Source organism: Nitrincola schmidtii (genome assembly GCF_008973715.1).
In the GTDB taxonomy this organism is placed as follows: domain Bacteria; phylum Pseudomonadota; class Gammaproteobacteria; order Pseudomonadales; family Balneatricaceae; genus Nitrincola; species Nitrincola schmidtii.
On record NZ_WBOL01000007.1, the window covers coordinates 1 to 164,213 of the forward strand.

General features: G+C 44.2%; 133 protein-coding genes and 1 tRNA gene. 59 read left to right on the forward strand and 75 right to left on the reverse strand.

What is annotated here, in order from left to right; translation table 11 throughout:
• Nucleotides 1–268: 268 nt before the first annotated feature.
• The 5 genes from F7R24_RS07575 (at nucleotide 269) to F7R24_RS07595 (ending at nucleotide 5,137) form a co-directional block, all read left to right on the forward strand.
• Complete coding sequence (locus F7R24_RS07575; RefSeq protein ID WP_151670652.1) at nucleotides 269–700, forward strand: universal stress protein; 432 nt, start codon at nucleotides 269–271, stop codon at nucleotides 698–700.
• Nucleotides 701–779: 79 nt separating this feature from the next.
• Nucleotides 780–2,297 (forward strand): alanine/glycine:cation symporter family protein, encoded by a 1,518-nt coding sequence (locus F7R24_RS07580; RefSeq protein ID WP_151670653.1) that lies wholly within the window; start codon nucleotides 780–782, stop codon nucleotides 2,295–2,297.
• Between the two features lie 124 nt (nucleotides 2,298–2,421).
• Entirely contained in the window at nucleotides 2,422–2,709 is a 288-nt protein-coding gene (locus F7R24_RS07585; protein WP_151670654.1) for a peptidoglycan-binding domain-containing protein, read from the forward strand.
• On the forward strand, nucleotides 2,706–3,323 hold the full coding sequence (locus F7R24_RS07590; RefSeq protein WP_151670655.1) for a LysE family transporter: 618 nt from the start codon (nucleotides 2,706–2,708) through the stop codon (nucleotides 3,321–3,323). Before F7R24_RS07585 ends, F7R24_RS07590 begins: the two co-directional genes overlap by 4 nt.
• A gap of 224 nt (nucleotides 3,324–3,547) precedes the next feature.
• Nucleotides 3,548–5,137 carry an ABC-F family ATPase gene (locus F7R24_RS07595; protein WP_151670656.1) on the forward strand — a complete coding sequence of 530 codons (1,590 nt, stop codon included), beginning with the start codon at nucleotides 3,548–3,550 and terminating at the stop codon, nucleotides 5,135–5,137.
• A gap of 14 nt (nucleotides 5,138–5,151) precedes the next feature.
• On the opposite strand, the gene F7R24_RS07600 is transcribed toward F7R24_RS07595, so the two are convergent.
• The gene (locus F7R24_RS07600) at nucleotides 5,152–5,982 is read right to left on the reverse strand and encodes an SDR family oxidoreductase (protein ID WP_151670657.1); all 831 of its coding nucleotides are present in this window, start codon (nucleotides 5,980–5,982) and stop codon (nucleotides 5,152–5,154) included.
• Between the two features lie 98 nt (nucleotides 5,983–6,080).
• On the opposite strand from F7R24_RS07600, the gene F7R24_RS07605 reads away from it, so the two are divergent.
• From F7R24_RS07605 to F7R24_RS07615, 3 genes are read left to right on the forward strand one after another with little or no spacing between them, the layout of a single operon-like run.
• Nucleotides 6,081–6,683 (forward strand): LysE family translocator, encoded by a 603-nt coding sequence (locus tag F7R24_RS07605; protein WP_338087098.1) that lies wholly within the window; start codon nucleotides 6,081–6,083, stop codon nucleotides 6,681–6,683.
• Between the two features lie 52 nt (nucleotides 6,684–6,735).
• Complete coding sequence (locus F7R24_RS07610; protein ID WP_151670659.1) at nucleotides 6,736–7,590, forward strand: nitrilase-related carbon-nitrogen hydrolase; 855 nt, start codon at nucleotides 6,736–6,738, stop codon at nucleotides 7,588–7,590.
• On the forward strand, nucleotides 7,583–9,238 hold the full coding sequence (locus F7R24_RS07615; RefSeq protein WP_151670660.1) for a flavin monoamine oxidase family protein: 1,656 nt from the start codon (nucleotides 7,583–7,585) through the stop codon (nucleotides 9,236–9,238). The genes F7R24_RS07610 and F7R24_RS07615 overlap by 8 nt, the downstream gene beginning before the upstream one ends.
• A 152-nt stretch (nucleotides 9,239–9,390) precedes the next feature.
• Here F7R24_RS07615 and F7R24_RS07620 read toward each other — a convergent pair whose 3' ends face one another.
• Together F7R24_RS07620 and F7R24_RS07625 are read right to left on the reverse strand one after the other, a co-directional pair.
• Nucleotides 9,391–10,842, reverse strand: coding sequence for a GntP family permease (locus F7R24_RS07620; protein ID WP_151670661.1), 1,452 nt, complete (start codon nucleotides 10,840–10,842; stop codon nucleotides 9,391–9,393).
• A gap of 2 nt (nucleotides 10,843–10,844) precedes the next feature.
• Complete coding sequence (locus tag F7R24_RS07625; protein WP_151670662.1) at nucleotides 10,845–11,900, reverse strand: patatin-like phospholipase family protein; 1,056 nt, start codon at nucleotides 11,898–11,900, stop codon at nucleotides 10,845–10,847.
• A 147-nt stretch (nucleotides 11,901–12,047) separates the two neighbouring features.
• Here F7R24_RS07625 and F7R24_RS07630 point away from each other — a divergent pair, with 147 nt between their 5' ends.
• Nucleotides 12,048–13,349: a DEAD/DEAH box helicase gene (locus F7R24_RS07630; protein ID WP_151670663.1), complete on the forward strand. Its 1,302-nt coding sequence runs from the start codon at nucleotides 12,048–12,050 to the stop codon at nucleotides 13,347–13,349.
• A gap of 11 nt (nucleotides 13,350–13,360) precedes the next feature.
• On the opposite strand, the gene F7R24_RS07635 is transcribed toward F7R24_RS07630, so the two are convergent.
• The 3 genes from F7R24_RS07635 to F7R24_RS07645 form a co-directional block, all read right to left on the reverse strand.
• Nucleotides 13,361–14,104, reverse strand: a complete 744-nt coding sequence (locus F7R24_RS07635; RefSeq protein ID WP_151670664.1) for a M48 family metallopeptidase — start codon at nucleotides 14,102–14,104, stop codon at nucleotides 13,361–13,363.
• Nucleotides 14,091–14,288, reverse strand: coding sequence for a hypothetical protein (locus F7R24_RS07640; protein WP_151670665.1), 198 nt, complete (start codon nucleotides 14,286–14,288; stop codon nucleotides 14,091–14,093). Before F7R24_RS07640 ends, F7R24_RS07635 begins: the two co-directional genes overlap by 14 nt.
• Before the next feature lie 210 nt (nucleotides 14,289–14,498).
• Nucleotides 14,499–15,230: a murein L,D-transpeptidase catalytic domain family protein gene (locus F7R24_RS07645; protein ID WP_151670666.1), complete on the reverse strand. Its 732-nt coding sequence runs from the start codon at nucleotides 15,228–15,230 to the stop codon at nucleotides 14,499–14,501.
• Between the two features lie 157 nt (nucleotides 15,231–15,387).
• Here F7R24_RS07645 and F7R24_RS07650 point away from each other — a divergent pair, with 157 nt between their 5' ends.
• Nucleotides 15,388–16,929, forward strand: coding sequence for a L,D-transpeptidase family protein (locus F7R24_RS07650; RefSeq protein ID WP_151670667.1), 1,542 nt, complete (start codon nucleotides 15,388–15,390; stop codon nucleotides 16,927–16,929).
• 80 nt (nucleotides 16,930–17,009) lie between these two features.
• Entirely contained in the window at nucleotides 17,010–17,633 is a 624-nt protein-coding gene (locus F7R24_RS07655; protein ID WP_151670668.1) for a response regulator, read from the forward strand.
• 15 nt (nucleotides 17,634–17,648) lie between these two features.
• Here F7R24_RS07655 and F7R24_RS07660 read toward each other — a convergent pair whose 3' ends face one another.
• The 5 genes from F7R24_RS07660 to F7R24_RS07680 form a co-directional block, all read right to left on the reverse strand.
• Nucleotides 17,649–18,545: a serine hydrolase gene (locus F7R24_RS07660; RefSeq protein ID WP_151670669.1), complete on the reverse strand. Its 897-nt coding sequence runs from the start codon at nucleotides 18,543–18,545 to the stop codon at nucleotides 17,649–17,651.
• Complete coding sequence (locus tag F7R24_RS07665; protein ID WP_151670670.1) at nucleotides 18,545–18,835, reverse strand: hypothetical protein; 291 nt, start codon at nucleotides 18,833–18,835, stop codon at nucleotides 18,545–18,547. Before F7R24_RS07665 ends, F7R24_RS07660 begins: the two co-directional genes overlap by 1 nt.
• Nucleotides 18,836–18,914: 79 nt before the next feature.
• Nucleotides 18,915–22,520 (reverse strand): translocation/assembly module TamB domain-containing protein, encoded by a 3,606-nt coding sequence (locus F7R24_RS07670; protein WP_151670671.1) that lies wholly within the window; start codon nucleotides 22,518–22,520, stop codon nucleotides 18,915–18,917.
• The gene (locus F7R24_RS07675) at nucleotides 22,517–24,208 is read right to left on the reverse strand and encodes an autotransporter assembly complex protein TamA (RefSeq protein ID WP_151670672.1); all 1,692 of its coding nucleotides are present in this window, start codon (nucleotides 24,206–24,208) and stop codon (nucleotides 22,517–22,519) included. Before F7R24_RS07675 ends, F7R24_RS07670 begins: the two co-directional genes overlap by 4 nt.
• 234 nt (nucleotides 24,209–24,442) lie before the next feature.
• On the reverse strand, nucleotides 24,443–26,338 hold the full coding sequence (locus tag F7R24_RS07680; RefSeq protein ID WP_151670673.1) for a propionyl-CoA synthetase: 1,896 nt from the start codon (nucleotides 26,336–26,338) through the stop codon (nucleotides 24,443–24,445).
• Nucleotides 26,339–26,711: 373 nt separating this feature from the next.
• On the opposite strand from F7R24_RS07680, the gene metH reads away from it, so the two are divergent.
• Both metH and F7R24_RS07690 read left to right on the forward strand, forming a co-directional pair.
• Nucleotides 26,712–30,422, forward strand: coding sequence for a methionine synthase (gene metH / locus F7R24_RS07685; protein ID WP_151670674.1), 3,711 nt, complete (start codon nucleotides 26,712–26,714; stop codon nucleotides 30,420–30,422).
• 28 nt (nucleotides 30,423–30,450) lie between these two features.
• Nucleotides 30,451–31,098: a thiopurine S-methyltransferase gene (locus F7R24_RS07690; RefSeq protein WP_151670675.1), complete on the forward strand. Its 648-nt coding sequence runs from the start codon at nucleotides 30,451–30,453 to the stop codon at nucleotides 31,096–31,098.
• Between the two features lie 65 nt (nucleotides 31,099–31,163).
• Here F7R24_RS07690 and F7R24_RS07695 read toward each other — a convergent pair whose 3' ends face one another.
• The 3 genes from F7R24_RS07695 to F7R24_RS07705 form a co-directional block, all read right to left on the reverse strand.
• On the reverse strand, nucleotides 31,164–33,437 hold the full coding sequence (locus F7R24_RS07695) for a hypothetical protein (RefSeq protein WP_206057498.1): 2,274 nt from the start codon (nucleotides 33,435–33,437) through the stop codon (nucleotides 31,164–31,166).
• Between the two features lie 97 nt (nucleotides 33,438–33,534).
• Nucleotides 33,535–34,383, reverse strand: a complete 849-nt coding sequence (locus tag F7R24_RS07700) for a DMT family transporter (RefSeq protein ID WP_240776033.1) — start codon at nucleotides 34,381–34,383, stop codon at nucleotides 33,535–33,537.
• Nucleotides 34,384–34,406: 23 nt separating this feature from the next.
• On the reverse strand, nucleotides 34,407–37,361 hold the full coding sequence (locus tag F7R24_RS07705) for an insulinase family protein (RefSeq protein WP_151670676.1): 2,955 nt from the start codon (nucleotides 37,359–37,361) through the stop codon (nucleotides 34,407–34,409).
• A gap of 253 nt (nucleotides 37,362–37,614) precedes the next feature.
• Here F7R24_RS07705 and F7R24_RS07710 point away from each other — a divergent pair, with 253 nt between their 5' ends.
• From F7R24_RS07710 to F7R24_RS07725, 4 genes are all read left to right on the forward strand, one after another.
• Nucleotides 37,615–37,977 (forward strand): phasin family protein, encoded by a 363-nt coding sequence (locus F7R24_RS07710; RefSeq protein ID WP_168926796.1) that lies wholly within the window; start codon nucleotides 37,615–37,617, stop codon nucleotides 37,975–37,977.
• A 125-nt stretch (nucleotides 37,978–38,102) separates the two neighbouring features.
• Entirely contained in the window at nucleotides 38,103–38,801 is a 699-nt protein-coding gene (locus F7R24_RS07715; RefSeq protein ID WP_151670678.1) for a phasin family protein, read from the forward strand.
• A 79-nt stretch (nucleotides 38,802–38,880) separates the two neighbouring features.
• Nucleotides 38,881–40,197, forward strand: coding sequence for an MATE family efflux transporter (locus F7R24_RS07720; protein ID WP_151670679.1), 1,317 nt, complete (start codon nucleotides 38,881–38,883; stop codon nucleotides 40,195–40,197).
• 98 nt (nucleotides 40,198–40,295) lie between these two features.
• The gene (locus F7R24_RS07725) at nucleotides 40,296–41,015 is read left to right on the forward strand and encodes a glycerophosphodiester phosphodiesterase family protein (RefSeq protein WP_151670680.1); all 720 of its coding nucleotides are present in this window, start codon (nucleotides 40,296–40,298) and stop codon (nucleotides 41,013–41,015) included.
• A 14-nt stretch (nucleotides 41,016–41,029) separates the two neighbouring features.
• Here the strand turns inward: F7R24_RS07725 and F7R24_RS07730 are convergent, their stop codons facing one another.
• Genes F7R24_RS07730 through F7R24_RS07760 form a run of 7 tightly spaced genes read right to left on the reverse strand, consistent with a single transcriptional unit; the run spans nucleotide 41,030 to nucleotide 49,262 of the window.
• The gene (locus F7R24_RS07730) at nucleotides 41,030–41,791 is read right to left on the reverse strand and encodes a DeoR/GlpR family transcriptional regulator (protein WP_151670681.1); all 762 of its coding nucleotides are present in this window, start codon (nucleotides 41,789–41,791) and stop codon (nucleotides 41,030–41,032) included.
• A 44-nt stretch (nucleotides 41,792–41,835) separates the two neighbouring features.
• Nucleotides 41,836–43,047 carry a UbiH/UbiF/VisC/COQ6 family ubiquinone biosynthesis hydroxylase gene (locus tag F7R24_RS07735; RefSeq protein WP_151670682.1) on the reverse strand — a complete coding sequence of 404 codons (1,212 nt, stop codon included), beginning with the start codon at nucleotides 43,045–43,047 and terminating at the stop codon, nucleotides 41,836–41,838.
• An 11-nt stretch (nucleotides 43,048–43,058) separates the two neighbouring features.
• Nucleotides 43,059–44,333, reverse strand: coding sequence for a serine--tRNA ligase (serS, locus tag F7R24_RS07740; RefSeq protein ID WP_151670683.1), 1,275 nt, complete (start codon nucleotides 44,331–44,333; stop codon nucleotides 43,059–43,061).
• A gap of 36 nt (nucleotides 44,334–44,369) precedes the next feature.
• A complete protein-coding gene (crcB, locus tag F7R24_RS07745) occupies nucleotides 44,370–44,744 on the reverse strand; it encodes a fluoride efflux transporter CrcB (protein ID WP_151670684.1) in 375 nt (124 codons plus the stop codon).
• Between the two features lies 1 nt (nucleotide 44,745).
• On the reverse strand, nucleotides 44,746–46,101 hold the full coding sequence (locus F7R24_RS07750) for a replication-associated recombination protein A (RefSeq protein WP_151670685.1): 1,356 nt from the start codon (nucleotides 46,099–46,101) through the stop codon (nucleotides 44,746–44,748).
• Nucleotides 46,101–46,736: an outer membrane lipoprotein periplasmic chaperone LolA gene (lolA, locus tag F7R24_RS07755; protein ID WP_151670686.1), complete on the reverse strand. Its 636-nt coding sequence runs from the start codon at nucleotides 46,734–46,736 to the stop codon at nucleotides 46,101–46,103. Before lolA ends, F7R24_RS07750 begins: the two co-directional genes overlap by 1 nt.
• 24 nt (nucleotides 46,737–46,760) lie before the next feature.
• A complete protein-coding gene (locus F7R24_RS07760; RefSeq protein WP_151670687.1) occupies nucleotides 46,761–49,262 on the reverse strand; it encodes a DNA translocase FtsK in 2,502 nt (833 codons plus the stop codon).
• 190 nt (nucleotides 49,263–49,452) lie between these two features.
• On the opposite strand from F7R24_RS07760, the gene trxB reads away from it, so the two are divergent.
• The 4 genes from trxB (at nucleotide 49,453) to infA (ending at nucleotide 52,175) form a co-directional block, all read left to right on the forward strand.
• Nucleotides 49,453–50,409 carry a thioredoxin-disulfide reductase gene (gene trxB, locus F7R24_RS07765; protein WP_151670688.1) on the forward strand — a complete coding sequence of 319 codons (957 nt, stop codon included), beginning with the start codon at nucleotides 49,453–49,455 and terminating at the stop codon, nucleotides 50,407–50,409.
• Between the two features lie 18 nt (nucleotides 50,410–50,427).
• Complete coding sequence (gene aat, locus F7R24_RS07770) at nucleotides 50,428–51,153, forward strand: leucyl/phenylalanyl-tRNA--protein transferase (protein ID WP_151670689.1); 726 nt, start codon at nucleotides 50,428–50,430, stop codon at nucleotides 51,151–51,153.
• On the forward strand, nucleotides 51,153–51,869 hold the full coding sequence (locus tag F7R24_RS07775; RefSeq protein WP_151670690.1) for an arginyltransferase: 717 nt from the start codon (nucleotides 51,153–51,155) through the stop codon (nucleotides 51,867–51,869). Before aat ends, F7R24_RS07775 begins: the two co-directional genes overlap by 1 nt.
• An 87-nt stretch (nucleotides 51,870–51,956) precedes the next feature.
• Nucleotides 51,957–52,175, forward strand: coding sequence for a translation initiation factor IF-1 (infA, locus tag F7R24_RS07780; RefSeq protein WP_151670691.1), 219 nt, complete (start codon nucleotides 51,957–51,959; stop codon nucleotides 52,173–52,175).
• A gap of 58 nt (nucleotides 52,176–52,233) precedes the next feature.
• Here infA and clpA read toward each other — a convergent pair whose 3' ends face one another.
• Nucleotides 52,234–54,495: an ATP-dependent Clp protease ATP-binding subunit ClpA gene (gene clpA / locus F7R24_RS07785; protein ID WP_151670692.1), complete on the reverse strand. Its 2,262-nt coding sequence runs from the start codon at nucleotides 54,493–54,495 to the stop codon at nucleotides 52,234–52,236.
• Between the two features lie 11 nt (nucleotides 54,496–54,506).
• Complete coding sequence (gene clpS / locus F7R24_RS07790; RefSeq protein WP_240776044.1) at nucleotides 54,507–54,833, reverse strand: ATP-dependent Clp protease adapter ClpS; 327 nt, start codon at nucleotides 54,831–54,833, stop codon at nucleotides 54,507–54,509.
• A 252-nt stretch (nucleotides 54,834–55,085) separates the two neighbouring features.
• Here clpS and F7R24_RS07795 point away from each other — a divergent pair, with 252 nt between their 5' ends.
• From F7R24_RS07795 to F7R24_RS07830, 8 genes are all read left to right on the forward strand, one after another.
• Nucleotides 55,086–55,319 (forward strand): cold shock domain-containing protein, encoded by a 234-nt coding sequence (locus F7R24_RS07795; protein WP_151670694.1) that lies wholly within the window; start codon nucleotides 55,086–55,088, stop codon nucleotides 55,317–55,319.
• Between the two features lie 115 nt (nucleotides 55,320–55,434).
• Nucleotides 55,435–56,067 carry a pseudouridine synthase gene (locus tag F7R24_RS07800; protein WP_151670695.1) on the forward strand — a complete coding sequence of 211 codons (633 nt, stop codon included), beginning with the start codon at nucleotides 55,435–55,437 and terminating at the stop codon, nucleotides 56,065–56,067.
• 65 nt (nucleotides 56,068–56,132) lie between these two features.
• Nucleotides 56,133–57,242, forward strand: a complete 1,110-nt coding sequence (mnmA, locus tag F7R24_RS07805; protein ID WP_151670696.1) for a tRNA 2-thiouridine(34) synthase MnmA — start codon at nucleotides 56,133–56,135, stop codon at nucleotides 57,240–57,242.
• Between the two features lie 13 nt (nucleotides 57,243–57,255).
• Nucleotides 57,256–57,930: a high frequency lysogenization protein HflD gene (hflD, locus tag F7R24_RS07810; protein WP_151670697.1), complete on the forward strand. Its 675-nt coding sequence runs from the start codon at nucleotides 57,256–57,258 to the stop codon at nucleotides 57,928–57,930.
• A 57-nt stretch (nucleotides 57,931–57,987) separates the two neighbouring features.
• Nucleotides 57,988–59,352 (forward strand): adenylosuccinate lyase, encoded by a 1,365-nt coding sequence (gene purB / locus F7R24_RS07815; RefSeq protein ID WP_151670698.1) that lies wholly within the window; start codon nucleotides 57,988–57,990, stop codon nucleotides 59,350–59,352.
• Nucleotides 59,353–60,108, forward strand: a complete 756-nt coding sequence (locus F7R24_RS07820) for an RNA methyltransferase (RefSeq protein WP_151670699.1) — start codon at nucleotides 59,353–59,355, stop codon at nucleotides 60,106–60,108.
• A 56-nt stretch (nucleotides 60,109–60,164) separates the two neighbouring features.
• Nucleotides 60,165–61,349 carry a cupin domain-containing protein gene (locus tag F7R24_RS07825; protein WP_151670700.1) on the forward strand — a complete coding sequence of 395 codons (1,185 nt, stop codon included), beginning with the start codon at nucleotides 60,165–60,167 and terminating at the stop codon, nucleotides 61,347–61,349.
• 532 nt (nucleotides 61,350–61,881) lie between these two features.
• Nucleotides 61,882–63,477 (forward strand): isocitrate lyase, encoded by a 1,596-nt coding sequence (locus F7R24_RS07830; RefSeq protein WP_151670701.1) that lies wholly within the window; start codon nucleotides 61,882–61,884, stop codon nucleotides 63,475–63,477.
• Between the two features lie 205 nt (nucleotides 63,478–63,682).
• Here F7R24_RS07830 and F7R24_RS07835 read toward each other — a convergent pair whose 3' ends face one another.
• On the reverse strand, nucleotides 63,683–64,144 hold the full coding sequence (locus tag F7R24_RS07835; RefSeq protein ID WP_151670702.1) for an Lrp/AsnC family transcriptional regulator: 462 nt from the start codon (nucleotides 64,142–64,144) through the stop codon (nucleotides 63,683–63,685).
• A gap of 132 nt (nucleotides 64,145–64,276) precedes the next feature.
• Between F7R24_RS07835 and F7R24_RS07840 the strand changes: the two genes are divergently transcribed.
• The gene (locus F7R24_RS07840) at nucleotides 64,277–65,224 is read left to right on the forward strand and encodes a DMT family transporter (RefSeq protein WP_151670703.1); all 948 of its coding nucleotides are present in this window, start codon (nucleotides 64,277–64,279) and stop codon (nucleotides 65,222–65,224) included.
• Here the strand turns inward: F7R24_RS07840 and F7R24_RS07845 are convergent.
• Genes F7R24_RS07845 through ylqF form a run of 3 tightly spaced genes read right to left on the reverse strand, consistent with a single transcriptional unit; the run spans nucleotide 65,214 to nucleotide 67,483 of the window.
• Complete coding sequence (locus tag F7R24_RS07845; protein ID WP_151670769.1) at nucleotides 65,214–66,281, reverse strand: threonine aldolase family protein; 1,068 nt, start codon at nucleotides 66,279–66,281, stop codon at nucleotides 65,214–65,216. The genes F7R24_RS07840 and F7R24_RS07845 overlap by 11 nt on opposite strands.
• 6 nt (nucleotides 66,282–66,287) lie before the next feature.
• Nucleotides 66,288–66,581 (reverse strand): hypothetical protein, encoded by a 294-nt coding sequence (locus F7R24_RS07850; protein WP_151670704.1) that lies wholly within the window; start codon nucleotides 66,579–66,581, stop codon nucleotides 66,288–66,290.
• Nucleotides 66,578–67,483, reverse strand: coding sequence for a ribosome biogenesis GTPase YlqF (gene ylqF, locus F7R24_RS07855; protein WP_151670705.1), 906 nt, complete (start codon nucleotides 67,481–67,483; stop codon nucleotides 66,578–66,580). Before ylqF ends, F7R24_RS07850 begins: the two co-directional genes overlap by 4 nt.
• A 117-nt stretch (nucleotides 67,484–67,600) precedes the next feature.
• On the opposite strand from ylqF, the gene F7R24_RS07860 reads away from it, so the two are divergent.
• The gene (locus tag F7R24_RS07860; RefSeq protein ID WP_151670706.1) at nucleotides 67,601–68,818 is read left to right on the forward strand and encodes an EAL and HDOD domain-containing protein; all 1,218 of its coding nucleotides are present in this window, start codon (nucleotides 67,601–67,603) and stop codon (nucleotides 68,816–68,818) included.
• Between the two features lie 9 nt (nucleotides 68,819–68,827).
• On the opposite strand, the gene F7R24_RS07865 is transcribed toward F7R24_RS07860, so the two are convergent.
• The 8 genes from F7R24_RS07865 to sohB form a co-directional block, all read right to left on the reverse strand.
• A complete protein-coding gene (locus F7R24_RS07865) occupies nucleotides 68,828–69,631 on the reverse strand; it encodes an amidohydrolase (RefSeq protein ID WP_151670770.1) in 804 nt (267 codons plus the stop codon).
• A 39-nt stretch (nucleotides 69,632–69,670) separates the two neighbouring features.
• The gene (locus F7R24_RS07870; protein WP_168926797.1) at nucleotides 69,671–71,242 is read right to left on the reverse strand and encodes an HDOD domain-containing protein; all 1,572 of its coding nucleotides are present in this window, start codon (nucleotides 71,240–71,242) and stop codon (nucleotides 69,671–69,673) included.
• A gap of 88 nt (nucleotides 71,243–71,330) precedes the next feature.
• Nucleotides 71,331–72,989 (reverse strand): thiol reductant ABC exporter subunit CydC, encoded by a 1,659-nt coding sequence (gene cydC, locus F7R24_RS07875; RefSeq protein WP_151670708.1) that lies wholly within the window; start codon nucleotides 72,987–72,989, stop codon nucleotides 71,331–71,333.
• Nucleotides 72,989–74,734 carry a thiol reductant ABC exporter subunit CydD gene (gene cydD / locus F7R24_RS07880; protein ID WP_151670709.1) on the reverse strand — a complete coding sequence of 582 codons (1,746 nt, stop codon included), beginning with the start codon at nucleotides 74,732–74,734 and terminating at the stop codon, nucleotides 72,989–72,991. The genes cydC and cydD overlap by 1 nt, the downstream gene beginning before the upstream one ends.
• 70 nt (nucleotides 74,735–74,804) lie before the next feature.
• Complete coding sequence (gene nagZ, locus F7R24_RS07885; RefSeq protein WP_240776034.1) at nucleotides 74,805–75,809, reverse strand: beta-N-acetylhexosaminidase; 1,005 nt, start codon at nucleotides 75,807–75,809, stop codon at nucleotides 74,805–74,807.
• A gap of 11 nt (nucleotides 75,810–75,820) precedes the next feature.
• The gene (locus F7R24_RS07890; protein WP_151670710.1) at nucleotides 75,821–76,303 is read right to left on the reverse strand and encodes a L,D-transpeptidase family protein; all 483 of its coding nucleotides are present in this window, start codon (nucleotides 76,301–76,303) and stop codon (nucleotides 75,821–75,823) included.
• The gene (locus F7R24_RS07895) at nucleotides 76,303–76,959 is read right to left on the reverse strand and encodes a TetR/AcrR family transcriptional regulator (protein WP_151670711.1); all 657 of its coding nucleotides are present in this window, start codon (nucleotides 76,957–76,959) and stop codon (nucleotides 76,303–76,305) included. The genes F7R24_RS07890 and F7R24_RS07895 overlap by 1 nt, the downstream gene beginning before the upstream one ends.
• 101 nt (nucleotides 76,960–77,060) lie before the next feature.
• Nucleotides 77,061–78,125 (reverse strand): protease SohB, encoded by a 1,065-nt coding sequence (gene sohB / locus F7R24_RS07900; protein WP_240776037.1) that lies wholly within the window; start codon nucleotides 78,123–78,125, stop codon nucleotides 77,061–77,063.
• Nucleotides 78,126–78,230: 105 nt separating this feature from the next.
• Between sohB and F7R24_RS07905 the strand changes: the two genes are divergently transcribed.
• Complete coding sequence (locus F7R24_RS07905) at nucleotides 78,231–78,554, forward strand: SCP2 sterol-binding domain-containing protein (protein ID WP_151670712.1); 324 nt, start codon at nucleotides 78,231–78,233, stop codon at nucleotides 78,552–78,554.
• Between the two features lie 18 nt (nucleotides 78,555–78,572).
• On the opposite strand, the gene nudC is transcribed toward F7R24_RS07905, so the two are convergent.
• Genes nudC through F7R24_RS07925 form a run of 4 tightly spaced genes read right to left on the reverse strand, consistent with a single transcriptional unit; the run spans nucleotide 78,573 to nucleotide 81,114 of the window.
• The gene (nudC, locus tag F7R24_RS07910) at nucleotides 78,573–79,157 is read right to left on the reverse strand and encodes an NAD(+) diphosphatase (RefSeq protein WP_151670713.1); all 585 of its coding nucleotides are present in this window, start codon (nucleotides 79,155–79,157) and stop codon (nucleotides 78,573–78,575) included.
• A gap of 18 nt (nucleotides 79,158–79,175) precedes the next feature.
• On the reverse strand, nucleotides 79,176–79,895 hold the full coding sequence (gene dnaQ / locus F7R24_RS07915) for a DNA polymerase III subunit epsilon (RefSeq protein WP_151670714.1): 720 nt from the start codon (nucleotides 79,893–79,895) through the stop codon (nucleotides 79,176–79,178).
• Nucleotides 79,895–80,341, reverse strand: coding sequence for a ribonuclease HI (gene rnhA / locus F7R24_RS07920; RefSeq protein WP_151670715.1), 447 nt, complete (start codon nucleotides 80,339–80,341; stop codon nucleotides 79,895–79,897). The genes dnaQ and rnhA overlap by 1 nt, the downstream gene beginning before the upstream one ends.
• On the reverse strand, nucleotides 80,338–81,114 hold the full coding sequence (locus F7R24_RS07925; RefSeq protein ID WP_151670716.1) for a class I SAM-dependent methyltransferase: 777 nt from the start codon (nucleotides 81,112–81,114) through the stop codon (nucleotides 80,338–80,340). The genes rnhA and F7R24_RS07925 overlap by 4 nt, the downstream gene beginning before the upstream one ends.
• A 126-nt stretch (nucleotides 81,115–81,240) precedes the next feature.
• On the opposite strand from F7R24_RS07925, the gene gloB reads away from it, so the two are divergent.
• The 5 genes from gloB to F7R24_RS07950 all read left to right on the forward strand — a co-directional run bounded on the left by gloB (nucleotide 81,241) and on the right by F7R24_RS07950 (nucleotide 87,230).
• Nucleotides 81,241–82,020, forward strand: coding sequence for a hydroxyacylglutathione hydrolase (gene gloB / locus F7R24_RS07930; protein ID WP_151670717.1), 780 nt, complete (start codon nucleotides 81,241–81,243; stop codon nucleotides 82,018–82,020).
• A 63-nt stretch (nucleotides 82,021–82,083) separates the two neighbouring features.
• Nucleotides 82,084–83,289 (forward strand): transglycosylase SLT domain-containing protein, encoded by a 1,206-nt coding sequence (locus tag F7R24_RS07935; RefSeq protein ID WP_151670718.1) that lies wholly within the window; start codon nucleotides 82,084–82,086, stop codon nucleotides 83,287–83,289.
• 6 nt (nucleotides 83,290–83,295) lie between these two features.
• On the forward strand, nucleotides 83,296–85,116 hold the full coding sequence (locus F7R24_RS07940) for an extracellular solute-binding protein (protein ID WP_151670719.1): 1,821 nt from the start codon (nucleotides 83,296–83,298) through the stop codon (nucleotides 85,114–85,116).
• Nucleotides 85,116–86,207, forward strand: a complete 1,092-nt coding sequence (locus F7R24_RS07945; protein WP_151670720.1) for a microcin C ABC transporter permease YejB — start codon at nucleotides 85,116–85,118, stop codon at nucleotides 86,205–86,207. Before F7R24_RS07940 ends, F7R24_RS07945 begins: the two co-directional genes overlap by 1 nt.
• A 3-nt stretch (nucleotides 86,208–86,210) precedes the next feature.
• Nucleotides 86,211–87,230, forward strand: a complete 1,020-nt coding sequence (locus F7R24_RS07950) for an ABC transporter permease (protein ID WP_151670721.1) — start codon at nucleotides 86,211–86,213, stop codon at nucleotides 87,228–87,230.
• Here F7R24_RS07950 and F7R24_RS07955 read toward each other — a convergent pair.
• The 10 genes from F7R24_RS07955 to F7R24_RS08000 form a co-directional block, all read right to left on the reverse strand.
• On the reverse strand, nucleotides 87,223–87,705 hold the full coding sequence (locus F7R24_RS07955; protein WP_151670722.1) for a DUF4442 domain-containing protein: 483 nt from the start codon (nucleotides 87,703–87,705) through the stop codon (nucleotides 87,223–87,225). The genes F7R24_RS07950 and F7R24_RS07955 overlap by 8 nt on opposite strands.
• Before the next feature lie 73 nt (nucleotides 87,706–87,778).
• Complete coding sequence (locus F7R24_RS07960) at nucleotides 87,779–88,543, reverse strand: EAL domain-containing protein (protein WP_151670723.1); 765 nt, start codon at nucleotides 88,541–88,543, stop codon at nucleotides 87,779–87,781.
• 26 nt (nucleotides 88,544–88,569) lie between these two features.
• Nucleotides 88,570–90,321, reverse strand: coding sequence for a PAS domain S-box protein (locus F7R24_RS14950; protein ID WP_151670724.1), 1,752 nt, complete (start codon nucleotides 90,319–90,321; stop codon nucleotides 88,570–88,572).
• Between the two features lie 17 nt (nucleotides 90,322–90,338).
• Nucleotides 90,339–91,964 (reverse strand): methyl-accepting chemotaxis protein, encoded by a 1,626-nt coding sequence (locus tag F7R24_RS07970; RefSeq protein ID WP_151670725.1) that lies wholly within the window; start codon nucleotides 91,962–91,964, stop codon nucleotides 90,339–90,341.
• Nucleotides 91,957–92,535 carry a biliverdin-producing heme oxygenase gene (locus tag F7R24_RS07975; RefSeq protein ID WP_168926798.1) on the reverse strand — a complete coding sequence of 193 codons (579 nt, stop codon included), beginning with the start codon at nucleotides 92,533–92,535 and terminating at the stop codon, nucleotides 91,957–91,959. Before F7R24_RS07975 ends, F7R24_RS07970 begins: the two co-directional genes overlap by 8 nt.
• Nucleotides 92,528–94,027, reverse strand: coding sequence for a phytochrome family protein (locus tag F7R24_RS07980; RefSeq protein ID WP_151670727.1), 1,500 nt, complete (start codon nucleotides 94,025–94,027; stop codon nucleotides 92,528–92,530). The genes F7R24_RS07975 and F7R24_RS07980 overlap by 8 nt, the downstream gene beginning before the upstream one ends.
• Nucleotides 94,024–98,499 carry an EAL domain-containing protein gene (locus F7R24_RS07985; protein WP_151670728.1) on the reverse strand — a complete coding sequence of 1,492 codons (4,476 nt, stop codon included), beginning with the start codon at nucleotides 98,497–98,499 and terminating at the stop codon, nucleotides 94,024–94,026. The genes F7R24_RS07980 and F7R24_RS07985 overlap by 4 nt, the downstream gene beginning before the upstream one ends.
• Nucleotides 98,500–98,720: 221 nt before the next feature.
• Nucleotides 98,721–99,212, reverse strand: a complete 492-nt coding sequence (locus tag F7R24_RS07990) for an invasion associated locus B family protein (protein ID WP_151670729.1) — start codon at nucleotides 99,210–99,212, stop codon at nucleotides 98,721–98,723.
• Between the two features lie 18 nt (nucleotides 99,213–99,230).
• Nucleotides 99,231–100,862, reverse strand: coding sequence for a ShlB/FhaC/HecB family hemolysin secretion/activation protein (locus F7R24_RS07995; protein ID WP_151670730.1), 1,632 nt, complete (start codon nucleotides 100,860–100,862; stop codon nucleotides 99,231–99,233).
• A 24-nt stretch (nucleotides 100,863–100,886) separates the two neighbouring features.
• The gene (locus F7R24_RS08000; protein ID WP_151670731.1) at nucleotides 100,887–106,478 is read right to left on the reverse strand and encodes a two-partner secretion domain-containing protein; all 5,592 of its coding nucleotides are present in this window, start codon (nucleotides 106,476–106,478) and stop codon (nucleotides 100,887–100,889) included.
• 335 nt (nucleotides 106,479–106,813) lie between these two features.
• Here F7R24_RS08000 and F7R24_RS08005 point away from each other — a divergent pair, with 335 nt between their 5' ends.
• Both F7R24_RS08005 and F7R24_RS08010 read left to right on the forward strand, forming a co-directional pair.
• Nucleotides 106,814–108,367 (forward strand): ATP-binding protein, encoded by a 1,554-nt coding sequence (locus tag F7R24_RS08005; protein WP_168926799.1) that lies wholly within the window; start codon nucleotides 106,814–106,816, stop codon nucleotides 108,365–108,367.
• Entirely contained in the window at nucleotides 108,364–109,086 is a 723-nt protein-coding gene (locus tag F7R24_RS08010) for a response regulator transcription factor (RefSeq protein WP_151670733.1), read from the forward strand. The genes F7R24_RS08005 and F7R24_RS08010 overlap by 4 nt, the downstream gene beginning before the upstream one ends.
• A 19-nt stretch (nucleotides 109,087–109,105) precedes the next feature.
• Here F7R24_RS08010 and F7R24_RS08015 read toward each other — a convergent pair whose 3' ends face one another.
• Nucleotides 109,106–109,933: a CvfB family protein gene (locus F7R24_RS08015; protein ID WP_151670734.1), complete on the reverse strand. Its 828-nt coding sequence runs from the start codon at nucleotides 109,931–109,933 to the stop codon at nucleotides 109,106–109,108.
• A 318-nt stretch (nucleotides 109,934–110,251) separates the two neighbouring features.
• Here F7R24_RS08015 and F7R24_RS08020 point away from each other — a divergent pair, with 318 nt between their 5' ends.
• The 4 genes from F7R24_RS08020 to F7R24_RS08035 all read left to right on the forward strand — a co-directional run bounded on the left by F7R24_RS08020 (nucleotide 110,252) and on the right by F7R24_RS08035 (nucleotide 113,440).
• Nucleotides 110,252–111,055 (forward strand): ABC transporter ATP-binding protein, encoded by an 804-nt coding sequence (locus F7R24_RS08020; RefSeq protein WP_151670735.1) that lies wholly within the window; start codon nucleotides 110,252–110,254, stop codon nucleotides 111,053–111,055.
• Nucleotides 111,056–111,104: 49 nt separating this feature from the next.
• The gene (locus tag F7R24_RS08025; RefSeq protein ID WP_151670736.1) at nucleotides 111,105–111,866 is read left to right on the forward strand and encodes an ABC transporter substrate-binding protein; all 762 of its coding nucleotides are present in this window, start codon (nucleotides 111,105–111,107) and stop codon (nucleotides 111,864–111,866) included.
• 87 nt (nucleotides 111,867–111,953) lie between these two features.
• Nucleotides 111,954–112,628 (forward strand): ABC transporter permease, encoded by a 675-nt coding sequence (locus F7R24_RS08030; protein WP_151670737.1) that lies wholly within the window; start codon nucleotides 111,954–111,956, stop codon nucleotides 112,626–112,628.
• Nucleotides 112,628–113,440 carry an ABC transporter permease gene (locus F7R24_RS08035; protein WP_338087100.1) on the forward strand — a complete coding sequence of 271 codons (813 nt, stop codon included), beginning with the start codon at nucleotides 112,628–112,630 and terminating at the stop codon, nucleotides 113,438–113,440. Before F7R24_RS08030 ends, F7R24_RS08035 begins: the two co-directional genes overlap by 1 nt.
• On the opposite strand, the gene F7R24_RS08040 is transcribed toward F7R24_RS08035, so the two are convergent.
• The 4 genes from F7R24_RS08040 to ppsA form a co-directional block, all read right to left on the reverse strand.
• Nucleotides 113,437–113,799 (reverse strand): hypothetical protein, encoded by a 363-nt coding sequence (locus tag F7R24_RS08040; protein ID WP_206057499.1) that lies wholly within the window; start codon nucleotides 113,797–113,799, stop codon nucleotides 113,437–113,439. The genes F7R24_RS08035 and F7R24_RS08040 overlap by 4 nt on opposite strands.
• A gap of 48 nt (nucleotides 113,800–113,847) precedes the next feature.
• On the reverse strand, nucleotides 113,848–115,638 hold the full coding sequence (locus tag F7R24_RS08045) for a Na/Pi cotransporter family protein (RefSeq protein ID WP_151670738.1): 1,791 nt from the start codon (nucleotides 115,636–115,638) through the stop codon (nucleotides 113,848–113,850).
• Nucleotides 115,639–115,708: 70 nt separating this feature from the next.
• Nucleotides 115,709–117,070: an AmpG family muropeptide MFS transporter gene (locus F7R24_RS08050; RefSeq protein WP_240776041.1), complete on the reverse strand. Its 1,362-nt coding sequence runs from the start codon at nucleotides 117,068–117,070 to the stop codon at nucleotides 115,709–115,711.
• 11 nt (nucleotides 117,071–117,081) lie between these two features.
• Entirely contained in the window at nucleotides 117,082–119,454 is a 2,373-nt protein-coding gene (ppsA, locus tag F7R24_RS08055) for a phosphoenolpyruvate synthase (RefSeq protein ID WP_151670739.1), read from the reverse strand.
• A 179-nt stretch (nucleotides 119,455–119,633) separates the two neighbouring features.
• Here ppsA and ppsR point away from each other — a divergent pair, with 179 nt between their 5' ends.
• Nucleotides 119,634–120,467 (forward strand): posphoenolpyruvate synthetase regulatory kinase/phosphorylase PpsR, encoded by an 834-nt coding sequence (gene ppsR / locus F7R24_RS08060; protein WP_240776042.1) that lies wholly within the window; start codon nucleotides 119,634–119,636, stop codon nucleotides 120,465–120,467.
• Between the two features lie 26 nt (nucleotides 120,468–120,493).
• Here ppsR and F7R24_RS08065 read toward each other — a convergent pair whose 3' ends face one another.
• Together F7R24_RS08065 and F7R24_RS08070 are read right to left on the reverse strand one after the other, a co-directional pair.
• A complete protein-coding gene (locus tag F7R24_RS08065; RefSeq protein WP_276613241.1) occupies nucleotides 120,494–121,897 on the reverse strand; it encodes a sigma-54-dependent transcriptional regulator in 1,404 nt (467 codons plus the stop codon).
• 2 nt (nucleotides 121,898–121,899) lie between these two features.
• Nucleotides 121,900–123,498, reverse strand: coding sequence for a two-component system sensor histidine kinase NtrB (locus F7R24_RS08070; protein ID WP_151670740.1), 1,599 nt, complete (start codon nucleotides 123,496–123,498; stop codon nucleotides 121,900–121,902).
• 173 nt (nucleotides 123,499–123,671) lie between these two features.
• Here F7R24_RS08070 and pilB point away from each other — a divergent pair, with 173 nt between their 5' ends.
• The 3 genes from pilB to F7R24_RS08085 are packed head-to-tail and all read left to right on the forward strand — an operon-like array spanning nucleotide 123,672 to nucleotide 127,572.
• Entirely contained in the window at nucleotides 123,672–125,390 is a 1,719-nt protein-coding gene (pilB, locus tag F7R24_RS08075; RefSeq protein WP_276613242.1) for a type IV-A pilus assembly ATPase PilB, read from the forward strand.
• A gap of 17 nt (nucleotides 125,391–125,407) precedes the next feature.
• Entirely contained in the window at nucleotides 125,408–126,643 is a 1,236-nt protein-coding gene (locus F7R24_RS08080; RefSeq protein ID WP_151670741.1) for a type II secretion system F family protein, read from the forward strand.
• Between the two features lie 56 nt (nucleotides 126,644–126,699).
• On the forward strand, nucleotides 126,700–127,572 hold the full coding sequence (locus F7R24_RS08085; RefSeq protein WP_276613243.1) for a prepilin peptidase: 873 nt from the start codon (nucleotides 126,700–126,702) through the stop codon (nucleotides 127,570–127,572).
• A 10-nt stretch (nucleotides 127,573–127,582) separates the two neighbouring features.
• Here F7R24_RS08085 and F7R24_RS08090 read toward each other — a convergent pair whose 3' ends face one another.
• The 3 genes from F7R24_RS08090 to F7R24_RS08100 form a co-directional block, all read right to left on the reverse strand.
• Nucleotides 127,583–128,650 carry an ABC transporter ATP-binding protein gene (locus F7R24_RS08090; protein ID WP_151670743.1) on the reverse strand — a complete coding sequence of 356 codons (1,068 nt, stop codon included), beginning with the start codon at nucleotides 128,648–128,650 and terminating at the stop codon, nucleotides 127,583–127,585.
• Entirely contained in the window at nucleotides 128,647–130,338 is a 1,692-nt protein-coding gene (locus F7R24_RS08095) for an ABC transporter permease (protein ID WP_151670744.1), read from the reverse strand. The genes F7R24_RS08090 and F7R24_RS08095 overlap by 4 nt, the downstream gene beginning before the upstream one ends.
• A 123-nt stretch (nucleotides 130,339–130,461) precedes the next feature.
• Nucleotides 130,462–131,508, reverse strand: a complete 1,047-nt coding sequence (locus tag F7R24_RS08100; RefSeq protein ID WP_206057500.1) for an extracellular solute-binding protein — start codon at nucleotides 131,506–131,508, stop codon at nucleotides 130,462–130,464.
• A gap of 298 nt (nucleotides 131,509–131,806) precedes the next feature.
• Between F7R24_RS08100 and F7R24_RS08105 the strand changes: the two genes are divergently transcribed.
• Nucleotides 131,807–132,952: a DUF3095 family protein gene (locus F7R24_RS08105; RefSeq protein ID WP_151670745.1), complete on the forward strand. Its 1,146-nt coding sequence runs from the start codon at nucleotides 131,807–131,809 to the stop codon at nucleotides 132,950–132,952.
• On the opposite strand, the gene F7R24_RS08110 is transcribed toward F7R24_RS08105, so the two are convergent.
• Nucleotides 132,896–133,693, reverse strand: a complete 798-nt coding sequence (locus F7R24_RS08110) for a 3',5'-cyclic-nucleotide phosphodiesterase (RefSeq protein WP_151670746.1) — start codon at nucleotides 133,691–133,693, stop codon at nucleotides 132,896–132,898. The two genes, F7R24_RS08105 and F7R24_RS08110, sit on opposite strands and share 57 nt — an antisense overlap.
• Nucleotides 133,690–135,300, reverse strand: a complete 1,611-nt coding sequence (locus F7R24_RS08115) for an HD family phosphohydrolase (RefSeq protein WP_151670747.1) — start codon at nucleotides 135,298–135,300, stop codon at nucleotides 133,690–133,692. The genes F7R24_RS08110 and F7R24_RS08115 overlap by 4 nt, the downstream gene beginning before the upstream one ends.
• Nucleotides 135,301–135,572: 272 nt before the next feature.
• Here F7R24_RS08115 and F7R24_RS08120 point away from each other — a divergent pair, with 272 nt between their 5' ends.
• Entirely contained in the window at nucleotides 135,573–137,804 is a 2,232-nt protein-coding gene (locus F7R24_RS08120) for an NADP-dependent isocitrate dehydrogenase (protein WP_151670748.1), read from the forward strand.
• A 56-nt stretch (nucleotides 137,805–137,860) separates the two neighbouring features.
• On the opposite strand, the gene F7R24_RS08125 is transcribed toward F7R24_RS08120, so the two are convergent.
• The gene (locus tag F7R24_RS08125) at nucleotides 137,861–139,177 is read right to left on the reverse strand and encodes a DNA recombination protein RmuC (RefSeq protein WP_151670749.1); all 1,317 of its coding nucleotides are present in this window, start codon (nucleotides 139,175–139,177) and stop codon (nucleotides 137,861–137,863) included.
• The gene (locus F7R24_RS08130) at nucleotides 139,174–142,563 is read right to left on the reverse strand and encodes a mechanosensitive ion channel domain-containing protein (RefSeq protein ID WP_151670750.1); all 3,390 of its coding nucleotides are present in this window, start codon (nucleotides 142,561–142,563) and stop codon (nucleotides 139,174–139,176) included. The genes F7R24_RS08125 and F7R24_RS08130 overlap by 4 nt, the downstream gene beginning before the upstream one ends.
• A gap of 99 nt (nucleotides 142,564–142,662) precedes the next feature.
• Here F7R24_RS08130 and F7R24_RS08135 point away from each other — a divergent pair, with 99 nt between their 5' ends.
• The gene (locus F7R24_RS08135; protein WP_151670751.1) at nucleotides 142,663–143,700 is read left to right on the forward strand and encodes an NADP(H)-dependent aldo-keto reductase; all 1,038 of its coding nucleotides are present in this window, start codon (nucleotides 142,663–142,665) and stop codon (nucleotides 143,698–143,700) included.
• 14 nt (nucleotides 143,701–143,714) lie between these two features.
• Here F7R24_RS08135 and F7R24_RS08140 read toward each other — a convergent pair whose 3' ends face one another.
• Nucleotides 143,715–144,590, reverse strand: coding sequence for a DMT family transporter (locus F7R24_RS08140; RefSeq protein WP_151670752.1), 876 nt, complete (start codon nucleotides 144,588–144,590; stop codon nucleotides 143,715–143,717).
• Between the two features lie 100 nt (nucleotides 144,591–144,690).
• On the opposite strand from F7R24_RS08140, the gene F7R24_RS08145 reads away from it, so the two are divergent.
• Nucleotides 144,691–145,122 (forward strand): DUF3617 domain-containing protein, encoded by a 432-nt coding sequence (locus tag F7R24_RS08145; protein ID WP_168926800.1) that lies wholly within the window; start codon nucleotides 144,691–144,693, stop codon nucleotides 145,120–145,122.
• Between the two features lie 44 nt (nucleotides 145,123–145,166).
• Here F7R24_RS08145 and F7R24_RS08150 read toward each other — a convergent pair whose 3' ends face one another.
• The 3 genes from F7R24_RS08150 to F7R24_RS08160 form a co-directional block, all read right to left on the reverse strand.
• Nucleotides 145,167–145,871, reverse strand: coding sequence for a tellurite resistance TerB family protein (locus F7R24_RS08150; protein ID WP_206057501.1), 705 nt, complete (start codon nucleotides 145,869–145,871; stop codon nucleotides 145,167–145,169).
• Nucleotides 145,872–145,962: 91 nt separating this feature from the next.
• Nucleotides 145,963–147,561, reverse strand: a complete 1,599-nt coding sequence (locus F7R24_RS08155) for a methyl-accepting chemotaxis protein (protein WP_151670754.1) — start codon at nucleotides 147,559–147,561, stop codon at nucleotides 145,963–145,965.
• Nucleotides 147,562–147,654: 93 nt separating this feature from the next.
• A complete protein-coding gene (locus F7R24_RS08160; protein WP_151670755.1) occupies nucleotides 147,655–148,791 on the reverse strand; it encodes a PQQ-dependent sugar dehydrogenase in 1,137 nt (378 codons plus the stop codon).
• A 155-nt stretch (nucleotides 148,792–148,946) separates the two neighbouring features.
• On the opposite strand from F7R24_RS08160, the gene F7R24_RS08165 reads away from it, so the two are divergent.
• The 5 genes from F7R24_RS08165 (at nucleotide 148,947) to F7R24_RS08185 (ending at nucleotide 154,976) form a co-directional block, all read left to right on the forward strand.
• Entirely contained in the window at nucleotides 148,947–149,954 is a 1,008-nt protein-coding gene (locus tag F7R24_RS08165; RefSeq protein WP_151670756.1) for a DctP family TRAP transporter solute-binding subunit, read from the forward strand.
• Between the two features lie 76 nt (nucleotides 149,955–150,030).
• A complete protein-coding gene (locus tag F7R24_RS08170; RefSeq protein ID WP_151670757.1) occupies nucleotides 150,031–150,516 on the forward strand; it encodes a TRAP transporter small permease in 486 nt (161 codons plus the stop codon).
• The gene (locus tag F7R24_RS08175) at nucleotides 150,513–151,817 is read left to right on the forward strand and encodes a TRAP transporter large permease (protein WP_151670758.1); all 1,305 of its coding nucleotides are present in this window, start codon (nucleotides 150,513–150,515) and stop codon (nucleotides 151,815–151,817) included. Before F7R24_RS08170 ends, F7R24_RS08175 begins: the two co-directional genes overlap by 4 nt.
• A 23-nt stretch (nucleotides 151,818–151,840) precedes the next feature.
• The gene (locus tag F7R24_RS08180) at nucleotides 151,841–152,788 is read left to right on the forward strand and encodes a DMT family transporter (protein WP_151670759.1); all 948 of its coding nucleotides are present in this window, start codon (nucleotides 151,841–151,843) and stop codon (nucleotides 152,786–152,788) included.
• Nucleotides 152,789–152,882: 94 nt separating this feature from the next.
• Nucleotides 152,883–154,976: a diguanylate cyclase domain-containing protein gene (locus F7R24_RS08185; RefSeq protein WP_151670760.1), complete on the forward strand. Its 2,094-nt coding sequence runs from the start codon at nucleotides 152,883–152,885 to the stop codon at nucleotides 154,974–154,976.
• A 60-nt stretch (nucleotides 154,977–155,036) separates the two neighbouring features.
• On the opposite strand, the gene F7R24_RS08190 is transcribed toward F7R24_RS08185, so the two are convergent.
• From F7R24_RS08190 to ybaK, 4 genes are all read right to left on the reverse strand, one after another.
• Complete coding sequence (locus F7R24_RS08190) at nucleotides 155,037–157,160, reverse strand: methyl-accepting chemotaxis protein (protein ID WP_151670761.1); 2,124 nt, start codon at nucleotides 157,158–157,160, stop codon at nucleotides 155,037–155,039.
• Between the two features lie 105 nt (nucleotides 157,161–157,265).
• Complete coding sequence (locus F7R24_RS08195) at nucleotides 157,266–158,192, reverse strand: ketopantoate reductase family protein (RefSeq protein ID WP_151670762.1); 927 nt, start codon at nucleotides 158,190–158,192, stop codon at nucleotides 157,266–157,268.
• Nucleotides 158,193–158,201: 9 nt separating this feature from the next.
• Complete coding sequence (locus F7R24_RS08200; protein WP_151670763.1) at nucleotides 158,202–158,663, reverse strand: YaiI/YqxD family protein; 462 nt, start codon at nucleotides 158,661–158,663, stop codon at nucleotides 158,202–158,204.
• A gap of 2 nt (nucleotides 158,664–158,665) precedes the next feature.
• Complete coding sequence (ybaK, locus tag F7R24_RS08205) at nucleotides 158,666–159,139, reverse strand: Cys-tRNA(Pro) deacylase (RefSeq protein WP_151670764.1); 474 nt, start codon at nucleotides 159,137–159,139, stop codon at nucleotides 158,666–158,668.
• Nucleotides 159,140–159,294: 155 nt separating this feature from the next.
• Here ybaK and F7R24_RS08210 point away from each other — a divergent pair.
• Nucleotides 159,295–159,371, forward strand: a tRNA-Val gene (locus tag F7R24_RS08210).
• A gap of 544 nt (nucleotides 159,372–159,915) precedes the next feature.
• On the opposite strand, the gene F7R24_RS14910 is transcribed toward F7R24_RS08210, so the two are convergent.
• From F7R24_RS14910 to F7R24_RS08225, 4 genes are all read right to left on the reverse strand, one after another.
• Nucleotides 159,916–160,044, reverse strand: coding sequence for a hypothetical protein (locus F7R24_RS14910; RefSeq protein WP_276613244.1), 129 nt, complete (start codon nucleotides 160,042–160,044; stop codon nucleotides 159,916–159,918).
• A 165-nt stretch (nucleotides 160,045–160,209) separates the two neighbouring features.
• Complete coding sequence (gene zapE / locus F7R24_RS08215; protein WP_206057502.1) at nucleotides 160,210–161,667, reverse strand: cell division protein ZapE; 1,458 nt, start codon at nucleotides 161,665–161,667, stop codon at nucleotides 160,210–160,212.
• Between the two features lie 273 nt (nucleotides 161,668–161,940).
• Nucleotides 161,941–162,390, reverse strand: coding sequence for a hypothetical protein (locus tag F7R24_RS08220; protein ID WP_206057503.1), 450 nt, complete (start codon nucleotides 162,388–162,390; stop codon nucleotides 161,941–161,943).
• A gap of 238 nt (nucleotides 162,391–162,628) precedes the next feature.
• Entirely contained in the window at nucleotides 162,629–163,558 is a 930-nt protein-coding gene (locus F7R24_RS08225; RefSeq protein ID WP_151670767.1) for an IS1595 family transposase, read from the reverse strand.
• Between the two features lie 100 nt (nucleotides 163,559–163,658).
• On the opposite strand from F7R24_RS08225, the gene umuD reads away from it, so the two are divergent.
• Complete coding sequence (gene umuD, locus F7R24_RS08230; RefSeq protein ID WP_151670768.1) at nucleotides 163,659–164,093, forward strand: translesion error-prone DNA polymerase V autoproteolytic subunit; 435 nt, start codon at nucleotides 163,659–163,661, stop codon at nucleotides 164,091–164,093.
• A 27-nt stretch (nucleotides 164,094–164,120) separates the two neighbouring features.
• On the forward strand, nucleotides 164,121–164,213 hold a 93-nt coding region (locus F7R24_RS08235), incomplete at its 3' end, for a Y-family DNA polymerase (RefSeq protein WP_476703641.1).

Sequence of the window (164,213 nt, forward strand, 5' to 3'; positions counted from 1 at the left end):
ACTATTCTCCAACAAATACCCATTCACTCATCAAAACTGAATCCGTCGAACACATTAAGTGAAATTAGGAAAAAACTAACGAGGAAGATATTCGGCAAATATACGCGGTTTTAGAGCAGCGTTTACAACTGTAAAACGTGTAAATATTTTTCCAGTCAAGAATGAATTGTTATTAAAAATAAAAAGGACTTTGAGTTGGTTTTTTGACTTTTAGTTATAGCTTGGCTGCACCCCCTCGTAATTTAAAAACATCATATGGGGAAAGATAATGGTCAAAACCTTTATAGTCGGCTTCGATGGCACTGATGCATGCCAACGAGCTTTAGACTTTGCAATTGCCTGTGCTGTGCATCAATCCGCTTCAATCCACCTAGTCCATGTACTCGAATGGTCTCCCTACAAATTCATGTCCAGTGATGAAATGCGTGAACGACACGAGCGAAAGAAGCAAGAAGTTGCTAGCGCTGAGAAGTTCATCGAACCTATTGTCGAAAAAATGCGCAAGGCTGGTGTCGAAATCACTAGTGAAGTTCAGTACGGCAATCCAACTGAAATTATTTGTGGAATCGCAAAGGGCAAGCCTGATTCGCAGATTTTTGTTGGCCGTAAGGGTGCTTCTAAGCTAACCAAACTATTAGTCGGAAGCGTTGGCATGTCCTTAATTCAGAGCTCTCCGGTGCCTGTCACTATTGTTCCCTGAAAAAAACACATGCCCTTTTGATTTGACTGTTTTTATACAGTTCCTGGTGTAAGCAGTTCTCTCTACTGGAGATTTTCGGATGCATAATTTCATATTACGTTTGAGTACGATTGCAATACTTCTTGGCTTTTCTTCACAAAGCGTTGCGCAAAGCGGCGGTCTTGATGAAGCAATCAGTCGTGTTTTTGAGCCCATAGCCAATCCTATCGTCAATGTTATTTTTTATTCAGTACCCATTGGTGGCGTTCAATTCCCACTCATCGTTGGCTGGCTGGTTATTTGTGGGCTTGTCGCCACTCTATTTTTTAAATTTATACAGTTTCGCGGCTTCAAACATGCGATTGATCTCGTTCGTGGCCGCTATTCAAAGCCTGGCGATGCAGGTGAGGTTTCTCATTTCCAAGCACTGACAACAGCCCTCTCGGGTACGGTTGGCTTAGGTAATATTGCAGGGGTTGCGGTGGCTGTCTCTATCGGTGGTGCTGGGGCAACCTTCTGGATGATTCTTGCAGGCTTGTTGGGTATGGCCTCTAAATTTACCGAGTGTATTTTGGGTCAGAAATACCGCAACGAATTACCTGGCGGCAAAGTATCAGGTGGTCCCATGTATTACTTAGAGCGCGGCCTAAGAGAAGAGCGCAATATGGGCGGCTTGGGCAAATTTTTTGCTGTTGTTTTTGCGATTTGCTGTATTGGTGGAGCGCTGGGTGGTGGCAATATGTTTCAGGCAAACCAAGCCTACTCTCAAATTGTAAACGTCACGGGTGGTGATGAAAGCTTCTGGGTAGGCAAAGGTTGGCTGTTTGGTTTACTCATGGCGATAGTGGTTGGCAGTGTCATTATTGGTGGCATTAAATCCATTGGTCGTGTGACAGAGAAGCTAATACCGACGATGGCAGGTCTATATTTTCTGGCAGGGCTGGTTATTATCGGTGTCAATATTGATATGGTGGGTTGGGCTTTCGGTGAAATTTTCCGAGGTGCTTTTACTGGTGAAGGTGTTGTGGGTGGTGTGCTCGGCGCCATGATTCAAGGGTTTAGGCGCGCAGCGTTTTCTAATGAGGCCGGCATTGGGTCGGCTGCCATTGCTCACTCTGCAGCACGCACCAGCGAGCCTGTTTCTGAGGGCTTTGTTGCCTTGCTTGAGCCTTTTATTGATACCGTTGTGATTTGTACGATGACCGCTCTTGTCATCATCATTTCGGGTGCGCTGTTAACGGATTTGACTGGGGTTGAATTAACTTCTGCTGCATACGCTACGGTTCTTCCATGGTTTCCTGTGGTGTTGGCTGTTGCTGTCGTGTTATTTGCGCTATCAACCATGTTCGCATGGTCTTACTACGGGTTGAAAAGCTGGACGTATCTTGTTGGTGAGGGTAAGGCTAAGGAAAATGCCTATAACTTTGTCTTCTGCCTATTCATCATTATTGGTGCCAGCATGAGCTTGGGCCCTGTGATTGACTTCTCAGACTCCATGCTGTTCGCTATGGCAATTCCCAATATCATTGGTATTTATTTGCTGCTTCCGGTTGTTAAGCGCGAAGTGAACAAATATTGGGCTAAGATTGAAAGTGGTGAGATAGAAAAAGTGAAATAAACTGAATGGGCGTAAGGACGCGCCCTTCCACTATATTGACCCTAGTGAAATAATTGTAATGCGTAATTACCTGTTTCTTTTTCTTGTAGTTATTTTCCTATCGTTATTAACGGGCTGTGACAACATGCGTCCAGCACCTATTGAATCTGCATTGTCGCACTTAAGTACTGCAGAGCTGATTGATCGCACAGATACGTCTCTTGAACGACTTGAATACAGTGATGGAAAGGTAGGCGTTAATCTTGGGCGAGTTGGAATGCGGATGGAATTGCGAACATTACAGTCTTGTTTAGAGCAGCTAGGCTATTTCAAAGGCCCGCGTTTGGGTATTCTAGATGAGGTAACTATTGACGCCATAGAGCGCTACTTAGAAAACCGCCATACTCTTCTTTTGGAGACTTCGTCATTATGAGTTTAAGCCTTTGGCTTGCCTTTATTGCTGCTGCTGTTGTCATTGCCATTACCCCAGGACCCGGTTCAGTTCTTGTATTGGCTACGGGGCTACGTTATCGCTACAGCTATGTGTTTCGAACTCTATTGGGGCTGGAATTAGCTTTACTGGCTCACCTTGGGATTGTTGCACTTGGCTTAGGCGCACTGCTGGCGACGTCAAGCACTGCTTTTTTAATCATGAAAATTGTTGGTGCAGCCTACCTGATCTGGTTAGGTATCCAAAAATGGAGAGCAACCGTTAAACCCATTGATACAGACCACGTTCACGTTTCCAGAGGGAGTAAACTGTTTAGACAGGGGTTGTTTGTCAATTTGACCAATCCAAAAGCGGTTATCTTTATCGCTGCATTGGTGCCTCAGTTTATTAATGTGAATGAACCGCAGTTGCCTCAATATCTAATTATTGGAGCAACAATGGTGGGCGTTGATTTAGTGATGATGACAGCCTATGCGCTGCTGGCCGGACAGTTCCGGCACTGGTTTCAAAATCCTAGAATGTTGAGCATACAAAATCGTATATTTGGCGGCATGTTTGTAACTGCAGGTGTGTTTCTGGCGACTTCATCTCGTTAGACACATCATCACTTAACAAAGCAATTACACCACTGTGCAGACAGTCTTTACAAAACGGTGCACTCTAACCTTTAGCTTTACGGGTTTATACAAGATTTACATGGACAGCTCAGGTTAGTTTTGGTTTTTGAAAGATAATCATCATAGTCAGTTGTGCATTCCACCTGTATAATCGCCGCTTTTCGTTATGCGATACGACTCGCCCTACTCTTAAAGGTTCTACTTTGATCTCTACCGCTAATCTCACCATGCAATTTGGTGCGGCTCCTCTGTTTGAAAATGTTTCTGTAAAGTTTGGCAATGGCAATCGTTATGGCTTGATTGGTGCTAATGGCTGCGGCAAATCTACCCTAATGAAAATTTTGGGTGGTGATCTAGAGCCTAGTAGCGGCCAAGTGATGCTCGATGCGCATACGCGTTTGGGTAAACTGCGTCAGGATCAGTTTGCTTATGAAGACTGCACAGTCATTGATACCGTCATTATGGGACATGAGGCGCTGTGGAAAGTTAAAGCAGAACGAGATCGCATCTACGGGCTTGCCGAGATGTCTGAAGACGACGGCATGGCGGTTGCTGAGTTGGAGGTCGAATTTGCTGAAATGGATGGCTACACCGCTGAATCTCGTGCGGGTGAGTTACTGTTAGGTTTAGATATCCCAATAGAGCAGCATTTTGGTTTAATGAGCGCCCTCGCCCCTGGATGGAAATTACGTGTCTTATTGGCACAAGCGCTGTTCTCAGATCCTGATGTATTACTGCTTGATGAGCCGACTAACCATTTGGATATCAACACGATTCGTTGGTTAGAAAGTATTTTGGTTGCGCGCAACAGTACCATGGTGATCATTTCCCACGACCGTCACTTTTTGAATCAAGTCTGTACGCATATGGCAGATTTGGATTACGGTGAAGTGCGTTTGTTTCCGGGTAATTACGATCAGTATATGACCGCAGCAACTCAAGCGCGTGAACGTTTACTCAGTGATAACGCCAAGAAGAAAACGCAAATAGCAGAATTACAGAGCTTTGTTAGCCGTTTCTCGGCGAATGCATCCAAGGCAAAACAAGCCACTTCGCGTGCGCGACAAATTGATAAGATTCAGCTTGATGAAGTAAAACCTTCAAGCCGCGTCAGTCCTTTTATTCGCTTCGAACAACAGAAAAAGCTGCACAGACAAGCCGTCACCCTATTAGAATTAACTAAAGGTTTCGATGCTAAGCCACTGTTTAATAAATTAAGTATTAAGATTGAGGCGGGTGAGCGTGTTGCGATTATCGGTCCTAACGGTATCGGTAAAACGACCCTGCTTAATTGCATGGCGGGTAAATTAAAAGCCGATTCGGGTGAAGTGAAATGGACAGACAGTGCCGAGGTTGGTTATTTCGCTCAGGATCATGCGGATGACTTTAGTAACCCGGCTACGTTGTTTGAGTGGATGTCACAGTGGACTCAGTCTGGTGAACAAGCTATTCGTGGTGCCTTAGGTCGAATGCTCTTTTCCGGCGATGATATACACAAATCCGTTAAAGTGATTTCGGGTGGTGAGCAAGGTCGCATGCTATTTGGCAAACTGACTCTCTTAAAGCCTAACGTGATGCTGATGGATGAGCCGACCAACCACTTGGATATGGAGTCGATTGAAGCCCTCAACTTAGCACTGGAAAACTACCCAGGGACATTAATTTTTGTCAGTCATGACAGGGAGTTTGTATCATCGCTGGCGACCCGTATTCTTGAAATAACACCGCATGGAATCACAGATTTTAGTGGTAGTTACGATGATTACCTTCGCAGCCAGGGAATTCTTAATTAAGCGTTAAGCCAATTTCAGTTAGAAGAACGACTTAAAATCACATCCAACCACCTAGTGGGTAGTATGCGTTTAAGAAAACCAAAAAGGTAAGTCGGTGTTGTAACGTAATAGCGCGCTTTGGGTCTTGGGCTTTCCAACGCGTGCTTAAGTGATTTAAAGACTGATTCAGGGGGTAAGGTGAACGCCCCTGACTTGGGATCTCCATCCGATAAGCGCTGCATCACTTGCGTATACACGGCTTTGTGTGGGCTGTTTTCGATGACGATATTGCGCTTAAATGCAGCTAAGGCATTTTGACGAAAATCACTTTCAACGGGACCGGGTTCTATCAAGCATATATCAATACCACTGCCCTTCAGTTCCAACCGATAGGTGTCTGTTATGCCTTCGATGGCAAATTTTGACGCATTGTAAGCACCGCGATATTTTAAGGCGACGAATCCTAATACCGATGAGTTCATGATAATGCGTCCATGCCCTTGCTGGCGCATGATCGGTAAAATGCGGTTGGTCAGCTCTACCCAGCCAAAAAAGTTACTTTCAAATTGCTGTCGCAATACATCACGAGTTAAATCTTCGGCAGCTCCGGGTTGACCGTAAGCACCATTATTGAACAACGCATCCAAGCGTCCACCGGTTTGTTCAAAAACTTCGTTAACAGCCTGTTGAATGGACTCGGATGAGTCGAGATCCAACTGCAGAGCATTGAAACCATCAGCCTTCAGCGCTTTGACGTCATCGTAATGACGCGCTGTCGCAAAAACTTGATAACCGAGTTCCTTTAAGCGAATTGCACAGTGTTTGCCAATGCCGCTTGAACATCCTGTAATCAGAATCGTTTGCACGGTCTGCCTCCCATTTTTATGATCAAAAGGATATTATGCCTAAGCTTTTATATCTCAGATATGACAAATGATTTTTTCTGTAGGTAATTATGTCGTTAATGTTGTGGTTTTCGTTGTTACTCATTTGTGTATTGGGCGCTATGTCGCCAGGTCCTAGCTTAGCCGTTGTGTTACGTCAAACCGTCAGTAATGGCCGTGCTCATGGTATTTTAGCGGGTGCTGCACACGCATCAGGTGTGGGTCTTTGGGCCATCGCCACTGTTTGGGGTTTAGGTTTGTTAGTAAGCCAAAACCCTGTGGCATATCAGCTTTTAAGCTGGCTAGGTGCAGCCTACTTGGTGTGGATGGGTTTTAACGCGTTGCGTTTTGCAGCAGCACCACATTTGCAAGCTGAGGCCGGTGCAAAAGAAAGTTATTGGAGTGCGATACGCTCAGGTGCACTCATTTCATTATTGAATCCGAAACTTGCAGTCTTTTTTGCAGCTTTATTTTCTCAATTTGTCACAGCAGACCAAACATTTCAGACTCAAATTATTATGGTGCTTACCGTCGCTATCGTCGATGGTCTTTGGTATGCACTGGTTGCGTTACTCTTCTCTCAAGCTCATTTACTCACCTGGTTACGTCGCCACATGAAGCGCATAGAGCAATTAACCGGTGTCGTGTTGATCGGTTTGGCAATACGAGTGGTTCTGCCCTAACGTCTTAAAAATAGACTATGCTTCAGATGTCTTTTGAATTTGGAGCATCTCTATGCGTTTAGCAGTGGCTCAAATTGCGCCTAAAGCGTTACTTAATAATGATTTGGTACGCTTATCTGATCTTTGTATCAAGGCAAAACAGCAAGGCGCAGAATTATTACTCACGCCTGAAATGGCACTTAACGACTATGAATTAAAAAAACAAGATCTGGGTCGTAACGCCTTATTTATTAATACCAGCGAAACACTTCATAAGGTTCAGCAACTGGCTATGCAACATCAGATTGCACTGGTGGTGGGTTTTGCAGAACAAGATGATCAAGGTCGATTTTACAATTCAGTAATTTTCATTTCAGCCAATGGGGAATTGTTACAGCACTATCGAAAAGTGCATTTGTACGGTGATCTCGATCGTAGTCGTTTTGAGCAAGGAAATCAGCTGCTTAAGCCTGTTTTCTATGGTGGATTATACATCAGTTTAGCAATTTGTTATGACATCGAGTTTCCTGAATTGGCGCGCTTTCATCGGCAACAGGGTTGTGATCTATTGTTGGTGCCTACGGCAAACATGCATCCCTTTCATCAAGTGGCTACCCATATGATTCCCGTCAGGGCAATGGAAAATGCCATGGCAATTGCTTATAGCAACTTTGTTGGAATGGGTGATCAGCTTGATTATTGTGGTTATTCATCGATCTGCGCTGCTAATGGCAAGCGCCTTGCCCTTGCTGATGATAGGCAAGAGGTCTTATTGATTGCTGATATTAACGCATCTGACATACAGCAAATACGTGAAGAGCTGACCTATTTGAATGATCGTCGCTTGGATCTGTATCCTTCCTTTGAACATAAAACAAACACAAATAATGATAAAAAAAGTAGCCTTTATGGAGCCGATTATGTCTGAAGCCCCTTTTTCAATGTTTGGTCCAGATTTTCCTTTTGCTTATGATACCTGGTTGCAGCACCCGAAAGGGTTAGGTTCTATTCCTGAGCAAGCACAGGGAACCAAAGTGGCGATCATTGGTGCTGGGATTGCAGGATTAGTCTGTGGCTACGAACTGATGAAGCTGGGATTACAACCAATATTTTATGAAGCTGGACGCTTAGGTGGTCGTTTGCGCTCTGCTCATTTTGATGGCAACGATCAGGTTGTAGCAGAACTTGGAGGGATGCGGTTTCCTCGTTCATCGAGAGCCTTTTATCATTATGTAGACGCGATGGGCTTGAACACATCACCCTTCCCTAACCCTTTAACCCCTGCGGCTGGTTCTACCGTTATTGAATTAGAAGGTGAGCGGTTTTATGCCCAAACGCTAGATGATCTTCCTAATATTTTTCAAGAAGTTGCCAAGGCTTATGACAGTGCTTTAGAGGAAGGTGCACGATTTAGTGAGCTTCAAGATGCGATACTGCGTCGAGATGCGAAAGCGATTAAAGCTATTTGGAATCCTATTGTGAAACAATGGGATGAACGAACCTTTTATGATTTTATTAGCACTTCTTCAGCATTTAAAGCACTGAGCTTTCGTCATCGTGAAGTGTTTGGTCAAGTCGGCTTTGGAACCGGAGGATGGGACTCAGATTTTTCCAATACGATGTTGGAAATTTTACGTGTTAACGTCACCGGTTGTGATACCGATCAACATCTGATTGTCGGGGGTGCAGAGCAGTTACCTCGCCGTTTATGGCAGCATCAACCTGACAAGCTTGATTATTGGCCATCCGGTACCTCCCTTCAGTCATTGAACCAAGGTGCACCTCGACCCGGAGCGGCAAAGATCTATCGAAATCCACAAACCGGTGACTTAGCCGTTACCGACACACGTGGTTATACAGAAGAGTTCGCTGCCGTTGTTTGTACGTGTCAAAGCTGGCTGTTAACCACGGCCATCGATACTGAAGAAAATTTGTTCAGCCACCCTTTATGGATGGCGTTAGATCGGACTCGATATATGCAATCGGCTAAAACCTTTGTGATGGTTGATCGTCCTTTCTGGAAAGATAAAAATCCAATTACAGGTCATGAGCTTATGTCGATGACCTTAACTGATAGATTAACTCGAGGAACCTACCTTTTCGATCACGGCGAAGGTCAGCCCGGGGTGATTTGCTTGAGCTATTCATGGATGAGTGATGCACTGAAAGTGCTGCCGCTGGATGCCGAACAGCGCACAAAGTTAGCCTTAAGCGCCCTTGCTAAAATCTACCCTGACGTTGATATTTCAGAGCATATTCGTAGCAACCCTATCACGATTAGCTGGGAAGATGATCCGAACTTTCTAGGAGCGTTTAAAGGCGCTTTACCGGGGCATTATCGTTACAACCATCGAATGTATGGCCATTTTATGCAGCAAGACTTACCAGAGCACCAGCGCGGATTGTTTTTAGCGGGTGATGATGTCAGCTGGACGCCTGCATGGGCGGAAGGTGCAGTACAAACCGCATTGAATGCTGTCTGGGGTGTGATGCATCAAATGGGAGGTTCCTCAGCGACTGATAACCAAGGTCCTGGTGATTATTATCCTGAATGGGGACCTGTTGCATTGGATTGACAAAAAACGAGGCCAAAGTACAGGATACGTATTGTGTATTATTAATACATACTCTTTAGCCTCGCTTGTTTTACAATGCTTACCTTCTATCTGTGCTAGCTTTTACAAAGACTTTATCTAAGTCTTTATCTAAATTCTGTTATGAGTACCTTTTAAAAAGAACCAAACAAACTTCCCAGTGTGACGAGTAAGACTAATGACAGTATTGGGAAAAGCACGGCAACCATAAAGATATCTTTGTAGGCTTCTCGGTGTGTTAAACCACAGATAGCCAATAGCGTCACCACTGCTCCGTTATGAGGTAGACTGTCTAACCCTCCGGTCGCTACTGTGGTTACTCGATGCAACAAGTCAGGTGATATACCCAGCTGATTTGCAAGGAGCAGATAATCAGCCCCCAGAGTTTGCAGCGCGATACTCATACCACCAGACGCAGATCCCGTGACCCCTGCCAGTACGTTAACTGATAACGCCAGCGATACCAGTGGATTACCACCACCAATACTGTCTACTGCCGATTTAATCAGATCAAACGCCGGTAACGCGGCTATGACTGCACCAAAACCAACCAAGCTTGCCGTGTTAAAAATCGGTAGAACGGATGCATTGGCGCCATCATCGAGTGATTGACGCAAAGTCATCAAGCGCTGCCAATTGGTGGCAATTAGCAACAAAATTGCCAGCGTGAGTGATGCAATGATCGACCAGACACCGACAACAGAGTCGATGGAGGTATTACCATACAACGACGAAGCTAAGTACTCAGTATCAAAGCGAGGAAATAAATGTGCGCTAAACACATAATTCAGCACGATCACTAACACCACCGGCGCAATGGATAACGCAAAAGGTGGTAGTTGATCACTGATTTTTTCGGGTTCGATTAATGTGACATCAAAACCTTCACCGCACGCCTGCTCTCGTTGTTTTTTATCAAACTGAACGGGTTGATCTTGATGGTTGCCATAACCCTCACCTCCCGCTTTTGCTAGCGATGCTTGTCTAGATAACCACCACTGCCCCATGGCAAACATGACCGCGGCGGTGATGATACCTAAAATAGGTGCTGCAAAAGGCGTTGTGCCAAAGTGTGGCATCGGAATCGCGTTCTGAATGGCAGGAGTACCCGGAAGCGCCGTCATCGTGAAGGTGAAGGCACCTAAGGCTATCGTTGCTGGTATCAAGCGCTTGGGGATGTCTGCCTGCCTAAACAGAGCCGCAGCTATCGGGTAGACCGCGAAGGCCACCACGAAAAGTGACACTCCACCATAAGTTAACACTGCACAGGCTAACACGACTGCTAAAATAGCTCGCTCAGAACCGAGCTTGCCAACAATGGTTTGGCTAATTGATTCGGCTGCGCGACTGTCATCCATCAATTTGCCAAAAATAGCACCTAACAAAAACAATGGAAAAAATTGCGTGATGAAGTTACCCGCAGATCCCATGAATACCTGGGTATAACTTGCTAGTAGTGGTGTGCCTGCGGCAAACAAGGCAGCAATCAGCGCCATAATCGGCCCTAATAACAGCACGCTGACACCGCGGTAGGCAAAAAATATCAGCAGTCCAAGAGCTAAAGAGACACCTAATAAACCTATCATGACTAGCACTCCTTTTTATGCTGAATGGGTTTAACCGATCCCTCTAGTAACCATTCAGGATCAAAAGTGGTACGTTCGCCAATGGCCGCTTTATTTTCAGTTAACCACTGATCTGTTCTAGTGCGCCCTAAATCTCTCAAATAACACAGATACTCCCACTCGGCATTGAGCTTGCTTGAGGCTTCAAGTGGCCAAAGATCATCTTCTCCATGAATACAATGAAGGCGCATATCGCGATATTCTTCATGCGCTAAGCCTTCCGACTGAATTAAATCTTTTAGTAGATTAATACTACGTAATTCTTTGATTAAACTTGCATTAAACGTGATTTCATTAAGACGATTAATAATATCACGAGCACTGGTCGGTACTTCATTACGATAAAATGGGTTGATCTGCACTAGAATTAAATCCCGCGCCGCACACTCATCCACCAGCGGATAAAGAGCCGGATTACCAGCGTAACCACCATCCCAATAGGCTTCTCCGTCAATTTCAACTGCCTGAAACATAAAAGGCAACGCAGCAGATGCTAACATCGCATCGACTGAAATTTCAGGTTGAGTAAAGACTTTAGGTCGTCCAGATCTAACATTGGTAGCAGTCACGAACAGCTTCATCGCCTTACAGCGATTGACGCGGTCAAAGTCAACCTGCCCTTCAATAACATCCCGCAAAGGATTGAGATTCATTGGGTTTAATTCATAGGGTGAAAGCACACGAGACAGGTGATCAAAGAAAATATAGCTAGGGGAATGATCAAGGCTCCAAGTGCCATTGATGCGTGACCAAATATCGCGTTGGAAAGGGCTATTTTTAGCGCCATCACTGACTGACTTCCAGAATTTCTCTAGTGAAGCTTGAGCACCCCTACGACCACCCTCTTCAAAACCGTCAGCTAACACAACGGCATTCATTGCACCTGCACTGGTGCCACTGACACCTTCAATTTGAAGGTCTTCCTCGTCCAGCAGCCTGTCCAGCACACCCCACGTTAAGGCTCCGTGAGAACCGCCACCCTGTAACGCTAATTCAATCGATTTTTGCTTAGTAGCCATCGTTAACCTCGGTATATCCATAAATTGGTTTTGATGCTGCATTGCAACAAAGGTTCATCCTACTCCTAAAAGAGTTAAGACTAAAGAAATACAGCGGAAGTTGCGGTATGCTTCACTTCTTATTTTAAAACTAGATATCTAACACGAATGACTCTATTTTCATCACTTGGTTTATGCCCTGAATTGCAATTTACGCTTGATCAGTTAGGTTATGCTGAGGCTACACCGATTCAAGCACAGACAATTCCTTTGATTCTTAGGGGTGATGACCTCGTTGCTCAAGCGCAAACAGGAACGGGAAAAACGGCTTCCTTTGCCTTGCCAATGATTGAGAAGCTCAAGCATCGAGAAACTAAAGATGGCTATCATGAAATTCGTGGTTTAGTGCTAACACCGACGCGAGAATTAGCCATTCAAGTCGGTGATAAAATGCTGGATTATGGTACACAACTTGGAATGCGAGTGATCTCTATTTACGGTGGTGTACGTTTTGATAATCAGTTGCGAAAAATGAAACGTGGTGCAGATATATTGGTTGCAACACCTGGCCGTTTACTGGATATGCTGCTTCAGAAAAAGCTTTCGTTAAGTCAACTTGAGATTCTAGTATTAGATGAAGCGGATAGAATGCTGGATCTAGGTTTTGCGGATGAATTGCGTCAGTTGCTGCAGTACATTCCTACTAAGCGCCAAACTTTACTTTTTTCAGCAACCTACGATCCCAATATCCAGTTATTAGTGGATAAGATGCTGGTCTCACCGAGTAGAGTCAGTACAACGCCAAATAAACCATCGGCATCTGGCGTTACTCAACGTGCCTTTGCAGTCGACAATGCTGATAAAGCCGATATCTTAAGTTACTTGATTCGTGAGTGTCATTGGTCGCAAACATTGGTGTTTACGCGCACCAAAAAGCGTGCTGATCAAGTGAATGAATATCTCAACAGTGAAGGTATTAGTTCGGTTGCACTTCATGGCGATAAAGCACAGCGAGAACGTAATGACGCCCTACTTCGATTTAGTCAAAAAGAGGTGCGTGTGTTAGTGGCAACCGATGTTGCTGCAAGAGGTCTCGATATAGAGAGTTTACCGCAAGTGATCAACTATGATTTGCCCAACCAACCTGAAGCCTATGTGCATCGTATCGGACGTACCGGTCGTGCAGGCAAGAAAGGCTTGGCTATTTCGTTTGTTTCAACTGAAGAAAAGCGTTTTCTTCAAGACATCACGCAACTGATTCGTCAGGAAATCCTCATCGAAGCAGTCCCTATTATTGAAGATGGAAGACTGCCAACAGATCGTAAAAAGATCTCGACTCAGAAAGCATCACCATCGAAAAAACGCTCGTTCAGCAATAATCAGAAACAAGGTTCTGCAGAGGTGAAAAAGCCAAAAGCAGAGTCTCCCGCTGCTAAAGATAAAGCAGGAAGACGATCGCTGTTTGGTTAGAACGGGTAACGCTACTTGGGAAGTAGATAGCGGTTAAGTAGGGTATCTGACTCGCGCCAGTTAGGCATAAACTCAGTCATTAATGCGTGGAATCGTGCGTTGTGACTGGGTTCATGTAAGTGAACTAGCTCATGCAAAATAATGTAATCAAGGCAGATTGGGGGCAATTGAACGAGTTCTGCATTAATCCAGACTCTTGCTGCCCTAATACTGCAAGTACCCCAGCGAGTTTTCATCGCTTTGATTCGACACTCTTTAGCTTTTGTTTGGCTGATTTTTTCAAAAACAGGTAAGCGCTCATGGATGCGTTGTTGCAGTTGAGATCTTAACCATAGATTTAAGGCATGTTGAATCGCCTCGTCATCTTTCTTATCCATCTGCACATGAAGTTGGTTATCTTCACAGATGGAGATATGAGTATATTGGGCTTCTGAAAAGATGACCTTGTATTCCTGCCCCCAAAGAAGCACTTGATTCAAGTTTTGAGCCGAAACCGGGTTTAATTGAACTTTATGCTGTAGCTGCTTACGCTTACGCTCTATCCAGTGCTGCTTTTGTTCTAGAAACTGAGCAATTTCAGCATCTTTCATTCGTTTAGGTGCAGAAACACAGACCTGTCCATTACTCGGATCAATACGAAGATACAGATGCTTAATCGCTTTACGTTCGATTTTAAGGTTATCCACTAAAAAAGCACCGGCGTTAGGCGGGTGCTTTTCAGAGATGAGATCGAAAAGGTTGTTAAACCTGAACATCAATAATTTGACCTACAGCACTGGTTGGGTCTGCTTTGACTCCGGCTGGAGCATCGGGAATTAAGTTGACGATCATCTCACCTTGAGTTTCCATTTGATCTACAACCATTTTATTCACTTTTGATGCGTATTCCATTTGAAAATTCAAAGCACTGATTGCTGAACCTGTGGCAGCAATATTCATACAACCTCCTCGGAACTATTTTCTAAGAAAATCTGTTCCTACAAAATTCGAAACAAGCGTGATTGGCAGAGTTAAAAAATAAAAAAACCGTCAATCCAACTTTCCGATAGCTTAACAGATTTTTCACTGCTCATTAAGGCTATCGGCTATAAGATTGACGGCTTAAGGTTATTTCGCTTACCTGTATCGCGTTGGCTAAAACAACTTAGCCTAACTTCCCTGCTTAGTACTTACGTTAGTAAACGGAGCAACATATTGAGCAACACGTTGTGGTTGGCAGTTCAAAAATGCAGAACTTTGTAACCAGTCTTGATCAGGATAATAAGTGAACAAGAATTGACCACCTTTAAGGTTATCAACGACAGTATCGACTATTTCTGGTCTAACGGCAGGACAGCCTTGGCTGCGGCCGATACGACCGTAGCGATCAATCCATTCTGGATCAACGTAATCCGCTGCATGTATCACAATGGCTCGCTCACGAGCTTTGTCATTGATGCCAGGCTCTAAGCCGTCCATGCGAAGTGAGTAACCGTGACGACCAAAATAACTTTCTTGAGTTCTAAATAAACCAATACTGGATTGGTGACTGCCAACAATATTTGAGAAATCAGTGGCATACTTGTCACCAGTATTGTTGCCATGAGCAACGAGTTCTTCAAGAATCAGTTGATGTTTTGTTAAATCAAAGATCCAAAGACGCTTGTCAGTGGAGGGTAGTGAAAAATCGATAACAGCTAAGCGATCAGCACTGGGTAAACCATTATTAGTGGCGCACTGCATTGATAAAAGGGCTTTATTCAAAACGGCTTGATTGAGTTCAGGTGCTTCAGCAGAGAGTTTTTCAGTAAGATAATGTGGAAGAAGTTGAGCGGATGAGGTGGTAGTCAAAAACAGTGACGCAATAAACAAACCAGTCAACGGCGTGAATTTTGGCGACATATAGGCTTCTCCAGATAAAATACTTTTCCTGATGCTGGTATTAATCGTATTAGCAATGCAGGATGTGTCTATACTAAAAGCATCGATTTATACAAAATAGCGTATAACCAATTGCTTCAAACATAAAAAATAATTAGGCAAGTGTAGCAGGCTTCGTATGATAGGAAAACATCTGTATAAAAAAACATCACAACTAATGGTGATTTATGTCATTGGTTTGTTTTTTACGCTACAGGCAGCGGCATCGACTATCTCTACTGATCGCCATGCATTATTGGTTGAGTTTTTATTTTTAACAGATAAGCATCCACAGTGGCAAAACCTAGAACGATTAAAAGATTTAGAGTTAGCCATTCAGGATCTTGTTCATGACGGTTTAAACCCCTCCTCTTATCAGCTTAAAAGGATTCAACAACTGATCTCGAATCTGGATGATGGCATCTTGGATTTCTCTGCTGCGGAAGATGCCGTGATCAGTGGTGCATATCTTGAGGCGATAGCCGATCTTATGTTGGGTCGTACACGAAATAGCAACGTCGAACGCTATTTAAATTTTCAGCAACAACAACCAGATGCTGTTGCAAAAATTGTCCATCTAGCCATTAACCATATAGATGAACCGAGTATCGCATTTGAAAATGCACGCCCTAACATTGATCAATATCAAAACCTGCGTCAAGCGCATCAAATAGTTCTAGATGAGGTTTTGGCATCACCAGCCTTACCTATAATCTCGCCTGATAGACCGTCGTTGAGACTCGGAATGACCGACCCTAGAGTCACCCTTTTAAGGCAGCATTTACAACTTCCATTACCTGACGTTAATGCAAATATGTATGATCAAGTACTGAGCGATGCGGTAAGGCAATTTCAAGCAGCGCAAGGATTAGAGGCAGATGGTATCGCGGGACCGCAAACGATTGCTCGCTTAAATCGCACACCTGAACAAAATTTAGCTGCTATTCAAGTCAATTTAGAGCGCTGGAGAAGAGTAAACCCAGCATTAACTGACAATCGCGTTATAACTAATATCGCTGGCGCAAAACTGGAATATTATCAAGATGGCGAATTAGTGTTTACTTCTCGAACGCAAGTGGGTCGTCGTGATCGACCAACACCTCTGATGATTAGTGAGATTAGTCACTTTACACTCAACCCAACTTGGACGATTCCACCGACAATTTATCGACAAGACAAATTGCCCGCAATTCAGAAGGATCCAACTTACATTCAAAGCAATCGTCTAACCGTTTTGGATACTCAGGGTAATCGCTTAGATCCTGATTCAATCGATTGGGATAACCCTGGTGCTATTTTATTAAGGCAATCAGCAGGTCCTCATAATGCGCTGGGTCAAGTGGTGATACGCTTTCCGAATCAACAAGCCATCTATCTTCATGACACCCCTAATCAGCGTCTATTTGAGCGGAATGAGCGTTATTTCAGTTCTGGATGTATTCGGGTCGAAGATGCCAAAACGCTTGTAAATAGTCTTCTAGAAGCCACTCATAGTTCGCATGCGACTCAGTTTGATGCATTATTAAGCAGTGGACAGACTCGCAATATCAATATAGGCCAACCCGTGACCATTATTCTTGGATACTGGACGGTAGAAGCGCTTTCTCAAGGTGATCTTCAACTATTTACAGATGTGTATGACTTGGATAAAGCACTACTCAACGCATTAAATGCATATTAATTCTAAGCTTAATCTACTTCTCTGATTTTCTTGTTAGACGTAATTCGGTATGATTCTCCTTTTTGACAAGAGAAATATTTGTGAAAGAAGAAGTGTGCACTAGCCGTAAAGCGGCTGAGTTACTCGGTGTAACACCCCGCACGATCCAGCTATGGGCTGACGCGGGTATACTGGATAGCTGGAAAACGCCAGGTGGACATCGCCGTTTTTATTTGTCAGCTGTTCAACAGCTTGCTAGAGAAATTCTCGATGGCTGTTCTCCTGTATTGTCTGATTCAAAAGCTGAACAACAAGCAACACTACTTTCCAGCAAAAAAACTCAAGTTGAACCCGCAAAGATACTGGTAGTGGATGATGACAAAACCCTACTGCGTCTTTACGAGTTAACCATCAATAGCTGGGGCCTACCCATTCAATTAACACTTGCCAATGACGGTTATCAGGGTTTGATAGAAGTTGGTCGCTGCAATCCAGATCTTCTCATTCTGGATCTACAAATGCCAAATATAGATGGTTTCGCTGTTGTAGAGGCGTTAGAAAGGCAGCAACTGCTTGATCAAATGTCTTTAATGATTATCTCGGGTTTGGATGAGGAATCTTTGGCAGAGCATAAACCCCTGCCTGAAGATTGCACAGTTATTCAAAAACCCATTCCTTTCTTGAGAATCCGTGAGCAAGTAGAGAAAATATTGTTAAGCCGTTGAGCTTTCAGTTTAGTTTTATCTTAGCGCTAAACGGTTTCTCGCGTACTCGATTGCTGCCGGTGGCAATTCACCGGGATCTTGATTTCTTAACCAGCGATTAGTGCGTCCAGCATCTCCAATCGGCGTTCGTAAACCTTCAGAGTCCAGAAACACCATCGTGACTGGTTTTCCGTTGATTTCAGCTATCATCACTAAGCATCGACCTGCTTCAGCAAGAAATCCTGTTTTGCTTAATAGTACGCGCCAATTTTCATTCCGTGTTAAAGGGTTTGTGTTGGTGTATGCAAGTGAATATGCAGGAGATCGGAAGTGCATATCTGCTTGCCCCTGCACCGATAGTTGGCGAATAATTGGATATTGATAAGTTGCCGCGGCCAGTAAAAGCAAATCATTTGCAGTCGAGACATTCGACGGGGATAGGCCCGTTGGATCAGTAAAGCGGGTATTGGTCATACCGAGTAATGCAGCGGTTGCATTCATTGCACTCACAAATGCCGCTGATCCACCGGGATAATTCTCAGCTAAGGTATAGCTTGCCAAATTCTCAGACGACATTAACGACATACGTAGCAGGTCTAAACGAGAAATTCGCGTGCCCGGACGTAATCTCGATGGTGAATTTTTACCAAAGGTATTACCTATCCGATTAACCTGTAAGGATTCTTCAAGAGGTAATCCAGATTGAAGTATCACTAAAGCAGTCATCAGTTTTGTGATGGATGCAATAGGAACAACTTCATCGGCTCGTTTGCTATAGAGTGCTTCTGTAGAGCCAAGTGGAGCAACGGCTACATAGATAGACGCCAAGGGCAAATCATTTGCTTTAGCTGGTAAAGAATAGGCAGAAAAGCAAATCAATAAGCATCCCACTAAAAATAATCGTGGAATAAAATTAAATATGTTTTTTGACATTAACGCGACCAGGCCTTAGCTTCTTTTAATAATCCACTAATATCTAGACCTAATGACTCTGCCAATTGTTCCGTGCTGTTATAGCCTGGTGAAGTGGGAATTTTAAAAGTCGATTCTTTGGGCGTATTAGTTGTCGAACTTGTTTTAGCGCTAGGAGAAGAACAGCTTTCCGTTTGTTTGGCCAGTTGTTGAGACTGTTTGCGTTTAATGATGCCTTCAATCCTTTTCTCGACCTCGCAAAGTTGGTCGTAGCTATACTGTCCCAGATAATCTGAAACGGGATCTGTCATCTTATTTATTATCCTCAAATACAATCAAAATGCAGGCTGAATAATACTTCAGCTTTAAGAAGTTTTAAACCTTTTCCTGCTATCGTTCACGGGTATAGAAGAAATCAGCACCACTGCCTACGCTACTACTTTGTGTTTCTACTTTCCACATCGATGATAGGCGATAGGAAAGCGTGAGTACCTCAACTGACTCCAATAAACTAACACCATAACGTATGTATAATCTAGGCGTCAGATATTTGCCAATAAAAAAGGCTGAAGAGCCAGCATCGTCAGTATCAAAACCGAACTCATCAAGACTTAACTCTTCACGAAGTTGTCCGGTTATCGTATTACCACCCTGCATCGTGAGCGCCATGGCTGCTTGCAGCATCATTGATTGTTCTGATGCAGATGACTCTCCAGGCCCCCGTCCTAACACGAGGTATGACATGATACTACTGTCAGGCATTGCCGGCACCGAAAACAATGAGAACTCAGGGTTTAACAAGGTTCCTACAATCCTTGCGCCGGCTTCTACTGTGTCAACGGTTCTTGAAACCCGTAAATCCAGACCTGGGTTATCGATAGGTCCACCGCTAAATATTAAGCTACCACGCTGAATTGTCATGTTTTGACCAAACAAACGATAGTCACCGCTTTCTACTTGGATAGAACCTGATGCTCGAGTTGCTGTCATGCCATCATCTTGAATACGAAGTCGCCCTAATAATCGACCATTAAAGCCAAAAGCGTTAACAACAACAGAGTCACCCAGAATCAATTGTAGATCCGTGATCAAAGGGAGGTTTCTTTCGGAAAAGCTTTCAGCTTCATCATCAACAAACACAACATCTTCAGAGGCTCTAATGGCATTTTGGGCTTGCTGTCTCGGCGGAGTGATATAGGCGTAAGGAACGGTAATACTACCTCCTACACGAATGGCATCATCGACTCTGATAGACATATCGGGTGATATAAGTAAGTTAATCTCAGTGGCCATGGCCTCAAAATCTTCACCCTTAATGGTGAGCAAACCTTCCATTGAAGCTAAATTAAATTCACCATTCAGGCGAATCTCGCCATTTCCAGATCCGATTAATCCTTGTAACGTCATTTTTTCGCCTTCTTCACCTTCGGAGCGAATAGATAGTTGCAAAGGAGAAAGTCGGATACCCTGAGCAGGCAGTTCAGCAGCGCCATTTTGTAGATCAAAGAATCCGCGAATGATCGGTGCGGTTAAACTACCCGCTAAGGAAAAACGCCCCTCAAGTTGACCTTCGATTGCTTGTACTGCAGGCGCAAAAACACTAATCATAGCAAGATCATTTAAAGACAGATTAATATCGCCTGTTAATAGCTGCTGCCTAGATAATTGCTGAACATTAATATTCGCTAACACCTGTCCATCCATTTCGGAAAAGAGTGCTGATAACTCTGCTCTAAGGTTATCGCCACTGAGGTTAGCATCGAGACGAATAGGATCTAGATCAAAGTCAGGTTGGTCGTCGGGCGTCATTAATCGCCCAGGCGTTGTTGAGACTACAAATTGAGCTTCTGGATGTTGTGTCCCTTGTTGAGAGAATTGACCTGATACATTCAGGTTGGACTCAACTTCTACACCCTGTAAAAACGGATCAAGCAATCTGAGGGATAGATCCGATAAACTAAAATCGGCACTTAAGCGATTGGAATTATTACGATTAGCGCTTAAGCACAACTGGGCCTCGCCTTGTGACTGAACGAGACAGGTTTGCTCCAATCTAAAGCTAGGTGCTTGAAAACTGAAATTTGACGTATTTGATTGCGTCCAACGCCCTATTTCGCTTCTATCTAGTTCTAAATCTGATAGACGCCCAGCATAGGATGATTGAGCTTGATCAAAGCGACCATTAATCTCGGCATAAAGATTAATTAACTCTCCAACTGTCGTTAGTTTTAATCTGTGTGCGTCAGGCTTGCCATTCAGTGTTAGTTGAACGCTATCTAATAGGTCGCCGGCTACATTAACATTTGTTAAGGTTAAATCAATGTCAGAGTCTGAAGCACCACTGATATCAGCACGAATACGACCGGTAATCTCTGCAACCTTATTTTCTTGGAAAGCCAGACCCTCTCCTGAAATGTCTGCTCTAATTTCAGGTGTCATCATGGGGCCATTGACTTGACCAGAGGCTCTCAATTGACCGGCTAAATCCGGTAGTAACGTGGATAAATTTGGCGCATTTAGATTGAAATTAAGCGCAAGCTGTTCGTTTTGCATGGTGCCGTTGACATCAAGTTGAGTGACACCTAATCCCAAAAGAAGTGAGTCAATATCAATAGCATTAGTCGAGTAAGCAACTTGCCCTTGACCCCTTAACGTTTGCTCGCGAAAGACGCCGGATAGATCTATCAGATCAATGAATAGGTTGGGACCAGACTCTTCTAGCTGACCACGAGTGACCAGCTCAACTTGTACATTTCCTTCAAGCTCTGGATTGAATTGACCTGGATTTAAATTTCTAACCCAAACACGGGTATCCCATGAGATCTGTTCAGCCCAATTAGCACTACCCTGTATATCTATTTCACCGCCTAATAGTGCTGCTGAAAGAGTAAACTCGTTAAAAGACTCTAGATTACCAGAACCATTAAAGTTAACCGTAATCTCAGGGATATCATGACCTGATAAGGATGTTTGCAATCCCATCTGAAAATCAGATAGTTGCCCTTTTAAGGTAAGATTTGCTTCAGGAACCTGAACAATCGTCGGCTCCCCTTCATCAATCAAGGGGTAAATTATTTCTTTCGCAGTTAACGCAAAGTCCATTTCAGGGTCAAACCAGTTGTTCAGTTCACCTGTCAGCGAAATTTCAGCTAAGGTATCAGTCAATTTTATCAGGAAATTTTCAATCGTTAAGGTTTCTTGATAAGGCGCTACTTTTGAGAGAAGTTTTAGAGACACAGGCCCTGTTAACTCAGTGGACAATTGGTTTTCAAGAGCAACGCTCAACTCTTGTAGATCACCATTAATCGCTAAACTGCCAACGATGGGTGAATTGACGGGAAGATCAAGAGCTTGGTTTAGAATGTTTTCAATATCGGCTGTTTCAATAAACCAGTTTAGATTTGACGATAGATCATAATGACCACTGGGTTGAATCTGTGCTTGCCAATCGATCCGTGTGTTGCCTTGCTGTAACTGAAATGAATCAATACTTAATTGATCAGTGAAAGCGACAGATAGAGCAACTTTTTCTAAAGTAAACTGCTGTTCACCCAAAAACACCTCAATGTCGTTGATCTGAAAAGCATCCAGTTGCAATGTAATCGGCAAGGTGATGTCGGGTAGATCGGGTAATGAAAACGGCTCAGTAGAGGGTTCTGTTTCATTTTGTGATTCTGGAAGGTGTAGGCTAAGTCCGTCTAGCTGAATGTTATCAATACAGAGGTGCGAGCGAAGCAGACAAGACGGCTTCCACTCTAGTAAAGCACTATCTAATGTTATTAATGTATCATCTTGTTTATATTGAATATCTTTAAGTATTAGTACTCCAGAGAAAGAGCCTGATATAGAGCCTATGTGAATGTCTTCAGGTATGAAGCCTTTACTTACTTTTAAGGCTAGCGAAGGAACACCTGGTACATACACGATAGATAACAATAGATAGATCAGTATAAAAATAAGCAGTAATGGATATAGAAGAAGACGTTTCAAAATCACAAATCAGGTCCTAGAGTAAAATGTATTCTAAAGCCACTGTCTTCAATGGGTTTAGCTAAATCAAGACGAATCGGGCCAACGGGTGATTGCCAACGCACACCGACTCCAACACTGGTTTTCACCGGTTCACTAAAGTCATCAAAGGCATTACCCGCATCCATAAAAGCGGCCATACGCCAGTCAGGACGAAACATATAATCTGCTTCTACACTACCTACCATTAAGTATTGACCACCGATGACATTTCCTTTGGCACTGGTTGGGCCTAAATTTTGAAAGTCATAGCCACGAACGCTGTTATCACCGCCGGCATAAAAACGCATACTGGCAGGGACTTTCTCAAAACTCTCTGTGTAAGTAGCACCCAGCTCAAACCGACTTAATAACCGCCAGTTATCTCCCAAAGGATCTACACGCTTTCCGTTGAGGGTCAATTGTAGCAAGCTGATGTCAGAAACTAATGAGTCTGAGGTGGCTGCGACACTAAAACCTAAACTATGTCCTTTGCGTGTATTAAAAAGATCATCAGCGACTGTTTTGCTAAACTTGGCTCGTGGAATAAGCAGTAAAACATTTTGAGTATCGTCATCAAACGTAAATTGCTCCTGTTCAAGGTCCAGTGTTAGCACCCGCTCCCAGTCTCCAATTTGCTTTTGCCAGATACCGCCAACTGAATAAGTTTGTGATTCGATAGTATCTGAGTTTTCATCGCTGTAACGCCCGCGTATGCCATATTGATCTGAACGGGGATCCGTTCCCGGAATCATATAACTTCCACTAATATCATTACGTATCTGAGAAAGCCTCAAATTGGTATTTAAGCGATGTCCTCGGGAGTTGACATAACGCCGGTCCATACCGAGCTGAACTCTTGCGCCGGTGTCTGTACCAAAACCAATACCGGCACGGTAAAGAGTTCTAGGACGAGGAGTTAAAGAGATCTGTAAGGGAATCTCACCCTCTTCTAGCTCATTAAGCAAAGGCAATACTTCGACGTCGGCGAAGTAATTACTGTCGATTAAGGCGGATTGCAGATCAATTAACTGTGTTACATCAAGAAAATCACCCTCAGTAAAGCGGGGATAGCGCCGAAGTAGATCTTCAGAAATCGGCGATTCAGAAAAGCGTATTTCACTAATGCGAGTTCGTTGACCAGTGGCAAAGGTGACATTGATTTCAGCGGAGTTATCGTCACGATTAACAAAAATACTTGAGCGCTGAAAACGAGCACGATAGTAACCACGTTCAGCAGCAACTGATTGAAGTCGATTTTTCAATCGATTGTAGGCTTGATGATCCAGTGCTGAACCAGTTTTCAAAGGCGTTGTTTCAACAATTTCATTAAAAAAAGGATCGGTTTTACCTTCGCCTAACAGCTGTATATTCACCTGTGTCAGCATGACCTGAGGACCCGGTGTAATCGTGTAAATCGCTTGCCAATTACCGTCACTAAGCTGGTTTAGCTCAGTTTTAATTTCAGGATTGTAAAAGCCAAAAGGTTCCAGTGCCTCACGAATTTCATCCATGGCACGTCTGTGCAAAAACCGCAAACGACTTTCACTGGTGATGGACTGATCCTCTAATGAAGCGATACTGAGAAAGGCCCTAACGTTACCAGCAATTTCATCACTGACACCATTTACGCTTAACTGCAACTGATCCGCAGAGACCTGCCATGAACTCAGCATTAATGCTGAGCTGAATCCTGCACATTTAAGCCATTTTCGTAAATGAGGGTGGTAAGGTTTGGTCAGAATGGTTCGATCTCCCTGCTACAAAGCTAATACTTTATTCATCCATTATAAGCATGTCACAAAACAGGTATCTGGATCTAGATCTGAGGGGTAAGTATTTCCATCTTTCTAAAAGAACAAGGCAGCCGAAGCTGCCCTGTTAGATCCAAAAAGTAATGAATTTACGGGTTAAGACTTAGTCACCAAACCTTGCTCGTTCATAATACCTTCAATTTCCGCAAGACTCGCTGGATCATCAATTGTAGAAGGAATAGTGTACTCCTTACCATCAGCGATCTGGCGCAGCAGTTTGCGGAGGATCTTTCCGGAGCGGGTCTTTGGCAAGCGCTGAACGACAATCGCACGGTTAAAGCAAGCGATAGGACCTATCTCTTTACGTACCATGGCAATCAGTTCTTTTTCCAGTACCTCTTCTTCCGTTTCCACCCCATCTTTCAACAAAACAAGACCTATTGGTGCTTGTCCCTTGAGCGGATCGTTGACGCCGATCACGGCGCACTCTGCTACAGCGGGATGCGCTGCGACAATTTCTTCCATTTCACCTGTGGACAGTCGGTGACCTGCCACATTGATGACATCATCGGTACGACCCATAATAAAGACGTAACCTTCTTCATCCATGTAACCACCATCACCGGTGGTGTAGTATCCGGGTGCTTCGGTTAAGTAACCGGTACGGAAACGTTCAAAATCACCCCAAACGGTTGCTAAACAGCTAGGTGGAAGCGGTAATTTTATCGCGATTGAACCCTGTTCGCCGCGTGGTAATGGATTACCTTCTGCATCAAGAATTTCAATGTTGTAACCTGGAATCGGTAGTGTTGAAGAGCCAGGCTTAGTTGGCTTTAATTCAATTCCAGTCAAGTTACCGCAAATAGCCCAACCGGTTTCCGTTTGCCACCAGTGATCAACAACCGGCTTACCGGTTTTCTCGACAGTCCAGTCATAGGTTGGTGGATCTAAACGCTCACCTGCCATGAAGATAGTTTTCAATGCAGAGGTATCGTATTTTTTGAACTCTAGTGCTTCAGGATCTTCTTTCTTGATAGCACGGAAAGCAGTCGGTGCAGCAAACAGGGCTTTAACCTTGTAATCGGCACATACACGCCAGAAAGCACCGGCATCCGGAGTACGAACAGGCTTGCCTTCATACACAACGGTGGTGCAGCCAGCTAATAGCGGTGCATAAACAATATAGGAGTGACCTACCACCCAGCCAACATCGGATGCTGCCCAGAAGACATCGCCTGGCTCCATGTCGTAGATGGCTTTCATGGAATATTTAAGCGCAACGGCATGACCACCATTATCACGCTGAACACCTTTCGGCTTACCGGTAGTGCCCGAAGTGTAAAGCACATATAAAGGATCGGTACCCTTAACAGGAACACAATCAGCAGGTTCTGCTTTAGCCATGGCTTCGTGCCAATCGATATCTTGACCATCGATTAATTCAGCTTTCGCTTGTGGACGCTGAATAACAATACAAGAGTCAGGCTTATGCGCTGATAGTTGAATTGCCTCATCCAACATAGGCTTGTATTCGATAATCTTTTTAACTTCGACGCCACAGGACGCTGACACAACCACTTTGGGCTCAGCATCTTCAATACGTACAGCCAATTCGTGTGGAGCAAAGCCGCCAAATACAACAGAATGGATGGCACCGAGGCGTGCAACTGCAAACATCGCAATTAAGGCTTCAGGGATCATCGGCATATAAAGAACAACACGATCGCCCTTTCCTACGCCTTGGTTTTTCAATACCCCTGCAAATAATGCAACTTGATCACGCATCTCTTTGTAGGTCAGAGTGCTGCGAGTATCCGTTACAGGCGAATCAAAAATAATCGCAAGTTGGTCACCACGACCTTGCTCAACATGGTAATCAAGCGCCATGTAAGCGGTATTCATTTCACCATCGGCAAACCAACGGTAGATTCCATTTTCATCTTTTGACAGGATCTGTTCCGGCTTTTTGTACCAGGGCACATCGGCTGCTTTTTCTGCCCAAAAGGCTTCAGGATTTTCGACAGACTTAGTGTATTCAGCATGATAGGACATAGAGCGGGCCCTTTTGATTAGTTTTAGAACACGAATTGAGGGGCTGGTCTTATTATTGTTGACACTTGACCCTTTCATAGGCTGACACTTTAACCAAACTAGCCCACAATTTAACTAAGACAAAAGGATGATTTTTGACTATATACCTCCGCAGCCCCCTTGATATGGGCTTGTGCAAAAATAAAATATTTTTAGCTCAACTCATCAATGTGTCGACAATCTAAGCCAAGCTGATGTTGATAATCAAGTTTTTCAATTTTCACTATTAGAAAGTTTTTCATCCCATCATGAATAGGGTTCAGACAACGCAGTGATTTTTTCAGGTACAATTCACGATTATTTTTGTGTCAGTTATTTATAAAGGCCAAGCTTCGTGAGCAGATCCAGCACTTTTGTCTCTTTAGAAAAAACGTTGAACCAGCGCATTATGATTTTGGATGGTGGTATGGGTACCATGATTCAAAATCGTAAACTTGAAGAAGTAGACTATCGCGGTAGTCGTTTCGCGGACTGGCACACCGATGTCAAAGGCAATAATGACCTGTTAGTGCTAACACAGCCTGATCTGATACGTGATATCCACTTAGAATATTTACGTGCTGGCGCCGATATTATTGAAACCAACACGTTCAATGCGACCGTGATTGCCATGGCTGACTACGAGATGGAAAGTCTCAGCCGAGAAATCAATGTGGCGGCTGCGCGCTTAGCAAAAGAAGCCGGTGATTTGGTGAGTGCTGAGACACCGGATCGCCCTCGTTATGTGGCTGGTGTATTAGGCCCGACCAACCGAACTGCTTCTATTTCTCCTGACGTTAATGACCCCGGTTATCGAAATGTATCATTTGACGAGTTGGTGGAAGCCTATACCGAGTCCATTGATGGATTATTAGAAGGTGGTTCGGATCTGATTTTGATCGAAACCATCTTTGATACTCTAAATGCTAAAGCAGCTATCTATGCTGTTGAGCAGTATTTTGATGATCACCATATCCGTATTCCTGTGATGATCTCTGGCACCATTACTGATGCCTCTGGCCGCACCCTGTCTGGACAAACAACAGAAGCCTTCTGGAACTCCGTCAATCACGCTCGCCCTATCAGTATCGGCTTGAACTGTGCTTTGGGTCCCAAGGAACTGCGTCAATATGTAGAAGAGCTGTCACGTATTGCCAATACCTATGTGTCGGTTCACCCCAATGCGGGCTTGCCGAATGCCTTTGGCGAGTACGATGAAACGCCAGAGCAGATGGCGGTGGAAATTCGTGAATGGGCTGAGTCAGGTTTTGTCAATATTGTTGGTGGTTGCTGTGGTACCACGCCCGATCATATTCGCGTCATTCGCGAAGCGATTGAGTCTTGCCCTCCCCGCCAAATCCCTGATATTGCCGTTGAATGCCGACTAGCAGGTCTTGAGCCGTTAAATATCGGTGCCGATACCCTGTTTGTTAACGTCGGTGAGCGAACTAACGTTACCGGCTCAGCCCGCTTTCGTCGACTCATCAAAGAAGGTGACTATGAAACAGCACTCGATGTAGCCCGTCAGCAAGTTGAATCCGGCGCGCAGATTATCGATATCAATATGGACGAAGGGATGCTCGATGCTGAAGCAGCCATGATTCGCTTCTTGAATCTGATCGCTTCTGAACCCGATATCTCTCGCGTACCGATCATGCTCGACTCTTCCAAGTGGGAGATTCTAGAGCAAGGCTTAAAACGGATTCAGGGTAAAGGGATTGTTAACTCCATCAGCTTAAAGGAAGGCGAAGAAAACTTCATCGAGCAGGCGCGTAAAATTCGTCGCTATGGTGCGGCGGTTGTCGTCATGGCATTTGATGAAACCGGACAAGCCGACACCTATCAGCGCAAGACCGAAATTTGCGAACGTTCTTATAAAGTATTGACTGAAAAAGTTGGCTTTCCACCCGAAGACATTATTTTCGATCCAAATATCTTTGCGATCGCCACCGGTATTGAAGAACACGACAACTATGCGGTGGATTTTATCCAAGCGACTCATTGGATTAAAAAGCATCTACCCCATGCAATGATTTCAGGCGGTGTGTCCAACGTATCCTTCTCTTTCCGTGGTAACGATAAAGTCCGTGAAGCGATTCACTGTGTTTTCCTGTATCACGCCATTCGTAACGGCATGGATATGGGTATCGTTAACGCAGGACAGTTAGCGATCTATGATGACTTACCCGCTGATTTAAAAGAACACGTTGAAGATATCGTCTTGAATCGTCGCAGTGATGCCACCGAGAGAATGCTGGAATTGGCAGAAAAATATCGTGGTGGTGCCAGTGAATCCTCTTCAACTCAAGATTTATCATGGCGCGAACAGGGTGTCGAAAAGCGCCTTGAGCATGCATTGGTTAAAGGCATTACGGATTACATCGACGAAGATGTCGAGGAGTGTCGTCAAAAGTTCGAACGCCCTATTCAGGTGATTGAAGGCCCTTTAATGGATGGTATGGGTGTGGTCGGTGATCTGTTTGGTGCCGGTAAAATGTTCTTACCACAGGTGGTTAAATCGGCACGCGTGATGAAAAAAGCGGTCGCTTATTTAATGCCCTATATCGAAGCTGCTAAAGCCGATAATGCCAGCAGCTCCGCTGGTAAGGTGATCATGGCAACCGTAAAGGGTGACGTGCATGATATTGGTAAAAACATTGTCGGTGTAGTGTTGCAATGTAACAACTTTGAAGTGATCGATTTGGGCGTCATGGTGTCTAGCGAAACCATCCTAAAAACCGCTCGTGAACACAATGCCGATATCATCGGGCTGTCCGGTTTGATCACGCCATCACTGGATGAAATGGTGCATGTTGCCAAAGAGATGCAACGCCAAGGTTTCCATATTCCTTTAATGATCGGTGGTGCGACTACCTCTAAAGCCCATACCGCTGTAAAGATCGAACCTCACTATAAGAACAACCAAGTGGTGCACGTGACTAATGCATCCCGCTCTGTTGGCGTTGCTTCTTCTTTACTTTCTAAGGAAAAGAAAGATAAATTTATCAAAGAGATAAAAGATGAATATCAAGCAGTGCGCGAACGCCATGCAGAACGCCAACAGGACTCAAGACGCATCACCTTAGAAGCAGCCAGAGCCAATCATTACCCCATTGATTGGGATGCTTACACACCACCTAAGCCGCTCAAACCCGGCATTCACGTATTCAAGGACTACGATTTACATCTGCTTAAAGATTACATTGACTGGACGCCTTTCTTCCAAGCCTGGGAGCTTGCGGGTCGATATCCACGCATTTTGACGGATGAAGTGGTCGGTGAAGAAGCCACCAAACTCTTTGCTGATGCTCAAGTGATGTTGGATGATCTGATTAACAACAAACGGCTTCAGGCTAATGCGGTGATCGGGCTTTTCCCTGCTAACCAAGTGGGACATGACGATGTTGAGCTGTATACCAGTGACGATCGCGACCAAACGTTGATGAAAACTCACCACCTTCGCCAGCAAATGTTTAAGGTAGAAGGCAAACCTAACCTTTGCTTAGCGGATTTTGTTGCACCGAAAAGCAGTGGTAAAGATGATTGGATTGGCGGCTTTGCCGTTAGCACCGGTTTTGGCGTAGATGAATTGGTCGCAGAGTATGAATCTCGCCAAGACATTTATAACAGCATCATGGTAAAAGCCTTAGCCGATCGTTTAGCAGAAGCCTTCGCAGAGCATATGCACAGTCGCATTCGTAAAGAGTTCTGGGGTTATGCAGCTGATGAAAAGCTGGATAATGATGCGTTGATTAAAGAACAGTATCAAGGTATCCGCCCTGCTCCTGGCTATCCAGCTTGTCCAGAGCATTCCGAGAAAGGACTGTTATGGCAACTCCTGAATGTCGAAGAAAATACAGGAATTACACTGACGGATAGCTTTGCCATGTTACCGACTGCTGCCGTGAGTGGCTGGTACTTTAGCCATCCAGATTCGCAGTATTTTGGTGTCGCTAAACTGAGTGAAGATCAAGTTGAAAACTATGCACATCGCAAAGGTTGGACCATGGATGAAGCCGAGCGCTGGTTATCACCCAACCTAGGTTATGAGCCTGAACAAAAGTAATTTTCATCTCATCTGGAGACAGTTCTAAGTGGAACATCAATTCTGGCAAGATCGTTGGGAGCTGAATCAAATCGGTTTCCATCAAGAAGAGATCAATGAGTATTTGAGCAGCCATTGGCAAGCATTAGGTATCCGTGATGGTGCTCCTGTGTTTGTTCCTTTATGTGGTAAAAGCTTGGATATGCTCTGGCTTCGCGAACAAGGTCATGCAGTGTTGGGTATAGAACTGAGTGATAAGGCGCTAGAGCAGTTTTTTACGGAAAACCAACTTCCCTATACGCGTGAACAGCAAGGTCACTTTACTCGCTTCAACAGTGATCAAATGACTTTATTGGCCGGTGATTTTTTTAACCTAACCGCAGAAGATATCGCTCCCATTGAAGCGGTGTATGATCGCGCCTCCTTAATCGCTCTTCCTCCGAATATGCGTCCTGACTATGCCCAACATATGGCCAAACTGCTTCCTGAAGGCGCTCATATCTTATTAATCTCGTTAGAATACGATGATGGCATGCTTAAAGGTCCGCCTTTCTGTGTTCGAGAAGATGAAGTAGAACAACTCTTCTCAGAAGCCTTTGATATTGTTCGACAGGGTCGTTTTGACGGGGTTTGGGCTAAGAAAAAGCCTGCAACGGAAGTGGTTTATACGCTAACACGTCGAGCTAAGGCCAAATAGTAACATCCCATCATCTGAACCCAGATGATGGGACTCATTACCCACGACAAGATTTAGGAAGAGTGTTACTCGGTCGTCGCGTCATCTTCCGATACTGGAGTGGCTTCTGACTCTACCACCGTTACATTGACTGTTGTGTTGCCAGAAACTGTTTCTTTTTCTATCAGAGTCGTTGTTTCCAGAGTCGCCTCATCCTGAGGATTCAAGTAACGATCAAACCATCCAAAAGAATAACCAACACCGCCAATGACGCTAAACAACACAATCCAAAACAAGACTTTAGGCCATGGAGATTTTTTATCCGCAAACGGATCTTGAAAAGTACGCTTTGACCCTTTAGGTAAGCTGGCAACGCCAGTCAACGCCCCTCCAAAAGGAATATTGATTCTAGCGCGTGTATTAACTGCCCAACCATTCGCATCCAGAAGTGGTCCTAGGTTACGCTGACGTAACTTTAACGATGCCAGTAACATCGAAGGACCAGATATCAACAGCATAATAATGATAAACACTAAGGGTATCTGCCAAATTGGCAATTGCACGATGGAAGACACAATTGCGGCTAAAGCGGTGCCTAACGCACCAAAAGCCAAACCAACAGCGGCAAAAATACCAGCGAATTTAGCAATATCGAACGCTTGAGCAGCGTTTGGTACTTTGGCATCGGCAACATTTGCAGCTGATTTTTCTTCAACCGCTTTATCTTTAGCCGCTGCAAATTTTTGAATTTGCTCACTGATCATGCGTGCAATACGCTTGTAGGGAGACCAAAAGGCTTGTCTAACACTGATAGGATTTTCAATGACCTTCACGACGGATGCATGCCAGTCATTGCCTTCGCGATCATAAAATATCCCGTTACGACCAACCACCATCATGTCATCCACATCGCCGCCAGTCATGGCAGCCACAATTGTCATCGGGGCTTCACCTAATCGAGTGCACAAGCAGTAAACCAGATAAGCACCACTTAGGCTGGCTTGTTGTGAGTGCTGATTAAGGTCTGCAACACGCAAGCAAAGCTCGCAACTGCGCTGATCTAAATAGAGAGTTCCCGCTTGGAAAATTGCTTTATGTTCTGCACCATAAAAATCTGCCAAATTAACGTAGTTTCTCAGTAGCGTGACTAAGTCCCTGTTATAACGAACTAAGCGCTCAATACTATCCACTAATTCAGCGGCTGTATCTGCATGTAGATCTTGCTGAATCAAGTTGGTTAATGACTCTTGAGTGTGATCAGTTAACAGGGGTTTTAGTTCGCTAATATCCAACGAGGCGATCGGTGAAGCGGGTTTATCTAGCATCCATTGTCGATAAGCTTTAAAGCGGGATGATAGGTCTGTCCAAGCTTCTAGACTCAACTCTTCACAGGTACCTAAAATAGGTTCTACTACCGCTAGGTTGAATTGCTGAATAAGTGTAGACCACGCAGGATTAATGCCCGACACTAACGGTAGGCCTTTTCCTGCTTCAACAATCGCAATAGGCAGTGCCGCAATCCCCTCCGTTTTACTATCTAACGCTAACACAGAGAGTGACTGATACAGCTCATCTGCAGGGTTTAATGAGACTGCTGCCTTTTCATCGAATGTAGCAAGCTGACAGCGTGTAAAGTAGTCATCCACTTTCGCTTGAATCTGTTCAAAAAGGTCAGCAGCTGATGCGGTTTTATCACCTAGCGGGAGAACTTCATCAGCGGATGTTTCAGCTTTATCAAACCACTCAACCAGCGCCTGAGCATCTACAAAAAATTGATCAACTTTTTCTTGATTGACACCGGGCTCACCACTGCGATCCTTCTCTTCACCATAACAGTTAATGATATGCGTGATAATTTGAATCAGTTTTTCATCGGAAGTCAGTTGGACAGGAATAATACCATCGCCATTAAAGTGCTCTGGTGTAAACAGTTGAGTGGTATCGGAAATATCGTCAATGCTTATTTCTTCTGAGTCGTTTTTACCAAGGTACTGCAATATCTGTTTAGCGGTTGCCAGTAGCCTTGCTCCTTCGGAATCTTCATGATTTATTGCAGCAAGAGGTAAGGTGTTTTTTTTCTCGAAAAGTATCTCCGGGGTTTTTAGCACTTTACAAACCCATTGAACCGCTCGAATAATTTCAGGTGCTCGAATACGACCATCACCATCGTGATCTAAAAGCGCTAAGGTGCGTCGATCGAATTCTAACCCAACCGTAGGGCAGGCTAATACGGACCATAACTTTTGATCTAATGTTGCTAAATGCTTTAAGTCTTCGGCTGAATTGATCTGTACTTGATCAAAGCCACCCGAGCGAAAAAAACGCCACGAGTAGGAACGGGTTTGATTTGATGAGTCCATCGTTTAATCCTTAGGTATACGACCAAGAAGTTATGTCTAAGCGATTTTATTCGGTTGTGTTGAGTTAAATAGCTTATAGTACTGTTGGCTCTCGCATTCAAGCAGTAGATTTGCCTCGAAGCATGATCACCGCAGCTAAGCAAACCACTGCAATACCGATAAAGGTCAACAGATTGACCGCTTCCTGCCAAAGCAACCAACCCATTAAGGTTGCAAATATCACCGATGCGTAGGTAAAAGGACCCAGTTGTCCTGCTGGCGCTAAGCCATAAGCTCGGGTTAATAAAAGCTGCGCTAGCGTTGATGTAGCCGCTAATCCAAACAGCCAAATGAATTGTTCAAGATTCGGCATTACCCAATTCATTGAGGCTGGAATCGCCGCCAGTAACGAACCAAAGAAAGCAAAATAAAAGACAATCTTATTTGCCGATTCACTCCCCCGCATAGAACGAATGGTCACTTTTGCCAAAGCGCCTAGCATGGCACCCGCTAAACCCACAAACACGGCAAGATGTATCACCCCTTCTTCTGGCTGTAGAATAAAAGCAACCCCTGTAAATCCAACCAAAATGGCAACTTTTACCCGTGTCGAAATGGATTCTTTCAACCACCATAGGGCAATAATAGGTAGAAAAAATGGTGCGGTTTGTTTGATCATTGCCGCCTGCCCTAAAGGCAAATGAGCCCAAGAGTAAAACAGACAGCTCATGGCGGTTACACCGATCAGTGCTCGAGTAAAATGCAAGTGAATACGTGCGGTGGGAAGTTCTTTTCTACCATATTTTAGAATCCAAGGAAGCAGCCAGACTAAACTGAGTAAATTGCGCATTAACACAATGACCTCAGTCGGCAGGTCTGCGCTGACCTGCCGGATAATCATGCCACTGCATACCAGAAAAATTTCTGATAAAACAATGAGCAGCGCTCCTTGCGTCAGTGGAGTCAAAGTCTGACCTTATCCTTGATAAGCTAGATTTCTATACGCTCATAACTCTCTGGTAAATCAGATGACAGTTTTGTGTTGGATAAAATCGCAACACTTTGCTTTTCAGGTATTAACCAAGTTTTAGCAACACGCTGAAGATCTTCACCTGTCACACTGAGGATGCGAGCACGAAAGGCTTTGCGCATCTCTTGAGTTCGACCAAAGAGTTCCGCATGGAAATCTTTCTTAGCTTCACCCGCTGGAGATCCCGGTTTGTCGATTGAACTGACTACACCCAAGATCGCCTCTTCCACTTTTTTCGGATCAGGAAGTTCAGACAATAACCATTCTTTAGCAGCTAAAAAGTCCGCCAATGTGCCTTCTATTCGTGGATCTCGGTAAGAATAAAAGCGGAACACAGCATCGCTATTATCCTGAGCAGCACCACCCCCATAAGCGCCACCTTTTTCACGTATCGAACGATGCAGATAACCGTTGCGTAAATAATCACCGAGTACAGTTAACGCAGCTGCATCGGGATGAGACGATGTGACGGTTGGAAAAGCCATGGCACAGAAGTTCACCTGAGTATCGGTAATCCATATTTGCTGAACGGCAGATCGAGTTTCCGGTAACGATATGGCTACAAAGTCACTGTGCACGTCAGGTAATGCTTGATTAACCTGCTGATAGGCTGTGTCCATTGCCTGTTGATGCTCAGCCTCACCCACCATCAGATAGCGTCTAGGTGCTGATTTAATACGTTGATGAAGCGCAGCCATCGACTCGGCTAGTGTGTTCAATTCACTGTTATCTGCTAGTGAATTATCCAATGCTTTTAAGCGACGGATGCCTTCAAGCCCTGATGTTATGTGTGAAAGCTTGGCTGCCGGACTAAAGTTTGCAGAAGCCGCCTGCATCGCAAGGGCATGACCTCTTCCGGTGATGCTATTCACTCGACGAGAGCGCATCTGCGAGACAATTTCTTTAATCCGCTTGTGTTCATCAAAGCGAGCTGCATTCAGGGTTTCTGCCATCAAATCCGCTAAACGATGTTGATTAACCGCTAAGGCTTTACCCGACAAGACTAAAAAGCCAGACACTTTTTGAGCGTCTTCCGGTTCGCCTCTGACTGAACAGCTGGCACTAAAGCTTCCTGAAATTTCACTTTGATAAGCTTGGTTTTCACGATAGTTGCGATCGCCGCAGCCTAGCTCAGTTAAGCAATGACTATAAAGCGGCAGCAATTGCAGTTCAGCTTCAGATAGATCCGGTAGTTCAACAATCACTTGCTGATAGGATAAACCATTCGTTCCCGCTGCATACCAGCAAGAGCCTTTTGATAAATTGGGCAGTCCTACCTGGGTTGGGAAGTTTAATTCCACCGGAACATCTTCTAGGGTAACACAGGGTAAAACGCTATCATCGTCAATTTGAAGTTGACGTGCCTCAAGCGCTTTAGCGCGCTCTACAATGGCTTGAGCTTGCTCTGTACTTAACTCAGCCTTGATCGCACTTAATCGAGCCTTTTCTGCCTCTTCGCGACGCACACTTAACTCTGCATCGGGTCTTAAGGTAACACGGACGCGATGAGGATTGTCCAGTAACCAACGCTTGATCAGTGACGGGATAAAATCAGGTGACTTCACTTTTTCACGCAAAGATTCCAACGCCGGATCGATATTCAGTGCTTTTAGCGGATCACCTCGGTGAATACCTGCAGAAAGTCCTGCCAAAATTAGTTGCAAACCAAATGGCATTCCATCCCCAGTAATTTCTCGTTGCGACAACTCTAATTGATGCAACTGCGCTTCAACCATGGATTGATCAACACCGTCTTCAACAATCTGTTGAAGGGTTTCTAATACCAGTGTTTCGAATGCATCGGCATGTTCTGGTTCACTTCCTTCGATACCACACAGAAAACTCATTTCACGATTAGAGTCTTCCAAACCACACATAGGCGATGGAGAAGAGCCTAGCTCGGAAGACTCTAAAGCTGCTCTTAAGGGAGAACTGGAGTTATCGAGTAACACTTGTGACAATAGATGTGCTTCCATCAACGCTTCAGTGTCAATCGAGCGAGGTAACAACCAACCCATGACATGATGCGTTTGTTTTTCCATACTTGGCTGATCGCAAGCGTATCCCTCTTCTACACGAACCGGAGAGAAATAACGTTTTTCATCTTCCACTTGAAGCATCAATTCACTGCGCTGGAAACGCGATAAAGCTAAGGTATCAATTCGTTCTTGAATTTCACTGACCGGTAAGTTACCAAACGTCATAATGACGGCATTGCTAGGGTGATAATGACTGCGATAGAAATGTAGCAAATCATCATAGGTTAAATCGGGAATGCATGACGGCTCACCACCGCTGTTATGATGATAAGTCGTTTGTGGAAATAAATAGCGGGTTATGGTTTGCCAAAGGGTTGAAACAGGCGAACTCATCGCTCCTTTCATCTCGTTAAAAACGACACCTTTGTAAACCAGTGGCGATTCTGGATTTTCAGGATCTTCAAATTCAACGCGATGACCTTCTTGAGCAAAGTCTAACGGATCAAGACGCGAGAAAAACACCGCATCTAAATAGACATCTAATAAATTAAAAAAGTCTTTTCGATTTTGGCTGGCAAATGGATAAGCAGTCCAATCGCTACTGGTAAACGCATTCATAAAGGTATTCAACGAGCGTCGTGTCATCATAAAGAAAGGATCACGAACCGGATAGCGTTCACTGCCACACAACACCGTATGCTCTAAAATGTGAGCAACACCAGTAGAGTCCTCAGGCATGGTTCTTACTGCCACAAGGAAAACATTTTCATCATTATCCGCCTGAATATGATAATGCAAAGCCCCAGTTTGACGGTGCTCAAACTCCATCACTTCAATGGCGAGAGATTCTATCCATTGGCTTCGACGGAAATCAAAACTTTGATGAATTTCGGCTTGGCTGTTAGTGGATGCTGATGAAATATTCAAATCTGACATAGATGTTTTTTAGTCCTGTATGTTAACCATGACGCTGATCAATTTTTAATCAACTAATATGTGCTAAACTTTCGGTACGATTGTACCTGTTCATTAGATTAATTGCTCTGATCTTTGGCACAATCCACAGCCAGAATGATGCTGTAATGTCATCACTAAGCCGTCATCATTTAAACATTGACATAGAGGCTAGTCCTGACTACATTAGCATTTTTGCTGCAATGCACAATAACTCAAAATAGAGGTGATGCCGATGTACGATCAGATGAAAAATTCTATGAAGCCTATGATGGACATGGCCGAGATTAACAAAAAAACTGCTGAGAAATTAATCAGTTTGCAGTCTCAATATGTCAGTGACTTCGTAAACTCTAGCCTTGCTCAAATGAAGGCGTTGACTGAAGTTAAAGATCCAAAAACAGCCATCGAAGCCCAAATTCGTTACATGAAAGAGATTGAAGCGAAAGCATCTGATATCGCTCAGCAAGAAATCTCTGCGTTGAGTGAAGCAAAAGCTCAACTAACTATTCTGATGGAAAAAACATTGGAAGAGATGGGTGATAACGATTACCTAGCTGAAGTTCAGAAAGCCATGCAAGGTTTCGCTAAAAAGTGATGATCTTTTGTGCAGCATACTTAAAAATTGTGCAGCGCAATAAAAATTTGACAGCACAATTTTTATACTGTAGAAAGACACTATGCTGCACTGCACAAATTAATGGATAGTTTGAGGATCACACCATGACAGACCCGATGAAAGACCTGAAGAAAAGTTTTGAAGATGCGATGAAGCCAGTTACTGACAGCATCAACGAAGCCATGAAGCCAATGAAAGAGATGTCTGAAAGCTTGATGAAGCAAGCTGAAGAACACTTCGAGCCGGTTAAAGAGAAATTTTCTCCTGCTATCGAAATGGCTGAAATTAATAAATCCACCGCAGAAAAGCTAATGGCGATTCAAGCGGAGTATGTGTCTGACTTTGTTAACTCAAGTCTGGCTCAGTTCAAGTCACTTGTTGATGCTAAAGATCCTAAAGAAGCGATCAAGCTACAAGTTGAGTTCTTGAAAACCCTCGATGCCAAGTTTACAGACGTTGCTGAAAAAGAATTAGCAACCATGAGCGAAGCTAAAGACAAACTGTCTGAAATCGTTGAAAAGAGCCTCTCCGAACTAGGTGATGTTCCTTTCATGAATGAATTCAAAGAGTTTGATCTAAGCAAATTTGATCTCTCTAAGTTGATGCCTAGCACTGCTGAAAAAGCTAAGCCTAAAGCGGCTGCTGCGAAACCAGCTCCTGCTAAAGCTGAAGCTCCAGTTGAAGCTGCGCCTGCCGAAAAGCCTGCTGCTGCCGCTGCTAAACCAGCTGCTAAGCCAGCCACTGCTCGCAAAGCATCTGCTCCAACTCCAGCAGCCGCAAAGCCTGCTGCAGATAAGAGCTAAGCGTTGTAAAGATTTCATTCGCTGATATGATGCAAGGGTCCTTTTTAGGGCCCTTACTTTTGCATAAACATAATCATGAATGAATTTAAATACAGCACCCCTTCATAAAGCCTTTTGGCACTATACCCTTCCCTCCCTTGCCGCACTGTTAGTCAGCGGTACTTATCAAATTATTGATGGCATTTTTGTGGGCCACTATATCGGTGCCGATGGATTAGCGGGGATCAATTTTGCTTGGCCTTTCATTGGTGTCATGCTGGCTGTCGGTATGATGATCGGAATCGGTAGTGGCGCTCAGGCGTCACTTTCATTGGGTGCGGGTGAGACGACAAATGCCCGTCGTTATATCGGTGCGGGAATACTCTTACCACTCATTGCGGGTCTTCCTATAGCGTTCATACTTTTAGCTACCATCGATGGCTTTCTTAACATACAAGGGGCCACTGGAGACGCTGCAGAATTTGCCACTGAATATTTAGTCATGATGAGTTGGGCAGCACCCATTGTTTTAGCGAGTATTGTTTTTCCATTTCTAGTACGAAATCTGGGCTCCCCACGAATGGCGACCGTAGCAATTCTAGTCGGCGCTATCAGCAATATCTTTTTTGATGCTTTATTCATTGCATGGCTGGGCTGGGGTTTAATGGGTGCCGCACTGGCAACCATTCTCGGAGAAAGCTTGTCGATACTGGTATGTGTCTATGCATTGTTAAAAAGGCAGAAGCTCGTCACTTTTTGCCTGCAAGACTTACTGCCTAATCTTACCCTTATTCATCGAATCACGACCACTGGCTTCTCTAGCATGATCATGTATTTATACATTAGCTTTTCAGTGGTGTTGCATAATTTACTGTTGATGAAATACGGCAGCAGTCTTGAAGTGGCAGCCTACAGCATTACAGGTTACTTGATGGCATTTTATTATCTCGCTGCTGAGGGCGTTGCGGGCGGTATGCAACCACTTGTAAGTTATTATTATGGTGCAAAACAGATTGAAAAAGTGAAGCAAACCTTTACCTTGGCGCTCAAAGTTGGTGTTGGTAGCGGCATCGTATTTACCTTCGCTTTACTAATCTTCCCTACCTTCTTTGCAACTGTTTTTAATCGTCATGATTCAGAATTACTGGATATCACCACTTGGGCGATCCGATTACAGCTCTTCGCACTCTTTTTAGATGGATTTTTAGTGATTGCCGCTTGTTGGTTCCAAGCCCTTGGTAAAGGGCGTCCTGCTATTTTTGTAAGCATGGGAAACATCATTATTCAGCTTCCCTTCCTGGGTATTTTACCTGCTCTAATAGGTCAATCTGGAGTATGGTTAGCGATGCCTGTTTCAAATATCTGCTTATCGGCTGTGGTTATTTACTTACTGATAAGACAGATTAAGTCGTTGTAAGTAAATTAATTGCAACAGCCTATGAACTGAAACGACGCCACGAAGTCAATCAAAAATTGAAATTGGAACTCAATAATCCTCAATAGGAAGCACAATGAATGATCGCTAGTCGTTTGATTGCCCATCGTGGTTGCGCCAAACTTGCACCAGAAAACACCTTAGCAGCTATGAATCTTACCCAAAAGCTAGGTGTCGATTGGGTAGAGATAGATGCAAACCTCATGGCAGATGGGTCTGTTGTTATTTTTCATGATGACACACTTGATCGTTTAACCGATCACTCGGGTGAGTTGAAGAGCTTAAGCTACAGCGATGTTGCTGATGTCGATATCGGCAGTCATTTCTCTGCGGTTTTTAAAGATGAACGGATCTTAACCCTAGAGGCGATGCTGGATGTTCTTGCTAAGCAAGAAATGGGGCTTAATTTAGAGATCAAACGTTATGAACATTTTGCTCCAACGGACATTGTTAACCCAACGATTACGGCAATAGAGCAGTGCTGGAAAGATTTTGATCGCTTGATTATCTCAAGCTTTGATCACGAGATATTGAAACTGATTTATCAGGCAAAACCCGATTGGCAACTCGGTCAGTTATGGGAAGCACTGCCTGATGATTGGCAGAAAAGGGTCGACGCGATACAAGCGGTGAGTGTTCATTTAGACCATACCCTGCTAACACCGCCTCAAGCTAGGGCTATAAAAGATGCTGGGCTGGATCTGTATGTTTATACCGTAAACGATGTTAACGAAGCCACTCGTCTATTTGATATGGGCGTTGATGGTATCTTTACAGATGATCCAACAATATTTAGGTAGATTGTTGGGTTAATTTAAGACGCGATATGCAAATTAATCTTTTCGCGCTTGAGTAATGCGACTATTTTTTCCGGTGGTTTTTGATCAGTGAACAAGGCCGTGCATTGATCAAGATTACCTAAGCGAACCATGGCATTACGACCAAACTTAGAATAGTCAGCGGCTAAGTAAACATAGCGAGAATTACCAATAATCGCTTGCGCAATTCGCACCTCTTGATAATCAAAGTCCAACAAGCTGCCGTCTTCATCGATACCACTAATACCGATGATGCCGTAATCTAATTTGAACTGATTGACAAAATCTCGCGTCGCTTCACCCACGATACCGCCGTCCCGGTTGCGCACTTCTCCCCCAGCGATGATGACCGTAAAGTCAGGTTTACTGGCCAGTATGGATGCCACCATTAAATTGTTGGTCACTACCTTTAAACCTGAACGCTCTAATAGCGCCTGTGCAATAATTTCATTGGTGGTACCAATGTTTATGAAGAGTGATGAATGATCGGGAATATGACTGGCGATACAAGCGGCTATTCGCTGTTTTTCTTCAGCATGATCATGCTTACGAGTTTGGTATTCCGCATTTTGCGTACTGGAAACTGGCCCTGCTCCGCCATGATGACGTTCCAGATCACCTCGTTCAGCCATTTGATTCAGATCACGACGGATAGTTTGTGGCGTGACCCCTAAAAACTCTACTAACTCATCAATGGTTTGATAACCTTTGAGTCTTATCTGTTCTAGAATTTTAGCTTGTCTTAGTGTCTGGCTCATGATTTTAGGTTCAGGCTTCCAGTTAGGTAAAGCTTAGCACAATGCTAAGTTCGACGTGCAAGACTCGGTACCGGTCCTTCCAGGCCCATGGCAAAACGGGTGATATGTGGTTTGGCAAAAGGTAACTTATTGGCGACGCCCAATCCCAGATTACGCAATAGTTTTAGTGGTAAGTTGTCATTGCTGAATACATGATAAAAGGCATCCATGGTTTGCATCATCAGTAGATTCTGATGACGTCTAGCCTTTTCATATTTAGCTAGGGTCTCTTTACTGTAAAAGCGATCACCCTGTTCCTGAGCATCCAATAACACCTCTGCTAACATGGCTACATCCATAAAGCCGATATTCACCCCTTGACCTGCTAGCGGATGAATCATATGGGCAGAGTCACCTGCTAAGGCAACGCCTTCAGCAACATAAGATTGAGCGTGCTGACGTCTTAACGGAAAATAGCTTCGATCAAGAAGCTGATCAATTTTGCCTAAACAACTGGGAAATTCTTGATGGACTGCTTCAAGAAATACGTGATCAGACATTGCCATTAGACGCTTAATTTCATCTGGAGTGTTATACCAGACCAAAGACGCGTGATTGCCAGATAAGGGTAAAAATGCCAGCGGTCCTGTTGGCGTAAACTGTTGCCAGGTAATATCCTGTTGCGGATAGCTGGTGACAACAGAAGCCACTAAGGCCTGTTGATTGTAATCCCATTTAGTAATGCCGATACCTGCGGCTTGGCGCACTTTTGACTCTCCGCCATCTGCACCAATCAACAAGCGCCCAACGATTTCGCGACCATCCTCTAGCTCAACGATGCTTGAACCTGATGAGTAATCCACTCGTTTGGTTTTTGCTGGACAAATCAGATCGATATTATTGTGTTGTTTTACTGTTTCCAGTAACGCTAACTGAGTCACTCTATTTTCAACAATATGACCTAGGTGGGCTTCCCCTATCTCCTCTGAATCAAACAGCGTAGCCGCTGACTCATTAGCCTCCCACACCTTCATGCGGCGATAGGGACAGCTACGACGGGAGGTAATGCCATCCCATGCACCGATGTTACGCAACAGGGTTTCAGAAGCGACACTCAGCGCTGAAACACGTAAATCGTGTGGCTGTCCTGTTTCGAACGCATCAGGATAATGGCCTTCAATCAACGTCACTTGATAGCGACTACCACCTAAAGCACAGGCGATAGCGGCACCTACCATACCACCACCGACAATGACGATGTCATATTCAGTCTTCATAGAATTCACTCTTAAATGTGAGTGAGGCCTCCCATATAGGGCAGTAAAACCTCAGGTACTTTGATACGTCCATCGGCTTGTTGATGGTTTTCCATGACGGCTACTAACGTGCGGCCAACGGCTAATCCGGAACCGTTAAGTGTATGCAATAACTCCGGCTTGCCTGTTTCAGGGTTACGCCAGCGAGCTAACATACGGCGCGCTTGGAAATCGGTCATATTGGAGCAAGAAGAGATCTCGCGATACTTTTGCTGTCCAGGTAACCAAACTTCGATATCGTAAGTTTTCGCAGCACCGAAGCCCATATCACCACCACACAGACTCACGACGCGATAAGGCAGTTCCAAGAGTTGCAGAATACGCTCAGCGTGACCTGTCAGCTCTTCCAATGCATCCATAGAGCGACTGGGCTCAACCAAGTGCACCAACTCAACTTTTTCAAATTGATGCTGACGGATCATGCCACGGGTATCACGACCGGATGCCCCCGCTTCAGAACGGAAACATGGCGTATGAGCCACCATCTTCAACGGCAGTGATGCCACATCTAAAATCTGATCCCTTGCCATGTTGGTCAAAGGCACTTCAGCGGTTGGAATTAAGTAATAACTGCGATCACCGAACGGAAGCTTGAACAGATCTTCTTCAAATTTAGGCAGCTGGCCAGTTCCCATTAACGAATCAGCATTGACCATAAAGGGCGTATTTATTTCCATATATCCATGATCAGACACATGCGTATTCAGCATAAACTGTGCAAGGGCACGATGAAGACGCGCGAGTCCACCTTTCATCACGGCAAAACGTGAACCGGTAATTTTTGCGGCAGACTCAAAATCCAGAATCGCATCACGCTCACCCAGAGCTACATGATCTTTGACATCAAACTCATAGCTCGCGGGAGTGCCCCAGCGACGCACTTCAACATTATCGTCTTCTGACGCGCCTTCAGGTACCGATGCATCGGGCAGATTGGGAATACCTAATAACAGGTCATCCAGTGACTGCTGCAAAGCTTGTAAGGCGGCTTTTGCCTGATCTAATTTTTCACCCAGCAGCCCTACTTCTGCCAACAAGGGAGCGATATCTTGCCCCGATGCTTTTGCTTGACCGATACTTTTCGAGCGTGTGTTACGTTCGTTTTGCAACTGCTCTGTTTCGACTTGCAGGGTACGACGCTGCTCCTCCAGTTCCAAAAAACGCTCTAATGGAAATTGAAATCCCTTTTTGCTTAATAACGCAGCGATCTCTTCGGGGTTAGCACGAACAATTTTTGGATCAAGCATGCAAAACTCTTCCTGTCACAGTATGAATCGGTCAAATTAGAAAAATAAACGAGTGAACCACAGGCCAAGATAAAGCGCTGTGATACATAGAATTACGCTTAATAATACATAAATTAGCGCGGCTCCGGTATGCCCTTCGTTGAGCAAGGACACGGCTTCGAGCGAAAAGGTTGAAAAAGTGGTAAATCCGCCCAGCATGCCCGTCATGATTAAAGGTCTTAACTCGGGTGAAAGACGGGCTTTTTCCATAATCAACACAAACGCAATGCCCATCAACAAAGAGCCAATGACATTAATACTCAGGGTTCCAACAGGCAAACGACCTTCAGGCGTGTTCAGCCAACCTGATATCCAATAACGCAGTAATGACCCTATCGCGCCTCCTAGGGCAACTGCCAGAAGATGCATCATGTTATGAACCCTCGTTATAGCGTTGTTGAGCGCTCAGCTGATCTCGCTCTTTCAACACCCGTAGTTTTTCAGAAATCTTTATCTCCAGTCCACGTGAAGAAGGCTGATAGTATTGTCTATCAGCAATCGACTCGGGAAGATAAACTTCACCGGCTGCATAGGCATCCGGTTCGTTATGAGCATAACGATAGCTATCCCCATAGCCCTGCGCCTTCATTAAAGCCGTTGGAGCATTGCGAAGATGTGAGGGTACCTCATAGGCTGGATCTTGACGAACGTCGGCACGGCACTGATTAAAGGCTTGATAAAGTGCATTACTTTTTGGCGCACAAGCACAATACACAGCCGCTTGAGCGATCGCTCTCTCCCCTTCCGCTGGTCCTACACGCTCAAACGCATCCCATGCAGATAAGGCGACTTGCATCGCACGGGGGTCTGCATTACCGATATCTTCAGAGGCAATCGCGACTAATCGTCTTGCCACATAAAGAGGGTCGCAACCACCTTCCAGCATGCGACAATACCAATACAAGGCTCCATCAGGGGATGAGCCACGAACAGATTTGTGAAAGGCTGAGATCATGTCGTAAAAAAGATCACCGCCTTTATCAAAGCGACGGCCACTGGACTGCATCACTTCATCGAGCACGCTGGCACTGACTCTCTCTACACCTGCATCAGGCTCAGCTAAATCCGTGGCAAGCTCCAAAAGGTTGAGAGCTCGTCGAGCATCACCATCGGCAGCCGCTACCAGTTGTGCCAATACGCCATCAGCAAACTGAAGCTGACGATTGCCCAAACCATTTTCATTATCTGCCAGAGCCCGATCGATAAGCTGTTGAATATCGGCTGCTTCTAATGGACGAAGCAAGTAAACACGTGCTCGCGATAGCAACGCATTATTGAGTTCAAAAGATGGATTTTCGGTGGTCGCGCCAATAAAAACGACGGTACCATCTTCAACATAAGGCAGAAACGCATCTTGTTGCGATTTATTAAAGCGATGGACTTCATCGACAAAAAGCAGTGTTTTTCGACTGCGTTGAGAGCGCACCATTTTCGCTTCTTCAATCGCTTGACGTATCTCTTTAACCCCAGACAGTACCGCAGAGAGTGTAATAAAGTGTGCATCACTGTGATGAGCAATCAATCGAGCCAGCGTGGTCTTTCCAACACCAGGAGGTCCCCATAGGATCATGGAGTGGATCTGCCCCTGCTCAATCGCTTTTCTAAGCGGTTTATCCTTTGCTAGTAGGTGTGATTGACCCGAATATTCACTTAGCTGGCGAGGACGCATCCTCGCCGCTAAAGGTTGGTAACCCAGTGAAGTGCTGTCAGTCGAAAACAGATCGGACATTACAACCCAGAATCCAAAATCACATCAATATCTTCAGGGGGATCAAAGGTAAAAATAGACGAATCTATCTCCGGATTGAGTTGTTGATTACTCAACTGAATCATAGAGCGCTGACCTAAGGTGTCATCCAATAAAAGTTCTGCTAAAACAGCATCTTTGAACAATAATCTCACGCGTGAAAACATCACTTCCTGAGCTTCTTTGGGTAACAGTTCAAATACCATTACATCATCCATTTGCTGGACTAACTCAACCTCATAACGACGATCAAGCTCATGAATACGTCCATTCAAAATGAGTGCTGGAGCGCTTTCCGTATTCTCGTCTGCTGGCTTGCGTGTTGCCTGTTCAAGATCGGGATCATAGATCCAGATGTATTCGCCATCCGAAATAATTTCTTGCGGAAAAGGCTCCACCGTAATCCATGCAAATCTATCTGGACGCTCGATGGTAAAGTGACCCGTAGAGCTTTCTCCACGAACGCCTTGTTCGTTGGTAATAAACTGATCAAAGTTTGCGGTAAAGCGATCATAACCAGACAATAAAGATGCCAGCTGGTCAATGGGCTGTGCCTGAAGGCTTAACGATACGCTTAACGATGTTCCTAATAGCAGTGTTGCAAGCAGTTTACGCATGGTGTTTCCTTTTACTCTCTAAGGTCAGTCTCTCGGGGGTGGTGGTGCTAAAACTTCACGTTGACCATTACTACCAGCGGTTGATACCACGCCAGCAGCTTCCATGGTTTCAATCATACGGGCTGCACGGTTATAGCCAATTTTCAACTTACGTTGAACGGCTGATATCGAGGCTTTACGACTTTCAGTCACAAAAGCAACCGCCTCGTCGTACAGCTCATCCTGCTCATCATCGAACATTCCAGCTGAACCTCCGCCGAACGAACCCGTTTCTTCAACACCACCAGACCTAATTTCATCCAGATAGTTCGGTGGTCCCATTTGTTTCCAAGCTTCCACGGTTCGGTGAACTTCATCGTCACTGACGAACGCACCATGCACACGGTTAGGAATACTGGTGCCTGCGGGTAGATAGAGCATATCACCATAACCCAAAAGGTTTTCGGCACCAGATTGATCCAAAATCGTTCTAGAATCGATCTTCGAGGAAACCTGGAACGCAATACGTGTGGGTACGTTAGCTTTAATAAGACCCGTAATAACATCCACTGATGGTCGTTGGGTCGCCAAAATTAAGTGAATACCCGCAGCTCGCGCTTTTTGGGCAATACGTGCAATCAGCTCTTCAACTTTTTTACCCACCATCATCATCATGTCGGCAAATTCATCAATGACAACAACGATGTAGGGCAAGGTTGTTAAAGCGGGTGGTGGCTCATCAGCGGGCAAACCATAATCTTCCGCTTTCCATAACGGATCTTTCAAAGGCAGACCATCTGCTTCAGCTTGCAGTACCTTGTCGTTATAACCTGCAATGTTTCTGACCCCCATTTTGGCCATTAACCGATAACGACGCTCCATTTCTGCAACGCACCAACGCAGGCCACCGGCAGCTTCCTTCATATCGGTAATGACCGGCGTCAACAGATGCGGGATACCTTCATAAATGGATAATTCAAGCATTTTGGGATCCACCAAAATGAGGCGTACCTCCTCTGGTGTTGCCTTGAACAGTAAACTCAATAACATCGCGTTAACGCCAACCGATTTACCTGAGCCTGTTGTACCAGCTACCAATAAATGTGGCATTTTTGCTAAATTGGTAACCACAGGATTACCCGCAATGTCATTACCCAGTGCCAATGTCAGCTTCGATCGAGCTTCAGAGAAAGATTTTGACGTTAACACCTCGCTCAAGTGAACAATTTGTCGTGACTCGTTCGGAATCTCAACACCGACAAAGGATTTACCCGGAATGACTTCTACTACACGAACACTAGAAACAGTCATAGAACGCGCAAGATCTTTGGATAAATTACTGATCTTACTTGCTTTCACACCCGGAGCAGGTTGAATCTCAAAACGGGTAATCACAGGGCCTGGGTTGACCTCGACCACTTCTGCAATAACACCAAAATCCTTAAGTTTGGCTTCTAATAAGCGTGACATCTGCTCAAGCTGTTCTTCGCTATAGCCCTGTTCTTCTTTGACACCAGGTTGATCTAAAAGATCTAGAGAAGGCAGTTGCATCGGTTTTTTGGTGGTTAGTGTCGAAATACTTTGTTCGTCAGCTAGGTTATCAAGATCATCTAGGGGTTGATGAGCTTCCGATAAGGGAACAATTTTGAGTTGACGACGCTGCTCGGTTTGCTCATTGATATTTACGTAAGAAGATTTTGGCTTACTTACCAATTCATGATCTTGGGTATCAAGTGCCATGAAATCATCCGTGTCATCAGATGGGGTATTTAGAACGGGTTCTTGTCGAACTCTAGCCACCATAGAGTCTAAACGAGGCTCTCGGCGCATTTTTTCTTGAGTTGAAGGAGGTGTTACTTTCTCTTCTGTTTTTGCAGGTTTCTTGGGTAAGCTTACCTTCGGCATGGTCACTTTTGGCAGAGAAACACTGGGAAGTTTAACTTTTTTTACCTCGCCCAGTTTGCTAGGAATGTTGATCAGAAATTTACCGACACCGTCGATAAGCGCTAACCAAGAAATTTCCATAAACAGTGTCAGACCAAATAGCAACATCACCCAAGCCAGTAATGTGCTGCCATAGACACTGAGCACGGCGATGCTTAGATCAGAAAGCGCATGACCTATTAATCCACCGGCAGTAAATGGAAAGTTAAGCGTTTGGTTTGAGATATGAATAGACAAGAGCATCGTCAAGCCAAGTAGCATGACTATAGCCCCCGAAAACCTCAACATAAAGTAAGGAACAGCATCCAACATCCCTACTCTTCTTCTTAGCAAAAAGCGCAACGCTGGCCACATCAACAGAACTGGAATGGCCCATGCCGCTAGACCGGTGAAGGACACGAGCAGATCCGCCAGCCATGCACCGGCGACTCCAGCCATGTTACTGACATTGGGTTGATAACCGGCGTGTGACCATCCTGGATCGGCAGAGTCGTAACTCCATACGGCTAAACATAAAAACAGCGCAACGCCGATGATGACAATCAAACCTGCTTCTTTAAATACACGCGCTAAATGTTGACCTAAAGGCAACGGTCGCGACATACCCTGCTCGCTCACTTTACAAAATCCTTAACTTTAACCACGGTCGGAACCTTTTTGAGGTTTAAACGTCATATTGTGCCACAAACCACCCCCAATACAGGAGTGGTCACTGGTTACTATTATCTTTCTATTTGTTTATGATAATCACTACATTTTTATAGCCGTTGACGACAACAGGATACTTTCTACTATGAGTACAACTCAACACCATCGATTGATCATTCTGGGTTCTGGCCCTGCAGGCTACACCGCAGCTGTTTATGCTGCTCGTGCAAACCTCAACCCTGTCGTGATTACAGGCATGCAAGCAGGTGGTCAATTAACGACAACGACTGATGTTGATAACTGGCCAGGTGATGCAGAAGGTGTGCAAGGACCTGAATTGATGCAACGAATGCAGGCACATGCCGAACGCTTCAATACTCAAGTGATTTTTGATCACATCCATACCGCAGAATTAACGCAGAAACCTTTTCGATTAGTGGGAGACATGGGTGTCTACACTTGTGATGCCCTAATTATCGCGACGGGTGCATCTGCTCAATACCTTGGGCTTGAGTCTGAAGAAGCCTTCAAAGGCAAGGGTGTCAGCGCCTGTGCAACGTGTGATGGCTTTTTCTATCGCAACCAAAAGGTTGCAGTCATCGGCGGTGGTAATACTGCTGTAGAAGAAGCGCTCTACTTATCCAACATTGCTGCAGAAGTAATATTGGTTCACCGTCGCGATACCTTGCGAAGTGAAAAGATTCTTCAAGATAAATTATTTGAGCGTGAAAAAACAGGTAACGTCAAAATACTCTGGAATCATCAACTTGATGAGGTGCTGGGTGATGAGATGGGTGTCACTGGAATGCGCATTAAACATACCTCTTCAGGAGAAACTCAAGAAATTGATTTACAGGGGGTTTTTATTGCCATTGGTCACAAACCCAATACAGAACTCTTCGCTAATCAACTAGAGATGCGTGATGGTTATCTCACTATCCGCTCTGGTTTAGATGGCAATGCTACGCAAACCAGTATTGAAGGCGTGTTTGCAGCAGGTGATGTCAGCGATCACATCTATCGTCAAGCCATCACCTCGGCAGGCTTTGGCTGTATGGCAGCGCTGGATGCAGAGCGTTACCTCGATGACTTAAAAGCCTAAGCTGCCAAGTCATCATTTATGGTTGTTTGGTTAGAAGATTCCGCTTCACCCTTCCCTCCAGTGAAGCGGGCATTACATAACCCCAATGGTTTACTCGCTGCAGGTGGTGAACTTTCCCCTCAGCGTCTTCTAACCGCCTACCGACAGGGAATTTTCCCCTGGTTCAACCCAGGGGAACCCATCTTGTGGTGGAGCCCAGACCCACGATGTGTGATTCACCCTAGCGAGATCCACATCTCTAAAAGCTTACGCAAATTCATTCGCCAATCAGATTACACTGTTACCTTTGATAAGGCCTTTACCAAGGTCATGCAAGCCTGTGCTGAGCCTCGAAGCTATCAGCAAGGCACCTGGATCAGCCCAAAAATGATTGCAGCCTATACTGCCCTTCATCATCAAGGCATTGCTCACTCTGTAGAAGTATGGGATGGCGAAAACCTTGTGGGTGGTCTATACGGTTTATCGATAGGATCACTTTTTTTTGGTGAATCGATGTTTAGCAGGCAAACGAATGCCTCAAAAATCGCATTCAGCTTTTTATGCGTACAATTGCAACAATGGGGTTTTAACTTGATAGACTGTCAAGTGCATAACGAACACTTAGAAAGTTTAGGTGCTAAGCTTATCGAGCGAGATGCTTTCTGTGCTCTGTTGGCCAAGCATGTTGATGATCCAAGCATTTCGCAATGGGAGTTTTCCATAGATGTTAATGCTGTTGCACAATTTGCTACAGGAATTCGCTGATGAGTAATATGCAAACACTTCGTTTTTATGTGACACCATCACATAATTGTAGTTATTTGCCTGACCAGAAAGCCAAAACACTGTTTGTTGACCCTCAAATGAGAATTTCGACTGACAGCTATAGCCAGTTATCAGAGCTAGGTTTTCGTCGCAGTGGTGGACATATTTACCGACCGCATTGCGAAGGCTGTAATGCCTGCCAATCCATCCGCATTCCTGTTGAGCTATTCAAGCCAAGCAAGTCGCAAAAACGCATCCTAAATAAAAATCGTGATATTCAAGTGATTCGAAAGTTTCCCATCATGGATCACGAATACTTTGATCTTTACAAATCTTATATCGACCAGCGCCATGCCGATGGTGATATGTATCCTCCTACCCCCGAACAATTTCATCAGTTCCTGGTAGAAGGTTCGATAGACAGTTGGTTTTACGAATTCCGTGATACTGATAAAAAGTTAATTGCAGTGGCGGTAACTGACCATTTACATCAAGACATGTCCGCACTTTATACATTTTATGATCCAGCTGAAGAACATCGAAGCCTGGGGACCTTCGCGATATTATGGCAAATTTCCGAAGCGCGTCGACGCGGCATGAATTACCTTTATTTAGGTTATTGGGTGAAAGCCTGTCGAAAAATGAACTACAAAACAGCATTCAGACCGCTTGAAATGCTAATTGATGGTCATTGGACACACTATCGGCAAGAATGATTTTGATTTGTAGTGTTTTTCAGGTAGAATTTGCGCCTTTAAAACCGGACAGGGTTTTAGTTAACCAGTCTCAGAGGTATTCACTGAATGGCGAAAGAAGATTCATTTGAAATGGAAGGAACTGTGGTAGACACGCTTCCAAATACTATGTTTCGTGTAGAACTTGAAAATGGTCATGTTGTCACGGCTCATATCTCCGGAAAAATGCGTAAGCACTATATCCGTATCCTAACAGGCGACAAAGTTAAAGTTGAATTAACACCTTACGATCTTAGCAAAGGCCGTATCACTTATCGCGCACGTTGAAAGACGGCGGACATTTTCAGCGCCGCCGTAATTTCATTCAGCAGACGATAAGCAGCCGTTAGGCTGCTACCGTCTCGCAAACCAAGGTGATCTCACCCTCATCTGCACTAATGCGCACCTCTCCTCCTTTATCAGCAAGCTCTCCAAATAGAATCATTTCAGCCAATGGCTTTTTGATTTTCTCTTGAATCAAGCGACGCATAGGACGAGCGCCCATTTTTTCATCATAGCCATGCTCTGCAAGCCAAGCACGAGCGGATTCACTGACATTAAGCACCACTTGTTTTTCATCTAACTGAGCTTGTAGCTCGGTTAAGAACTTATCCACCACACCTTTGATAATCTCAGTATTCAGTGGTTTAAACTGAATGACTGCATCTAAACGATTACGGAACTCAGGTGTAAACAAGCGTTTCAACGCTTCCATACCGTCGGTGCTATGATCTTGATGCGTAAAGCCTATGGAAGGACGACTCATCGCTTCTGCACCCGCGTTAGTGGTCATGACAACAACTACGTTACGGAAGTCAGCCTTTCTACCATTGTTATCCGTTAAAGTGCCATTATCCATCACCTGCAGCAGGATATTGAACACTTCAGGATGTGCTTTTTCGATCTCATCCAACAATAAAACGCAGTGTGGAGATTTAGTAATCGCCTCAGTCAATAAACCACCTTGATCAAAGCCGACATATCCAGGAGGAGCACCGATCAGGCGTGAGACAGTATGACGCTCCATATACTCAGACATATCAAAGCGAACCAACTCTATCCCCATAATTCTGGCTAGCTGAGCAGTTACTTCGGTTTTACCAACCCCTGTGGGCCCTGCAAACAAGAAGGAACCGACAGGCTTATTAGGCTCTTTCAATCCAGCACGAGAGAGTTTAATGGCGGCTGCCAGCGTATCAATTGCTTCATCTTGACCCAATACCACCATCTTAAGATTGCCATCCAGTTTCTTAAGCTGATCTTTGTCCGATGTAGAAACACTCTTTGGTGGTATGCGCGCGATCTTAGCAACCACCGCTTCCACTTCGGGTACGTCAACCACTTTTTTACGATTTTCAGGCTTCTGAAGACGCTGATAGGCACCGCTTTCATCAATGACATCAATCGCCTTATCCGGCATATGCTTATCATTAATGTAGCGATCTGCTAGTTCAGCGGCAGCTTTTAAGGCAGCATCGGTATATTCAAGCTCATGGTGCTCCTCAAAGCGTGATTTCAGACCTTTCAAAATTTGATAGGTATCTGCCACACTTGGCTCAAGAATATCAACCTTCTGGAAACGTCTCGCTAAAGCACGATCCTTCTCGAAAATCCCCCTGAACTCTTGAAAGGTTGTTGATCCAATACAGCGAATCTCACCAGAACTTAATAAGGGTTTAAGCAGGTTCGATGCATCCATTGAACCACCGGATGCTGCACCCGCTCCAATGATGGTATGAATCTCATCAATGAAAAGTATTGCTTTAGGTTTTTGGCGTATCTCATTGAGAAGACTCTTTAATCGCTTCTCAAAGTCACCGCGATATTTGGTGCCTGCCAGCAAAGCTCCCAAATCTAAGGAGTAAACGACACTATCAGAAATAATATCTGGAACCGAATCTTCGATGATGAGTTTCGCCAAACCTTCCGCGATTGCTGTCTTACCAACACCCGCTTCGCCCACCAAAAGAGGATTGTTTTTTCTACGTCTCGAAAGTATTTGAACGACGCGCTCAACTTCTTGATCACGTCCAACCAGAGGATCGATTCGACCTTGAGCAGCTTGTTGATTCAGGTTAACAGCATACTGTGACAATGCACTCTTGCCTTGACCTGAACCTTCGCTTTCAGTGGTTTCCTCTTCGTTTCCTTGTTCATTCTCACGCATATCGCCGACACGAGAGATACCATGAGAAATAAAATTAACCACATCGACACGCTCTATGCCTTGTTGCTGCAACACAAAAGCAGCATGGCTTTCCTGTTCACTAAAAATAGCAACCAAGACATTAGCGCCACTGACATCCGATTTACCCGAAGATTGCACATGAAACACGGCACGCTGAAGCACACGTTGGAATCCTAAGGTGGGCTGCGTTTCAGCATTGGGAATGTTATCTGGCAATAAAGGAGTTGTTTCTTCAATGAATTGATTTAATTGGCTTCTCAGGCGATTAAAATCGGCTCCACAGGCCAGCAACACTTCTGCAGCATCACGATTATCGAGCAGTGCAAGCAACAAGTGCTCAACCGTCATGTATTCATGACGCTTATCTCGAGCACCTCGAAAGGCTGCACTCAAGGTTTCTTCAAGTTCTCTGTTTAGCATAGTGCCACCTCTTATACCTGCTCAACTTCACATAACAACGGGTGTTTGTTCGACCTAGCGTACTGGTTAACCTGTGCCGCTTTGGTTTCTGCTACATCACGCGTATATATACCACATACGCCTTTTCCTTGAGTATGGACCGATAACATCACTTGTGTAGCTTTTTCTTGATTTAAACTGAAAAAAATCATGAGCACTTCGACAACAAAATCCATCGGTGTGTAATCGTCATTTAACAATACGACACGATACATGGGTGGCTTTTTTAACGCTGGCTTAGTAGAAGCCGTGATTACTTGCCCATCACCTTGATCAGTACCTTCATGCTCATCTGCCATCTTAATGATCGAATTGCGACTTACACTGTTCATTACATACCTAAATTGATTGTTTTCCATCATTCGCTCTATCTGCACTTTCGTTTGATCGCCTTAACGTAATATAATTCCCGCTCGCAGGAGTGATATAAGTATCTGCAGTCCCTGCAAGGATGTAAAGGAACGCCTGTTAACATTGAGTGTAACAGTTTGGCGTCATCATAGGATATCAGGTCTAAAGACTTGGATGAGAGGACTACAGGGGAAATAATAATGCAGATAGGAATCGTCAAGTGGTTCAATAATGCCAAGGGTTACGGATTTATCTTGAGTGAGGCATTTGAAGAAGAAATATTTGTGCACTTTTCTGCCGTCATGGTAGATGGATACAAAAGCCTTAAAGCCGGTCAATCTGTTCAATTTGAGACAAAACATGGTCCTAATGGATTGCACGCCATTAATATAAAGCCGATCGAAGAATCGGTAAAAGAGCCTTTAACAGAGTAGCTCGAATTAAGCTTAATTGTGGATGACTTTAAGCTGGTAATAAGCCTATAAGTAATCCCCTCGAATTGGCTAAAGACCGTAACAAAAGTTCGCCAAGCCTTCGGAGATTGTCAGCATTGCCACATTGATCCTGTTTTATAAACCTTTTCAGGTACTCAGCTGCTTTACCGACACCGAAGGTCGTGCAACTTTAAGTGACTTTGTTAGAAAACCTGGTTTTTATGCCGCTGGTCGTCTCGATTATGACTCAGAAGGATTGTTGTTGCTCACAGATGATGGTGGTTTACAACATCGTTTGGCCAACCCTCGCTTTAAGCTAGACAAAACTTACTGGGTACAAGTTGAAGGTGTTCCCAGCGAGGAAGATCTTGAACCTTTACGCTTTGGAATTGAATTAAAAGACGGGATGACACGCCCTGCTTTCGTTCGTTTAATTGACGAACCTGATTTGCCAGCGCGAAATCCTCCTATTCGCTTTAGAGCCAACCAACCCACACAATGGTTAGAAATTAAAATATCTGAAGGTCGCAATCGGCAAGTGCGCCGCATGACTGCAGCGATAGGTTTTCCGACTCTGAGACTGGTACGCTATGCCATAGGTAATTGGACAATAGAAAAGCTGATGCCTGGTGAGCACCGCTTAGATCATGTCTTTCTACCATCCGAAAATCCAGCTCGACTTCAAAAAACCTCTGGAAAGCGGACGTCTAATTCACATAGAAATAAAGCGAATAGACGACAAAAATGATATACTTGGCCGTCTTTACCTAGCAAATATCTTATCTTTTGAATTGAGACAGACATTAACAGACCATGAAAGAAACCTCTTCTATAAAAGTGATTGTCGGCATGTCAGGCGGCGTTGACTCGTCCGTTTCTGCTCTTTTGTTGCAGCAGCAAGGATATCAGGTCGAAGGTCTGTTCATGAAGAACTGGGACGAAGATGACGGCACTGAATACTGCACTGCCAAAGAAGATCTTGCCGATGCTCAAGCGGTGTGTGACAAGCTAGGAATCCACCTTCATACCGCCAATTTTGCAGCCGAATACTGGGATGGTGTTTTTGAACACTTTCTTGAAGAGTACAAAGCAGGTAGAACACCTAACCCCGATATCTTGTGCAATCGTGAAATCAAATTTAAAGCCTTTCTGGAATATGCTCAGGTACTAGGGGCTGATCTTATTGCAACAGGCCATTACGTAAGACGCGCTGATCAAGACGGTCGCACCTATCTGTTGAAAGGTCTCGACGACAACAAAGATCAAAGTTATTTTTTACATCAAGTCGGTGAAGAGCAGTTAGCTTTATCACTTTTTCCTGTGGGTGAGTTAGAAAAGGCAAAAGTAAGAGCCTTAGCGGAACAGCATGATTTAGTAACTCACGATAAAAAAGACAGCACCGGTATCTGCTTTATTGGTGAACGTCGTTTTCGAGACTTTCTTCAGCAGTACCTGCCTGCTCAACCGGGTAAAATTGAAACCCCTGATGGAATCGTTATAGGTGATCATCAAGGGTTGATGTATTACACCATTGGCCAACGGCAAGGTTTAGGTATCGGTGGCTTAAAAGACTTTTCTGATGCACCTTGGTTTGCCGCAGGTAAAGACTTAAAACGAAATGTATTAATTGCTGTCCAAGGACAACAACACCCCTTGCTCTACTCAGATTGGTTAACGGCTTCTGACATTTTTTGGATTAACGGTGAAGAGCCTGAACTTCCGTTCAATTGTGTGGCAAAGGTTCGTTATCGCCAGTCAGATCAAGCCTGTCGAGTTGAAAGAGATCCACAGGGAGGATATAAAATCGTCTTTCCAGAGCCACAGCGAGCGGTTACACCAGGTCAATCAGTGGTTCTCTATCAGCGTGATCGCTGCTTAGGGGGCGGTGTTATAGAAACAACCAGCCGTTGTCATATCAATTAGGTGAAGGCACAACATGTCCAGAGAACACGATCAACAAGTCATTGCCTTAGCCGGCATCTTTCAAGCAGCAAGCTTGGTTGACCAAATTGCACAGCGCGGCATGGTTGCACAAAATAGCTTTGAGTCAAGCATCGCCAGTTTATTTGTGATGAACCCAGAAATCACTGAAGATATCTATGGTGGTGTTGCGGACTTGCCTTACAACTTAGGCTTAGGCCTGCGTACCCTAAAAGATGTCGTTGAAAAAAAACGCAGCGATAACAATGCCAATATTATGCGTTATGCACTCAGTGCTATTCATCTAGAACGTCAACTTCACGCTCGCCCGGATATGCTAGAAACGATTGGCACACGCCTTAACGATCTAAACCGAAAAGCACAGTATTTTGGTGATCACTCTGAACCATCAGAATCTAACACAGCAGTACCTTCCGCATTTACCCACGCCAATGTTATTGCAGGTTTAGGCGGTTTGTATCAAGACACGCTCAGTACTTTTAGTTTCAGGATTCAGGTCAGCGGTGATCCTCGCAATTTACAAAACACTGAAAATGCAGCCAAAATTCGAGCGCTACTGCTGTCTGCTGTCCGCTCAGCGATGTTATGGCGTCAAGTAGGCGGTAAACGCTGGCACTTTATCTTCTTCAAGTCGCGTGTTCGTCCATCCTTGAAACGCATTCTGAGATAAAAATCGGGTATAATTTCTTTTTTCATTAAACTGACAAATTAAGTGAGATCGTCGCTCATGGAGCTTTCCGCACTGACAGCAATTTCCCCCGTCGATGGCCGCTACGGTAGTAAAACTGCCGATTTGCGAGCTTATTTTAGTGAATTCGGTTTGATTCGTTGCCGAGTTGAAGTTGAAATTCGTTGGTTACAGAAGCTAGCCCAACATCCGCAAATTGTTGAAGTTCCAGCATTTAGCGAGTCAGCAAATGCTCTCCTTAATGCCATTGTTAGTGACTTCTCTGTCGTTGACGCTGAGCGAATCAAAGCGATTGAAAGCCGCACTAACCATGATGTAAAAGCAGTCGAATACTTCATCAAAGAAAAAATTCAGGATAACGCTGAACTTAATGCCGTTACGGAGTTTGTTCACTTTGCCTGCACCTCTGAAGACATCAACAATCTTTCGCACGGCTTAATGCTCAAGCAAGGAACAGCAGCGCTGTTAACTGCTATGCGTCAAGTGGCTGAAGCGATTGCTAGATTATCCTTGGCTCATGCTGAGCAGCCTATGCTGTCTCGTACACACGGCCAAACGGCTTCACCGACAACCGTTGGTAAAGAGATGGCAAACGTAGCATATCGTTTACAGCGTCAAATTAAGCAGATTGAAGCAACCGAGTTTTTAGGCAAGATCAATGGTGCTGTCGGTAACTACAACGCACATCTCAGCGCCTATCCTGATGTTGATTGGGAAGCCAACGCACAGGATTTTATCCAATCACTAGGCTTAACGTTTAACCCTTATACGACTCAGATTGAACCCCACGACTATATTGCAGAATTGTTTGATGCCGTCTGCCGTTTTAACACCATCTTGATTGATTTTGATCGTGATGTATGGGGCTATATCTCACTGGGTTATTTCAAGCAGAAAACCGTTGCAGGCGAAGTGGGCTCTTCTACGATGCCACACAAGGTCAATCCAATCGACTTTGAAAACTCTGAAGGAAATCTTGGTATCGCTAATGCCATTATGCAGCACCTAGCGCAAAAGCTTCCTATCTCGCGTTGGCAGCGTGATCTTACGGACTCCACGGTTCTGCGTAATTTAGGTGTAGGGTTTGGTCACAGTCTGATTGCTTACCAAGCCTCCTTGAAAGGCATCTCTAAACTCGAAGTGAATCCAAGTCGTTTAAATGAAGATTTGGAAAACGCATGGGAAGTTCTGGCTGAGCCGATTCAGACCGTGATGCGCCGTTACGCGATTGAAGAGCCTTATGAGAAGTTAAAAGAGTTAACTCGTGGCCATGCCATGACCAAAGAAACACTACAAAACTTTATAGCAACGCTGGAGATTCCAGAGCAAGCGAAAGCCGAACTTCTGGAACTAACGCCACACAGCTATATTGGTAATGCGATTGCTCAGGCGAAGCGTATCTAAATGTTAAGTTCGATTCGTATCGTTCTGGTTGAAACCTTTCATCCAGGCAATATTGGTGCGGTCGCACGTGCGATGAAAAACATGGGGTTGTCTCAGTTGACGCTGATCAACCCTCGTGTATTTCCGGATGACGAAGCGACTTCCCGCGCCGCTGGCGCTAAAGATCTACTTGAACAAGCTCAGGTGGTCAATTCACTCGAAGAAGCCATTGCAGACTGTCAGCTAGTGATAGGTACCAGTGCTCGCGAACGTACCTTTGATCTACCGCTGATGGATTTAGAGTCAGCTGCCGATTTTATGCTCGATGAAGCGCCCAATGGCAATATTGCCATTCTATTTGGTCGAGAAACGATGGGGCTCACCAATGCTGAAATGCTGGCGTGTAACCGTCATCTCTTCATTGATGCAAACCCAGAATACCCTGTCTTGAACATTGCTCAGGCGGTTCAATTAGTCTGCTACGAGCTATGGCGCAATCATCGTAAGCGAATTGCTTTACCCGTAAAAGAAACAAAGATTGAAGCCCATCCAAGACAAGATGAGATGAGGCTTTTTTATCAGCACTTAGAGCTGGTCCTCAGAAAAACCAGTTTTATCATTCCTCAGCATGAAGGACGGGTGCTGGATAAACTGCAACGTTTCTTCAACCGTGCTCGACCAGAGAAAAGTGAACTCGGTATTTTACGGGGCATTTTGTCATCGGTAGAGGAAAGTTTAGAGAACAAAGATTCCTCCGCCACAAAAAAACGATCTTAATCGCAGATCTAATCATTTTTATGTTTTTTAAGACCCTAATGCAGGAGTCATCCCTCATGAGTAACCCATTTCCCCTCGGTGAAATCAGTATCGAAACGTTTCTTCGTGAATACTGGCAAAAGAAACCCTTAGTCATCCGTAATGCCATACCTGATTTCCAATGCCCTGTGGATGCTGATGAGTTGGCGGGATTAGCCTGCGAACAAGATATTGAATCTCGTCTGATTGCCTTTGATCCATCAGCTGACAAATGGCATATGGAACAGGGGCCTTTTGAGGAAAGTCGTTTTGCATCCTTGCCTGAAAAAAACTGGACGTTATTAGTTCAAGCTGTTGATCACTGGGTACCAGAAGCGCACGCCCTACTTCGTCAATTTAACTTTATACCCAACTGGCGCATCGATGACTTAATGATCAGCTATGCTGTTCAAGGCGGTGGTGTCGGTCCTCATTATGATAACTATGATGTGTTCCTGATACAGGCACAAGGCACGCGTCGCTGGGAATTTGGTGGTCATTATGACGAGCACTCCCCCCGTCGTGATGATGCTCCGGTGATGATTTTACCTGAGTGGCAAGCTGAAACCTCTGTTGAGCTGAACCCTGGCGATCTGCTCTATCTACCGCCGCGGATTGGTCACAATGGCGTAACAACTACTGATGACTGCATCACTTGCTCGGTTGGTTTTAGAGCGCCTGCAACCCATGAAATGCTGAGAAGCTTCACGGATGAACTAGGAGAGCAAATCGGACATGACGAGCGTTATGAAGATCCTGATCTAACCATTTCTGAAGACGCAGGCGTTATTTCTGACGAAGCGATTGATCGTGCACACCAAATGCTTCTCAATCACCTTCAAGATAAGCAGCGTTTTCGTGAATGGTTTGGTCGCTTTGTGACGGAGCCTAAGTATACGGAACAACAGATAGATAGTGATGATGAGGTTAACTCTGATGAGTTGATTGAGTTCTTTGAGAACGAAGGTGTTTTACTGATCAATGAAGGATCTCGTTTAGCCTGGTCAGGTTCAGATGCAGAAACAAATTTCTTTGCTGATGGACAGAGCTATTCGTTAAAAACGCAGGCATCAATTTGTTTGGCGAAACATCTTTGTGAGTATCTTCCACTCACTGCTGAAACCATAGATATTGCGGATGCACAATCTGTAGCATTGGTATGTACCCTACTTCAACGTGGTTTGCTCTACTCTGAAACAGACATAGATGAAGATGAAGCGTAACAAGACAATTCAAACCTACTAACAGATCTGTTCATTTCTACTGAAGCCTAGCGTTATTGATGAAATACGCTAGGCTTTCCTTTCGACTAAAGCCTACAAACTTTGGTATAAAAATTAAGTAAATCAGCTATTTCAGATAAAAAAAACGTTTTTGTAGTCAACTTTTTATAGAATAAATTGATCTATAAAATAGCTTTTTAATTCCGGTAGTGAAGGGTAAAAGCCAGCATAAAAAGGTAAAACCAAAGTAGTAACGGAATCATAAATAGCCCTATAACGATGATATTTACTTAGCAAATCTGGCGCTAGAGTGTTAAAAGCAATGTAGTAAAACTACACTTTTAAGTGATTAGCCTATGTAGTCTGACTACAGCATTGCTGCTATGCACAAAAACAGCTTTGACTCTGATCTCAGTTACCTCCATCATGCATCTCAACAACGCAAACAAAGCAGTTAACAGCAAGCTTTTAAAAATGTCTGCGTTAAATACGTTACCACCTCCTTAACCGAAAATAGTGAGAAGGAAAAACCATGTCTACTCTTAACAAAGACATCGACGCTGTAGCCAAGTTGGCAAAAGAGTTTGGCCCTGCTTTTGAAGGCATCAACCCTGAATATGCAGCGCGCATGCGTGCACAGAACCGCTTCAAGACTGGTCTAGAAATCGCTCAGTACACCGCTGACATTATGCGTAAAGACATGGCTGAGTATGATGCTAACAGCGCTGACTACACACAATCTTTAGGTTGCTGGCACGGCTTTATCGGTCAGCAAAAACTGATCGCTATCAAAAAGCACTTCGGTACGACTAAAAAGCGTTACCTCTACCTTTCAGGTTGGATGATCGCAGCGCTTCGTTCACAGTTTGGTCCATTACCTGACCAATCAATGCATGAGAAAACTTCTGTGCCTGCGCTGATCGAAGAACTTTACACTTTCCTACGTCAAGCTGACGCTCGTGAAATGGGCGGTCTGTTCCGTCAGTTAGACGCGGCGCGTGCTGCGGGTGATAAAGCTGCAGAAGCTGCTGTACAAGCTAAAATCGACAACTTCGAAACGCATGTTGTGCCAATCATTGCTGACATCGACGCTGGTTTCGGTAACGAAGAAGCAACTTACCTGCTAGCTAAGCGCATGATCGAAGCCGGTGCTTGTGCTATCCAGATCGAAAACCAAGTATCTGACGAGAAACAATGTGGTCACCAAGATGGTAAAGTTACCGTTCCTCACGCTGACTTCCTAGCGAAGATCCGTGCCGTTCGTTACGCTTTCCTAGAGTTAGGCATCGATAACGGTGTTATCGTTGCACGTACTGACTCTTTAGGTGCTGGCCTGACTAAGCAGATCGCTGTCACGAATGAACCTGGTGACTTGGGTGACAAGTACAACAGCTTCCTAGACGGTGACTACATCAACAGCGCTGATGACATCGCTAACGGTGACGTCGTTGTTAAAGCGAACGGTAAGCTGCTTAAGCCTAAGCGTTTAGCGTCTGGTTTGTTCCAGTTCAAGAAAGATTCCGGTGTTGACCGTGTTGTTCTTGACTGTATCACCTCTTTGCAAAACGGTGCTGACCTTCTTTGGATCGAAACTGAGAAGCCACACGTAGGTCAAATCGCTGAAATGGTTAACCGCATCCGTGAAGTGGTTCCAAATGCTAAGCTGGTTTACAACAACAGCCCATCATTCAACTGGACCCTGAACTTCCGTCAGCAAGTATTTGATGCCATGGCTGAAGCTGGTGCAGACGTTTCTAAGTACGATCGCGCTAACCTGATGTCTGTAGAGTACGATGAGACTGAATTGGCTATCGAAGCCGATAACCGTATCCGTACCTTCCAGGCTGATGCATCTCGTGAAGCGGGTATCTTCCACCACTTGATCACACTGCCAACTTACCACACTGCTGCGCTGTCTACTGACAACCTGGCTAAAGAGTACTTTGGTGATGCGGGCATGTTGGGCTACGTCGAAGGTGTTCAGCGTAAAGAGATCCGTCAAGGTATCGCTTGTGTGAAACACCAAAACATGGCGGGTTCAGACATGGGTGATGATCACAAAGAATACTTCTCTGGTGATGCTGCACTGAAAGCGTCTGGTAAAGACAACACCATGAACCAGTTCTAATTTAAGAACCGTTTCATAGAAAACCCTCGCTTTTTAGCGGGGGTTTTTGCTTTACAAACCACAGATCTTTACTACACTGAAGGTAGAGAAGCTCAATTGCATCTCAGACCGCAAAGCTCCAGCCCTCGGGCTTGGTTGCATGGTCAAGGGCCAGTCACCTTCGGGTCGCTGGCCTTTCTAATTTGTGCCTTCTTGAGTCTCAGTATTAAGCAATCGGCATAGGACTCTCTGCCTTCACTGATCGAATCACAAAGTTACTCTGGATATCCTTAACATGCGGAAGCGATTGTAGCTGTCTTAGCATATTCTCGTACCCTTGCAGATCTTTAACACGTATCTCCAAACGATAATCCGCTGAACCTGACACTAAATAACAATTAATGACATTATTTAGTCCTTCAATTGCCGCTTCAAACTCATCACTGGCCGTATCATTGTGATGACTCAGTTTTAAATCAACGAACACAGTCATGCCAAGACCCAGCAAAGTAGCATTCAGTTGCGCTTTATAGCCACAAATATAGCCCGCCTCCTCCAGCAATTTAACCCGTCGAAGACAGGGTGACGGGGAAAGATTGATGCGCTCAGCAAGCTCAACATTGGTTAAACGTCCATTGGTTTGCAGCACATTCAAAATTCGTACATCAATAGCATCTAACGACAGCATGTTATTTAATTCCAATTAAACATATTAAAAAAGCATAAAATATCAAATAATGGTTTTTATGAAAAATATTCGCAAGGACATTCTAGCGCGCTTGGCAGCATAATACATGCTTATATTAATCAGGATGTTGCCATGCAATCACCATCAGATAGTCCAGTGATTCCGAGTTATCGACAGATTGCACAGGGTTTGCAATTCCAACTTGGCGTATTCTCAGCAATGTTAGTGGTCTGTATCTGGTCAGGGTGGCTGATATCGGTTCGTTACTCCAGCGACTCATTGTTACAGGTTTTTGACCTAGCGATGATGCGCTATGGAATACCGGCACTCATTCTAAGTCCATTCGTATGGAAGGCCCGTAAGCAGATAATGCTAACGCCCAAAGGTTACCTCATCGGTATGACGTTAGGTGCGGGCATTCCCTTCTTTTATTTAAGCGCTACCGGACTTCAGTATGCTCCGGTTGTACATGCGGGTCTGTTGATACCGGGAACTTTCCCTGTATTTGTCACATTGATGGCAATGCTATTTTATAAAGAACCCGTTAATCCAAAGCGCTTAATAGGATTATCGATGATTCTCGTTGGAGTCGTGGTACTGCTGCTGCCCACATTACTTAATCAAGAGTTAAGTGTGCTTAAAGGTGACATGATGTTGCTAGGCGCGAGTGCCTGCTGGGCAATTTATACGGTTTCAATGCGGGTCGCAGGACTCCCACCCTTAGCGGCTGCAGGCATTCTTTGCCTAGGATCAACCCTTCTATTATTACCATTAAGCTTTTTTGGCATTGTTGAGAGTGGTATCTCACAAGCCTCATCAACAGAAATTGCGATGCAATTGGTCATGCAGGCATTAGGTGCGGGTCTATTAGCTGGTTTCTTTTATGGTTTTGCGATTAATCGCCTTGGTGCTGAAAACACCTCGGCTATTGGATCCCTAACTCCGGTCGTGGCTGGACTGGCTGCAATTCCTTTGTTGGGAGAAGCATTAAGCCTGCCAGCCATGATTGGGATGATCTGTATCTGCTTCGGTGTGCTTAAAGCCAGTGGCCTTAAGCTAGGCAAACGCATTACAGCGTAAACGACGCACAAAGGGCTAGAAATTGCTCGACTTCGTTATCTGTCGTCACAAAAGAGGTCACCATTCTAACGAACTGATGCGTCTCTTGAATGACATAACCTTCTGGTAACGTGGTGATATCCCACTCGTAAAAAACCGCTCCTTGCGCCTGCAGGGATTGTGCAAGGAGCTTTGGCAGCATGACAAAAAGCTCATTCGCTTGAACTGGCCAAATAATCTCAACATTCTCAATTTGACCTAAACCCGTCGCTAAGGCTTGTGCTTGCTGATTGGCGTGATGTGCCAATGACAACCAGTGATCTTCTTGAAACCAAGCGTCAACCTGTGCACCTAGCAATCGTCCTTTGGACAATAGATGACCTGCTCGCTTTCGACGAAACTCAAAATCTTCTGCCAGTTTAGGATCAAAAAAAATCACCATTTCTGCAGCTAAACAGCCGTTTTTACTGGCACCTAAACAGAGCACATTGACTCCTGCACGCCAAGTCATGTCGGCAGGCGAGCAGCCTAACGAGGCAACAGCATTAGCAAAACGAGCGCCATCCATGTGTACTTTCATGCCTTTATCATGAGCCAATCGACATAATGCTGCCACTTCGTCCGGTTGATATACCTGTCCGGCTTCGTTTGCTTGAGTCAGACTTAACGCGCCAGGAACGGGGTTGTGAGGCACGTGCAACGCTTGGCGTTGAAGGTAGTTCGATAAGGTAGCTTCAGTTAACCGCCCTTTTCCTGCATCCAAGGGAATCAGTCGTGCACCACCGGTAAATAACTCAGGCGCTGTCGATTCATCCATCGCGATATGAGCCTGCTGATGACATAAAATCGTCTGCCAGGGCTTTACCAAGGCAGATAAGGCTAAACAATTGGCAGCGGTTCCGGTTGCTACAAAATAGACCTGGCAATCAGGATGATCAAAGGCTTTTCTGACCGACTCAATAGCCTGATTGCACCAGTCATCATCGCCATAGGATGCACTAACACCTGAATTCGCTTTTACTAAGGCATCTAGAATCTGTGCAGATGCGCCGGTTTGATTATCGCTACCAAAATACATAGACACTTATTCGTCCGTGGTTTGTTCCGATTTCTTTTTCTTTGCATTGATACGACGGATCTTATCAGCCAAAGGACCTAACTTTCGCTCACCGCGTTTTCCCGCAGCTGCATTCTTAGCTTCTTGCTCTTCTTCTAAACGAGCTTTTTCATAGACAGAAAGCTGTTTTTTACGTTTTTTCATTGCTGCTTGTTTGCGGCTTTCATAGCTATCTGGATCGGTTAAGCGCTCCTTTTTCTTGGGGGTCTTCTCAAGAATCACCATTTCAACGGTGCGGCGTTGTTTTTTCATTCGTGTCATGATTTTTCTCCAGCATCTTCAGATGCTGCTTCTAATGCGGCTAGACGGGCAGTTTCGTCTTTTAACTGCCACTCTTCAGGGGTTTCAAAACTGATAGGACCTAGTTTTCCAGCACGCATTTCATTAATTAAAATTTCTGAGGCTTTATGACGATCAACAATACCGCCGGGGCGTAAACAGCCTCGTTTGCGGCCTAGTTGATCTAATAATTCATCACTTATTTCGGGCAAGGTATCAAAACGATAACGTTCTTTAAGACGATCAGGGTATTGATCTAACATGAATCGCGCAGCATAACCTGCTACTAGCTCATGCTCAATGGCTGTGTCTTTAATAGCGCCGCTGACAGCTAATCGATAGCCCGCATCATTATCCTCTATTTTAGGCCAAAGAATACCTGGGGTGTCCGATAATGCGAGGCCTTTTTGTACCGTATATTTTTTTTGATGGCGAGTGACTGCAGGTTCATTACCCACTTTGGCTAGCTTACGACCCAAAATGGCATTCAACAGCGTTGATTTACCGACATTGGGTATCCCCATAATCATCGCCCTAACCGGACGACCTGCTTGTGATCGTGCAGGAATCATCTGTTTACAGATGTCAGGCAAGCGTTTAATCAATTTTTGTTGTGTCTGATCCATTGAGATTGCTTGAACGTTATCCTGATCATTGAAATAGTCTAACCAGCGTTGAGTAATAGTCGGATCGGCAAGATCATTCTTATTCAGCAGCTTTAAAACCGGCTTACCTTTGCGCAACTGGCTTACCAATGGATTTTCGCTAGAGCGAGGCAAGCGCGCATCTAGTACTTCGATAACAAGATCTATCTCTCCCATGACTTCGGCAATTTCTTTACGTGCCTTGTGCATATGTCCGGGGAACCAATTGATTTGACTCATATTTTCCAAACTGCTTTAAATAAAATTGATTATGACCACACATAAGAGTGCGTTCAATTGATAAACATTATACACTTTCCATAGTCCCTCAGTCGTTAATAAAGGTTATTGTAAACTATGAGCAATACAGCTCAGATGCTGCTAACTCGCCAACCCATCTTTGATGCTCACCAAAAAGTTGTCGCTTATGAACTTCTCTGCAAAAGCGAGTCTGTTCATCAGTTAGTCAGTGCTGATGACGATAGCCTATCATCTGTTGCAGTGCTTGATGCTTATACTAGTATTTCAGATCATGGTGAAGTGAAGCGTGTTCCTGCATTTATTTCTTTATCCTTTGCTATCTTAGAAAAAACAGGCTTACCTGGTTTGCCTAAAAAGCAAGTAATTTTAGAGTTTAGCTTGCAAGGTATTGAGCCAAAAACCGCCCTTAAATCATTGGTTCCTCTCATTAATGAAGGTTATCGTGTTGCGGTTAGCAATATCAGTGATCCGGCTGCATTTGCCTCTCTTTTAAAGTTAGTTTATGTCGTTAAAGTGAGTGTTGCGGATAAATCTGCCACAGAAATTCTGGCACTCAGAAAATCGATGACAGAGTGGAAGCGCCCTTTGATGGCAACAGATATCAATGACTACGATACACTAGAGCATTGTATTGAATGTAAATTCAGCCTATATCAAGGCAACTTTTTGAGTAAACCTAGAACGATTCAGGGTCAAAAAGTAAAAGCGAACGAAGTGGTTATTATACAGTTACTGCAAATATTAAATGATCCTAAAGCCACGCCTGAAAAAATTGAAAAACTGATCCTTCAAGACCCTGTGCTTACCTATAAGCTGCTTCGTATCGTCAACTCAGCAGCTTATGCCTTAGTTCGCGAAGTAGAATCGGTTGCCCAGGCTGTAGTGTTATTAGGATTAGAGCAAGTACGTAAATGGGCGACGGTGATCTCGTTAGATTCTCATACCGGTAAGCCAGAAGAACTAACCCGTAACTTGCTAGCTAGAGCACATATGTGTGAACTCATTGCCATCAAACAAAAACGTCAACCCGCATCATCCTTTTTTATGGTCGGCATGATGTCTGGTATTCATCTGCTTTTGGACATACCTCAAGATGAACTGTTAGTCCAATTACCTCTTGCTGATGATATTAAACAGGCAATTGCTGATTTTAGTGGACCCTTTGGCGATATTCTATCCCAGGTCATGTACTACGAAGCAGGTGAATGGGATAAGTTGCCAGATGATTTTGACGGAGAACTTTATGAGAACGCCTATCGAGAAGGTCTGCGCCTGACCAGAGAATCCATGCAGGCGCTATACGAAGCTGGTTAACAATAGCGTTTATAAAACAATACGAAAATCATCTGCGTCTTGCCATGCAGGAAACGTCTCTCTAAACGCGCTCAATTGTTCCAAAGATATTGTATGTGTCTCAACAAAGGCATGTCCTGCTGGGTGATCACAGATTAATTGGCCTTTGAAATCCACTAACATGGAGTCACCACTATAGTCATTGCCTTTCGCATCGCTGCCAACACGGTTAACACCGATAACATAAGATAGATTTTCAATTGCACGCGCCTGTAACAGAATTCGCCACGGATGAGCCCGCGGTTTTGGCCAGTTAGCAACGCAGATTAAAAGATCGTATTCAAAAGGCTGGTCGGCCAAAGGCTGTTGACGCAGCCAAACTGGAAAACGCAGGTCGTAGCATACGGTCAGTAAAATACGGAAACCCTTTAACTCAACCACGACACGTTCATGGCCCATAGCATAGCGCTCATGCTCTCCCGCCATACGAAACAAATGACGCTTATCATAATAAGTGATTGCTCCATCGGGTTTAGCCCAAACCATTCGATTGAAATAGTGATTGTCTTCTTTAACCGCAACGCTACCCGTCACGACACACCGTCTCTTTTTGGCTTGCTGTTGCATCCATTGAATCACTTCACTCTCATGGGCATGTTGAGCCATTTCACGTGAATTCATAGTAAAGCCAGTCGCAAACATCTCAGGCAATATAATCAAATCTGTTTGGTTATGACTAAGATCACCCAATAAAGCATCTATGCGATGGCAGTTTTCATTAGGATCTTCCCAACGAAGGTCGCACTGAACAATGGTTGATCGTAACTCACTCAATGAATTTGTCATCTATGGCTCCTAATCTGCTCAACGCACTTATTTATCAGCATGCTTTGATGGCGAAAGCTTTTTACCCATCTCTAGTGCGATTCGACATTGAATCACAAACTGATTAAATACTTTAAAATCGCGATCTTCAACAGGACCCGCTGCTTGTGTTTTGTCGGCATAAAACAAACCAATGGTTTTACCATCGACCGTTAAGGGTGCAATAATCAGCCCGCCAGGCATGACACTGTCTAGATACTCTTTAGGTAAACGATTAAGCCAACTGGGATCTCGCGCGTCATGCACTAAAAGTGATGATCCTTTATCCAGCATATGGAAAAAAAGACGATGATGTCCCACCTCTCGCTTTAATTGAAAATACGCCACTAAAGGATCCAGCTGTTCACCTTCAAGCAGTTTTGCAACCAGTTTTTTCCCACCGTCCATACTTAGGCAAAACACCACGCGCTCAAGTGATGAACTGGCTTCAATACCTTCAACACAGGTCTTAAGAACTTGAGCTGTTGGCGCCTGGCCTGTCATTAAATCACTCATTTTTTCGAGATAAACGAGTTGCTGCCGATTATATTCGCTCAAGCGTTTATGTTGTTCGGCTAACAAGCTGTCATCTTGCTTAGGGTGATTTCGTTTTTGCTCTTGACGGGAGTGAACATAGAAAGCCACTTTACGTGTCATCTCATCAAGTGTTTCATTGCCACTGGAGCTAACCGGCGGTATCAGTGAGCGGTGTGATAAACCGTATTGGTCTATATGGTCGCATAGCTGTCTCACCGAATGATTGATTGTCTCTTCCAATTTCTCAGGAGCTAAGCGAGTTAACTCCGCCATATGAACGAGTTGTTCGGTATACTCATCGCCTAATAGTTGCGGTGAGCGTTGATAAATTTGCTCAAAAAGTTGGTGACAGCCGGAAACTATCTGTTGATTTAATCGCTCCTGCTTAGACAAACCTTCAGCTGACTCTCCTGTGCGAATACTGCTAACAACTCGTTTAGAGAATCCCCAGCTTTGGATTAGATCACGTCCAATAGAAACAAAATCACCGCCCAAATTTTGTTGCTGAATATTCACCCAACTGAGCTTTCGCTGTTTTCGTAAAACCAGCATCTGTTTGTAAATATCCGGCAAGGTATAAGCAACAACAATTTCACCTAAGCTAAAGAGTAAGCCGCAAATATAGGTTTCTTCTACATCTTCAACCCCCGCATTGATAGCAAGATCTCTAGCCGTTGCGGCATTCAAAACAGCTGCCACTAGAAGATCCTCGATACCCGTATCGGGATCTTTATCACCAAAGCTTTCGATTAGTTTTAATGTCATGCAGAGGTTGCGAATACGCTCGAAACCAATCAATACGACGGCACGGGATATGGCGGTCACTTTGCCACCCGTTCGATTGTATTGACTGGAATTTGCTAATCGCAGTAACTTAGTTGTTAGGTTAGGATCTTTCATAATCGCGATAGCCAATGACATCGCATCGGTATCACTGGAGGAGCTAATTTGACGAATCTGATTGACGGTGGCGCTAAAAACGGGCAAGTCGCCTAGGCGATCTAAACGCGCATAAATGATGTTAAGCGTTTCTTGATACTTCAAAGAAATGATACCTGTCAAAATGGCTTAGTAGCGTTTATACATAGCTGAAGCATAGTCTTAGCGACTTATCTACTCAAGCATTGATCACTTAATCTATACGCCTTCCATGATCTAATCTGATATGTTGATCAAATCGATCCAGCCCTTGCTGATGATGTGTAATTATAATCAGCGTCTGATCCGGTTGGTGCGACATTACTGCATCCATAACTTGCTTTGCTGTATCGATATCTAAGCCTTCAGTAGGCTCATCTAAGATCAGTATCGGTGCAGTTTTTAGCAAGGCTCTAGCAATCCCTAGGCGCTTCCGTTGACCACCCGATAAGCGATTTCCACCCTCGCCTACCTCACGATCTAAACCGTCACTGCCTAACATTTCAGTCAGAGCTAAACGGTGCAACACAGCAAGCATTTGTTCATCAGTGGCTTTTGCATTACCTATCATCAAATTATTTCGAACACTTCCCGCGAACAACTGAACAGGTTGAGACAACACGCTAATGTGCGATCTGAGTTGTTCTTCTGGGTAATGCTCAACGGGGATACCACCGAGTAATATTTGTCCTTGTTGGTAACTCCAAAAGCGCGTTAATAGATTGATGATCGAGCTCTTACCACTCCCTGTGTGGCCGCTTAATGCGACTTTTTGACCTGCGTGAATATGTAAACTCAGATCATGCAGAATCACTCGTTCATCATACGCAAAACGCACTGAGTTAAATTCAATACTGCCAGGTGTTAATGGCTGCACCATTTCTTCTGGAAAAGTGATATCGCTTTGCTGTTGGGTTATCTCCAATAGGTTTGCGGCAGAGGCTCTGGTTTTACCCAGATATTGATAGGCTAAAGGCAAAGGGGCCACCGCCTCAAAGCTGGCTAGAACACAGAAGACAACTAATGCTAGCCATGCGGGGGCTAACTGCCCCTCTGTCACTAAAGAAATGCCTATTACTAGCGCGAATAATGTTGTTAATCCTGCAGCAAACGTCATTAACGCAGTGACTAGTCCGGTGATTAAACTCATTTTTAACTGTAAAACTTGCATAGCTGCTTGTCGTTCTTCAAGCAGTGACTGTTGAATTTCTAAAGCCTTATAGAGATGTAACTCACTCATGCCCTGAATATAGGTTAGGGTCGCTTGGCGTAAAGCAGAGGATCTGATGACTTGTTCTGAACCGACGCTTTTACCCAGTTGATGCCCTATCCAAGGCACACAGATACCAGCGATCATCAAAGCGATAAACATCAGCATCCCAAATGAAGGTGAAACCCACCATAAAAAAAGCGTAATCAGCAGCGTCGTCACTGCAGCAATTAAGCTGGGTGACAATACTCGCAAATAGAGATTATCCAATGAATTAATATCGGTGATAATTCTATTGAGAAGATCTGCAGATCGATATTGGCGCAGTCTCGCAGGATTTAGCGGCTCTAGATGCTCGTAAAACCAACTACGTAAGCTAGCTAGCAATCTAAAGGTCGCTTCATGGGTGGTGATACGCTCAAAATAACGTCCAGCGGTTCTAGCGATAGCAAAACCACGCACCCCACCACCTGGGGTCATATAATTGAAAGCTTGTGCTGAAGCTACGGAGATACCTGCCAAAGCCGTTGCGGCAATAAACCAGCCTGAAAGCGTTAACAAACCGATACTGGCAAACAGCGTAAATAAGCCTAAAAAGCTACCCAGAAGAACCCAGCTGAGATGCGGTTTCATCAAACGAATAAAAGGAAGAAGAACCTGCATTACGGGCCCTCCTGCTCTAGACGAGTCCGAGTATCAAGATCAGCTTCATAGCACTTTCCTTGATCCAATACATAGATACGTTTAGCTATTTTCATCGACGCTGGACGATGTGTCAGTAACAAAGTAGTTCGACCTTCACACAGCACTTTCAACGACTCAAGGATCTGTTGTTCACTGGTGATATCCAGACTTGCGGTTGGCTCATCGAGTAACAGTACAGGTGCATTTTTTAAGAAAGCACGTGCTAGTGCTAAGCGTTGTATTTGACCGCCTGAGAAATTACCGCCCGCCTCACCGATTTCAGTATCTAATCCTTTTTCAAGGCATTGAATAAACTCTGTTGCTGCGGCAAGGTCACAGGCTTGCTGAAGTTCTTGATCGGTTGCTTGAGGCTTTGCCATCAAAAGATTATCGCGAATCGTACCTGGAAATAACGTGGTATGTTGGCTAACGAAGGCAACATGATCCATCCAGTCTGAACGAGAGACTTTTTCTAAAGACAAGCCTGAAATACATACCTGACCGGATGAAGGTTTCTCGAAACCCGCTAACAGATTAAGTAACGTTGATTTTCCAGCACCACTGGGTCCGACCAGCGCCACACATTCCCCTGCTGCAACATGTAAACAAACATCGTTAAGCACGATAGACTGTTGTCCCGTGTAGGAAAAACTAACCGCGTTAACAGATAAATCGGGAAGCGATTTCGGCAAGGAAAGATCACCACCCTGCTGTAATCTTTCTGCTTCATCAAGCAGATCAATAATACGTTCTGCTGCTGCAGTGGCCTCTTGCTTTGCATGATAATGTGTCCCTAACTCTCTGAGAGGTAGGTAAAACTCTGGAGCAAGAATTAACAAGAATAGTGCATGATACAGAGTGATTTGTTCACCCCAGCTACCAAAATTAAGTAGACCTAAAAAACTAAAGCCGAGATAAACGGCTAACACGGCAATCGACACCGAAGCAAAAAACTCCAGTACCGCAGAAGATAAAAACGCCAAACGCAAAACTTGCATAGTACGTAAACGAAACTCTTCTGCATTGCGAGCAATGATCTTTTTCTGAGCTTTACTTTGCGAGAAGAGTTTCAGCGTGGCTAAACCTTGAACCACATCCAAAAAGTACGCACTGAGTTGCGCAAGAGCTTTAAAGTTACGACGATTCGCTTCAGCAGCGCGACCACCGACCAAGGCCATAAAAATAGGAATAAGCGGTGCGGTGATCAAAAAAATCAATGTAGCTGCCCAATTAACGGGTAATACAAACACTAGGATCACCAATGGCAGCATCACAGCAAGCGCCATTTGTGGTAAATAGCGTGCGATAAAACCATCCAGAGCCTCAACCTGCTCCATTAACAAGCTACTCAGTTCACCACTACGCTGCTGACGGGTATAGGCTGGACCCAATATAGCTAGCCTTTGAATCAATTCAGCTCTCAATCTTGAACGTGCACCCACTGACGCTCTTTGACCTGACCATTCACGCACAACGCCGGCACCAGCTCGCAACACCAGTGCCAGCAGGATAATAGCAAGCCACCCCCACATATCATTAAGCTGAGCATTATGGAATAAGGTTGCATCTACCGCTTTCGCTAGCAGGTAGGCCTGAAGGATTAACATTAAGCCGGCAAATAAACCAGCAGCGATACTTAAGCGGATCCAACGCTTTTCATCCCCAATTAACCCTTTTAACCAACGGGACTTTTCACGGCTGGACTCACGTGTGGTTGCTTGCATGAAAACTCTTAGAAATCGCTTGGTGAAAAATTTGAAATCAACATGTTAACGTCATTACTTAAGCAATGACTTAAAATAAATTAGCTGAAATTTGGCGAGCCTGTTGTAAACGATCCTGCGATTCATTTAGCGCCAAAGGCTTACCCCGCATCGACGAAATCCTAGGATTTTGTGATGATGGCTGTTGCTTCAAGAAAGCTAACACTTCTTTAGCTGCGTCTGGATGATTACAGACCAACACCATATCACAACCAGCCTCTAAGGCACGACGACAACGCTCAGGATAACTACCGGCAATACTGGCACCTTCCATCGTTAAATCATCACTAAAAATGACACCGTTGAATCCCAATTGACGACGGAGTTTTTCCTGTAGCCAGAAATGTGAAAAACCAGCGGGTTGAGAGTCAATTTGGCTGTAAACCACATGCGCTGGCATGATGGCATCTAAGCCACTGCTCACCAACGATTTAAAAGGTTTCAGGTCAGCAGCTTCAAGATCAGCCTCGGAACGTTCGTCGATAGGTAGTTCTAAATGGGAGTCAGCACCTACCCATCCATGACCTGGAAAGTGTTTCCCCGTAGCAGCCATACCTGCTTCATGCATACCTTGCATAAACGCGGTAGAAAGCCCGATTAGCGCAAAGGGTTCAGAAGCAAAAGCACGATCACCAATCACAGAGCATTGCTGCCAATCAATGTCTAGCACTGGCGCAAAACTGATATCAATATCATAAGCACGTAACTCGGCTGCCATCAGCCAGCCGAGTTCTTTGGCTGCATAACAAGCTGCTGCTGGATCTTGTTGATAGTGTTTTCCAAGGTTGGCCATAGGAGGAAGTGCCGTGAAACCCTTGCGAAAACGTTGTACCCGACCACCTTCTTGATCAACAGCGACAATCAAATCTGGTCGAATGACACGAATTGACGTCATTAAGGATTGGAGTTGATCAGGGTCAGAATAATTACGACTGAACAGAATAAGTCCGCCGACTTCGGGTTGTTGTAAGGTTTTTGCTTCATCATCTGTCAGCTGAGTCCCTTCAAGATCCAGCATCAAGGCGCCAATTGTCATGTTTTATCTCATTAAGCAGTTATCAGGACACCGCAACCAATCGGAACCTGTTGAAAAAGATCAATAATATCGTGATTTCTCATACGAATACAGCCATGTGAACGAGGTATACCCATAGGTTCAGTGTCAGGTGTACCATGAATGTAGATATAGCGCCGCATGGAATCGACATTTCCGAGACGATTGTAACCTACTTGCTCACCACACAACCACAAAATGCGCGTCAAGATCCAATCTCTATGAGGATATTTTGCCGCCAGTTCTTCTGAGTAGATTTCACCCGTGAATCGCCTGCCGACGAAAACGGAATTGATAGGGAGATCTGTGCCAATTTTGGCACGAATGCGATGATGACCGAGGGGTGTGCAACCGGAACCTTCTTGATTACCGACACCATTAGTGGCAGTTGAAACAGCATAGCTGCGCAACAAAACCTCAGAGTTATGTAACTCCAAGGTTTGCTGCGTAATGGAAATTTTGATAAGACTAACCACTAGATACGGCTAAAGTAGGTTTTCTCACCACGCGCTTGCAGACCGGCTGCTAAAACAGGAATCATCCTGTTTAGAATATTTTCTATCTCAGCACTGTCTTTAAAGCTTTTCTTTTCCAGAGAAAGCAGCATATGGTAATTGGATAATGTAAAGACGATTGAACCTAGCAAAAAATGTAGACGCCAGAAAAATTCATTATCTTCCATCGGCGATGAGTCTTTACGAAGACAATCCAAGAAGGCTTCCAGTCTATGCCAATATTCAAGCATAAAGAAATCACGAAGATCTTCTTGGTTTTTCATGTAGGCGAGCTCAAGCAACCTCATGAAAACCGACAAAGAATACGAATTAATCTGGCTAACATTCAACAATGCTCGCATCAGAATCTCTAACAGCTCATCAACACTGACTGGCGATGAGTTAAGCATTCGATCAGAAAGGGCTGTTTCAATTTCGGTACACAAAGGCTCCATCAATCTTTCACATACCGCGTTTACCAAACCTTGCTTGGAACGAAAATGATAATTTACCGCTGCCAAATTAACATCAGCGGCTGTAGTGATCTGACGCATTGTAGTTTCAGTGAAACCTTGCTCGGCAAACAAAGCCTCGGCAGCTAAGATAATCCGAGTAGCAGTCTTTAGGCGCCGCTTCATTATTTCCTCCATGCCTAATCCTTCAGTTTTAGATATTGCGTTTCAAACAATCTCTGTTTATAAGTTTGATACTATCACAAAATACTGGACTGTATACTCTGTTACATAAACGGACGCTGTCCCAAACGCTGCCACCAACGTAACAACAATTTGTCTGATGAATCAGCTGCCAGTTCACCCAAACGATCTTGTAGACCTTTTTTATACTGATAAGAGACTTTATACAGATCTGCATCGTTTGCTGCTTCCGTTAAATATTCATCGCTGGTCATGATAGAATCTACCAATCCTTGCTTAAGGGCTTGGCGACCATACCAAATCTCTCCAGTTGCCACTTTGGATATATCAAGTGACGGACGATATTCTTGCACGAAGTCTTTAAAGAGCTGATGAGTCTCCTCTAACTCTTCAACAAACTTCTCACGACCCTTATCAGTATTTTGTCCAAACACCGTGAGTGTACGTTTATACTCTCCAGCCGTAAGCACTTCGTAATCAATCTCATGCTTTTTCAATAAACGATGGAAATTTGGTAATTGAGCAACCACCCCAATTGATCCAATCACAGCAAAAGGCGCAGCTATAATATGATTACCAATACACGCCATCATATAGCCACCACTGGCCGCAACCTTATCTACGCAGATGGTCAACTGAATCTGCTTACGTCTTAAACGTTCTAACTGTGAGGCCGCAAATCCGTACGCATGAACCATTCCACCGGGGCTTTCTAAATTGATCACCACTTCATCTTTATCGGCACGCGCAATAGATAAGATCGCGGTAACTTCTTCTCGCAGTTGATCTGTGGCAGAGGCGCTCATATCACCATCAAAGTCGATGACATAAATGCGTTTTTTATCCTCTTCCTCTAATTCACCTTTTTTTGCGGCTTTTCGACGCGCTTTAGCATCAGCTTTTTCTTGCTTACGCTCATCCTTTATACGTTGGCGAAGTAGCTCTTCGTCTATGACGTTTTCTTCTAATGCTTCATATAAGTCTTTGTACTTATCATTTAAACACTTAACTTCAATATGACCTTCTGTTTGATGCTGTCGGCGACGGCTTGCCAAACTTACAATAAGCACCACAACTAACAATATGGCTACGACCAGCGTGGCAGTTTTCGCTAAGAACAATCCATACTGGGTTAAAAATTCAATCACAAGGTTCTCCATCAATCTGGGATCTAATCGGTTCGCTTTCGCGGTGCGCTAATGTACCATAGCTATTCAGAAATAGCCTTCCAAAACAAGCTCGGATGATCATGCATGTCAGAACATTTAACCCTTGAAAAGATCGTACAAAAACTTCCAGCAAAATTTAATCCAGAACAAGCCCGTGGTTTAAATGCGGTTTATCAATTCAACCTTAATGATGCCGATGATTTTTATCTGACTATTTCTGAAACGACCTGCACCTCAAGCTATGGCAATCATAAAGATCCTGACATCACCTTAATCATGAATGAAACAACGCTAATACGAGTGATTAGCGGTGAACAAGATGGTATGAGTGCCTTTATGAAGGGCCAGTTAAGAGCAGAAGGAAATGTGATCTTAGCAACTCGCTTAGGTAAGCTATTCAAACGATAGAACTCATTATGATAGCCGTTAAGCCGAAGTTTTCTGCTTCACAAAAGCCTCTATTAATTGTCTGGAAATAGAAAACTCCGGAGGTAGATCTGGTAGGTCATTAGGATCAAACCATCGAGCTTCAAGTATCTCTTCACCATCCGGAACAATCTCCCCTGATAGGTAGTCAGCAAAGTAACCCAGCATCAATGAATGAGGAAAGGGCCACGACTGGCTTTTCACATAGCGTATGTTACAGACATCAACACCTACTTCTTCTTTGACTTCTCTCGCAACTGCTTGCTCAGCACTCTCACCCGGCTCAATGAATCCAGCTAGCGTGCTGTAGCGACCTGAAGGATACTTAGACGCATGAGCCAATAAGCAAAGATCCCCACGAGTCACCAGAACAATAATACAGGGTGAAATAGGAGGATAATGAATATGCTCACAGACACTGCATTGTCTAGCAATCGACTCTATGGGGTGTGGTTTTAACTCACCTGAGCAGATGCAACAATACTTTGCATGCTCCTGCCATCGTGAAAGTTGTGCATTCTTTGAAAGTTCTGCGTATTCAACTTCATCTATGGCCTTGGCTAGGGACTCACGAAGAGGATCCATGTATCACCCTTATCAATGTTATAAACCTTCCTGTTGCCTCCAAAGGCACTGACCACCCGACTTCTTATCCAGCATTTCAATAAAAGCCGCATGAGCGTTTAATTCCTCATCACTAGGAGGAATGACTTTTAAAACCAAGGATGATGCATCGACAGGTCTTGGATGACTGACACCATCTTCATCCATTCCATCACCCTCACTTCCCAAAGCTAAGGCAGTTTGACCGCCAGTAAGAAGTAAATAAACTTCGGCTAGAATTTTTGAATCAAGCAAGGCTCCATGCAATTCACGATCAAAATGCTCAATACCAAAACGACGACATAACGCATCAAGGTTATTTTTTTGTCCGGGAAACTTCTTGCGAGCTAGGATCAAGGTATCGGTGATCTTGGGACAGATATCTTCCATCCGTTCCTTGCATCCATTGCGTTCAAGTTCTGTATTTAGAAAGCCGATATCGAACGCTGCGTTATGGATAATCAACTCAGCTCCACGAACAAACTCAATAAACTCATCACTGATTGTCGCAAACTTGGGCTTATCGACCAAGAATTCATTCGTTATTCCATGAACTTCAATGGCTTCAGCCTCAACGTCACGATCGGGCTTGATATATTGATGATAATGATTGCCAGTCAGACGCCTTAAGTGCATCTCGATACAGCCAATCTCAATAATATTATGGCCTTCTGCGGGATCTATACCGGTTGTTTCAGTATCTAGTACAATTTGTCTCATTAGGCTTTCCGTTTACCAAACTCTTCTACACCGCGATTAGCTAGGCTATCCGCAATCTCATTTTCAGTGTGACCACTATGACCTTTGACCCAACACCATTCGATAGTGTGTCGACTCACTTCACTGTCCAAGGCCTGCCACAAATCTGCATTTTTTACCGGTTGCTTAGCAGCAGTTTTCCAGCCATTACGTTTCCAACCTGAAAGCCACTCTGTGATACCTTTGCGTAGATACTGCGAATCAGTTGTCAAACGCACTTGGCAAGGTCTTTTGAGGCACTTTAATGCCTCGATTGCTGCTAACATTTCCATTCGGTTATTCGTGGTATCTGGCTCACCACCATACAGTTCTTTGTGCTTCTCACCGTATCTTAACAAGGCCCCCCAGCCACCAGGACCCGGATTTCCCTTGCACGCACCATCGGTGAATATTTCCACTAAACTCAAATCGACTTACCCCGAGCAGATTTTTGACGAGCACTAGGCTCAGCAACAGGAAAAGAGATGAGTTTACGCGTTTTCCATGCCGGTTTTAAAGGGGTCATACCCATAACATCTTTTCTGACCCACATCATCAATATACATCCATTGTGTGTAGGCAATTTAGAAAACCAAGAATCCATGAAGCCCAATCGCTTAAACCAGCGCTCATTTTCGATAGGAGGACGATGAAAATCACTGTGACTTTTTAATTCGGTAAGATCCAATAGTCTGATCCAGTCATGTAAGCGCCAATGAGAAAAACCATGTGCTGTCCAAGGTGGTGATGGATTTCGATGACAGCGACGACACACGCCCCAAAAACTGTTGGGATTAAAGCTAACGATTAACAGATGACCGCCTTGTCTTAATACACGAGAAGCTTCTCGAAGCACTTGGTGAGGGTGATCAGCAAAATCTAATGCATGATGCAGTATCACGACATCCTGACTGTTGTCTGTGATGGGTAGCTCGTGAGGCTCAGCAATAATAGTTTGCTCTGTCATTCCCAACGACATTCTTGGACAAAGCATGACCTTATGTGACACAGGACTGGACTCAAAAAGAGGAACAGACGCCACAAACCCTATTTGTAAAAGATGATAACCAAATGCACTGTGAATAATTGAGTCAGCCATCTGCTTTTCACAGGCAGCCATTTTTTCACCTAAGGGTGTTGCATACCAGCTACGTAAAGCTTCAGAAGGATGTTCATTCATATTAGATGGCAACTTTCCCATGAAAACCCCTCATTGAATTTTGAACGTAATAACTATAATGACCTATTCAGTTTATGCTGGCAAAGCGAGTTTCGCTGTAATAAGGTACAATTGAATTGGATTAAAGTTTCATTGATGGGGCGAAAAATGCTGAATCTGACACCGATACCTGCTTTTAATGATAATTACATCTGGGCAATATGCGATCCTGAGAATCCCGATGCCGGCGTTGTGGTTGTAGATCCGGGTATTGCTGAGGCAGTAAAACAATGGCTAGATGAACACCAAAAAACTTTATCTGCAATTTTGATCACCCATCACCATCAAGACCATACCGGCGGTGCTTTAGAACTGCAACAGCAAAATGATTATTGCCCCATATACGGGCCAGCCAATTCACCTTTTGAAGGTATTACACAGCCATTAACAGACGGTGATCTAATCTACGTTTTGAATAGTGGCTTTGAAGTTAAAACGATACCTGGTCATACCCTTGACCATATCAGTTACTTTTCACCGACAGATCATCTTTTATTATGCGGTGATACTCTTTTTATGGCGGGCTGCGGACGACTTTTTGAAGGAACGGCTGAACAAATGCAAGCGGCGATGGATTATTTTGCCAGCTTACCTGACGACACTAGCGTTTATCCGGCACATGAATACACCTTGTCAAATCTTGCTTTTGCGCACGCTGTCGAACCAGAAAATAATGATATTCGCATCATGACCGAGAAATGTCGTAGCTTACGCGAACAAAACTTACCTACCTTACCCTCTCGAATAGGCATTGAGAAAGCCATAAACCCTTTTATGAGAACCGCTGAAATGTCTGTTATTCATACTGTTTATGGTCATACAGGCGAACATCCTGAAACACCTGCAGAAACACTGGCTCTGTTAAGAGAATGGAAGAACAACTTTTGATTGCGTCTGACGCTATCGCTGTTAGAATGTATCGTTAAGTTTACATTCAGTTTCGAGAAGCCTATGTCCAGACTCAGAACAGGACTTATAGCCTTGTCGCTTGCCTCTTTGGTTGGTGGCTGCGCTAATCAAAGTCAGTATCCCAATACGGCCAACCTATCTTCACCTGATGAAAAGGTAAGATTGCTGGTAGGGTTAGATTATGGCAATTTGTATAACAGAAACCTTATCTTCGGCCTAGATCAGCAAAATGCTTCTGAAAGCGCCTGGGAGTTAACTCGTCAACATCTGTTACTCGAACTAGATCTAGAAAATATTCGCATTGAACGTGAACTCGTTTGGCTTGAAAACAACCCCAGACATGTGAATGAAGTAAGCCAAAGAGCACTTCCCTACTACCAATACATCTTGTCACAAGTTCTTGAAAGAGGAATGCCCGCAGAAGTGGCACTGATTCCTTTTATTGAAAGCGGTTTTAATCCCTTCGCAGTTTCACCCGCACAAGCTGCAGGTCCTTGGCAATTTATTCCCGGAACAGCAAAAAACTTTGGCCTAGAAAACAATTGGTGGTATGACGGTCGAAGAGATATTGTTGCTTCTACGGATGCTGCATTAAATTACCTCTCACAGCTTAACGATATGTTTGATGGGGATTGGCTTCTGACTTTTGCCGCATACAACGCCGGTGAAGGCAATGTTATCAGGGCTATCAACCGTAATACTGAATCAAATAAACCTGTTGACTATTGGTCTCTTCATCTACCAGGTGAGACCATGCGTTATGTACCCAAGTTGTTAGCGACTGCTCGTGCTATTCGTGATGCTGATATTCTTGGGTTGACGCTTGAAGAAATATCCGCAGAACCCTATTTTGCAGAAGTTCATACCACCGGGCAGTTAGATCTATCTCAGGCAGCCAGTCTTGCCGAAATAGATCTTGAAGAGCTTAAACGTCTCAACCCAGGATTTAGTCGCTGGGCTACCGCTCCCGAAGGTCCACACCGTCTTTTGATCCCTATCGAAAGTGCAGAACAATTTCAGACAGCACTGATGCAACTTCCTGTTGAAAATAGAGTCAACTTTCAACACTATACAATAACTCGTGGTGACACCTTGAGTACGATAGCCAGACGCTTTGGTACCACCGTCTCAGCGATTAAAGAAGCTAATCAGATGAACTCAACGAACTTACGTGTGGGTCAAACCTTGTTAGTCCCAGCTGATGGAAATGATGTCGCCTTGCAAACGTCACGTGCTGAATCAGGATAAGATTGAATGACAAAAGGTCTGCGACACTTTACACGCGTTACAGCAAGCCTTCTTTTTTTTAGCCTCAGCAGTTGGAATTTAGCAGACACATACGATAACCATACCTCAGTTATCGAATCTATCCATGGCATTGCCATGCATGGTGACTTGAAATACCCCGCTAACTTTACTCACTTCGACTACGTCAATCCAGATGCACCCAAGCGTGGCCGAGTCGTCCAATCCTCTATTGGTAGCTTTGACAGCTTTAATCCCTTTATCGTTAGGGGCACGCCTGCTGACGGCCTTGGACTTATCTACGACAGCTTAACCAGTAAATCTGATGATGAACCCTTTTCTGTTTACGGTCTTTTAGCAAAAAGAATCCGCCTTCCGGAAAATCGTCGCTGGATTGAATTTGATATGCATCCAGAAGCTGAATTTAGTGATGGCGTTCCAGTTACCGCAGAGGATGTCGTCAATACTTTCCGCTTACTGAAAGAAAAGGGTAGCCCTTTCTATCGTGCTTATTATGCAGACATCATTAATATAGAAGCTCTTGATACCCATACCGTTCGCTTTGAATTCGCTGATACCGAAAACAGAGAGTTGGCGTTAATCGTCGGTGAGGTCCCCATTCTCCCAAAGCATTTTTGGGAAGAACGTGATTTTGAAGCCTCTAATCTGGATATCCCTATTGGCTCTGGCCCCTATATTCTAAGCAGCTTTGACCCCGGAAGATCAGTCACATACCGACGCAATCCAAACTATTGGGGTAAGAGCTTACCCGTCAGAAAAGGTCGTAATAATTTTGATGAATGGATCTTTGATTACTATCGTGATGGCACCGTAGCTCTACAAGCTTTTCGTGCTGGTCAATACGATTTTAGAACAGAACACTCTGCTAAAAACTGGGCAACTGGATACACAGGTTCGGCCCTGCGTGAAGGCCGCATCATCATGGAAGAGATTACGCACCAAAACCCTGTCGGCATGCAAGCCTTTGTGATGAATACTCGCCGTGCTCTGTTCACTGATCCACAGGTACGGCATGCATTAGCCCATGCGTTTGATTTTGAATGGACCAATCGAGCTATTTTTTTCGATGCCTACAAGCGCAGTCATAGTTTTTTCTCTAACTCTGAGATGGCCGCTGACGCTTTACCCGATGCTGCTGAATTAGAGATTTTAGAACCTATACGCCATCTACTACCACCGCAAGTCTTTACCGAAGTCTATCGAGCACCGCAAACCGATGGTGATGGCAATATTCGAATACAGCTCCGTGAAGGTTTGCGTTTGCTGCATGATGCAGGCTGGCAACTTGAACAAGGTGTTCTAAGAAATACACAGGGCCAACCCTTTCGTTTTGAAATTCTTATTATTCAACGCGACTTGGAACGCTTGATCAATCCATTTATCCGCAACTTAGAACGGATGGGGATTCAAGCTAATATTCGTGTGGTTGATATTTCTCAATACATTAATCGTCTGCGTGAATTCGATTTCGATATGATCATCACCAGTTATGGTCAATCTAACTCGCCTGGTAATGAGCAGCGTGAATATTGGCATTCGAGCAGCGCTGAAAGACCCGGCAGCCGCAATTTGATCGGTATTCGTAATCCTGGAGTCGATCACTTAGTAGACCAGCTCATCCAAGCACCCGATCGCGAGCAACTGGTGTTTCGTGCCAGAGCCCTTGACCGAGCTTTGCAATGGAATCATTATGTTATACCGCACTATCACACTAACGCTTATCGCATCGCTTATTGGAATAAGTTCGGCATTCCCGACATCCGACCTAAGCATGCGATAGGTTTCGACACCTGGTGGGTTAAAGACTAATGGGCGCCTATATTGTCCGACGTTTGTTGCTGATTATTCCAACCTTGTTTGGCATCCTAGTGCTGAATTTTATGATTGTTCAGCTTGCCCCGGGTGGTCCTGTCGAACAAACCTTAGCCCATCTACAAGGCTTTGGTGATACCACCGGTGAGCGTATTGGTAGTGGTGCCGGGTCTGATCTTGCATCCGCACCCTCCTCTGAAGGCACCGGCTATCGTGGCGCTCAAGGGCTGGATCCTGAACTGATTGCTGAGATAGAGCGCATGTATGGTTTTGACAAACCTGCCCATGAGCGCTTCTTTCAGATGCTGGTGAGTTACTTAAAATTTGATTTTGGCACCAGCTTTTACAGCAGCAAAACGGTGATAGAGTTAATCATCGAAAAAATGCCGGTCTCTATCTCTTTGGGCTTATGGACCATGTTAATCGCTTACTTTGTCTCTATACCCTTAGGTATTCGAAAAGCCGTTCGAGATGGCACTTCGTTTGATATGTGGACCAGTAGCGCCATTATCATCGGCTATGCCATTCCTAACTTCCTTTTTGCAATCTTACTTATTGTGTTATTTGCAGGCGGCACCTATTTTGATTGGTTCCCACTTAGAGGCTTAACCTCGCCAAATTTTGATGAGATGACGCTTCTACAAAAGATAGGTGACTACTTTTGGCACTTAACCTTACCCGTATTAGCCTCGGTAATCTCAAGTTTTGCCACTTTAACCATGCTGACTAAGAATGCTTTTTTAGATGAGATTCATAAGCAATATGTATTGACCGCGAAAGCCAAAGGTCTTGCTGAGAATCGCGTTCTGTATGGCCATGTATTCCGTAATGCCATGCTTCTCATCATTGCAGGAATGCCAGCTGCCTTGATCGGCATTTTCTTTACTGGGTCGTTACTGATTGAAGTGATTTTCTCTTTAGATGGATTAGGACTGCTGGGTTATGAGGCTGTCATACGTCGCGATTATCCAGTCATCTTTGGGACGCTGTATATCTTTACTCTGGTAGGCTTACTTCTGAAGCTTGTCAGCGATATCACCTATACGCTGGTTGATCCACGTATCGACTTCAGTAGTCGGGAGGGCTAAACCATGTCTCCGATTATGCGCCGTCGAGTGGATGCTTTTTGTCGCAACCGTCGTGGCTATTGGTCCTTATGGATCTTCTTGGCACTCTTTATACTCTCGTTAGGTGCCGAGCTTATCGCCAACAACAAACCTATTCTGGTGAGTTTTCAAGGTAAACTCTACACGCCCATTTTTACCAGCTATTCAGAATTAGAATTTGGTGGCGAGTTTGACCTTCCAGCTGACTTTCGTGACCCTTTTGTTAAAAACTTAATTGATGAAGCCAATGGCTGGATGATTTGGCCGATCATTCGCTACAACTATCAAACCATCAACTTCGACCTCCCCTCACCGGCACCATCACCACCCTCATGGGAGAACTGGTTAGGTACTGATGATCAAGCACGCGATGTCATGGCTCGTGTCATATACGGTTTTAGAATCTCTGTACTGTTTGCGTTGGTTTTGACCCTTGCCAGTTCTGTGATTGGGGTTGCAGCCGGTGCTGTTCAAGGCTTTTATGGCGGTAAAGTAGACTTGCTGTTTCAACGTTTCATTGAAATCTGGTCAGGCTTACCCGTACTGTTTTTATTGATCATTCTTGCTAGTCTGGTCGAGCCAAACTTCTGGTGGCTACTCGGTATTATGCTGCTGTTTTCTTGGATGAGCCTTGTTGACGTAGTTCGTGCAGAGTTCTTACGCGGAAGAAATTTAGAATATGTCAGAGCAGCCCGAGCATTGGGTTTGAATAACAGCACTATTATGTTCAGGCATATCTTACCTAACGCGATGGTGGCAACCCTGACCTTTATGCCGTTTATCTTTAACGGCTCAATTGTAACTCTGACCGCCCTTGATTTCTTAGGCTTTGGTTTACCACCGGGTTCACCTTCCTTGGGTGAGTTAGTGGCTCAAGGGAAAAATAATCTTCACGCGCCTTGGTTAGGCCTTGCTGCCTTCTTTACCCTGGCGTTGATGCTGACCTTGCTGATCTTCATTGGTGAAGCGGTTAGGGATGCTTTTGATCCACGCAAAATTAACTAGCGTTTCGGTATTTACTCTTAAGACGAACATAGACTCGACGGGTTACCTTAGCAACTAAAGTACCCTGTTGGTCTTTAATATAGACCACAAACTCAGGGAAGAACTTATCCCCTTCGGCAGTTTTCTGACGAATCTCATGAAGTTGTTCGTCATTTAAATGGAATTCAGCGGTCAATCGTCCAATCCCTGGAGAGATAAAATCTATCTCTGCTGAGCTATCCCAAATGTGGTAGCGATGAAAACCCAAGCACCCAAACAATAATAATGCGTAAAATGGGTCCGTCATAGAAAACAAGCTACCACCGTACTGGCTGCCATTAATATTGCGTGTAGATGTTTTCCACTTCAAATCGACGCGAGCGTAACGGAAATCTTTACTCAGCTCGACTAACTTAATGCCACAGAACAGCATCGGTGGCCATAGGTTCATACCGAGACGAAATAACCATGGATGACGGAAGAAAAAAGCTTTCATAACAAACCTCTAGAAAATCAAAGCCCATGCTAACATGAGCTGTAGTGATCTCTAGTGACAAATTAGGTCAAGCTTAATGAATGGAAAAGTCAACTTCAGGAAGTTCTTCGAAACCGGGTTTTGCAAAATAATAACCTTGCATTAAAGACACCCCTAACGATCGAAAAAATTCAACCTCTTCGATCGTTTCAAGTCCTTCTGCCAGCACCCGTACGCTAAGCTCTTTGCACATGGCAACCAGGTGCCTAACAATGATCTGCTTAGTGGGATTTTTATCAATATCCCTTATCAAATCCATATCAATTTTTAGCACACTGGGCAAAAAATCAGCCAATAAATTCAATCCAGCATGACCAGCACCAAAGTCATCGATCGCGGTGATGAAACCTTGTTTTTCGTAGCTTTTAAAAATATTGGTTAGATGCTGTCGATTATAGACCTGTTCAGATTCAACGATCTCAAACATCAGGTTTTCAATAGGAAAGCCTGTCTCTTTAGCTGCCGCCAAGGTGCTACGAATACAATGTGCAGGCTCGTAAACTGCATTAGGCAAGAAGTTAATACTGAGTACTTTATCAAGTTTTAGTGTTGCCGCTAATCTAATTGCTTTTACACGACAAGCTTGGTCAAAAGCATAACGATTCTCATCATTTACTTTTTCCAAGACACTGTAAGCAGATTCGCCCTTCGGCCCTCTAACTAGGGCTTCATAACCAAAAATTTCTTTAGCATTCAGGTCGATAATCGGCTGAAATGCAAAGCTGAAATCAAATTCTAATGGTACATAGCAAAAGCCACATCCAATACTGGAAATCTCTTCAGGAAACTGCGTGCTCAAGATATGCCCCCTATTTATTTAAGCTTTTAACCGTTAATGCGCTCGAGTGATACCGCAAGTTGATCAATTCTTGTTCGAGTTGCACCCACTAAACCACCGATTTGACCTGCAGATTCTGAAGAACGACTGGCTAACTCTCTGACTTCTGAAGCCACAACCGCAAACCCTCTTCCAGCTTCTCCAGCTCTAGCCGCTTCAATGGCAGCATTCAACGCCAGCAAGTTCGTTTGTCCTGCTATGCCCGAGATGCTACCAACGATATCACCTATCTGATTACCCACCTTTAACAATTCGTCCATCGCTTGATGCGTTTCTTTCAATGCAATTTGGCGATCGGTAATATCAACACCAAAGACGACAAAGCGAGTGACTTTACCTTCGAAGTCTTTTAATTCACAGACACGAGCATCGAATGATCGCTGAACACCATGATGATCGGTAAACTCTACAATCAAACTGACTTGATTACCTTTATCCAGCTCTGATTTACGTGATTTTTCAGCATTTAACTGCTGCCAAATCGAATCTGAAGCTTTTCGCGCAGTCTCTTGATTACCCGCGCGCTTTAAGAATAGCTCATTGGTATGAGCCAAGGTACCATTAGGATTCCATTCCACTACCATGAGTGACTCGTTAATTAAATCTAAACGATCTAAAGAGTCTTTAGCGGCTTGTTTCATGGTGGTTATATCAGCTTGAACCGACACAAAACGATACAGCTTTCCATTTGAATCAAACACAGGGTTGATCGACATGGCTATCCAATAAGGTTTACCGTCTTTAGTGTAGTTCAATATCTCTTCATAAAACGGCTGATGACGGGATAGTTTTTCTCTAATGTGTTCTACAGTGACTGGACTAGTCTCAGGTCCTTGCAAGAATTTACCTGGAACTTTTCCTTTCACTTCGTTTAAATGATAGCCAGTCATCAACTGAAATCCTCTATTAACATACAGAATCTCACCTTTTGGACTGGTAATGATAACGGCATTACTGGTTTCGTTTGCCACCAGTGACAACATTTCAATTTCTTCACGTTTCGCCACTTCGTCAGTGACGTCTTTAACAAATGCAGTGAATAAAACTTCTCCAGCGACTTCAACTTTCGCTAAGGTTATCAAACCCCAGCGCACTTCACCGCTTTTAGTATGCACCGGCAACTCTATCGGCTTACCGATTAATCGGTTAACACCAGTGTCTCGGTTACGATTAACATAGTTATCATGGTTGGAACGATGTTCGGGAGCCACCAACATCTTGATATTCTGGCCCAACATCTCTTTGGCAGAATAGCCCCATAACTTCTCCGCTGCAGGGTTGGCAAAAATGATGTTGTTTTGTGAATTGATTGTTACCACACCATCATGCGCTTGATGGAGAACTTGCTCCACCATGCCACGCTCTGCACGCTCTTTGCTACAATCCCGGGCAAACGCGGTGTAGTAAAGTTTATTGCCAAGCTTTACCTGTGAAAGGGTTATGTTAGCCCAGGTTTTGGAACCGTCCTTTTTTTCTAACTCTAATTCTACCGAAGAGCCAACAATTTTATTATTGCCCTCGTTGCGATGACGATTGACATAATTATCGTGATTCGGCTGGTGCATTTTGGGCACCAGCATCTTCACATTGTTACCCAGCACTTCATTAACTGAGTATCCCCATAGCTTTTCAGCGGCAGTATTCATATAGATAACGATATTATCGGGATCAATGGTCACAACAGCGATCACACTTTGATCAAGTGAGCGTTTCGATAAATCTGGTTTTCCAAAGAACATTAACTACCCCTTAGTTATTATACTTTAAACTGCTCAACTTGATATTTGAGCTGTTGTGCTAGTTCTGATAGTTGCTGACTGGCTATCGATGTTTGCTCAGCACCTTCTACGACTTCACTGACGATACTGACCACTGTATGGATATTTTGATTGATATCATTGGCAACGGCGGTTTGTTCTTCAGTGGCTGATGAAATATGCACATTCATATCCACAATTGTACCCACTGCAGCGCTGACGGATTCAAAGGTTTCACCATTAACTTTGGCATTTTCAACACCTTGCTGTGCGGCTTCATTTGAAAGCTTCATTTGTTGCACGGCTTTTTTAGCAACCGATTGAAGTTTGCTGATGCTATCTTGGATACGCTCAGTCGATTGACGGGTACTGCCTGCTAAATTTCGAACTTCATCAGCAACCACCGCAAAACCTCTCCCAGCATCACCTGCTCTTGCAGCCTCTATCGCCGCATTCAAAGCCAAAAGGTTGGTTTGTTCCGCGATGGATTCAATCATATCCAGTACTTCAGTAATTTGGTCAGCCTGAGCATCTAACTCACTAATTTGCGCAGCTGACTCACTGATATTTCTGGCCAGGGATTCAATCATTTTGATCGTTTCACGTGTTCTTGTTAAACCTTGTCGAGCCTGATCATTGGCATGATCTGCAGATGTGGAAGCACTTTGAGCGTTCGAGGCAACTTCTGAGATAGCAGCAGTCATTTCATTAATAGCGGTGGCAATCATGGTGGTTTGATCTTCTTGATTGCGCGCACTACCGCTGACTTGAGTACTGATGGCACTCATCTCTTCAGCAGAAGCAGCCAAGGTTTGACTTGCGGCTGCCAAGTTATGAATAAGCTTTTGAAAATGATCGATCAATTTGTTAAAGGATTCACCCACTTCTGCAAGTTCATCCGTTCCTTCGACTTTGGTTCTTAAAGTCAGATCTGAATGTTTACTAATGTCAGACATGGTATTAACCAGACGACTAATCGGCTGCTGGATGGACATGGAGATTTTCCAGGCAATCAATGCCGTGATCAGCGCAGCAACCGTTCCCATGATCATAAATAGATTACGATCACGAATAAATTGCTCCACACTTGCATCACGCAGCTTTGAAGCTTCTATTAATTGATAGTTAGTAGCTTCATCAATAGCAGCAGAAAGGGGGTCGAAAGTGCCAAACAATCGAGAATTAAATTCTCTATCTGAAAGAGTGATCAACGATCCCTGTTCAGCAGCTTGCAAAAACTCATCCTTTAAACGCATTGCTGCCGTCAGTTCTTGCTGAATTCGATCAATTAAACGTCGCTCTTCATTATCCATATTGCCAGAGGAAACACGATTCCATGAGCGGTCACCTACCTCTGCGGCATCCGATAGGGTTGTGCGCAATTCTTGAAGTGAAAACAGCCCTGATCTGTATTTTTGAAAAGCATCGACCGAGGTCACGGCATAGCTATCCGCAAGTTGTTTAAGCTCGCGTAAAGGGACGATACTTTCGTTATACATTTGGGTCGTATTTTCGCTTAAGGTTTGCATATCCTTAATCGCGATGACATAACTAATAGCCAGAACAACGATAGGAAAAACACATAATGCTATTAAACGTGTCGTTACTTTGAATTGATTAAGCATAGTTCATTCCTTGTGTACGGTTTCTAGACATAGATTGCAATGAGTGAATAAAACACTCAAAAGCGACTTTTGCTGCAGAGACTACTTGTTCTTCATCGATATTTTTAATTGTTGTTAATTCAGTAAATCCTTTCCAGCCAGAGGCTTGGTCATGGATAGCCGATTGAAAGAAGGCTGTTGGAAGATGTTTATCCGACAAACAACGCAGAATGTATCGCCCTCCTAGCTTTGAACCTTCGAGTACATAAAGAATTCCTAAAGCCATTGATGGATTAGAAATATTCAGTTCCAATATAGGGTTATCGGCTGGTTGTTCATTTAATTGAATTAAATCTTTTTCAATCAATGGGTAACGTAACGTGTATTGATAAGATGGGAAATAAAGTGATAAGGCCGAAACGAGATTAATCTCAAGAGCTTTTTGAGGTGGATAAAGTGCTTGTAGTGACGTTATATACTCCTCTGTAGTTAATTTATTATTCACTAATACTTTTAAAATTTTATGCCCATCCAGATGACTATGTAACAGATCAGTATGATGTCTTAAATTTTCCAATAAATCTCTATTCATGTTGCGAACCATCTACTGAAAACCAACTAATGTTTCTATTTGACGATCTTTGCAGTTCATCTCTTAGTCTCAGTAGTCGAAGTCGAGTAGCGCTTTCCCAAGCTCGGCTATAACCTAAACGTTTTTCTATCCACTTACCAAAAGACTGTCGGGGAGCAATACCCAGCACGCCATCGTGATATTCCACAGGTTTATTGGGATTACCTCCCCATATCACTTCATCCACTTGCTCTATCCTAAGTAAAAATAAATGAGCATTGGTACCGTTCTTCATACGAATACGTAAACCTGCAGCACCTGCTATATGGGTCAACAAATCAGCTGAAATCAACTCTCTGATTCGATCTTTGTAAAACACCAATTCATTACAGTGTGAACGGAACCAACCTTCAAGTTGTTCAATCAATGGCTGTTCGAAAGGAAGACCTGCACTAAGCGATAACTGTTGGTGAGACCAAACAACAGCGTCAACATCAAACTCCTTAAGTAACCAATCACTAAAATATTGCCACTGAGATTCTTGCTCATGCATCACTTCAAGAGACTTGAGCATTTGGTTGGTGTTGTATGCTATCTCATCCACTAAACGCACACGATGAGTGGTTATAGTGTTTCTAAGCAGTCTATTAAACTCATTCACCACCTCTTTAATCTCAGATAAACGCTTCAGAGGTAAAGTGCGTGACTCATGGCTGTGACAAGAAATTAGTGCATCAAGCTCTTGGCCAGCACTAATCGGAAAGGATAAAGATGAACGATCTCCCATATTTTGCATATAAATTGCATGAACAGGAGAGACACTTCGTAGATCTGAATAGGTCAGATCTGCTCTCGTTTGACCCAATAAACCGTTGCTTTCTGCCTTGGCATCAGAAATAACACGCCATGGATTTTTCAGGTAGAGCTGTCTAGCAATGAGTGGTATGTCACTGGCAGGAAAACGTAAGCCTAAGTAACTGCCACGAGAAGCCACTTTTGATACTTCAGCAATCACTTCGCCATCACCACCTTCAAGGAACTGGTAATACATGACACGCTCAAAACCGGTCACTTCTGCTATCCAAGACACCAACTGCTCACGAAGTGACTGCAAGCTTGATAGATCTGAAATATCTTTAAAACCTGGTGGAAGAACCCATTTTGGGGCATCCAGTTGATGCTTGAAGAACTCTAGAATCAGTTCATTTTCCGCACCGCGAGTGATAATTAAATCAAAACCTCCTTTATCGGTATCAAGTGCAGAATAAAGCTCAGAACGATATCCCACTGTATTTGAATATGAGAACAACGCTGGAAGTAATGTTTTAGATAATACAGATTCTGCAAAATCATAGGGATCAAGACCTGTAAAGCCCAAAAAATTCTCAGAATAATGGGTCAGTTCAAAGCCTTTGGATAAAATAATAATTGCCCCATGTGATTGAATAGCACCACTAAACTGGAGCTGCTCTTTCTCACAATCATCAAGAAATCCACGATGTAAGCTACTCATTTTTTCAACAGTGCTCCAAACTCATCTGCGCTAATAGGCTTAGATAGAAAATAGCCTTGAATTTGATCACAACCATGATGTTGTAACCAGGCTAATTGCTCTTGTGTTTCGACACCTTCAGCAACGGTCCTTAGTCCTAGCGCTTTTGCCATCCCTAAAATAGCTTTGGCTATCGCCTCATCATTTTCATCAGTACCAAGACCGTCTACAAACGTCTTATCAATTTTCAACTCAGTTAATGGCAAACGCTTCAGATAACTTAATGACGAATAACCCGTACCAAAGTCATCCACCGAAAGCTTAATGCCCATGTCATGCAGCAATAGTAAACCGTCCGCTTCTTCACCCTCGTTCGTCATTAAAGAACCTTCAGTAATTTCTACTAAAATTGACGAAGGTGGAAGAAGGTTATCTTTTAATAAACCTTGCAGACGGTCAGCAAACCCCTTATCTCTAATGGATCTAGCACTCACATTCATGGCAACGGGCGGACAAAAAATGCCTTCATGCTTCCAATTGAATAATTGTTTGACCAACATTTGCTCGACGAGTTTTGCTAAATCGAGAATCTGAGTGCTTTTTTCAGCAACGGGAATAAAGTCCGAAGGACTGACCTGCCCTAGCGTTTTATCCTTCCAGCGAAGCAAGGCTTCAGCACCGACAACTCGAGTCGTATCATGAGCATCAAACTTGGGTTGATAGACTAGATATAAGTTTCTATGTTGTATTGCCTCATATAATGCACTTTCAATCGCAGCCTGTTTCAGTATGTGAGTGCGATGTTCAGGTCTAAACAGTTGTAAACGATTACGGCCATCCTCTTTAGCACGATACATGGCTGTATCCGCAGCTTTAATCAAACCCGATGAATCGTCCGCATCTTGCGGATAAAAAGCTGCACCGATACTTGCGGAAACAAACACCTTTCTACCTTGAATAAGGAAATGACGATTCATTTCATTCAAAATACGAACGGCGATGATTTCGGCATCCTCAACGACACATTCAGTCAGTATGACGGTAAACTCATCTCCACCAATGCGTGCGACCGTGTCCACATCTCTCACAACACTTCTAAGTCTATCTGCCGCTTCAAGAAGCAACTCATCGCCAGCGTGATGACCTTGGGTATCATTGATGGATTTAAAATTATCGAGATCAATAAACAACAATGCCAAACTAGATTTATGTCGACGTGCTTGTGCAATCGCATGATCTATTCGATCTTGAAATAGATTACGATTAGGTAAATTGGTTAAGGTATCGTGAGTCGCTAAAAACTCAACTTTACGTTGAGAGTCTTTTAAATCGGTAATGTCTGAAAAAACTGCGACAAAGTATTCAACTTCATTCTCTTTATTCTCAATTCGATTGATGTTTAGCCATTCAGGATAGACTTCACCCGACTTACGCTTATTCCAGATTTCACCCTGCCAGTAGCCACGATGATTTAACTCTGACCACATGCGCTCATAGAAATCTTTACTATGGCGACCTGATTTGAGTAACCTCCCGATTGAGCGCCCTACCGAATCAGCACTGTCATAACCGGTAATGCGGGTAAACGCTTCGTTCACAGATTGAATAAAACCGCTGCCGTCAGTAATAGCAATGGCCTCACCCGCATTTTCGAAGACTCTAGCGGCTATCTTTAGTTGATCTTCAGCGTGGCGACGACGCGTTACATTTTCAGACTCGGTAATAATAACTTCTGGCTGACCTATGCTATTTCGAAGCACTTGATGGACAGTTTTATAAATCTGCTTGCGACCTTTCAACTCAAAGGTATGTTCTTGCTCTTTAACCAATCCTGTTCGTATCGCTTCAAGATCACATGCCCACAAGCTGCCCGCAAATGAATTGGGAAAGAGTTCAAAATCATTTTTACCAATGTAATCATCTAAACTTAGGTTAAAAGCTTCCAGAAAACGGCGATTAGCAAAGAGGTATCGGCCATTCAGATCCTTCATGGCCATCAATACCGTGGTGTTTTCCATCAAGGTATCCAGGCGAGATTGTGATGCTTTTAACTCTGATTGCGCCTGTGCAACATCGGTGATATCAAGAATAGTCACCACTAAGGATTGAATTCGATTATGTAAATCCAAGCCTGGGGTAACGGTCATCTGGAGTGTTCGTCCCTCTCCAGTTAACAAGACTTCTTCACGATCGCCATGCGCAAGAACGGACTGCATTAGCGAAGGAATAGATTTTAGATGCTCCGGAAATCGTATTCTTTCAACATTTTGCATAATAGCTGTCGGTCTTAAGTTAAAGCGACGACCAGCAGATGCATTAAAGCGACGTAAACACCCCTTCTCATCAAACACTAAGATTGGGAACTCTACCGCGTCATAAAGATGACTGTACTCGTTGGTTAACTGCATTAACTCAGCAGTTTTAACATTCATCTCTTCATTAAGGCTAACTAGCTCTTCATTCGTGGCTTGCAACTCTTCGTTGGCAGCTTCTAACTCTTCATTCGTTGCCTGCAACTCCTCGTTAGCTGCCTGAGCCTCTTCATTTAAAGATTGCATCTCTTCATTAGCGGTCGCTAACTCTTCGATCAAAGACTGCAAGTGCTCTCTGGTGGCAGAAAGTTCCTCCGCCATTTCCAATTCAGGAATCAGTGGCGGCTGAAAATCAGGTGTGTCTATCTCTTTCTTAGAAACGACGTTACTGATCATTACCACGAAGGATCCATCAAGCCTTAAGGAAACCGGAAGCACTGCCATCTGAAAATTTTTATCATCCAAAAAACGAGGACGACCGATTTGACGCTTACTGGTTTTTTTAAAGCGATGCAGCAATGCCATTAACTCACCCTGGTAGGTGTTTAGAATGACATCTGAGACGGTTGCGGAGGCATTTCCAACGGGAAAGTGAAAATATTGACCGACTTGACCCACGGTATGAATCACTCGACCCGATGAATCACATAAGGCCAACGTTGCGTCTAAATAGGTAGCAACAGCATCTAATAAAGTGGAGACATGGTCCGATTTTTTGTTGACGGGTGTCGATAAGCGCTTGGGTTTAGTACTTAACATAGGTAAAACACTACTGTCGCCTTGCTTAACAAAAAGACGCTCTCGCCTATTATCAGCAGAAAATAACTGCTCTGCTTGAACTATGCTCTCAGAGCGTCCTAAAAAAAGATAACCTGGATGTCTAAGCGCAAAATGAAAACGTTGCAGAACACGTGTCTGCAAGGGATTATCGAAGTAAATAAGCACATTTCGACACGTAATTAAATCGAGTCGTAAAAAGGGTGGATCGTCTACTAAGTTGTGACGTGCGAAAACAATCATGTCTCTAAGGCGTTTATTTACCTCGAAGTATTTTTGCACTGGTCGAAAAAATTGCTTCAGCCTATCCTGTGAAAGCGATGCTAGAGATGCTGAAGGATACAATCCACGCCTTGCTGTATTTAACGCTTCATCATCAATATCGGTAGCAAAAATCTGTAAAGGTTGAGTTAAAATTCTCTCCCCCAAGGTTTCAGCAAATAAAATAGCAATGGAATAAGCTTCCTCACCACTCGCACAACCTGCAACCCAGACTCTAATTTCTTCATCTATCGAGCGTTTATTACAAATATCCTCCACCTTTTCACGTAACACAGCGAAGGCATCTTTGTCTCGAAAAAAAGAGGTCACTGATATAAGGATATCTCTTGAGAGTAGGTCTAACTCTTCAGGGTTTGAATTCACCCATTGCAAGTAATCTTCTGTGGATTCATGACCTGTGGCGACAACTCTTCTGCGAATACGACGCGCTAAGGTACCAATCTTGTAACCGGAAAAATCCACCTGACATCGTTTCTTCAGCAAACCCAGCAATTGATTAAGAGCGTTATCAGGAACCTTATCAATATCAACCGCTTTTGCGGGGATCAATAAAGGTAAACGTGCGGCGATTTGATCAGGAGATAGAATAAAATCTGCAACTCCCGCTTCAATAGCGGACTGAGGCATACCCGGATACTTAGCTGTATCTGGCGTTTGAACAATAGTAATACCGCCAGCGGCTTGTATTGATCGAAGGCCAGCGGTACCGTCCGAACCAGTTCCAGAAAGTACAATACCGACCGCACTCTCTCCCGCTTCAGCGGCCAAGGATATAAAGAATTCGTTAATAGATGGCTTAGGAAAGACTTCCGGCTCTGCGGGTTGAAGATGCAGCACACCATCTTTTATAGACGCATTAAAACTAGATGGAACCACATAAATGGTTGCTTTTTCTGGTTTTGTACCATCTTTCATCTCAACAACCTTAAGTGCGGTTTCACGGCTTAAGATTTCAGCCATCATGCTTTTATGAGAAGGGGAAAGATGTTGCAGAATAACAAAACTAAGATGTGTACTAGGCTGAAGAGAAGATACAAAACGCGACAGTGCCTCTAAGCCGCCGGCAGAAGCACCTATACCTACCACTGGAGCAGTGGCAAAGCTTCCCTGTGTTTCACTCATCAACGAAAACCTTATTACAAAAATTCAAACAAAAATGTATATAAATAGTAGTGAATACATTCTTCAATGGATCATAACAGAGAGGGACTTAATTACCAGAAATTTTAAATTGCTAAGTGAGATTTCTTTAGCATGAATTTGAAAAATATGGAAAAAAATAAAAAAAGAGCTGAGATCGATTCCGTTTCGATCTCAGCTCTATCTCCTGCCACTTTCAAACGCTACTTAACCGATTGACTAGCTCGAGTGAACCCCATTAAGGACATCTCTAAAACCAGTGTTTCATTGGTATTGAAGGGACGAAAACCAATTTTGGTCACACTGCCTGCGCGCAGTGCCGCAAGACGCGCATCATCGAGTGGAAACGCAACTAAACACCCTTCCTGCACACAGGTCAAAAAGCCAGAACCAAACTCTTCACCTTCATCAATTTGCATCACAATTCCGGCACGCAGATCTAAACCCAATGGCAGCAAGAGTTGCATCACCAGTTGGTTGTCCATCATGTTAACGGATGCACGCAAAAGACGAGCATTACCTTGCTCATTTTCCATGTTTAAGGTTTGCTGAATTTCGCAGCGCTCTTGGCCTTGCACATCCGCACAAACGCCCACCCAGTCTTGGTATTCAGTGACACGGGGTTCTTGGGCAAAGGCTAGTCCACTAGCAATGAGTCCAGTCAAGGCAGCGGTTTTTACAAAGCTTTTTAGCATGGAGTGTGTCCTTAATTTTTAAAAACGGTAGTTCATTGTAAACCAAATTCTAGGATCTCGCTGCTTGTCATCAGAATCTGCTTCACCACCCTCTATCTTCCATGCTGAGCTCAGATCCATGCTAAAGGCATCACGGTTGTAGCGCAAACCAATACCCGCTCCGGCTAGATTTCTTCGATCGCTGTCTACGCCACCTCTTGGTGTTGAACCCGCATCATAAAACGCATAGGGAGAAAAATGCGCATCAATCGCATAACGCATCTCTATTTGCGCTAACCAGCCACGACTGTCCGATCCTTCACCGACAGGGAAAGCACGCACACCATTTGGCCCACCTAATGAGAAGGATTCCGAGCCGTCTAGATCGCGTTTATCTGCATATTGAGTGCTGACATTACCAAATAAGGTAATTTGATCGTTTACACGCTGCAGACGTGCCAACTGGAGGTTGGTTTTAGTAAAGGAGTATTTTTCACTTTGATCATTATTATCACTTTGTTTCAGTCGACCAGAAGTGATCTGAAGATTACCAAACGTAATGCCTCCACCGCCTAATCCATCACGATGATCAAACTGCAACGACACTGGAATAGAATTCACAGTTTTTTTACTGCTAAAATCATCTTGAGTTCGATTATCTTTAAGCTCTTTGTAATCGTAACTACCCGCTAAAACTAGATTCGATCGCTGACTTCTGAGGATAGGATAACTCAAACCCACACTGGTAACTTTGGCCAGACCGGTTGCCCCTAACGCACTAAAGTCTTTACCCAACTGATAATCCGTATGCGCGTAACTGACGTTACCACGCAAACCTGAATACCCCAACGGCAAAGAGTAACCAACTTGACCTAACCAAGTATCTTCACTGGTGTAAAGCGCTCGGACTGAGAGCTCATCACCGAGCATCAACAAACGGTTATAACGCAAATCGGTTTGACCGCGATACTCGCCACTAAAACGGTTACCGTGATTATCTAACCCTACACTGCCACTAAACTGTGGTTCTTCAAACACTTGAACATCTAAATCACCCGCACCGACTTCGGCACTGGGTCGCATCACCGGAACAACGCGCACACCCGGCAAGTCGCCCAATAGTAAGGTACTACGCTCTAACTGAGTCGACTCAATCACATTGCCGGGTTTCAACTGATGCAAAAAAGGCAAGGCATCCGCAGCCACTGATGCATCACCGCTAGTAATGACCTGACCATATCTACCTTCAATCAATTGTATAACCAATACCCCTTCGCTCATGTTTTGCGCGGGAATAACGGCACGGGCAAAAGGATAGCCATTATTGCGATAATGAATACTGATTTGATTTGCTAGCTGACGCAAACCAGCCAAATCATAATCATTACCGATTACATCGCCCAAGACAGCCATCAATGCTTCAGCAGAATATATGCTGTTACCGGTAAATCGAATACCTGTTAAGTTGACTGTCGCACCTCCAGGTTCTGCATCCGTCAAAGGCTGACCTTCAACGGTAAAGTCCACTGAAGGCGCAAGTGGTTGAAGTGTTTGCGGCAAACTATCTTGTAAAATTCGTCCAGCATCCGGTGGTGTTTGAGCTGCCACCGGAAGTGAAAACGCCACAGCCAAAGCTAGAATTGAAGGCTTAAAAAAAGGTTGTACAGTCATTATCAGTTTCCTTAATCGCTAGCTTTAGTTAAGAATTTCAGGGGTAGAAGACTCATCACTACTGCCACCCTGTCTAGACTGTCCCTCGACGTTAATGCCGCCGTCGATGACAAACATCCGCAAGAATCCAGTAGCATTGCCATTACCTAACATAGCCAAAGAACCAAGGTCGCTACTCTCTAACTCAATCACCTCAAGTGAACCTACCTGGCCTGTGCCTCCTTGAGCAGCAGTGTTTGGTATGGTTAGTGAGGTGTTATTGAAGAATTGAATGCCTTGCAGAAATGGTTGTGAGGATTTTGGTATGCTAGCGATAACCTCCTCTAAAGAACCTTCAGGTATCGGTTGCTGTGTTGTATCTTCAGTTGGCTCTGGAGCCGGAACAGGAGTTGGTTCCGGAGTGGGTTCTGGCATGATTTGAAGAGTACCATCAACAAAAGCGATGTCATATCCAAGGCCATTGTCTAAGCCACTCGGTGTCAAAACATACATACCCTCTTCAATAGCACCTTGACTATTACCTCCATACACCAAAGCACCCGTTAGAACTGACTCAGCGTCTCCATTAACTAGACCAGATATATCTATACCATTTCCGCCAGAGTAAGGAGTCGCACTAACGGTTTTATTATCATTTCTAGCCGAAACAGTGATCGTCGGCTGTTCTCGGTAAATAGCAAATATTCCCTCTTGACCCAATGCAGTAGTAAAGTTTGTGGTTGTGGCATTACTGTTATAGCGGAAATTGCCAGAACCAGAACCAACAAGATCAGTGACACCAGTGCTGCCATTCACACTACCTGTGTAAAGTAAAGCTCGTCCACCATTGGCGGTTGTAATGCTGCCGTTTTGATGAATGATGTTACCGCCATTGGCTGTTCCAGCTAAAGCGCTTCTAGCCGCATTTAGTAGAATTGCATCATTGTCGGAGGAGTCAGACGAGATATTTCCATTTACTATTAAATTACCTACTTGAGTCGCGACATTAATTTTACTACTAGCGGTGATACTTACTAATTCAAGTGCATCGCTATTCGTAAAACTTACACTACCTGTATTAGCAGTCAGTATATTCACGTTATTTTGAATACTTTCAAGTGTGTAATCTACACCCGCACCTAAAAGATTCAAGGTATTTGCGGTAATCGATCCTTCAAAGTTAATAAAGGTATTGGAGTTCAGTGTGATATCACCCGTGAACGGATTAACACCATCATAACCAATACTACTTGTTGTGTTCCCCGGCCATACATTGATGCCTGCTACATTTGAATTAGCAGAAAGGCCACTCAAACTAATGTTACCCGTTTGTGAAACAATATTTTCTTGGCTAGATCCAAAGAGAAAAATACCGCCATACTGTTGATCAAAGCCTGAACTGTTGAGACGACCTGTTATATTGATATCACCTGAGTTAGACCGGATTTCGACAAGACTATTATTGTTATTCCAACCATAAAGTCCTATACCTGCACCATGGTTTTGCTCTTGAAAAGAGGTTTCACCATTAATAGATATATTGCCACTGGATGAAGCAATTGAAGATGTTTGATTGTTCAAGTAAGTGGTCATTAACAGACCATAATACCAACTAGCAGTTGCACTGCTATTATTCGAAATCGCTCTGATTTCAATATTGCCATCACCTGAATCAATAGAGGATTTATCGAAAAGAATTCCAATGTAACCCTGAGCAGTACTTGATTGGTTTGCACTCATACCGGATAGCGAAATATTGCCACCTCCTGTGGAAATATTGGAGTTAGATATTGAAATTCCATTGAGGTAATTCAAGGATGAACCCAGCGTCACCGCATGAGCACTTCCAGCCATGGCATACCCATCGCCAACACTTAAGCCATTCCAGTTTATCGTCCCATTGCCACCTCCCATCCAAAGATGTCCACCATTGGTAGTAATAGTTGAACTATCCATCAAATATATAGAACCTGCACCCGATCCATCTGCATCAGACCACACTGTTAAAGAAGCATTTTCATTCAAAGAGCCCATCATTGAGGAACTTGACTCCAAAACGATGTCGTTTGCTGTTTTTAACGTAAGGTTGTCATTAAAAATAGTGTCACCGCCAACCGCAATATTGCCGGCGGTGTCACTTCCGATGATGATATTGGAGAAACCATTAACAAAGTTAGTACTGAAATAGCTTGAATCCAACGATAGCGTACCTGAGGCACCACCAATACCGATCGTATTGGCCGTGGTATTCGGATTAATGACGAGATTTCCAGATGAGGAAATTCTTTGATTACTGGATAAATCTAGAGTGTCAGCGACGATCGTTATATCTCCGCCTTCTGTGCTTTGTATCAAGTTGTTTACATTTCCCGAGTTCAGACTCACACCCTCTGAACTTCCATGCAAGCCAGCTGTACCCTGCAAAGTGATTGAACCGTTTGCAGTAGTCAGTTTTCCGCCGTCGAGTCTGATACCATCATTATCAGTGTTTGCTGTAATGCTGGCATTACCTCCACCGCTACCAATCAGGGTGATATTTCCTGCACCACTTGCAATTAAATGTGAGTTTGCATCCATGCGAATGCCATGATTTTGCCCACCATTAGACCCCGCACTTTGACCGCCACCTTGACCGTTAACAGTAATATCACCGGTCGCATTCATGGTGGTGTTTTCAATCCCTACACCCCAGTTACCTCGATTGGTATCATCGCCTGTCGCAGTATTAGCCGAGCCAATACCATGAATAGAGATATTATTGGCGGTGATGGTGTTGCCACCGTTAAAACGAGTCCCTATCCCGAAGCGATAATCTGTCTGAAAACTCTTGCCCGACATGTATAGATCGCCGCTTCCTGCATCTAGTGCGGCACCAATAACATTAATACCGGCATAGGTTTCATTTACGTTAGAATCAGCAATTGACGTATTCAAATTAGCGGCGTAGGAATTGCCCACTGTCAGACCCTTCCAAATTGAACTGCCGGCACCACCACCCATCCAAAGATGGCCATTGCGAGTATTTATGTTTGAACCTGTATCAAACAATATTCCACCACTATCGTTACCATCAGTGTCTGCCCAGAGTACGAGATTTAAACTACCACCTGATGAGACCACACTCCTTTCAGGCACAAAAACAATATCTCGCTGAGCTTTCAAAGTCAGTGTTGATTCACCCACCACTGAAATACTGTTGAAGTTCTGATTCAGTATTAAGTCATTTGCTGACTCAATCACTAAATTTTGATTGAGCATCAAAGCTTCACTCCCTTGAGCCCTCAGAAAGGGAGTGAAATATCCATCAAGCGAGGTCCAGCTATCACCAAAACCACTATAAGTTGATAGGCTGTTTTCGTTTGTCGTAATTCTTAAGCCACCCGCACTGCTATCTAATCCATTTACCCAGTAACTATCGGTTACATTTGTACCATCATTTTGAAAATTCGCACCGACAAGCCCACCTTTGCGGTCACCAGTACCCGTGGTTGTTACCAATCCTGATGAATAGCTGTTTGAGACAGTCGCATCAATATTACGTATTTCTCCAACAAGGCCACCCACACCAGTATTTCCAGTATTATTTAACTGACCTACTACATTACCAGTAGCATAGGAGTTGGAAATACTACTTGCGTTTCGCAAAGCTCCTACTAATCCACCGATATTGCCTTGATTTCCTGATGTTTCAACACTGCCCAAAGCAAACGAGTTCTCTATACTTGCCGAATTTGTTGCATCACCGACCAAGCCGCCAACATTTCTTCCATTAGCAATAACATTTACATTTGCGCTACTAAAACGAATAGAACCACCAACTTGAAAACCAACCAAACCACCAGCATCCGCTGCCGTATCGGCAGCCCTTGTGGATGTTACTACTCCGTTAACGTGTACGTTATTAACGTTTGTATTGGTGGCATTACCAACAAGTGCTCCTACACCACCGCCAGAATTGGTAATGTTGACACCCGCCAGCCTAAGATTAGAAAGGGTCGCCCCATCGGTACTGCCAAACAGCCCTGCACCCGAGGCATTGTGGCTTACAACCAAGTCATGAATCTGATTACCCAAGCCATTAAAATGCCCAGTAAAGACTCCAATCGGTGTCCAGTTACCCGTGAAATCAAGATTTCCACCCAGCACATAACGACCATCTAGGTCGTTAGTGATACCCGCCACTTCTGACTGATTACGCAGGATGGTGTGGTTTGCACCATTAATGGCAAGGGTATTTACAGACGTTTCAGACAGGTCAACGCGGCCATGCACGATCAAATGGCTATTGTCATTACCGTAGGTTGGACTGACAGCATTACCATTCCAGCCATGATTAAGAACAAGCTCAGCTGAGCCAGCTGCAGTAAGCGTAGAGTTAATCAAAATATCGCCATGAGCAGTTAGCGTCAGTGTGTTCTCATTCCAAGTCACATCAGCGTTTACATTGATATTACCTCGGTCACCGCCTGTTGAAACGGTCTGAATTTCAATATCACTGTCGGCAAGGTTACTTTGTAACGTAGTAGCACCAATACCCGAATCCGTTTGAGATGCTACACCGCTACTTATCGTGAAATCAGTCGGATCAATTAGCCATTTGCCGGTTAGACCATTTTCTGAACGAGTAGTTACTTTTAGTTCAGGCTGAATCTGCACATTAGCAGCAGAAGTCTCAATGAAACCACCATTTCCAACATTTGGCGCAGACGCATCTAAAACACCCGCTACCTGAATAACGCCCGATTCCATATCTCCCATCAGGAAGATTTCACCGTTCTGGCCACTTGCTAGTGTTTGCGCTTCTGTAATACCGGTGTGGTTGATCACACTACTGGTCAGTTCACCCGCAGCCTTTGCCGTTAGGAACACCAAACCACCATCAGCTTTTATCGCGCCACCTTGTTCAATATAGGTGTCAAGCAAGGCTTCCTTGACTTCAATTTTGACAGGGCCGCCCAGATCAAGCGTGACTCGACTACCGGCACCCATCAGCACAGTACCTTCGTCGGCTGTGATGCTGCCGGCATTGATGATCTGTGCAGCGATCATGGCAACATAACCACCGTCCGCTTTAATATTGCCTTGATTAATAACAGCATTGGCGCTGGTACCACTGAAGGTGTAATTACCCTGCATAAAATCTTCAGTGGAGATGTCCAGCGTAGAGGCAACCAGTGCACCTACATCCACTTGTGCAGTAGAACTGAACAACACACCATTAGGATTAACTAGAAAGACTTGACCGTTAGATTTAAGTGCACCACGGATAGTAGAAACTTGGTCACCGGTCACACGGTTAAGCGCAGCAGAGGATGAACTCGGTTGTACAAATTCAACTTGGTTTTTGTCACCGATAGAAAAACTTTGCCAATCAATCGCTAGCTTATCGGTAGATTGATGAATGGTCATATTGTGGCCAGAAGTGGAAATACTGGCATTGCCACCTACCACTGTTCCATTGGTCGGTAAGTCAGATGCGAGCGCTTGTGTACTAATCAGGATAAGACTTCCCGCGCCAATGATTACTGGGCGCATTAGACGCATGGATTTTTGCTTGCCTTTGCTAGAGCCGATCTCTCCAGCAACTTGCCAAACCCCTTTGGCAGAATTCCATACGGTACGATAAAACTTGTTCATAATGCGCTCCGAGTACTTTGCCGCAATAACCTACTCATTTTGATGGAATAAATAGGCTTGTTTTAAAATTTTATACTACTCTTACTATAATCGATTAAAAATCAACCTGTCCTGAACGCGTTATGAACAAGTTATGAACAAAGCGATAAATTTACTGACTTAGATCAAGATTCACTCTATAGTTTTGGACATATTAAATAGTTGCGGCTAAATCATTTATTTGTATGTTTAAAATGCGAACGTTTCTCACCAGCACTATAGGACTTACTTTTGGTCTCTTAGTCGCTGTTCCGTTAGTCAATTCTTCCGAAACTGATAGCCCGTATCTGGAACCAGTGACTGTCCAACTGTGTGTTGATCCTGACTGGGAACCTTATGAGTGGATTGATAAAGAGGGAAATTTTCATGGTATCGCTGCTGATTTAATCAACAAAATAGCGGGTAATGCCAATGTAAATTTCGAGATAGTGGCGACTCGCGACTGGCCAGAAAGTCTTGAGTTTGCAAAAGCTAGACAATGTGATGCCCTAGCATTTTTGAACCAAACACCAGAGCGATCTGAATGGCTTGATTTTTCTGAAATTTACTTTACAGATCCAAACGTATTTATTACACACCAAGATTTTGAATACATTCGAAGCCTGGCTGAATTAAATGACAATCGTGTCGCCTTACCTCATGGTACAGGTGTTGAACAGCACTTGCGCCGTCACTACCCTAAACTAACCATCCAAACCTATGATTCTGAAATTGATGCCATTCTGGCTGTACAAAGTAAAGATGCAGATATTGCCATACGCTCTTTATCGGTTGCTGCCTATCTACTGAGAAAAGAAGGATTATTCGATTTAAAGGTTGCAGGTAATTTAGAGGGGTTTAGTAATCAATTTCGCATCGGTGTCGTTAAAGACAATGAAGCTCTAGTGGAAAGACTAAATATCGGTATTTTTCTGTTAACACCCGATGATATTCGTTCGGCGGTCAACCGTTATGTTTATATTAGATTTTACTCAGAACCTGACTACACAATGCTTGTTACCGTGATTGCCATATCAGGCATTTTAATAGGGCTGATATCTTTCTGGACAATTAAACTCAAACGCTTAAATTTACAACTACAAACTAATCAATCTGCTCTTAAATCTTCTCGAGATCAACTTCAAAAATCGCTAGATGAAGAACATATGACCAATATGCGCCAGCATCAATTCATGAGAATGGTTGCACATGAATTTAGAACACCATTAAGCGTGATTGAATCCAGTTGTGATTTGCTTGAATTACAAAGCAGCCAACATCCCATGCTGACCCCTACAATTGAAAAGCAACGACTTTCTGCGCGTTATCTATCCGACCTTGTCAATCGATCACTCGCAGAAGATCGCATGGTGAAAACCTATTGGCAACGCAATGCTGCCTGGGTGAGTTGTGAAGAGATAATAAGAACAGCTGAAAACTATGCATTGCTTTTGAATCAAGGACAACATCAGATCATTGCGATTAATAAGGCTAATAAAATTTCGGGAGATGGTGAGCTTTTACAAATGATGATGAATAATCTCGTTGAAAATGCCATTAAATACTCACCCAATGGTGGCAACATTACTATCCAAGCGCTTGAGGAAAACAATCAAGTCATACTTTGTGTTGCTGATGAAGGCATGGGTATTTCAGAAGCTGATCAGCCGATGATGTTTGGAAAATATCAACGAGGTCAACATGATACTCCGGGTCTAGGGCTGGGTTTGTATTTAGTAAAAGGAATTGCAAAACTACACAATGGACAGGTTAATTTAACGTCGGAGGTTATGAAAGGAACCACAATTAGCGTAACATTACCGATCTTGATGAACAATAACGATGCAAAAGACTTGAGGTTAGAAATTTGAGTCAATATAGAATCCTTATACTTGAAGACGATGAATGTCTTTGTTCTGTAGTAAAGGATTACTTATCCATGCTAAATTATCATGTTGATGTTTGTCATAACGCCGTTTGTTTTGCGCAGTCAATCCAGCATCTTAACTATGATTTAGTCATGCTTGACCTCAACCTCCCAGATGCTGATGGTTTAGATGTGCTTCAACAGCTTAGAGAATCCAACCAAATTCTAGTTTATGTCATTTCTGGCAGAACGGATCAACAAAGCCGAATTAAAGCATTTGAGTTAGGCGCAGATGACTTCATAACAAAACCTTTTAGTATTAAAGAACTTGAATTAAAAGTCAGAAACGCGCTACTCAGGTCGGGGCTTTCATCAAATCAAACTGATGACACTTCCGTCAATGATACCCTCACACTGACAATATTTGATTTATGCTTAGACAAAAATACGCGTGCCATGAAAAGAAATGGTTATGATCCAATCGATTTAACCCGAGGAGAATTTGAATTGCTAGGCACGCTGATTAAAGCAGATGGGGCTATCGTTACGCGAAAAGACCTTCTCCAACACCTGTCAAAAACTTGCAACATCAACTCACAAGAATCAATCACGACACTGGTGTATCGACTAAGAAAGAAATTTATGCTGATTGACATGGACTGCCCCATTCTGACCGTTGCGGGTGAAGGTTACCGACTGGAAAGACGTAAAGTCGGTAACTAAATGCTAAAAGTTCAGACGTTTAACGCAGCCTAATCCCATGCTCTTCAATCGCGATAATCCCTTGCTTTAGCAAATTACCAATGGCCATTTTGAAGGCTTTTTTACTAACGCCGAACAAGGCTTTGATCTCATCAGGTGAGCTTTTGTCATTCAACGGACATGAGCCGCCTTTTAGATTCAGATAATCAATGATTTGCTGAGCAAGTGGCTCAACCTTGCCATAGCCGGGCTTATCTAGCATCACATCTATTTTGCCATCTTCTTCACGTACTTGTTTGATGTAACCCGGCAGTATCAAACCGGCTCTGACCGGCTTAAACAGATCCTGCTGATGCAGTAAACCGATATGCTGATGATTAATGATGGTTAAAAAACCCAATTCAGTACGACGCCAAATCATTAAAGAGACAGGGTCTCCAGATCGATAATCTGCAATCGTTTTATTCAGATGTCTTTCTAATCGCGCTGACGCCGCTAAGCGTCCTGAATTATCAATATACATAGCAACAATAACCTGCTGCCCCACCTCAACTCGTTGAGGTTGCTCCGCAAACGGCATAAACAACTGTTTAGGCAACCCCCAATCCAAAAACGCCCCGACATCATTGGTATCCGCAACCCGCAACTGCGCAAACTCACCCCGTTGAATGCGTGGCACTTTCAAGGTCGCCACCGGAAAATCATCACTGTCCAAATAAACGAACACAGATAACTCATCACCCACTTCAAGCCCCTCTGGAACTTCATGGGTAGGCAAAAGCACTGTTTCAGAATTAGCCGCCTCTAAATAAGCCCCCTGCTCAACAACACGCTTCACCGTCAGCTGATTAATACGCCCTAATTCCACAACAACACCCCTTCAATAATTTCTATGCTAAGAATATCACACCCACCTATACCTATTCACTCACCCCAACTCGCTTTTCTGTTTTCTAAATAACACGAAATCTCAGTGTGAATTGTTGGTATGCCTATTAGTTGACCGTCTGACGCCACGGATGGCGTCAGCCGAGCGATCATGGACGATGCAAAGCGTGTCATCTAATAGGTATGCCAACGGTTCTAGCACATATGTTCTTTCTTAAAAACATAACGCCTATCACCTTGCGACCAAGGTATAAAAAAGATTACTATTTGATTAAATATTCTTATACGTTGTCTACCTATGAACTCAAACAACCATCATACAGACACCCAACCCACCACCAGCGCAACACTTGAAGTTAAAGACCTTCACAAGCGCTACGGTCAGATTGAAGTCCTTAAAGGCATCTCATTAACCGCACGCGACGGCGACGTTATCTCCATCATCGGATCGAGTGGCTCTGGTAAATCCACCTTTCTTCGCTGCTTAAACCTTCTAGAAAACCCCTCAAAAGGCTCTATTACACTGCGCGGCGAATCGCTGGATTTAGTGTCGAACTCCAAAGGGGAATTAGAAGCACGTAAACGCCATCAACTTGAAAGAATGCGTGCTCGAATCGGTTTTGTGTTCCAAAATTTTAATCTTTGGCCACACATGACGATTCTGGACAACATTATGCTAGCGCCAACCTTAGTCAAAGGCGCCAGCAAAAAAGATTCCAAAGAACGCGCCATGCAACTGCTCGAAAAAGTAGGCCTTGCAGATAAAGCAAAATACTATCCCGGTAACTTATCAGGTGGTCAGCAACAGCGTATTGCCATCGCTAGAACTCTGGCGATGGACCCTGAGGTGTTATTGTTCGACGAACCTACCTCAGCCTTAGATCCAGAACTGGTTAACGAGGTTCTTGGGGTCATGCAAGGCCTTGCCGAAGAAGGTAGAACCATGCTGATCGTCACTCACGAAATGCGCTTTGCTCGCGATGTATCCAGCCAAGTGATGTTTTTACATCAAGGTAAAGTTGAAGAGTTTGGCCCTCCATCACAAGTTTTTACTAATCCTACCTCAGAAAGATGTAGAGAATTTTTATCCAGTCATCTATAACTAAAGACTAAACGCGCACTATAAAAATTGAACTGTAAGGAAGTGAATTATGCAATGGTCCAAGAAATTTCTGACATCCGCTGTACTGATGGCATCTGCCAGCATGATTGCACCTGCTGCAATGTCCGATACGATTCGTATTGCCACTGAAGGCGCCTATGCACCTTTTAACTTTATTGATAGCACGGGTAAGCCTGGAGGTTTTGACGTCGAAATTGCAGAAGCCCTATGTGCTGAAATGCAAGCGAGTTGCGAAATCGTCACTCAAGATTGGGACGGTATTATTCCAGGCCTGCGTGCTCGTCGCTACGATGCCATTATTGCATCCATGTCGATCACTGAAGAACGTGAACGCGTTGTTGCTTTCACCAACCCCTACTACTCTAATGTGCTAGCGTTCATTGGCCCTGCGGGTTCTGAAATGTCTACCGACTCAGAAAGTTTGGCAGGTAAAACTATTGGCGCTCAACGTGCGACGATTGCGGGTCAATTTTTAGAAGACAACTTGGGTAGCGTTGTTAACGTTCGTTTATATGATACCCAAGACAACGCCTATCTTGATTTAGCATCTGGTCGCTTGGATGGCATGCTATCTGACAAATTCCCTGCTTATGACTGGCTACAAACCGATGCAGGTAATGGTTTTGAATTCAAAGGCGAAGATATCGATATCGATGACAAAATCGCCATCGCTGTCCGTTTGAATGACACCGAACTAAAAGAGCGCTTTAATGCTGCTTTAGAAGCCATTGTTGAAAACGGCACCTATGCTGAAATCAATGCACGTTACTTCCCCTTCTCTATCTATTAAGAAATAACAGGGGAATGAGGGCCGGATGATCGATAATAGTCTACCGGCCCTTTGTTTTTATATGACCTTCTCAATGTGAGCATCTGAATGGATTTACACGGTTTTGGCCATCTGCTTTTGGCGGGTACTTGGATCACCCTAAAACTGGCATTCACCAGTCTGTTTTTTGGTTTAATACTAGGCCTAATAGGAGCTGCAGCAAAATTATCACCTATTCGTGCATTGCGTTGGATTGCCACCACCTATACCACCTTAATTCGTGGCATACCTGAACTATTACTGGTACTGATTATCTACTTCGGTACCACCGAGATTTTATTACGTCTTTTTGATAAATATATTGAAATCAGTGCCTTTGCTGCGGGTGTTACCGCACTTTCTATTGCCTTTGGTGCTTATGCCACAGAAGTGTTTCGTAGCGCATTACAAGAGATTCCCAAAGGTCAGCGTGAGTCAGCCATGGCGATGGGATTAAATCGCTGGCAGACGTTTACCCGAATTCTAATGCCTCAGTTGTGGCGAATTGCCATTCCTGGTCTCGGCAATCTATTTCTCGTCCTGCTTAAAGACACGGCACTAGTCTCTGTTATCGGTCTGGATGACTTAATGCGTCAAGCCTATGTGGCTGCAGGGTTTACCAAGCTTCCGTTTACGTTTTATCTTGCAGCGGCCTTTATCTATCTATTATTGACGATTATCTTTATGCAGGCGATCCGCTTTATGGAGATACGTGCTAACCGTCCATGGCAGGGAGCACGATAATGAGCGAACTGATCATTCAATTATCACAATGGTTATTAACGCTAACTCAAGGTGCTGAACCTTGGGATTCTTACGCTCGCTACCTTCCACGTTTAATGGATGGTGTCTGGGTTACCCTTCAGCTAGTGGTCGTTTCAGGCATTGTCGGTTTTTTAATGGCGATCCCTATCGCCTTGATGCGCATTTCGAAAAGTCCGTGGTTATGGATATTTCCTTACTGCTATATCTTTTTCTTTAGAGGTACGCCGTTACTGGTCCAGATTTTCTTGATTTACTATGGGCTATCGCAGTTTGAAAGCTTGCGTAATCTAGGTTGGATTTGGACAGATGTGCTATCACAACCCTATTGGTGCGCCATCATTGCCTTCAGTTTAAATACCTCAGCCTATATTGCCGAACTTTTCAGAGGGGCCATTTTAGCGGTCCCTAAAGGAGAAGTAGAAGCCGCACAATCTCTTGGAATTAGCCGCCGCAAACAGTACCAGCATATTATTTTACCCAGAGCGTTTGGCATTATCCTGCCTGCTTATGGTAATGAAGTGATCTTGATGCTGAAAGGTAGTGCTTTGGCTTCAACGATCACACTGCTTGACTTGATGGGCGCGACACGCGGTGCGATTGCTCGAACCTATATGAGTTTAGAGTTCTTCTTACTGGCGGGTTTACTTTACTTGTTACTGACAGCGGTGCTTATCGGTTTCTTTAGGTTACTGGAAAACTGGTATAATGCGCATCAACATGCAATCAACATGTCACTTGAGAAAGTCGATCCGCAACTGCGCGATAAACATCTTGAAGATAATGTGCGTTAGTCTTTAACCTGCGTCTCTGGCTGGCTTTCTTGCTGACTGTCTGGCTGACCGTCTGGACCAGCATCTGTGACTGAAATGTCGGTCTCGGCTGTTGACTGCTCTTTAGACTTTAAGCCCTCTTTTAGCTCTTGGACTCTATCTACGCCCTTCTTACGTTGGGCGTAGATCACATCCAGCCGAAGCTGAAGTGATTCTTTAGTTTCACTGTCTTTTTCATGTTCCAATTGCTCTCTAAGCATACGCTCTTTCTCTTTCAGCTCTTTTAACACCTTGCGAATGGATCGAATTTTGTCAAGTTGAGTGTGACGATCCGCATCCAAAAACTGCTTCACACGCTCAAGTAGTTTCTTCGCTTTCATGGGTCACTCCTGGTTAATCATAAGATCAACCGCTATAGGGATTTATCTTTAATTCTTTTCCGCCAATTCAGAAAGCTCTTTTTCATCGAGATGAAGTGAATCCTCAACTTTCTCTTGTGGTTTTTTCAATAAGATAGAGACTGAATCGAGTAAATTATTGACGATATCGGTCACATAGGCTTCGTCATTCATAATAGATGTGGCAATCGAAGCCGCGATGCGACGATGGCGAATCATCTCATCAAGTTCGTCAATCAGTTTACGTCTCGCTTTTTGCGATTCTACGCGCAGGGCATCAAGGGATAAATGCGTTAGATCATCATCCGTTGCCATAAGTTGTCGAAGCTCTCGCAAAACTTCAGCTAAGTGGATTCTGATTTGATCATAACGTTCACGCACCGCTAGATTGGTAGATAACCCGTGCTGCGATAGATTGGTGTGCAGATGCTTCATACCTTTCACGGCTTCGACGATATCGCGACTTGCCTGCCTTAGCGCATATAACTCTTCAGTCGCTGCCTGAGTTGATTCACGCAGTTGAGCATCGGCAATGAAAGTCACGATTTCGTTATGCAGACTTTTAATCTTTTCTTCGTATAAATCTTCGACATCAATCGGAAAAATACGTCGAGTATATTTAACCGCTTCAGATAACGACTCGGATGAGTCAATCGTACTGCGCTTTAGACTTAAACCGTGTGCTAACAGACCATAGGCATTTTCGAAAAGGTGTTTGACTTCCTGTTTTACCGCACTGACAACGGTTGCAGGTGTCTCTAAGGCTTGAGGAACAAGGTACAGCGGCTGCTCGATCCCTTTAGGTTTAAACTGAATAAAGCGGATTAATGAGGCCTCTATCTTGGGCACCCAAGGCATCAGCAGCAAGACACCCAAGACGTTAAACAAGGTATGGAATAACGCTAACTTCAGAAGGAAGTCATCTTCACGTATGCCCATCACAGAAGCCAACTGATCAACAAGCCAGGCAATTTGCGCTATAAAGATAATCGCTACGGCTGCGGTAATGACATTAAACAAGACATGAGAAGCTGCTAAACGCTTGCCTCCCAAGTTGGCGGCAATACTACCTAAAATGATGGTAATGGTACTACCCAGATTAGCACCTATGGCTAATGCCAGCGCATTTTCATAGCTGACCTGACCTGCTGAAAGCGCCGTAATGATGATCAGTAAGGTGGCATGACTGGATTGCATAATGACGGTAATCGCCATACCTATCAAGGTAAAGATCACCAGACCCGCAAACCCTGTCATACCATATTCGGATAAATCAAAGCTTTGTTGGAAGGACTCAAAGCCCTCTTTCATAAAATGGATACCCAAGAACAGGAAAGCAAATCCCAGCATCAGGTATCCGATACCCTTGTTGGTTTTGCTCTTTTGCATCATGAACACCATGCCGAATACCAAGACAGGCATCGCATAGGCTGCAATATCAACTTTCAAACCTAAACCGGCAATTAGCCATGCACCTGTGGTGGTGCCAATATTGGCACCCATAATAATGCCAATACCTGCCGCTAAGGTGATCATTTCAGAACTAACGAAAGAGACGGTGATTAGTGACACTAAGGAACTGGATTGCATCAGCGTGGTGCTGGTCATCCCAAATACGAGACTTTTCCAAAGTTTATCTGTGGATTTACGCAGTATGCTTTCGAGTGTGCCACCGGTAAAGGCTTTAAAGCCATCCTCCAAGCACAGCATACCAAACATAAATAAAGCAATGCCTGCTGCGATTTCAGTAAAATCTGAACTCACCCAAAATGCATAGGCTAAAAACGCTAACACCAATGGCAAGGATATTTTTTTAAGCATGGGCACTGCTTCCTGCGACTAACTTTTTAGAATTATTAAACTATTGCAAGTATAGCAGTGCTTTAGATAATCAGGATTGTTTTTCTGAGGCAAGCCGTTCGATAGGATATTTGCGCATAATCACCATCAATAGTGGCAACCCTATTAAGGCAATTCCCGCACAGAGTAAGAAGAATAAAGCCCAGTCGCCATCCAATGAATCCACCATCATACCGCTGGTTGCAGAGAACCAGATTCGGGCAAGATTAGCCAAGGAAGCCAGTAAGGCATACTGTGTTGCGGTATAAGCGCTGTTACACAAGGAAGATAGATACGCAACTAAGGCAACGGTTACCAGTCCGGTCGTGAAATTATCGGATGCAACGGCAAAAATGAACACCCCTGTCGACTGACCGGAAACCGCTAACCATGAATAGGTTAGATTGGTTGCTGCGGTAGCAAAACCAGAGATAAATAACGCTTTAAGGATACCAATCTTGGCAACTAATATACCCCCGATGACGATACCGACTAAATTAGCGGTCAAGCCATAGACTTTGGCGACCTCTGCTATCTCAGATAATGAAAAGCCCAATTCTCGATAGAACACCCCAGACATTCGACCCAGTAGTGCGTCACCAAGTTTAAAGACGAAGATGAATATTAAAATAAGTAACCAGCCATTGCGGCGAGTAAACTCAAATAAAGGCGCCAAGATCGTTAAGTAAATCCAACCCATAATGCGACGCGGTACTTCCGGAAGGAAGGTCCAGCGCTCTAGCAATGCAATGGCCCGCTCTTCTTCGGCAAGGGTGTCTTCCGGTGGAGCAACGTTAGGTTCAGGGCTCATCAGTACCGCAAACATACCGATTAACACACCCACCGATAACAACAAGTATGCCGCATTCCATCCAAAGGCTTCGGCTAAATACAAACCGCCCGCCCCGCCAATAAGCGTACCACCTAAATGCCAACCCCAGATACCGGCGGCAGAGCCACTGCCATACTGGTTCAGATCCAGTATTTCTATTCGATAAGCGTCAATGACAATATCTTGTGTTGCCGAGATAAAGGTCACAAATAAAACCGCTGCCGCCATCAACCACAAACCATCACTGGGGCTAGTGAATGACAGCAGCACAATGGCAACCATGAGTAGGGATTGTGTCATCAGCGCCCAGCCACGACGACGTCCAAATCGCGCCGTTAGCCAGGGTAACCGCAATCGATCGATCAACGGAGCCCACAAGAAATTAATCGCGTAAGGCGTAGCGGCCAGTGCGAACAAACCTATGTCTGTTCGACTGACCCCTTCATCTCGCAACCAGATGGACAAGTTTGAAAACACCAGCGGTGCTGGCAAGCCACTGGAAAAGCCTAACGCTAGCAGCGTCAGCATCCGTCGATCACGATAAGGTTCAAACCATAACTGTAGACGAGTGATGAAGCTCAAGTTGCCCACGTTTATGGCTGACCCTTGTCGTTGGCTAGGAAGAACCAAGTATCCATCACAGAGTCAGGGTTCAATGACACACTGGTAATGCCTTGATCCATCAACCATCTGGCAAAGTCAGGATGATCAGATGGTCCTTGACCGCAAATACCGATGTATTTGTCGGCATCCTTACAGGCTTTAATCGCCATGGCTAAAAGTTTTTTAACCGCATCATTACGTTCATCAAAAAGATGAGCGATGATGCCTGAGTCACGATCTAAACCCAGTGTCAGTTGCGTTAAGTCATTCGAGCCGATAGAAAATCCATCAAAGTACTGCAGAAACTCATCAGCCAACAAGGCATTCGATGGAATTTCGCACATCATGATCAAACGTAAACCGTTTTCACCACGCTTAAGACCGTTACGAGCTAACAACTCCACCACCTGTCTCGCCTCACCCACGGTACGTACGAAAGGCACCATGATTTCCACGTTGGTGAGTTTCATTTCATCACGAACACGCTTGAGTGCGCGACACTCTAGCTCGAAACAGTCTTGGAAAGTTTCAGAGATATAACGTGCCGCGCCACGAAAACCTAGCATTGGGTTTTCTTCTGCCGGCTCATAACGATCACCACCAATTAAATGACCATACTCATTCGACTTAAAGTCAGACATACGTACAATCACTTTGCGTGGGTAGAAGGCAGCCGCCAGAGTCGAAATACCTTCAACTAATTTGTCGACATAGAAGTCAACGGGAGAGGCATAACCGGCAATACGACGATTGATAATCTGTTTAATATCACGTGGTTGCTGTTCAAAGTTCAACAGCGCTTTAGGATGAACACCGATCATACGGTTGATTATAAATTCCAATCGAGCCAAACCAACTCCCGCATTAGGCAGTGATTGGAAGTCGAAAGCACGATCAGGATTACCGACGTTCATCATAATTTCAAAGGGTAAAACCGGCATGGATTCAACGCTGCTGGTTTGATGCTCAAACGCCAGTTTACCTTCGTAGGCACGGCCGGTATCACCTTCCGCACACGATACCGTCACTAACTGATTGTTGTTCAGACGATCAGTCGCATCACCGCATCCCACAATCGCAGGAATACCCAGTTCACGCGCAATAATCGCAGCATGACAGGTTCGGCCACCGCGATTGGTAATGATTGCTGCCGCACGTTTCATCACCGGTTCCCAATCAGGATCGGTCATATCCGTGACAAGGACATCACCTGGCTGAACTTCGTGCATCTGGTCAATTGAGTCCACAATACGCACTGGACCTGATCCAATTCGATGACCAATTGAACGCCCTTCTACTAGAACTTTACCCTTTTCTTTCAACAGGTAACGCTCCATTACTGCAGAAGAACTTTGACTTCTAACTGTCTCTGGACGCGCCTGAACGATATAGAGTTCGCCATCATCGCCATCTTTTGCCCATTCGATGTCCATCGGACGTCCATAGTGCTTTTCGATAATGACCGCAATGCGAGCAAGGGCTTCAACATCGGCATCATTAATACAGAAGCGGTCACGATCTTCGCGAGGAACGTCGACGGTTTGAACAGCATTTGCGGTGTTACCTTCACCACCATAAATCATTTTGATCGCTTTCGACCCTAGGCTTCGGCGCAGAATAGCGGGCGCACCTAAGTTCAAGGTTGGCTTATAAACATAAAACTCGTCAGGGTTAACGGCTCCTTGAACCACCGTCTCTCCCAAGCCATAAGCAGCAGTGATAAAGACGACCTGCTTGAAGCCAGATTCAGTATCCAACGTGAACATAACACCCGAAGCGCCGGTTTCACTTCTAACCATGCGCTGAATACCCGCCGATAAAGCAACCTCACTGTGAATAAAACCACGATGTACACGGTAAGAGATGGCACGGTCATTGTAGAGAGAGGCAAATACAGATTTGATTGCCTCTTTGATGTTATCGAGGCCGCGAATATTCAGGTAGGTTTCTTGCTGGCCAGCGAAAGAAGCATCTGGAAGGTCTTCTGCGGTAGCCGATGATCTGACCGCTACGGCAATATCTTTACCTTCAGACATCTCTTGATAAGCTTGGTCAATAGCGGCTTGTAAATCAGGTTGAAACTCACCTGCCATAATCCATTCACGCAGAGTACGACCCGTTTCTGCCAGTGCGCGAGTATCATTACAATCTAAGGATTCTAGCAGATCATTGATTTTGTCGACTAAACCATTGTGTTGGAGAAAATCTCTATAAGCGTGAGCGGTTGTGGCAAAACCACCGGGGACTTTAACACCGGCATCTTTCAGTTGATGGATCATTTCGCCAAGCGATGCGTTTTTACCACCAACTTTATCAACATCGCCCATGCCTGCCTGATCAAGACGTATGACATAATCCTGCAAGGTACACTCTCCTGTTGTTTAATTGAGTCTGTCTTAGTAAAGCTCTGCCGTGAATCTTTTTTCTACACTTTCAACTTCGGCACTAAAACTAGGATGATACTTCAGTTAAACTAAAAAATCCCAGCCTTGTTAGACATGTAAAGAAATTACATAAAAGACTCATTCGTAAGGAAAGATCAGTGGAAAAGTCGATCAATAGCAGAACAGCGTTTTTTATTTCAGACGGAACCGGTATCACGGCTGAAACACTGGGTAACAGTTTGTTAACGCAATTCGAAGGGATACATTTTGATATGATCACCCTTCCCTATATTGATACGCTTGAAAAAGCCGAACGCGTCGTCGCTAAAATTAATGAGGCCTGTGAGAAAGACCATAAAGCTGCCATTGTTTTTGATACCATCGTGAATCCAGAAATTCGAGAGATGATTGCAGCATCGAACGGTTTCAAAATCGATGTCTTTGAAACTTTCCTAAAACCTCTTGAAAAAGAGCTAGACGCACACTCTTCCTACACGGTCGGAAAATCGCACTCTATCAACGAGGCCAGTCGCTATAAAGAGCGAATCGCGTCGGTTAACTTTGCCTTAGACAATGATGATGGTGGGCGTGTTCAGCAATATCATAAAGCCGACCTTATTCTTGTCGGTGTATCTCGCTGCGGCAAAACTCCTACCTGTCTTTATATGGCGCTGCAGTTTGGTATACGTGCAGCCAACTACCCAATCACGATTGATGATTTAGAAGCACAGGGATTACCTGATATTTTAATGCAGCATCGTGAAAAGTTATTTGGCCTGACGATTGATCCTTTCCATTTAGCTGCGATACGCCATGAACGCCGTCCTAACAGTCGTTATGCTTCGTTAGAGCAATGCGAATTTGAAGTCAGAGAAGTGGAAAGACGTCTGCAACAACTGAACTTAGGCATGATTAATACCACCCACTTTTCCGTTGAAGAGATCGCCACTCGCATCATGGCCGATGCAGGACTGAAGCGCAGAATTGCCTAGTGGTAATAGTGATCATGATGATTAACCTAGTCCATATTTAGTTTTTTCAATCGGTATCTTAGGGTACGAAACGAGATGCCGAGTTTTTTGGCTGCTGCCGTTTTGTTGTAATCAGATGCTTGCAATGCTTTTTCGAGTATCTGTCGCTCTACACTTTCTAAGTAACTTTCTAAACCTACCTCACAAACACTGTCGAGATTTTCAACTGCCACAGCATTCACTTGCGTCGTATGGCTTGAGCGACCATCGGTTTGAATATCATCTGCTTCAATCACATCACCATCGTTCAAGGTAATGGCTCTTGCTAAAAGATTTTCTAGCTCTCGCACATTGCCAGGAAATGCATGCTGGCAAAGTCGCTTCAACGCACAGTCAGAAAGACTCGGTACCGATCGACCCATCTCTTCAGCAAGCTGACTGAGAAAAAAGTTAGCTAAGCTTGGAATGTCTTCAGGATGCTCACGTAAAGGTGGAACTTTAAGCTCTATTACATTGATTCTGTAATATAAATCCTCTCTGAACTCACCCGCTTCTACCTTTGCTGCCAAGTCCTCATGCGTTGCACTGACAATACGGACATCGACATACTCTTCTTTTTGAGCACCCACAGGACGTACCGATTTCTCTTGAATGGCACGCAAAAGTTTTACCTGCATATCCAAAGGCAAATCGGCAACTTCATCCAGAAATAAGGTCCCACCTTCTGCCGCTTGAAAAAGGCCTTCTTTATTTTGCGTCGCTCCAGTAAAACTGCCCTTACGATGTCCGAAAAATTCACTTTCCATCAACTCAGCAGGAATAGCACCACAGTTAACGGCAATAAAAGGCTTATCACAACGATGACTGCGATGGTGAAGCATTCGAGCAACTAACTCTTTACCTGTACCCGACTCTCCATGAATATGCACTGGTGCAAGGCTTCTTGCTAAACGGATAACGAGTTTGCGAATTTTTTCAATGATTTCAGACTGCCCCATTAACTCAGGACCTGTATCACAGGATGCAACAACTTCCTTTTGTTGATCTAGACGCAATGCAGATGTTACAAGATTCCTAAGGGTTTGAAGTTCAACAGGTTTATTCAAAAAATCGAAAGCGCCCGCTTTTAATGCCTCGATAGCACTGCTCATATTGCCATGTGCCGTAATCATCGCCACAGGAATTTGCGAAAACTGTTTTTGAATACGATAGATCAACTCCATACCATTGCCATCAGGTAAGCGCATGTCTGTTAAACACAGCTGAATGCCACCTTCTCCATGTAACTCTAGAAGCTGATTAGCCTGCGACAATGTCTCTGCCTCTAAGCACTCGACCTGCATTCGAGTCAACGTCAAACTAATTAACTCTCGAATATCTGGCTCATCATCGACAATAAGTACTTTAGGACGCTGATTGGGTACCCATGATTTAGCAGAACTGATCGACACTGTTAATCCTCTTCAATGATCACTTGAGCATTAAAGCTCAAGCGAAAACAGGTATAGTTTTTTTGCTGCTGATGCGCCAGATGAGATTGATTAGCCTGAGCTAATTCACGTGATAAGTATAACCCTAAACCGGTTCCTTTGGCTGTTGTAGTAAAGAATGGTTCAAATAGCTGATCTCGATGCTGCTCTTTAACCGGTGGCCCATTATTGATCACCTCTATAAACGTTGAACGCGAATCACCCCCTGACAATCTAACAATTACCTCAGGGGTTTGCTCTGATAGCAAAGCATAATCACAGGCATTCCTGAAAAGGTTGCTGAGTATTTGGTGCAAGTGACCTGAGTCAAAAATAACGTGAATAGGTTGCTCTACTTTGTTATCGAAAATCACCAGTGGTTTTATTTCTGGTTTCAAATACACAAGCTCATCAATAAAACGCTGTAGCCAAGATGAAATCTCTAACTTTTCTTTGCTAACTCGATCACGATTACCCAATTGCAACACGTCTTCAACGATACGATTAACACGAGCAGTGTTTTCTTTGATGATGTCGGTTAAGCGCAAATCCTCAGGGGGGAGATGGTCTGACTCCGCCAGTAGCGCACTGGCATGACCAATTGAGCTAAGCGGGTTACGAATTTCATGAGCAATTCCGGCAGTTAAACGGCCTAAGGATGCCAGTCTTAATTGTTGTGACTGTTCGTCAACTAACGCAGCATCCTCTAAAAAAATCAGTACGCCAGCTTTACGTTCATCACCCCCGCTGCTGATGGGTACAATTTGAATTAATAAGCTGGCAGGTAAGGTATCCACGCGCTGTTTAGCATAGATAGATTTACGTTCCTTCATCCATAAACGCAATTGGAGATTTAACTCTGTACTGAAATATTGTAAGGGAGTACCTAAACTTTGTGACGGCGCATCAAGTAAACGTCGAGCAGCCTCATTGACTAACCTAACACTTTGCTGTTGATCGACCACTAATACCCCCGTTGCCATTTGGCTGATCACCTGCTCAGTCAATTCGGACATATTCGCCAGATCCAATCCACGTGCATGTGCTAGGTCGGCATTTTCTCTGGCTTGTTTGGCTAGCACTGTTGCTAATACGGACGTTACTATCAGCGCCAACCCCAACAAACCCGCCATAGAGTAATTGTATTGACTGGTGTGTGAGTATACCTGACTGTAAAACTGCTCGAATAAGACAGCAATGGATGCAACTGCAGCAAAAAATACTGACATTCGCCCTGCAAGCAACATACTTGCGTTGGCGATACTGACCACTAAAAGCATACCTACACCACTACTGATACCGCCACTAGCGTGCATCATCAAGGTAAATAGCACTATATCGATGGTGGTATGGGTATAAACCTGCCATGTGTAATGTGGTGTTCTGAGTAATAAAGGATATATAGCTAACAGCGATATGATTGCATAAAGAAAAACTGATGTATTAAATAGGTGAGGATAAGTTTCTCCTAACGGATCGGGTAGATAACCAGTATGGATTAAAAATACGATAAGCATCGCCAACACAATACGATAAAGTGTCAGTAGGCGCATGATTCTCCATGCTTTTATAGTTACATCCATACGCTACTTTCCTAATGGTAGGCTTGTAAGATTCTTGAGCAGGGTCAAATCCTTTGTAAATAATCACCACGAAAACAAGCTAGAATAGCTTAGGTCATTGATAACTGTGATTAACTGTGATTTGATTGCTATGCTATAAGAATATCAATGATTAGGTTAACTTGGGAGTTACTGTGGCACAAGGGGCTCAACCACTTAGCGGTCTTGCAAAACGTTTGGTTATGGACGGCGTTTTTTCTGCTGAAGTTGCCACGGATGCAATTCAAAAATCTCGCGAATCTAAACAGCCGTTCGTGAGCTACATTATTAAGCAACGTCTTGTCAGTGCTCATCGTGCTGCTTCTGCGGCAGCTGAAGAGTTTGGTTTGCCTTTACTGGATCTTGATGCAATACCGGGTGATTCCTTACCCAAAGAGATTATTTCTGATGCACTAATTACCAAGCATCATATTCTGCCATTAATGAAGCGCGATAATCGACTATTCGTAGCGGTCGCTGACCCGACTAACATGCAGGGTGTCGATGAGATAAAGTTTCAAACTGGCATTATCACCGAAGTTGTCATTGTAGAAGAAGATAAACTGTCTGCCGCTTTAGATATTTATTTAGATCAACAACAGAGCTCTGCGCTTGGCGACTTGGATGATGCCGATTTAGATAATCTTGATATTGACGATGGCTCTCAACCCAAAGAAGAAGAGCAAACAGCAGAAGATGCTGCCAGTGAAGCACCAATTGTTCGCTTCATTAATAAAGTATTGATGGATGCCATCAAAACAGGCGCATCGGATATTCACTTTGAACCTTATGAAAAAATCTACCGCGTACGTTGTCGTATCGATGGTATTCTTCAAGAAGTTCACCGCCCGCCAATGAACCTTGCTACCCGCTTAGCTGCCAGACTTAAAGTTATGTCTCAGATGGACATTTCTGAAAAGCGCGTGCCGCAAGACGGTCGTATCAAAATGAAAGTCACCAAAAATCGCTCCATCGATTTTCGTGTGAATAGCTTACCCACCCTATGGGGTGAGAAAATTGTATTGCGTATACTTGATCCAACCAGTGCAAAAATTGGGGTTGAAGCCTTAGGTTTTGAACCTGATCAGAAGAAAATTTACCTTACCACTCTAGAACAGCCCCAAGGCATGATCTTGGTAACGGGCCCAACGGGTTCAGGTAAGACGGTAACCCTTTATACGGGTTTGAATATTTTAAATACTTCAGAGCGAAACATATCCACCGCAGAAGATCCTGTCGAGATCAATATGGACGGTATCAACCAGGTTCATGTTAACACCAAAGTGGGTTTAACTTTCGCGGAAGCTCTTCGCTCTTTCCTACGTCAAGACCCTGATGTCGTTATGGTGGGTGAAATTCGAGACCTTGAGACGGCTGAAATTGCCATCAAGGCTGCTCAAACCGGTCACATGGTTTTGTCTACATTGCACACCAACAGTGCGCCTGAGACTCTGACTCGTTTACGTAATATGGGTGTACCCGCATTCAACGTAGCCACCTCTGTCAGTCTTATTATTGCTCAGCGACTCGGTCGACGCTTATGTGAATCATGTAAACGCCCGGCAACGATCCCAGAAGCTGCGTTGCTCGAAGAAGGTTTCAAACCTGAACAGATACCCGATCTGCATATATATGAAGCCAATCATGATGGTTGTCCAAAATGCAACAAGGGTTACAAAGGACGCGTTGGGATCTATGAAATGTTGGCAATGAGCCAAGAAATAGCAGAATGTATCATGGAAAATGGTACTTCTCTCGATATACTGCGTGTAGCGCGCAAACAGGGATTTAAAACTCTTCGAGAATCCGGTCTTCTTAAAGTTGCAAACGGTTTAACAAGTTTAGAAGAGATGAATCGTGTTATTAAGACCTAATTAGGAAAATAACCAAGATGGCGACAGCAGCAGCTAAAAAAGAAAAAAAGAAGCTTACTTTCCAATGGGAAGGCAAGGATCGTAGTGGCAACAAAAGTAAGGGTAAAATTGACGCTGAAAACGTCGCAATTGCCAAATCGTTGCTGCGTAAACAGGGCATAAACCCAAGTAAAGTTGCCAAGCAAAGTAGCCTTTCGTTTCTGGGTGGTAAAAACAAACCCATTAAACCATTGGATATTGCCTTCTTTACTCGACAGATGGCAACGATGATGAAATCCGGTGTTCCTTTGTTACAAGGGTTAGAGATCGTTGCCAATGGAACTGAAAAGGTCAAACTGAAAGAGATGACCTATGACATTCGTAATGATGTTAACGGTGGTACAGATTTCTCTACAGCCCTATCACACCATCCTAAGTATTTTGATGAACTCACCTGTTCACTTGTACGAGCCGGTGAACAATCCGGTGCGCTGGAAACAATGCTTGATCGTATAGCCACCTATAAAGAAAAAATTGAGTCCTTAAAAGCGAAAATCAAAAAGGCGATGACCTATCCTGCAGCAGTTGTGGTCGTTGGTATCGTGGTTTCTGCTATTCTGTTGGTGAAAGTAGTACCGCAGTTTCAAGATATTTTCCGAAGCTTTGGTGCAGACCTTCCTGCCTTTACTCTTATGGTTATCGGTTTATCTGATTTTGCTCAGAAGTACTGGTTCTTTGCCCTGATAGGATTTGTGATCTTCGGGTTTGCCTTTGGCAAGGCGATGGAAAAATCGCAAAAACTTAGGGATGCTGTTGATCGATTTGTCCTTAAAATTCCCGTGTTAGGTGAAATTCTTTATAAAGCAGCGATTGCCCGATTTACTCGTACCCTTTCAACGACTTTTGCAGCCGGTGTACCGCTTGTGTCCGCACTGGATTCTGCTGCAGGCGCTTCAGGTAACGTTGTCTTTAGGAATTCGATAATTCAGATTCGTAACGGTGTATCGACAGGTCAGTCATTACAAAATGCGGTCAATATGACGGGTATCTATCCTGCTATGGTAACGCAAATGATTGCCATCGGTGAGGAAGCGGGTTCACTGGATACCATGTTAGACAAGATCGCTAGCTTTTATGAGGAAGAAGTAGACAACGCAGTTGATAACCTTTCTAGCTTACTAGAACCGTTGATCATGGTTGTCTTGGGTACGCTGGTCGGCGGCTTGGTTATCGCTATGTACTTGCCAATTTTCCAATTGGGCAACGTGGTTTAGCGGCTACAGCTACCCTTTATAATCACAGCTTGTGAAGAAAAAGGAATCTAATGATAATGTTTGAACTGTTTGCGGCTCACACTCTGTGGGCCGTTTTATTTTCCGTTATATTAGCTCTATTAGTCGGTAGTTTTTTAAATGTTGTTATCTTTCGCCTTCCCGTAATGATGGAGCGCGAATGGCAAGCAGCTATTCAAGCAGACAACAATCAGCTTGATACCAATAAACACGAAACCCAAGTATTAGAAGAAAAATTTAATCTAGCCTTCCCCGCTTCACGTTGTAATAGCTGCGGTCATCAGATCCGCTGGTATGAAAACATACCGGTTATCAGCTGGATTGTTTTGAAGGGTCGCTGCAGTCAATGCAAAACATCGATTAGTGCTCGTTATCCATTGATTGAAGCTTTAAGTGGGGCGCTTTGCGGAATTATCGCTTGGCAATATGGTTTTACGACCACTGGGTTTGCGTTGATGCTGTTAACGTGGGCCTTAATTGCGCTTACCTTTATTGACGTTGATCATCAGTTGTTGCCGGATAGTATTACTTTGCCGTTACTTTGGCTTGGTTTATTACTGAATAGCTTTGAAATCTTTACTACCCTTGAAAGTGCTGTGTGGGGAGCAATCCTGGGCTATTTAGCACTTTGGAGTGTTTACTGGGCTTTTAAACTGTTAACCGGTAAAGAAGGCATGGGCTATGGAGACTTTAAACTATTAGCTGCACTTGGAGCTTGGGGCGGTGCAATCAGCTTACCGATGATTATTCTGTTCTCATCCGTCGCAGGCGTTTTATTGGCAGGAATTTTGATCGCACTGCGTAAACATAATGCGGCTAACCCACTACCTTTCGGCCCTTATTTAGCTATCGCCGGTTGGTGTGCGATGTTGTGGGGTGAGCCTCTGATGCGTTGGTACCTTGGTGGCTGATAGAGGGCGATTAGCCGGGAAAGACGAAAGCTAAATCAGGGTCGATGGCAACACGATGCTTGCCTTCAGCAACAGGATGCATGGGTCCTAAAATACGCGCTTTATAAAGCTCTTGCATTGGACACAGGCCGACTTCATCGTCACAAGGACGCAACGTAATCTCTTTGGTAACGCCTAATTGTCTTACCGAGATTAAGTCAACCAACACACCACCGGCTACACCAATTTTTAACCCCTCCGGGCGCACTAAAATTTGCACTGGCGCACCATCAGGATGACCTGGAGCAGGTACTCTCCCCAACGGAGTGGGAACATAGCCATGTTCAACATAACCGGAAAGTCGATTAATGGGACCAAATAATCCTGCAACAAAGGTATCTGCTGGACGAAAATAAACCTCGTCTGGTGTTCCTGATTGGCGCAGCCTACCATCTGCCCCTAAAATTTTGATGCGATCAGCCATGGCCATCGCCTCTTCTGGATCATGGGTAACTAGCAGTGTTGCTACTCCCCGTTCACGCAGAACGTGAGCGGTTTCTTCACGCACTTGAGCTCGCAAAGTGGTATCCAAGCCCGAAAAGGGCTCATCCAGCAGCATAACACGCGGTTCAGGTGCCAGTGCTCGAGCCAAGGCTACCCGTTGCTGCTGACCGCCCGACAACGTGTGAGGGTAGGCTTTTTGGTAATCCGCCATGCCGACACGTTCAAGCAGTCGAACAGCTCGAGCTTGAGCATCTTGCGTAGACAGATGACGCAAGCCAAACATGACATTTTGAATAACACTAATATGCGGAAATAAAGCAAAATCTTGAAACATCAAACCCACGCCACGTTTTTCTGGCGGCAATTGAAAGCCTGGTTCAGCAACTAAGCTTCCACCAATGGTAATCTTACCCTCTTGAATGGGCTCAAGCCCTGCCGCAAGGCGCAATAAAGTAGACTTACCACTACCAGACGATCCTAGCAAACAGACCAACTCACCAGCTTGTGCGCCTATGGATACACCTTTTAGGATCTCTCTATTATCAAAACTATGTCGAATAGATTTCAGTTCTAAGCCGGTATCTAAAGGTTTCATGTATTCTTTCCTCCGGAACGGCTCTGAGAAATGGTGTAGGACAGAAGAATCGTTGGAATCAAACCTACTAAAACAATTGTCAGAGAACCCAATGCTGCGATTTCAATCTGCTCATCTTTTGCATATTGATACACATGGGTAGCCAAGGTATTAAAGTTAAAGGGTCTAAGAATGAGTGTTGCTGGCAGCTCTTTCATCGTATCAACAAACACCAGAATCGCAGCAGTACCCAAACTCCCCCTTAAAATGGGTACATGGACATCACGCAACACCCCCGAAGGAGATCGTCCTAAGGTGCGTGCAGCGCCATCCAGGTTGGGCCGAATTCTGGTTAGTCCTGCTTCTACTGTGCCGTAGGAAAGTGCCAGAAAACGCGCCACATAGGCATATATCAAGATAAACATACTGCCAGAGAAAAGTAGACCTGTTGAGATACCAAAACGTTCAAACATAATGGCATCTAACAGGTTATCAAAATAGCCAAATGGATACAGAATACCAACAGCCAATACCGCACCGGGTACTGCATAGCCCAACGAAACCAAACGTAAGCATGACGCTAAAAACGGACCCTTACCTAAACGCCCTGCATAGGCCAAGAAGAGTCCAAGTGTTACCGCAACCACCGCAGCTGTTGCCGATAGTATCAAGCTATTTTTAGCATAGGTCAGGAAACCTGCCGAAATAGAAGCCTCATAGAATTTGATAGAATAAGCGACCAGTTGCGCACCCGGTATAATCAGTCCTAATAAGATAGGCAAGCTACAGGCAATAATCGCAGCGACCGCTTTCCAACCGGTTAAATGGATTCGAGGTGGAGCAATACTTCGTGTCGAAGAATGATAGCGTTTTTTCCGTCTTGCAAATCGTTCTATCAAGATTAACGCAACAATAAAGATTAACAATACAACCGCAATTTGGGCACCGCCTCCTAAGTTGCGCATATGAAACCAGACATTAAAAATACCTGCCGTCAGTGTTCTTACCGCAAAATAGTCAACCGTACCAAAATCATTTAATGCCTCCATTAACGCCAGTACTACCCCTACCACAATCGAGGGTCTAGCAATGGGAAGCCCTACCCGCAGAAAACTTTGCCAAGTTGAGCAACCTAGGGTGCGACTAGCCTCTAACATCGTCGCTGACTGCTCTAAAAATGCAGATCGTGATAGTAAGTAAACATAAGGATAAAGCACCAACACCATCATTGAGATGGCACCACCCAAGGAGCGTATATTGGGAAACCAGTAGTCTCTCGGTGTACGCCAGCCAAAAGTCTCACGCAATAGCGACTGCACAGGACCCGAAAAGTTGAGAAGGTCGGTATACACATAGGCAACAACATAGGCCGGCATAGCCAAAGGAATGAGAAGTGCCCATTCAAAAACACGTCTACCTGGAAAGCGACACATGGTCACTAACCATGCCGTACCGGTACCGATAATAAAGGTACCAATGCAAACACCCAGCATTAGCCACAGAGTATTTTTAATATAACCAGGCAGAACGGTAGAGATTAAGTGTGGCCAAATGTTTTCAGTCGGAAACATTGCCAAGTAAAAAACAGCGAAAATAGGTAACAGAACGATGAGAGCAATAAGTAGACTTCCAAACGTCCAAAAGTCTAGATGCAAACGAGAACGCAAGCTGGAAAGGTAACCCTTATGTACTACAGATTGACTACTCATAAGTTGACTTACGTAGACTCACCATCTAAAAATCTCATCGTTATTGAGAGAAGCTTAAAAACAAAAAGTCCGGTAGCACATAAATCTGCACTACCAGACTGGAAATTCCTTACATTTTATAGGTTAAGGCCCAGCATTGAAATCCACTTCGTTCATAATTCTCAGTGCTAAACCTTTGTAGTCAGCGATGGCAGCAGGAGACTCAGCATCAAACTTAGGCTCACCCCACATTTGCACAATCTCAGACCATTGCACACCCGGCTTGACTGGATATTCCGTGTTGCCTGCAGAGTACATTTCTTGAGCCAGGTCATCAGACAAAAACTCAAGTAACTGAACTGCCTGATCAAAATTAGGTGCATATCGAGCAACAATGGCCCCTGACATGTTGATGTGCGTACCTACGGTATCTTGATCTGGGAATATCAAATTCACCGATTCTGCCCATGGACGTTGTTCGTCACTCGCTAGCATTGCCCCCATGTAATAGGTGTTAACAATGGCAACGTCACACAAACCTGTGTAAATATTTTGCACTTGGCCACGGTCGTTACCCTGTGGTGATTGAGCCAAATTGGCTTTTACACCTTTAATCCATTCACGAGCGACTTCTTCACCGTGATGGTGAATCATCGCAGCCAATAAACCAAGGTTGTAGTCATGATCGCCCGGACGTGTACAGATACGACCTTTCCATTGCTCATCAGCCAAATCTAGATAGCTATTGATCTCTGATGGATCAACGCGCTCTTTAGAAGCGTAAATAGGACGTGCTCGGAAGGTCAAACCAAACCAAGAACCATCTTCGGCACGAAACTCGGCTGGAATATTGGATTCAATCACCTCACTGGAAACAGGCTGAGTGAGTCCATCGTTTACCATATCCACTAGACGACCTACATCCACTGTCATCACAACATCGACAGGGCTGTTGCGACCTTCTGCTTTAATTCGTTCTTCCATACCTGCACCACTGGCATACACCACATTAACTTGGGTGCCTGTGGCTTCAGTAAAGGCTTGTAACAAAGGAGCAATCAGAAACTCTTGACGATCGGTATAAACATTAACTTCATTTGCGCTGACAGCCAAAGGCATAAGGGTTGCAGCGGCAACTGATGCCGTTAAAGCAAACTTTGAAGAACGAGCAAACAGTGACTTAATTGACATTCGCGACACTCCGTCTGTGATGTGATTATTAAAACTTAAATCTCATTGAGAATCAATCTTAATATCAATACTACGTTCAACAAAAACTAAATGCAACTGGTTTTTATTTAGATTTGTAATACCATTTATTAGAATTAATTAGACCACTCTCTACAAATAGATAATGTAAATCACTATCGTTCAAATTTAGCATTAATCTTGCATTGAACAATTGATCTAAATCACCTTTCTAGGTCTAAACTAGGAGTAACGTTACACTAACTGTTATTCGATCCATTAACCGAATTGAGCCAAACTAATGCTGGGTAGAATTTTTAACTTTGATGACCAAGCTTTTGATCTGCAACACTACCAAGCACTTCCGGATGATTGGTTTATCGCCATTGCCGATGTCGTCTCTAGCACTCAACTCGCGCAAAAAGGACGTGATAAGGATGTCAACTTTGTAGCAGCAGCGGCAGTGGCTGTATTAAAAAATCAACTAGAGTCCGAAAATCATGCGGCAGCGATTCAATTTGGGGGTGATGGCGTCATAGCAGCCATTCCACCTGAACAAGAAGCCGTGATTAGGGAACGTCTTGCAGCCTTAGCCCATTGGTCGATGGATCTTTTCCAAATTTCATTGCGCATTGGCCTAGTCCCTGTCGCTCATCTCAATGAATCACAACTACCCTGTTATGTCAGCTTACAAGTACTGGATGATAAAAATGCCTTTGGATTGTTCTTGGGTGATGGGATTCAAGCAGCAGATGATTGGGTTAAACAGCAACCGCGTTGGCAATTGCAACCTAAACAGGGTGAACTTCCAGGCCTTGAAAACTTATCCTGTCGCTGGCATCCCGTAAAAAGTTGTCGAGGACTGATTGCCTCTATTATTGTTGACCCAACGGCTTCGGGCGAATCAGGTATTCAACAGTTAGAGACAGTCATTCAACAGATCAATCAGTGTGTTTCTGCAGAGCAAGCCGCGCCAATGAATCAAACGCAAGCGCTTCAACCTCCCGCTCTACCCTCTTGGGAGTCAATTTCGAGAGAGTTGAAAATCACGTCAACTAAGTCTAAAAGTCAACGTGCACTGCTTGCCTATCTAAGCTCGTTTGTGCTTTGGCTAGCATGGCGACTGGGAGGAAAGCTTGGCAATATCAATGCAAGGCGTTATTTAACGTCTTTAACGGTCAAAACCGATTACCGTAAGCAGGCCGGCGGCCCAAGAATGGTTCTGGATCTGACACAAGAAGAGTTAGATGCCATCGTGAGTGTGTTATCAATCGCAGAACAAAATGGTCAAATTTATTATGGTATTTCGACCAGCGAAGCGTCAACGCTCACCTGCCTCGTTGAAGATTTTCAGGCAGATAATCATGTCCATTTCATCGATGGACAAGGCTTAGGTTTCTGGCGCGCATCGATCATGCTCAAGGAAAAACGTATCCCCCGAGCTTAATAAACGGATGGAAACCGGTAAGTTTAACCGCATCAACTCTCCCCAAATTTCATCTCGAAAAGAGGGCTTAAGATGAGTAATCCAAAGCTGTTTTGGAGCGGTGTCCAACGATAAAATAAATTCAGCCAAAGAAGCCGGCGTCAAATGCTGACTTTTGATTGCAATATCCGCTAGCCTGTCAGGAAAAGCACACTCCAACATTAACGCGTCGATAGCACCCAGTTGATTGTATGCTGCGGTTACTTGTTGATCGAAACGCGTATCACCGGAAAAACAAAAGACCGCTCCATCGTCTTCTTGAACGATATACCCACATGCAGGAACAACATGCTGCGCTGATATCGCAGTTAAACGAGTCATAGCAAATTGGTGCTGTTGATTAGTCACTATCGGATTAAATTTGAGAACCGCGTTGGTAGCATTGGGAAGCTGACTAAAATCAGGCCAGATACTCCAATTGAAAATATGGGTTTGCAACGCTTTAATGACCTCTGGTAAAGCGTAAACCTGCAATGGCGCTTCTAATTGCTCGAACAAATTATCCAACAGCAAGGGTAAAAAACAGATGTGATCTAGATGTGCATGCGTTAAAAACACATGCTCAATGCTTAACATCTCTTGTTGAGATAAACGTCCTAGTCCGCTGCCTGCATCAATGAGAAGATTATCATTGATGCGAATACAGGTGGTGGACTCTCCCTTACCCATACCACCACTACACCCCAATACCTCTATTTTCACCTGGCGACCTCACTTTTTAGCAAGGCATCCAGATCAACCTCATCAATCTGTTCCTTGCTTAGATGTATGGCCGCATAACGGTGGTAAACTTGTTCCTGCACAAATATTTCAAACAGATCTGGATCAAGATGCCCTTCTTTGGCCATACGCGACATGATCGTTAGTGCCTGTGATAGCTTCATAGGCTCTTTATAAGGGCGCTCTTTAGCGGTTAACGCTTCAAAAACATCAGCAATACCCATAATTCTGGCAGGTATAGACATTTCTTCTCGTTTCAAGCCTCTTGGGTAGCCTTTGCCATCCATGCGCTCATGATGGCAGCCAGCGTATTCAGGTACTCGACGAAGATGCTTTGGAAACGGTAACTGCTCCAGCATATCCAGTGTTGCGACCATATGATCATTCATAATCTGACGTTCCTCCGCATTCAGAGTACCCCTCCGAATAGACAGGTTATAACGCTCATCATCTGTGATTAACGGAACGACTTCATTTTCAATGTTCGTGTAATTCAACTCTGTTAAATAAGACAAGCGATATAAGTCATCGTCGGAAACAAATTCTGCGCCAACATTGAGTTTTCGTAAAAACTTCAACTCATCTTCTAACCTATCTCGCATCAGATCTAGATCCTTCACAGGATGACAATTTCCCGCTAGCTGTGACTTTAATGAAGCAATCTCGGCATTTCGCAACAATACCTCTATGCGCGTTGCAATAAGCTCAATTCTATCCGTGACGGTTTCAAGCTTGCGTGATTTCTCCATAATATGATGGGGCGTCACAACCTTTCCGCAATCATGTAACCATGCGGCCGTTTTTAACTCATAGAAATCAGCTTCACTCATGACAAAATCATGAACAAAGGGATGATTTGATGCAGATACCGCTTCAGCAAGAAACAGTGTCGCATCCGGTACCCGACGACAGTGATTACCGGTATGTGGAGACTTTTTATCGATCGCTGTAGCAAGCACTCGAGTAAAGCTATCAAAAAGCTGCTTCATCTCGTTGATTAAGCGCTGATTGTCTAACGCCACCGCTGCTTGAGATGCTAAGGACTCAGCAAGCTCGATATCTAACTCATTAAAGGCTTGCGGCTTTTCAGAATCGATACATTTGTTAATCAGCTGCAAAGCACCAAAAACTTCGCCTTCATGGTTGATTAAAGGCACTGTCAAAAACGATCGGGAGCGATATCCACTTTTGGCATCGAAAGATTTCGTTCCCGAAAAATCGTATTCACTAGCATTGTAAACATCGGCTATACAGATCGTTTTCTGGTCATGTATTGCACAGGTTACAACCAGCTGTTTATTAGCGTTTCCTTGTTGATCAAATAACGGTATGGGTTTGAACAAATCTGCGCTGGGTTGGTTTTTACCGCCTAGAAAAATATTCAAGCTATGGTTTTGCACCAGTGGAAAGTGAACTTCTTTTGCTGCCGGATCAATCATGTAAAGCGTTCCGGCGTCCGCTTGGGTTAGTTCACGGGCACTGGTTAAGATAATTTCAAGGAGAGTTGTTTTATCATGCTCTGCAGACAGAGCAATACCGATTTGATTTAGACGCTTTATTCGAGACGTGTGAGAGTTTAATCCATTCATGCTTGGTTGCTCACTCCTTAACCCCCTACCTATCACCATTGAACAAGACGCCTTGCTCTTCCAATTAAATTCAATTATGCCTATTTTCTGTTGTAATGTCTCAGCATCCTTATCCCATCGTCTAACAATTGAACGTATAAAAAAAGTCAGAATTTGGATACAATAATGATGTAGTTTTTTTACTAGAATAATAGAATCACCAGCGAAAAAAGCTAATCCAGCGCTTGAGATAGTGATCTGAAGCGATTCACCTATGCAATTTGGGGAATAAAATGACAGAAAAAAGTCCAAAAATTATATATACGCTCACTGACGAAGCACCTGCTCTAGCGACCTTTTCCCTCCTCCCTATCGTAAGAACTTTTACAGCTGCTGCCGAAATCAGTGTTGAAACCAGCGATATCTCTGTTGCTGCACGTGTACTTGCTGCGTTCCCTGAAAAACTAACGGAAGAACAGCGCGTAACAGATACCCTTGCTGAACTAGGTGAGTTAACTAAAGACCCATCAGCAAACATCATCAAGCTACCCAACATCAGTGCTTCCATTCCTCAGTTAAAAGCCTGTATTAAAGAACTTCAGTCACAGGGTTATGATGTTCCTGATTACCCAGATGACCCTAAAACAGAAGAAGAAAAGCAAGCTCGCGATCGTTACAGCAAGATTCTAGGAAGTGCGGTTAACCCTGTATTGCGTCAGGGTAACTCCGACCGTCGTGCTCCTCCAGCCGTAAAAGCTTTTGCACGCAAATTCCCACATTCTATGGGCAAATGGAGCAAAGCTTCTCGCTCACATGCGGATTACATGCGCGGCGGCGATTTCTATTCCAGTGAAAAATCTACCACCATGACTGATGAAACCGATGTTCGCATCGAATTTGTCGGCAAAGATGGCAAGGTTCAAGTTAAGAAAGAACTGCACCTAGAAAAAGGTGAAGTACTAGACGGCATGTTCATGAGCGCTAAAGCGCTACGTCAGTTCTTTGAAGACACGCTAAACGACTGTAAAGAATCTGGTGTCATGTGGTCTTTACACGTTAAAGCAACCATGATGAAGGTATCTCACCCTATCGTATTTGGTCATGCTGTTACCGTGTACTACAAAGATGTCTTTGAAAAGCATGCTGACCTTTTCAAAGAGTTAGGCGTGAATCCAAATAACGGTCTGAACAGTGTTTACGAAAAAATCAAAACACTGCCGCACTCCAAGCAAGAAGAGATCGAAGAAGATATCCATGCTTGCTACGCAGGCCGCCCTGAAATGGCAATGGTTGACTCGGTTAAAGGTATTACCAACCTGCACATTCCAAGTGACGTTATCGTCGATGCATCTATGCCTGCGATGATCCGTAACTCGGGTCAGATGTGGGGGCAAGACGGTAAGTCAAAAGATGCCAAAGCAGTAATGCCTGAAAGTACCTATGCGCGTATTTACCAAGAAATGATTAACTTCTGTAAAACCGAAGGTGCATTCGATCCAACCACCATGGGTACCGTGCCTAACGTTGGTTTGATGGCGATGAAGGCAGAGGAATACGGTTCACACGATAAAACCTTTGAACTTGAAGCTGACGGTATTATGCGCATTGTCAATGCCGCTGATGGCAGCGTGATCATGCAGCATGAAGTTGAGAAAGGTGATATCTGGCGTGCTTGCCAAACCAAAGATGCGGCGATTCGCGACTGGGTTAAATTGGCAGTGACTCGTTCACGTCAATCTAACACACCTGCTATCTTCTGGTTGGATCAAGAGCGTGCGCACGACCAACAACTGCGCAAGAAAGTTGAGCTTTACCTGAAAGATCACGATACCGAAGGTTTGGATATCCGTGTTAACTCTTACATTCCTGCGATTCGTCGTACGATGGAGCGTTTGATCCGTGGTAAAGACACCATCTCTGTTACCGGTAACGTACTACGTGATTACCTGACTGACCTCTTCCCCATCATGGAGTTGGGCACTTCTGCTAAGATGCTGTCTATCGTTCCTATGCTGGCAGGTGGCGGTATGTACGAGACAGGTGCCGGCGGTTCAGCTCCTAAGCATGTTCAACAAGTACTGCAAGAAAACCACTTACGTTGGGATTCTTTAGGTGAGTTCTTAGCGATTGCTGTCTCTTTAGATGAGCTTGGCTTAAAAGAGAACCTGCCAAAAGCACGTGTTCTTGGACAAGCGTTAGACCGCGCGACTGAAACCTTGTTGGAAAACAACAAGTCTCCTTCACGCCGCACGGGTGAACTGGATAACCGTGGAAGTCACTTCTTCTTAGCGATGTACTGGGCTCAAGAACTGGCGGCTCAAGATGAAGATGCCGATCTGAAAGCTCGCTTCGCGCCGTTGGCTAAAGCACTCACTGAAAACCAAGACAAGATCTTGGCAGAGTTGAGTGAAGTTCAAGGTCAACCTGCTGATATAGGTGGTTACTACCACCCAGATCATGCGAAGACTGATGCGGTTATGCGTCCAAGTAAAACATTGAATGAGATCATGGCGAACTTTCGTTAAGATCTGATCGATATCGAACAGCAGTAGGGGCTCTATTCAGAGCCCCTTTTTTTACCTCAATCCATCTTAGATTTTTCGACTAAGTCCGCATCTATCTCTTGCTGAACAGACACCCCTAACTCTTTAAAATCTGACGCCTGCTTAATCAAATTCCCTTTCCCGGAATACAACTGTGAAAAAGCACGGTCATAGGTTTCACGGGTTTTATCAATTTGCTGGCCTATCAGCTGCATCGTATCCACAAACCCTTTCAGCTTGGCATAAAAGCGCTCAGCGCGCTTGGCGAGTTCTGCGGAGTGACGGCTTTGATCTTCAAAACGCCACAGTTGACGAACAATATTTAAACTGGTGAGTAAGGTTGATGGTGTCGCCACTAACACGTTGTTTTCAATGGCTCGTTGATACAGGGATTCATCAAACCTTAGCGCTTCAATATACGCAGATTCAATGGGGATAAACATCACCACGATATCAGGTGAGTTAAGATTAGGTAGTTCAAAATAACGCTTATCCGATAACTCTTTAATGCGATCTGATACCGCTTGCGTATGCTCACGAATCGCCACCAATCGTTGGTTATCATCGTCAGCATTGATATATCGAGTGTAGGCAGTAAGCGATGTTTTTGCATCTATGACCAAATGACGCTGCTCTGGTAGATAGACAATCACATCCGGGCGACGACGGCCTTGTTCAGTGGTAAAGCTGACCTCACGTTGATAATCCTTACCTACTCGTAAACCAGCGCTATCCAATACATTTTCAAGAATCAGCTCACCCCAGTTGCCCTGAACTTTCTTCTGTCCTTGCAGCGCTTGGGTGAGCTTATCCGCCTGTTCTGTAATATCTCGATTGAGTTTTTGTAAATTGAGTAATTCGGTTTTTAGCTCACTGCGTTGCTTAAGATCTTCGGTATGAATTAACTCAACCTTTTCGCGAAAACCCTTAACATCTTGATGCAGAGGATTGAGAAGTTGTTGTAAGTTTTGCTGACTTAAACTGCGAAAGGTTTCCCCTTTTCGCTCTAACACTTCGTTGGCTAAGTGCTCGAACTCTTGTTTAAGTAGATCTCGATTAGCCTGAATTAGTGCCAACTGCTCGGCATGAAAACGTTTACGCTCATCCATCGATGTGCTTAAACGAGCGTTTTGATCGCGCAAACGTATCACTTCTAATTTAAGTGAATCGAGCTCGATATCAGCTCTGTCTAACTGTTCTTGCAGATATTGCCGTTGATGGGTTTCATTTATCGCCAGCAATTCAAATTCACGGCGTTGCTTTATGGAAAACATCCATAAAGTGAAAAAAACCAGAGCAAGCAAACATAATACACCTGCCCCCACTAGCGCTAACGGAAAATCCATTTCGCTCATCGAATAGCCTCATGTATTTGCAGCTGTCTTCCCTCTGGTAGATCACGAATATGAAGGTCCATCTGTGGGAAAGCAATTTCTATCTTCGCTTGTCTAAAGGCTTTTAAGATTCTTACGTGCAAGTCGCTGATGGTGATGTTTCGATCCATCATTTGACACACATAGACTCGTAATTCAAAGCTTAGTGAACTATCTGCAAAATTTAAGAAGTAAACGGTAGGTGCTGGGTCTTTCAGCGTTAAAGGATGATCATTTGCGATTTCTAATAATAGTTGCATGACCTGTTCAGGATCAGCATCGTAGCTCACCCCCACTGGGATAACGCAACGAGTTGTACTGTCTGAAAGCGTCCAGTTGATCAGTCGTTCGGTAATAAAGTTTTTATTGGGCACCACTATCTCACGGTTATCCCAATCAATGATGGTGGTTGCTCGGGTGCGAATTCTCGCTACCGTACCGCTAAACTCCCCGATAGTAATGGTATCGCCAACACGCACTGGACGTTCAAACAACATGATCAAGCCAGAGACAAAGTTGGCAACCACTTCCTGCAAACCAAAACCCAGACCCAGTGTTAATGCGGCAACCATCCATTGCAACTCACTCCATCGCAAGCCCAATAAGGAGAAGATGGTAATGACTGCAACCACTGAAATCGCGTAACGCACCAGGGTTGTGACTGTGTAGCTATGGACGGGATCGAGCAGCTGACTCCGTGACAGCAGTATCTCAATTAAACCTGGTAAGTTTTTGTTAGCGATGATGAAAATGACCGTTAGCAGAAGTGATAACAACAAGTCTTGCAGGCTGACTCGCGATAAAATTTCAGTTTCGCCCACGGCAATGGTTCTTGACCATAAAGTTACATTATCTAACCAATTCAGCGCAGGAAGTACGTCTGCCCAAACAATAAACAATGCCACGACAACGGCACTAAATACGGATGTTTTTAATAAGGTTTGGGTTTGCTGACCCACATCTTCAATACTTAAATGCGGATCTGGTATATCGGTTGCGCCTTCAACCTCACTGTTCGACTCAAGGGCTGCACGCGCTCTCTGTTCTTTCATGCGACGAATTCTTAAGCGTGTTTCACTCAATACCAACGCTCGAACAGAAATAGAATAAACCAGTAGCACCAAACTAAACACAACAAGCGTATCTACAAACCTTGGCAGTAGTTCACTGACGGTTAATAAATACCCGCTCAAGGTCAAAATAAGTGTCAGAAAAAATATAATCATAAAAGAAAAGCGGATGATTTTACGCTTAGTTCCTTGGAAGAATGCGCTTTTATCTTCCTCAGCAGGCGCAAGAATTTTCCATGTAATCAGCATGTTCAACAGAATAATAGTACAAAGCCCTATACGGCCAAAGACATCGTATATAAGATCATCTGGATGCCCGTAGGTCAGTGCCACAAAAATGATTAATGATAACTGTGAAGGTAAAAACCAGATTAAATTAAGACGAATTCGCCTTAATAATAGTGGGTTCCATTCAAAATGAGCACGACCCACGCCGTTCTCTTTGGTAAAAATTAAAAATAGATGCCCAGCTAGCCACCAGCTAGCGGTTGCAAACATCACACTGGATAAGATCTCAACCCCGGGGTTAATGTCACCCTTCAAGAAAACATAAGAAAAGCCATATAAAAACACAGGTATGGGAAGCACGGCTAACAGACTCCATCCCATCGCTTTAAAGGTTAAACCGATATTGTCCGTATACTTATGTGTTGTCTGCTTCGCTATCTCTTGAAGCTGTGTGTCTGTTTTGCGTCCAAAGACATACAAACCAGCGACTAAGAGAATGACCATCAGGCTGATAAGAGGAGATTCTCGCAGTGAAGAGACGATTCCTTTTACCACGCCCTGCCACACCGATACCTCAAGCAACACTGGAACCGCATCAGGAACGCGATTAAACCAAGCCGCACTGATAGGACTATGACTTGGCCACCAAAGCAGTGTTTCTTTTAAGATTAAATCCAATCGAGTGGATAATTCAGACACTTCGCGCAAGCGATATTCGTTCAGCCTCAACTCTTCAGTAAGCTGCTGTTCCGCTTGAATTTGTAAATCTAAAAGACCCGTGCCTATCCTCATTAACTCTTGAAGATCACCGACTAAGGCACTGACCTCTGGTAGTTGGCGAACTCTGCGCAAGTCGTCGCGCAGGCCGACACTTCTGAGACGCGACTGTACTAAGTCTCTTTCAAGTGCCTGAAGAGTGGCACGAGGATTACCATAAATATCTAAACGCTTCTGTTCATCTAAAAACTGAGTACCTACCGCTTGTGTTAAACCACCAATTTCCAAACGTTCTTCAACTGCACGCAAAGAATGACGCAGCTCTCCAATCCAGTTTTCATAATCTGTTCGTTGACCTTGTAAGTTACGAATTCGATCGTACTGATCCGCAACACTGTTGATACGTTGACGTATTTCAGCGATTTCATTTGAAAATTGCTGAACAATTTCAGGATCTCTCTCAATCAGTCTCGATAAAGAGGCGCTTAACTCTCTTAGCTCTTGGGTTGAGCGTAAATTTAACTCGTTTTCTAACCACTGTAAGGTAGAAGCAATTAAGCTGAGCTCAAGTTCTGCTCCTTTGACTTCTATTCTTAACACTTGAATTCTAGGTTGTAACAATGCTTGATCTAAACGTGCTGCTAATAATCGTGCCTCCTGGCGGCGTTGTGTCGACACCATGAGTGCATCCAGAGCTTTCATCAATCTGATATTCTCTGGGTCATAAGAAGTTTCGACTGATTCCTGATTCAGCTCATTCATCAAACGATTTAGCAGCTCAGTTTGCGTTCGCTCTTGTTCTTCTAAGCGCTGGAGGCTGGATTGCTTTTGATCCAGTTCTAACATTATTTGCTGCTGTCTGGTGCGCAGATCGCCAATGGAGGCTTCTATTTGCGATAGAGAGGCATCATCTTCAATAAACTGAGATCGAAACATAACTAAATCATTTAAACGAGAACGCCAAAGCGGAATGTTCTCAGAAAAACTTTGTAGTTCACTCTGTCGTAACAGAGCGCCAGACAATCGCTCATTGGCCAAGCGTTCATTTTCAAGAACCTGATCCCAATGCATTGCAGCAGCATCTACTAAATCATCAGAAACGACTTTTTCTTCTTCGGCAACCTCTTTTAAGGATCCTTCATGCCATGCATTAATTGCCGACACATCGATTTCATTCAGTTTTGATCTAACTTCGCTTGCGATAGACTCTAGTTCACCCAAAAAAACAGATACGTGTTCCCGTGATTGCACATCGACATTAGCAGAGGCAAAGTTCGGCAAGATTAGCATCAACGCAATACAGATAGCGAAGAGAGAGACTCTTACTGAAGAGGAGCGTTGGTTTGCTTGCATAGTCTACCGCCTGTTACTAAAGTTATGGCCTAAGTATATCACTGACAGTGATTGTCGATAGAGAGACAGGTTCCTGTTCAAACATTTAAAGAAGGTATTATGAAATATAGGCCGCTTGGAAACACTGATCTATCCTTATCTGAACTCACTCTCGGCACCATGACCTGGGGTGAACAAAACACCGAAGCAGAAGCTCATCAGCAAATAGACATGGCACTGGCTGCGGGTATCAATTGTTTGGATGTTGCAGAAATGTATCCTGTGCCGCCTAAAGCCGAAACGCAAGGATTAACTGAAGCTTATTTAGGCACTTGGCTGCAAAAAAATGGACAACGTGATCGTTTAGTCGTTGCCACAAAAGTGACTGGACCCGGAGAGACCTTTCATTATTTGCGAGGCGGAACGCGACTTACTCGACAGCAGATTCTCGACGCAGCGGAAGCCAGTCTCAAGCGCCTGCAAACTGACTATATTGACCTTTATCAAATTCACTGGCCAGAGCGTCAAACTAACTTTTTTGGGCGTTTAGGCTATCAACATGTGACTGATGAGCTGGGTATTCCTATTGAAGAAACACTCCGCGCCTGTGAAGAACTGGTCAGCAGTGGCAAGGTTCGTCATATAGGAATCTCGAACGAAACACCCTGGGGTATGCATGAGTACTTACGATTAAGTGAGCAGCACAACCTACCCAGAATTGTGTCGGTTCAAAACCCTTACAACTTGCTTAATCGCATTTATGAGGTAGGACTTGCTGAAATGTCGATTCGTGAAAAAATCGGTTTATTGGCTTACTCACCCTTGGCCTTTGGTGTCTTAAGTGGCAAGTACTTACAGGGACAGCGGCCTGCAAAAGCACGATTAACCTTATACGAACGCTTTCAACGCTATACCTCACCGATGGCGGAACAGGTAACGGCGGCCTATGTAGATCTGGCAAACGCCCATGGGTTAAACCCTAGCCAAATGGCGCTGGCCTTTGTTACACAGCAGCCATTCGTGACCAGTAATATTATCGGTGCGACCACGCTGGAACAGCTTGACGTCAATATCGGTTCAAGTGACTTAGTCCTTTCAGATGAGGTATTAGATGCAATTGAGCAAATCCATCTTCTGCAACCTAACCCCTGCCCTTAAGACGATTTAGATCCTTAAGCCACAATCACACAAATCGCACCGACGACAATTAACAACAGCCCGATTAAGTCTCGACGAGTTAACGACTCTTGAAACCATCGGGCTGATATCATCAAGGTAAAGAGAATTTCGATCTGACCCAGTGTCTTAACCATCGCAACAGTTTCTAAACTCATGGCGGTAAACCAGCCGAGTGACCCAAAAAAGCTACACACGCTTATCGCAAGCGTTAGCTTAGGTCTAAGCCAAAGTGCTTTTAAGGTTAGTGGATCTTTAATAGTAATCCACACCAACAAGATCAAGGTTTGTAAACTGATCACACACAGCAACACCCAGGCGGCACTATGAAGAAATGGCAAGCCCAATAATAAACTGGCTTCACGCACCCAAAGAGTTGTCAATGCAAAGCATAAACCACTGGCTAAGCCCGTAAACAACGTGGGTAAGGAAATCTCTTTAAAACTCGCTGGATTAGCCATTAACCAAATGGCTACCGAGCCGATCAGCACACCTAACCATGCCAGCGGCGTTAAGAAAGCGCTAAAAAACAATGCTCCTAAAATTGCGGCAATCACGGCTTCACTTTTCGCCAAACCAACACCCATGGCATAGTTACGCAACCGAAACAGCATTACCATTAATACAGTTGCAGCGATCTGCACCAACGACGCCAGCACAATAAATAGCCAATACTTTCCTGTAAATTCAGGCGCTTCAGCTTCGCCAAAATGGTACAACAAGATCAGATAGATCACCGCTAAAGGACTGGCATAAATAAAACGTGCCAGGGTTACCCCTGCACTACTGACATCCCGACTAAGATGTTTCTGAAATGCGTTGCGCCAGGACTGCATAAATGCAGCAAAAATAGTAAAAGGAATCCACAGCATGGAAGTAACAGATCCAATAAAGTTGCAAAAAACGATCAATCAGGCAAGATGCTCGGGATCGAGACAATTAGCCGCATATCGCGACTCAAGGAGAACCACGATGCGATTCTACGCTTTATTAACCGCCATGCTAACCAGTGCCGTCATATTTTCATCAATGGCACAGGCCGAAACGCCTAATATTAATCCTGGCTTTTGGCAGCACAACACCTCATTGAGCTTGCAAGGTCCATTCAATATGCCACCTCAAGTGACCACAGACCAAGAGTGTATCAGCCAAGCTGATATTGATCAGGGTGTTGAGGTTCTCGACCTGCCACAAGGATGTTCTTTAACCAATTATGATATTCGTAGAGACGGTGCGGATTACAGTATGCAATGCGACATTCAAGGGATGAAAGCTGACTTCAAAGGTAGGCTGAATTTTTACGGTGATAACATGAATGGCACTATGTCGAGTGATGTCGAAACACCCTTAGGTGTTATGACCATGCAGATGCAGACTGAAGCGCGTCGTATCAGAGATTGCTAAGTTATTTGGGCTCACAGATCTGAATTATCGTGAGCCCAACGTATTTACTGCCCCGTGATTTGATGTTCCAAATGCGCCACTAGGTCTTTAGGTAAATTCAGTTTATGTGCCAGCGCTTCCAAGTAAACACGCTCAGCAGGATGATCACCATCGACCGCTAAACGGGAAACTAAATACACTTCAGACGCTTGTTCGATTCCCGCAACCTTAGAAACCAACTGATCCAAACTCGGAGGATTTCTAAGGGTATCAAATACAAAAGCTTTACTTTCTGCATCAAACGATAGCTTTTCAACCTGATCGAAAATCAACTTTTGTTCATTAGCATCAATATGACCATCTGAGTTGGCGGCCGCAATCATGGCTGAAACCAGCGTTAAACCAAAATCTTGTCCCTGCTGTTGATCGGTGGGTAACAGAAATGCAGGATCTATCTTATTCATATCCTCTGGACTTGCCATAGGCGCTGTTGCTGCAGATTTTCCTTGTTGCCAATTTTGGTATGCTTTAAAAGCCAGAGCACCCGCCGCGGCAGCACCACCGTAACCGGCAACACCTCCTGCCATTTTGCGTACTTTTTTACTACCTAAAAGCAAGCCAACCAAACCGCCCGCCACAGCACCACCGGTAAAATTACCACCGGGTATATTCATCTGACTGCCAATCTCCTTGGCTTTTTGGCTCAATTGACCTGCATTTCCCGCTGAACTACCCAAAAACTGTTCTAAAAGCTTGCCTGCGTTGATCACACCAGTATCTCCTTTTTCAAATATTTATCAGTAAGATCAGCTATTGAAGATTAAGTTCAGCATACTGAATTCAGTCACATTGAGATGACCACTAGACCCGAAACTTACTAATCTGCTGCTGCAACGCTTCGGCATTGTGTTTCAGTTGCTGACTGACATGATGAGTGGTTTGCAGTGCATGCCGTGTTTCTTCAGTCATATCGGCAATCATTTGCATATTTTGGTTAATCTCTTCAGAAGTCAACGATTGCTCCTCTGATGCGCTGGCGATTTGGGTGCTCATGTCGAAAATTTGATTAATCGCCTCCAGTAACGCATCGATTTCAACCACGGTTTCATTAGCATGCTTGATAAGCTGCTCCATCTCTTGACGACTTTCTCCCATCGCAAGGTTGGCTTTTTCTGAATGATGGACCAATTGATTAACCACTGATGAAATTTCTTCCGAACTGTCCGCAGATCGTGATGCGAGTGAACGCACCTCATCAGCAACCACTGCAAAACCACGCCCCTGATCACCCGCTCTTGCTGCCTCGATAGAGGCATTAAGCGCCAGCAAGTTGGTTTGTTCAGCAATACCTTTAATTTCGTTGATAATTCGGTTGATACCTTCACAACGGACATTCAAATCACTGACAACATTAGAGGCGGTAGACATATGTTGCCCAAGATTATTTAAGGTGACTACCGTATTTGCCATACGTTGCTGACTACGCGTTGCATTATCACGGCCCAACTCTGCTGCTGCATGAGTTTGAGAAACACGTTGCGCCACTTCATGCGAACTTGCGCTCATCTCGGTGACTGCAGCTGCCACAGTATCAGTTTTTTGGCTTTGTTGATCAATGCGTTGAGTTGAAGCATTGGTATGTTCAAACACTTCTCGCGTAATTTCAGTTACATGTGAGGCATTTTCAGTAACCGATTTGACCAAATCCTTTAAGCTTCCTTGCATGCGTGCTAGTGACGCCAATAGACTAGAAGATTCAACCCCTTGTAGTTGGATATGCTTAGTGAGGTCGCCATTTGAAATTTGATTAGCCAAATCAACAGCAAGTTTTAACTCTCCACCTAACGCATGGGTTAACTGTCGATAAAATTTCCACGCTACAAATACCAGTAAAGACATGGCAACAAGTATCATCAGAGCTGATCCCGTTATAGCCGAATCTCTGACCTTTGCTGCTTCTTGAAATGCCGTCTGTGCCAACTGTGCTTGCGCATCTAAAGCCTGTAGCCAAGGTTGTCTAAATGCTTGCCATGCGGCTGCTTCAGTTTCTCTTGTAATGCGCATTGCTCCGGCTGCATCACCGGCATTAGCTCTTTCAAACATTCGATCAGCTTCAACCATCCAGGTGTTTAGATCCACCAAGATACGATCCACATCTGAGGACACTTTGCCTTGAAGCTTGGGTAATACATCAATAATTTCTTGCTTAGCACGGTTGTAACTGATATTCGGCTGCTCTGCTGAAGGATTTGCTACTTTCGCTAGAATGGCCAAGCGTAAGCCTAAACCCTCTTGAAATAGTTTAACCATGTAGCGTTCAGAGGCGATGTCTGTTTCGATATGCTCTACTAAAACCCCTGAACTTTTATTCATCAGAACAAAGGTAATCCCTGAAGTTGCAATCATCAAAATAGCAACAGACACAATCTTAATCGTAAGAGATCGCTTAACATTTAGCATTAGATAGATCCTTAGTCACACAGCGGAGGATGTATCTAAATACTATGACACTTTTTTAAAAAAAGCCTATGACATAGGTCTACTAAATTGAAATTAATCTGCTCTTTTTAGACGAATGACTTGCCCTTGTGCATGATCGGTTAATAACCAAAGTTCGCCCTCAGGAGATTGACGTATATCTCGAATACGCTGACCAAAGCCTTGCAAAAAACGTTCTTGTTCTTCTAACTGATAACCGTCTTCTGATTCCACAACAGACACTCGCGAAATCAGTCTATCTCGCAACGCGCCATTAAGAATTTGACCTTGCCAGTTAGGAAATTCGTCTCCTGTGTAAAACACCATACCACTGGGTGCGATAGATGGTGTCCAATGCAGTAATGGAGACTCCATTCCTTCCAACTCAGCATGAGGGGTAATACGCGTGCCACTGTAATTGATACCATGGGTGACTTCTGGCCAACCGTAATTTAGGCCCGCTTGTATTAAATTAATCTCATCGCCTCCCCGTGGACCATGCTCACTTGACCAAACCTGCCCAGTCACAGGGTGAAGTGTCAAACCTTGAGGATTTCGATTCCCCACGGTGTATATTTCATCCTGAATTTCATCATTTCCAATAAAAGGATTATCAACGGGTATCCTTCCGTCGTCATGTAAGCGAATGATACTACCAGCATGATCTGACCCTTGTTGCGCGCGTTCCATTTCGCCACGATCACCCACAGCAATGTATAAGTATCCTTGTGTATCAAATACCATACGACCTCCAAAATGCCGGCCACCAGAAGATCGCGGTAATGCTTCAAATAGAATCTCTTGATCTACCAGTTCATGTCCTACTAGACGTGCTCGCATGACACGGGTGGTGAGGCCTTGCGAGGTTTGATCTGAGTAAGCAAGATAAACCCAAGCGTTGCTATCAAAATCGGGGTGCAATACAACATCCAACAATCCGCCCTGACCGACTGCGGCCACTTGCGGCACTCCTGCAATAGCTTCTGGATGAAGACTGCCCTGCTGAATCAGCCTAAGACGACCATCACGCTCGGTAACCAGTTGGTCACCGTTAGGCAAAAAAGCAATAGACCATGGATGACTCAAACCCGATGCAACCACTTCAATATTGACGTTGTAATGCTGCGTGCTCAATTGCTGATTAGCCCAAGCAGGCTGAATAGAAAGAAGTAGACCCGCCATTAGCAGCGTCACTGGCATTTTGTTATGCATAAGAACCTCTTTGGTCTCTATAACTGATTTAACACATAGTTTCGCTTTCAATAATCAAACTCGTCTTCTAATATTAGCTGTCAGATCAGCAAAGCGTTAATCCGTGGTATAAAACACTTACTTTTGATATACCTACGACAAACTAAGGAAAACAGATGAAATTAAAACAACAATTAACAGCCTTGGCAGCAGCTGCCTGCCTTTCAATGAGTGCCTCCTCATTTGCTCAAGAAACACGTGAATTTTCAGTCTCCACGGTCTTAGGTGACGCCTTCCCTTGGGGACAAGCAGCGACCAAATGGGCAGAGCTGGTTGAAGAACGCTCTGAGGGGCGAATGAAATTAACCATCTATCCCAACGCACAACTGGTTTCAGGTGATCAAACGCGCGAATTTTCAGCCATGCGTAGCGGTATTATTGATATGGCGGTTGCCTCGACGATTAACTGGTCCCCACAAGTACCTGAACTGAACCTCTTCTCTTTACCTTTTTTAATGCCAGATGAAGCCGCTATTGATGCGATTACTCAGGGTGAAGCTGGTGAAGAGATCTTTGCCGCCATTGAGCGCCGTGGCGTTATTCCACTAGCCTGGGGTGAAAACGGTTTCCGCGAACTTTCTAACTCTCGCGGTGCGATTGCCGAACCCGCTGATATGCGTGGTCTAAAAGTACGTGTAGTCGGTTCTCCCCTTTTCTTGGATACCTTCAACACGCTAGGTGCTAATCCAACACAGATGAGCTGGGCTGATGCACAACCTGCATTAACCACGGGCGCCGTTGATGGTCAGGAAAACCCATTGTCGGTCTTTGATGTTGCTCGTATTGATCAAGTCGGTCAGCAGTATTTAACACTATGGCGCTATATGGCTGATCCTTTAGTGTTTGGTGTTAATCAGCGTGTTTGGAATTCTTTATCTGCTGAAGATCAAACCCTCCTTCGCGAAACCGCAATTGAAGCGGGTGCGTGGGAGATTGCCAAGTCTCGCGCAGAGTTAGCGGATACGTTAGAGCGTATCAAAGAGCGTGGCGTTCAAGTGAACTCACTAACACCTGAGCAGCATCAAGCTTTTGTTGAGGCGACTCAATCCGTTTATGAAAAATGGGTGCCGAGAATTGGTGCTGAATTGGTTGAGAAGGCTCAAACCGCCATTGATGCACGTTAATCTATAAAACACACGTCTATCCAGATGGCAGTGCTGGATAGGCGTGTTTCAATTTTTCTGTCAGACATTTCATGTTATGCCTAATCCAAAATCCCGTCCTGAAGCTTGGCTAGCGGCTTTAGCTTTATCCGCTATTTGTTTGATTAGCTTAGGTAATGTTGTCGTTAGATACACAACGAACGCTTCCTTTGCCTTTACGGAGGAATTTTCCGTATTTTTGCTGGTCGTGCTGACCTTTGCAGGCGCTGCCGTAGCAGCACGTCGTCATGATCATACTCGCATCATCATGCTGGAAGAAAAACTGCCACACGCTCTAAAGCGCCCCTTGTACTTAATACAATGGCTGTTAAGCATGCTATTGCTCGGCTTAATCGTTTGGTACGGTGGATTACTAACTTATGAAGAGTATCAGTGGGAATCTCTCTCTCCGGGCCTTGGTTATCCCACTTGGATGTACATTATTTGGTTACCCATTTTATGTGTAGCTATGATGTTTCGTTTGACACAAAGCTTAATAGAGCGCTGGAAACTAAGCAAAGCACTTGAACGAGGTGATGCATGAGTCCCGATTTATGGATGCTGCTCGTATTTGGGCTTACGATGTTATTGGGTGTACCGGTTGCTTTTGCACTAGGGCTCGGTGGTGCTGCTGGCATACTCGCTGGATTATCACCGGATATGCTGGCAACACTGGGAACGAACACTTATAACAGTATTGCCAAATACCCTCTCATTGCGATTCCTCTATTTATCTTAACAGGCCTTATTTTTGAACGTGCAGGCGTTGCCGCAAGCCTTGTTCGATTTGCGCAATCACTCATTGGACCTCGCCATGGTGGGTTGGCGCTGGTTGCCGTACTGGTCTGTTTAATCATGGGTGGCATGAGTGGATCAGGGCCTGCGGATGCAGCCGCCGTTGCCATGGTTATGCTGCCGAGCATGACGAAAGCGGGATACCCAAAGCCCTTCTCTGCTTCTTTAATCGCAGCCTCTGCATCAACAGCTATCTTAATTCCCCCTTCGATTGCGCTGATTCTGTACTCAGTGGTTATGCCTGGAGTTGATTTGCGTGCTTTGTTCGCTGCAGGTTTATTCCCGGGTATCCTGGCAGGTCTATCGTTATTGGTGCCGGCATGGTGGCTTTCACGCAAGTATGGCTGGGAAGGACCAAACAGCGGTGAGCGCCCGCCGATTAAAGAAAGCTTCATCAAAGCACTGCCTGCTTTGTTTGCGCCCGTATTGATTTTAGGTGGGTTACGTTCTGGACTCTTCACACCCACTGAAGCGGCAGTCGTGGCGGTAACCTATGGCCTGATCATCGGTATTTTTATCTATAAACAATTAAACTTAAATGGATTGTTAGATTTATTTATCGAAGCAGGCAAAATATCGGGGATCGTCATGATCATCATTTCTTTAGCCGGCATTTTTGCTTGGGCTGGGACGACACTGGGTACGTTTAGCTCATTAGCGAATGTCATGCTTTCTATATCCGATAACTCGTGGACCTTGCTGCTGTTAATCATGCTGTTGGTGTTACTGGCTGGAATGCTGTTAGACGCCGTATCTATTTACCTGATTATCACCCCTATTCTGATTCCGTTAGTTAATCATTTTGGTTGGAATCCGGTTTGGTTCGGTATTCTTCTAGCCATGAACATAGCCATAGGTCAATTTACCCCTCCGGTTGCCGTCAACCTGATGGTCACCACTAAAGTTGCCAATATCAGGTTAGAGCAAACCTTCCTCTGGTCACTGTTGTTTATGGTGACGATGTTTTCCTCTTTACTACTGGTGATGTTAGTTCCCGGTATAGCCCTTTGGCTTCCTGATAAACTGGGCTTTGTTGTAGGCCCTTGGTAATTATTTACATTGGAATTTAATTAATGCAACAACCGAGTAGTTCAGAAATAGCTCAAGAAGCTACCGTTCAGGTCAATCCCAATGTTGAATTAAAGCTGGGCATTTTTTTGGTGGCAGCGGCAGCATTGGCATGGAGTTTTGGAGGTGCGCTTGGCAGAGTCGTTACCATTGAAGATAGCTGGACGGTGATCTTCTGGCGCTCTATTTGGGCCAGCATTTTTCTGTTTTGTTTTATGTTGTACCGCAACAAGCTCAAAGGAACCTATATGATGTTCCGCTACATGGGGCTGCCTGGACTTGCCGTAGCCCTCTGTTTCGCAACGGCTTCAACTTCTTTTATTGTCGCGTTGAAGTACACGACGGTGGCTAACATTTTATTAATTCAAGCCGGTGTTCCATTAATCGCAGCGTTAATGGCATGGATCGTTTTTAGGGAAAAAGTGAGTTTACCCACCTGGATTGCCATCGCCGTCGTGATCTTGGGTGTCGGAGTGATGGTTTCAGAATCCTTTACCGGTCAGGTTTCACCCATTGGTGACTCTCTGGCCCTGCTGATAGCCTTTTGCTTTGCAACAGCAACGGTCATCACTCGTCGCTATGCTCATGTCAGAATGGCTCCAGCAGTCTGTACTGGCACCTTAATTGCTGCCGTTGTTTCAGCAACGATGGCTTCTTCCCTAGCAACCAGTGCTTTCGATAGTGGCATTTTGTTTGTTTTCGGGGCAATGAATCTTGGTTTGGGTTTAGCTTTATTTGTCACAGGAGCCAGATTGGTACCATCACCCATTGCAGCGCTTATTGGTACTGCCGAACCGATGCTTGGTCCCCTTTGGGTATGGCTTTTTCTAAATGAAATACCCTCCTCGTTAACATTAGTGGGTGGTGGCATCATTTTAGCCGCGCTACTAGCTCATCTGGGCTGGCAAATGATGCACCATCGCCGAGTCATGGTAGGGCCCACACCTAATTAACCTATTAAAAGAGTAAACTTTTCGTGTTAAAGTAATCTATAATTTCTTACAAGCTGTTTAAAACCTTAAAACGCATCAATCAAAGGACGATTCATTGCACTTTCTTAAGCGTTTCAACAAACACCTTTGCTTAGTTATATTGGGGCTAACTTTATTTAGTTCTCATGCATCAGCATTGCAAGAAGTTAAGTTACAACTTAAATGGACTCATGCGTTTCAATTTGCTGGTTACTATGCAGCCGTTCATCAAGGCTACTATCAAGATGTCGGATTGGATGTCCAGATCATTGAAGGTAACCCTGCTATATCAGTAATAGATGAAGTTAGATCAGGTCGTGCGAACTTTGGTGTCAGCACAAGTAGTCTTCTTTTAACACAACCTATCGAAGATGTTGTGTTGCTAGCAAATATTTTTCAGCATTCACCCTTGGTATTTGTAACCCTAGATAAAGGCCCTTTTCATACTATTCATGACTTCGACGAGTCGACGATCATGTTGGAAGACGGATCGGATGAACTGATTGCTTATCTTGTTAAAGAAGGTCTTTCACTTGAAAATATCACCCTAGTACCGCACAGCTTTAGCATTGATGACCTGATACAAGGGGAAGTTGATGCCATGTCCAGTTACCTGACTTTCGAAATATATAAATTTAACCAAGCCGATGTTGATATCAAAATATTCACACCTCGCTCTGTTGGTATCGACTTTTATGGTGATAATTTATTCACCACCAGAAATATGATTGAAAGTAATCCAGTCGTTGTGGAAGCGTTCTTAGAAGCAAGCCTAAAAGGCTGGACTTATGCACTAAACAACCTAGATGAAACAATTGAGTTGATACTTGCTAATTATGCAACATCAATAGATCCTGACTTCCTGAAATACGAAGCAGAAAGCATGCTGCAATTAATACGTCCTGAGTTTGTCGAAATCGGCTATGTGAACCCAGGTCGCTGGAAACACATTGCAGAAATCTACCAAGAGCTAGGCTTTTTAAATGCACCTCCCAATTGGAATAAGTTTTTCTTCGCACCCCCTCAAGACAATTACACTAAGTGGATTACACTGATCATGCTCGTTTCAGTCGTAACCTTCTTGATTGCTGGGATAGCAACCTATATCTTCACAGTTAACAAACAACTTCGTAAATTGTTAATTCAAAAACAAAAAGATCATTCACTAAAAGAAAAACACAATCGCATATTAGCCATGATTGCCAATGATCAACCACTGCAATCCATTCTGACAGAGATAAACTTTAGCATTGAAGCTTACAGACCGGGATGTTTATGTAGCATTATGTTAAAGCCAGATAACGAAAACTTTTTAACGCCCATCGCATCACCTAGCTTAAATGCAGAGTATATTGAAATCATTAAACAAGTTCCTATTGTGGTTGGAGCGGGCTCCTGCGGAACGGCTGCTGCAACTCGTCAGCGGGTTGTCATAGCGGATATACAATCTCACCCTTACTGGCGAAGTTTTAAAGAAGCTTTGGTTAAAGCCGATCTGAAATCCTGCTGGTCACAGCCAGTAATGGATCATTCTGGCCAAGTTTTAGCGACTTTTGCAATCTACACCAGAGAAATTTCAGAACCAACCAGTGCTGATATTCGCGTTATTGAAGAGGTCGCTCATCTCGCCGCCATTGCCATAGATCGCTCTAGAATGATTGAATTACTGAAAAATAGTGAACAGCATCACCGATATTTAGCGCATCATGACCCACTCACTGGATTAGCGAATCGATCTTTGTTCTCTGACAGAGTTGTGCAAGCAATTAGACTTGCAAAGCGAGAAGAAAACCATCTTGCAATTATATTGATAGACCTAAATGATTTTAAATTGATCAATGACCAACATGGGCATATTGTTGGAGATAAACTACTCAGTGCTATCGCGAAACGTCTAAAGACTAGCGTTCGCATCTCCGATACTCTCAGTCGATATGGCGGTGATGAGTTTGTGATACTACTACAAGGATTAATGGATACAAACGAGGCCTCCATCGTTGAGAAAAAGATATTTAGCTTGATGAGCAAACCTTTCAACATTGATGGACTCGAAATAATGTCTGGATGCAGTATTGGCATAGCCTATTACCCAGAGGATGGACCAGATGAGACATCGTTGACACATGCTGCAGATCTTCGTATGTATACCAATAAGCGCCAGCTAAAATAATTAAACACTCGTTAAATAACTAGAGTTTAAGAACAGTAACTGGCGTTTTAACTCGAATAGCTATACCTTAAATTTGCGTAACTGAGACTCCAAAGAGTCTGTGATTTGACTCATCTGTTCACTAACTTCGCGAACATCACCGGCCAATCCTGCTAAACGAGCGCTCGCGTCTTCTACAACCGTAATATTACGATTGATCTCTTCACTGACTTTATCCTGCTCTTCTGCTGCTGTGGCAACTTGCGTAACATGATTAGTAATTTGCTCAATATTATGGGCAGCAGATGCCATTTGATCATAGGCCATATTCGCTTCATGGACTGTCTGCGCCACACGCCGAGTACTCGCTTCCATCTCTTTAACCGTCGCAGCAACATCTTTCTGCAGAGTCTCAATTAAAGCATTGATCTGTTCGGTAGAATCTTGTGTTCTTCGAGCAAGATTTCTGACTTCATCAGCGACCACTGCAAAGCCTCTTCCTTGATCACCCGCTCTTGCCGCTTCAATAGCTGCATTTAATGCCAATAAATTAGTTTGTTCAGCAATACCTTGGATTACCTCAATGATACCGTAAATATTTTGACTACTGGCGGCAACGCTAGCGACACGATCACTGGCAATACTGATTTCCTCAGAAACAGTTTTTACCTCATCAACTGTTTTCTTAAAGGCTTCTCTAGCATCACTTAACGTATGGTTTGATTCTTCCGCTTGTTGAGCTGTTCTAGCGGCAAGATCAGCCACTTCATTTGCAGTAGCTGACATTTCAGTCATCGCAGACGCAACACTTTGCATCTCTTCTTGTTGAGATTGTGTTGCCTTAGCCGTTTGATCAGAGGCATGCACTAAAGACTGGCTTTGATCTCTTAACTGCATAGCAGAAGTGTTTAAGTCAGCAATCATTACCCTTAACTTCGCTGTGAATGCATTAAAACCATCAGCAATACCGATGAGTTCTGCATGATTTGTAATGGTTAATTGACGAGTTAAATCCCCTTCTGCACCTGATAAGTCTTCAACCATTTTTCGCATAGACACCATAGGTTGAGTGGTGAAGCGAAGCCATAGCGCTAATACAACTAATGCGAATGCGAGTAACGCACCACCCAAGACAACCATCGTTAATGCAGTCCGTTGGAATCCTGATAATAGGTTAGACTCTAGCTCTCGAACGGTCGCATAAGCAACTTCAGATGGAACATTAATTAACACGACCCAAGGTTGAGCAAAAGCTTCAAAATGAACTTCAGCTTTCACTAACGTAGAGCCATTAGTCTGTAATACTTGATCCTGCACTCTTTCTTTCAACTCATAGAGTTCTGGATCAATTGTTTGAACTCTTCGACTTAATTCATTTGGATATACACTGCTAGCTACCAAGGCACCGCTAGGGCTAAACAAATGAATATCAGACTGACCATTAAACAGAACTTGCTGATGGTGCATGACGCGCTCTTGTATCGAAGGCAGGTTGATATCTGCTCCAACCACACCGCGAAACTCACCATCTAAAACGATAGGAAAAACCAAAGAGGTCATTAGTTCTTCATATCCTTCTTGTATTTCGTAGAGGTATGGATCCATTAAACAAGGAAGTAGTGAATCTTTTGAGCATAGATACCATTCCGATTCACGCATGCCTAAATCGTTAATGGTGTCATCATACTTAAATGAACTATCACTAATGGGATAAAACACTAAGCCACTATCTTCACGCACCCAATAAAGCTCTAGAACACCCGTATCCGAAGAGTGGTCTAAATGCGGTCCAATATTAAACGCATCTTGCCAATCATAACCGTCAGGTTCGAAGTGAGCGTAAGCTGATCCAAGAGCAGGATTAGCCGCCAAGGTATCACGAAGCATCTGTTTTATAGTTGCGCGTTGAAATGGTGGAGCGGTTGAACTACCACCACTTGCCGTCGCTGTGATGATCGTTCCGAAGGTTTTGGGGACATCAAAACTGCGATTTATAAAAATAGAAACCTCAGATGCAACTGCTTGAGCTGATTCATTTAAATTAGCAATTAATTGCTCTTCAAAAGCGTCTGCAGCCATCTCTACGGTAGCTTGCCCATTTTTTTGCATAGTGGTCCAGCCAACAAGAATGACGGCAGCCAAGGTTAAGGTTAATCCTAAACCCGCACCGGAAATCAATTTAAATCTAAGCGATAAATGCTTCATATTGGTAACCACATCATTAAATTTATGGCATAAACATAACACATTCTTTTGATGGTGTTATGTATTAAACAGTAAAAAGGTACAACTTTTGTAGTATATTCAACTTTATGAAAGTAATGCAGAAACCATTTGATTTGCAGGCAAACTCAACCCATACGTTTTAGCTCGCATTAGCATTGAGCCACAAATAGCATCTAACTCTATTGGTTTACCTTTTTCATGATCAACAAGCATTGAGGTTTTAATCGCATCAAAACTTTTCAGTAAGCTAAGCATTTCTTCAATATCGTTTTGTGTCAGATGAACACCTTCTTGATTAGCTACCAACACTACCTCTTGCATTAACTGCCTAACACAGGGTTCATAATGCTCACTTTCCACCAACGCTCTTGTAGTCAAACCTGTTATGGCTGACAAGGGATTCACACCATTGTTGATCAACAACTTGCGCCACAACTCTAGTTCAATATTGTCAGAGATTCGAGTCGGTATGTTGGCAGCTAAAAAATGCTCTTGAACCCGCATCAACTGATCAGATTTATGTTGATTCTCTTGTTGATTTGGCCAAGCCCCCATGACAACTTGAGCGGGCCCATCAGCAGAAACGATGCCTGGCTGAATAATATGACCACCGATGCGAACCGCCAAACCACCGAAGGTGCGCTCTTTACCAATTACTTTCGCTATTAAAGGTTCGTTATCCACCCCATTTTGCAGAGATAAAATGGGAGTGCTTCCCCTTTTCAACCACTCCCTCATACGGGTCAACCAACTTGCTGTATCGAATGCTTTAAAACAAATGATAATTAAATCAAAGTCTTCTACTTTGAAAGCGGTTAATAAACGCTGTTCATCAACCGCATTGACCATCTGATTGAATTGAATTTCTGAATGTTGAACTTGTAAGCCATTTTGTTGCAATGCATTTAAATGATCACCACGCGCAACAAAAACGACTTTATGACCAGATGACTGCAAACGGGCACCGTAATAACAACCAATGCCACCTGCTCCAACGATTAGAATTCGCATCACTCTTTTTTACCTCTGTCGTTTACGCTGATACCGACTGATACACTTGTCTAATTCAGCAGCAAAGGCCTGACGATCACGGACATGCAAAGGCGCAGGCCCACCCGTATGCTCGCCACTACTTCTTAAGGTCTCTAAAAAATCACGCATATTTAAACGAGAACCAATCGAGTCTTTGGTGAACATCTCTCCTCGTGGACTCAATGCCTGTCCTTCTTTTGCAATGACTTCTGCTGCCAAAGGAATATCACTGGTAATGACCAAATCACCTGCTTCACATTGACGTACGATCTCGTTATCCGCCACATCAAAACCTGAAGAGACGCGCACACTACTAATCCAGTCTGATGGAGGCACTCTCACCGATTGATTAGCGACCAGAATTAATGGAATTTCCGCACGATTGGCGGCCTTGAACAGGATCTCTTTAATGACGACTGGACAGGCATCTGCATCAACCCAGATTTTCATATTTATTCCTTACCCGTAATATGAGCAAAACAAGCATGAGTCAATGCATGTAACACATCTGGTGCAAGGGAAATCTCTAAACCACGACGCCCTGCACTGACATACATCTCTTTCAGATCTTTTGCAGATAGATCAATCACCGTAGGTAATCGTTTTTTCTGACCTAATGGACTGACACCACCAAGAACATAACCGGTGCTTTTTTGAACCCACAGTGGATCAGCCATTTCGGCTTTCTTACCGTTAAGTGCTTTAGCAACCTGCTTCATATTTAAACGTTCACTCACAGGAAGCACAGCGACTGCTAATTGTTTTGTATCTAAAGACACAACCAAGGTTTTAAAGACTTGCTGAACATCTAAGCCCAACTTCTCTGCCGCCTCTAGACCATAAGAAGGCGCATCATGATCATGTTCATAGCGATGAATTTGATGGGACACGCTGTGTTTGCGTAACAGATTGATAGCGGGAGTCATCGAAAGACATACTCTTTATAGTTGAAAGTACTTTAATAAGAGTAAGTTAAACCTAAACCAACCCACTTTTACAACAAAAACACCTTCATTTGTAAAAAAGTCTTTAGAAACAGTTGCACAGATGCACAAAGCCTATATAATACGCGCCACATAATAGAACTATAGCTCAGTTGGTTAGAGCACCACCTTGACATGGTGGGGGTCGGCGGTTCGAGTCCGCCTAGTTCTACCAAGAATACCTTTAAAAATAGCCACTTAGACAGTACGTCGAGTGGCTTTTTTTATGCTCACTGCTCAATTCTGCGGTTTGGTGGCCAAAATGTGGCTCTTTTCTTAACCGAATTTCTACAATGATTGCTGATCTAAATTTTGGTGGCCATTTTAGAGCCACACGCTGCCCCTTACATCTGACCATTATTCATGATTTGGATTCGCCTCGGCCCTCTTTTGTGACCATCCCATGGTGATCAAACTATAAATTTCACAATAAAAATAGTAACACAGTTTTTCTAGATCTATTTCAAGCTGTGTCCTACTGTTTTGTAATCCCGAACGAGCTTTAATCACAATCCTCAACAGCATCGTCGGGAAGTTCCTTCCAGACAGTCAGAAAATGAGCAGATGGCGATCCATTTCGGACAAGAACGTATCCCGATCGAAGTTCCTTTTGCCCCCAAGTTGTTTGCCATTCTGCTGAAAACGACCACAGCTCACTATCATCGGAAAGTTCCTTGAGGAACTCCCTCCAAGCGTTGTTGAGATGTCCGAATGGCTGCTCAGGCACTGCACTTTAAACGGTCAGTAACGACCTCGCAGCTCTCAATCTCGTCAACGGTCAGTTGTTTCAATAAGTACTGCGACTTTACGGTGAACTCTCTATCAGATTCAATCTCGGTACCGTCCATTAGAACCTCCTTAACTTTCATGTAAACCACAATCGGCCAAATCACGGCAATTAGAATGGTAGCTAGGACAAACTCAAAGAAGTTACTTAGGGAAATGTCATGAACTCCCCACCCTTAGCTAAAATGTGCCATAGGTTCAATGGTTTGCAAGGCAAAGAGCTTTCGTCATTGCCGTCCCCATTCCTTTCCACCCATTTCTACCAACCGAGACGCGGCTCGTCGAAAGGAAAAGGCGAGATCATTGGCGGCCGATAATAGTGCCAGTGACACGCCACTTCGACCCGTCGCCGACCACTCAAATTCTTCACCCTCTTTGGTGCGAATCACGGTCGTCGCAAAGGAACTCGAGTTTCCCCCCTTCTCACTGACAAACAACTCTTCATTTCCATCACTGCTTTCAACTTGCGCTTCAAACTCGACAAATAATTCATCGAGCGGGACTTTTGCCGCTAGCACCAAGCGGGTGCGAGATTCATAACACACGTCAATGAGGGTCACGAATCGTCGCGCTTCGTCGAGGTGATTGGCGTCTAATTGCGGCACCCGGTCCATGATGAGGACCTGAAATCGGTCGCAGAGGGAAATATAATCGGCCGCGCCGAGTGGTTGGTAGCATAACTCGGAAAAGTCAAACCAGGCGCACCGGTCATTCAATCGGGCGACCTGGACGGTGCGACCGAAGGGTACGTGAATGGCCTCGGCCTCAGTTCCGGATGCAGTGCCACCAAATATTTCTTTCAACTGCGCCTGCATGTTGTTATCACTATTATTATCGCCGTGAACATCCTTGTTTGACCAAAAATAGGATTGACCATCAGCTCGAGTTTCGAGTCGATAATCCTTGGCGGAATCCTCCATGGAGATAATGTCGAACGTGTGTTTTAACATGTCTATGAATGGCAAAAAGAGGGATCGGTTAATGCCTCCCTCATATAAGGCATCGGGGGAGCGATTCGAGGTGGCCACCACCACGACATTCCAATCCAATAATAATAAAAAAAGTCGTTTCAAAATCATGGCATCGGCAACGTCTGTTACTTGAAATTCATCGAAACAGAGGAGTTGGGCTTCCTGTGCCAATTGCTGCGCAATGATGGGTATCGCATCATCTCGTGGGTGCTTCTGTTTGTAGACAAAGATTCGATGATGGACGTCTAGCATGAATTCATGAAAGTGGACGCGGCGTTTGGTAATTTTTACGTGTTTGAAGCTGTGGCTGTCATTATTACAGCAAGAATCATCAGGAACATTAACCGACGCGTAAAAGAGATCCATTAGAAAGCTCTTGCCGACCCCGACCGGTCCATGAATGTAAATGCCTCGCGGTGGTGGACCAAAAGAACACAAATGGAATTTCTTTCGAAGAAAGGACTGAGCGGATGCCAAGGATCGCGTCAGTAACAGCGGACTGCTGCTTGTAGAGCTGCTCTTTGTCGGTCTGTCGGTGCGCACGGGTACTGGTGGGAGCGAGGTAAGAGACTCGTGCAGGGCATCGAGTTTTGCCGCCAGAGCGACTTGCGCGTCATCTCGTCGCACCTCCCCCGCATCCACCTTGCGTTCATACGCCGCTGTCACGGGGCCTGTCGGGAGGGGCCGCCGAGCGACGCGATGTTGTGCTGCCATATTCTTAATCACCGTCTTCATCATCAACCTGATGAGTTTATTAACATGGTAAGGAAAGTACGATCAAGTCCGCTTCTTCCCGCTTTTTTCGATTGTCTCAAGTCTAGGGACTTATTCGCAATTTACTTAGAATACGGTAGCAAAGCATTTTTCGATCTAACCGAAGCACATCAAGCAATAGAGACATGGCTACCTTATCGCTTCTCAGTTGATGCTTACTATAAGCAACAATGAAAAAAGTGATACCAATGCCTAAGTACCCATAAATGTAAATCAAGTTTTGTCCCCATTAACTTTGCCAGTAATAGGAAAAACTGTCATTGCGCCCACCTGATAACCTTCTCTAGCACCATCAGACTCAGCGACACCGTTATATTTTGTGCGAGTAGCAACGACTACTCCCCGCTCCAAATCTAAAAACAGGTCACGCTCATATATGCTGGCGTAGCCCATATGAACGTACTCAAGCTGCTTTCCCTGAGGTATACGAATCGTACCGGAGTACCAATGAGCAAAAACTCTATCAGGAAACTCTGGAAAAATGGTTGTCAATGATGCTTCACTTCCATCGTGGAGCATGCCACTAAGAGCAATCAAATATAGGTGGTCATCGACGATCTCCCAACTGCCAACATAACCACGCCATAGTGCCGAGAAATTAGATTCGAAGAGCGGTTTGGTGCCTCCCATAGCGAAATACTTGCTGAGGGGTGTCGTGCACATGGCGACATTCTTACCCTTGTAGCGGAGTTTTTCTGAAATCTGTGCGGTCACAATATCTCTCCATAATTTGATATTTCCCCAACAACTATCGGTTCCAGTAATCTGATTAATGGCATGATGAAAATGATCACTTTAATCGAGAGTGTATCCTACTTATTCCATAATACATTAAGTGTTTAAATCTATTTACCCGCCTCTACCATCCGCCTTATACTGTATAGATAAGGCTGTGTTGCATTTAGGTGTTGGTCATGGCAGCAAACAGTAATCCTTGATCAGATTGCTCGTGCTGTTTCATGTACCGAAACCAGCTAAGATAGTGGGGCAGATATTCTCGTCCCACGCCCCTAAATCTGGTCATCCATTCCTTCCAGTGCATCATGTAGTTATTTAGTGTTTGGATATGATAGATATCCTCAACCACCCTAATATTATCCAAACCCACAATGCGCTTATGATCGACTTTACGTGTATTAGCAACCTCAATATAGGACTTGTTACCGTCTGTACACAGTACCGAGCCATCAGCAATTCTAGGCTGTAAAAATTGGCAGATATTTTCTTTCGTGTTTCGGTCAACGACTTCATGTATCACCGAGCCTTCTCGGTTCAATGCGATGAGAATGGGTGTTTTTGGAGCCTTCCTGCCACCGCGCTTCCGTGCATCTCGATGCAGTATGCGCCTACCCTTAAATGATTCATTTATAAAGGTTTCGTCAGCCTCAATGACACCAGATAGAGGTTGCACTTCTATGTTTGAGGGCGCTTTTAGAAACGCATGTCGCCAGCGGAAAGATGTTCTAAGATTAATACCAAGCTCCAAGGCGCACTTGCGTAATGTCGCACCATGCCACATTAGTTCGTTATATCTAAGCCATTTTTGACTCATACGCATACGGTACAGGGGTGTGCCTTTCAGTGCATTAAAGGTCTGTAAGCAAGCTTTACATTTAAATCGCTGGATACCCTGTTTTGTAAACCCCCATCTGGTAAAATCATTGCTACAACAGTGAGGGCATTCGGTCAGACTATCTTCACGCTCAGCGATGACTTCGCCAACCTGATTTTGGGATATCAAGTCATCAACTTCGTGCTTAAGCTTCTTAAGATCTGCGTAGGTCAGGTCATCAAGGCGAGTAAGAATTCTGCGTAGGGTCTGAGTGCTCATGAAAGCTCCGACTAATCTGGGCTATAAGCACTCAGTATAGATCACCAACACTCAAATGCAACACAGTCATAGATAAACAGTACTTAGTTAGGTGTCAGGTATGTACGTCACTCTGATAGGGCCGGTTGACGTTGACGCACTCACTGAAACAGCCGTCCCTTTTTTTAGCGAATCTGTTCCCTGTGGTTTTCCCAGTCCTGCCGCAGGTTATGAAGAAACGCGCCTTGATCTAAATGAACTCTGCATCCCCCGCCCTTCTTCCACCTATATGGTGCGCTGTGATGGTGATTCGATGAATAGGATCGGTATTTATGCGGGTGATATTTTAGTGGTGGATCGATCGATTAAGCCAAAACATGGCGACACCGTCGTAGCAGCTGTCGATGGCGCGTTTACTGTCAAAACGCTGGCATTAAAACCGAGAGTGCGATTGTTACCTCAAAATCGTCAGTACGCACCCATTGAGTTCAACGAAGGTTCTGACTTACAGCTATTTGGTGTCGTCACGCACTTAGTCAGAGCTATGCCGAGGTAATGCATGCCGATCTATGCTTTATGTGACATGAACTCTTTTTATGTCAGTGCTGAATTGTTGTTCCGTCCTGACTTGGTCGATAAGCCTTGTATCGTGTTATCCAATAATGATGGCTGTGCA

Bases quoted from the DNA above. Each gene is read 5' to 3' on its own strand.
- F7R24_RS07630 (WP_151670663.1), top strand. From the start codon at position 12,048: ATGACTCTATTTTCATCACTTGGTTTATGCCCTGAATTGCAATTTACG.
- F7R24_RS08100 (WP_206057500.1), bottom strand. From the start codon at position 131,508: ATGTCAATTAAGTCACTGTTTGCTCGTTCTTCAAAGTTTGCTTTAACG.
- F7R24_RS07735 (WP_151670682.1), bottom strand. From the start codon at position 43,047: ATGAAGACTGAATATGACATCGTCATTGTCGGTGGTGGTATGGTAGGT.
- F7R24_RS07620 (WP_151670661.1), bottom strand. From the start codon at position 10,842: ATGATAGGTTTATTAGGTGTCTCTTTAGCTCTTGGACTGCTGATATTT.
- ybaK (WP_151670764.1), bottom strand. From the start codon at position 159,139: ATGACTCCCGCTATCAATCTGTTACGCAAACACAGCGTGTCCCATCAA.
- F7R24_RS08170 (WP_151670757.1), top strand. From the start codon at position 150,031: ATGCCTAATCCAAAATCCCGTCCTGAAGCTTGGCTAGCGGCTTTAGCT.
- F7R24_RS07695 (WP_206057498.1), bottom strand. From the start codon at position 33,437: ATGGACTCATCAAATCAAACCCGTTCCTACTCGTGGCGTTTTTTTCGC.
- aat (WP_151670689.1), top strand. From the start codon at position 50,428: ATGGTTGTTTGGTTAGAAGATTCCGCTTCACCCTTCCCTCCAGTGAAG.
- F7R24_RS08145 (WP_168926800.1), top strand. From the start codon at position 144,691: ATGCGATTCTACGCTTTATTAACCGCCATGCTAACCAGTGCCGTCATA.
- F7R24_RS07680 (WP_151670673.1), bottom strand. From the start codon at position 26,338: ATGTCCTATCATGCTGAATACACTAAGTCTGTCGAAAATCCTGAAGCC.
- F7R24_RS08175 (WP_151670758.1), top strand. From the start codon at position 150,513: ATGAGTCCCGATTTATGGATGCTGCTCGTATTTGGGCTTACGATGTTA.
- F7R24_RS07945 (WP_151670720.1), top strand. From the start codon at position 85,116: ATGGGCGCCTATATTGTCCGACGTTTGTTGCTGATTATTCCAACCTTG.
- F7R24_RS08090 (WP_151670743.1), bottom strand. From the start codon at position 128,650: ATGAAACCTTTAGATACCGGCTTAGAACTGAAATCTATTCGACATAGT.
- F7R24_RS07990 (WP_151670729.1), bottom strand. From the start codon at position 99,212: ATGCTAAAAAGCTTTGTAAAAACCGCTGCCTTGACTGGACTCATTGCT.
- F7R24_RS07935 (WP_151670718.1), top strand. From the start codon at position 82,084: ATGTCCAGACTCAGAACAGGACTTATAGCCTTGTCGCTTGCCTCTTTG.
- F7R24_RS07975 (WP_168926798.1), bottom strand. From the start codon at position 92,535: ATGAATAGAGATTTATTGGAAAATTTAAGACATCATACTGATCTGTTA.
- zapE (WP_206057502.1), bottom strand. From the start codon at position 161,667: ATGGCAGCACAACATCGCGTCGCTCGGCGGCCCCTCCCGACAGGCCCC.
- F7R24_RS07710 (WP_168926796.1), top strand. From the start codon at position 37,615: ATGTACGATCAGATGAAAAATTCTATGAAGCCTATGATGGACATGGCC.
- F7R24_RS07660 (WP_151670669.1), bottom strand. From the start codon at position 18,545: ATGTCAAAAAACATATTTAATTTTATTCCACGATTATTTTTAGTGGGA.
- F7R24_RS07650 (WP_151670667.1), top strand. From the start codon at position 15,388: ATGATAGGAAAACATCTGTATAAAAAAACATCACAACTAATGGTGATT.
- F7R24_RS08025 (WP_151670736.1), top strand. From the start codon at position 111,105: ATGCAATGGTCCAAGAAATTTCTGACATCCGCTGTACTGATGGCATCT.
- nudC (WP_151670713.1), bottom strand. From the start codon at position 79,157: ATGGATCCTCTTCGTGAGTCCCTAGCCAAGGCCATAGATGAAGTTGAA.
- F7R24_RS07640 (WP_151670665.1), bottom strand. From the start codon at position 14,288: ATGAATATTGCTGCCACAGGTTCAGCAATCAGTGCTTTGAATTTTCAA.
- F7R24_RS07980 (WP_151670727.1), bottom strand. From the start codon at position 94,027: ATGAGTAGCTTACATCGTGGATTTCTTGATGATTGTGAGAAAGAGCAG.
- F7R24_RS08125 (WP_151670749.1), bottom strand. From the start codon at position 139,177: ATGAGCGAAATGGATTTTCCGTTAGCGCTAGTGGGGGCAGGTGTATTA.
- F7R24_RS07760 (WP_151670687.1), bottom strand. From the start codon at position 49,262: ATGTCGCGACCGTTGCCTTTAGGTCAACATTTAGCGCGTGTATTTAAA.
- F7R24_RS08190 (WP_151670761.1), bottom strand. From the start codon at position 157,160: ATGAAGCATTTATCGCTTAGATTTAAATTGATTTCCGGTGCGGGTTTA.
- nagZ (WP_240776034.1), bottom strand. From the start codon at position 75,809: ATGACAATTGGCGCCTTGATGCTGGATCTTGAAGGGACTCAGCTGACA.
- dnaQ (WP_151670714.1), bottom strand. From the start codon at position 79,895: ATGAGACAAATTGTACTAGATACTGAAACAACCGGTATAGATCCCGCA.
- F7R24_RS08140 (WP_151670752.1), bottom strand. From the start codon at position 144,590: ATGCTGTGGATTCCTTTTACTATTTTTGCTGCATTTATGCAGTCCTGG.
- F7R24_RS07840 (WP_151670703.1), top strand. From the start codon at position 64,277: ATGCAATCACCATCAGATAGTCCAGTGATTCCGAGTTATCGACAGATT.
- F7R24_RS07580 (WP_151670653.1), top strand. From the start codon at position 780: ATGCATAATTTCATATTACGTTTGAGTACGATTGCAATACTTCTTGGC.
- F7R24_RS08020 (WP_151670735.1), top strand. From the start codon at position 110,252: ATGAACTCAAACAACCATCATACAGACACCCAACCCACCACCAGCGCA.
- F7R24_RS08080 (WP_151670741.1), top strand. From the start codon at position 125,408: ATGGCGACAGCAGCAGCTAAAAAAGAAAAAAAGAAGCTTACTTTCCAA.
- F7R24_RS14950 (WP_151670724.1), bottom strand. From the start codon at position 90,321: ATGTTCTTTGGAAAACCAGATTTATCGAAACGCTCACTTGATCAAAGT.
- F7R24_RS08045 (WP_151670738.1), bottom strand. From the start codon at position 115,638: ATGCTTAAAAAAATATCCTTGCCATTGGTGTTAGCGTTTTTAGCCTAT.
- F7R24_RS07645 (WP_151670666.1), bottom strand. From the start codon at position 15,230: ATGTCGCCAAAATTCACGCCGTTGACTGGTTTGTTTATTGCGTCACTG.
- F7R24_RS08165 (WP_151670756.1), top strand. From the start codon at position 148,947: ATGAAATTAAAACAACAATTAACAGCCTTGGCAGCAGCTGCCTGCCTT.
- mnmA (WP_151670696.1), top strand. From the start codon at position 56,133: ATGAAAGAAACCTCTTCTATAAAAGTGATTGTCGGCATGTCAGGCGGC.
- F7R24_RS07830 (WP_151670701.1), top strand. From the start codon at position 61,882: ATGTCTACTCTTAACAAAGACATCGACGCTGTAGCCAAGTTGGCAAAA.
- F7R24_RS07950 (WP_151670721.1), top strand. From the start codon at position 86,211: ATGTCTCCGATTATGCGCCGTCGAGTGGATGCTTTTTGTCGCAACCGT.
- F7R24_RS07665 (WP_151670670.1), bottom strand. From the start codon at position 18,835: ATGACAGATCCCGTTTCAGATTATCTGGGACAGTATAGCTACGACCAA.
- F7R24_RS08155 (WP_151670754.1), bottom strand. From the start codon at position 147,561: ATGCTAAATGTTAAGCGATCTCTTACGATTAAGATTGTGTCTGTTGCT.
- cydD (WP_151670709.1), bottom strand. From the start codon at position 74,734: ATGCAAGCAACCACACGTGAGTCCAGCCGTGAAAAGTCCCGTTGGTTA.
- gloB (WP_151670717.1), top strand. From the start codon at position 81,241: ATGCTGAATCTGACACCGATACCTGCTTTTAATGATAATTACATCTGG.
- F7R24_RS08180 (WP_151670759.1), top strand. From the start codon at position 151,841: ATGCAACAACCGAGTAGTTCAGAAATAGCTCAAGAAGCTACCGTTCAG.
- F7R24_RS08085 (WP_276613243.1), top strand. From the start codon at position 126,700: ATGTTTGAACTGTTTGCGGCTCACACTCTGTGGGCCGTTTTATTTTCC.
- F7R24_RS07615 (WP_151670660.1), top strand. From the start codon at position 7,583: ATGTCTGAAGCCCCTTTTTCAATGTTTGGTCCAGATTTTCCTTTTGCT.
- F7R24_RS07725 (WP_151670680.1), top strand. From the start codon at position 40,296: ATGATCGCTAGTCGTTTGATTGCCCATCGTGGTTGCGCCAAACTTGCA.
- F7R24_RS08070 (WP_151670740.1), bottom strand. From the start codon at position 123,498: ATGGATGTAACTATAAAAGCATGGAGAATCATGCGCCTACTGACACTT.
- F7R24_RS07940 (WP_151670719.1), top strand. From the start codon at position 83,296: ATGACAAAAGGTCTGCGACACTTTACACGCGTTACAGCAAGCCTTCTT.
- F7R24_RS08160 (WP_151670755.1), bottom strand. From the start codon at position 148,791: ATGCATAACAAAATGCCAGTGACGCTGCTAATGGCGGGTCTACTTCTT.
- hflD (WP_151670697.1), top strand. From the start codon at position 57,256: ATGTCCAGAGAACACGATCAACAAGTCATTGCCTTAGCCGGCATCTTT.
- F7R24_RS07795 (WP_151670694.1), top strand. From the start codon at position 55,086: ATGCAGATAGGAATCGTCAAGTGGTTCAATAATGCCAAGGGTTACGGA.
- lolA (WP_151670686.1), bottom strand. From the start codon at position 46,736: ATGCGTAAACTGCTTGCAACACTGCTATTAGGAACATCGTTAAGCGTA.
- serS (WP_151670683.1), bottom strand. From the start codon at position 44,333: ATGCTTGATCCAAAAATTGTTCGTGCTAACCCCGAAGAGATCGCTGCG.
- F7R24_RS07820 (WP_151670699.1), top strand. From the start codon at position 59,353: ATGTTAAGTTCGATTCGTATCGTTCTGGTTGAAACCTTTCATCCAGGC.
- F7R24_RS08040 (WP_206057499.1), bottom strand. From the start codon at position 113,799: ATGAAAGCGAAGAAACTACTTGAGCGTGTGAAGCAGTTTTTGGATGCG.
- F7R24_RS07705 (WP_151670676.1), bottom strand. From the start codon at position 37,361: ATGTCAGATTTGAATATTTCATCAGCATCCACTAACAGCCAAGCCGAA.
- F7R24_RS07985 (WP_151670728.1), bottom strand. From the start codon at position 98,499: ATGAGTGAAACACAGGGAAGCTTTGCCACTGCTCCAGTGGTAGGTATA.
- ylqF (WP_151670705.1), bottom strand. From the start codon at position 67,483: ATGAGTCAAATCAATTGGTTCCCCGGACATATGCACAAGGCACGTAAA.
- F7R24_RS14910 (WP_276613244.1), bottom strand. From the start codon at position 160,044: ATGGACGGTACCGAGATTGAATCTGATAGAGAGTTCACCGTAAAGTCG.
- F7R24_RS08030 (WP_151670737.1), top strand. From the start codon at position 111,954: ATGGATTTACACGGTTTTGGCCATCTGCTTTTGGCGGGTACTTGGATC.
- trxB (WP_151670688.1), top strand. From the start codon at position 49,453: ATGAGTACAACTCAACACCATCGATTGATCATTCTGGGTTCTGGCCCT.
- crcB (WP_151670684.1), bottom strand. From the start codon at position 44,744: ATGATGCATCTTCTGGCAGTTGCCCTAGGAGGCGCGATAGGGTCATTA.
- infA (WP_151670691.1), top strand. From the start codon at position 51,957: ATGGCGAAAGAAGATTCATTTGAAATGGAAGGAACTGTGGTAGACACG.
- F7R24_RS07575 (WP_151670652.1), top strand. From the start codon at position 269: ATGGTCAAAACCTTTATAGTCGGCTTCGATGGCACTGATGCATGCCAA.
- F7R24_RS07905 (WP_151670712.1), top strand. From the start codon at position 78,231: ATGTCAGAACATTTAACCCTTGAAAAGATCGTACAAAAACTTCCAGCA.
- F7R24_RS07750 (WP_151670685.1), bottom strand. From the start codon at position 46,101: ATGTCCGATCTGTTTTCGACTGACAGCACTTCACTGGGTTACCAACCT.
- F7R24_RS07825 (WP_151670700.1), top strand. From the start codon at position 60,165: ATGAGTAACCCATTTCCCCTCGGTGAAATCAGTATCGAAACGTTTCTT.
- F7R24_RS07995 (WP_151670730.1), bottom strand. From the start codon at position 100,862: ATGACTGTACAACCTTTTTTTAAGCCTTCAATTCTAGCTTTGGCTGTG.
- F7R24_RS07925 (WP_151670716.1), bottom strand. From the start codon at position 81,114: ATGGGAAAGTTGCCATCTAATATGAATGAACATCCTTCTGAAGCTTTA.
- F7R24_RS08035 (WP_338087100.1), top strand. From the start codon at position 112,628: ATGAGCGAACTGATCATTCAATTATCACAATGGTTATTAACGCTAACT.
- F7R24_RS08135 (WP_151670751.1), top strand. From the start codon at position 142,663: ATGAAATATAGGCCGCTTGGAAACACTGATCTATCCTTATCTGAACTC.
- F7R24_RS07970 (WP_151670725.1), bottom strand. From the start codon at position 91,964: ATGCTTAATCAATTCAAAGTAACGACACGTTTAATAGCATTATGTGTT.
- F7R24_RS07955 (WP_151670722.1), bottom strand. From the start codon at position 87,705: ATGAAAGCTTTTTTCTTCCGTCATCCATGGTTATTTCGTCTCGGTATG.
- F7R24_RS07590 (WP_151670655.1), top strand. From the start codon at position 2,706: ATGAGTTTAAGCCTTTGGCTTGCCTTTATTGCTGCTGCTGTTGTCATT.
- F7R24_RS08220 (WP_206057503.1), bottom strand. From the start codon at position 162,390: ATGTGCACGACACCCCTCAGCAAGTATTTCGCTATGGGAGGCACCAAA.
- F7R24_RS07730 (WP_151670681.1), bottom strand. From the start codon at position 41,791: ATGAGCCAGACACTAAGACAAGCTAAAATTCTAGAACAGATAAGACTC.
- F7R24_RS07835 (WP_151670702.1), bottom strand. From the start codon at position 64,144: ATGCTGTCGTTAGATGCTATTGATGTACGAATTTTGAATGTGCTGCAA.
- F7R24_RS07585 (WP_151670654.1), top strand. From the start codon at position 2,422: ATGCGTCCAGCACCTATTGAATCTGCATTGTCGCACTTAAGTACTGCA.
- F7R24_RS07605 (WP_338087098.1), top strand. From the start codon at position 6,081: ATGTTGTGGTTTTCGTTGTTACTCATTTGTGTATTGGGCGCTATGTCG.
- umuD (WP_151670768.1), top strand. From the start codon at position 163,659: ATGTACGTCACTCTGATAGGGCCGGTTGACGTTGACGCACTCACTGAA.
- F7R24_RS07635 (WP_151670664.1), bottom strand. From the start codon at position 14,104: ATGTTCAGGTTTAACAACCTTTTCGATCTCATCTCTGAAAAGCACCCG.
- F7R24_RS07775 (WP_151670690.1), top strand. From the start codon at position 51,153: ATGAGTAATATGCAAACACTTCGTTTTTATGTGACACCATCACATAAT.
- F7R24_RS07895 (WP_151670711.1), bottom strand. From the start codon at position 76,959: ATGAAGCGGCGCCTAAAGACTGCTACTCGGATTATCTTAGCTGCCGAG.
- F7R24_RS08000 (WP_151670731.1), bottom strand. From the start codon at position 106,478: ATGAACAAGTTTTATCGTACCGTATGGAATTCTGCCAAAGGGGTTTGG.
- F7R24_RS07675 (WP_151670672.1), bottom strand. From the start codon at position 24,208: ATGCTGAGTTCATGGCAGGTCTCTGCGGATCAGTTGCAGTTAAGCGTA.
- F7R24_RS08200 (WP_151670763.1), bottom strand. From the start codon at position 158,663: ATGAAAATCTGGGTTGATGCAGATGCCTGTCCAGTCGTCATTAAAGAG.
- F7R24_RS07610 (WP_151670659.1), top strand. From the start codon at position 6,736: ATGCGTTTAGCAGTGGCTCAAATTGCGCCTAAAGCGTTACTTAATAAT.
- F7R24_RS07720 (WP_151670679.1), top strand. From the start codon at position 38,881: ATGAATTTAAATACAGCACCCCTTCATAAAGCCTTTTGGCACTATACC.
- clpA (WP_151670692.1), bottom strand. From the start codon at position 54,495: ATGCTAAACAGAGAACTTGAAGAAACCTTGAGTGCAGCCTTTCGAGGT.
- F7R24_RS08130 (WP_151670750.1), bottom strand. From the start codon at position 142,563: ATGCAAGCAAACCAACGCTCCTCTTCAGTAAGAGTCTCTCTCTTCGCT.
- F7R24_RS08095 (WP_151670744.1), bottom strand. From the start codon at position 130,338: ATGAGTAGTCAATCTGTAGTACATAAGGGTTACCTTTCCAGCTTGCGT.
- purB (WP_151670698.1), top strand. From the start codon at position 57,988: ATGGAGCTTTCCGCACTGACAGCAATTTCCCCCGTCGATGGCCGCTAC.
- F7R24_RS07625 (WP_151670662.1), bottom strand. From the start codon at position 11,900: ATGGCTACTAAGCAAAAATCGATTGAATTAGCGTTACAGGGTGGCGGT.
- F7R24_RS07845 (WP_151670769.1), bottom strand. From the start codon at position 66,281: ATGTATTTTGGTAGCGATAATCAAACCGGCGCATCTGCACAGATTCTA.
- F7R24_RS08105 (WP_151670745.1), top strand. From the start codon at position 131,807: ATGCTGGGTAGAATTTTTAACTTTGATGACCAAGCTTTTGATCTGCAA.
- F7R24_RS08120 (WP_151670748.1), top strand. From the start codon at position 135,573: ATGACAGAAAAAAGTCCAAAAATTATATATACGCTCACTGACGAAGCA.
- F7R24_RS07715 (WP_151670678.1), top strand. From the start codon at position 38,103: ATGACAGACCCGATGAAAGACCTGAAGAAAAGTTTTGAAGATGCGATG.
- F7R24_RS08225 (WP_151670767.1), bottom strand. From the start codon at position 163,558: ATGAGCACTCAGACCCTACGCAGAATTCTTACTCGCCTTGATGACCTG.
- clpS (WP_240776044.1), bottom strand. From the start codon at position 54,833: ATGGCAGATGAGCATGAAGGTACTGATCAAGGTGATGGGCAAGTAATC.
- F7R24_RS07850 (WP_151670704.1), bottom strand. From the start codon at position 66,581: ATGACACGAATGAAAAAACAACGCCGCACCGTTGAAATGGTGATTCTT.
- F7R24_RS08195 (WP_151670762.1), bottom strand. From the start codon at position 158,192: ATGCGAATTCTAATCGTTGGAGCAGGTGGCATTGGTTGTTATTACGGT.
- F7R24_RS07860 (WP_151670706.1), top strand. From the start codon at position 67,601: ATGAGCAATACAGCTCAGATGCTGCTAACTCGCCAACCCATCTTTGAT.
- cydC (WP_151670708.1), bottom strand. From the start codon at position 72,989: ATGCAGGTTCTTCTTCCTTTTATTCGTTTGATGAAACCGCATCTCAGC.
- F7R24_RS08115 (WP_151670747.1), bottom strand. From the start codon at position 135,300: ATGAATGGATTAAACTCTCACACGTCTCGAATAAAGCGTCTAAATCAA.